The sequence below is a fragment of the Arthrobacter sp. CP30 genome (genome assembly GCF_053470025.1).
The window spans coordinates 1-227664 of the sequence record NZ_JBQEMM010000005.1 but is presented as its reverse complement, the minus strand read 5'-3'; the positions used below and the strand labels follow the sequence as shown (position 1 = coordinate 227664).

Sequence of the window (227664 nt, the reverse complement as noted above, 5' to 3'; positions counted from 1 at the left end):
GATGATGCCCGATCCGGATCCGCTGGCGCTCCCTCCGCTCACCGCGATCGTGACGACACTCGGAGACGCGGTGACGGCCGCGCCCGTGATGGTGTTCACGTCATCCGTGTTGTTGACGACGACCGACTCGGGCGCCGACTGGTTCGTTGCCGCCGTTGTGCCTCCGTCCAGCGCATTCACGCCCGCGGTGGCCACCCCACCGCCGATGAGCCCCGCGACGAGGACGCCCGCGGCGAACGTGGCGAGGCCGACGCGCTTGCGCTCCTTGACGGTGCCCCGCCCGTTCGAGGGCTGACCGGCCCGGCCGTACCCGCTCTGCTCGCCGTAGAAGGGCTGGTGGCCCGCGTAGGCCGGGTGGGGCGCGGCCTGAGCCTGCTGGAAGGCCTGCTGCCGCGGATCGGCTGCCTGCGGGGGAAGCGGTGCCGCCGGGTGCTGGGCCGTGCGCGGGTTCGATGCCTGATGCGTGGCCGTCTCAGGGTAGGCCTCGTCGGTGTGCCCTGCTCCGTGCGCCGGCGGGTTCTGCGGCTCGGGCCGAGCGTCCGGCGCGGCCCCGCCTCCGTCTGCGCCCTGATGGTTCGAACTCTCCCCCCGGTTCCAGCCCGTCCCCCACGACGGCGGGGTCTGCGGCTGAGGAGGGAGGGGGCGTTCCGGGTTGCCCTGGGAGCCTGGCTGCTCGTTCACTGGGAGTCCTTTCGTTGCTGTTGACCACATCATGGCAACGGCTGCTGAGCGTCACGCTGACGTTCACTGTGCGGTGTCTGGGAGGTGGCTGGAACCTCTCGCCTGCCCGGATACCTGAACCGGCACGTCCGCACCCAGTATCCTCCGCTTTCGGGGGCGCGATCTTCGGACGGTCCACGGTGGGGCCGTCGTGCGTACCGAGCGGACGTGGACGACGAGGGGATGCACAGCGGGGAGACGGTGTCGGCAGGAGGGCGATCCGGTTGCTCCCCGGCCGGCACCCGCCCGGTCTGTGCTTCGCGGCAGGCCGCCGCGCTTTCGCTAGGGGCGCAGGAGGCATGGTGGACGCTCCCCTACCCCAACCATAGAATCGGAAGGACAGGGAGCCTCCGGCATCCGCCGACCCCAGTCCTGGGATCGGGAGCGGCCCGGGGGACATGCTGAAGGGTCGAAAATGCGAATGTCGAGCAGGCGCATCTGCGTCTCTGCTGTCGTGGGAGCCGTCGTGGCCGTCCCACTGTTCACGAGCGCGGCGGCTTTCGCCGACGAGCCGCTCACCTTCTCCGCGGGCGACTACGTCGTCGACGCCGCGGGTGCCCTCTCGGACAGCGAAGAGGCCGACCTGGAAGCCGCGATCGAGGAGCTCCGCTCGCAGGAGGGCTTCACGGTGCGGGTCGCCTATGTCGACACCTTCGAGAATCCGTCGGATCCTCGTGACTGGGCGAGGGCAGTTGCCGAACGGAATGCTGATTCGGCGGATGAAGCTGTGCTGGCGGTAGCCGTGGGCGCGAGGGACGCCGGATTCGTCGCAGGGCAGCGGTCTGCCGTCTACACATCGACAACGGACATCTACGACAACGAGATTGTCCCCGAACTGAGCGAGAACGCCTGGAGCGAAGCCGGCCTCGCTGCAGTCCAGGGCACAGCGGAGGCCCTGTCGGGATCGGGCGGCACCGGGGGTGGCACCACCGATGGAGGCACCGGCGGTTCGTCATCGGGCACCGGCACCTCCTCCGGTGGCGGAGCCGTCGGCGGCCTCGTCCTCGTGGGCGGGCTCGTCGCCGTCGCCGGCGCGGGCGGCTACCTGCTGCTGAAGAACCGCAGCGGGAACAGCGCGCAGCGCAAGCGCGAGGAGTACGGCTACGGGCCGGTCCCGTCGGCGAGCGGTGAGGTCGTCGATCCCCTGGCCGGACTGAGCGTCGAGGACCTGCGGACCCGCGCGGGCAGCCTGCTCGTCGCGGCGGACGACGCCATTAAGTCGAGCGAGCAGGAGCTCGGTTTCGCGGAGGCCCAATACGGCGCCGAGGCGATCACCACCTTCTCGCAGGACATCGCGGCCGCGAAGCGCCACATGAGCGAATCCTTCAAGCTCCAGCAGCAGCTGGACGACCACATCCCCGACACCGAGCAGCAGCAGCGCGAGTGGCTCGGTGAGATCATCCGCCGCTGTGAGGACGTCAACTCCTCCCTGCAGGCGCACAAGGCCGATTTCGACGCCCTGCGCGAGCTCGAACGGAACGCGCCCGAGGCCCTGGCCGGCGCGGAATCCGCCGCAGAGCAGGCCCGCCGTCGCTTCAGCGCCGCGGAACAGAGTCTCAGGTCGCTGCAGGAGCGTTATCTTGACACCGCCACGAGCCAGGTGGCGGACAACATCGAGCAGGCCCGGGAGCGCCTCTCCTTCGTGGACAGCGCGGCGACCGAGGCGCAGTCGCGCATGGCGGCGGGTGACACCGGCCGCGCCGTCGTCGCCGTCCGTGCCGCCGAGGAGGCCGTCCACCAGAGCACCGTCCTGCTCGACGCGATCGACAAGCGGTCCGAAGAACTGGCCGCAGCCGAGCGCGAGCTCGAACGTGCCCTCCCCGAGACGGAGCAGGACCTCGCACAAGCCCAGGCCATGGACCGGACGGGGCAGTACCGGGACCTCGCCGGGCCGATCGCCGCCGTGCAGTCCGCCGTCACCACCGTGCGGCAGGAGCGCCAGAGCGCGCGGAGCAATCCCCTGGCCCTGCTGCAGCGGCTCGAGGCGGCGCACGCGCAGCTCGACGCCGCTCTCGGTGGCGTCCGTGACCAGGCGGAGAATGCCCGGCGTGCGCAGGACTCGCTCCAGCACGCGATCATCGCTGCGCAGTCCAGCATCTCCGGTACCGCCGATTACATCCGGGCCCGACGCGGCGGCGTCGGCAGCGAGGCACGAACGCGCCTGGCCGAGGCGGAGCGGAACCTCGACCACGCCCTCGATCTGGAGCGGTCCGATCCCGTGACGGCCCTGTCCCACGCCCAGCAGGCCGCCACCCTCGCCGACCACGCGGCCCAGCTCGCCGAGCAGGACGTGGAGGGCTTCGGGCGCGGCGGCATGGGCATGGGTGGTATGCACGGCGGCCGTAGCGGGGACGGCATGGGCGGCGCGCTGCTCGGCGGCATCCTCCTCGGTTCCCTCCTCAACGGAGGGGGCTTCGGTGGAGGAGGATTCGGGGGCGGCGGCTTCGGCGGAGGCGACGGCGGTGGCGGGTTCGACGGCGGCGGCGGCAGCTTCGGTGGAGGAGGTTTCGGCGGATTCGACGGCGGAGGCGGCGGTTTCGGCGACTTCGGCGGTGGAGGAGGGGACTTCTAACCGCTCCCCCGCCTGCAGGGCATAGACCATCATGAAGAATCGAAAGGGAAAATCAATGGTAAAGCAGTCAATTTTCGGCAGGATCGCCCAGCTCACGCGAGCCAACATCAACTCGTTGCTTGATCAGGCGGAGGATCCGCAGAAGATGCTCGACCAGATGGTCCGTGACTACACCAACAGCATCGCCGAGGCCGAGAGCGCCGTCGCGCAGACGATCGGCAATCTCCGCATGATGCAGGACGACTACAACGAGGACGTGGAGAACGCACGGAGCTGGGGCAACAAGGCCCTTGCCGCCTCACGTAAGGCGGACGAGTACCGCGGGACGGGCGACACCACCGACGCCCAGAAGTTCGACAATCTCGCCAAGGTCGCGATCCAGCGCCAGATGGCCGCCGAGAATGAGGCGAAGGGAGCCGAGCCGACCATCGCGTCCCAGACCGAGATCGTCGACAAGCTCAAGGACGGCCTCAACCAGATGAAGGGCAAGCTCGGTGAGCTGACCGTCAAGCGCGACCAGCTCATCGCGCGGGCCCGGACCGCCCAGGCGCAGCAGCAGGTGCACGACGCCGTGAAGAGCATCGACTTCATGGACCCCACCAGCGAGGTAGGCCGTTTCGAGGAGAAGATCCGGCGCGAGGAGGCCAAGGTCCGTGGACAGCAGGAGCTTACGTCGTCGAGCCTGGATGCGCAGTTCGAGAGCCTGGAGGACCTCGGCGAGCAGACGGAGATCGAGGCACGCCTGGCGGCACTGAAGTCAGGCTCGGGATCGCAGTCGGCGATCGGTCAGGGCACCGGCAGCGGTGCAGCCGACGGGACGCCGTCGACGACGGGCGAGACCACCTACTGATCGGTAGGAGCGCCGTGGCGACCGCATAGCACAGGGGGATCATGGCCACGTGGCCATGATCCCCCTGTCGTCCGCCCTGTCCGGCGCGTCGGTGGCACGGTCTAGATTGAGGCCATGGCTGTGACACTGGTGTGGTTCCGCGACGATCTCCGTATTTCCGACAATCCCGCGCTGGTCGCGGCCGCGGACAGCGGGGACGACGTCGTCGCCTGCTACGTGCTCGACGAGGAGTCGGAGGGCATTCGTCCCCTCGGCGGTGCCTCCAGATGGTGGCTCCACCACTCCCTCTCGGCGCTGGGCGACTCCCTCGAACAGCTCGGTATCCCGCTGGTCCTCCGTCGCGGCGCCGCAGGTGACGTGATCCGCCGACTCGTGGAGGACAGTGGCGCCCACGCGGTGGTGTGGAACCGGCGGTACGGCCTGGCGGAGCGCACGGTCGACTCAGCCCTCAAGACGTCCCTGACCGACGATGGCGTCGACGCCACGAGCTGCCAGGCGAACCTGATGTACGAACCGTGGGAGGTCACCTCGGGGTCGGGCCAGGCATACAAGGTCTTCACGCCCTTCTGGCGCGCCTGCCTCACCTTCAGGACCCCCCGCACACCGCTGGCATCGCCCGATTCACTCTCATCGCCCGACGGACCCGGCCTGGACTCCGACCAGCTCCCCGCGTGGGGCCTCCTTCCCACCGGACCCGACTGGGCCCAGGGGCTCCGGGACACATGGACCCCCGGTGAGGCCGGCGCGCACGAGCGGCTCGACGACTTCCTCGACGGCGCTGCCCGTGGCTACAAGAACAGCCGGAACCTCCCGGCCGTCCACGGCACGAGCATGCTCTCCCCGCATCTGCGCTTCGGCGAGATCAGCCCCTTCGAGGTCTGGCACGCCGCCCAGGACCACAAGGACAGCTCAACGGCCGAGGACATCCGCGTCTTCGGATCGGAGCTCGGGTGGCGGGAATTCAGCTGGCAGCTGCTGTACTTCAATCCCGAGCTCGCCACGGTGAACTACCGCCCCGAATTCGACGCCTTCACCTGGGAGAGCTCGACGCAGGCGGAGCTCGAGGCGTGGCAGCAGGGACGTACGGGGTACCCCCTGATCGATGCCGGAATGCGTCAGCTGTGGGAGATCGGCTGGATGCACAACCGTGTCCGCATGGCGACGGCATCCTTCCTCATCAAGAACCTGATGATCGACTGGCGGGTTGGCGAGAAGTTCTTCTGGGACTGCCTCGTCGACGCCGATGCTGCCAGCAACGCCGCGAGTTGGCAGTGGGTGGCCGGTTCCGGCGCCGATGCCAGCCCGTACTTCCGCATCTTCAACCCGGTCCTGCAGAGCAAGAAGTTCGACCCGAAGGGCGCCTACCTGGTGCGTTTCGTCCCGGAGCTTGCGGACGCCGAGAACGTGCACGAACCATGGAAGGGCTCCGCGCCGGGATATCCCGCGCCGGTCGTGGACCTCAAGGAGAGCCGGGAACGCGCTCTCAGCGCGTACAAGGCGCTGTCGGACTCCTGAGGGCGGCGCAGGGCCACACAGGGCGGGGTGAGGACGCGCAGGGCGGCGCAGGGCCACACAGGGCGGGGTGAGGACGCGCAGGGCGGCGCAGGGCCACACCGGGCGGGGTGAGGACGCGCAGGGCGGCGCAGGGCCACACAGGGCGGGGTGAGGACGCGCAGCGCGCTGCCGGCACCATTCCGGGTCCGTCGGCGATGCGATGATCGAGGCGACGATGCGACTGCGGCAGGCCGCCCAGGCGCCCCGACGCGAGCGCTGGTCGGCCGCTACCGCCTGACGTCTTCCCTGCACAGCAAGAAGTCCGGCCCACCCTCAGGTGGACCGGACTTCCTTTTCGTTGCGGGGACAGGATTTGAACCTGTGACCTCTGGGTTATGAGCCCAGCGAGCTACCGAACTGCTCCACCCCGCGGCGTGTAACTAACGTTACCGGCCGCGGGGCCAGGAGGCAAATCGAGCGGCTGCCCGGGCTCCTGAGGACTACTCGCCGGAGCCCGAAACCTGCGCTTCGGCATCGAGCGCGCGCTGCAGGGCATCCTGCAGACGGTCCTGGGCCTCACCGTAGGCGGCGAAGTCGCCGGATGCCAGTGCTGCGTTACCGTCCTGGATGGCCGTGTTCGCATCGTCGAGCGCCGTGCGGAGGTCCGCGGCCGGATCGCCGCTCGTCGCCGGCGGGGTGGCACCCGAGGTTGCTCCCGGCGTCGGCGTAGGAGCAGGGGTTGCACCCTCGTCCCCGCCTTCAGCGGGCGTCGCCGGATCCTCCGGCGTGGCTCCGACATTCTCCTCGTCACCGGTGGTCGCTCCCGAATTGCCGTCGAACACCTGGTCGAGGGCCTCGGCGAGTGTCGGTGCGAATCCGACGTCGTCGCCGAAGCTCACGAGGACGCGACGCAGGACCGGGAAGGAGGAACTGCCGGAGGACTGCACGTACACGGGCTGCACGTAGGCGATGCCGCCGCCGATCGGCAGCGTCAGCAGGTTCCCATTGATGACCTCGGAGGCGCCCTGCCGCAGCAGGTTCAGCTCCTGGGACACCGTGGTGTCCGAGTTGAACAGGTTCTGCGCCTGGCCCGGGCCCACCACGGAATCCTGGCCGGAGCTGTCGAGGAGCGTCAGGCGTCCGTAGTCCTCGCTCTTGACGCCGTCCTCGCCGGTTCCCGCATCACCGTTCGCGGCCAGGAACCCGTAGAGCACGTTCCTCGGGGTCTGCCCCGCCGGTACGAAGGGGATGAACGGCGTGGTGAGGGAGAACGCGGCCTGATTCTGGTTCGGCATCTGCAGCGTCAGGTAGAACGGCGGCTGGCGGTCGGTGAGCGCCGTCGACGTCTGACCGTCGGAGGTCTGGCCCGGATCACCCGGGACGTTCCACGCCTCGCTGTTGTTGTAGAAGGCGTCCGTGTCGGTCACGTGGTACCGGGCGAGCAGCTCGCGCTGCACCTTGAAGAGATCCTCCGGGTAGCGGACATGGGCCATCAGATCGGCCGACATCTCGCTGTACGGCTTCAACGACGAGGGGTACACGTTCTGCCACGACTTCAGCACGGGATCCTGGTCGTCCCAGGCGTACAGGTTGACGGAGCCGTCGTAGGCATCCACCGTCGCCTTGACGGCATTGCGGATGTAGTTGACGCGCTCGGCGGGCAGCGCGGTGGCGAGCCCTTCCGCGGTCTGCGAGTCCTGTGTCGCCGACTCCAGCTCCTGCTCGGTCGAGTAGGGGAAGCTCGCGCTCGTCGTGTAGCCGTCGATGATCCACTTCACGCGGCCGTCGACGATCGCCGGGTAGCTGTTGCCGTCCAGCGTCAGGTACGGAGCCACCTTGCGCACGCGGTCCACGGGATCACGATCGTAGAGGATCTGCGACGAGCCGTTGACCTGGTCCGAGAGCAGCAGGTCCGTGGACTGGAACTTCAGGGCGTAGACGAGACGGTTGAAGGCATTGCCCACATCGGGTCCACCCTCGCCGCTGAACGTCGTCCGGGACTCGTTGTCGGAGTTCTCGTTCTGGGGGCGGTCGATCTCCGCCGGTGCCTGGCCCTCCGGAGCGCCGACGACCGAGTACAGGGGCGAGTCCTCACCGAAGTAGATGCGGGGCTCGTACGTCGACTCGTCGCCGAGCACTCCCGTACTGGGGATACCCGACTGCAGGAAGGACGGACGGCCGTCGGGCTGGACGGTCGAACCGGCTGCCGCCACGACGCCGTAGCCGTGGGTGTAGAAGACGTGCTCGTTGACCCAGCCGTCAGGGACACCGTTGGTGTCCAGTTCACGGACGGCGATGACGGTGTCCTGCACCTCGCCGTCGATCTCGTACCGGTCCACATTGAGGGTCTCGGGGAACTGGTAGTACTGGCGGAACTGCTGCAGCTGGCTGAAGGCGTCCGAGACGAGGTTCGGATCCAGGAGGCGGATGTTCGCCGTGGTCTCCCCGTCGTCGCCGAGCGCGCCGGCCTGCGGGACCGCCTCCGGCGTGTAGGGCTCCACCTCCACCTGGTCCAGCCCGTAGGCCTCGCGGGTGAGGTCGATGTTGCGGTCGATGAATTGGCTCTCGAGGCTGAGTTCGGACGGGCGCACCTGGAAGCGCTGCACAACTGCCGGGTAGACGCCGCCGGCGAGCAGCGCCGTGATGATCAGCATCGCCGTGCCGATGAGCGGGAGGCGCCAGCGGCCGATGAAGGCCGATGCCACGAAGAGGACCGCGACGATGATCGCGGCGACCGCGAGGATCGCCTTGGTCGGGATGACCGCATTGACGTCGGTGTAGAGCGCACCGGCCCAGGTGCCCTGGTTCAGCAGGGTGTCGTAGCGGTCGAGCCAGTAGTTGACGCCCTGCAGGACGAGGAAGAGTGCAGCGACGACGGCGATCTGGACGCGGGCGGCCTTCGTGGTGAAGAGCCCCTTCTCCTCCAGGCGGATGCCGCCGTAGAGGTAGTGCGTGAGGATCGTCGCGATGGCACTGATGATGACCACACTGATCAGGAACCCGAGGACGAAACTCAGGAACGGCAGGGTGAACATGTAGAAGGCGTAGTCCATGCCGAACTCGGGATCCTGCTTGCCGAACGGCTCCTGGTTCACGAACAGCAGCACCTCCTGCCACTGCGAGGAGGCGGCCGTTCCGGCGAACGCTCCGAGGACCACCGGGATCCCGAGCATCAGCAGCCGGCGAATGGGCTCCAGCTGCGCCTGGTACCGGTTGAGATTGTCCTGGATGGCGCTGTCCGGAGCGTAGATCGGGCGGCTCCGGAACGCGATGCGGAGGCTGAAGAACACGGCTCCGGCCATGACGAGGAACGCGATGACGAAGAGGACGATCCGCGACAGGTTCTCCGTCACGAACACTTCGAGGAACCCGAGTTGCTGGTACCAGAGCACGTCCGCGTAGACCTGGGACAGGTAGACGAACGCGATCACGATCACCGCCACGACGATGATGGTCGGTATCAGCGGGCTGCGGCGCCGGCTCGTTGCTGCACTTGCTGGGCTCGGCCTACTGCCGAACGGACGGTCTGGTCCGGATGTCACATCTACCTCATCGTTAGCTGCTGCGGGTCACGACGACCGGTGTTCCACAACGCTCCCCCAGCCCGCGCACGGACAGAAGACAGCGCGCAGTCACGCCCTTCGTGTTTTCATTCTGCCCTGTCCACGATCAGGCGGACCAATTAGGTTCCCGCTGATCGCCCGAGGCGGAGGATCGTCATCGAACCGTGTCGTCGGAGGGCTTGAACCTGCAGCACCTGCCGTGGTGGCGACGGTCGCGACCTCAGCAGGATGGCAATCCGGACGCGTCGCCGCCGGAGCCCAACGTCTCGACGGCCCGCACGGCGTCGTCGAGTGTCTCCACACTGACGACGGTGAGCCCGTCGGGGATGTGGCCGACCACGTCCCCGCAGTTGTCCGCCGGAGCGAGGAAGAACTCCGCGCCGCTGGACCGAGCTCCGACCAGCTTCTGCGCGATCCCCCCGATCGGGCCGACCGCTCCCGCGGAGTCGATGGTGCCGGTCCCCGCGAAGTGCCTGCCGCCGGTCAGGTCCCCTTCGGTGAGCGTGTCGATGATGCCGAGGGCGAACATCGTGCCGGCCGAGGGCCCACCCACGTTGTCGAGCTGGATCGTCACCTGGAACGGGAAGTCGAACGTCGACGACAGGACGATCCCGAGCTGGTAGCCGCCCGCCTCCGACTCCTTCGGCGTGACGGTGACCGTCCGTTCGGCTCCGTCCCGCACGATCGCCAGCTCGGCCGGAGCACCCCCTGCGTCGGCGAGGGTGGACCGCAGGACGTGGATGTCCTCGATCCGGCGACCGTCGACGCTGCGGAGGACGTCACCCGCCTGCAGGATCCCCCCGGATGCGGAGTCCTCGGCGAAGCCGGCGACGGACAGCTCCTCGGTGAAGTCGATGTCCTCGTGCGACAGCGCGGCGGCGATCGCGGACTCCTGCGACGACGTCATGGCCACCGCGTTCTGCTCCTGCACGTCCGAGGACGTGGTGCCCTCCGGATACACGAGCTGCTCGGGGACGACGTTCTCAGCCGGGTCGGCCCACGCACGGAGGGTGTCGAGCACGTTGACCTGCCCGTTGGGACCCCCGCTGACGAAGACGGTCGTGAGATCGAGTTCACCCTCCGGCGGGAACGTCTCCCTGCCCTCCACCGTGATGAGCGGCTGGCCGTCGACCTCGCCGATGGTGTTGAACGTCGGGCCCGGCGCCTCGATGACGTAGGGCGCGGGGAGAAGGACGGCCGCCGCCGACAGGACCACGGCGAGCCCACCGGAAATGGCCATGGCGCGGAAGCGCGGATCCCTCGGGCGGGTCGGTTCCTCGGGGCTGTAGGACTCGAAGTGGACAGGCTGCGTCACTGCGCTTCTCTCTGTTGGCGTGCCGTGCTGCGGCGCTGCGCGCGCCCTTCCGGCTTCCTCAGAATAGACGCTCGGACCGATACGGCTCGCGATCCGTGCGCCGACATCACCCGGCCACCACGACGCCGGACCGGGTGCGGGCGCGTCTTTGCCCTCAGCGAACGACACACGGGGTGCGGGACACCGGCTGCCCGTGGCCGGTAGCGTGATCCTCACAGCCGGCGCGGATGGCACAGCCGTCCACGCCCGGACCCGCCAAGCTACTCCCAGGACCGGTGGTATCAGTGACCAACCCATCCAACCCCTCGAACGGCGACGACGACACGCCCCAGGACCCGTTGTCCGAGATGCTGTCGAAGATGTTCGGCGGTGGCGCCGGTGGGTTCGACCCGCAGGAGATCGCGAAGGCAGCCGGTCTGCCCTCCGACCCGGCGGCCATGGCGATGATGATGCAGCAGGTCCAGGCGATGTTCTCGACGCCCAGCGAAGGGCCCGTCAACTGGACCATGGCCCACGACCAGGCGCGACGGGTTGCCGCCTCCGACAACGATCCATCGGTCACGGCACTCCAGCGGCGCAGCGTCGACGAATCCCTGAAGCTGGCCGAGATGTGGCTCGATCCGGTCACCGACTTCCCGAGCACGGGTCAGCTCGGCCGCGCGTGGTCGCGCGCCGAATGGGTCGAGGCGACGATGACGACCTGGCGGCGGCTCACGGAGCCGGTCGCCACGAGCATTGCCAAGGCCCTGTCCGATGTGATCTCCGAGCAGCTGCCCGAGGAGATGAAGTCCATGATGGGGATGATGGGCGGGCCGGCGTCCATGCTGCAGAACGTCGGAGGTGCGATGTTCGGCATGCAACTGGGTCAGGCCGTCGGCGCACTGTCCAAGGACGTGGTCGGCTCCACCGACATCGGGGTCCCGCTGGCCGACGGCCGGATGGCGCTCCTCCCCGCGAACGTCGCGGCCTTCGGCGAGGGGCTCGACATCCCCGAACAGGAGGTGCAGCTCTTCCTGGCCGTGCGCGAGGCCGCACACGTCCGGCTGTTCACCCACATCCCCTGGCTGACCGGGCACCTGCTCGGCAGTATCGAGCGCTATGCCCGCGGCATCCATATCGACATGAATAAGATCGAGGAAGCCGCGCGGGACATCGACCCGACCAACCCGGAAAGTCTTCAGGGCGCTCTCTCGCAGGGAGTCTTCATGCCCGAGCGCACGCCGGAGCAGGACGCGGCGCTGGTGCGCCTCGAGACAACGCTCGCCCTGGTGGAGGGCTGGGTGGACGAGACGACGGCCGCCGCAGCGGCCAACCTGCCCTCGGCCGGGGCCCTGCGCGAGATGGTGCGCCGCCGCCGGGCGACAGGCGGACCAGCCGAGCACGCGTTCGCCTCCCTCGTCGGACTGGAACTGCGACCGCGGCGCCTGCGCGATGCGGCCGCCCTGTGGTCACTCCTCACGACCGAGCGCGGCATCGAGGGCCGTGACGCCCTATGGCAGCACCCGGACCTCCTGCCCACTGCGGAGGACCTCGACGATCCCGCCGGTTTCTCCGAGCGCCGGAGACTGCTGGAGTCCTCCGATGCGGACGTCGACGCGGCCCTCGAGCGACTTCTCTCGGGTGGCTTCGAGCCCGCGGCGGAACCGTCCGACGACGGCGCCGCTGACCCGAGGGACGGCAGCGCCGATGCCCCCGCCGACGATCCCGGCAAGGCCGACGAGACGGGTGGGGGAACGGCCTCCGATGTCGTGCAGGAGCAGGACGAGACCCCCGGGGCCGGGAAGGAACCGGACGGCAGCCAGGACCCCGACGCCCACGGCGGCGGGACGAACCGCTGATCCGGACGCCGATCACGGCGTGGCGGGTCGGCCGCGTTCCTCACTCCTGACAGTCACTGCTCAGGAGTCGGCCATCGGTCCGGTCCCGCCGCCCGCATCCATCAGGTTGCGGTGCGCGGCGAAGGCGGCTCCGTCGAGGAAGGCCTTGGCCGTCTCCGTCCGGGGATAGGACGTCAGCAGGCGCCAGAAGGTCGGGCTGTGCGAGGGCTCGATGAGGTGGGCCATCTCGTGCAGGATCACGTAGTCCACCACCCAGTCGGGCATCCCGTGAAGGCGATGCGAGAGGCGGATGGTTCGGTGCGCGGGAGTCGCCGAGGCCCACCGGGAGTTCTGGTTGGTGACCCAGCTGATCCGCGCCGGGACACCCCGTCCGTCGAGGAACCTGCGCGCCAGGTCCTCGGCACGCAGGAGGAGGTCGGGCACGGGGGCGTCGCTCTCGATCTGCGGCGCCGTCGGATACTTCTGCGCCATACGCTCGACCATCCGCTTCACCCAGTGCTTCTCCTGGGAGGCGGAGAAATGGCCCGGGATCGAGACCCGGAGAACCCCGTCCCTGATGTCCGCGCTGACGGTCCGTCGTCTTCGGGCCGAGCGCACGACGACGACCGGCAGCGGCGCTGCGAGGTCCGGCCCGGCAGGGTCAGGAAGCGTCACTGATGATCTCGAGGACGGCCTCGCCGTAGCGTTCCAGCTTCGACGATCCGATCCCCGCCAGCTCGCCCAGCTCGTCGAGTGTCTGTGGGCGCGCCTCGGCGATCGCGATGAGGGTCGCGTCGGTGAAGACGACGAAGGCCGGCACCTCCTTCTCCCGTGCCTCCTCCCGCCGCCAGGCCCTGAGCGCCTCGAACGTCTCCTCCTCGTAGCTCGCCGGGCACTCTGTACACCGCCCGATCTTCCGCTCGGCACCGGTGAGCAGCGGTCGCTTGCAGACCCTGCACACCGCTGGTGCGGAGGACTTGCGCGTCGACTTCGCTCGGGGCTGGCGGAAACTCGCCTGCCCGGCTGTCGCAGGGCGGAGCGCGTCGAGGAAGCGCGACGGCTTCCGGCTCGCCCGACCGCCCGGCGAACGGGAGGTGGACCAGGACAGCGCGAGGTGGACCCGGGCGCGCGTGATGCCGACGTAGAGGAGGCGGCGTTCCTCGTCGACGGCTTCCTGCGTGTCCGCGAAGGAGATCGGCATGAGCCCTTCGCTCAGCCCGACGAGGAAGACGGCGTCCCACTCGAGCCCCTTGGCGGAGTGCAGCGACGCGAGCGTCACACCCTGCACCGTCGGGGCGTGCTGGGCTGCGGCTCGCTCCTCGAGTTCGGCGACGAACGTCTGCAGGGTGAAGGACTCGGGCCCGCGCACCCGGTTGAGTTCGTCAGCCAGTCCGACCAGCGCGGCCAGCGACTCCCACTTCTCCCGGACGGCTCCGGAGTTCTGCGGCGCGACCGAGGTGTAGCCCAGAGACGCGAGCACGTCACGGACCTGCTGCGGGACGTCGTCGTCACCCTGGGTGCGGGCCGCCGCCCGCAGCTGCAGGAGGGCGTCACGGACCTCACGGCGCTGGAAGAACCGTTCTCCGCCGCGCAGCTGATAGCCGATGCCGGCACTCGCCAGGGCCTGCTCGTACGCCTCCGACTGGCCGTTGGTGCGGTAGAGGATCGCGATCTCGCTGGCCTTGACGCCCTGGTCGAGGAGGACGCCGATCCGCCTCGCGCACTCCGCGGCCTCCGCCTCGTCGTCACTGCACTCCGTGAACACCGGCTCGGGACCGGCAGGCCGTTGGGCGACGAGTTCGAGCGGAGCCGACCACGTGGTGTTGACGGCCCGGCGATCGGCCTCGCTGCTCCGTGCCGCCAGCAGCGTATTGGCGGCCCTGACCACCTGGGGGGTCGAGCGGTAGTCCCGGACGAGCCGGACCACCTGCGCACCCTCGTACCGCTTGGTGAAATCGAGCAGGTGCCGGGAGGTGGCGCCGGTGAAGGAGTAGATCGTCTGGCTCGCGTCACCCACGACGCACAGTTCGCGACGCTCGCCGAGCCACAGGTCGAGGAGTCGCTGCTGGAGCGGGGAGACGTCCTGGTACTCGTCCACCACGAAGTGCCGGTACTGGGCCCGTACCGTGGCGGCGACTTTCTCGTCCTCCTCCAGGATGGCGACGGTGGTGAGCAGGACGTCCTCGAAGTCGATGAGATTGCGGTCGATCTTCAGGTCCTCGTACGCAGAGAAGATGCGGGACACCGTGATCAGGTCCATCCCCGCGGGTTCCGCCCGGCCCGCCGCCGCGGCCGTGTAGGCGTCAGGCGTGAGCATGGACACCTTTGCCCACTCGATTTCCGCGGCGACGTCGCGGATCGCCGCGCGGTCCGTCGACAGGCGCAGTCGCCGGGCCGATTCGGCGATGAGCTGTGCCTTGTGGTCGACGAGGGCCGGCAGTGGCCCACCGACGGCCTGCGGCCAGAAGTACTGCAGCTGCCGGAGCGCCGCGGCGTGGAAGGTCCGTGCCTGGACTCCCCCGGCGCCGAGATCCCTCAGCCTGGTCCGCATCTCCGCCGCGGCCCGCGCGGTGAAGGTGACCGCGAGGACCTGCTGCGGCTTGTAGACCCCGGTGTGCACGCCGTAGGCGATGCGGTGGGTGATGGCCCGGGTCTTTCCCGTCCCCGCGCCGGCGAGGACGCACAGCGGACCGTTCAGCGTGCTGGCCACGGTCCGCTGTTCGTCGTCCAGTCCTTGGAGGATGCTGTCCTCGAGCAGCAGCTCGGACACTAGGGACGCGCCTCCGACGGCTCCTCGTCCAGCGGTCCGCCGTACCAGCGTTCGATCAGGGCACGCGCGATCGAGACACCACCCGCGACGGCGATGGTGCCGTCACGCACCTCCCTGAACAGCTGCTCCCTCGTGAACCAGCGGAGCGACCGCATCTCGTCGCGGTCCGGTACGGCGTCGGTCGTGACCGCGCGCGCCGTGAAGCCGAGCATGAGCGACGCGGGGAAGGGCCAGGGCTGGGAGCCCAGGTACTCCGGCGACTGGATCTCGATACCGGACTCCTCCCCCACCTCCCGGATCACCGCGGCCTCGAGCGACTCCCCGGGCTCGACGAACCCGGCCAGTGTCGAGTACCGGTCCTCGGGCCAGGCGACAGCGGAGCCGAGGAGGAGGCGGTCGTCGTCGTCCACGACCGAGACGATGATCGCGGCGTCCGTGCGCGGGTAGTGCTGGGATGAATCCTTCGGACACTGGCGCACCCATCCGCCGTCGCGGACGTCCGTGGGTTCGCCGCAGCGCGGGCAGTGGCTGTGCGTGGCATGCCAGTTGGCGATCGCCGCCGCCTCGACGAAGAGCCCCGCGTCACGGGCGTCCAGCGACGCGGCGATCTCCCGCAGCCCCAGCCACCCCTGCGTGGGGGAGATCACGGGGTCCTCCTCGGGCAGGACCGCGAGCACCACAGGCGCTCCGGCGTCCACCGCACCCTCGTTGATCCGGCCCAGATACACGACCAGCTCGGGTCGCTGCACGTCGGAGGGCGACAACAGCAGCAACGCGTCGGCGGTCACGGGGGCCTTGCCCCGGACGAGGGTCAGGACCATGGTCTCCGGTGTCTCCCAGAGGCGATCCAGGAGGCCGTCGGTGACCCTCGCGACTCCGTCGCGATCGGAATCGGCGCGGGAGAGCGGGAGCGATCCGAGGGGAGGCAACACCAGGGTCCGGAGGGGTTCGGTCATGGTTCTACGGTACGTTCTCGCTCTCCCAAAACACATTCCGCGGGGCCCGGGTGGAGGAGTGGTCCGAACGGGAAGACGAGTAGTACATCTGGCGACTCGCCGCGCCGGAACGGAGCGGGCGGAGGACGGACGACTTACGGTGGAACTTGTGAAACGGACACCCATGGAACTTGCTGCCATCGCCAGTGCCGCAGTGCCCGGCCTGGCCCCGACCGGCGTCGCAGGCGCACCGGATGATGCTGCGGACTTCGATTCCGCCCTCCTGGTCGACGACGCGGGCAAGCAGTGGCGGGTGAGGTCACCGAAACATGCCGAGGCAAGCATGCGCCTCGAGACGGAGTTGCAGGCTCTGCGGGCCTTCACCCCGGCCGTCAAGGCTGAACTTCCCTTCCTCATCCCGCACATGGCCGGGAGTGTCCGGCAGGGTGATCTCAGCACGTTCGTCTACTCGCACCTGGCCGGCAGCACACGCACGCTGGAGGCCCTGGCCGCCGGTGGCCGCCCGATGGCAGCGGAGCTCGGGCGGGTGATCGCCGCGATCCACGAACTGCCCAAGGACATGGTGCAGCGCGCCGACCTGCCGGGCTACGAGGCCGACGAGTACCGCCAGCGCAAGTTGAACGAACTGGATCAGGCCGCGACCACGGGCAAGATCCCTCCCGTCCTGCTGCGCCGCTGGGAACACGCGCTGGAGGACGTGGCGCTCTGGCGCTTCAGCCCGACCGTGATGCACGGCGATCTCCACGAGGACCACCTGCTCGTCTCGGCGGGCCGGGTATCCGCCGTGACGGGATGGACCGACCTCTGCATCGGCGACCCGGCCGAGGACTTCGCCTGGCTGGCGGCGGCCGAGGACAGTACCTTCGTCGATGCCGTGCATGCCGCATACGGCGCGGCCCGCACCTCCGCCGTCGACCTCCACCTCTCCCGCAGGGCCGCGCTCGCGGCGGAGTTCGCGCTGGCACAGTGGCTGGTCCGCGGAGTCGCCCTCGATGATGGCGCGATGATCCACGAAGCCGAAGGCATGCTCGCCACGCTCGCAGCCGATGTGGAGTCGATCGAGCGCGAGCAGCACGAAGCTGCGGAGAGGGCACAGCGCGCCGAGGAGGAACGCCGCGAGTGGGGCGACGAACACGGCGACGACGCCGAGGACGAACCTGCCGGGGACGATACTCCGGGTTCGACGGGCGGATCGTGGTCGTCCACCCCGCAGTCCGACCACCGGCCGGCTGCCGGCTCCACCGTGCGTCGGAACGTCGCTGACGGTTCGGACACAGCTGCAGAGGAGAGTTCGGGCACCGGTCCGACCGCTCCTCGGCCCGACCACGCGACAGAGGACCGTGACGACGCACCGTCCGGGCGTCGCGGCGGCGATGACTCGGAGCGCACCGGCAGTCACGCCTACGATCCCAGCGCGGCGTCCCGGCCCGCCAACCCGTCGACGGAGGGCGGCTCCCGCCCCGTGGACCATGGGTCGGATCACGGACGCGGGCACCGCGAGGCCGACACTCCGTCCGGGTCGTCGCTGGCGCACGCCCGTCTGGTCGCCGCCCGGCAACGCCCGGCAACCGGCGGTTCGTCCAAGGTGACCCTGCTCCGCGGCGGCGACACCTCTGCGGGCTCCCCCGACGACGTCGCCACGTCGACGCTGCCGATCGTCTCCTACGGACGCTGAGCCCGGGTCCGCTGGCCGTGGTGCGTGGCGCGCCCGGTAGTCGTCGTCCTCCCGGCTCGGGGGCCTATATCCCGTGCCGCCTCTCCGACCCGACGCGGAGGGCGACGCCGCCCCCGCACGTCACCTTCCGCCGAACCGGCGCTCATCCCGCTGCATCGGCGGCGAGCGTCGCCGTCGTGATGATGCGCTCGAGGTCGGCGGCGTCGGCCAGGTCATGGGGCCGCACCACCAGGTTGTCCGCCACATAGAAGAAGGCGGCGCGTACCGTGTCGAGGGGCACGTCCTTCAGCCGTGACCACGCGAGACGATAGACGGCCAGCTGGACGGCCTTGGCCGCGCGCCGGTCCGGAGCGGGCGGACGGCCGGTCTTCCAGTCGATCAGGTCCCAGCCGCCGTCGGCATCCCGGAACACGGCATCGATGCGTCCGCGCACCACGATGCCGCCGATCTTCGTCTCGATCGGAGCCTCGATGGCGGCAGGTTCACGCAACGCCCACTCCGACCGTTCGAACACCGCCGCCATGTCCTGGAGCCCGAGCGTCTCGTCCACGTGGGCATCGGCACCGCCAGGATACTCTCCGAGGTCGAGCATGCCGCCGGACCCGTAGAACTCCTCGATCCACGCGTGGAACGCGGTACCCTTCCGTGCCGCCGATCCGGGCCGTCGCGGGAGCGGCCGTCGAAGATGCTGCAGGACGGCTTCCGGATCCTCCCGGAGTTCGACGAGCGTGGACGCCGAGATGTGCGAAGGAAGTCCGAGGGGCGTCCGCTCCCGTTCACGGGCCTGCCGAGCGAGCGCGAGCCTCACTTCCCGCCCCCACCGCCCGCCGTCGTCATCGACGTCGAGGGTCGGCAGTGCCGTCTGCTCGAGGACGGCCCGTGCAGCTCCTTCCAGGTCCCGGCGCCTGGGTCCGAGCGGATCGACGGGCCAGGCCGCGCGTTCCGGACGAGCGTTGGCAGGGTTGGCGTCACCTTCCTCGCCCTCTGCGAGCCAGGACGGCGTCGAGAATCCGGGTGCACCGGAATCAGCCAGGGCGACAAGATCGGTCAGGTAGGGCGATGGACCGGAAGGCTTGGACCGCCCCCCGCCCCAGGCGGACGACGTGCAGACGAGAGCGTGCTTCGCGCGTGTGAAGGCCACGTAGGCGAGGCGCCGCTCTTCCCGCTCCGCGTGGGCCCGGGCCTCGTCGGTGAACCGCTGCTCGCTGACCAGCCACTCCTTCTGGTCCGGCTGCTCCCAGTCCCACTGCGGCAACTCGGGAGCGTCTCCGCGCAGGGTCCAGGGAATGGCGGAGTCACCGCTGCTCCATCGGGAGTCCTTGCCGCTCGGGAAAGACTTCCCGTTCAGTCCGGGCACGAAGACGACGTCCCACTCGAGGCCCTTCGAGGCGTGGACGGTCAGCAGCTGCACGGCGTCCCGGCTGGCTTCGAGCTGCGTGACGGGCAGCCCGTCCTCCTCCTGGTCGGCGGCCTCGAGCCAGGCGAGGAAGGCCGGAAGATCGACCCGCTCGGCGCTGGACACGAAACCGGCGACGGCCTCCGTGAAGGCGTCGAGGTTGCGGCGGGCTTCGTGGATGCTGACGCCCGGCTTCGCGGCGACCTCGATGTCGAGCAGGATGGTGCGTTCCACCTCCCCGATCAGGCTGCCCAGATCATCGCCGACGAAGCCACGGAGGGTCCGCAGTTCCTTCCTCAGCACATCAAGCCGACGACGAGCGGTGTCGCTGAGGGAGCGTCCCGACGAAGACACCCAGTCCGACGGCGGAAGGTAGTCGACCGCTTCGACGAGGCTCCCCGCCTCGGCGAGATCGGGAGCCACGACGGCGTCCAGGCTCTGGTCCTCGTCCAGCTCCGTCGCCGAGATGCCTCCCCGGCGGAACATCGCCTCCCGCGTCCGCGCGAGTTGCCGTGACCAGTCGCCCAGCGCCATCAGGTCCGCCGGACCGAGCCGCCACCGGGCTCCGGCGAGGAGCCGGAGCATCGAATCCGAGCGGTCGGGATCGCCGAGCACCCGCAGGGTGGCCAGCAGATCCACGATCTCCGGTGTGCGCAGCAGCCCGCCGAGACCCACGACCTGCACCGGGATGCCTTCCCGCTCCAGTTCCCGCCGGATCGGATCGAACTGCTTGCGGCCCCTGCAGAGCACCGCCATCGTGGGTCGGAGTGCCGTACCGTCGTCGCCCGTCTCGAAGGACCGTCGACGCTGCCGCAGCACTTCGCGGGCGATCGCTTCGGCCTCGCTGAGCGGCTGTCCGGCGGAACCGGACAGGGCCCCGGTGCCGGTGCGCGGCCCGGGAACCGCCTCGGGTGCGGAGTCCGCAGGGATCGGCGCGTCGGTGCGGAACCGCCCGAGGGTGACCTCGCCGAGGGGGGCGTCCGGCCTGGCGACCAGGCCCGGCACCTGCTGGACCGAGGAGCTGCGCAGCCACGGAGCAGGGACGTTGAGGGGTGCGGACACCGTGTTGGCGGCCTCGAGGATCGACGTCGAATTGCGCCAGGCCACCGACAGGTGGGCCACCGGTGACGGCGCCCGGCCCTCCGGTGCGACGACGGGGAAGGCCGTTCGGAACGTTGCGAGCTGGCCCGCCGACGCGCCCCTGAAGCCGTAGATCGACTGGTGCGGATCACCGACGGCGGTGACCGAACGGCCATCGGCGAACAACCGGGAGAACAGCACCATCTGGGCGTGCGAGGTGTCCTGGAACTCGTCGAGCAGGACGACCCGATACTTCTCACGCTCCATCCGTCCAGCCTCCGGGATGTCCTGCGCGATCCGCGCGGCGAGGGAGACGAGGTCGCCGAAGTCGAGCTGGCGGCGTGCGAGCTTCGCGGCAGCGTAGCGCTCCACCAGCTCGGTGACGGTGATCCGGGTACGCAGCTTGTTCAGGAGGTCGTGCACCTTCTGGGTCGCGGGCCGGGCCGCCCCCGCGACGTAGGACTGGGCGGCCACAAGGTCGATGTGCCGACGCAGCTCGGCACGGACGGTCGCGGGGCTGACCAGGTGTTCCGCGCACTCACCCGCCATGTCGAGGACCGCCTTCACGAGGGTGCTCTTCGCGGCGGTGAAATGCTCCCACTCGCCGTCGAAGGCCTCGACTACGGAGGAGGCCAGCTGCCAGGACTGCGCAGTCCCCAGCATCACGGAGTCCCGCTCGATGCCGATCCGCAGACCGTAGTCCTGCACGATGCCGTTCGCGAAGGAGTGGTAGGTCGAGATGGTGGGGTCGAGCCGGTCGAGGAGGTCGCTGCCGACGGAGGTGCCGTCGTCCGGGCGCGAGGCGTAGAGCTGCGCCAGGCGCTGGCGGACACGGGAGGCGAGTTCGCCGGCGGCTTTGCGCGTGAAGGTCACCCCGAGGATCTGCTCGGGGCGCACCAGGTCGTTGGCGACGAGCCAGACCACCCTGTCCGCCATGGTCTTGGTCTTCCCCGACCCGGCGCCGGCGATGACCAGCAGGGGTTCCAGTGGCGCTTCGATGACGCGTGCCTGGTCTTCCGTGGGGTACTGCACGGGAGCATCGGGATCGGAGTGGAGCAGTTCCGCGAGGCGGCGGGCCGAATAGCGCCGATGGGCCGGGCCCGGCTCGGCCGGACGGGACGAGCCGTCACCGGCGATGCCCGTCACTGCGTCACCTGCTTGCCCTCTTCGCACAGCGGACACACCTCGGGGAGCCGGCAACCGCTGCCGCCGAACCCCGACCGCCGCGGGTCGTGGACCGCCTCGAAGGAGGCGGCAGCCATCAGGGCCGCTGCATCCCCGATCATGGTCCGCGCCCAGGCGTCGTCCGGCCCGACCGCGGGCTGGTCCTGCACCGACACGTTCTTCGCGGTGGTTCCCAGCTGCACCAGCGACGCCCCTCCGGGAATGCTCGCCACCGGATCGGCGCGCCCCGCTCCGTCCTCGGCCGCTCCCGCGACCGCACCCTGTCCTTCGATCCGGGCGTCGGATCCTGCCGACTCCCCACCCGACAGATCATCCGACGGATCACCCGACAATGCGCCGGAAGCGACAGCCGTCTGGTAAGCCGCGAGCTGCGGATGGCGGGCGATGTCCCCTCCTGCGGGCGCGCTTTTGCCCGTCTTCAGGTCCACGACGACGAAACGCCCTTCCGCATCGAGCTCCAGCCGGTCGATCTGCCCACGGAGCCGTGCGACCCGCGCCGCGCCCGCGACCTCCACCTCCAGGTCCACCGAGAAGTCCACCTCGGTGGCGCGCAAGGACCTGCCGTCCGTCCGCATCGCCAGCACATAGGCGGCGAGCTTCCGCACCATGCCCTCGGCGCGGCGGAAATCCGCCTGTCCCTCCCACGTGTCCTTGATGCCGAGCTGGGGCCAGCGACGTTCGAGCTCCCGGACGTATTCGCTGCCGGTGGCGTCCGGCAGGTCCTGCGCGATCTGGTGCACGAGCGTTCCGAGCGAACGGGCGAAGTCGGTGGTGCGTTCGCCGCCGGCCGCCGAGACGAACCAGCTCAGCGGAGAGGCCAGCACGGACTCGACCTTCGACGGCGAGACGGGGATGGGCTGTTCCGGCGGCACCACGGGTTCGCTCGTGCTCAGGCCCAGCACCCCCCACCACTGGTCCGGATGCGCGCCGGGAACGCGCGGCTCGAGGGTCGCCATGCGTCCGAGGTGCCGGACCGCTTCCCGCGTGAGCACGCCGGCCACCTGCGGATCCTGCGCGAAGGTGCGCAGCTCCGCGACGAGGGCCCGGAGCGTCAGCGGCCTGAGGACCTGCGTGCGGGCCCTCTCGGTGACACCGGCCGGCAAGGGGTCCACGACGTCGAGGAACGGCGACGGTTGCTCGTCCTGCGACGCCACGGCGCAGCAGATCAGTTCTTCGGTGGCGCGCGAGACGGCCAGCGAGAAGGTCCGCAGCTCGTCGAAGCGGATGTCCTGCAGCAGTGACACCGGGTCGCGGGTACTGCGGAAGGTCTCGCCGTGGTCCAGGAGGGCGCGCAACTCCCCCGAACCCAGGAGCTCGCCGCGCAGGCGGAGATTGGGCCAGACGCCGTCCTGCACCCCACCGACGATCACCATGGGCCAGTGGCGGCCGGCAGCACTCGCCGGTGTCAGCACGGAGACGGACGCCTGCCGCTTGGTGCGCTGGGCCAGGGTGTCCATGGGGATGTCCTGGCTCAGGATGTAGTCGAGGAAGAGTTCGGGATCGGCGCCCGGCATCTGCTCGACGAAGCGTTCGGCCGTGTGGAAGAGGGCCATCATGGCGTCCAGGTCGCGGTCGGCCCGGGTGGACGACGGGCCCTCCGCCAGGGCTGCCCCCGACCACTGCTGGGCGAGACCCGACGCCGACCACAGTGCCCACAGGACGGTCTCCGGGTCTCGCCCGGCATCCGCGGCAGCGGACCTGCCGGCCTCCAGCATCCGGTGCAGGCGTCGCACCGGAGCACCCTCCGCCGGGAGCGCGGCGATCTCCTCCGGCGACGAGAAGAGGGCCGTGAGCAGTTCGTCGCTCGTCCGGCCCCCGCCCAGCTGCAGCTCGGTCCGCCGCAGGATCTGACGGAGCCGTCGGAGGTCGAGGCTGCCGGCGCCCCCGATCCTCGAGGTCAGCAGGGAGATGCAGAGCTCGGTGTCGAGCTCCGCGCGCCCCACCACGACGGCGTAGAGATCGAGCAGGGGCCGGACCGCGGGTTCCTCCCTGATGGCGGTCTCCGCGGCCGGGACGTTCACCGCGATCCCCTGCGCCGACAGGAAGCGCTGCACTGCGGAGACCTGCGCGCCGTTGCGGACGATCACCGCGATGTCATCGAGGCTGCGCTCCCCGAACAGGTGTGCCTCGAGGATCCGCTGCGTGATGAAGCGCTGTTCGTGGAACGCGCTGTCGAGGACATGCGCGGAGGCCACGCCCGCACCGGGGATCCCCGTGACGGGGTCTCCCGCGGGTGAGGGCTCGACATCCGCCGCGGGCAGGGACCGGTAGGCCGTGCTCACGCCGGTAGTCGCGATGCGGGATGCCACCTTCTCCCAGGCCCGGGCGAGACCGCCCGACAGCGTCAGCGACCCGGGCAGCAGCACCGTCGAGAACCGATCGCGCCGACCGAAGAGGCCGGACAGCCGGCCCGCGAGTTCGGGCCGGGCTCCACGAAAGCCCTGCGCCACGGTGTCCGGGCAGGAGGTGATGACGACGTCGTTTCCTGCCCCGATGAGCCCGAGGAGCGCGTGGACCGCGGGGTTGGCCTCCTGGTAGTCGTCCACGAGGACGAGCTGCAGGCGGGCCCGCTCCTGGTCGAGGAACGTGGGGTCGGTCTCGAGGATCTCCCGCGCTGCGGTGAGGATGCCCGCCGGATCGAAGGCCTCCGGCATACGGAGGTCGAGGACGTCCCGGTACTCACGGTAGAGGGAGGCGGCGGCCACCCAGTCGGGGCGGTCGAAGCGCTCTCCCCAGGCAGCCAGGTCCGCGGCAGGTACGCCGTACTCGCTGACGCGGTCGAACAGGTCGCGGATCTCCTGGCGGAACCCACGGGTCGGCAGGGCGAGGGAGAGGTCGGACGGCCAGACGAGCGGCGGCGCGCCCGCCCGGTCATGGCCGGAGAGGAGCTCCTTGATGATGAGATCCTGCTCGGCGCCCGAGAGGAGCCTCGGCGGCCGCGTGATGAGCGGCGTCCGGCCCTCCGCCCTCGCCCGACGGATGAGGTCGAAGGCATAGGAGGACCACGTGCGCGCGGGAGCCGTGCTGATGCTCCGGTCGAGTTTCGCGGTCAGGTCATCCCTCAACCTCGTGGCGGCAGCCCGTGTGGGACCGAGCAGCAGCAGACCGTCGGGATCGAGGACGCCGGCTTCGATCCGGCGCACCGCGAGATCGGTCAGAAGCGTCGACCGGCCGCTGCCCGGAGCACCGAGGACGAGGACCTGGCCGGCGTGGTCCTGCAGCGAGGCGAGCACACCCTCGTACCCGTCCCTGAGCCCGTCGTCACGGTGGGGGCGGCCGCCGGTCGCGGGTGCGGGCGGTCCTTCGTGGAGCGTGCTGGTCATGGTTCAAGACCATCACATCCCACGGACAATCAGGCGTACCGCAACGGGTGTCCTGCGCTACGGCGCGGGACGGCTCACGGACGCGCCGAGGCGGGCCAGGGCGTCCTGCTGGGCAGGGGACGGCCACCAGCGCGCCTCAGCGAGGACCACCCTGTAGTCGTCCTCGTCCACGGGGTCCGCAGGTACGGCCAGGGCAGTGCCCTCGTCGTCGTACCTGGACCGTGCCTCCCGCGCGAGGCCCCGGGCAGGACGACCGCCGGCCCGCAGCACGCGCCACCACGGCACGTCCCGGGCGGCGAGGGAGAGGGCCCGCCCCACCTGCCGCGGCCCTCCGCAGGCCAGCAGTTCGGCGATGTCCCCGTAGGTGAGCACCTTCCCCGGAGGGATCATCGCCGTCACGTCGAGGACCGCCCCGGCATAGCCTGCGGGATCGGCCCGCGCCATCGGCCGAGACCCCGCGGCGGCCTCCCGCGGGCCCGGCGGCTGCCGGCGGCCGTCTGCTCGTGGTCGCATGGGCTCAACCCTAGACCGGCGGGGCAGCGGAGCGGCGCACCGATTTGGTCGGACCCCGCGACTACGGTGATGCCATGACGAGCTGGCACACGGCGCCGAGGGCGGCCTTCGACCTGGAGACGACCGGACGGGATCCCCTGTCGGCACGCATCGTCACGGCGACCATCATCGTCGTCGACGGCGCGGGAACGGTACTGGAGCATCACGAGTGGCTGGCCGATCCGGGTATCGAGATCCCGGCGGGCGCGGCGGCGATCCACGGCATCACCACGGACCACGCCCGCTCGCTCGGCCTGGACGCCGGCGCGGTGGTCGGCGGCATCGCCGCGGTCCTCGCGCGCCTGTTCGCCGCGGACATCCCGGTCCTGGCCTACAACGCCCGCTACGACTTCACCGTGCTCGCCGAGGAGGGACGCCGGCACGGCATCGCCGTACCGGTGCCCTCGCCCGTGATCGATCCCTTCATCATGGACAAGCAGGCCGACCGGTACCGGCGGGGCAAGCGGACGCTGACGGCACTGTGCGAGCACTACGGCGTGCGCTTCGACAACGCCCACACATCCGCCGCGGATGTTTTGGCGACCCTGCGGGTCGGTGACATCCTCGCCGACCGGTTCCCGTTCCTCCAGCGTCCGGCGCGAGAACTGCACAGCGCGCTCGTCGTGTGGGCCGACCGCCAGGCGGACAGTTTCGAGGAGTATCTGCGCCGGACCGAGCCCGACGCCGTGATCGAACGGGCCTGGCCCGTCGTGCCCCGCGAGCAGGACACGCGACGGCCGGAACACTCCGTCGACCTCCGAGCGGAGCGGGTGGACGACGCGACACGGATCTCCGCTGCCGGCGCATCCGGCGGACCCGCACCCGCGGGAGCGGTCGAGGTCCTGCCCGCGGGAGCGGTCGAGGTCCTCCCCGCAGGCGCGGGACCGACGGCGACCGCCGGCGCGGCCGGTCCCGACATCGCCCGCTCCGGCATCGAGCCCGGCATCGAGTCCGGCATTGAGTCCGGCGTCGGATCCGGCGTCGGGAAAGTCCACGACGCGTCCGGCACGATGCCGGCGACAGAAGCCGTCCCCGTACCGCAGGCCGCCGCCGTCGCCTGATGTGCGCCGATCGGCGGGCGGCCCGGCGTCAGCCGGTCAGGCTCAATCGCTCGGGACGGCTTCCGCGGCGGCCTTCGCCGCCGCGGGCAGCGCCGCATGGATGCGCTCCATCGCGGCGTCGTCGTGGGCTGCGGAGAGGAACCAGGCCTCGTAGACCGACGGCGGGAGGTAGACGCCCGACTCGAGCATGGAATGGAAGAACGGGCCATAGCGGAAGCCCTCCTGGCCCTGCGCATCGGCGTAGTTGCGGACACCGTGCTCGGCGGTGCCGAAGGCCACGCTGAAGAGGTTGCCGGCACGCTGGATGGAGTGGTCCACCCCGGCCCTCGTCAGCTCGGCGGACAGGGCGTCGCTCACCTCGAGCGACCGTGCGTCGACGTGGCGGTAGACGTCGTCCGTCGCTGCGGTGAGGGTGGCGACACCGGCCGCCATGGCGATGGGGTTCCCCGAGAGCGTTCCGGCCTGGTAGACAGGCCCGATCGGTGCGAGGTAGTTCATCACGGCGGCGCGACCGCCCAGGGCCGCCGCCGGGATCCCGCCGCCGATGACCTTGCCGAAGGTGAGGAGATCCGGGGTCCACGGGTGCTCGGCGTCGTCGGCCCCGCCGGTCAGCTTCCAGTAGCCGCCCGGGTGCGTCCGGAACCCGGTCATCACCTCGTCGACGATGAACAGGGCGCCGTGCTCGGTGGTGATCCGGCTGAGAAAGGCGTTGAAGCCGGGAGCAGGAGTCACGACACCCATGTTCGCCGGTGCGGCTTCGGTGATGACGGCGGCGATGTGCTCGCCGTGCGTGCGGAAGGCCTCCTCGACGGCTTCGACGTCGTTGTAGGGCAGCACGAGCGTCTCCGCCGTCGTGGCCTCCGTGACGCCTGCGGAACCGGGCAGCGCCAGCGTGGCGACGCCGGAACCCGCGGCGGCGAGCAGGCTGTCCACGTGGCCGTGGTAGCAGCCCGCGAACTTGACGATCAGGGTACGGGACGTGAAGCCGCGCGCCAGCCGGACGGCCGTCATGGTCGCCTCGGTGCCGGTCGACACCATCCGCAGGAGCTCGACGGCGGGCACCCGTTCCTTGACGAGCTGCGCCAGGTCCGCCTCTGCGGGCGTCGATGCGCCGAACGTCAGACCGTGGTCGACGGCGCGGTGCACGGCGGCGATGACCTCCGGGTGGGAGTGCCCGAGGAGCGCCGGGCCCCAGGAACAGACGAGGTCGACGTACTGCGTGCCGTCGGCGTCGGTGACGTAGGCGCCGTGCGCATCGACGAGGAAGCGGGGGGTGCCGCCGACCGATCCGAAGGCCCGGACCGGCGAATTGACGCCGCCGGGCATGAGGTGGCGGGCACGCTCGTAGAGGGAGTCCGAGGTCGTGGACGTCGTCATGGTGGGTTCCTTAGCTGTGGGATTCGTCGAGCCAGAGCGCGAGCTCCGAGGCCCAGTAGGTGAGGATCATCTGCGCACCGGCACGCTTGATGCCGAGGACGGACTCCTCGATGGCGCGGCGGCGGTCGATCCAGCCGTTCGCCGCAGCGGCCTCGATCATCGCGTACTCACCGGAGATCTGGTACGCGGCGACGGGCACGGGTGACATGGCCGCGACATCGGCGAGGATGTCCAGATAGCTCATGGCCGGCTTGACCATCACCATGTCCGCACCCTCCTCGACGTCGAGTTCGACCTCGAGGAGGGCCTCGCGCCGGTTGGCGGCGTCCATCTGATAGGTCCGGCGATCGCCGGTGAGCTGCGAGTCGACCGCTTCGCGGAACGGACCGTAGAACGCCGAGGCATACTTCGCCGCGTAGGCGAGCACCACGGTGTCCTGGTGTCCCGCCTCGTCGAGCGCCTGCCGGATGACGGCGACCTGCCCGTCCATCATCCCGGACGGCCCGAGGACGTGCGCCCCCGCGTTCGCCTGCTCGACGGCCATCTGCGCGTACAGCGCCAGCGTGGCGTCGTTGTCGACCGATCCGTCGCCCGCGAGGACGCCGCAGTGGCCGTGGTCGGTGAATTCGTCGAGGCAGACGTCGCTCATCACGACGAGCGCATCGCCGACCTCGGCCCGGACGTCGGCGATCGCCCGGTTGAGGACGCCGTCGGGGTCGATGCCGGCGCTGCCGGTCGCATCCCGGTGTTCGGGGATGCCGAAGAGCATGATGCCGCCGACCCCGCGCTGCACCGCCTCGGACGCCGCGCGCTTGAGCGACTCCGTGGTGTGCTGGACGACGCCGGGCATCGACAGGATGGGAGAGGGCTCCGTGAGTCCTTCGCGGATGAAGGCGGGCAGGATCAGCTCGGATGGGTGGACGCGGTATTCGGCGACCATGCGGCGGAGCGCCGGCGTGGAGCGCAGCCGGCGCGGTCGGTGCTGGGGGAAGCTCATGGCTGGTCTCCGATCGGTGGTGCTGAGGTGGGTGCTGAGGTGGGTGCTGAGGTGGGTGCTGAGGTGGGTTCGGGTGGTGGTGCTGGAGCGGGTCCTGCGGGCGGTCCGGTCGACCCGGACACCGGCCGTCCCGATGGCAGGGTCACCGGTTCGGTCCCGAAGGCTTCCAGGACCGCCGCCCTGATCGCGGACGGGGTGGGTCCGGTCGCCGTCGCCCCCGGTTCCCAGCCCTGCCCGCGCAGTGCTGCCGCGGTCGTCGGACCGATCGCGACGGGGTGGAACGCCAACGGCCCGGCGGCCAGCCTTTCACGAAACTGCTGCACCGTGCTCGGCGCGGTGAAGACGACGGCGGGCTGGACACCGGCGGTCGCCAGCCCGACGACGTCGACCGGGACCAGCAGCGGCGGCGGAACTCCGTCCTCGACGACGCCGGGGACGCGCCGGGACGGGTGCGCCGGATACGGGACCGTGCGGTAGGCCTCGATCCGCTCGACCCGCCAGCCCAGGCCGGTGAGGCCCGCCCGGAGGTCGTCGGGTGCGAGGTCTGCCTGCGGCAGGAGGATCCGCTCGTGCCCTCGCCCGATGGCGCGGAGCAGGCCCGCGGAGGTCGCGTCGCCGGGTACCAGGTCGACGGCGACACCCGCGTCCTCGAGCAGGCGTGCGGTCGCCGAACCGACGGCCGCGACCCTCGTCCCACCCGCCGCTGCCGCGAGGCCCGCCGTATGGGCCCGGCCGATAGCATCGAGCGCCTGGACGGTGTTGCCGCTCGTCACCACGAGCCACCGGTACTCCCCCCGAGCCAGGGCCGTGAGCCCCTTCAGGACGGCGTCGACATCCCCCGGGAGCTCGGTCTCCGTGAGCGGCAACGCGAAGACGGACAGCGCCGCCGCCCGGAGCGCATCGGCGATGCGGACCGCCCGTGCAGGATGGCGGAGGACGATCACGCTCCTCGCCGCCGGGCCGCCGACCACGCGGGTCAGCTGCTCAGGGGTGCGATATCGGCGGCGCCGGCAGCGAGCAGTTCCTCGGCGAGCTCCACCCCGAGCCGCGCGGCGGCCACCGCGTCCGTTGCGGGAGCCGATCGCGTCACGCGGAGGATCGCCCGGCCGTCGAGGCTGCACACCACCGCCTCGAGCGCGAGTTCCTCGCCCTGCAGCCGGGCGAGGGCACCGATCGGAGCGGCGCAGCCGGCCTCGAGCTGCAGCAGGACGGCCCGCTCCGCCGTCACGGCCAGGCGCGTGGGCAGGTGGTCGTAGGCGGCCAGGGCCTCACGCATCCCGGGGGTGGCCTCGGCCTCGCGGCACTCGACGGCCAGCGCTCCCTGTCCGGGTGCTGGGAGCATCACGGCGGGATCGATCAGTTCGGTGATCGCGTCGTCACGGCCGAGCCGCTTGAGGCCGGCAGCGGCGAGGACGACGGCGTCGAGATCACCCGGCGCGCCGATCACGAGTCCCGCGACGCGTCCGAGGCGCGTGTCGACATTCCCGCGGATGTCGACGACGTCCAGGCCCGGCCGCGCGGCACGGAGCTGGGCCGCCCGGCGGGGCGACCCGGTCCCCACGCGCGCACCGTCCGGCAGGGTCGCGAGCGTCAGTCCGTCACGGGCGCAGAGGGCGTCACGGACGTCCTCCCGCTCCGGGACGGACGCCACGGTGAGGCCCGGAGCAGGCAGGGTGGGCAGGTCCTTGAGCGAGTGGACCGCGATGTCGCAGCGCTCCTCGAGCAGCGCGTCACGCAGCGCCGCGACGAACACACCCGTACCTCCGATCTGCGACAGCGACCCCCGGAGGACATCCCCTTCCGTGCGGATGCGCACCAGTTCATACGGCAGGGCTGCGAGGTCGGCCACGCGCTCGGCCACCGTCGTCGTCTGGGTCATCGCGAGTGCGCTGCCCCTGGTCCCCACCCGGATGGCGCCGGTCGCCCCGGCCTGCGTGTCCATGGTTCCCGCCGACATCACATACCGGGGTTGGGCAGCGGCGTCCCCACGGTGGAGTCGACGGAGGCGATGGTCGGCTTCTCCCCGCGCCGGTTCGCGCAGCAGTTCGGCCGGCAGACGTCGTACCAGGGGCCGAGCGCGGTGGCGGACGGACGGTCGGCGATGTTGTTGTCGATCGTCCGCTCGAGGATGAGGTCGACCAGGCCGGCGACGAACGTGGCGTGCGTGCCGGGGGTCGGGACGCGGTCCGCCACGATACCGAGCTCACCGCACGTCTCCAGCGCCTCGGTGTCGAGGTCCCAGGCCACCTCCATGTGGTCGGAGACGAAACCGAGCGGCACGATCACGACGCCGCGGGTGCCGCCCTCGTAGCGGTCACGCAGGGCATCGCTGATGTCGGGCTCGAGCCACGGGATGTGCGGGGCACCGGACCTGGACTGGTAGACGAGCGACCATTCGACACCGGCGGCCTCGGGGATGCGGTCGAGGACGGCCTGCGCTGTCGCGAGGTGCTGGGCCACGTAGGCGCCCTCCTCGTGGGCGGGCCCGCCGTCGCCGTTCCGCGGCCCCGCGGCCTCGGCGTCACCTATGGGGATCGAGTGGGTGGAGAACATGATGTGCACGGGGGCGTCAGGCGTGCCCTGCTCCGCGAGACCTGCACGGACCGTGGCGAGTCCCCCGGTGACACCTTCCACGAACGGCTCGACGAAGCCCGGGTGGTCGAAGTACTGGCGCACCTTGTCCACCTCGAGGCGTCCCTCGAGGCCGGTCTTCACGAGTGCCATCCCGAGGTCCTCGCGGTACTGGCGGCAGCTGGAGTAGCAGGAGTAGGCGCTCGTGGTGACGGCGAGCACCTTGCGGTGTCCGGCGTCGTACGCCTCCTGCAGGGTGTCGGCGATGAACGGCTCCCAGTTGCGGTTCCCCCAGAAGACCGGCAGGTCGATGCCGCGGTTGCGCAGCTCGGCCTCCATCGCCGCGCGGAGGGCGCGGTTCTGGCTGTTGATGGGGCTGACGCCACCGAAGGCCCGGTAGTGGTGCGAGACCTCCTCGAGCCGCTCGTCGGGGATGCCGCGGCCGCGGGTGACGTTGCGCAGGAACGGGATGACGTCGTCCTGGCCCTCGGGTCCGCCGAAGGAGGCGAGCACGACGGCGTCGTACGCCTTCGGCGCCATGCGGCCGTTCTCGTCGACTCCGTCGAGGGGGTTGAATGCCTGTGTCGTCACTGGAGCACCTCTGCAATCTCGTCGTGGTTGATCCGCCGGCCGGTGTAGAACGGCACTTCCTCGCGCACGTGGCGGCGTGCTTCGGTCTCCCGCAGGTATCGCATCAGGTCGACGAGGTCGACGAGGTCCGGAGCCTCGAGTGCCAGGATCCATTCGTAGTCGTTGAGGGCGAAGGATGACACGGTGTTGGAGATGACCTGGGGATACTTCCGGCCCTTCAGCCCGTGATCCATGAGCATCTCCCGGCGCTCGTCGGTGGGCAGGATGTACCACTCGTAGGAGCGGACGAAGGGGTACACGCAGACCCACTCCGCCGGAGCCACCCCGCGGGAGAACGCCGGGCTGTGGGACTTCGAGAACTCGGCGTCGCGGTGCACGCCCATGGCGGACCACACCATGGTGGTCTCGGCGAACATCTCGGTCCTCCTGAGCCTGCGGACCGCCATCTGGAGGTCCTCCGGGCGGGGCCCGTGCAGCCAGACCATGACGTCGGCGTCGGCCCGCATCGCGGAGACGTCGTAGAAGCCACGGAGCACCACGCCGTCCTGCTCGAAGGAGGCGACGACCTCGTCGAGCGTGTGGGCACCGGAATCGGTCGTCGCGGAACCCCGCTTGAAGACCGTCCAGAGCGTGTAGAACAACTCACCCGGGGCTTCGGCGCCCTCTCCGGTCTGCTGTGGAGCGTGGGCGGGGTTGCTACCGTTCGGCTCAGTCATGGTACTAGTCTGCCCCCGCCGGAAGACGATTCGAAATCCTTCTCTTCTACAAACGGTAGAAGAGACGAACGTCACATCGGGGCGCCGGTGTCGCCCCTCAGCAGGACGTCAGCAAGGGCTGTCGCCCGCACCCGCGCGTCGTCGATGACGGCCACGAGTCCCGTCCCTGCCAGCCATCCGCCGGTCACGGCGAGCGACTCCGCAGCCGCGGCCACTGCCCCCCGGATGCGGGCGACGCGCTCGCGGTGACCCACGGAGGCGTGCGGCAGCGCGCCTGCCCAGCGCACCACGTCCCAGTCGAGGATGTCCGCCTCGTCGATGCCGACACCGAGCAGGGTCGAGGCGTCCGCGAGCGCGTGCCGGTAGAGGAGCTCGTCCGGTGAGGCGAGCCCGACGTCGGCCGGGGTGTCCCCCACCCGCCCGAAGGACAGCCGCAGGACGTGCGAGCCCGGACCCGCCTGGTCGCGCAGCCACGCCCACTTCGCGGTCGAGTGCGTCAGTGCCTTCGCGGCGACCCCCTCGACACCCCGGGCCACGAGGACGCCCGTCCCGCGCGGCCGGGCATCGAGTTCGGGGACGTCCACGATCATCGTCACCAGGGCGACGCCGGGCACCGGATCGGGGCGCTCGTCGGCGAGGGCCGGGATGGCAGGAGCCAGCAGGTCGACGGCGGCGCGACCCTCGGTGGCCACGACGACGGCGTCCGCCCCGATGCGACGGGTCAGGGTCGAGTGCTCGGTGGTCACCGTCCAGCCCGCACCGTCGCGGGTCACGCCGGAGACCTGCTCTCCCGTCCGCAGGTCGGCGCCGTCGGCCCTGAGCTGCTCCACGAGCGCATCGCGGAGCTGGGCGATGCCACCGTCGAGGCCACCGACGGCGGCCCCCGCCGGTGCGGCCTTACGCAGCGCTCCGGCCGCCGCACCGAGGGATCCCAGCCGTCCCATGGTCGCCCGGAGCCCGGGGGCCACCGAGTCGACGTCGAGATCGTCCGGGTCGGCGGAGAACACACCACCGGCGACGGGCGCGACCAGGCGCGTCAGCACCTCCTCCCCCATCCGCGTGCGGACGAGTTCACCGAGGCTGACTCCGCTGCGGGTCGCCAGCGATCCCACGGGCAGCACCCTGTCCAGGGCCGCGCGCAGCGACCCTGCCCGGCCGATCACCGCGGTGATGGCGGGATCGCCCGGATCAGCGGGGATGCCGAGGACCCCGGAGTTCGGCAGGGGCTGCGCCGCCGCCCGGAGGTCCCTGCCGGGCAGCTGCACCCAGGCACCCGTGGCATCGGGCGTGACGATGCGGTCACCGAGTCCGAGCTCTCCGGCGAGCGCCGGGACGGTGGCCGAGCGCGTCGAGAAGGACTCGGCACCGCTGTCGAGCTGGAATCCTCCGAGCGATCTGCCGTCCACGGTCCCGCCGAAACGATCGGACCGTTCCAGGAGCGTGACGGCCAGTCCGCGGGCCAGCAGGGTCCGCGCGGCGACGAGGCCGGCCAGCCCTCCGCCGATGACCACGGTCCGGCGGCGGGCGGGTGCCGCGGCCGCGCCGTCGTCCGCTGCCGCCTCCCGTGCGGGTGCGGGCGGCGCTGCCGCTGCCGCTGCGGGCATGGTCGCCGGGGCTGCCTGAGCTACCGCCGGTGGGGAAGCCGCGAGCGAAAGCCCGTCCGCGGACGCGGCGGGACCGGACCCGACGACGGCGCCGGTCCGGCCACCTGCCCCGCGATCCACTGCTGCGGCGCCGGCGGGCGTCTCCCGCCGGCCACGCCCGACCGCCTTGTCCATGCCTACGGCTCCACGGAGTGGATGAGCTCCACGACGCGCGTGAGCACGTCGGGGTCGGTGTCCGGGGGGACGCCGTGCCCGAGGTTGACCACGTGACCGGGCGCCGAGGCGCCGGCTGCGAGGACCTCGCGCACATGGCGTTCGAGCACCGGCCACGGCGCGGGTAGCAGTGCCGGGTCGATGTTGCCCTGGAGCGGTACCGAGCCGCCGAGGCGCCGGTTAGCCTCGTCCAGCGGCAGCCGGTAGTCGACGCCGATCACGTCCACGCCGACCTCGTGCATCGCCGCCAGGAGCTCCGACGTACCGGTGCCGAAGTGGATGAGGGGTGCGCCGGAGCCCCGCACGTGGTCGAGGGCCCGGCGCGAGGCCGGCGCGACGTGCGTGCGGTAGTCGGCGAGACCCAGGGAACCCGCCCACGAGTCGAAGAGCTGGGCCGCACTGGCGCCCGCCTCGAGTTGAGCGCGGAGGAAGGCGCCGGAGGCGTCCGCCGCCCAGTCGGTGAGCGCGGACCACGTCCCGGGATCGGCGTGCATCATGGTGCGCGGACCCAGGTGGTCCCGGGAGGGCTTCCCCTCCACCATGTACGCGGCGAGCGTGAAGGGCGCGCCGGCGAACCCGATGAGCGGCGTGGTCCCGAGCTGCGCCACGGTCAGGGCCACCGCCTGCCTGATCGGCTCGAGCGCCTCATCGGTCAGTGTGGGCAGGGCGGCGACGTCGGCCGCGGAGCGGATGGGCGAGCCGAGGACCGGGCCCACACCCGGCACGATGTCCACGTCCACGCCTGCGAGCTTGAGCGGGATGACGATGTCGGAGAAGAAGATGCCCGCATCGACGTCGTGGCGGCGGACGGGCTGCAGGGTGATCTCCGAGGCCATCTCCGGATCGAGGCACGACTCGAGCATGTCGGTCCCCGCGCGGAGGGCCCGGTACTCCGGCAGGGAGCGGCCGGCCTGGCGCATGAACCACACGGGCCGCCGATGCGGCGTCTGCCCGCGATAGGCGGAGATGAGTGCCGAGCCGGACGTGCGTCCGTCGACCAGCGGGTGCGATGCTCCAAGGTCCATACCGCCGATTCTGCCGAAGTTCACAGCGTTTGGATAACCGGCGCCGCCACGGGCCGGCCGGGCGTGCCCAAGATCACGCCCGTCCGAGTGGGGCAGGATTCCGCAGGATTCCGCGGATTGCAAGCTCCGGTAAGGCTGGCCTATTCAGTGGGGAAGGGCCGTTCTCGGTATGATCGAGGGGTTGTGGTACTTCTTTCACTTGTAGCGACACACTCGAATGTGGACCTGGAGACGGTCGCCCGACTGAGCGTCGGGGCCCCCCAGGTCCCTGCCGCCGTGCTCGCCGATGACAGGGCTGTCTCCGGCGCCGTCGTGCTGGCCACCTGCAACCGCTTCGAGATCTACGCCGAGGCACCGTCCGAGGACGACGTCGAAGCGGCACGATCCGCCATCGTCTCGACGATCAGCGAGTACTCCGGCATTCCCGAGCAGTCCGTCTCGGCATCCTTCGAGACCCATACCGGCCAGGACGTCGCCGAACACCTCTTCGCCGTCGGCGCCGGACTGGATTCCGCCGTGATCGGCGAGCGCGAGATCGCCGGCCAGGTCCGGCGCGCCCTCATCGACGCGCAGGGTTCGGGGGCTGCGAGCGGCGGGCTCGTCCGTCTCTTCCAGGCCGCGTCGAGGACCGCGAAGGACGTCGGGGCGCAGACCGCGCTCGGCAGCCGCGGCCGCTCGATCGTCTCCGTGGCCCTCGAACTCGCCGGGGACATCTCCGCGGACGCCGACTGGTCACGGAAGACGGTCGTGCTCTTCGGGACCGGCGCCTACGCGGGCGCCACCATGGCAGCACTCAAGGACCGTGGCTGCACCGACATCTCGGTGTTCTCCTCGTCCGGTCGCGCCGAGGCCTTCGTCGCCACGCGCGGCGGCACTGCCGTCACCGCCGCCGACCTCCCCGGAGCGATGCGCCGCGCCGACGTCGTCATCGGCTGCAGCGGCAGCGACGCGCGGATCGATGCGGCCGACCTCCAGCGGATCCGCGAGGGCGGCAACCGGCCGCTCGTCGTGATCGATCTCGCCCTCAGCCACGACTTCGATCCCGCCGTCGGCATGCTCGACGACGTCGAGCTCATCACGCTCGAATCCGTCCGAGCAGCGGCCCCCGAGGAGCAGGCGGACGCGCTCGCCCAGGCCAGCGACCTCGTGCGCGACGCCGCCCGCACCTTCGAGGAGCAGCAGGCGACCCGCGCGATGAACGCTGCGATCGTCGCCCTCCGGCAGCACACGCAGGCCGTGCTCGATTCCGAGATGGAGCGCGTCCGGGCGCAGCACGGGTGCACGGCTGCCGCCGAGGAGGTCGAGTTCGCCCTCCGCCGCATGGTCCGCCAGCTTCTCCACGTCCCGACCGTACGGGCGCGTGAGCTCGCCGCCGAGGGTCGCCAGGACGAGTACACCGCAGCACTCGAGGCCCTCTACGGCATCGAGGTGGCTCCAGCGGCCGAGAAGGGGACCGGGACCTCGGACGCGGCCCTGCCGCCTGCCGTTCCGCCGCACACCGGCCATATCCACCGCGATGGCGCCGTGTGCCCCGTCGATCACGGGCGCCCCGCCCGGAGCGCCTGACTCCGCCAGTCCCCTGCGACCGTCGCGGCCGTCCCGTCCCCCCGGGGACGCCGCTCAGTACCTCGGCTTCCCGGGCTCGATCCGGCCGATCCATTCGATGATCCCGCCCTGCACGGACCGCGCGTCGGGGTGGCCCTGCGCACGGAGGAAGCGGACGACGGCGGCCGAGCGCACTCCTGACTTGCAGTGGACGATCACGGGACGGGCGGCATCGATCCGGTCCTCGCCGTCGAGGATGAGGTGCTGCGGGACCAGCCGGGCTCCCTCGATGGCGACGATCGCGTACTCCTCCGGGTTCCGGACGTCCAGCAGGTCGAAGTCCACGCTGCCGGCGGACCGTGCGGCCAGGAGTTCCGCCAGCTCGTCCACCGTGACCAGGGGAACCGGCCCGTCCTCGCTCGTCCCGGCCGTGCCGGCGTCGCCGGAACCGGAACCGGAACCGGAACCGGAAACGACCGAGGGCAGCCCGCAGAACTGCTCGTAGTCGATCAGCTCCGTGATCCGCTCCGCCGACGGGTCGGGGCGCACGCGCAGCTCGCGCCAGCTCATGTCCAGTGCATTGAACACCAGGACCCGCCCGAGGAGGGTGGTGCCCACGCCCGTGATCAGCTTGATGGCCTCGTTGACCATGACCGAACCGATCTGCGCGCAGAGCACGCCGAGCACCCCGCCCTCGGCGCAGGAGGGTACGGAGCCGGGCGGCGGCGCCTCCGGGTAGAGGTCGCGGTAGGTCGGTCCGTGGCCCTGCCAGAAGACACTCACCTGGCCGTCGAAGCGCAGGATCGACCCCCAGACGTAGGGCTTGCCGAGGATCGCCGCGGCGTCGTTCACCAGGTAGCGCGTGGCGAAGTTGTCGGTGCCGTCGACGATCAGGTCGTACTGCGAGAACAGGTCCAGCGCGTTCCCGCGGTCGAGTCGCTCCTCGTGCAGCACCACGCCGACGAGCGGGTTGAGCTCCAGGATGCTCGCCCGGGCGGACTCCGCCTTGGACCGCCCGAGGTCGGCCATGCCGTGGATGACCTGCCGCTGCAGGTTGGAGAGCTCGACGTCGTCGTCGTCCACGATCCCGAGGAGGCCGACGCCCGCTGCCGCGAGGTAGAGCAGCGCGGGCGAACCGAGGCCGCCGGCGCCGATCACCAGCACCCGGGCGTTCTTCAGCCGCAGCTGCGCCTCCATGCCGAAGCCCGGGATGATCAGGTGGCGCGAGTAGCGCAGGATCTCCTCGGGGGTGAGGCCGGCTGCCGGCTCCACGAGCGCGGGCAGACCGGACACGGTCGTGGGCGGCGTCCCGGAACGCGCCCCGACCGACGGCCCGGACGGCGCCCCCGTCGGCGTCCCGATCGGTGTCCCGACGTCGGCGGAAGTGTTCGGAGCGGTCGGTGAAGCGGTCATGCCCAAGGGTATTCCGCCGCGCACCGGTGGAGCCATCGCAGGAGGACTGATGGGTAGACTGATCTGGCCCCATCCGCCCCCAGGACCCGAGGATTCCCCGTGAGCGCCGACCCGAGCACCGCAGGAAAAGCCGTCCGGCTGCCGCGGGACGAGCGACGTCGGCAACTCCTGGCGGCAGCGCAGGAGGTGTTCGTCGGCAACGGCTACCACGGGGCCGCGATGGACGACATCGCGGTCGCGGCCAAGGTCAGCAAACCCGTGCTGTACCAGCACTTCCCCGGGAAGCGGGACCTGTACCTCGCCCTGCTGGACAGCCACCTGGCCGAGCTCACCCAGCTGCTCCACGACGCCCTGCGTTCCACCGACGACAACAAGCTGCGCGTGCACGCGACGATGCGCGCCTACTTCCAGTTCATCGCCCAGGACAGCCGGGCGCACCGGCTCGTCTTCGAGTCGGACATCAGCAACGAGCCCGACGTCAGCAGCAGGCTCGAGGAGTTCAACGCGCAGTTCGCGAGCGCGATCGCCGGCGTGATCGCCGGCGACACCCAGCTCTCGACGGTGGAGGCGACGCTCCTGGGCCGGGGCCTCGCCGGGATGGCACAGATCAGCGCCCGCTACTGGCTCGAGACGGATGGCAGCCTCGACATCGATGCCGCCGCGGAGCTGATCTACCGTTTAGCTTGGCGCGGAATCAGCCGCTTCCCCAAGGAGATCTAGAGTAGGTTCGAAGCAGTAACGCTCACTACACAGGAGGCATCCGCCGTGGAAGTCAAGATCGGTATCCAGAACGTCAACCGGGAGATCGTGCTCGAGTCCTCCGAGAGCGCCGACGCCATCGCCGACCTCGTCGCAGCAGCCATGGGCGGCGGTTCCGAGCTCCGCCTGAAGGACTCCAAGGGTCGCCAGGTCATCGTCCCGACCTCCGTCCTCGGGTACGTGGAGATCGGCGCCGAGGAATCCCGCCGCGTCGGGTTCGGCGCCCTCTAGCACTCCTGATCCTTCGTCCGACGAGAACCCGCGGCCCCGATCATCGGCCGCGGGTTCTCGTGTGTCCGGCCCCTGTCGGGAGCTGTGCCGGGGCGAGGCAGGGTGCGGACGGCGCGGCGGGCACCGGTGCCCGGTCCCTCGACCGGCGCCGGGCGTCAGGCCGTGAGGCCCAGCGCGCTCATGCGCCGCGAATGGTTCCTCGTGAGCTGCGAGAACAGGGCGGTGGTGTGCTGCGTGTGGTCGGCCTCGTTGGCGAAGAGCAGTCCCGCCAGGTACTCCCGCTCGATCCCGACGCGCTGAGCCTGCGTCAGGGCCTCTCCCACGAGCCTCCGCCCCCAGAGCGCGAGCCGGGAGGCGAGCCGCGGATCGTCCGCCAGGGCCTCCTTCAGGCGCCGCTGGAGGTGCGCGGCGCCGTCGCCCGAGTCGATCGCGCCGATCAGGTCACGGGTTCTCGGGTCCAGGCTGTCGGCGAGCGCCCGGTAGAAGTCGCCGGAGAAGGCGTCGATGACATAGGCCTTCATCAGGGACTCGTACCAGTCGCCCGGGCGGGTGCGCTCGTGGAAGGCATCGATCGAGGCCTGGAACGGCGCCATGGCGTCCTCGATCGTGACGCCGAGACCGGCCACGAACCGGCTGACCAGCTCGAAGTGCTCGAACTCGAGGACTGCGAGCCGCCCGAGGCTGGCCCGGTCCGCGAGGCTGGGCGAGAAACGGGCATCGGAGGAGAGTCGCTCGAAACCGGACAGCTCACCGTAGGCGATGACACCGAGGAGGTCGGTGACGAAGCTCGCGTAGCGGGGGTTGCCGAGTGCGTCGTCCGCGGCACTCGCCGGCAGCTGCCCGGCATCGGCCGGGACCGATGCATGCCGCGCACCGGGTCCAGCCGGTGACGTCGGCGCACCGGCGCCGACAGATGCTCCGGCAGACCGGTCCTGCGTCCGGCCCGTATCGGTCGCGGAAAGGGCCGTGCTGTCGGAGGAGCCGTTGTTCATTCTGCTAAGAGTACGCACTCCGGGGGGTCCGGCAAGCGCGTCCGAGGCCCGTGTGCGGATCCCTCTGTCCCCGGCGCGCCGAAGCGGTCTAGGATCATCACCTCCGGACCGTGGCGGGTGATCATCGCACGGACGGACGAGGCCCCGGCAGGATGCCGGGCGGAAGGCAGGACCGGATGGATTTCTCGGGTGTCCTCGAGCTCTCGGGCCGCACCGCGACCGGCATCGAGGTGCCCGAGGAGGTCCTTGCCGCGCTCGACGGCGGACGGCGCCCGCCGGTCCGGGTGACGCTCGGCTCCTACACGTTCCGCACCACCGTCGGTTCCCTGAACGGCCGCGCGATGATCCCCGTCAGCGGCGATCACCGCGCTGCCGCAGGGTTGACCGCGCGCCAGACCGTGCACGTCCGCCTCGAACTGGACCTCGCCGAGCGGACGGTCGACGTGCCGGAGGATCTCGCCGTCGCCCTGTCGTCGGATCCGCGGCTCGTCGCCGCGTTCGACGCCCTGTCCGTCAGCCGGCGGAAGGCCCTCGTGGTGCCGATCGAGCAGGCCAAGGGGGCGGATACACGGACGCGCCGCGTCGCGAAGGCCGTCGACTCCCTGCGCCCGCCGACCGACTGACGGCAGGATCCGGACGCCCGCGCGCCCCGGCCGACACCGGACAGGGTCCGCAGCGCCACCGGGCCGTGCTCGCACCGGATGCCTGTGACGTGCATTACCCTGAGCCCTGTGCCAGCACAGCATATGGATCTGAGGGACCGGGAGTCCCAGCAGCGCCTCACGGAGTCGCTGCGACTCCTGCGCGAGGAACTCGACATCAGGGAGGACTTCCCGGCCGACGTGCTGCGGGAGGCGGAGGAGGCGGTTGCCGCGCACCGCCCGCCGAGTGCAGACCTCCGTGACCTCCCGTTCCTGACCATCGACCCGCCGGGGTCCACCGACCTCGACCAGGCCGTCCATCTGGCCCGCCTCCCGGAGCCCGCGGGCGGGTTCGAGGTCTGGTACGCCATCGCGGACGTCCCGCTGTTCGTTGCTCCGGGCGGCGCGATCGACGCCGAGGCACGGCTGCGCGGACAGACGATGTACGCTCCGGACGGCCGCATCTCACTGCATCCCGAGGTCATCTCCGAGGACGCCGCAAGTCTCCTGCCCGAGGAGGACCGGCCCGCCTTCGTCTGGCACTTCCGGCTGGACGCTGCCGCCGTCGTCCGATCGGTGACGGTCGAGCGGGCCGTGGTGCGCAGCCGCCGCCAGCTCACCTATGCGGAGGTCCAGGCGGACGTGGACGCCGGCAGGGCGGACGCGCAGCTCGAGCTCCTGCAGGAGATCGGCCTGCTCCGCATCCAGCAGGAACTCGACCGCGGCGGAGCCAGCCTCAACCTCCCCCGCCAGGAGATCATCCACGACGGCGAGAGCTACAGCATCCTCACCGAGCCGGCGCTCCCCTGCGAGGACTGGAACGCCCAGATCTCGCTCATGACGGGCATGGCGGCCGCGCGCATGATGATCGACGGCGGCATCGGCGTCCTGCGCACCATGCCCGAGCCCGACGACGGCGCGCTCGGCAAGTTCCGGCGGCAGTCGGAGGCGCTCGACCACCCGTGGCCCGAGGACCTCCCCTACGGCGCGTTCCTCCGCACGCTAGACGTGACCGATCCCCGGCAGCTGGCCCTCATGCACGCCGCGGCCTCGCTCTTCCGCGGCGCCGGCTACACGGCCTTCGACGGCGAGGTGCCCGAGGCCGTCGTCCAGTCCGCCATCGCCGCCCCCTACGCGCACACCACCGCTCCCCTGCGCCGGCTCGTCGACCGCTTCGTCCTCGTGATCTGCGCATCGCTCTGCGCGGGCGAGGAGGTGCCCGCCTGGGTGCGGGACGTCCTTCCCGACCTCAACGCCCTCATGGCGTCGTCCAACCAGACGGCGTCACGCCTCGACTCCGGAGCCATGGACGCCGTGCAGGCCGCGCTGCTGAGCAACCGCATCGGCGAGGCGTTCTCCGCCGTCGTCCTGCAGGCCTCCCCACCCGCCGTGGCGGACGCACCCGGGAAGCAGGCACCGCGGCTCTCGGGCACGGTCCAGGTCACCGAGCCGCCGCTGGAGGCGAAGTGCTACGGGGAACTGGTGGCGGGAGAGCGCGTGACGGTGGTGCTGCTCGAGGCGGACATCGCCCGCCGGCGCCTCCGCTTCGAGGTCAAACCCACTGACGCGCGGTGACCCCGCACCCGGCGCGGCGTGCACGCGCCGGGCGATGACACGCTCCCGGGGGCGGGCAGGGTAGGCTTGGAGCGTAGTAATGGATGCCCGGTCGTTATCCCTCTTCGATAACCCGCAGTACCTACTCGATCCCGAGTTTTCCCGCGGGCGCAGGTCTCCCTCCGCAGCCCGCACGCAGTTGCAAGCCCGCGATCGGCTTCCACTGGACGCCCTGCGCCCGCCGATACGCTCCGCACCGGATGGACTCCATCCGGGCGTCGAGCCTCAGCGGCCGTACGGCCTGAATGAACGGTAGAACGTGCACAACACAGATCACGACACGAACAGTTCCCCCGCGGCCGACGCCCACCACCTCGTCGCCGACAACTCCGAGGACGCCATCGACGTCGAGGAGACGCTGGTCACCACCGAGGAGCCCCACGCTCCCGTCGCGGAGACCTTCGCCGACTTCAACGTCCGCCCGGACATCGTGGAATCCCTCGCGGATGCGGGCATCACCCACCCCTTCCCCATCCAGGCGATGACCCTGTCCATCGCGCTCGGCGGACACGACATCATCGGCCAGGCCAAGACCGGAACCGGCAAGACGCTCGGCTTCGGCATCCCGGCGATCCAGCGTGTCGTCGGGCCGGACGACGCCGGCTACGAGAAGCTGCCCGTCCCCGGTGCACCGCAGGCCCTCGTCGTCGTCCCCACGCGCGAACTCGCCGTGCAGGTGGCAGGTGACCTCACGACGGCGGCGAAGAAGCGCAACGCGCGCATCGTCACCATCTACGGCGGGCGTGCCTACGAGCCGCAGATCGAGGCCATCAAGAAGGGCGTCGAGATCGTGGTCGGGACCCCTGGCCGCCTGATCGACCTCTACCGGCAGAAGCTCCTGGTCCTGAAGAACGTCAAGATCGTGGTGCTGGACGAGGCCGACGAGATGCTGGACCTCGGGTTCCTGCCCGACGTCGAGACCCTCATCGCCGCGACGCCGCCGGTTCGCCAGACACTCCTCTTCTCCGCGACCATGCCCGGCCCCGTCATTGCGATGGCGCGCCGCTACATGACGCAGCCCACGCACATCCGGGCAGCGGACCCCGAGGACGAGGGCATCACCAAGAAGGACATCCGGCAGGTCATCTACCGGGCTCACAACCTCGACAAGGCCGAGGTCGTGGCCCGGATCCTCCAATCCCGCAACCGCGGCCGGACCATCATCTTCTGCAAGACCAAGCGCACCGCGGCGAAGCTCTCCGAGGAGCTCATCGACCGCGGCTTCGCGGCCGGCGCCATCCACGGCGACCTCGGCCAGGGAGCGCGCGAGCAGGCCCTGCGCGCCTTCCGCGGCGACAAGATCGACGTGCTGGTCGCCACCGAGGTCGCTGCCCGCGGCATTGACGTCGAGGACATCACGCACGTCATCAACTACCAGTGCCCCGAGGACGAGAAGGCCTACCTGCACCGCGTGGGCCGCACGGGCCGCGCCGGCAAGAAGGGCACCGCGGTCACGTTCGTCGACTGGGACGACGTGCCCCGCTGGGGCCTGATCAACAAGGCGCTCGGCCTCGACGCGCCCGAGCCGATCGAGACCTACTCGTCGTCGCCGCACCTGTACACCGATCTGGACATCCCCGAGGGCACCAAGGGCCGGCTGCCCCGCAAGGACCGCAAGCTCGCCGGGATCAACGCCGAGACCCTCGAGGACCTCGGCGAGACCGGCAAGCGTGGCGGCGGGCGCCCGGACGGCGCCGGTGGTGCCGCGGGCGCGGGCGGTCGCGGACAGAGCCGAGACGGCGGGCGGGGTGGCCAGAGCCGCGACGGCGCAGCAGGCGGACAGCAGCGCGACTCCGGCAGGGGTTCGCGAGGCCGCGGCCGCGGCGGCCGCGGAGCGGACAGCAACGGTCCCGCCGAGTCGACGTCGTCCGCTGCAGCACCCGCAGCGACCGGGGCAGCCGACCCCGAGGGCGGACGCCGCCGTCGTACCGCCGACGCCGTGTCCGGCGAGACGGCTGCGGGCGACCGCCCCCGCCGGAGCCGAACGCGTCGCCGCAACGGCGAGGTCGTCGGGAACCCTGCCGGCGGCTCGGAGGACTAGTCCTCGGTGACGGAACTTCCTGCGCCGTCCGTGTCTCCCGTGTGGAGCGCGGACGGCGCCAATCTCGTGGTCCACGCCGACAACGCGCAGTACCTGCCCATCCTGCCCGATGCGTCGTTCAGCATGATCTACGTCGATCCGCCGTTCAACACCGGCCGTGCGCAGCGGCGGCAGCAGACCTCGATGGTGCGGGCGGCCCCGGGGTCAGGTGACCGCGTGGGCTTCAAGGGACAGTCCTACTCGACCGTGAAGGGCATCCTCGCGAGCTACGACGACGTGTTCGAGGACTACTGGGACTTCCTCGCCCCACGGCTCGCCGAAGCCTGGCGACTCCTCGCCGCCGACGGCACGCTCTACGTGCACCTCGACTACCGCGAGGTGCACTACGCCAAGGTGATGCTGGACGCCCTCTTCGGGCGCGACTGCTTCCTGAACGAGATCATCTGGGCCTATGACTACGGCGCCCGGGCGAAGCGGAAGTGGCCCGCGAAGCACGACAACATCCTCGTGTACGTGAAGGACCCGGCCGGGTACCACTTCAGCAGCGACGAGGTGGACCGGGAACCCTACATGGCTCCCGGCCTCGTGACGGCGGAGAAGGCGGCGCTCGGCAAGCTGCCCACCGACGTGTGGTGGCACACCATCGTGTCCCCGACCGGCCGGGAGAAGACCGGCTATCCCACGCAGAAGCCCGAGGGGCTGCTGCGGCGTGCCGTCGCCGCGAGCAGCCGCGAGGGCGACTGGGTCCTGGACTTCTTCGCGGGGTCGGGGACCCTGGGCGCCGTCGCCGGCAAGCTCGGCCGCCGCTTCGTCTGCGTCGACAGCAATCCGCAGGCCATCGAGATCATGGAGCGGCGCCTCGCCCCCTGGACCGGAGCGCCCTAGCCGGTCCACCGGGCATCCGTCCTGCAGGCCGCTGGTGCCCGGAAGGCGGACCGGAACGCCCGTCAGCCCGCCCGGGTCCCGGTGGCCAGACCGATGATCGCCTCGAGGGTCTCCGCGCTCGTCACGTTCTCGCCGAGCAGGTTCGGCTTGCCGGTGCCGTGGTAGTCGCTGGAGCCGGTCACGAGCAGGCCGTTGTCGCGGGCGATGCGCCGCAGCTCGACGCGGGCGCCCTCCGGGTTGTCCCGGTGCTCCACCTCGAGGCCCAGGAGCCCGGCGTCGATCATCTCGTCGATGACGGCGCCGCCCACCACGGCCCCGCGGTTGAACGCGGACGGATGCGCGAAGACCGGGACGCCGCCCGCCTCGCGGATGAGCGCGACGGCGGCTGCCGGATGCGGTGCGTAGTGGCTGACCCAGTACGGCGACCGCGCGGTCAGGATGCGCTCGAAGGCCTCGGACCGGCTCGTCACGATCCCGAGCGCGATCAGGGCATCGGCGATGTGCGGACGTCCCACGGTCGCGCCCTCGGTCACGTGCTCCTGCACCAGTTCCCACGTGATCGGGTAGTCCTCGGACATGAGCTCGACCATCCGGCGGGCCCGCGTGAGGCGTGCGTGCCGCGACTTGGCGATCTCCTCGCCCAGCCCGGCGTGCAGCGGATCGTGCAGATACGACAGGACGTGCACGCTGATGCCGGTGTCCGTGCGGCAGGAGACCTCCATACCCGGGACGAAGGTGATCCCCAGTGCGCCGGCCGCGGTGAATGCCCTGCTCCACCCCGCGGTCGAGTCGTGGTCGGTCAGCGCGACGGCGTCGAGGCCTGCGGTCGCGGCGGAGGCGATCAGGACGTCGGGGTCCTCGGTGCCGTCCGAGACGTTGGAGTGCGTGTGCAGGTCGATTCTCACCGGATCCAATCTACGCGCCGGGAGGGGGCAGCTCCTGTCGACTCCCCGGCGGTGTTCGGCGATGAGCAGGACGAGCTTCCCCGCGACACGCCCCTCCTCGCTCCTGCGGTGATCGTCCGCAGGAGCGAGGAGGGGCGGCCCGCTGTCCTGCCCGGACGATGGCGATCGCGATCGTCGTCGTGGGGTGTCCTGTCGCTGTCGTCGCTGCTGCTGCTCCACACCTCGGCGCCCGGACTCCTCAACGGCCCGACTTTCCTGCCATGCCGCCCCGGTGAGACGATGACGGGGTGAGCACCGACGACACCGCACCCGCAGGCCTGAATCCCACCGACTCCCCCGAGGGCCAGCCCCTCTCCGATCGGAACGAGAACCGCTCGCAGCGGCCCGATTCCGACGCCTTCAAGGCCTTCATGGCCGGCGACTGGGCCCGGTCCTCGGAGGAGCTGCCGCCCGAGGCGCCCGTCGCCGCGCACGCCGCCCGACGCCGGCGTGCCGTCTCCGACCGCTTCCCCGGCGAGCGCCTGGTGATCCCGGCCGGTCCGTTCAAGGTCCGCTCGAACGACACCGACTACCGGTACCGCCCGCACTCCGGGTTGGCCCACCTGACGGGCCTCGGCCTCGACCACGAGCCGGACGCCGTCCTCGTCCTCGAGCCCGTCGATCCCGGGACGGGCGACGACGGCGGCCACCACGTCGCCACGCTGTACTTCCGCGAACTGGCGGGACGGGACAGCGCGGAGTTCTACGCCAACGCCCGGTACGGCGAGTTCTGGATCGGCCAGCGGCTGTCCATGGCGCAGATCAAGGCTCAGCTCGCCCTCGAGACCGCGGACCTCGGCGACCTCGAGGTCGCCATCACCAAGGACGCCGGTGTGGTCGAGATCGGCGGAACCGGGATCCGCCTGCTCCGGGAGGTGGACCTCAACGCCGACGCCCTCGTGGACACCTCACGCATCAACACGGGGGTGGACCTGGAGAAGGCCGACGCCCTGGACGCCGTGCTCGCCGAGGCCCTGTCCGAGCTGCGGCTCATCAAGGACGCCTGGGAGATCGAGCAGATGGAGGCCGCCGTCGCGGCGACCGTCAGCGGATTCCACGAGGTGGTCCGCTCCCTCCCCCGCGCCATCAGCCACCCCCGCGGCGAGCGCGTCGTGGAGGGCGCCTTCTTCACGCGGGCCCGCGAGGAGGGCAACGACCTCGGCTACGACACCATCGCGGCCTCCGGCAACAACGCGACCACCCTCCACTGGATCCGCAACACCGGGCAGGTGAAGGCCGGGGAGCTCCTGCTCCTCGACGCCGGCGTCGAAGCGGAGAGCCTGTACACCGCAGACATCACCCGGACCCTTCCCGTCAACGGCCGATACTCCGACGTCCAGCGGAAGGTCTACCAGGCGGTGCTCGACGCGGCGGACGCCGGCTTCGCCGCAGCGCAGCCCGGCCGGAAGTTCCGTGAGATCCACCTCGCCGCCGTCACCGTCCTCGCCGAGAACCTCGATGCCTGGGGACTGCTGCCGGTCACGCTCGAGGAAGCGCTCGCGGATGAGGGCCAGCACCACCGACGGTGGATGCCGCACGGCACCAGCCACCACCTCGGCATGGACGTGCACGACTGCGCCCAGGCGAAGCGGGAACTGTACCTGGACGGCGTGCTGACCGAGGGCATGGTGTTCACGATCGAGCCCGGCCTGTACTTCAAGGACGAGGACCTCGCCGTGCCCGAGGAGTACCGGGGCATCGGCGTGCGGATCGAGGACGACGTCCTGATGACCGCCGACGGGCCGGTCAACCTGAGTGCCGCCCTCCCGCGGAAGCCCGAGGACGTGGAGGACTGGATGGCCGGGATCTGGGGCCCATCCGGGGAGTAGTCGCGGGCCCCGGCGCCGGGGGGACAGAAAAGGCAGGGACCGCGGGGTCCCTGCCTTTTCGTTCTCTCGCTTCGATCGACGCCGACTCGTCAGCGTCGATCGCACCCTCGACTAGCGCGGTCCGCCGACCGCCGAGGAACCGGAGCCGGCCGGACCGTCGCCGTCCCCGGGCGCCTGCGCGCCCTGCTGGTGCGCTCCCGGCCCGTCGGTGCCGGCGGCGGAACCATCGGCGCCAACCTGCGTCCCGTCGGGGCCGGGCATCGCACGTCCGGCCGGATCCTCCACGCGGACCCCGTACTGGGGGCGGCCGTCGGGCAGGTCCGGGAACTGTCCGCGCCGTGGTCCGGTGGTGCCGGGTCCGGCCGTCGAGCCCGCCGCCTGACCCTCGACGTCCGCGGGCTGTGCCTGTCCGGGCTGCTGCTGGGGCTGCTGGGTGGGGAACGGATCGTTCCAGGACGCTGGTCTCTCCGGTGCCTGTCCCTGCTGGGGCGGTTGCTGCCCCTGGCCCCACGCCGCCGGGTTGCTGCCGGGATGCTGGGCCTGACCGTTCATGGGCAGCTGCTGCAGCAACCGGCGCGCCTCACCGGCGAGGCTCGGCTCGACCAGGAGGTCGTAGCTCGTCGCGACCACCTGGCTCGTCGAGGTGAAGTCCCGCTTGCCGCGCTGGAACGCGTAGGTGATGACGCCGAAGAGCAGCCAGAAGATGGCCCCGAGGAGGATCGAGGACGGTACCGTGCTGACCATGTCGCTGTTCGCGAACAGGCTCAGGATCAGGCCGACGAACAGTCCGAACCAGGCGCCGGACAGCGCACTGCTCAGGGCCACGCGGGGGTAGCTGAGGCGCCCCGTGACCCGCTCCACGGCCTTCAGGTCGTTGCCCACGATCGCGACGCGCTGCACGGCGAACTTGTTGTCGGCGAGGTAGTCCACGGCCTTCTGCGCATCGAGGTAGCTGGTGTACCGCCCGATCGTCTCGCCGGTGGGCAGCACGCGGCCCAGGTCGCGGGAGGCAGTTGTTCCGAGAGGTGGTGTCGACATGCTCCCCATTCTTGCGTACCACCGCCGTCCGTGGGGGCGGTATCGCCGGGAGTGAACTGGCAGTTCGCCGGTGTCCGCCGCACGCCTGCCGGGAACGCGCCGGACGACCGTCCGGGCGTCGCACGGCCGCAGGATGCCACCCGGTCGTGTGCCGCCCGATAGCCTAGGGCGGTGACTACCAACCCGACCCGCGTCTTCGTCGCCCGGCTCCTCGGCCTCGACGTCTTCGACCCCCTTGGTGACCGCCTCGGGCGTCTCCGTGACGCCGTGGTCCTCGACCGCGGTCCGGGCAAACCGCCGCAGGTGATCGGCCTCGTCGTCGAGGTGCCCGGGAAGAAACGCGTCTTCGTCCCCATGACCCGGATCACCTCGATGGATCCGTCGCAGATCATCTGCACCGGCCTGGTCAACCTGCGCCGGTTCGAACAGCGCGGGGCGGAGATGCTCGTGGTCGCGGAGCTGTTCGACCGCCGGCTGACGCTGCGCGACGGCAGCGGGAACGCGGTCGTCGAGGACGTCGCGATGGAGCGCAACCGCGCGGGTGACTGGCACGTGTCGCAGCTCTTCGTCCGACGCGGTGGTTCGACCTCCCCGCTGCGCGGGCTGCGGCGCGGCGGTGAGCGCATCATCATCGACTGGCTCGACGCCTTCCACGGCGCCACCGACGAGCCCCAGGGGGCCACGCAGTTCGTCGCCCAGCACGACGACCTGAAAGCGGCCGACTTCGCCGACGCCCTGCACGAGATGAACGACAAGCGCCGCATCGAGGTCGCCGGGGAGCTGCAGGACGACCGCCTCGCCGACGTCCTCCAGGAACTGCCCGACGACGACCAGGTGCAGATCCTGACCTCGCTCACCCGGGAGCGGGCGGCCGACGTCCTCGAGGAGATGGACCCGGACGACGCCGCCGACCTCCTCAACGAGCTGCCCGAGGCCCAGAAGGAGGAGCTCCTCCAGCTCATGGAGCCCGAGGACGCCGAGGACGTGCGCCGCCTGCTCGAGTACGAGGAGGACACCGCGGGATCCCTCATGACGACGGTCCCGGTCATCCTCCCGCCGGAGGCCACCGTGGCGGAGGCCCTGGCGCACGTGCGCCGGGAGGAACTCACACCTGCCCTCGCCTCCTCGATCTTCGTCTGCCGCCCACCGCTCGAGACGCCGACGGGCCGCTACCTGGGCGTCGTGCACATCCAGCAGCTCCTCCGTTTCCCCCCGCCCGAGCCGCTCGGCAACATCATCGACACCGGTCTCGAGGCGGTGGGCGATCAGGCGGACGTCAGCGAGGTGTCGCGCATCCTCGCGACCTACAACCTGAACTCGCTGCCGGTCGTCAACACCGAGGGGCGCCTCGTCGGCGCGGTGACGGTCGACGACGTCCTCGACCACCTGCTCCCGGACGACTGGCGGGCGCAGGACGATGCACCGGAACCGAAACGGGGTGGCCGCCGTGGCTGAGAAGATGAGGTCCAGCTCCCGGGGGCTGGACACGCCCAAGGAGACGCGGAAGCGGTTCCTCAACCGCCCACGGCCGAACCCCGACCGGTTCGGCAGCGCGACGGAGAATTTCGCGCGGTTCATGGGCACACCGCAGTTCCTGCTCTACATGACGGTGTTCTGCATCATCTGGCTGTGCTGGAACACCTTCGGTCCGGCGGGCCTCCGGTTCGACAGCGCGGCCCTGGGCTTCACGGCACTCACCCTCATGCTGTCCCTCCAGGCCTCCTACGCCGCCCCCCTGCTGCTGCTCGCCCAGAACCGGCAGGACGACCGCGACCGCGTCTCCCTGCGGCAGGATCGGCAACGGGCGGAACGCAACCTCTCGGACACCGAGTACCTCACCCGCGAGATCGCTGAGCTGCGCATCGCCCTGCGGGAGGTCGCCACGCGCGACTACGTCCGGTCGGAGCTGCGGTCGGTCCTCGAGGAACTGCTGGAGACGACGGACGGCCAGGAGCTGACCCTCCACAAGCGCAAGCCACGGAAGCCCCCGGAGAACACCGTGGCCATGCCCAAGGTCCAGTCGGCCGGGAGGAAGCCCGTCCGGTGAGCAGCGACCTTCCCGTCGGCGGGCCCTCGGAGGACGCCGTCCACGCCGCCCTCGCCACGGTGATCGATCCGGAACTGCGCCGCCCCATCACCGAACTCGGCATGCTCGACACGGTGTCCGTCGAGGGGGCGACGGTGCGCATCCGCGTCCTGCTCACCATCGCCGGGTGCCCGCTGCGCGACACCATCGTGCAGGACACCGAGGCGGCACTGTCCGCCGTCCCCGGCGTCGGGCGGGTCGAGGTCGACCTCGGCGTGATGGACCAGGAGCAGCGCGATGCCCTCAAGGAACGGCTGAAGGGCGCCGGCGGCCGCCGGGGCATCCCCTTCAACGATCCTGGCTCACTGACGCGGGTCTACGCCGTCGCGAGCGGAAAGGGCGGCGTGGGCAAATCCAGCGTCACCGTCAACCTGGCGGTCGCGATGGCCGCACAGGGGCTCCGTGTGGGCATCGTCGACGCCGACGTGTACGGGTTCTCCGTACCGGCACTCATGGGTATCACCCGGCAGCCCACCCGCGTGGACGAACTCATCCTGCCGCCGGTCGCCCATGACGTGAAGGTCATCTCGATCGGCATGTTCGTCGAGGGCAACCAGCCCATCTCCTGGCGAGGGCCCATGCTGCACCGTGCACTCGAGCAGTTCCTGACGGACGTCTACTTCGGCGACCTGGACGTCCTGTTCCTCGACCTGCCGCCGGGCACGGGCGACATCGCGATCTCGGTGGCCCAGCTCCTGCCGACCTCGGAACTGCTCGTGGTGACCACTCCGCAGGGCGCCGCGGCGGACGTGGCGGAGCGCGCAGGGGCGATGGCGGCGCAGACCGGCCAGGGGGTGGCGGGGGTGATCGAGAACATGTCGTGGCTCGAGCTGCCCGACGGCACCCGGCTCGACCTCTTCGGGAGCGGCGGGGGTGGGGCGGTGGCGGGCCGCCTGACGGCGACGCTGGGAATCGACATCTCCCTGCTCGGCAGCATCCCGTTGGACGTCGCCCTCCGGCAGGGCGGGGACGACGGCGTCCCCCTGGTCCTCGACCACCTGGCATCGAGGGCGGGTATCGAACTCGTGCGGATCGCCGGCGCCCTGGCCCGCCGTCCCCGCGGCCTCGACGGACTGAGGCTGAACGTCACGCCACGGTAGGCGTGCACGCAGGGCTCAGGTCGCCTCGAGATCGTAGGGGGCGGCCTGTCCTGCTTCGAGACGCGGCCCGAGGGGAACCGTCACGGCAGGTCGGGCAGAAGCGAGTGCGGCGGCAGCGGGCGCGGCGGCGGCGACAGGCTTCGGGGCACCCTCGCTGACCGGCTTGAAGACGTCCTCGATGTCGTCGAGGAGGGCTTCCTTGATGATGCGCCGCGGGTCGTACTGGCGGGGATCGAGCTTGCGCCAGTCGACCTCGTCGAGCTCCGGTCCCACTTCCTCCCGGAGCTGCTCGCGTGCTCCGCTGGCCATCCGGCGGAGGCCCTTCACGAGCCGAGCGAGCTGGGCGGCGTACTCCGGAAGGCGCTCCGGGCCGAGCACCACGACGGCGATGATCGCCAGGACCACGAGTTCGAGGCCGTTGATTCCCAACACCTGAAAAGACTACCTTCCCGCCCGGAGGCCCATCACCGTCACGGGTGTCCCCGCGGTGGGACCCCGCCATGCATCGCCGAAGATTCACCGGACCGTCATGCCCGAGTCATCCGACCGGCCGGTGGACCGCGGCTAGTGGGAGCTTCCCCCGGGGTGCGTGATCATCGACAGTCCCCGGACGATCCGCTCCATCATCGATTCCTCCTGGCGGGGTGGAGTCACGGCCAGCTGGGCGTGCTCCGTGGTCACGAGCTGGCTCAGTGTCTGCGGCATGGCGGCGGCAGGCATCGAAGACACCACGGTGTACGTGACCGTCGGGGAATCCAGCACCACCTGCCACGGCTCGCCCGAGCGCACCCACAGGTCGCGGTCGGCTCCGCCGACGTGCTCGAAGCCGTCGGCCGTGACGACGCGCCCTGTCACGGCGCTGAAGGGTGCGGCCGCACCCCCGCCCTCGTCGCCGACCTTCCTCTGTTCGTAGACCGTGACGGTGGAGCCGTCGTTCTCGAGGGTGAGCTCGAGCGTGGGCCTGCCGTCCACCGTGATCCCTTCGGCGCTGCTGAGCGTGAAGCCGAGCGATTCGAGCTCCGGGCAGTACCACCCTCCGGCTCGGAGGGTGTCCAGCTGCTCGGCGTCGAGGGTCGTCGGGGTGCGCGGCGCCACCGACTCCCAGCCTGCACGGAGTGCCGTGGAGCCGTCGGCCGCCTCGATCGTGGTGGAGGCGGCCTCGGACCCGACGATATAGGCGCTGCCGAGGATCGCCCCGGCCACGACGACGGTCCCGCCGGCTGCGGCAACGGCGGTACGACGGCGCCGGTGGGGCTCGGTCCGCTCGTGATGGTCCCGGACGAACGCCGCACTCGATCCTGCCCGGTCCTCACGCCGCTGGAACCGCGGAGGAGCCTCGACCGCGGCGGTGGGAGCCAGCAGTCGTCGCTGGAACTCCGGGTCGGGTACGGGCCTGTGCAGGCCGAGCAGGGCACTCTTGAGGGCGCGGAGCCTGGACACGGTCGCAGCGCACGCGGAGCAGCGGGCGACGTGGCGCTCGACGCCGATCCGGCGCCGGTCCGGCAGTTCGCCGTCCACGAGGTCCTGCAGGAGGCGACGGGGGTGAAGCACCGTCCCTAGCCCAGACCGGCGATCCGCGGGACACCCAGGGCAGTGCCGCTTCCTCCGGTGGGTCGCGGATCGCGGTGGGCGAGCTTCTCGCGGAGCATCGTGCGGCCACGGTGGATGCGCGAGCGTACGGTGCCGAGCTTGACCCCCAGAACCTGTGCCACCTCGTCGTACGCCAGGCCTTCGAGGTCGCACAGGACGACGGCGGCCCGGAAATCCGGGGGGAGCTCCTCGAGCGCCGACTGCACGTCGATGTCGAGGTTGTTGAACTCGAAGCTGCGCTCGGGGCCGGGGTGCTTGCTGGGGAGGCGGCTCTCGGCCTCCTCCGTCAGGCCGTCGAACCGGATGCGGGTCTTGCGCCGCGCCTGGTCGAGGAAGAGATTGGTGGTGATGCGGTGCAGCCAGCCGTCGAGGGTGCCCGGCTTGAAGTTCGCGAGGGACCGGAAGACCCGCACGAAGACCTCCTGCGTGAGGTCCTCGGCGTCGAAGCGGTTCCCGGTCAGGCGGTAGGCCAGGCGGTAGACCTTCGGCGAGTAGTTGGTGACCACTTCTTCCCAGGACGGGGCCACCCACGGGTTGCCGTGCTCATCGAGGATGGGATCGTCCGCCACTGCGGACCCACCAGCGGGCTGTGCCGCCTTCACGCTGGACATCATCTACCCCTTTTCGCCGCGTATCCCGATCGGGCCACCACGCCGATGCCCATGCAGCAGGCGGTGGTATCAGGGATTCGGGACCGTGCTCATGCCGGATGTCCCGAGTTCGAAGTCTTTCGCACCAAGCTGGGAGGTAGCTGGCAGGCCGGCGCGTGTTGATTCCGGGTATCGGCTTCGCCGTCGGTTACTCTCCGGCTCACCGGCGAACGGTCCGGAACGGCCGCCCGCATGGAAGTGCGAGCAGCCCAGACAGTAGTGTTGGGGCGGGGCTCCGGCCTCCGACAGTCCCCCTTATCCCAGAACAGAACGGATGCCCATGGCCGCCGACAAACACAGCAGCTGGTCCTACACGGAAGGGCTTCCCGACGAGGACGACATCCTGCTCCGTGCCCGCGACAGGTCCCATGAGCTGGGCGTCTCTCCGGTGACACCTGCAGTCGGCGCTGCCCTGACCGTGCTGGCGGCTGCCTCGAAGGCGACGACGGCGGTCGAGGTCGGCGCGGGTGCCGGCGTCTCGGGGGTCTGCCTCCTGAGGGGGCTCGGACGGAGCGCCGTGCTGACCACGATCGATTCCGACGTCGATCATCTCCGGGCGGCTCGGGAGGCCTTCGCGGAAGCGGGCATACCCTCCAACCGGACCCGCACCATCTCGGGGCGCGCCGCGGACGTCCTGCCCCGGCTGACGGATCGCGCCTACGACCTCGTCTTCATCGACGCCGACAAGGCGGGACTCCCGGCGTACGTGGAGCAGGCGATCCGCCTGCTGAAGGACGGCGGCATCCTCATCGTCAACGATGCCCTCGACCAGGACCGCGTGGCGGAACCCGCCGTCCGAGAGCAGTCGACCAACACGCTGCGGCAGGTGGGCCGGATGGTCCGAGACGACGATTCCCTCGTCTCGGCACTCCTCCCGACCGGCACGGGACTCCTCCTCGCCGTCAAGCAGAAGGCCTGATCGCGAAGAGGGCCTGACCGCGAAGCGGGGGCGGCGGGTGGACGGAGCGGTGTCAGCCGGTGACGGTGAGCAGGCAGTCCTTGAGGTTGCCTGCCTCTTCCGCGTTGAGTTCCACGACCAGGCGTCCGCCGCCGTCGATGGGTACCCGCATGATGAGGCTGCGCCCCTCCTTGGTGACTTCCATCGGTCCATCGCCGGTACGCGGTTTCATGGCAGCCATAGGGGTGTCCCTTTCAACAGGGCGCAACCGCGGTCAGCGGTAGCGCGACAGTAAACGGTGCTCCGTCCCGTCGACCCGGTGAGAGGCCCGGCGGTGCACGTCATCCCCTTCATTATTCAGCACAAGCCCTGCTCCTGCTAATTCGGGTGCGGCGTGGATCACACTCAGGGTGGATAATCCCCGTTCGATCCCGTGGGAGTCCAGCCCCACAGCGAGTCGACCCAGAGGAACTGCAGGACCACCGAGAGCGGCAGGAGCACCCAGAGGATCCTGCCTCGCTGCAGTGACGCAGCGGCGAGGGCGAGGGGGAAGAGCGGCACCAGGATGCGCCAGGTGCTGGACTGCGGGTCCCAGAAGGCCGCGAGGTACAGCAGGTAGGCGGCGCACCACGCATTCAGGACCAGCCCGAGCGACCGGACGGGGCGCGCGGAGAACAGTCCGATCCCGCCGAGAAGGAGCGCCAGGACCACGAGGGACGCCGCTGCCGGCCCGATGAGGGCCGCCGGGTTCTCGAACCACGGGAGGAAGGGGGTGAGCGCCTCGCCACGCCACGCGGTCTCGGTGGCGACGTAGGCGTCGCGCCGACCCGTCGCGATCCAGGCGATGAGGGGCCAGGCCACGGCGGAGAGCGACGCGACGCCACCGAGCAGCAGCAGGGGCAGGATCCGGCCGGCCGATTCCCTTCGGAGCACCGGATCCGCCCCCGCGCGGCGCCAGGTCCACACCTCGTGGACGAACAGGACGCCGAGGGCCAGCGCGAACGGCACTCCCGCCGGACGGGACAGGCACATGAGGACGACGACGGGCATCGCCGCGTAGCACCGGTGCGTCGACACGAGATGCAGCGCGGAGGCGAGGAGCAGGAGGTGCAGGGATTCGGCGTAGGGGACCTGCAGGATCGGCGAGACCGGGGCGAGCGACACGACCGCGACACCCGCGAGCGCGGTGCGGTGACCGGCCCGCAGCCGGAACAGCCGATAGATCACGAGGGCCGCGCCCGCAGCGGCGAGCCACGCGACCAGCGGAGCGAGGACGCCCCAACCGAGGCCCGTGACGACGTCGAGGCTGCGGACGATACCCGGATACAGGGGGTAGAAGGCCCACTGGTTGTGCGTGACGATGCCGAAGAGGTCCGTGGGCAGGTCCGTCGGATAGCCCTCACGGAAGATGCGCTCGTACCACCCGCTGTCCCAGTAGTTGATGAAGGTGCCGTAGGCGGGCGCGGGCCCGGACCAGGGACTCGCCCCCTGGCGGGATGCAGCGAGGAGGAGGATCGCCGTGCTGACGAGGCGTCCCACGAGGAAGAGCACGAGTACCTGGACGGACCAGTGCGCGAGGAGCCGGGACACGACGGTCCGGCGCCCGCTCCGTGCGACGGGAGCGGGGCCGGCCGCCGTCGCCGTGTCGGTCCGTCCGCGGCTGATCACGGGCGGCGCGCCCCCGTGGCCGCGCTGCTCCCCGGCACGATCGCGGGGGCGGCGTCGGACAGTGCATCGCGCACCCAGCAGTCCTGGAGGTGGTCGTCGACGTAGCCCGTGGCCTGCAGCATGGCATAGGCCGTCGTCGGGCCGACGAACCGGAAGCCGAGACCGCGGAGCGTGCGGGCGAGGGAGGTACTCTCCGGCGTGATGGCCGGGACGTCCGCGAGGGTGGCCGGAGCGGCGACCTCCGCAGGGCGGTGGGCGGCGAGGACCGAGCCGAGCGTCGTCCCGGCGGGCAGGTCGAGGAGCGCGCGGGCGTTCGAGACGGTCGCCTCGATCTTCTGGCGGTTCCGGACGATGCCCGGGTCGGCGAGGAGCCTCTCGATGTCCGCCTGGCCGAAGGCGGACACGGTGCGGGGCTCGAACCCGGCGAACGCGGAGCGGAAGGCCTCGCGCTTCCGCAGGATGGTGATCCAGCTGAGGCCGGACTGGAACGCCTCGAGGCTCAGCCGTTCGAAGAGTGCCGTCTCGCCCGTGACCGGCCGCCCCCACTCGAGGTCGTGGTACCGCTCGTACTCCGCACTGGACACGGCCCAGCCGCAGCGCAGGCGACCGTCCGACCCCGGGACAGCCCCGCTCACCGGCGTCCGTCCCGTCCCGCGAGCTCGGCCCGCAGGGCCCTGATCGTGGCGTCCCTGGCCTCGAGCGCGCTCGAGAGTCGATCGAGGACCTCGTCCACCTGGTCCATCCGGTACCCGCGCAGGCCCAGGCCGAACCGCACGGCATCGACGTCGGTCCCCGACGGATCATCGGGCAGCAGGACGGGCGGGAGGCTCGCCACCGGCTCGACCAGCCCGAGTCCGTCTCCCCGTGCCAGAGGGTCCTCGTCGCTGCCCGGTGTCAGGAGCCGGCTGTCGTCGTCACCCGTCGGGGTGCCCGCCGGGTCCCGCCCGGCCGCGTCGTCGGGCCCGTCCGCGGCACGGCGGAGGACGGACGGCTTCGCCCGCCGGGCGCCCCGGGGCCGCAGGACCGCCGGCACCTCCCGACCGGACGCGAGGAGCGCCGTGGCACCCACCAGCACGATGGCGAGGATCACCAGGAAGATAGTCACACGGCAATGGTGCCAGAGGCGCGCCCGCGTGAAGCTCAGGAAGTGCCGGAACGGCCGGCGGACGCCGCGACGATCCGGACGGCCTCCTCCGCCGTGTCCACGAGGTGGAGAAGGGACAGATCCTTCTCCGAGATGGTCCCCTCCGTGAGCAGGGTGCCCCTGATCCAGTCGAGCAGCGGCCGCCAGTAGTCGACGCCGATCAGGACGATCGGGAACGACGTCACCTTGCCCGTCTGGACCAGCGTCATGGCCTCGAACAGCTCGTCGAGCGTCCCGAAGCCGCCGGGCAGGACGACGAAGCCGCTGGCGTACTTGACGAACATCGTCTTGCGGGCGAAGAAGTACCGGAAGTTGATGCCGAGGTCCACCCACTCGTTCATGCCCTGCTCGAAGGGCAGCTCGATGCCGAGCCCCACGGAGACTCCCCCGGCCTCGCACGCACCCTTGTTCGCCGCTTCCATGGCACCCGGTCCGCCGCCGGTGATGACCGCGTAGCCGGCCTCGACCAGACGCCGGCCCACCTCCTCCCCGATACCGTAGAAGGGGGAGTCGCGGGCCGTCCGGGCGGAGCCGAAGACGCTGATGGCCGGGCCGAGGTCGGCCAGGGTGCCGAACCCCTCGACGAATTCGCTCTGGATCCGCAGGACCCGCCACGGATCCGTGCGTGTGAAGGCACCGGAATCCGGCGCGTCGAGCAGGGTGTTGTCGGACTGCGGCCCGGTCGCCTGTCCGCGCCGCAGTTCCACCGATCCCCGACGACGCGTGGCCTGTGACGGCCCGGGGGGACGTGCCTCACCGGACGCGCGCGACGGCGCCGCGACGGACGGATCCGCGACGTCGTCGTCCGCTGCCGGGAGCCACGCGTCACCGGATGCCGAAGGGTGCTGGGAAGGAGACATTTCCCTAGGCTAACCAACGAGCGGCACACGCTGCGGATTTGGTTGCTCTTGAATCACAATCGGCGCCGCCGGGCTGCTCCGTCTTGCTGAGGAGGAATAGTTCGCTACATTTCTCCCATGACAAGTGAAGCGCAACCGTCTACGCCTGCGTCCTCGACACGTCCCCTCGTCTCCCTCCGCAAGGTCAACAAGCATTTCGGCGACCTGCACGTGCTCCGCGACATCGACCTGGACGTCGCGCGCGGCGAGGTCGTCGTGGTGATCGGTCCCTCGGGCTCCGGCAAGTCGACGCTGTGCCGGGCCATCAACCGCCTCGAGACCATCGACGACGGGGAGATCACCATCGACGGCAAGGTGCTCCCGGCGGAGGGCAAGGAACTCGCGAAACTGCGCGCCGACGTCGGCATGGTGTTCCAGTCCTTCAACCTGTTCGCGCACAAGTCGATCCTCGAGAACGTCACCCTCGGCCCCGTCAAGGTCAAGGGCATGAAGCCCGGTCCCGCAAAGGATCTCGCCATGTCCCTGCTCAAGCGCGTCGGCGTCGACAACCAGGCCCAGAAACTTCCCGCGCAACTGTCCGGCGGCCAGCAGCAGCGCGTGGCCATCGCCCGCGCCCTCGCCATGCAGCCCAAGGTGATGCTGTTCGACGAGCCGACCTCCGCCCTCGACCCGGAGATGATCAACGAGGTCCTCGACGCGATGGTCGCCCTCGCCAAGGAGGGCATGACGATGATCGTCGTCACGCACGAGATGGGCTTCGCCCGACGTGCCGCCGACCGCGTGATCTTCATGGCCGACGGACAGATCATGGAGCAGGCGACCCCGGAGGAGTTCTTCACCAACCCCCGGAGCGACCGCGCCAAGGACTTCCTGGGCAAGATCCTCTCCCACTGATCCCCCTACATCACCACTCGCACCCAAGGCCTTCCGGGGCCGCAACACAAGGAGCACCCATGCAGAAGACCCGATACGCAGCAGCCGCGGTGGCCGCGGTGGCCGCACTGACACTGTCCGCCTGTGGTGGCGGAGACAGCGCCGAGAGCGAGGGCGGCGAGTCCGGCGGCGAGATGGTCCGCATCGGCATCAAGTTCGACCAGCCGGGCCTCGGCTACGACGAGGGCGGCACCTACTCCGGCTTCGACGTCGACGTCGCGACGTACGTGGCGAACGAACTCGGCTTCGGCGAGGACCAGATCGAGTTCGTCGAGGCGCCGTCGGCCAACCGCGAGAACCTGCTCTCGAACAACCAGGTCGACATGATCTTCGCGACCTACTCCATCACGGACACCCGCAAGGAGACCGTCGACTTCGGCGGACCGTACTTCGTGGCCGGCCAGGACCTGCTCGTCCCGACCGACAGCGACATCACCGGGCCCGAGGACCTCGAGGGCAAGAACCTCTGCTCGGTCACCGGCTCCACGTCGGCGCAGAAGATCAAGGACCAGTACCCCGGTGTCCAGCTCGTCGAGCAGCCCGGCTACGCCGAGTGCGTCACGGCGATGGGTGGCGGCCAGATCGATGCGGTCACCACCGACGACATCATCCTCGCCGGCCTCGCCGCGCAGGAGGCCAACGCCGGCAAGTTCAAGGTCGTCGGCAACACGTTCTCGGAGGAGAACTACGGCGTCGGCCTGCCGAAGGGCAGCACCGAGCGCTGCGAGGAGGTCAATGCGGCCATCACGAAGATGATCGAGGACGGCGCGTGGGAGGAAGCGATCACGAGCAACACCGAAGGTGCCGACTACGAGTTCAACGCGGATCTCAACCCGCCCACCCCGGCGCCCTGCGCCTAGCATCACTCCCATGGGTGGGGTGGTCCGCACGGACCGCCCCACCCGTGCCATGTTCCCACCAGGAAAGAGGTGAACCGTGGAGAACTACCTGTCGCTGTTCGAGACCTATGACGTACCCGCCGCGTTCTGGGTCAACATCCAGCTGTCGTTCTGGGCGGCCATCTTCGCGCTCGTCATCGGTACGGTGCTGGCCCTGTTCCGCATCTCCCCGATCCCGAGCCTCCAGTGGTTCGGGGCGGCGTACGTCAACATCTTCCGCAACACGCCGCTGACCATCATCCTCGCGTTCGGTTTCCTCGGCCTGTTCTCCGTCATGCAGATCAGCCTGGCGAGCGACCTGAACGCGAGCCTGTTCCGGATCGCCATCCTGGGCCTCGCGCTCTACCACGCGGCCTTCGTGTGCGAGGCGATCCGCAGCGGCGTCAACACCGTCCCGCTCGGCCAGGCGGAAGCCGCCCGGGCCATCGGCCTGAGCTTCCTGCCCGCCGCGCGCCTGATCATCCTGCCGCAGGCGTTCCGTGGGGCCATCGCCCCGCTCGGGAACGTGCTGATCGCGCTCATCAAGAATTCGACGGTCGCCGCCGCGGGGTCCGTCGCCACGGAGTCCTCCGGACTCATGAAGACCATGATCGAGTTCCGTTCGGACCTGGTCATCCCCATCTTCCTCACGTTCGCCCTCGGGTTCGTGATCCTGGTGATTCCCATCGGGCTCCTCACCACGTGGGCCTCACGCAGACTGGCGGTGGCACGATGAGCGCGCAGCAGGTCCTCTTCGACGCGCCGGGTCCGCGCGCGCGGCGTGTCATCCTCATCGGCAACATCGTGGGTGTCCTCGTCGCCGTCGCCGTCCTCGCCTGGATCCTGTCGGCACTGGCCGGCAAGGGCCAGCTCGCCGCGAGCATGTGGACACCGTTCCTGGAGTCCCGCACCTGGGAGTTCTTCATCCTCCCCGGTCTCGTGAACACCCTGAAGGCCGCAGGGATCTCGATCGTCACGGCCGTCCTGTTCGGCCTGATCTTCGGCGTGGGACGCCTGTCCCACTCCGCACCGATCCGCGCGGTCGCCGGTTCCGTCGTCGAGGTGCTGCGGGCCGTACCCGTCCTGCTGATGATGATCTTCTTCTGGCTCGCCCTCGGCAGCTCGGGCGCCGTGAAGCCGCAGGACGCGCCCCTGATCGCCGTCGTCGTCGCGCTCACGCTCTACAACGGCTCCGTGATCGCCGAACTCGTCCGCTCCGGCGTCCACGGCCTGCCCCGGGGCCAGCGCGAGGCGGGTATGGCGATCGGCCTGACCCGCAACCAGTCGCTGCGGAACATCGAGGTGCCGCAGGCACTCATCGCGATGCTGCCGGCGCTCGTCAGCCAGTTCGTGGTGATCCTGAAGGACTCGGCGCTCGGCTTCATCATCACCTACCCCGAGCTGCTGCAGTTCACCCGTCGGCTCGGCGTCGGAGAGGGCAATGTCATCCCCTCGCTGCTCGTCGCGGCAGCGATCTTCATCCTCATCAACTTCGCGCTGTCGACCCTCGCGACCCGGCTGTCGGTCCTCCTGAGCTTCAGGACGAAGGGCCGCAAGCCCGTGGCGCCCGGACCCCTCGTGCCGGAGGCGGCCGCCACCTGACACACACCACGCTGCGGCGACCGGCCTGTCCGGCCGGGCACGCGGCACGGACGAGGAAGGGCCCGGTTCAGGAGAACCGGGCCCTTCCTCGTCGGTGCTGTCGACGGTGCTGTCGACGGTGCTGTCAGGAGAGCCAGGTGGTGAGCGCTCGGAGGCACGCACGGACGGCGTCGGCGTGCACGTGCTCGTCGTCGGTGTGCGCGAGGAGCGCGTCACCCGGCCCGAAGTTCACCGCAGGCACGCCGAGGGCACTGAACCGTGCAACGTCCGTCCAGCCGTACTTGGGTTTCGGCTCCGCCCCCACGGCGGCGACGAAGGCTGCGGCGGCGGGATGCTGCAGTCCCGGACGCGCCCCGGCAGCGGCGTCGGTGCGCTCCACCTCGAACCCCTCGAGCAGCGCCCGCACGTACTCCTCGGCCTGCTCCGGGCTCTTGTCGGGGGCGAACCGGTAGTTCACCTCGATCACCGCGCTGTCCGGGATGACGTTGCCGGCGGTCCCGCCGACGATCTTCACGGCGTTGAGGCTCTCGCGGTAGTCCAGGCCGTCGACGTGCACGGTCGCCGGCTCGTGGTCGCGCAGGCGCACGAGGATCTCCGCCGCGCCGTGGATGGCGTTGACGCCCATCCAGGCACGGGCCGAGTGCGAGGCGCGGCCCGCGACGCGCACGTCGAAGCGGGCGGTGCCGTTGCAGCCGCCCTCGACCGTCCCGTCCGTAGGTTCCAGCAGCACGGCGAAATCCGCGACGAGCCAGTCCGGGAAGGAGGCCGCGACGCGGCCGAGCCCGCTCAGGGACGCCTCGACCTCCTCGTGGTCGTAGAAGACGAACGTGATGTCGCGCGTCGGATCCGTCAGGGCGGCCGCGAGTGCCAGCTGCACCGCGACCCCGCCCTTCATGTCCGTGGCGCCGCGCCCGTAGAGGACGTCCCCGTCCCAGGTCGAGGGGACCGTACCCCGGGATCCACCCGCCGTGGGCAGCGGGACGGTATCGATGTGCCCGGCCAGGATCACGCGTTCGGCGCGCCCGAGGGTGGTGCGGGCCATCACGCAGTCGCCGTCGCGCACCACCTCGAGGTGCGTGAGGGGCCGCAGGACCTGCTCGATGGCGTCGGCGATCCCGCGCTCGCCCCCCGAGACGCTCTCGAGATCGATCAGGCGTGCGGTCAGGTGCGCCACGTCGGCGGTCGGATCGAGCGCCGGGGAGGGTGTCTGAATCATGCTCAAACACTATCGCTCGGTAGACTGCTGCCCATGACGACTCCCCTGCCGAACCCACCCCTGCCCGGCGACTCCCGGCGGCCGGCCGGTGGTCTGGGCCTCGCCACGGTCACCACGGACGGCGTGGTCCTCGACACCTGGTTCCCCGCACCCTGGCTGGGAGAGGCGCCCTCGGACGGAACCATCGGCGGAGCGGCAGGCGCGACCGGGTCCGGTCTCCGCGACACCCTCGAGGCACTGGCAAGGGCAGGCGTCGACACAGCCCGGGGAGTCTCCCAGCGCGTCGTCGAGATCACCATCGAGCTGGACGACGCACCGGCCGGCACCGAGGACGCCTACCTGCGGCTGCATCTTCTCTCGCACCGGCTGGTCCAGCCCAACACCGTGAACCTCAACGGTGTCTTCGGTCTCCTCGCCAATGTCGTCTGGACGAACCACGGCCCCGCCGCCGCCGAGGGCTTCGAGACGGTGCGGGCCGCCCTGCGCGCCCGTGGACCCGTCGCCGTGTACGGGGTGGATAAGTTCCCCCGCATGGTGGACTACGTGGTGCCGGCCGGTGTGCGGATCGCCGACGCGGACCGCGTGCGCCTCGGCGCGCACCTCGCGGAGGGCACCACGGTCATGCACGAGGGGTTCGTGAACTTCAACGCCGGGACCCTCGGCCACTCCATGGTCGAGGGCCGGATCTCGGCCGGCGTCGTCGTCGGTGACGGTTCGGACATCGGCGGGGGTGCCTCGATCATGGGCACCCTCTCGGGCGGTGGCACGGAACGCATCACCATCGGCGAGCGCTGCCTGCTCGGCGCCGAGGCCGGAGTCGGCATCTCGCTCGGCGACGACTGCGTGGTCGAGGCCGGACTCTACCTGACGGCCGGCACCAAGGTCACGCTGCAGGACGGGAGCGTCGTGAAGGCGAAGAACCTCTCCGGCGAGCCCGGCATCCTGTTCCGTCGCAATTCCACGACCGGAGCCGTGGAGGCGCAGCCGCGGACGGGTGAGGGCATCGCGCTCAACCCGGCACTGCATGCCAACTGACCCGTGACCCCCCGATCTCCGTCCGCAGCCGTCAGGCGGCGTCGACGGCGCGTCCGGACGGCGGCGATGCTCACCGTGCTCGGTGTCGTCGTCGTGGGCGGCGCCGGGCTGGCGGTGACCCAGCTGGACCGGAGTGAGGTCCTGGTCCGTGAGCGGTGCAACGCCACGGTGGGCGCCGACACCTTCGAGCTCACTCCGACGCAGGCCGGGAATGCCGCCCTCATCTCGGGGATCGCGGTGCAGCGCGGGCTGCCCGCCCGCGCTGCGTCGATCGCGATCGCGACCGCCATCCAGGAGTCGCGCCTGGAGAACATCGACTACGGCGACGACGCCGGGCCGGATTCCCGGGGGCTGTTCCAGCAGCGTCCGTCCCAGGGGTGGGGTACCGAGGAGCAGATCATGAGGCCCGCCTACGCCACCGGCGCGTTCTACGACGCACTCGTGCAGGTCCCGGGATACGAGGACCTGCCCATCACCGAGGCGGCGCAGACCGTGCAGCGCTCGGCCTTCCCGGAAGCCTACGCCGACCACGAGCCCGAGGGCCGCGCGTTCGCCTCGGCCCTGACGGGCAACTCACCCGCCGCACTGGACTGCACGCTCCGCTACCCGACGACGACGGGCGATGTCCTCGCGGTCTCCGCCGCCGCTGACGAGGCCTTCGGGCCGCTGGGCGGCACCGCCGACGGCACCCTCCTGAGGCTGGACGTCTCGGGCGACCTCGGGTGGGCGGCCGCACAGTGGGCCGTCGCGAATGCCTCGACCCTCCACATCACCTCGGTCTCCCACTCGGGCCTGGAGTGGGACCGGGCCGAGGGCGGCTGGAGCACGGTCGGAACGGAGTCGGGGATCGTGACCATCACCGTCGCGGGCGCCACTCCCTGAGCCACGGGCAGGTCAGGCCAGCATCCTGATCACGGGCTCCACGTAACTGCGGAAGGACTGTTCGTCGTCGAACAGTTCCTGGCACATGAGGAGCTTGTCCGGTTCCACCCACCAGGCGCGGCGCACCCCCAGGGGCAGCTCGATCACCTGGAGCGTGAACCGCCGCGCCGCCCGTCCCAGTTCGAGTTCGCGCTCCTGGATCATGCGGGACAGCAGGTATTCGATGCTCTCGGCCCCGCGTGAGCCGGCGTGCAGGGCGTACTCCGCGCACCGCTCCTCGGCCCAGTCGGTCGCCGCCCCGACACGGGCCCGCAGGAGGGCCTTCAGCGCCTCCATGCCGTCGAGCGCCTCGAAGCGCGGCGGGACCGGGAGGACGGCGTCACTGATGCGGTGCGACAGGAGGCTGTGCCACCACGCCTCCCACTCGACGCGCAGTGTGGCCGACCCCCCGAAGGGTTCCACCAGGCGCCGGAGGTCCACCGGGCGGACCGCAGGAGTGACCGGCGGCAGCGCCGGCCTCCCGAGCCCCCGGAAGTCCGCGCAGTCCCTCAGGTAGAGCGCCACGAGCAGCACCTCCGAGGTGTCCACGGTGAAGTACGTGCTGTAGCCGGGGTCGGGGTACGACATGGGCCTCCTTCGGACCGGTCATGCTGGTCCTACAGTAGCCTCCGGATCCACGACGCTCCAGAGGTGCAGGGACCGCCGGGGACGCCGTCATCCCGCGGGCCCGAGTGAGCGCCCGCCTAGGATGGGAGCATGAAGATCCTCGTTACCGGTGGCAGTGGCTACATCGGCTCGCACACCGTCCTGACCCTGCTCGAGAACGGCCACGACGTCGTCGTCGTCGACAACCTGCTGAACTCCACCGAGACCTCCCTGCAGCGAGTCGCCACCCTCGCCGGCCGTTCCCCGGTGTTCCACCACGCCGACCTCCTCGACGAGGCCCGGCTCCGCGCGATCTTCGCGGAGGAGCAGGTCGACGCCGTGATCCACTTCGCGGGACTGAAGGCGGTCGGCGAGTCGGTGGAGAAGCCGCTGTACTACTACCACAACAACGTGGGCGGGACGCTGAACCTCCTGCGCGTCATGGACGACGCCGGAGTGCGCACGCTCGTGTTCAGCTCCTCCGCCACGGTCTACGGGGCGTCCGAGGAAGTACCGCTCACGGAGAAGCTCCCGCTCGACGCCGTCAACCCCTACGGACGCACCAAGGAGCAGATCGAGGACATCCTCAGCGACCTCGGGGCGGCGGATGCCCGCTGGAACATCGCCCTGCTGCGCTACTTCAACCCGGTGGGCGCGCACTCCTCCGGCACGATCGGCGAGGACCCCACCGGCATCCCGAACAATCTCCTCCCGTTCGTGGCGCAGGTGGCCGTGGGGCGCCGCGAGAAGGTCCTGGTGTTCGGCAACGACTACCCGACGCCGGACGGCACGGGGGTCCGCGACTACATCCACGTCGTCGACCTCGCCGCCGGCCACCTCGCCGCGCTGGACTACCTCGTGGCCCACGGCGGCGTGCACACCTGGAACCTCGGCACCGGCAACGGGTCCTCGGTCCTCGAGGTCCTCGCCGCCTTCTCGGCAGCCGTGGGCCGCGAGATCCCGTACGAGTTCGCCCCCCGCCGCCCCGGGGACGCCGCCGTCAGCTACGCGGACCCCTCCTCGGCCCTCGCCGACCTCGGCTGGTCCGCCGCCCGCACGCTCGCCGAGATGTGCGAGGACCACTGGCGCTGGCAGCGGAACAACCCGCAAGGCTACGCGACCACGCACCAGAACGCCTGACGCCCCGGTACCACGACGACGGCCGCCCACCTCGCGAGGTGGGCGGCCGTCGTCGTACGGTCCGTACTGCGGTGCTAGTTGGCCGGGTAGTGGCGCTCGCCCTCACCCGTGTAGAGCTGGCGCGGACGGCCGATCTTTGTCTGCGGATCCTGCATCATCTCGCGCCACTGGGCGATCCACCCGGGCAGGCGGCCGATGGCGAACAGGACGGTGAACATCTTCTCCGGGAATCCCATGGCCTTGTAGATGAGGCCCGTGTAGAAGTCCACGTTCGGGTACAGCTTGCGCTCGATGAAGTAGTCGTCCGCCAGCGCCTTCTCCTCGAGCCTCATCGCGATGTCCAGCAGCTCGTCGTTCCCGCCGAGCTTGCTGAGGATGTCGTGCGCCGTGGCCTTGACGATCTTCGCGCGCGGATCGTAGTTCTTGTAGACGCGGTGCCCGAAGCCCATGAGCTTCACGCCGTCTTCCTTGTTCTTGACCTTCTCCATGAAGTCCTCGGGCTGCATGCCCTTGGCCTGGATGTCGCGCAGCATGTTGAGCACGGCCTCGTTGGCCCCGCCGTGCAGCGGGCCGAACAGGGCGTTGATCCCCGCAGAGACGGACGCGAACATGTTCGCGTTGGAGCTTCCGACGAGGCGGACGGTCGACGTCGAGCAGTTCTGCTCGTGGTCGGCGTGCAGGATGAGCAGCAGGTCCAGTGCCTTGACCATCATCGGATCGAGATCGTACGGCTCGGCGGGCAGGCCGAAGGAGAGCCGCAGGAAGTTCTCGACGAGGTTCATCGAGTTGTCCGGGTACAGCATCGGCTGTCCGATGGACTTCTTGTGGGCGTAGGCGGCGATGACGGGCAGCTTCGCCATCAGGCGGAACGTCGAGAGCTCCACCTGTTCGTCGTCGAACGGATCGAGGGAGTCCTGGTAGAACGTGGACAGCGCCGAGACGGCGGAGGACAGCACGGGCATCGGGTGCGCGTCGCGGGGAAAGCCGCCGAAGAAGCCCTTGAGCTCCTCGTGCAGCAGCGTGTGGCGGCGGATCCGGCCGTCGAACGCGCCGAGTTCCTCGGGCGTGGGCAGGTTGCCGTAGATGAGGAGGTAGGACACCTCGAGGAAGCTGGAGTTCTTCGCGAGCTCCTCGATCGGGTAGCCGCGGTACCGCAGGATCCCTGCGTCGCCGTCGATGTACGTGATCGCGGAGCTGGTGGCCGCGGTGTTCATGAAACCGGGGTCGAAGGTGACCTGGCCGGTCTGCTTGAGCAGCTTCGACACGTCGTAGCCGTTGTTGCCCTCGACAGCGGGCACCAGCGGCAGGCTGAGCTCTCCTCCGTCGTAGTGCAGGGAGGCAGCTTTCTGCTCTGTCATTGATTCTCCTTCAGGAGCTGGAGCGGGGGTGTCGCCACGATCATCGCTGCGCAGGAGGACACGCGTCGTTCCGGCGATCGCATATTCAGCTGAAACGCTACCGTCCGGCAGCCCTCCACCACTAATCCTGCTGGCCTTCGTTGTGGAACAGCAACGGCACGCGTCCTCAGCGGAGAGTGTCCGCCAGCCGGGCGGCGGCCGCATCGACCCGCTCGTCTGTGCCCGTCAGGGCGACCCTGACGAAGCCGTTCCCCGCGTCCCCGTAGAACACGCCGGGACCCGCGAGGATCCCGAGCCCGGCCAGCATGCCGATGGTGTCCCAGGTCCCCTGCCCGTTGGTCACCCAGAGATACAGGCCCGCCACCGAACCCGAGACGGTGAAGCCCGCGCGCTCCAGGGCGGGGACGAGCACCCCCCGACGACGGCGGTAGAGGTCCTTCTGCGCGGCGACGTGGGCATCGTCCGCCAGGGCTGTGCGCATGGCCTCCTGCACCGGATACGGCACGATCATGCCGGCGTGCTTGCGCGAGTTGACGAGGTTGGCGACGATCGCCGGGTCGCCGGCCGTGAAGGCGGCCCGATACCCGGCGACATTCGACTGCTTGCTCAGCGAGTACACCGCGAGGAGGTTCGCGTGCGAGCCGCCGGAGACCCGCGGGTCGAGCACGCTCGGGACCGGTTCCCCGCCGTCGGCGGGATCCCACGCACCCCAGCCCAGTTCGCCGTAGCACTCGTCCGAGGCGACGACGGCACCGAGCGCGCGAGCGTCGTCGACGACCGTCTTCAGCGCTGGGACGTCCAGCACCTCTCCGGTCGGATTGCCGGGCGAGTTGATCCACACGAGCCGGACGCGTGCGCGGACGTCGTCGGGGAGCTCGTCGAGGGAGTCGGCCGCGACCGGGGTGGCGCCGGCGAGGTGGGCCCCGACGTCGTACGTGGGATAGGCGACCGTGGGACGCACCACGACGTCACCGGCCCGCAGGCCCAGCAGCAGGGGCAGCCACGCCACGAGCTCCTTGGAACCGACAGTTGGCAGGATGTCCTGCGGATCGAGGTCGGTCACTCCCCTGCGGCGCGCGAACCAGTCGCTGATGGCCTCACGGAGTGCCTGCGTCCCGTGGGTCGTCGGGTAGCCGTGAGCGTCCGCCGCCGAGGCCAGGGCGTCCTGGATGAGGCCGGGCGTGGGATCCACGGGGGTGCCGATCGACAGGTCGACGATGCCGTCGGGGTGCCGTGCGGCGATCTCCCGGTAGGGCGCCATGGCGTCCCACGGGTAGTCCGGCAGCTGTAGGCCGAACGGTCTCGGCTCCCCGGCCACCACCTAGGCGGGCTGGTTCTGGGGCGGGAGCGCCGCGATGATCGGGTGGTCGAACCCGGCGTTGCCGACCTTCGCCGCTCCGCCGGGCGACCCGAGCGCCGCACCGGCCGGAGCGGGCACGTCGAAGAACTCGACATTGGCCTTGTAGTACTCGGCCCACTGCTCGGGGGTGTCGTCCTCGTAGTAGATGGCCTCCACCGGGCACACGGGTTCACACGCACCGCAGTCCACGCACTCGTCGGGGTGGATGTAGAGCGACCGCTCGCCCTCATAAATGCAGTCGACAGGGCATTCCTCGATACAGGCCTTGTCCTTGACATCCACGCATGGCTGCGCGATTACGTAGGTCACTTCCCACGCCTTTCCTGGTGACTGGGGTCGGCTGACGCACCCTGGGGTACGGCTTCCAGCTTAACGCAAGGCCCCGCCCCGCCCGGACCGGATCCACGGAGATCGCTGGTCCACCCGCCGGCACGTCGGAGGTGCAGTGCGCCTACGCTTGACGCGTGCAGAACCCCGCCGACCTCCTCGCCTCGCTCCCCCTCAGCACGAGGGTGGTGGTGCGCCGCCGCGACGGGGACGGGTTCTCGGACTCCCTCGGGGACCTGGTGGCGCTCGATCCCGGCTCGTGCACGGTGCGGACGCGGCGGGGGGACGTCGTCGTCCCGCTCGCCGACATCACCGCCGCGCGGGCCGTGCCACCTCCGCCCCCTCGGCGGGCGCCGAGGCGCTGACCACGCGCCGACCGGATGCTGGTGGGGTGTTGGTGGGGTGCTGGTCGGGCGCTGGCCGGAGGCGGTGTGGCGGCACGTCATCACCCGTCACAGTGATTGGGACCTATCAATCAATGACCCGGGTGCCCGTACAATCGGGGGATGACTGTCGACGAGGATCTCCAGGCCCGAGGGCGGGCACTCAGCTCACCGGTCAGGATCCGCATCCTGCGCCTGTGCCTCCACAAGGCGAGGACCAACAAGGAGATCGCAGAGATCCTGGAGCTGAATCCGGCAACGGCCCTCCATCATGTCCGGACCCTGCTGTCCACGGGCTTCCTCGCCGCGGACGACGCCAGAACGGGCAACCGCGGTGCGAAGGAGATCCCCTACCGCGCCACCGGCCTCTCCTGGAACAGCCGCATCCCCAATGCCGCGCCCGTCCTCGTCGAGACGTTCCTGCAGGAGATCGAGGGCCTGCAGCCCGCCGACATCGACGTCTGGCGGATGGGCATCAAGCTCAACGACTCCCACCGCGCCGAGATGATGGGACGCATCCGCGAGGTCTTCGAGGACTATGCGCGGCGCGAACCGGACCCCGACGGCACAGCCACGTCGATCATGCTCGCGCACCATCTGGACCGCACCGCGGACTGAGGATCGGACACCGTCCCGTCAGGTCCTCCGGCGCGCGGACCCGACCGGCCTCAGCACGATGCTCCCCACCACGACGGCGCCGAGCGTCACGACCAGCACACCGAAGAGCCACAGGTTGCCGGCCAGTGCCGTCCCAGGGGCCGACTCCGAGGCGCCGGTGAGAATCAGGGTCTTCGGGGACGTCGAGATCAGGGCCACGACGCCGTAGGCCACGGCCCCCGCGACGGCCGTCTGGATCACGGTGCGTGCCCACAGTCCGCTGAGCAGGAAGAGGCTCGCGGCGAGGACCAGGGCCCCGAGCGCGCCGATCGGGATCGCGGCGGAGCCGACGTACAGGAGCTGCCCGTGCAGCAGGGTACCGAAGACCGCCGCCACGACTCCCGCAGCCACACTCCCGAGGATCGACGGGATACGGCCGGGAGGAGCGCCGCTCGCGGCGTCGGACGCCTCCCGGGACGGTCCCGCGGGCGCGACGCCCGCGGTCGACCGACCGGGACCATCCCCGAACGGGAACGACGAACGCCGGCCCTCCCCTGCTGGGGAGGTGCCGGCGTCGTCAGGGACCATGGTGCGCGGGGACAGCCGTGATCAGGCGCGGGCGCGTGAACGCGATGCGCGCATGCGCTCGTTGGCGTCCAGGATGACCTTGCGGATCCGGATGGACTCCGGCGTGACCTCCACGCACTCGTCCTCGCGGGCGAACTCGAGCGACTCCTCCAGCGTGAGGTTCCGCGGCGGCGTCAGGTTCTCGAAGGTGTCCGAGGAAGCCGCACGCATGTTGGTGAGCTTCTTCTCCTTCGTGATGTTGACCTCCATGTCGTCGGCGCGTGAGTTCTCGCCGACGATCATGCCCTCGTACACCTCGGAGGTGGGCTGGACGAAGAAGGAGCCGCGCTCCTGCAGGTTGATCATCGCGAACGGGGTCACGACACCGGCGCGGTCGGCGATCATCGACCCGTTGGTGCGGTACTCGATGTCACCGGCCCATGGCTCGTAGCCCTCGGAGATGGACGCGGCGATACCGGCGCCGCGCGTGTCCGTGAGGAAGCGGGTGCGGAAGCCGATCAGGCCTCGTGCGGGCACGATGAACTCCATACGGACCCAGCCGGTACCGTGGTTCGCCATGTTGGTCATGCGTCCCTTGCGGGCGGCCATGAGCTGCGTGACGCCGCCGAGGTACTCCTCGGGGACGTCGATGGTCATGTGCTCCATCGGCTCGTGGATCTTGCCGTCGATGGTCCTGGTGACCACCTGCGGCTTGCCGACCGTGAGCTCGAAGCCTTCGCGGCGCATCTGCTCCACGAGGATGGCCAGCGCGAGCTCGCCGCGGCCCTGGACCTCCCAGGCGTCGGGGCGGGCGGTGGGGAGCACGCGGAGCGAGACGTTGCCGATGAGCTCCTTGTCGAGGCGGTCCTTGACCTGGCGCGCGGTGACCTTTGCACCCTTGACCTTGCCGGCCAGCGGCGAGGTGTTGATCCCGATGGTGACGGAGATCGCGGGGTCGTCGACCGTGATGAGCGGCAGCGGCTGGGGATTGTCGACGTCCGTCAGGGTCTCGCCGATGGTGATGCCCTCGATACCGGCGACGGCGACGATCTCGCCGGGTCCCGCGGAGTCGGTGGGGACACGGTCGAGGGCCTTCGTGGCGAGCAGCTCGGTGATCTTGACGGTCTTGAGCTCACCGTTCTGACGGGCCCAGGCGACCTGCTGGCCCTTGCGGAGCGTGCCGTTGAAGATGCGGAGCAGAGCGAGGCGGCCGAGGAACGGCGAGGCGTCGAGGTTGGTGACGTGCGCCTGGAGGACACCGTCCGGGTTGTAGCGGGGCGCGGGGATGTGGTCGATGATCGTCTGGAACAGCGGTTCCAGGTTGTCGTTGGACGGCGCGCTGCCGTTCGCCGGCTGCTCGATCGACGCGGCACCCACGCGGGCCGCCGCGTAGACGACCGGCACGTTCAGGATGAGGTCGAGGTCCAGGTCGGGCACCTCGTCGGCGAGGTCGGAGGCGAGTCCGAGGAGCAGGTCCATCGACTCACTGACGACCTCCTCGATGCGGGAGTCCGGCCGATCCGTCTTGTTGACCAGGAGGATGACGGGAAGCTTGGCCGCGAGGGCCTTGCGGAGCACGAAGCGCGTCTGGGGCAGCGGGCCCTCGGACGCATCGACGAGCAGGACGACGCCGTCGACCATGGACAGCCCGCGCTCCACCTCGCCGCCGAAGTCGGCGTGGCCCGGGGTGTCGATGACGTTGATGGTGATGGTCTCGCCCTTGGCCGCGGGGCCGTCGTAGAACACCGTGGTGTTCTTCGCGAGGATGGTGATGCCCTTCTCGCGCTCGAGGTCGCCCGAGTCCATGACGCGGTCGGCCACGTCGCCGTGGGCCGCGAACGAATTGGTCTGCTTCAGCATGGCGTCGACCAGGGTGGTTTTTCCGTGGTCAACGTGGGCCACGATGGCTACGTTGCGGAGATCGCTGCGGACAGCGGTGTTGCCTGTGGTTTCAGACATGCGTGATTACTCAATTCGGTATCTACTGCGGGGAAATTGACGGCGGCTGCACTGCACGCCCTCTTACCAGTCTAGGCGCTGGGGAAAAACAGACCTAATGCGGCCTGTCAATGGCTGTTCGGATCGGTACCGGCACAGAACGACGGCGGCCCTCCGGGTGGAGGACCGCCGTCGTCGTGGTGCTGCGGCCGGCTCGGGCCGCGCCGCGCGATGCGCGGTGGGACTAGGCGACCTCGGGCGGCAGCTCGAGGGCAGCACCCGGGATCGCTGCGAGGAGCGCCTGGGTGTACGCGGTCGTCGGGTTGTCGAACACCTGGTCGGTGGTGCTCTGCTCCACGAGCTTCCCCTTCTCCATCACGGCCACGTGGTCGGCGATCTGCCGGACCACGGCGAGGTCGTGCGTGATGAAGAGGTAGCTGAGCCCGAGCTCGGACTGCAGGTCGGCGAGCAGGTTCAGGATCTGCGCCTGCACGAGCACGTCGAGTGCCGAGACGGCCTCGTCGCAGATGACGACCTCCGGGTCGAGGGCCAGCGCACGCGCGATCGCCACGCGCTGGCGCTGCCCGCCCGAGAGCTCGTTCGGGAAGCGCTGCATCATCGCGGACGGCAGGGCCACCTGGTCGAGGAGCTCCCGGACCTTCTTCTCGCGCGTCTTCGCCGTACCGACACCGTGGACCCGCAGGGGCTCCTCGATGGTCCGGTAGATGTTGTACATCGGATCGAGCGAGCCGTAGGGGTCCTGGAAGATCGGCTGCACGCGGCGGCGGAAGTCGAACATCTCCTTGCGCCCGAGCGTCGTGATGTCCACGCCGTCGAACCGGATGCTGCCCGACGTCGCCCCCTCCAGGCCGAGGACCATCTTCGCGACGGTCGACTTCCCGGATCCGGACTCGCCGACGACGGCCGTGGTGGTGCCGCGGGCGATCGAGAAGGACACTTTGTCCACCGCGGTGAAGTCGGTCGACTTGCCCCAGCTGCCGCGGATCTTGAAGACCTTCGTCAGGTCCTCGACCTCGATCACCCGGTCGAGCGCGGCGGTTGCCGTGACCGAGGGTGCCAGCAGGTCCTGCGTCCGGACACCGGCCTTCTTCGCCGACTCGATCCGGCGGGAGGCGATCGACGGCGCCGAGGCCACCAGCTTCTGCGTGTAGGGGTGGCGCGGGTTGGTGAGCAGCTCGAGCGCGGGCCCGGCCTCCACGACCTGACCCTTGTACATGACGATCACCTTGTGGGCGCGCTCGGCCGCGAGGCCGAGGTCATGGGTGATGAGCAGCACCGCGGTGCCGAGCTCCTCCGTCATGGTGTCGAGGTGGTCGAGGATCTGCCGCTGCACCGTCACGTCCAGGGCCGACGTCGGCTCGTCCGCGATGAGCAGGCGCGGCCTGCAGGAGAGCCCGATGGCGATCAGGGCGCGCTGGCGCATCCCGCCGGAGAACTCGTGCGGGTACTGGTTGGCGCGCGATGCGGCGTCGGGCAGGCCCGCCTCCGCGAGTACCTTCGCGACGTCCTGCGGCCCGCTCGGCAGGCCGTTGGCCTTCAGCGTCTCGCGCACCTGGAAGCCGATCTTCCAGACCGGATTGAGGTTGGACATCGGGTCCTGCGGCACCATGCCGATGGACGAACCCCGGAGCTCGACGATCCGCTTCTCCGAGGCGTGGGTGATGTCCTCGCCGTCGAAGATGATGCTGCCGTTGGACACGCGTCCGTTGGCGGGCAGGAGGCCGATCGCGGCCAGCGCCGTCGTCGACTTCCCGGACCCGGACTCCCCCACGATCGCGACGGTCTCGCCGGGCATGACGGTCAGGTGCGCGTTGCGCACCGCCGGTACGTCCCCGTTCGACGTCGAGAAGGTGATGGCCAGGTCCCGGAGCTCGAGGAGCGGCTGGGGCGTGGCGGTCTGGTGACCTGTGCTGTGGCTCATCGCTTGCGCGCCTTCGGGTCGAGAGCGTCACGCAGGGCGTCGCCCAGCATGATGAAGCTCAGAACGGTGATGGACAGGGCGAGGCCCGGCCAGAAGATGGCCATGGGGTTGCTCCGCAGCGAGGGCTTCGCCGAGAAGATGTCATTCCCCCAGGACATGACGTCCGGCGGGAGCCCGATCCCGAGGAAGGACAGCGTGGACTCCGCGACGATGAACGTCCCGAGCGAGATGGTCGCGATGACGATGACCGGTGCCAGGGCGTTCGGGATGACGTGCTTGACGAGGGCACCGAGCGGCGACACCCCGAGCGAGCGCGCCGCGGTCACGAAGTCGGCGTTGCGTACCTCGATCACGGCGGCCCTCGTGATGCGGGCGATCTGGGGCCAGCCGAACGTGACGAGGATGACGACGAGCGTCCAGACGTTGCGGTTCTGCTGGAAGACCGGCAGCTGCACGACGACGATCGCGCCGAGGATGAGCGGGAGCGCGAAGAAGATGTCGCCGATGCGGGCGAGGATCGCGTCGACCCAGCCACCGAAGAAGCCGGCGAGGGCGCCGATGAGGCCACCGATCAGGACCACGCCGAGGGTGGCGAACAGCCCGACCGTGAGGGACGACTGCGTGCCGTAGACGACGCGGGAGAGGATGTCGCAGCCCTGGACCGTGAAGCCGAGCGGGTGTCCCGCGACGGGCCCGCCGTCGGAGTTCTCGAGCAGGCAGTTCTCGTTGGGCGGTTCGTTGGTGAAGACACCGGGGAAGAGTGCCACGAAGATGACGGCGAGGATCAGGACGGCGCTGATGATGAACAGCGGCTGCTTGCGCAGGCTGCGCCAGGCCTCCCCCCAGAGACTGCGGGGGGCGGCGTCGGACACCGTGCTGTCCGTCGCGCGGACCGGCGTCTCGTCGACGTTCGCGACGAAGTGCTCGATCGGGTAGGCGGAGGTCTTGGTGCGGACCACGGGCGCCGGGCCCTGCGTGCCGGGTGAGGTGTGTGTTGGTTCAGGCATATCGAATCCTTGGGTCCAGCCACGCGTACAGGAGATCCACCAGCAGGTTCGCCAGGCAGAAGATGAGGATGAGGAACGTGACGATCGAGACGACCATCGGTCCGTCCCCGTTGAGCACGGCACGGTAGAGGGTGTTGCCGACGCCGTTGACGTTGAAGATGCCCTCGGTGACGATCGCGCCTCCCATGAGGGCGCCGAGGTCGGCGCCGAGGAAGGTCACCACCGGGATCAGCGAGTTGCGGAGGACATGGACGACGACGACGCGGCGGCGGCTGAGGCCCTTGGCCGTTGCCGTGCGCACGTAGTCCGCGTTGACGTTCTCGATGATGCTCGTGCGGGTGAGGCGGAGGACGTAGGCGAAGGACACGAGCCCGAGCACCACCGCCGGCAGGAGCAGCTCCGTGAAGGTGGCGTCGCCGCTCACGGTCGGATTGGTCCACTGCAGCTTCACGCCGATCAGGAACTGCATGAGGAAGCCGAGCACGAAGATGGGGACCGCGATCACGATCAGGGAGAGGACGAGGACGGAGGAGTCGAAGATCTTCCCCTTGCGGAGACCGGCGATGAGGCCGAAGACGATCCCGAACACGGCCTCGATGACGAGGGCCATGATGGCGAGCTTCGCAGTGGTCGGGAAGACCTCCGCGATGATGGTCGCGATCGGCCGGCCGGAGAAGTTCGTCCCGAGATCGAAGGTCAGGACGCCCTTGAGGTAGAGCAGGTACTGGATCCAGAACGGCTGGTCGAGGTTGTACTGCTCGCGCAGGCCGGCCACGACGGCGGGGGTGCAGCCGCGCTCGCCGCAGATCGCGGCGGTGGCGTCACCGGGGAGGCTGAAGACCAGGAAGTACACCAGCAGGGTGGCACCGAGGAAGACGGGGATCAGCTGGAGGAAACGTCGGACGATGTACCAGACCATCAGCGCCGACCTCCCGATGCCGACGGCGTCCGCACGGGACGCAGGTGGGGGTTGCTCATGAGGTGTTGGACCTTTTCGTTGGAGCACGGAAAAGGGGCCTGCCCGCAGGCGGGCAGGCCCCCTCGTCCGTTAGGGGTTACTTGCCGGTGATGGCGTAGTAGAGCGGAACACCGTTCCAGCCGAACTCGACGTTGTCCACGTTGCTGCTCCAGCCGCCCTGGGCGACCTGGTACCACAGCGGGATGGCCGGGAGATCCTCGAGGAGGTCCTCCTGCGCCGCGTTCATCGCCTCGTTGCCCTCTTCGACAGTGCTGGCTGCGAGACCGTCGGTCAGCTGCTGGTCGAACTCGGGGTTGCTGTAGCGGGCGTCGTTGGAGCCGGCGCCCGTGGCGTAGATGGGCCCGAGGAAGTTGTACAGCGACGGGTAGTCGGCCTGCCAGCCGGCGCGCAGTGCACCGGTGAGGGTCTCCTCCGTGGCTTCGGTGCGCGCTTCCTTGAACGTCGCGTACGGCTTGCCCGCGACCTCGATGCCGAGGTTGTTCTTGATGTTGTTCACCACGGCCTCGACCCAGGTCTTGTGGTCGCCCTTGTCGGCGTTGTAGCCGATGGTCAGGGGCTGCGACTCGTCGTAGGGCGCGATCTTCTCGGCGTCCTCCCAGAGCTTCTTGGCCTGCTCGGGGTTGTACTCGAGGTTCTCGCTCCCCGGCAGTTCGTCGCTGTAACCCTCGAGCACGGGGGCGGTGAAGTCCTTGGCGGGCTCGCGGCCACCGTTGAAGATGACCTCGGTGATCTCGTCGCGGTTGATCGACATAGACAGCGCCTGGCGGCGGAGCTTGCCGGCCTCACCCTCCCAGTTCGGGAGGTAGTACGGGATCGCAATCGTCTGGTTGCCCGCGTACGGCGACTCGATCGAGCGCTCGCCGAGGTCGTTCTTGAAGTTCTTGATGTCGCTCGTGGGGATCGTCTTCAGGACATCCAGGTTGTCCGAGATGAGGTCCTGGTACGCCGTCGTGTCGTTCTGGTAGATCTTGAACGTCACGCCACCGTTCTGCGCTTCCTGCGGGCCCTCGTACTCGTCATTGGGGACGAGTTCGATCTGCTGGTTGTGCTGCCAGGCACCCTCGGCGGCGAACTTGTACGGGCCGTTGCCGATCGGGTTCTCGCCGAACGCCGCGGGGTCCTCGAGGGCGGCGGCGGGCAGCGGGAAGAACGCGCTGTAGCCGAGGCGCAGCGGCCAGTCGGACTCGGGCTGCGAGAGCTTGACGGTGAAGGTGCGGTCGTCGACGACGGTGAGCCCGCTCATGGTCTCCACGGTGGAGCCCTCGGCGCTGGCTTCCTCGTACCCTTCGATGCTCTCGAAGAAGTAGCTGGAGAGCTGCGCGTTCTTGGCGGCGGCTCCGTAGTTCCAGGCATCCACGAAGGAGCTCGCGGTAACGGGATCGCCGTTGGTGAAGGTCTTCCCCTCCTTGAGCGTGATCGTGTAGTTCTGGGCGTCCTCGGTCTCGATGGACTCGGCCATCTCGTTCTCCGGCTTGCCGTCGGCGTCGTAGCTGACCAGCCCGGCGAAGATGAGGTCGAGGATGGCGCCGCCACCCACCTCGTTGGTGCTGGTGGGGATCAGCGGGTTCTGGGGCTCGGATCCGTCCACCACGATGACGGCATCGGTGGTGCCTTCGCTCGTGCCGGATTCATTGCTTCCGCCGCCGCATGCACTCAGCGACAGCGCGGCGATGGCCGCGACACTGAGCATCTTGGAAGTGCGCGTGAAACGCATTCCGCCTCCTAGGGATTGGGTTCTTCCGGCGCTGATGTGGCCGGTCTAGTGGCTCCGCAGAGAGCGAGAGCCAACTCACACCGAAAAATCATATGCCCGTTTCGTTGCTTCCCTGAACATCTGGGGAGGCTGGGCGCTGAACCGGGTCCCGACAGGAGGCGGCATCCGGGTCTTTCCGCAGGCCAGCGGTACCGGCGTGTGCTGGTCACGCTTGGATAACGACTGGCGGGATTCGGCCTCGAATACTGTACAGCGCCCTGTGGGTCCACGGCGGCGACCGCTGGCCGGCCACCCCGGGCCCGGCACGCGAAAGCCCGCCCTGAGTCATCAGGACGGGCTTCCGCGAGCAGCCGGCGATCCCCTGCGGGAGCGCGCGCTGTCAGTCGCTCGTCGCCATGAGTTTCGCCCGGAGTTCGCGGCGCTCCCGCTGCTTGGCCGGATCCGGCAGCGGTACGGCGGCCAGGAGGCGCTGCGTGTACGGATCCTGCGGGCTGCGCAGGATCTGGTCACGGCTGCCCTGCTCGACGATCCGCCCGCGCTTCATGACGCAGATGTAGTCGGCGAGGACGTCCACCACGGCGAGGTCGTGGGTGACGAACAGGCAGGCGAAACCGAGTTCGCGCTGCAGGTTCTGGAACAGTTCCAGCACCTTCGCCTGCACCGACACGTCCAGGGCCGACGTCGGCTCGTCCGCGACCATGAGCTTCGGCCGGAGCGAGAGCGCCCGGGCGATACCCACGCGCTGCTTCTGCCCTCCCGAGAGCTCGTGGGGGTACCGGTTCCGATAGGAGCGAGGGAGCTCCACCTGGTCCAGCAGCGTCTCGATGCGCTTCTGCAGGGCACCGCCCTTCGCCTCGCCGGCGAGGAACATGGGCTCGCCGATGCTCTCGCCGATGGGCAGCCGCGGGTTCAGGGACGACGACGGGTCCTGGAAGACCATGCCGACGTGCCGTCGCACGGCGCCCAGTTCCTTCGACGACGGACGGAAGCCCGAGATGTCGGTGCCCACGACCTTCAGGGAGCCCGCTGCGACGGGCAGCAGTCCCACAGCCGCCCGCCCGATGGTCGTCTTGCCCGAGCCGGACTCGCCCACCAGTCCGATGACCTGTCCGGGATACACCGTGAGGTTCGCCCCCTCGACCGCCCGGAAGGCAGGCACGCGGCCCTGTTTCGGGTACTCGATGGCGACGTCGACCAGTTCGAGCACGGGCTCGGCCGACGGCGCGGTGACCCGCACCTCGTCGTCGAGCTGCGCGAGGACCTCGTTCTCCCGCCGCTCGAGTTCGGCGTGGTCCACCGACTGGAGTTCGGTGTGCGTCGCCGCCGCCAGCGCCGCGGTGATGTCGACGTCGTCGTTCCCGTCACCCTGCCCGAGGTGCGGCACGGCGGCCAGCAGCGCCTTGGTGTACTCGTGCTGCGGATTGTTGAAGATCTGCTCCGCCGTGCCGGTCTCGACGATGCGCCCCTTGCGCATCACCGCGATCCGGTCCGCGAGGTCGGCCACCACACCCATGTCGTGCGTGATGAGCACGATGGCGCTGTTGAGCTGGTTCCGCAGGTTCCTCATGAGGTCGAGGATCTCGGCCTGCACGGTGACGTCGAGGGCCGTGGTGGGCTCGTCGGCGATCAGCAGCTTCGGGTCGCAGGAGAGGGACTGCGCGATCATGGCACGCTGCCGCTGCCCGCCGGAGAGCTGGTGGGGGTACGAGCGGAAGGCCTTGTCGGGATCGGGCAGTTCCACCATCTGCAGGAGGCGCAGGGCGCGCTGCCTGGCTTCGTCCGGCGAGATCTCGTTGTGCAGCCGCAGGGTCTCGACGATCTGGAAGCCGACGGTGTAGACGGGATTGAGCGCCGTCATCGGCTCCTGGAAGATGACCGCCACGTCGTTGCCGCGGATCTGCCGCAGCTTCGCAGGGGACATCGTGAGGACGGACTTGCCGTTGAGCAGCACCTCCCCCGTCACGCGGCTGTTGGAGGGCAGGAGGCCGAGGAGCGACATCGAGCTCGCGCTCTTGCCGGAGCCCGACTCGCCCACGATCGCCAGGACCTCACCCGCGTTGACCTCGTAGTTCAGGTCGATGGCGGCGGGTACCCACTGCTTGTCGACGCCGAAGTCCACGCTGAGGTTGCGGACCTCGAGCACGGGCCCCTGCGCTGCCGGGCCGCCCGCTCCGGCTTCTGGCGTACCGCCGATGACCTGTGTACTCATGAGGGGTTCTCCTTCGTGGCGGAGCCCGCGCCGGTGGGCCGGGGCTCCTCGATTGCCGCGGGCGGCGTCGGTGCTGGGACCATGGAGCCATGGACAGCTCGAGTGTGGCCGGAGCCACCGTCTTCAAGGCGCAGACCAGCAGGTGGTTCACGGGTCTCGCCGTACTGGTGACCGCAGGGGGCCTCGCCTCCGTCGTGGCGACGGACGGCCCGGCCGGCCTGCTGACCGCGTGGCCGCTCCTCGGCATCGCCTACGGGGGGTGGTGGCTGTTCTGGTATCCGGCGGTCCTCGTCGCCGAAGACGCCGTCACGCTCCGCAATCCCCTGGTCACGGTGCGCGTCCCGTGGAACGCCCTGGTCGACGTCGATACCAGGTACGCCCTGAAACTGGTCACGCCGTCGCGCGGGTACACCGCCTGGGCAGCTCCCGCTCCCGGCGTGTGGGGCACGCACTCCGGCAAGGTGGAGCACCTGACGAACCTCCCGTCGACGAGCTACGGACCCGGTGGGTCGGTTCGACCCGGCGACCTGAAGAACACCGACTCCGGCCACGCGGCGTATCTCGTCCGCTCGCACTGGCAGGACCTGGTCGAGACCGGCCGGCTCGACGTGGACCGGCAGGAGAAGGCGCGGCGCAGCTGGAACCTGGCGCCCCTCGCGGTGGGCGTCCTCCTGGTCGTCGCGACGGCCCTGACGCCCGGCGTCGTCTCCTAGGAGGGACCTCACGCCGCGGGCTTCCCTGCGTCCTTCGCCCGGCCGGCGTTGAACTTCTTCTGCCGCGGGTCGAAGGCGTCCCGCAGGCCGTCGCCGATGAAGTTGATGCACAGGCAGATCAGCACGATGAACAGTCCCGGGAACCAGAACAGCCACGGCCTGGTCTGGAAGGCCTCCTGGTTCTGGCTGATGATGAGTCCGAGGGACACGTCCGGCGCCTTGACGCCGAACCCGATGTAGCTCAGGGCGGTCTCGAGCAGGATGGCCGAGGACATGAGCAGGGTCGTGTTGACGATGATCACGCCGACGGCGTTCGGCAGGATGTGCTTGAAGATGATGCGCGTGTTGGACGCGCCGGCGATCTTGGCCGCGTCCACGAACTCGCGCTCACGCAGCGTCAGGAACTCGCCGCGCACCAGGCGGGCGAGCCCCGTCCAGAGCACCAGGCCGAGGAACAGGCCGAGGAGCCAGATCTGCGCCCCCGACCCCACGTATCGGTTCACGGCCTGGCCGAGCGTCGCTGCGGCGAGGACCACGGGGATGATGATGATGATGTCCGTGAAGCGCATCAGCACGGCCTCGGTCCAGCCGCGGAAGTACCCGGAGCAGGCGCCGACGATCACGCCGACGAGTCCCGCGAGTGCGCCGATGATGAACATGATGATGATGGAGTTCTGCGTCCCGCGCATCGTCATGGCGAAGTAGTCCCGGCCGATCGAGTCCTGCCCGAACGGATGGTCCCCCCAGCTGAACGGGCCGGTGACGGTGGGCGCCCCACCGTTGAGCAGGGGCAGGAACTCGGTGTGGTTGTACTTCCACCAGCCCGGGATGCCCGCGAAGCCCACGGAGGTGAACGCCATGAGGAAGATGACGGCGAAGGCGACGAGGCTGATGATCGCCGCGGTGTTGTCGAAGAACTTCCGGCGGACGATCTGGCCCTGCGACAGGCCCTTGGCCTCCGGTTCGGGTGCGGGATGCGTGGGGCCGGTGACGGTGGCCGCTTCGCCGCTCGGGAGGTCCGAGGGAGTCTGGATGCTCATGCTTTCACCCTTACGCGAGGATCGAGGAACGAGTAGACGATATCGGCGACCAGGTTGAAGACGAGTGCGAGGATGCCCGCCACGAGGAAGAAGCCCATGATGGGATCGGGATCGGTCCGCTGCAGCGCCTGGACGAACAGCTGGCCCATGCCGGCGAAGGCGAAGACCTGCTCGGTGATGATGGCGCCGCCGATCAGGGCGCCGATGTCGAAGGCGACGAGGGTGGCGAGGGGGATGAGCGCGTTGCGGAAGGCGTGCCGCATGACGACGGTCCGCTCGCTGAGGCCCTTCGCGCGCCCGGTCCGGATGTAGTCCATGTTCATGATCTCGAGCATCGAGGCCCTGGAGTACCTGCTGTAGCTGGCGAGGGACGCGAGCAGGAGCGCGAGCGTCGGCAGGAGGAGGTGGGTGAAGGTGTCGAGGCCGTTGATCCAGAAGGTCCCGTCGAGGCCCGGGGTCTCCGCGCCGACCGTGGCGATCGGGCGGCCCCGCACGCGTGAGTTGCTGACGTAGGAGGGCCACGTGACCATGAAGCGGTCCACCACGATCAGCAGGCCCATCAGGACGCCCGTGAGGGCGGCCGCGCGCATGCTCTGTCCCCGGTCGTAGCCGCCCATCGCGAATCCGACGCCCATGCCGACGAGCACGGTGATGACCGCGAGGATGATGATCATCCAGATGGTCGCGGCGTTGAGGATCGGGTTCACCACGTAGTAGGCCACGAGCCCCACCGCGACCATGATCAGCGAGGAGACGAGCGCCTTGCGGTTACGCAGCCCCGCCGTCAGCAGCACGATCCCGAACGCGATGCCGACTCCGGTCACCAGGATGACGATCGGGCCGAGGCCCGGCGTCGAGAACCAGTCGACGAGGTCCAGGACGAAGAGCAGGGCGGCAGCGACGACGGCGCCGAGGAGGAAGGCGATGCCCTTCCGCTTCCAGGACCGGCTGGCGAACAGGGCCCAGATGAGGCCGCTCGCAATCGCGACGACGACGATGGTGCTGACCGGTATGTCGGGGTCGGCGAGGAAGTTGTTGAAGCCGATGGCGCCGAACTCCTTCAGGAGCACCGCGAGCCAGAAGATCGGCAGGGAGAAGAACAGGAAGGACATGAAGGTGACGCCGTAGTCGAGGCCGCTGTACTGCCGCAGTGCGGTGATGATGCCCAGCGAGATGCCGATGATGATGGCGAGGACGGTGGCGGTGCTGACGAGGGTGATGGTGTTGCCCATCGCGCGGGCGAGCGAGGTCGTGACGGACTCCCCCTGGATGCTGGCTCCCAGGTCACAGGTCGCCGCGAAGGGGACCAGGCACTTCACGGCCCCGGACAGCCAGCCGAAGTAGCGCAGCGGCGCAGGGGTGTTGAGGTCGAGAAGCTCCGTGCGGGCCTGGATCAGCTGCTCCCTGTTGGGCGCGTTACTGGCCCTGAGGTCCTCCAGCGGGTCCCCCGAGAGGGCGGTGAGCTGGTAGACGACGAAGGACGCGCCTAACAGGATGAGGACGGCGGTCACGAGACGCCGGACGATGTAGGTCACCATAGGTTTTAAAGCCTCAATGTCGGATGCGGATGGGGTCTACCCGCGCTTTGGCGAAAGTGTAGTGCAGGGCCCCGGGGTACGGAATGTGGCGTTTCCCAATCAGTCCGCCCGCCCGGGACCAGCGGCGTCGGCCCTTCCGCAACGCCGGCGGACCGCGGCGCACGGCACGAAAAAAGACGCCGGGACGGGCGAGTTCCCCTGTCCCGGCGCCTCTCTACGAGCGTGCCTGATGCAGCGGTGAGGCTACTGGACGACCTGCCAGTCCCAGAAGTTCCACCAGACGCCTGTCTGGTTCGGCATGTACTCGATGCCGGTGACGTTGTCGCTGTACGCGTCCACGCCGGGAACCTGGAACAGGGGCAGTCCGTACTTCGAATCCCAGATGAACTTGTCGATCTGCACCTGCAGGGCGTCCTGCTCGTCGGGATCCGTGGTCACGATCAGCTCGTCCATCAGCTCATCGGCCTCCGGGCTGGAGAAGCCGTTGAAGTTCGAGCCGTTGCCGGACTTGAAGATCTGCGGGACGCCGGACACGCCGACACCCGAGTTGATCCAGCCGAAGATCGTGGCGTCGTACGTGCCGTTGCCGAGCGCGGCCCCCCAGTCGGAGGACCCCAGTCCACCGTCGACGATCTTGAACCCGGCCTGGGCGGCCGACTCCGCGATCAGCGTGTACGAGTTGAGGCGGTTCGGGTTGTCGCGGTTGTACATGATCCGGACCTCGGGGGTGGCGCCGTCGAGCAGCTCCTTGGCACCCTCGATGTCGACCTCGCCGTAGGCCTCGGAACCGTTGTTGGACGAGGACTCCTCATAGGGAGCCTGGTCGGTCAGGAACAGCTGCGAATCGAGCGGCTGCGCATCCGGGTTGATCTTCTTCACGATCGTGTCGACGATCTGCTGGCGCGGAACCGTCTTCATGAAGGCCTCACGCACGGCCTCGTCCTCGAAGACACCGCTGAAGTTCAGGTCGAGGTGGTCATAGGAGAGCTGGTTGCCCTGCTCCACCGTGACGCCTTCGAGCCCTTCGAGCTGCTCGACCGTGTCCGCGGATGCCTGAGGCGCGATGATGTCGACCTCGCCGTTCTGCAGGGCCTGGACCTGCGCCGGAGCCTCGCCGATGTAGCGGACCGTGATCTCGTCCACCTTGGCTTCCGGGCCCCAGCTGTAGTCCTCGTTGCGGGTCAGCGTCATCGACTGGTCCGGCGTGATGGCCGAGGCGATGAACGGGCCGTTCGAGAGGAACAGAGACTCGTCGGTCGGCAGTGACTTCGTGTCGAAGCCGGTGTTCCAGAAGTCGGCGAGGGCCTGCACCTCGGGACGCTCGACCGGGCTCTCGGGGTCGCCCTTGGGCTCGGTCTCGATGAGCTCGATCAGTGCGTCCTCGTCGGCCAGGCCGCCCTTCTCGGCCAGCACGTGCGCGGGAGTGGAGATGCCGCCCTCGGTCATGAGGCCGAACGCCACCTCGTAGTCCGCGAAGGGCTCCGAGTAGTTCAGGGTGATGGACCGTCCGTCGTCGCCGATCTCCGGCAGTTCGGTGAGGGCGAGTCCGCCGGTGTCGCCCGCGTAGTCGAAGTAGGTCGCCCCGGAGACGATCTCGCCGGCGTCGTCGGTGGTGGCGTCGTTGAAGTAGCCGGACCCGATGGCCCAGGAGAGCAGGAGGTCTCCGCCGTCGACCGGTTCGCCATCGGACCAGTTGACGCCCTCGTTGACCGTGTACTTCACGCTCAGGGGATCCTCGGAGAGGACCTCCATGGTGCCGAAGTCCTCGTTCTTCTCCACCTCGAGGTCATTGTTGATGTAGACGAAGCCGGAGTGGGTCGCGTAGGCGATCTTGCCGTTGATGTCCACGTTGCCCTCGGAGCTGTTCGAATTGAACGAGCTGAAGGCATTCACTTCTACGACGCGGATGTTTCCGCCCGTTGCTTCGCCCTCGGCGCTCTCCTCGGGAGTCTCTGTTCCCGTGTTCGCAGCGCAGGCACTCAATGCGAGCGCCGCGACAGCAGCAACCCCCAAAGCCTTGGAAGTACGTCCGAAACGCATTCCGCCTCCTATTTCTCAGTGTGGTTCCAGCTTCACGCGGTGTTGCATGACAGCCGACACGCGACCCCCAGGGGGTGATGTCACTCACATGAGCGACAGCCTAGGGGCACATTGTTACCAGCAGGTATCCATCGGACTGGGCACTCCCCTGTTGTTATCGAGCTGCAACCAAATGTTCACAGTCCTTCTCCAGCATCTTTTCAGCGCCGCGTGGGCCGGGCCGGGCTCCCCCGCCGGTGGCGACCGTACCCGCGGTCCGGCGCTCCGCCGCGGGTCTGTACAGTCCGACGTCGTCGCCCGCCCGCGGCTTGAACGCTCGCGCGGCGGGTGTTTTGCTTAGGACACCGCGGCGGCGCCGGCAGGCCGGCGGACAACGGATCGCCGCCCCGGCGGGGCGGGCGACCAGACGGATGAGGAGCACCATGGCCTGGCTGTTCGTCGACCAGCATGCAGCGGTGTGGGACGACGACGCCAACGTGCAGGCAGCCATCGGCGCCCTGAAGGCGCGGCTCGACCAGCACAGGGAGGTGCACCTCTCCATCCAGAGCAAGGGATTGAAGGGGCCCGTCTTCGTCATCACCAGGGAGACGGTGCTCAGCTCGCCCGAGCTCAACAACCGGTTCAATGCGGATCTCTTCGCGGAGCTCACCACCCCGACCGCGCGCAACAGCCCCACCATCCACTGGTTCTCCGACGGCCGGGGTTTCGTCTCGGAGACCAACAGCCGGATGTGGTGAGGGCCGGACCGGAGCGTCGCCGGCAGCAGGAGTGTCCGTCGAGAAGGAGCACACATGCCAGAGCAGTTCCTCGCCCCCAGGTACCCCAGCTTCGCCGGCGTCCTCGACGATGCCGCACGGCAGCAGCTGATCGAGACGGCGTCCATGCCCTTCGTGTACCCGCACCTGGCCAGCGTGCCCGACGCGCACCTCGGCAAGGGATGCGCCGTGGGTACCGGGTTGACGCTCGGCGGAACGATCAGGACGTCGCCTCAGCAGGACCCCCGGCGTGAGCGGACATCGGGTGTCACCGGCGACGTCTAGGATCAGGTGCCTGAGCCGGGGCCGCGCTCCAGGTGGGCCGGCAAGAAAAAGGAAGAGGTGCGCGGACGCGTGGATGAGTTCGGAGCCTCAGGGACGACGATCGGCCGGCCGGCTCCGGCTGCTGCCCGCACCGAGCTCATGCCGTCAGGATTCGCCTCGCCCGCACAGGACTGGTTCGAGGACAGGATCGACCTCAACAGGCATCTCATCCCGGACATCACCAGCACCTACATCGTGCGGGTGTCCGGGCACGCGATGGAGGGTGCCGGCATCTCCGACGGCGACGAACTGATCGTCGACCGGGCCCTGCAGCCCAGGGACCGGTCCGTGGTCATCGCCGTCCTCGACGGGGAGTTCGTCATCCGGAGGCTGCGAGTCGCGAGCCGTGATCCCGGCTCAGGTGCCGGGGCGGTCACCCTCGTCGCGGCCAGTGCCGTCTACCCGGACATCCCTGTTCCGGATCCTGAGGATCTCGTCATCTGGGGCGTCGCGACCAGGTGCCTGCACCGTGTCTGACCCGGAGTCACGGATCCGGGCTTCGACGCCCACGAGGTCGAGTGTGGCCCTGGTCGACGTCAACAACTTCTACGTCTCCTCCGAGCGGGCTTTCGACCCGTCGCTCGAGGGGAAACCGCTGGTCGTGCTGTCGAACAACGACGGCTGCGTGATCACCCGCAGCGCAGAGGCAAAAGCTCTGGGTATCCCGATGGGGGCTCCGTGGTTCCAGATCGCGGAGCAGGCGAAGGCCTGGGGGCTGCAGGCCCGGTCGAGCAACTACGAGCTGTACGGGGACATGAGCGCCCGCGTCATGGAAGTCCTCGGCCGGCACACGACCGACCTCGAGATCTACAGCATCGACGAAGCGTTCCTGACCCTCCGCGGTGCTCACCTCGAGCAACGCACCACCGGCAGGACCATCAAACAGACGGTGCAGAGGAACACCGGGCTCCCGGTCTGCGTGGGCATCGCGCCCACGAAAACACTCGCGAAGCTCGCCAACCGCTGGGCCAAGGGGAACACGCGGCTCGACGGTGTCTGCCACTGGGAGCTCATCCCGGCCGGGCAGCGTGAGGCGCTCCTGCTCAGGCTGAAGGTCACTGACATCTGGGGTGTCGGCGCCAGGAGCGCTGCACGCCTGAACGCGCTCGGCATCGACTCGGCGTGGGACCTGACGCAGGCCGATCCGGTGATGATCCGGAAGAAGTTCTCGGTGGTGCTGATGCGCACCGTGCTGGAACTGCAGGGCACGCCCTGCATCACGTCCAACGAGTCCACAGGCAACGAGCAGGTCATGTTCTCCCGGTCCTTCGCTCATCCGGTCAGCACTCCGGAGGCCATGCGGCAGGCGTTGAGCGTCTACGCCCAGGGAGCTGCGTCACGCCTGGCACGCAAAGACCTCCAGGGCAGAGTGCTCACCGCGTTCGCCGGTACCTCACCCTTCAGCACCGGCACCAGGAGCTCGCCCAGCATCTGCATTCCCTTGCCTGTGCACACCGCTGATCCGCTCGAACTCACACGGGCTGCGCACAGGCTGCTGCCCGTCATCGAAGAAGGCGTCTCCTACATCCGCGCCGGCGTCATCATCACCGACCTCCAGCCCGTCGGGACACAGGACTCGCTCCTGAGCCTCGAGCTGGGCTCGGGCGAAGACGCGGACCCGGAGGGCGGGAGAGCCGGTGCGAAAGACACCGGCCCGCTGCTCCACGAGATCAGCCAGAGATTCGGGCGCTCCTCCATCGGTCTCGGTCACGCCGGCCTCAGGGCAGGCTCGGAGTGGACGATGAAGCGCGACATGCTCTCGCCGCACTACACGACGAAGTGGGCGGACCTCCCGGTCGTCAAAGCCTGATCGGGCTTCCGTCGGGCGACAAACCACCCACGGGATGTCGGGACACGAGAGCTACACGTTGAACCGGAACTCCACCACGTCGCCGTCGGACATGACGTACTCCTTGCCCTCGATGCGCACCTTGCCCCGGGACTTGGCCTCGCTCATCGAACCGGCATCGATGAGGTCGTCGAAGGAGACGACCTCGGCCTTGATGAAGCCTCGCTGGAAGTCGGAGTGGATGACACCGGCGGCCTCGGGCGCCGTTGCGCCCTTCTTGATGGTCCAGGCGCGGCTCTCCTTGGGGCCCGCCGTCAGGTAGGTCTGGAGACCGAGGGTGTGGAACCCGACCCGCGCGAGCTGGTCGAGGCCGGATTCCTCCTGGCCGTTCATCTCGAGCATCTCGCGGGCCTCGGCCTCGTCGAGTTCCACGAGGTCCGCTTCGAGCTTGGCGTCGAGGAAGATGGCGTCGGCGGGAGCGACGAGCTGACTGAGCTCGGCCTGGCGGTGCGCGCTGCCGAGGACGGCGTCGTCGACGTTGAACACGTAGATGAAGGGCTTGGCCGTCAGCAGGCTGAGCTCGCGGAGGTGCTCCATCTCCAGCTTGTCGCCCGCGACGGAGGAGAAGATCGTGTCGCCGCGCTCGAGCACGGCCTGCGCCGCCTGCATCGCGGCCAGCTGGGCGGCCTCGCGCTTCTTGATCTTCACTTCCTTCTCGACGCGCGGGATCGCCTTCTCGAGCGTCTGCAGGTCGGCGAGGATGAGCTCGGTGTTGATGGTCTCCATGTCCGAGCGCGGATCCACCTTGCCGTCCACGTGGATGACATCGGGATCGTCGAACACGCGGATCACCTGGGCGATCGCCTCGGCCTCGCGGATGTTGGCGAGGAACTGGTTGCCGAGGCCCTCGCCCTCGGACGCGCCCTTCACGATGCCCGCGATGTCCACGAAGGACACCGTCGCGGGGAGGAGCTGCTTCGAGCTGAAGACCTCGGCGAGCTTGGCAAGACGCGGATCGGGAAGGCTGACCACCCCGACATTCGGCTCGATGGTAGCGAACGGGTAGTTCGCAGCCAGCACGTTGTTGCGCGTCAGCGCGTTGAAGAGGGTTGATTTGCCGACGTTGGGCAGTCCGACGATGCCGATAGTAAGAGCCACGGGAGACAAGTCTACCGGGCCTCGACGGACCCTCCTCCGGTGTGGTGGGCCTGAATGTCGGAGGTTCCTGCGACAGTGTGGGCATGAGCACCACCGCCCTCCTTCTCGTCCTCCTCGCCTTCGTCCTCGGCTGCGCCGTGGGCGCCTTCCTCGTCGCCCACACTCAGCGCCCCCGTGCCGAGGAGCTCCGGACCGAGCTCGACGACGCCGCTGCCCGCCTCGGCAGGACGACGACGGACCTGGCGGCCGCGTCGGCGCAGCGGGACCTCTTGCAGCAGCACAACCGTGAGCTGTCAGGGAAGACCTCGACGGACCAGGAGGTGCTGCGGGCCCTGGCCCCTGTCGCGGAGAAGCTCTCCCAGGTCCAGCGGCAGGTCGGCCTGCTGGAGCGCGACCGCGTGGAGCAGTACGGACAGCTCGCCCGGCAGCTCGAGGAAGCCCGGGCGGTCGACGCGCGGCTGCTCTCGACGACGCATTCGCTGGCGGGAGCACTGCGCAGCACCAGCGCCCGCGGGCAGTGGGGCGAGGTGCAGCTGCGCCGGGTCGTGGAGGCTGCCGGGATGCTCTCCCGCGTCGACTTCATGGAGCAGGTCTCCTTCGACGGGGGCGAGGGCGGGGACCGCGCGCGGCCGGACATGGTGGTGCAGCTGCCCGGTGACAAGCAACTGGTGATCGATGCGAAGGTGCCACTGAGCGCCTTCCTCACCGCCCAGGAACTTGACGGCAGGTCCGACGACTGGGCAGAGGCGGATGCCGCAGCCCTCGAGGCACGCCGCTCCGAGCTGCTGCGCCAGCACGGGAAGGCGCTGCGCGCGCACGTCGATGCGCTGGCGAAGAAGAAGTACTGGGAAGGCGCCGCGAACTCCCCCGAGCTGGTCATCTGCTTCATCCCCGTCGAGTCGGTCCTGTCCGAGGCGCTGCGTGCCGATCCCGAACTGCTCGACTATGCCTTCTCGCGGAACGTGGCCCTGGCCTCCCCTGTCTCCCTGCTCGGGATCCTCAAGGGCGCCGCGTTCAGCTGGCGACAGGCTGTTCTCACGGACAATGCCCGGGAACTCTTCGATCTGTCCAAGCAGCTCTACGAACGGCTCGGGACGATGGGCGGCCACGTGACGCGTCTCGGCGCATCGCTCAAGACCTCGGTGGAGCGCTACAACTCCTTCGTCGGCGCGCTCGAATCGAGGGTCCTGCCGACTGCACGGCGCATCGGCGCTTTCGACTCGGCCACCCTCGATGCGGTGGACGCTGCGGCCGACGGGGCGCACGACGGACCGGACGGCACACAGGGTGCCGGGGTGAGCCTGCTCGGTACCGCCCGCGCGCAGCGGGCCGGCAGCAGCGCTGCGGGATCGGCCCAGCCTGCTGCGACCATCGACGCGACGCCCCGGTCCCTGACGGCCCACGAGCTGCTCGAGGGTACCGCGGGTTGACGTGCCGGCCGGTACACGGAGAGTACTGACGGATCCGACGCCGATCGGGTCTGCCCTGGCGGCCGATGCGGTGCGACGGCGGTGGGACGCGTCGAAGCCTAGTTGAGCGAGCCGCGATCAGGCCGGGGACCGCGACCGCCGCGGCCCTGCGAGGGATCGCCCATCGCCTTGAGGGCGGCGCGGATCTCCTTGGGCAGCGAGAAGATGATGTCCTCCTCGGCCGTGACGACCTCCTCGACGTCCCCGTAGCCGTAGTCGGCGAGGAGCCGGAGGACGTCCTGGACGAGGTTCTCGGGAACGGAGGCACCCGAGGAGATGCCCACCGTCGCGACACCCTCGAACCAGGACTCGTCCACCTCGTTCGCGAAGTCGACCCGGTGCGACGCCTTGGCCCCGTACTCGAGCGCGACCTCCACCAGGCGGACCGAGTTCGAGGAGTTGGCCGAACCGACCACGATCACCAGGTCCGACTCCGGGGCGATCTTCTTGATGGCGGCCTGGCGATTCGACGTCGCGTAGCAGATGTCATCGCTGGGCGGATCCTGCAGCGTGGGGAACCGCTCCTTGAGGAGGTTGACGGTCAACATGGTCTCGTCGACGCTCAAGGTCGTCTGCGAGAGCCAGATGAGCCGTTCCGGGTCGCGGACCTGGACCTTGTCGACGTCCTCCGGTCCGTTGACGATCTGGATGTGCTCTGGTGCCTCACCGGCGGTGCCCTCCACCTCCTCGTGGCCTTCGTGGCCGATCAGGAGGATGTCGAAGTCGTCGCGGGCGAAGCGCTGCGCCTCCTTGTGCACCTTCGTGACGAGGGGGCAGGTGGCGTCGATCGTGCGCAGTCCGCGATCCTCCGCCGATTGCACGACGGCGGGCGAGACACCATGCGCCGAGAAGACCACCAGGGCGCCCTCGGGAACCTCGTCCGTCTCGTCGACGAACACCGCGCCCTTCGCCTCGAGAGTGGAGACGACGTGCAGGTTGTGGACGATCTGCTTGCGCACGTACACCGGAGGGCCGTAGTGCTCGAGGGCCTTCTCGACGGCGATCACGGCGCGGTCGACGCCGGCACAGTACCCGCGCGGCGCTGCGAGCAGCACCTTCTTCGGTCCCGCCACCGGCGCGCCCGCGGCGACGTCCTCCGGGGAGCGGCGTCGGCGCGGGATGGTGGGCATGGGGACCTGAACGGTGGTACTGGTCATGCCCTGATTCTACCGGGTCGGGGACAGACGCCCGGCTGATCCGCGTGCGGCTCCGCTGTGAGCTAAGCCCTACCCCGGCGCCCGACAGCGAGCTGGAGGGCGACTCCGAGCACGAGGGCCACGAGGCCCCCAAGGAGCACGGGAACGCTGGACACCGCGATGTCTGCACCGGCGCGTTCGGCGAGACCCCGGACGAAGACGTCGGCGATCGCGCTCGTCCCGGGGGCCCGGTCGAGGGCGGCCGGGACCCACTCACGGGCGAGCAGTCCCAGCCCTCCGATGCCCAGCACTCCGAGTCCGAGCAACGCCAGGGTGGTACCCCGCCGCCGGGCGGCCAGCAGCGCCAGCACGGCGAGGATGCCCGCACCGGCGAGATACATCGCCCAGGACTGCACGACGTCGGCGACCCCGCTCAGCAGCCCGCCGCGCTCGATCGATCCGATGTCGATCGTGGTGTCCTCCGGGAGCGGGACGTCCACGCCGAGGCCGCCTCCGATGCCATCGGCCACCAGGTGCACGACGGGTCCGAGATCGAGTGTCAGGACGGCCGGGCCGGGGTCGGGCGCCTGGGCGAAGGTGAAGGCATGGGACAGGCGGAGCGTCTCCGACCAGGCTGCCGGATAGCCGGATGCCTCCATGACGGCGCCGGCCGCGTTGCGGACGAGGGGCTCGACGAAGGAATCGAGCCGGTCCGGCAGACCCGTGCTACCCGTCACCTCCTCGACGAGCGAGTCCGACAGCGCAGCCTGGAAGTCGGCGTCCTCCGCGAGGGGGGCAGCGAGCGCGACGAACCCCGATTCCTGCACGAGGTTCTCGTCGATCCAGGCCGAGGCCAGTCCGATCGCTGCCGCGCAGAGCGCGAGGAGGGCCAGCAGGGCAGAGAGGAGGGTCCGCATGAAGTCCTTAGGCTCGAGGTCCGACCCATGATTATGCCTGTTCACCGCAGCGGTGGCCCAGCGGGACCGGCCGGTGGCGGTAGCCTCGAAACGCACATAGACGCCGGCCGAGCGACGTCCCGGGGGTCGCAGGTGATACAGATGATAGCTGCCGCTCTCCGACCGGGAACGGCGCGCCGGACCACCAGGAGGACAGGACACCGATGACGAGCGAGCACGTGCGGGCACCCGCACCCTCGGCCGGCGCAGCTTCCACGGTGCCCGCGACGGCGGCGGAGACCTCCCCTGATGCGCCATGGCCCCTGCATCTGCTGTCGGAGAAGCTGAAGGCCCATATCGAGCGTGCGCCGGCTGCGTGGGTCGAGGGCCAGGTCATCGAACTCAACCGCCGTGCGAGCATGTGCTACATCACCCTCCGCGACGTCGATTCCGAGGTCTCCCTCTCCCTCTCCGTCTACGGAACCGTCATGGACCGTGTGTCCTCCCCGCTCGAGCGCGGCTCGCGCGTCGTCGCACGGCTCCGGCCGGATTTCTGGGTGAAGACGGGCCGCCTCTCGATGCAGACGATCGATATCAGACCGGTGGGCATCGGTGACCTCCTCGCACGCATCGAACGCCTGCGCCAGGCGCTGGGGGCGGAAGGGCTCTTCTCCCCGGCGCGCAAGAAGCCGCTGCCGCTGCTCCCGCACCGGATCGGCCTCATCACGGGGCGCGATTCGGATGCCATGAAGGATGTGATGCGCAACGCCGCGCTCAGGTGGCCCGCGGTCGAGTTCGAGGTCAGGGAGGTGGCGGTCCAGGGCGTCAGCAGCGTCGCGCAGGTCTCCGCCGTGCTGGCCCAGCTCGACGCCGATCCGCGCGTCGACGTCATCATCATCGCCCGCGGTGGCGGAGCGCTCGAGGACCTGCTGCCCTTCAGCGACGAGTCTCTCGTCCGCGCGGTCGCGAAGGCTTCGACGCCCGTCGTCAGCGCCATCGGTCATGAGGCGGACCGCCCCCTGCTCGACGAGGTCGCCGACCTCCGGGCCTCCACACCCACCGACGCCGCGAAGCGTGTGGTGCCCGACGTGACCGAGGAACTCGGGCGCATCCGTCAGGCGCGCGGAGCACTCGAGCGGTCGATCAGGGTCCTCGTGCAGCGCGAAGGCGAAAGCCTGGCGAATCTCCGGTCGCGGCCTTCGCTCGCGAAGCCGGAGGGAATGATCGATGTCCGGGAGGCCGACGTCGGGCGCCTCCGCTCCCGGGCACTGCGCTGCACCACGGCGGCCGTGGAACGCGAGGCCGACGCAGTCCTCCACCTCCGCGAACGGGTCAGGTCCCTGTCTCCCCAGAAGACGCTCGACCGCGGCTACGCCGTCGTGCAGACTGCGGCCGGACACGTGGTGACCGACCCCTCGGAGGTCACCGCCGGCGATACCCTGCGGGTCAGGGTGGCGGGTGGGCGCTTCGGCGCGACGGCGACCGACGAGGCGGAGGGTGCAGCGGCTGGAGCGACGGACCGCAGAGCGTCCGGCGGTCCGCCCTGACCCTGCTCCGCCACGAAGGCCAGGAAGACCAGGAAGACCAGTACGACCTGCCACCCGGCGCACGGCGGGTGGGACCAGGACCCCGACCACTGCACGGCGACACGACGAGGAACCCCAGATGACAGAGAGCACGACGTCGGCCCCCGACCCCGCAGCGGTGGACACGCTGTCCTACGAGCAGGCACGGGAGGAACTCGTGGCAGTCGTGGCCAGGCTCGAGGCGGGCGGCGTGAGCCTCGAGGAGTCCCTGGCCCTGTGGGAGCGCGGGGAGGCACTCGCCGACCGCTGCGAATCCTGGCTCGAAGGCGCGAAGGTCCGCCTGGCAGCTGCCCGGGACAGGGCCGAGGGACAGTAGCGCCCGCATCAGCGATCCTGCCGATCCGATCGATCCGATCGAGCCGATCGATCAGATGACCACGAGGCCGGACGGCGACGTGGTCGCGGCGACCTACGACCTCGTCGCGCAACGCTGGAGTACAGCTCGGCCCGTGCCCGGTCCACGGCGCTGACGGGTGCGGTGACGGGTGCGTCCGTCCGGTCCATGCCCGGCCCAGAATCCGCCTCCTGAAACCCGCCTCCCGGATCCGTGTACCAGCGCGGGACGGCATGCGGTCCGATCCGGTCCATGGACGCGGTCGGGTGCGCGGTCGGGTGCGCCGGGATCCGGCGGGCCGGCTAGGTGCTGTGCGGCGCGTCCGGATCGGTCGGGGCGCGCTGACGGCGTTCCTCGATCAGCTCCTTGCTGCGGACCAGCCGCAGCAGTGTCACCAGCACGAGGCCGCCCAGCATGTTGAACAGCAGGGTGTACCCGAACCAGCCGAGCCACTGGCCGTAGGTGATGTCGGCGCCCGAATGGATGGCGCCGAAGATCAGCAGGGAATCCAGGATGGAGTGAAAGAGCTGGAGCCCGGCCAGCAGGAAGCCGCCGATCATCGTGGCGACGATCCGGGCGACGTCGTCGTCGGTGCCCTGCTGCATCCGGCTCATGAGGGTGATGGTGCTGCCACCGAGGACTGCGAGCGCCACGGTCTGCAGGGAGAAGGGCGCGTCGACGTAGTGGTGCGCGCTCTCCGAGACCGTCTCCGACCACTGCGGGAACGCCTGCATGATGATCCAGACGAACACCCAGCCGCCCGCGAGGTTCGCGACGAGGGTGCCGCCCCAGAGCTTGGCGAGCTGGACGACGCTGCCCTCCTTCGCGACGACGGCGGCCACCGGAAGGAGGAAGTTCTCCGTGAACAGCTCGCTGTGCGCGAGAAGGAGGGCCACGAGGCCGATACCGAACGCGAGTCCAGCGAGCAGCTCGTTGCCAGTCTCGTGGAGTACCGCGAGGTAGGCCATGATGCCGAGCCCGATCTCGAAGCCACCGAAGACCCCGGTCACGAGGATGTTCCTCATGGTGCGGTGGAGACGCTCCGCGCCCTCGATCACCGTGTTGTCGAAGGACTCCTTGAGTTCGTCCTCGACGGGCGCATCCGACTCACCGAGTTCTCGCCGGCGTTCCTCGCTCATGGTGCCCGTCCGTCCTTCGTCGCCCCGCTCCCGGAGGAAAGTCCCGCCCGGCAGTCAGCAGTCAGGTGGCGGCGAGGCGCTGCTTCTCGGCCTCGACGTCGAACGTGGCGCGCGGCCAGCTCAACTGCATGTCCTCGAGCGTAGCGGTCAGCAGCCGCTGCACCGCGAGCCGGGCGTACCACTTGCGTTCTGCGGGAACCACGAACCAGGGGGCCTCAGGGGTGCTCGTGCGCTCGACCGCGCGTTGGTAGGCCTCCTGGTACTGGTCCCAGTACCCGCGCTCGTCGACGTCGCCCGGGTTGTACTTCCAGTACTTGTCCTTGCGCTCGAGGCGCTCGGCGAGCCGGGCCTTCTGCTCGTCCCTGCCGATGTGCAGCATGACCTTCAGCACGCGCGTCCCGGACGCCGCCACCTCCGTCTCGAACCGGCGGATGGCCCCGTACCGCTTCTCGATCTCCTCCGCGGGGGACAACCCACGCACCCGATGGATGAGCACGTCCTCGTAGTGCGACCTGTCGAAGACGCCGATCATGCCGGGCCGCGGGAGCTGGTGCCGGATACGCCACAGGAAGGAGTGCTTGCGCTCCTCCTCGCTCGGCGCCTTGAACGCATGGTGCTGGACGCCCTGCGGATCGACGAGCCCGACGACATGGCGCACGATCCCGCCCTTGCCCGAGGTGTCCATCCCCTGCAGGACGAGCAGCACGGCGATCTCGCTGCCGGCCCGGCTCTCGGCGAACAGCTTCTCCTGCAGGGACGAGAGGACCTCCCCGCCGTCCGCGAGCGCCGCGGCACCCTTCTTCTTCCCGCCGTCGAACCCGGGGGTCGAGTGCGGGTCGACGGCGGCGAGGGAGAAGTCCGGCCCCGCGAGGAGGAGCCTGCGCATCTCGTCGGCGGTATCTGCTGGTGGCACCATGGGTCCTCCTGGGATGGGGCGGGACAGGCTGTCCGCTTGCCGGCTGTCAGGGCTTGTAGGTGGAGAGGAAGTCGGCGAGCCGGCCGATCGCGTCCTCGATGACCTCGACGCTCGGGAGCGTCACCATGCGGAAGTGGTCCGTGTTCACCCAGTTGAACGCGCTGCCGTGGGAGATGAGGATCTTCTGCTGCTTGAGGAGATCGAGGGCGAACTTCTCGTCGTCCTTGATCGGGTACACGTCGGGGTCGAGCTTCGGGAACAGGTAGAGAGCTCCCTGCGCCACCTCGCAGCTGACGCCGGGGATCGCGTTGAGCAGCTGCGCCGCCTTGTCGCGCTGCTGCTTCAGGCGTCCGCCCGGCAGGATCAGGTCGTTGATGCTCTGGTACCCGCCGAGGGCCGTCTGGATGGCATGCTGCGCGGGGACGTTCGCGCACAGGCGCATGTTGGCGAGCAGGTTGATGCCCTCGATGTAGTTCGCGGCGTCCCGCTTCGGGCCGGAGATCGCCATCCAGCCGCTGCGGAACCCGGCGATCCGGTAGGCCTTGGAGAGACCGCTGAAGGTCAGGCACAGGACGTCGTCGCCCGCCACGGACGCGGCGTTCACGTGCACCGCGTCGTCGTACAGGATCTTCTCGTAGATCTCGTCGGCGAACAGGATCAGCCCGTGCTCGCGGGCGAGGCGCACGATCCCCTCGAGGACGGGCCGGGGGTAGACGGCACCCGTCGGATTGTTCGGGTTGATGAGCACGATCCCCCGGGTGTCCGGGGTGATCTTCGAGGCCATGTCCTCGAGGTCGGGCCACCAGTGGTTGTCCTCGTCGCAGAGGTAGTGGACCGGTGTGCCTCCGGCCAGCGCCACCGATGCCGTCCACAGCGGGTAGTCGGGGGTGGGGATCAGCACCTCGTCGCCCGCGTTGAGCAGGGCCTGCATGGACAGCGTGATGAGTTCGCTGACGCCGTTGCCGAGGTAGACGTCGTCGACGTCGATGGAGTTGATGCCGCGGCCCTGGTAGTACTGCACGACGGCGGTGCGCGCCGAGAAGATCCCGCGGGAATCGCTGTAGCCCTGCGCTTTGGGCAGGTTGCGGATCATGTCCACGAGGATGGCGTCCGGTGCCTCGAACCCGAAGGGCGCCGGGTTGCCGATGTTGAGCTTGAGGATGCGGTGGCCCTGGGCCTCCATGGTCATGGCGTGCTCGAGCAGCGGCCCCCTGATGTCGTAGAGGACGTTCCGGAGCTTTTCCGACTGCTTGTAGGTGGCCATTGGATCAGGATGCCACAGCAGGGGCCCGGGACGCGGCATGGCGATGCGCGTCCCGGGCCCCTGCTGTCCACGGGCAGGAAGCTCCCGGGCTAGCCGGCGAGGCCCTTGTCGGCCAGCCAGTCGGCGGCGGCGTCAGCAGGGCTGCGCTTCTCCTCGCCGCTGACCTCGCGGTTCAGGGACAGCAGGTCCTCGGTGGTCAGCTGCGCCGACACCTCGTTGAGGACGTTCTGCGCCTCCTCGCTCACCGTCCCGGTGTTGATGAGCGGGAGGACCTGCTGGGCGATGAAGTTGTTCTCGGGGTCCTCGAGGACCACGAGGTCGTTGTCCTCGATGGACGGCGTCGTCGTGTAGATGTCCGCCACCTGGACGTCGTCGTTGAGGAGCGCCTGGAGCGTGAGCTCACCGCCGCCGTCGTTCAGGGCTTCGAAGCTGCCCGGCTCACAGCCGTACTTCTCCTTCAGGCCCGGCAGACCGTACGAGCGCTCCTGGAAGGTGCTCGGTGCACCGAGGGTGATCTCGCCGCAGACCTCGGCGAGATCGGCGATGGACTCCAGCCCGTACTCCTCGGCCGTGGCCGCCGTGACGACGAGCGCGTCCTTGTCCTCGGCCTCGCTGGGCTCGAGGACACCGAGGTTCGCATCCGGGGACTTGGCCGCGAGGGCGTCGGGAAGGGCTGCCATGATCTCCTCGGCCGAGGCGGCCGTCGCCTCGGTGTCGGCGAGCAGCAGGAGGTTCCCGCTGTACTCGGGGATGACATTGATGGAGCCGTCCTCCATGGCCTGGTAGTAGATCTCGCGCGAACCGATGTTCGGCTTGGTGGTCGCTTCGACGCCGGCGGCGTTCAGCGCGCCTGCATAGAGCTCCGCGATGATCTGGCTCTCCGGGAAATCAGCTGAGCCGACAACGATGGACCCTTCGGGCCCTGCGCTCTCTGTCTCCCCCTGGGGGTCGCTGTTGGCACCGCAGGCAGTCAACGCCAGCATGGCCGTCAGGCCGCCGGCCAGTCCCATCATGGCGCGCCGAGCGGCGCGCGGGTGTGACAGGTTCTTCATGTTGTTCCTCCTTGTGCACTGGCTACGGCCTCTTGCCGGCCAGATTCCTTCAGCGGTCCCGCGGGCGGCTGCGTGGCCCGCAGCCCCGGGGAGATCGCAAACTTTTGGATGAGGGCCATCAGGCCGTCGACGGCGATCGCGAGGACCGCGATGATCACGGCACCCCCGAAGAGCCGGCCGTTGTCGTTGATCTGCGTCCCTTCCACGAGGAACACTCCCAGGCCGTCCGCCTTCGCGTAGGCGACCACCGTAGCGGTCGCGACCACCTGCAGGATCCCGGCGCGGACGCCGCCGATCATCACCTGGAGACCGTTCGGCACCTCCACCCGGAAGAGGATCTGCCACTCGGTCAGCCCCATGCTGCGGGCGGCGTCGACCACGGTGCGGTTCACCGAGGAGATCCCGGCATACACGCCACTGAGCACCGGTGGAACGGCCAGCAGCACCAGGGCCCAGACCGAGGGCAGCACCCCCCGGTAGAAGAGCAGGGCGAAGAGGAACACCATGCCGAGGGTGGGGAGCGCCCGGAGGATGCCGATGCCCGAGACGATCAGCACCCGGCCACGGCCGGTGTGCCCGACGAACAGGCCGAGCGGGATGGCGATGGCGCAGGCGATCAGCATGGTCAGGCCGACGTAGCCCAGGTGCTCCAGGACGCGCATCGGGATCCCGCGGGAGCCGCTCCAGTTCACGGGATCCGACAGCCACTCGCCCATCTGGACGAACAGGTTGCTGCTCGAGTAATCCATCAGGCGGCCACCGTCCTCGCCTCGAGGGCCGCAGCCCGGGCGGTGCGGGCCGGGGTGGCGCGCGTCCACGGTGTGAGGACCCGCTCCAGCAGCACGAGCAGGAGATCGAGCACGAGGGCGAGCAACAGCGTCACGAGGATCCCGACGGCGATCTGCTCGGGATAGTTACGCGTGAGGCCGTCGGTGAAGAGGCGGCCGAGGCTCGGCACCCCGATCAGCGCGCCCACGCTCACCATCGAGATGTTGGTGACCGAGATGACCCTCACGCCTGCGATGAGGACCGGTACGGACAGGGGCAGGTCGACGGTCAGGAACCGGCGCAGGGGCGTGTAGCCCATCGCGACGGCGGCCTGCCGGACGCCGTCGTCGATCGAGTTCAGCGCGTCGACCGTGGAGCGCATGAGCAGCGCGACCGCGTAGATGGTCAGGGCGACGACGACGTTCACCATGCTGAGGATGCTCGTGCCGAGCACGAGGGGCAGGAAGACGAACATCGCCAGCGACGGGATGGTGTACAGGAGCGACGACGCCGTCAGCATGACGGCACCCGCCGGACGGTTGAGGCGGGCGATCTGCGCGAGGGGCACGGCGATGAGGACCCCGAACACGATCGGCAGGATCGACTGGACGAGGTGGTTCCCGGTGAGCTCACGCAGCAGGGCCGCGTTGGCGGGGATGTACTCGACGATTCCCTGGACCCAGTCCATCCCTACACCGCCGTGTTGTGGTCGGCGCGTCCGCGGTCGAGGCGGGCGCGCTCGATGAGCTCGAAGACCTCGGCGGCCCGGACCACACCGATCGCGCGCCCGTCGTCGTCGACCGCCACCCCGAGGCCCGACGGCGACGAGAGGGCGGCGTCCAGCGCTCGGCGGAGCGTGTCGCCGCGGGTGTAGAGCGATCCTCCCGGCACGGCGTCGGCCTGCGTGGCGATGCTGCCGCGGGTGGCCTGCGGGACCCAGCCGTGGGGGCGCCCGTCGGCGTCGACGAGGAGCGTCCACGCCGACCGCACCGACACCGTCGGGTCCGCGAGCTGATCCACCTCGATGGTCTCGATCGGATGCACCGTGACGTGGTCCCCCTGCTGGAAGGAGAGGTGCCGGAATCCGCGGTCCCGCCCCACGAAGCCGGCGACGAAGTCGTCGACGGGCGCCCGGAGGATCTCCTCGGGCGCAGCGAACTGCGCGAGGCGGCCCCCGACGGCGAAGACGGCGACCTTGTCGCCGAGGATCGTCGCCTCGTCGATGTCGTGGGTCACGAAGACGATGGTCTTGGCCAGGTCCCGCTGCAGGCGCAGCAGCTCCTCCTGCAGCTCCGCACGGACCACGGGATCCACGGCGCTGAACGGCTCGTCCATGAGCAGCACGGGAGGGTCAGCGGCGAGGGCGCGCGCCACGCCGACGCGCTGCTGCTGGCCGCCGGAGAGCTGCCCGGGGTAGCGGCGCCCGAGCTCCGACGCGAGGCCGACGACGTCGAGCAGTTCCGTCGCGCGCGCCCGCGCTTCCGCCCGGGGCACCCCGTTCAGGCGGGGGACGGTCGCGATGTTGTCGATGACCGAGCGGTGCGGCATCAGACCGGAGGACTGCATGACGTAGCCCATGGAGCGGCGGAGTTCGGCGGCCTTCTGCAGGGCGACGTCCTGCCCGTCGAGGAGGATGGTGCCCGACGTGGGCTCGACCATGCGGTTGATCATGCGCAGCGACGTGGTCTTGCCGCAGCCGGACGGTCCCACGAAGACCGTGATCCTGCCCCGGTCGATGTCCATGCTCAGGTCGTCGACGGCGGGTCGGCCGCCGTCGTAGGTCTTGGTGATGCCGTTGAACCGGATCATGGGGAGCGGGCCGGACGATTGCTCTAGGGATGTCATGGCAGCTGTGCCTTTCCGGGCAGGAGCTTCTCGGCCGGGCTGCGCCCGCGGGTCCGCACGAGGTACGGGTCCGGCTTGCCGTCTGGATGGTCACTGGGCGGGGCGCGCAGCGGTCAGTTCAAGCTGTCGGAAGTTCTGAGTCTAACCCTGACTTCGGAGCGGACAAGACCGCATATGGGTCACGGGTCCATCACGTCGGCACCCGCGCCACGGCGGGCCCGGCGGCCCGATGACGGGTTTCCGGGCGGTCCGTCGGCTGCCGCGGGTCAGCGCCCGGCCCGGCCGCCGTCCGCGACGAGGAACTGCACGCCCATCACGGGGTCCCGGTCGAGGAAGACGACGTCATCGATGCCGCGGTCGGAGAACCGGTGCCGGAGGCGCGCCTGGAGGTCGGGCTGGTGCATCGCGAGCCCGCCCCCGAGGACGACGGGACCCGGCAGCCCGATGACGTCGACGACGTCGAGCACGAGCTGCGTGAGGTCCTCCGCCGCGCGGTCGATGATGCCACCGGCCTCCGTGTGACCGGTCCGTGCGGCGTCGAACACGGCACGCGACTGCGCAGCCCAGTAGGTCCGCCCGGCACCCGAATGGAACAGCCCGATGAGTTCGGTGGGCGTGGCGACCCCGTTGAGTGCGAGGACCGCGGCATCGAGGTCGTCGGGCTGCTGACCGGCGTCGTGGCGGTGCAGGGTCCGCCGCACGGCCTCGCGGGCCACCCAGTAGCCGCTGCCCTCGTCCCCGAGGAGATATCCCCAGCCCCCCGAGCGGGCTTCCCGGCCGTCCCCGTCGACGCCCCAGGCGACGGAGCCCGTGCCGGCGATGACGGCGATGCCGGTCCTGGCACCGCCGGCCGCCAGGATGAGCCGCGTGTCGTGCACGACGTCGATGGCGGCGCCGGGGGCGTGCGGACGGATCAGCCCACGCAGCCGTTCGGCGTCCTCCGCGGTGTCCACTCCCCCGGAGCCTGCGACGACCTGCGCCACGTCCGCGCCTCCGGCCGGCGTGAGCTCCAGGAACAGCTCCGCCAGGTTCCGCGCGGCATCGTCGGGCGTCACGTTCTGCACGTTGGCGCTGCCCGCTCGTGCCTCGCCGACGAGCACGCCGTCGGCCCAGAGCGCTCCATGGGTCTTGGAGCCGCCGATGTCCAGTCCCACGACCAGGGACGTGGTCGGCTCCGCCGAAGGGCCGGCCTCCCCCGGGCCCGATGACTGGGGGGTGGAGGGGGCGTTGGGGATGTCAGGCATGGCTACAGCCTACAAAGCCGCGGTGGGGTGCCCCGTCGCCCCGGCAGGCTGCCGACCCGTCCCGGGCACCGGTCGCTCCCGGACCGTAAGGGTCAGCGGGGTCGCCGCAGGCGTACCGCGAGGGACACCACGGCGAGGACGGCGCAGACCGCGGCCACCAGCCCCGCGAACACCGTCACGGACGCTGTGAGCCCCCAGCTGCCCGCTGCGGCGCCGAGCCCGAGCACGGGGACAGCGCTGCCCAGGTAGGTGATGACGTACACAGCGCTGATGGTCTGCGCGTGGTGCGCCGGGTCAACGCGGACGGACACCTCGTTGAACACCACCCGGAAGGCCATGCCCTGTCCGAATCCGGCGACCACGCAGGCCCCGACCAGCAGCGGGAGGCTGCCGGTCGACTGGGCCGCAGGGAGCAGGCCGACACCGAGCGCCATCCCGGCGAGTCCCACCGGGACGACGAAGCGTCCGCGCGGCGACAGCAGCTGGCTGACGGCCGAGGACCCGAGCACGAGCGCCGCGAGGAGCCCGATCAGTGGGCGCGACTGCGTGCCGGCGATGTCCGCGAACCAGGTGGGAGCCAGGCTGAGGGTGAATCCGAAGACCGCGAAACTGAGGAAGCCGACGCTCGAGGCCGTCCAGAACGCCCGCCGGGCCTCTGCCGACACCGCCGGTCGGCGCGGCCGGAGTACCGCGAGCGGATTGTCCCCGGCGGCCGGTTTCACGGCCGGGCGCGCACGCAGCAGCACGAGGGGGATGAGCAGCGTGGCCAGGACCCCGAGGTAGATCACGAAGGGCGTCCGGGTCGGTGCGGGCAGGAGGGAGAGCAGGCCGCCGATCACCGGACCCGCGGCCACTCCCCCGGCGGAGGCCATCAGGGTGAAGCGCGACGCCCAGTCGGGCCGGGAGGGCAGCAGATCGCGCAGGGCCGCCGCACTGGCACCGGTGGCGAGGGCGACGGCCGCACCCTGGAGCACCCGACCGGCAGCGAGCATGGGCAGCGAGGTCGCGGCCGCGAACAGCGCGGCTCCCAGCAGCCCGAGGACGACGGCCACGACGAGCGCCGCCCGCCGGCCGATGTGGTCCGACCAGTGGCCCGCGAGGACGAGACCGGTGATCAGCGCGAGGACATAGGAGGCGAAGGCCACGGTGACGGCGAAGGGCGTCAGGCCGAGGTCCGCCTGGATGAGCGGATAGATCGGCGTGGCGAGGTTCGCGCCGATGAGGAGGGTGGAGATCACCGTCACGGCGAGCCCGAGGCGGACCGCCAGCGAGGCATCCCAGCTGCGGCGCTCGACCGTCGCCGGTCTCATCCGCAGCTCATTGATGACGCTCATCCCACCACTTCTCCTCGCGCACACGCGCCCAGCGTAGGCGCCTCCCGGGGCAGCGGTCTGCCCGGACTTCTATAGGATGAGGTCCACTGCACTCCCTGTGACGTCGCTGCATCCGTTTTTGAGCGGCGTGCGCAACGGGGACGCCGGCGACTGACGGGAAGTGAGCTACATGAGCAAGCTGGACACCCTCGATCTGCGCCTGCTGCTCGAGCTGGTCCGTGACCCCCGGGCGCAGGTCAGCGAGCTGAGCGACCTGCTCGGGGTGGCCCGGAACACGGCCCAGGCCCGCATGCGCCGGCTGCTGCGCGCGGGGGCGCTCCGCCCCGGGGGCCGGGAGCTCGACCTCGAGGCGCTCGGCTACGACGTCGTCGCCTTCATCACCATCGAGGTCGCGCACCGCGAGCTCGACGGTGTGATCGCCGGGTTGAGGACCCTCCACCAGGTACTCGAGGTGCACGAGATCTCCGGTCGCGGCGACGTCTGGTGCCGCGTCGCAGCCACCGACACCCACCAGCTGCAGGTGGCGCTGCGCTCCGTCCTGCGGATCAAGGGCGTCATCCGCACCGAGACGGTGCTCGCCCTGCACGAGCACATCCCCTACCGCACCGAACCCCTTCTCGAGCGGCTGGTACAGCAGCCGCCCAGCGCCTGACGCGCGCTTCCCCGACCGTCGCGACGCACCCGCGCCGCCGCCCACCCCTCCAGGAGCTCCGATGACCCTCCCCCGCCACGACACGCTCGTGACCTACCCCTCCGGCGCCGTCGACTCGACGGCGCGCGTGCTGCACGTCGAGATACGCGACGACGGCCGGCGGGTGGTCCTGCTCGACACCACGGCCTTCCATCCCGTCGACTCCGCCTGGCCTGACCAGGGACCGGACCGCGGCGTGCTGGCGGGCGCCGGGAGCGTGTGGGAGGTGAGCGACTGCGTGGTCGGAGCCACCGACGGCACCACCCTCCATCTCGGCGCCGAGTCGCCGGTCCGGAAGGGGACCGAGGGCTGGGCGTTCGTCGTCGTGCATGTCCTGGCCTCGGAGTCGACACCCGCGGAGGGTGACGACGTCGTGGTGCGCGTCGACGCCACGCACCGTGCCGCCGTGTCCGCGGGCCATACGGGCTGCCACCTGGCGTCCCTCGCCCTGAACCGGGCTCTCGCCGGCCGGTGGAAGAAGGACGTCACCGTGGATGCCCTCGGCGCCCCGAACTTCGACGCCCTCGCGATCGACACCACCGTGATCGGCGCGTTCGGTTCCCGGGACCGCTACCGGCTGGGCAAGTCGCTCCGGCGGAAGGGCTTCGGCGTCGAGGACCTCGACCCGGCGGCGATCGCGGCGACCGTCAACGAGACGCTCGCCGCGTGGACGGCGACACGCGCTCCCATCAGTATCCGCAGCGACGGCGGCGGCCTGACCGATCGCCGCTACTGGGTGTGCGACCTGCCGGGCGAGCGCGCCGAGATCCCCTGCGGCGGCACGCACCTCACGTCCCTGGCAGGCATCGGCGTCTCCGTCCGACTGGACATCGAGGAGGCGGACGGGACACCGGTCCTGCAGATGGACACCAGGGTCACCCGGGCGCAGGCCTGACCGGGCACCCCTCGTCCCGTCGGCCGACGGGCCCCTGCCGCCCACGGGCTGCAGGGACGGCTCCTGCGGGCGTCAGGTCGTCCCGCCGCGGCGCCGCGCTCCCAGGTCCTCGGCCTCGGAGAGGAAGCGTTCCGCCACCGCCAAGCGCGATCCGGCCTCGCCCAGCCCCTCGTCCGGCACGGGGTACCTCCCGGTGGGCGTGCCTGTCCAGATCCCCGCTCCGGTCCCTGCTTCCGTGCCCGCTGCCGTCCCCGCGCCCTCCCCGGCCACCGACGCGGCCCGTCGCCGTGCGCCGGCGACCAGCGTGAGGCTGACCGCCGCGGCTCGGCTGCGCAGGGCTGCCGGGTCGACGTGGCGCTCGAAGGCATCGGTGAAGCGCAGCAGTGCCTCCGGAACCTCCGTGTAGCCCTCGTGGAGTCCCGGCAGGACGGCCAGGTGTCCGAGGAAGCACGCGAGGTCGTCGACGAGCCGACCGGGCCCCAGCGCGTCGACGTCGAGCAGCCCCGACACGAGACCGTCGCGGATCAGCAGGTTCCCCTCGTAGAAGTCCCCGTGCGTGGGAACCAGCGGGCCCGCCGCGGTGGACCGGACGGCGCCATCGATGCCGGCGGCGACCCTCCGGATTCGGTCCGCCTCCGAGGGGAGGGCGGCCACGGCGCCTTCGGCGTAGTCGAGCACCCTCGCGGACCACGGTGCGCGGACAGGCAGGGACATCACCGCTGCCGGCAGCGACGTGAGGACCCGGACCAGCGCGTGCGGGTCCACCTCTGCGGCTCCGTCGGTCATCAGGAGATCGGCGAGCGGCCTGCCCGTCGCCGGACGCATCGCGATGACGTCCTGGACGGGCTCACCGTCGAGCACAGGAGCCGGTACCCCCGCCTCCTGCAGGAGCCGGTGGCGCTCCGCCAGGGGTGCTGCGGCGTTGCGCCGGAGTGCCTTGAGGTACCGGCGGTCCTCTCCGTTCTGCACGTGGACGACGGCACGGCGGAGGGGCCGGTAGCTGCGGAGGTCGAGCACGGTGTCGCGTGGGTCGTGGCTGCTGCCGAACGCCAGCGTGGTGGCCCGTCCGACGTCGAGTGCGAGCGGCAGTCCCGGCACACGGGGGTCGGCCGGATGGATCCACGCGAAGAGCGTGTCCGCGTCGCGCCGGTGGATCACCCGGACCTCCTCACCCGGCTCCCGGAGGGTGCAGGAGGTGATGCAGGCGTACCCCGGGGCCGGCGTCGCGCGGGGACCGCCGCGGTGGCCGGGGGCGACAGACGCGACGACCTCGATCGGGAACACACCCGTCACCCCGGCGCCCGGTCGGTGATGGAGGGATCCCGGCTGCCACGAACGAAGGTCCCAGCCACGGTCCGCCAGGAGGTCACGCAGGATGTCTCCCGGCACCTCGGAACCCAGGAGCACCAGCGTCTCCTGCTCGCGGGTGATCCGCACATCGCGGGCCCTCACGCGCCGGCCGCGATCCGGCTAACGCAGGCACGGGCCGCGGAGGCGACCACCCGCTGGTCCCGGCACCGGTCAGGCGCGCCGTCGCTGCAGCACGTCATCGAGGTTGATCCGTCCGGTGGCCGGTGCACGATCCGCGGAAGGGTCCGGGGCCTCGGCGGACCGGGCCGCCGCTTCGGCCGCCTTGATCGGCGTCCTCGACGACGGCTTCGGCGCCTCGGGAAGGTCGAGCGGCGCGGGCGCCTGGCGCTCGACCTTGGCCGCGTCCACGTAGGTGGGGCGGGGCAGTTCGACCGGAGCCCACGCGGCACCCGTGGTGCGCTCGTTCTCCGGGAGAACGGAGCCCTCGGCCTCCTCGGCCTCCGGCCGGATGTCGACGACAGTCGACCCGTGCGCGACGGCGAGGGCGGCGGTCCGCAGCTCCATCGCCGTCAGGACGCGGACCTGCGTCTCGTCGGCGTCGAACAGGGCGGTCGGACGTCGCGGAGCGGGAACGACGGACGCCGCAGGTGCCGTCACGGCAGCATCGGGGCGGACGGGAGCCATGGCCTCGGCGAAAGCACGGTCCACCCGCGCACGCCGACTGCGGAGGGCGAGTGTCCTCAGGGTCACGACGGCGGCCGCGGCCACTGCGACGCCGATCAGGGGCGTCGCCACGGGAACGAGACCGAGCACCGTCAGCACGAGCGTGACGGGGACGGACAGGAGTGCGAGTGCGCCGACCAGGGCCACGCAGAGGCGGCCCCAGTGGACGGAGCCGAGTCCCACGCGGGCCGACCGGGCGGCGCCGTCGGAGTCCGCGAAGGCGCCCGTGGTGGTGCCTGCGGTGGTTCCTGCGAAGTCGGCCTGGGGCGCTCCCTGGCCGCGGTGCCGGTCATCCTGAAACGCGCTCATCGTCATCACGGTCTTCCTGGAACGTGTCGTCCCGGCGTTCGTCACGGGGAGGGGGTGTGCAGCGAGGTCCGGCACAGCCCTCCGGAGGAGGAAGGGCGCCACCCAGACGAGCCAGAGACCGACGATCGCGACGAGCACCAACGAGCTATCCAGGGAGAAGACCACACTCAGAACGGTAGGAGCTTTCGGGTCCTCCGTGCAGCATTGGGACCGGTGTGTCGGGCCCTAATATGCTGCCCGGGGAATTCGACGGCGCCCTACTGGCCCCGGGACCGCAGGGTTTCCAGCCACGGCATCAGCAGTCCCCGCGGGACCTCCTCCTCCGTCAGCGCGAAACTCCGGTGATCGGCCCACTCCCCGGCGATGTGCAGGTAGCGCGGGCGGAGCCCCTCATCGCGAAATCCCAGCTTCTCGACGACCCTCAAACTGGCGCGGTTCTCCGGGCGGATGTTGATCTCCATACGGTGCAGGCCCAGGTCCCTGAAACAGAAGTCGGTGGCGAGAGCCACCGCCGTCGGCGCCAGCCCCCGGCCGGCGCGGGCGGAATCCACCCAGTACCCCAGCGTCGCCGACATGGCCGAACCCCACGTGATGCCTGAGACCGTCAGCTGTCCGACGAGCCGCGCATCGCGCGAGCCGGGCTCCTGCTCGGTGATGAGGAACGGCAGGGAGGAACCAGCCCGGGCCTGCGCGGTCAGGGACCGCACCATCTGGTGGTAGGTGGGGAGGAACCCCTCCGGGTCCGGATTCGACGCCTCCCACGGCGCCAGCCAGCGCGCGTTGCGATGGCGCAGCGCCGTCCAGGTTGCCTTGTCCCGATGGCGGATGGGCCTCAGGACCAGGGACCCGGTCCTGAGCGTCACAGGCCAGCCGAGCGCCGACCACATGGCGTGCTAGTCCGAGATGCTCGAGCTGAAGTCCTTGATCCAGGCGCGGAGATCGGGGCCGAGGTCCTCGCGCTCGGAGGCCAGCGTCACCACGGCCTTCAGGTAGCTGAGCTTGTCCCCGGTGTCGTAGCGGCGACCGCGGAAGACCACTCCGTACACGCCTGACCCTTCGCCCTCGGCAGCGGCGAGGGTCTGCAGGGCGTCGGTCAGCTGGATCTCGTCCCCGCGTCCCGGGGCCGTCGTCTCGAGGACGTCGAAGACGCGCGGGTGCAGCACGTAACGGCCGATCACGGCCAGGTTGGACGGCGCATCCTCCACCGCCGGCTTCTCGACGAGCTGGTTCACCCGGACGTGGTCCTCGCCGTCGATACCCGTGATGTCGGCGCAGCCGTACGCGCTGATCTGCTCGGGATCCACCTCGATCAGGGCGATGACCGATCCACCCGTCTTCGCCTGCACCTCGATCATGGTCTCGAGGAGGGCGTCACGCTCGTCGATCAGGTCGTCACCGAGGAGGACGGCGAAGGGCTCGTCCCCCACGTGCAGCTTGGCACGGAGCACCGCATGGCCGAGACCCTTCGGGTCACCCTGCCGGAGGTAGTGGATGTCACCGAGCTCGGACGGACGGCGGACGGCGGCCAGCTTCTCGTGGTCCCCCTTGGCCTCGAGTGTCTGCTCGATGAAGGGGACGCGGTCGAAGTGGTCCTCGAGCGCTCGCTTGTTCCGCCCCGTGATCATCAGGACGTCCGAGAGGCCGGCGTCGACGGCCTCCTGGACCACGTACTGGATGGCGGGCTTGTCCACGACGGGAAGCATTTCCTTCGGCATCGCCTTGGTTGCAGGAAGGAAGCGGGTCCCCAGGCCGGCCGCAGGGATAACGGCCTTCGTCACGCGTGATCGCAAAGTCATGGCACCACACTACATAACAGGCGGCCGATCGCCGGTTGGATGAGCACAATGGTGGAATGACGCTTCTCCCAGGTGATACGGCCAAGGCCAGGCTGCGCTCCGCGCTCCAGACCGCACGGGCCGACCTCGAGCCCGGCGACCGGCGCGCACAGTCCGTGGACCTCGCGCGTGTGGTGGCGGATCACGCCGACGGGCTGCTGCACGGTGCCGGGGCCCGTTCAGGACCTCGCCCCCTGGTCACGGCCTACCTCGCCGGCGACCCCGAACCCGACACCGCTCCCCTCCTCGCCGAACTCCGGGCCCGTGGGATCGACGTCGTCCTGCCCGTCTGCGATCCCGGCTACCGCCTGTCCTGGGTGCTGTGGTCCCCTGACATCGCAGTGGAGCGCTCGGTCCGCGCTCCGGTGCTGGAGCCCGTCGGGCCGCGACGCGCCTTCGGGGATCTCGCCGGCGTCGGACTGATCCTCGTTCCGGCCCTCGGCGTCGACCGCTCCGGGCACCGCGTCGGACAGGGCGGCGGCTACTACGATCGCTTCCTGGCCGAGGTGCCGTCAGCCGTCCCGCGGTGGGGTGTCGTCTACCGCTCGGAGGTGCTGGCCGACGGCGTCATCCCGGTCGAGCCCCATGACCAGCGGCTCGACGGGATCTTCACCGCGGACGGGCCGCTGTACGTCCGGCAGTCGGGTGCAGCGGTGTAGACTGGCACTCGCCCCCGGAGAGTGCCAGCGACAGTCGCACCGAGCCATCCGGGGACCACGACGCTCGCCAGGAGGAACTCCATGCCCATGTACGCCTACGCCTGCAAGGACTGCGGCCACGCCTTCGACATCCAGCAGTCGTTCACGGACGACTCACTTACGGTCTGCCCTGCCTGCGGCGGAGCGCTCCGCAAGAAGTTCAACAGCGTGGGCGTGGTCTTCAAGGGGTCGGGCTTCTACCGCAACGACTCCCGCTCGACCGCGACGAGCACGGACGCCGGGACGACGGCGGCACCGTCCTCCTCGACGTCCTCCACCCTGGACTCGTCCGCTTCAACCTCCTCGTCCTCGTCCTCGTCCTCGTCCTCGAAGGCGACGCAGACCGCGAAGCCGGCGGCCTCCTCGTCCGGCGGCGGGACCGCAGCGGCCTCCTGACCTGACGCACCGGCACCGCGGCATCGACCGGCCGCGTGTCCGTACCACCTGCTCTCCCCGGCTTCCCGTCACGCGCGCGCACCGCCCGGCATGGCGGGCCTGCCTGCACGATGTCCGCACGGTGCCTGCACAACTTCCGCATCGGCGCGCAGCCTCCGTTGCCCACATAGCCCGGCACGCACCACCGCCTCGGGACCATCCCGCCTACGGTCGGTACATGGACCGCTCCGGCCGCCCCCAGGGCCCACCCCTCCGCTATCGCCTCCGCTATCGTCTCCGCAGGAGCGTGCACCGACACAAGAGGCTCTTCGCGGCGCTGCTGTTCTGTGCGGCGGCAGGCGTGGCCGTGGAAGCGGCGGTGGGTCAGGACTACCCGACGACGGCGGTGGTCACGGCAACGCGGGATCTCGCCGTCGGCACGGTCCTCACGGATGCGGACATCGCCGTCGTCCGCCTGCCCGAGGAAGCACTCGCCGTCGGCGCTGCCACCACCACCACGCAGGTCCTAGGTCGACAGGTCGCCGCGCCGGTGTCACTGGGTGCGCCGGTGTCCCGGACGTCGCTGATCGGCGAGGGACTCCTCACCGGCACCCCGCCCGGGACGGTCGCGGTGCCCCTCCGACCGGCCGATCCCGCCGTGGTGCGACTCCTCGCGCCGGGGCAACTGGTCGACGTCATCCTGCGGACGGGTGACGGGTACGAGTCCGCCGCTGGATCGACGGTCCTCGCGCGATCCGTCGCCGTGCTCTGGACGGACGCGGGCGGCGACGTGGGCGGCTGGCCCGGAGCGGGCGACGAGGCCGGACTCGTCGTGGTGGCGGCATCTCCCCAGACCGCTCTCGACCTCGCCGGCTCGTCGAGCGCCGGCGACGTCCATCTGGTGCTGACGGCTCCATGACCGGGTGGACGCCGTCGCCCCTGGACCACGCCCGATGCCGCCTTGCCTCAGCCCCAGTGCGGCGGGCGCTGCTCCTTCAACCACTCGTCGTGGTCACCCTCGGCGTCACCCCAGGACCGCGCGTCATCCTCCGCCGCGAGCTTCGGCAGGACGTCGGCGGAGGTCTCCGTCTCGTCACCCGCGCGTCCCACCGCGGTACCGCGGGCCGGGTGCTGCTCGTCCCGTCGCATCCTCGCGGTGTCCTTCCGTGTTCCGGGCTGGTCGGACGCGTCCCGCGGCGGCAGTCCGATGACCGACGCTGCCCGCTCGGCGCATCCGTCCGGATCGGTGAAGACCTCGATGGTCCACAGCGGCAGGTAGCGCCAGCCCATGCGCTCGAGGACCTGCGGACGCAGCCTGCTGCGCTCGCGCACGGACATCGCGCCGTAGCGCTCCGTCCCGTCGGACTCGATGGCCAGCGGCGCGGGCCGCTCGTCCTGCATGCTCGCCGCACTGCCGTCGGCGGCGATGTCCGCGGGCCGCACGGCGACGATGTCGAGGACACCGGCGTAGTGGTCCCAGACGTGAGCCCCGCGGTGCCGGAGGCGGTCCACCAGATCGGCCACCAGCGGATCCTCGTTGCTCTGCGATGCAGCCGTCCCCTGATGCCCGCCGTCACCGAGCTCGCGCTGCAGGAGTTCGAAGAAGTCCAGGGCCCCCGCGGTGAGCCGCTCGGGATCCAGGTCCGCCGGCTGGAAGCAGGTCAGGACGTGCTGGAGTCGCCGGGCGCGGGTCATCGCCATGACGAAGTTGCGCCGCCCGTCGGGAGCGGACAGGGGACCGAAGGAATGCAGGGCGCGGCCGTGGGGGGTGCGCCCGAAGCCCAGCGAGAAGATGATGTCGTCCCGCACCAGTCCCCCTGCCCGCTCGACGGGAACCACGCGGAACGCTTCCCTGCCCGGCGTGAAGAACTCCGCCGCCCAGGGGAACTCCGCCATCTGCAGGCGGATGGCCTCCCCCACGCGTGCCGCATGCCGGGCACTCGCCGTGACGACGGCGAGCGAGAAGCTGGGGCGGTGGCGGATGTGCTCGAAGACCAGTTCCACCACGCGGTTCACCTCGACGGCCACGCTCTCCACGCCGTCGTGCTCCGAACTCGGCATGCCGGTGCCGTTGGGCAGGTACTCGACCATCAGTCCGCGCCCCTCGCCGGTGACCTCGGACGCCTGCGGGAGGCGGGAGAGTTTCCCGTCGTAGAAGGCCTCGCTGAGGTAGGTGTCGAGGCTGCGATCGATCCCGCGGTAGATCTCCGTCAGACCCCGGACGGGCAGGACGCCGCGGAGCGCATCGAAGGCACTGGGCAGGGGCTCGAGCGCGGACGCCCGATCGGCCGACTGCACCTCGATGCTGAACCGGCTGGGCCCTGCGAGGCGGTCGTCGCCGAACACCACGACCTGGCGGGACCGTGCGACGCAGGGCACCGCGCTCTGCAGCGACATCGACTCACCATCGAGGACGACGGCGAGATCGAACCCGTAGCCCTCGGGCACCGCGCCGCGGATGGTGAGTGGACTCACGGCCCACACCGGCAGCAGGGCCGCGACCAGATCCCGGTGCAGGCCCGCGAAGGCCTCGAGGGTCAGGGTGCTGTCCTTGAGATCCTGCCGGAGGCGGCCGGCGTCCTCCGGATGGTCCTCGACCGCGGCTCGCCACCGCTGGGCGAGCGTCCACCGGATGCGCGCCGGTCCCGAGGCGATGTGCGCGTTGTCCGCCAGGCGGAACTCGGCCTCCAGTGTGCGGAGGGACGCACCGTCGGACATGGCCAGGTAGTCGTCGCCACTGATCATGGCTTCCAGGGCGGACTGCCACCAGGCCAGCTCGAGCTCGGAGCCCACACGGTCCATGCCGATCTCCCGCTCCGCTAGGTCGTCGAGCAGATCGGCCAGGCCCTGCTCGCGCATCTCGTCGAGGAGCAGCGTCCGTTCCGGCAGCGTCTCGAGGGTCTGCCGGTCCGCAGCGAGGTCGCCGAGGATCACTTCCAGCCCGTCGAGGTCCAGTCCTGCCAGATCGGGTCGGCGCGCCGTGTGGCGGAGGATGCCGGTCAGTTCCGCGAGCCGCGTCTCGACAGCACGATAGGAAGCGTGGATCTCCGCCAGTCCCGTGGGGACGGATGGGTGACGCTCGGTGAGGGCGTACCGTGTCCACAGCGTGCGCTGCTGCTGGACCTCGAGCAGGGAGGTGTGGAGGTCCGAGATGTGCACGCCGGGCCGAATGTACTCCTTGGCCACGCGCCGGAGCCGGGACCGCGTCATGGAGCTCATCTCGATCTCCCGCTCCTTGCGCCAGGAGGAGGGCGCCGTCGCGGAGATGAGGTCCGTGACGGGTCGGTCGAAGATGTCCGGGGTGAACTTGTCCAGGCTCTCGCGGACGGCGACGAGCAGTTCGAGCTGCTCACCCCACTCCCGCACCGTTCCGCCCAGCGTGATGTGCGAGTGCTCTGCAACGCGCTGCACCTTCCCACGCAGCTCGGGGAGTTCGGTCGAGAGCTGCTCGGCGAGCCCGTGCGCGTGCTCGGTCTCCTTCCGGTTGAGCAGCTGCGCCCCGTACCAGGGACTCTCCGTCGAGGCCTTGCTGAAACTCCCGAGTTCCGCTGCCCGTCGAAGGCGTTCCGTGAGTTCCTGCCGGTTGGCGATCGAGTCGAGGACGCTGCGCTTGAGCCGGACGGTCGTCGACGGCGCCGGGTCGAGCGCCGTCAATCCCGCGAGGGACTGCATGGCCTGATAGGGCGAGCAACCCCAGCGGCTGCGCACGTTGTGCAGGCTCCGGACGTGCTCCGTCAGCTGGTGCCGGTGCCCGATCAGGGTGGCGTGCAGACTCTCGAGCTGCGGTTCGACCGCCTTCTCGTTGCGGACCAGGGCGCGGATCACCGCTTCGCGCAGCTGCGCGGGACCCGTCTGGCTGCCCACCTGCAGGACCAGGGAGCCGAGGTCCAGCCCGTCCAGGTCCTGCACGAACTCGTTGAGGGTCCCACGGCGCTCGGCCGCGACGACCACCCGCCGACCGGAGGCCGCGGCACGCACCGCGACGTTGAGGGCGGTCTGCGTCTGGCCTGTCCCGGGAGGGGTGGCGACCGCCAGGCTGACCTCGGCGTCCACGAGGTCCAGAACGTCCTGCTGGGCCCTGTCTGCATCGAGCACCAGCAGTTCCTGCCCGGGATCGCGCGCGTCGGGGCCGGGGAACACGAGGTCGTCGCCCGCACCCATCAGGGCGGACGCGGCGGCCTCGTCACCGCGGGCCGCTCCCACGAGGGCCGAGAGCACAGGGTGGTCCGGGTGGAGGGCGGGATCTCCCTTGACGCCGGCGAGGTCGGCGAAGGTGGACACCAGGACGCGGTGCTCCACGGACATGCCGCGCACGCCGTCGGCGAGGATGCGCATGCGCTCCAGGACCGGGTGCGGATCGAACCGTGCGGTCCCGTAGGCGAGGCGGGCGATGGCTCCCGGATCGACGTCGAGTCCCTGCTGGTTCCGGAGGTGCCGGACGAGCGCGGGATTCATCCGGGCCTGCTCGGTGATCTGCAGCTCGTAGTCGTCCTGCGAGGGGTGCACCGTCAACGACACGGCGGTGAGCAGGACGGGGGCGTTGAGCGTCTCCGAACGCCCGGACCCGTCGACGGAGCGCCACGACGCCGTGCCGGCGGCGAGGTAGCCGACGTCGATGCCGCGCTCGGTCCCGAGCTCGAAGATCTTCGCCCGCAGAGCCCGCGCCGCCGCCTTGGCCGCGCTGTACTGCACGGGATCACGCAGGAGGGTGGACAGGCGCGTGCGCCGCCCGGCGAGGAGCTGGGCGAGTCCGGAGGGATGCGCGTGCGTGAGGTCGATACTCGTTCCGGCGGACGGCCGGAAGTGGAGCAGCGTATCGCCGACGGCCTGCGGGCCCAGGCCCTCCAGCCATGGCACCAGGAAATCCTGCGCGGACGTGTCGGCGGACGGTTCCCCGGCGACACCCGCTGTGCTTTTGGCGGCGTGCGACGATGCTCCCGCCGCGTCCTGCTGGCGATCCGACGGCGTACGTGCCACGTCCCGCTGGTCCTGCTCCGGCACGGCGGCCTTCTTCCCTGCATTGTCACGAGCTGATCTCGACCAGATGGGCATGTCTTCCAAGCTATCCGAAAAGCGGACGGACCCCGCGGATAGCAACGCGGCCCGAACGGACGGGAGTGGGGCCGGCCCCATCCCCCGGTCCGCTTACTCCCATTCGATGGTTCCCGGCGGCTTGCTCGTCACGTCGAGCACCACGCGGTTGACGCCGTCCACCTCGTTGGTGATGCGGTTGGAGATGCGCGCGAGGAGGTCGTACGGCAGGCGCGACCAGTCCGCGGTCATCGCGTCCTCGCTCGACACGGGGCGCAGCACGATCGGGTGCCCGTACGTCCGTCCGTCGCCCTGGACGCCCACGCTGCGGACATCGGCCAGGAGGACCACCGGCATCTGCCAGACCTCGTTGTCGAGTCCGGCTGCCGTGAGCTCGGCGCGCGCGATGGCGTCGGCCTTGCGCAGGAGGGCGAGACGCTCCTCCGTGACGTCGCCGACGATCCTGATCCCGAGACCCGGGCCGGGGAACGGCTGTCGTCCGACGATCTCCGCCGGCAGTCCCAGCTGGGCACCGACGGCCCGCACCTCGTCCTTGAAGAGCGTGCGCAGGGGCTCCACGAGTTCGAACTGCAGGTCCTCTGGCAGCCCGCCCACGTTGTGGTGGCTCTTGATGTTCGCTGCACCCTCGCCGCCACCGGATTCGACGACGTCGGGATACAGGGTGCCCTGCACGAGGAACCGGATGGGCTCGCCCTCCGCCTCGGCCTCCCGCATGATCGCGCGCTCGGCTTCCTCGAAGGCACGGATGAATTCACGCCCGATGATCTTGCGCTTGGTCTCCGGGTCCGAGACGCCGGCGAGCGCTTCGAGGAAGCGCTTCTGCTCGTTGGCGACGTGGAGCTTGACCCCCGTGGCCGCGACGAAGTCGCGCTCGACCTGCTCCGCCTCGCCCTCACGCAGGAGCCCGTGGTCCACGAAGACGCAGGTGAGCTGATCGCCGACCGCGCGCTGCACGAGTGCCGCGGCCACGGCCGAATCCACCCCACCGGACAGGCCGCAGATCACCCGCGCATCCCCGATCTGCTCACGGATGCGCTCCACCTGCTCCTCCAGGATGTTGCGCGTGGTCCAGTTCGGATCCAGGCGCGCACCACGGAAGAGGAAGTTCTCGATGACTGCCTGGCCGTGCTGCGAGTGCTTGACCTCCGGGTGCCACTGCACGCCGTACAGCCCCTTGGCCTCGTTGGCGAAGGCGGCGACGGGGGCACCGGCCGTACTCGCGAGGACCTCGAAGCCCTCGGGAGCCTCCTGCACGCTGTCGCCATGGCTCATCCAGGCGTTCTGGTGCTCAGGTGTCCCCTCGAGGATGGAGCGGGACACTCCGTCGGAGGTGATGTCCGTCGCGCCGTATTCCCTCAGCCCGGTCTTCGCGACGGTGCCACCGAGGACGCTGGCCATGGCCTGGAACCCGTAGCAGATACCGAGCACGGGCACACCGGCCTCGAACAGGTCCGCCTCGACCCTGGGCGCCCCCTCGGCGTACACGCTGGAGGGACCGCCGGAGAGGATGATGGCCGAGGGGTTCTTCGCGAGGATCTCCTGCGTACTCAGGGTGTGCGGCACGATCTCGGAGTAGACGTCCGCCTCACGGACACGCCGGGCGATCAGCTGGGCGTACTGCGCTCCGTAGTCCACGACGAGGACAGGGCGGTGTTCGGAGCCGTTCTCGGGGGTAGTCACCCGTCAACAATAGTCTGCGCACTTCCCTGCCGCACATCAGTGGACGCGCCGGCCACGGGAGCTGCGGACCGTCCCTGCGGTCGTCACGGCGGGGACGACGCGAACCTACGGGCGCCCGTCGGAGGATCAGTAGCGCGGCGCAGCCTCGGGGTGCTCCGCGAGGTCCTTCTCCGCTTGGGCATGGATCCGCTTCTCCACGACGAAGGACAGCAGGGGGACCACACCGCCGAGCGCGATGAGGATGAAGCGGCTGAAGGGCCAGCGCATGAACTGCCACAGGCGGAAGTCCGCGATGAGGTAGACCACGTACAGCCAGCCGTGCACGATCAGGACGGCCGTCGAGAGATTGAACCCGCCCGCGGTCTCGGCGACGACCTCGGGCAGGAACTGCAGCGGAGCCCCGCCCCCGGCGACGATCTCCGTGCCGTACCCGTACTTCGCCACCATCTCGACGACCACGAGGAGCAGCATCACGCCGGTGGCGTAGGCCAGCACCTTGTAGAGCTTCAGGGCCGAGCGGATCTGCGCATGGGTGCCGCCGAACCGACGCTTCTGCCTCGCCGGCGCTGACCGCCCGGTGGTCCGTGCGGAGGAGTTGCGGGCTGGTTCAGTCACGGTGGGCACCGCTTTCGTGAGGAGTGGTGGTTCTGGTGGCGTCGAAGCTCTCGGAACTGCCGCCGGGGCTGCCCTCGGTGAGGGCGCCATGGGCCTCCTCGGCGGCGTCCGCCGCATCCTCGAGCATGCGGCGGTGGTCGTCGGCGACGAGCCGCCACCACAGGAAGAAGGCGAATCCGGCGAAGACGAACCATTCGATCGCGTAGAAGATGTTGAGCCAGTTGAGGGGGGTCTCCTGGGGCTGCGGGCCGACGACGACACGGGCCATGTCCGCGGCGAACGGGACCGCCGCGCCGCCCACCGACACGTCGGAGGCGACGACGAAGGCCGAGTAGGTCCGGACGTCCCAGAGATTCGCGAGCTCCGCCGTGGACAGCGTGGGAACCTCTCCCTCGACGGGTCGCTCCACCTCGGGCGCCTCGGGTGGGAGCAGCCGGCCGACGACGGAGGCAGGTCCCTCCTGCTCCGGCAGCGCCGAGGCGTCACCGTCCTCCTGCACCCAGCCGAGCACGACGGGTATGACCGCAGCCCCTGCTGCCGCGGCGTCGCCGGAGGCGGTATCACCGGAGGCGGACTCCGCGGGCGAGGCAGCTGCGTCGGATGCGCCCGCAGCCGGCGTCACGGCGAATCCCTGCACCACCCAGGAGCCTTCGTCGCCCTCGAGGAGCCTGTTCCGGACGAGGACCTGCGTACCGGGCAGGAACTCGCCGTCGAGCGAGACCATCTGGTCAGCGGCCGTGGCGTAGAGCGGGGTGAGCGGCTGGAGCACGTCCGTGAGAGGGCGGACCTGCTCGGTGGTGCTCGGTGCGGGCGGCGGCTCCTCGCGGGAGGAGGTGAACTGCCACTGGCTGAGGAGCACGAAGACCGAGGCGATCGCCATCGCGAGGATCAGCATGAGGATCCATCGAGGCTTGAGCGCGGTCTTCAACACCCCTCCACGGTACTTCGTACCTCTGTAGAACAGCGAATGACGATGAGGAGGATCACTGCCGGCACAGCGACCCGAAAACTGATTGGGAAATCCCTATCGCTTCGTGCGGACGCGGTCTAGGATGGATCCTCGTGCGTGCTTTTCCCTATCCCCTGACCTCCGAGCCGGACCTGCGCTCCCCCGCGCGCTACCTGATCTGGCTGGGCGGCTTCCAGAAGGCGACGCTCGCCGCGGGGATCCTCCTCGGCACCGTCTGGATGGCATCGCAGGCCGTGATGCCCTTCGTCCTCGGCAGGGCGATCGACGACGGCGTGATCGGCGGGGACGCAGGCGCGCTCCTCGGGTGGGCAGCAGCACTGCTCGGGCTCATGGTGGTGCAGGCGGTCTCGGACACCGCGACCCACCGGGCCGGCGTCAGCAACTGGATGCAGGCGGCCTTCCGGTCCGTCCGCCTGGTCGGCCACAAGATCGCCCGGACCGGGGACGCCCTGCCCACCGCACTCTCGACGGGCGAGGTGGTCTCGACGGCGGCCTCGGACGCCTTCCGGCTCGGTGAGGTCTACGAGGTCCTGACCCGCCTGGCCGGGGCGGCCGCCGCCTGGGTGGTGGTGACCGTCCTGATCTGGCAGACCTCCGCCGTCCTCGGCGTCGTGGTGCTGATCGGCGTCCCGGTGTGCTGCGCGCTGCTGCTGTTCGTGGTGAAACCCATGCAGGCGCGGCAACGTGAGCAGCGCGAGGCCTCGGGCAGGATGACGGCGGTCGGCGCGGACACCGTGGCCGGTCTCCGCGTGCTGCGCGGGATCGGCGGGGAGCACATCTTCGTCGACCGCTACCGCGTGAAATCGGCCGCGACCCGCGACTCCGGTATCCGGGTGGCACACTCCCTCGCCGACCTCGAGGCCTCGCAGGTCTTCATCGCCGGGGCCTTCAGCGTCGTCTTCACCTGGGTCGGCGCGTCCCTGGTGCTCTCCGGTGACATCACGCCGGGCGAACTCGTGGCCCTCTACGGCTTCTCGATCTTCCTCATGACCCCCGTCCGCGCAGCGGCGGACTCCGTGGCCCGCTTCATCCGCGCCCATGTCGGCGCGCGCAAGATCATCGCCGTGCTGTCCGTGGACGCCAACGTCTCGGAGAGCGCGACCACCGTCCCGGCGCCCCCGCCCGGGTCCGTCCTCGTCGACGAGCGCTCCGGCGTCGTCCTCGAGCCCGGCCTGCTCACCGCCGTCGTCTCCCGCGAGCCCGCCGAGTCCACCGACGCCGTCACGCGCCTCGGCCGCTTCGAGGACGCCGTCCTCGAGGAGGCCACCGTGCGCTGGGGCGCCGCCGACCTGCGGCGCGTCCCGCTCGCCGACATCCGTGCGCGTGTCGTCGTCAGCGAAGCGAGCCCCCACCTGTTCAGCGGTCCGCTCCGTGCCCAGCTCGACCCGCGCGGCACGCACGACGACGGTGCGGTCCTCGCCGCCCTCGAGGCGGCGAGCGCGCTGGACATCCTCGACGGGCTGGAGGGCGGGCTGGACCACGAGGTCACGGAGCGTGGCAGGGGCTTCTCGGGTGGTCAGCGCCAGCGCCTCGTCCTTGCACGCGCCTATCTCACCGAAGCGGAGAACCTGGTGCTGGTGGAGCCGACCAGCGCGGTGGATGCCCACACCGAGCAGCGCATCGCCGCGCGCCTCGCCGGCGCACGCCGGAGCGAGGGCCGGACCACCGTGGTGGTGACGGCGAGCCCCCTGGTGCTGCGGACGATGGACCGCGTCCTGTTCATGGAGGACGGGCGCGTCACGGACCGGGGGACGCACAAGGAGCTCATGACCCGCAACGACGAGTACAGGAACGTGGTGATCCGCAGTGAGTAGCACCGCGAAACTCCCGGCCGCCGTACCCCGGACGGTGCGGGACGAGGCGGCGCGCCTCATCCGGCACCACCGGAAGGGACTCGGGTCCGTGATCGCCCTGTACGTCGGGTCGGCCGTCGCGGGCCTCGCCGGGCCCCTGCTGCTCGGTATCCTCATCGACGCCCTCGCTGCGGGGACGACGTCGGGCTTCGTCGCGGCCGTCTCGCTCGGCATGCTCGGGTTCCTCGCCGTCCAGTCCGTCCTCCGCCGCTTCGCCGTCCGCTCGGGCATGGTCTTCGGGGAGCGTGTCTTCGCGGAGCTGCGCGAGGACTTCCTGCGGGACGTCACCGCCCTTCCGCTCTCCACCGTCGAGAAAGCGGGGACGGGCGATCTCGTGGCCCGCACCACCAACGACATCGACGCCGTGTCCCACACGGTGCGCTTCGGCGTACCGCAGGTCGTCGTGTCCGTCATGACGATCGTCCTGACCCTCGGCGCCGCCGTCGTCACCTCGCCCGTGCTGTCCCTCGCCCTCCTCGTCGGGCTGCCGCTGCTCTGGCCGGCGACACGCTGGTACCTCAGGCGCAGCGCGGCCGGCTACATGCGTGAGCGCGAGACGTACGCCGTGGTGAACGGCAGCATCACCGAGACCATCGAGGGCGCGCGCACCGTGGACGCGCTGAGCCTCGGGGGCCTGCGCCGCAAGGACCTCGACGACGCCCTCGGCTCGAGCTTCCGGGCCGAGCGCTACACGCTGTGGCTGCGCTCCGTGCTCTTCCCCGCCGCCGACATCGCCTTCTGGCTGCCCGCCGCGGCGGTGCTGCTGTGGGGCGGCTGGCTCGCCGGTCAGGGCCTCGTGACCCCGGGCGCGGTGGCAGCCGTCGCGCTCTTCGCGGTGCGGCTCATCGACCCCGTGGACCTGCTCATCATGTGGACCGACGAGATCCAGGTGGGTGCTGCCTCGCTGGCGCGGATCGTCGGCATCAAGGACGTCGAGCCGGACCGCCGGGCGACGACGGCGGAGCCTGCCGACGAGGACATCGTGGTCTCGGGTGCCAGCTACGCCTACCGCCCCGGCCACGATGTCCTGCACGCGGTGGACCTGACCCTGGTGCGCGGGGAGCGCCTGGCCGTCGTCGGACCGTCGGGGGCCGGGAAGTCGACGCTGGGACGCCTGATCGCGGGGATCCACCCGCCGACATCGGGCTCGGTCACCGTGGGCGGCGTGCCGCTCGTGGACCGGCCGCTCGACGACCTGCGGCGCGAGGTGGCACTCGTGACGCAGGAGCACCACGTCTTCGTGGGCTCCGTGTCCGACAACGTGCGGCTCGGGCGCGCGGACGCCGGCGACGGCGAGATCGAGGACGCGCTGCGCAGCGTCGGGGCGCTGGACTGGGTCAAGCAGCTCCCGGAGGGCGTGGAGACCGAGGTGGGTTCCGGTGCCTACGAGCTCGCTCCGGCCCAGGCGCAGGAACTCGCCCTGGCCCGGCTGATCCTCGCCGATCCGCACACGCTGGTCCTGGACGAGGCGACGTCGCTGATCGATCCGCAGGCCGCCCGTGATCTGGAGCGCTCGCTGAACGCGGTTCTGGAGGGCCGCACTGTCGTCGCGATCGCCCACCGGCTGCACACCGCGCACGACGCCGACCGCGTGGCCGTGGTGGAGGAGGGCCGCATCGCGGAGCTCGGCTCGCACGACGAACTGCTGGCGCTCGGTGGGGCGTACGCCTCGCTCTGGAACTCCTGGCGGAGCGAGTAGGCGGAGCATGTCGGTGGAGCATGTCGGTGGAGCACTGAGGCGGGACCCCCGCAGCCGCGGCCCCGTCCTCCCGCCGGGCCGGGCCGTCGTTCCCGGGTTCTGAGGCAGGTCCGGCGCGTCGGTACAGGACACGCCGCGTCGGAGGACCGGAGGAGCCGGATGGCGCGAACGAAGGGACGCCCGCCGGGGCCCTAGTGGTCGAAGAACACCAGCGAGGAGTTGATGAGCTCCGCGATGACCTCGGCGTCGTGCGCGCGACGCAGTGACTCGCGGAAGTTCTCCTTGAAGAGGCTGCGCGCGATCGTCGCGAGGACCTCCAGGTGCTCCGAGAAGGACTGCGCGGGGGTGGCCATGAGGAGCACGAGGGTGGCGGGCCCGTCCACCGCGCCGAAGTCCAGGCTGTGGCCGAAGCGCGTGACCCCGACGGCGATCGACGTCTGGTTCACGTATTCGCTGCGCGCGTGGGGCAGGCCGACGCCGCCGGGCAGGCCCGTCGCCATCTGGTGCTCGCGGGAGTTCACCTGGTCGAGGAAGGCCTGCAGGTCCGAGATGCGCCCGGCCGCATGCAGGCGGCTCGCGAGCTGAGCTGCCGCGTCCTCCTTGGAGGCCGCCTCCATCTCGAGGATCACGAGGTCCGGTGTGGTCAGCAGGGCGTCGTGCAGCCCGGAGGACAGGTCGCTCACTGTGTGCCTTTCGAAGGTCCCGCGGCCGCGGCCACCGGGTGCCCGGTCGCTGCGCGCCGGTGAGGAGCGCTCGTCGCGGCCCGCCCGGCTCTCCTAGCTTAGCGGGACGATATCGTGCACACCCATGCGTGCACTGTCCGCCGAGACGTCGTCGGGCTGCTCCTGGCTGAGCCGCTCCGCATCCACCCGCGCGCGGTAGTGCGTGACCTCGCGCTCGGCCTGCTGCTCGCTCCAGCCGAGGATCGGCGCCATGAGTTCGGCCACGACGGGAGCCGCGGACACGCCGCGGTCCCAGGACTCGATGGAGATCCTGGTGCGTCGGGTGAGGACGTCGTCGACATGCCGGGCACCCTCGTGGGTGACGGCGAAGACGACCTCCGCGCGGAGGTAGTCGTCCGCGCCGGGCAGCGGCCGGCCGAGCGAGGGGTCCTCGCGGATGAGGTCCAGCACCTCCGTGGCCTGCGTGCCGAAGCGCTGCAGGAGGTGTTCGACGCGCGCGACGTGCACTCCGGCGTCGTCGGCCAGCCTGGCCCGCATGTTCCAGGCCGCCCGGTAGCCCTCGGCGCCCAGCAGCGGGACGGTCTCGGTGCAGCTCTCGGGCACCTTCTCGTCGAGAGCACGGGTCGCCTCGTCCACGGCGTCCTTCGCCATGACCCGGTACGTGGTCCACTTGCCGCCGGCGACGACGACGAGCCCCGGCACGGGGTGTGCGACGACGTGTTCGCGGGACAGTTTCGCGGTGGAATCGTTTTCACCCGCGAGGAGCGGCCGCAGCCCGGCGTACACACCCTCGACGTCCTCGCGCGTCAGGGGCCGCTTGAGGACCTTGTTGACGTGCTCCAGCACGTAGTCGATGTCCTTCGAGGTGGCTGCCGGGTGTGCCTTGTCCAGGTCCCAGTCGGTGTCCGTGGTGCCGATGATCCAGTGGCGTCCCCAGGGGATGACGAAGAGCACGGACTTCTCGGTGCGGAGGATCAGGCCCACCGTGGACTGGAAGCGGTCGCGGGGTACCACGAGGTGGATGCCCTTGGACGCCCTGACCTTCATCTGGCCGCGATCGGTGACCATCGCCTGGGTCTCGTCCGTCCAGACCCCGGTCGCGTTCACGACCTGCTTGGCGCGGATCTCGAACACGTCCCCGCTCTCCTGGTCCTTGACCCGGGCCCCGACCACGCGCTCGCCCTCGCGGAGGAAGTCGACGACGCTGACGCGGTTCGCGGCCCGGGCACCGTAGTGCTGCGCCGTGCGCACCATGTTGACCACGTAGCGGGCGTCGTCGACCTGGGCGTCGTAGTACCTGATGGAGCCCACCATGGCGTCGTCCTTGAGGCTGGGAGCGGCGCGGAGCGTGCCCTTCCGGCTCAGGTGCTTGTGGAAGGGGACACCGCGCGAGTTGCCGCCGGTCATGCTCATGGCGTCGTACAGGGCGATCCCCGCGCCAACGTAGGGACGCTCGACGAAGCGCTTGGTCAATGGGTAGAGGAACGGGACGGGCTTGACGAGGTGCGGCGCGATGCGCTGGATCAGCAGTCCGCGTTCCTTCAGCGCCTCCTGGACGAGCGCGAAATCGAGCATCTCCAGATAGCGCAGCCCGCCGTGGATCAGCTTCGAGGAGCGCGACGACGTTCCCGACGCCCAGTCGCGGGCCTCGACGATTCCGGTGGAGAGTCCACGCGTGACGGCGTCGAGCGCGGCACCGACGCCCACCACTCCTCCGCCGACGATCAGGAGGTCGAGTTCCCTGCCCGGCTCCGTCGTGTCCCTGAGCGCCCTCAGCGCGTCGTCGCGGTCCTGCGGACTGAGTGCACCGGATGCCATGGCCATACCCTTCGTCGGGAGGTTGTGAGCCCCTGGGGAGCTACGGCAACTGTAATCCCATCAGTCGTTGGAGACATAGGGCGAGAGGACCACTTCCACCCGCTGGAACTCCTTCAGGTCCGAATAGCCGGTGGTGGCCATCGCCCGGCGCAGCGCACCGATCAGGTTCGAGGTCCCGTCCGTGTGGTGCGAGGGACCCCACAGCACCTCCTTGAGCGGTCCGACGGTGCCGATGGCGACCCTGTCGCCACGCGGCAGTTCGTGGTGGTGCGCCTCCTGGCCCCAGTGCCAGCCCTGCCCGGGCGCCTCCTCGGCCCGGGCGAGCGCGGACCCGAGCATGACGGCGTCGGCCCCCATGGCGATCGCCTTCACGATGTCGCCGCTGACGCCCATCCCGCCGTCGGCGATGACGTGCACGTACCGACCGCCGGACTCGTCCAGGTAGTCGCGGCGGGCGCCGGCGACGTCGGAGATGGCGGACGCGAGCGGCGAGTGGATCCCGAGCGCGCGGCGCGTGGTGGTGGTGGCACCGCCGCCGAAGCCGACGAGGACGCCCGCGGCGCCGGTTCGCATGAGGTGCAGCGCGGGCGTGTAGCCGGCTGCGCCGCCGACGATCACGGGGACATCGAGCTCGTAGATGAACTTCTTGAGGTCCAGCGGCTGCTCGTTCTTAGAGACGTGCTCGGCGGACACCGTGGTGCCGCGGATGACGAAGATGTCCACGCCCGCGGCGAGGACGGTCTTGTAGAACTGCTGGGTGCGCTGCGGGGTGAGCGATCCCGCGACCGTCACGCCGGCCTCGCGGATCTCGGCCAGGCGGCTGGTGATGAGCTCGGCGCGGATCGGTGCCTCGTAGAGCTCCTGCATGCGCAGCGTCGTGGCGGGGCTGAAGTCCCCGGCACTCAGCCCGGCGATCTCGTCCAGCACCGGCTGCGGATCCTCGTACCGGGTCCACAGTCCTTCGAGGTTCAGGACACCGAGGCCGCCGAGTCGACCCAGGGCGATGGCCGTGGCCGGGGACATCACCGAGTCCATCGGCGCCGCGATGACGGGCATCTCGAACTGGTAGGCGTCGATCTGCCAGCCGACCGAGACGTCGAGGGGGTCCCTGGTCCGGCGGGAGGGCACCACCGCCACGTCGTCCAGCGAATATGCCCTGCGTCCGCGCTTGCTTCGGCCGATCTCGATCTCGTAAGTCACTGCTCTAGGTTAGCCCAGCACGCGTACCGTCCCGGCGGCGTCGACGCTCCGTGACGCCGCCGGGACGGCCTGACGCCGGTGTCCCGGCGGCGTGACCAGGCGGGTCCGGCCGACCAGGTCGGAGGTCCCGCCCCAGGGCCGGGACCTCCGACCGGACTACTGCCGCCGCACGCGGTCCAGGAACTGCGCGGTTCGGTCCTGGAGTCCGGCGATCTGGCGGCGCACGACGACGGCGGGGTCCGGGTGGATCTCGCTCGCGGGAGGCTGCCGGCGGACGTTCGAGGAACAGACGAAGTCCGCGCAGATCAGGGTCCCGACGCTGTTGCCGTCGCGCCCGGACTGGCCGGCACGGCGGGCGACCCAGAGGAGGACATCCTCCTTCGAGTACACGTCGCGGCACAGCTCGCAGAGCACCGAGCGGTTCTTCCGCGCCCCGCCTTCGGGGGCGCGCAGGAGGATGCCCGCGAGCCCACGGTCGGTCGGCAGCACCAGGTAGCCGCGCAACGGCATCTTCTCGTCACGCCAGCCGAGGACGTCGAGCCCGTCCCAGTCGAGGGTGGCGAGGTTCCTGGGCGGCGTGAGCTTGGCGGCCTCGGACCGCGTGGCGTTGATGAAGGAGGAACGGATGGCGGAGCTGGAGACAGGAAGCATGGATGAACACCTTTGCAGAGGAGGATCGAGGGGATGCGCGCTCTGCCGGCTCCGGGCACGGGGGACCGCGTCGAGGGGTCCCGTGGGAGGAACCGCCGCGAGGCGGGCGGTCCTGCGGTGTCAGCCGTGTGGGATGTCCGCTGCATGCTGGTGGGCCGGCGACGGCAGGGGCGCACAGCAGCCCCTTCGGGCCACCCCGCTCACCGTGGCGCTCCGGGCCTTCGAGGTCCCCAGCATGCTCAACCGTCCTTGTTCCGCGACCATCGTTCGGTGATCGTCCTGCCCGGCTATCCTCTCCGGAGCCGCGGACGCAGCGCAAAGCCGCCCCGCCGTCGTGATCAGCCCCCCGTCGTCGTCGACCCTGGACCGCCCATGACCACCGGACCGGCGCAGCCGGCGCGTCGCCCGTCCCGCCCGTCCCCACCGGTCCGCCGGTCCGGGCCGCCCGGCGCGGCCCCGACGGTCGGCCGCGTGCCTCGATCCCGCCCCCCCCTGGCCAGGGACCTGCAGGGCCCGTTGCGCCGGGCGGCGTTTCGCCCTCCCCCACCGGACACGCCAGACTGGCCTCATGACATGGACACGCGCCCGGGACTGGCTGATCGGCGCGGCCGGGATGGTGGTGCTCGTCCTCATCGCGGGCAGCATCCTCTGGTGGATCGTCAGTGAGCCGGCCGACGCCGGATCGGCCGGGCCCGTCCCGTCCGAGCCGTCGTCGTCATCCCCGGACGGCGGTGCCGGCGCCCCTGCGCCGCCCGCGGACCTGTCCGACGACGAGGTGTGGTTCGGGGACCTCCGGCTCGACGCGGGTACCGTGCTCGCCTCGAGCTCGATGCTGACGGACGTGCGCGCCGTCGGCCGTGACGTGGTGACGGGCCCGGACGGCCTGGTCGTCGCGGCCGACCTGGGCGGCGGTGCGGAGGTGCGCCCGGCGGAGGACGGTCAGGCTACCGTGGTCCGCACCGTCGAGGCACTCGGCCGCGACCTGCGGGTCACCGCGACCGGCACCGTCGACGTCGAGGACGGCCGCCTCGTCCTCGAGCCACGTTCCATCGACGTCGGGGGGCCGGACTTCCTCTCCGGCGCGATCGCAACGATCGTCCGCAACTCCGTGTCCCTCGAGCACGAGATCGAGGGACTGCCGGAGGGTCTCGTCCTCGAGGACGTCGTGGTGCGCGACGACGGGTTCCGCGCTGCGCTCATCGGTGAGGACGTCCTCCTCCGGCCGTGACGCGGCGCTGCCTGCTAGTCCTCGGGGAGCTGGCTCTCGAACATCCGGAAGTACCGTCCGCGGAGCGCCACCAGTTCCCGGTGCGTGCCGGATTCGACGACCCGCCCGTCCTCGAGCATGTGCACGATATCTGCCTTCTCGATCGTCGCCAGGCGATGGCTGATGGCGATGATGGTGCGGCTCCGGTCGGCGAACAGGCGGGTGAAGATGCGGTGCTCGGCGAGGGCGTCGATGGCCGACGTCGGCTCGTCCATGACGACGAACGGCGCGTCGCGGTAGAAGTTGCGGGCCATCGCGAGACGCTGCCACTGGCCGCCCGAGAGACCGCTGCCCTTCCGGCCGCGCGGGTCCTCCATCCAGTTGCTCACGTAGTTCTCGAAGCCGTTGGGCATCTTCTCGATGAACTCCATCGCCTCGGCGTCCCGCGCGGCGCGGCGCACCCGCTCGTCGTCCCGCGGGCGGTGCACGTCGCCGAAGTAGATGTTGTTCTCGGCGGTGGCGAACTCGTACCGCAGGAAGTCCTGCGACATCACCGCCAGGTGCTGGTGCCAGTCTTCGATCCCGATGTCCCGGAGGTCGCGTCCGTCGAGCAGCACCTCGCCCTTGCTGGGCTGGTAGAGGCCCGCGAGGACACGGATCAGCGTGGACTTCCCCGCCCCGTTCTCCCCCACGATCGCGACGTGCGTCCCACGCTCGAAGGACATCGAGACGCCCCTGAGCACCTCGGCCTCGCCGCCCGCGTAGGTGAAGTGGATGTCCCTGAGCTCGACGGCGGACGGAGCCGCCTCCAGGCGCCCCGTCGCCGAGGTGGACAGCGGGAAGTCCATGAACTGCTCGTAGTCCTTGAGGTTCGCGAGGTCCTCGTCGATGGAGCTCAGCGAGGACACAAGGTTGTTCGCGGTGCTCAGGGCCCGGCTGACGATCTGCTGCACGTAGAGGAACTGGCCCACGGGCTGCGCGCGGGCGATGATCTGCCCCACGATCCACACCAGGGCGAGGAGTTCCGCGCCGTACTGCAGTGCATCGGCGAGGAGCTGCTTGGGGATGTAGCGCTTCTGGAAGTCGAGCCGCCGTTTCTCGTCGGCGTCCCGCAGCGTCGAGCGCAGCCCCATCAGGTAGCGGACGATCCCATACAGGCGCATCTCGGCGATGTGCTGCGGCTTCATGAGGTTGTTCTCGATCATGCGCCGCTGGCGGCGCGAATCCACCTGCGTGTTCCAGTGCGCCATCTGCTCGCGCGAGAGGCGGAACTGCAGGTACACGCTGGGGATGATGGCGACGAGGACGATCAGCGCGATCCACCAGCTCACGAGCAGGAGCGCCCCGATCGCGAGGACCACGGACGCCAGCTGGGTGAAGATTGCCGCGATGCGGTCGAGGACCCGCGCGTAGGAGTCGGAGAAACGTCGCGCCCGGTCGTAGAGGTCCACCGTCTCCTTGTCGTCGTACCGCCAGAATTCGAGGGCGAGGAACCGCTCGTACATGCGGTCACCGACGATCGCACCGACGCGGAAGCTGAGGACCTGCTGGATGTAGCGGTCCACGCTCGTGAAGGCGCCCCACAGGAGCCCGAGGACGGCGGTGACGATCACGTAGGTGATGGCCGCCCGGCCGGCGTCGGGCTCACCCGCATAGGCGGCCGCGAGGGCCGTCGTCGTGAGTGAGGCGAAGTAGGTGGTCACGAGCGGCAGCACCGCGGAGATCAGGGAGCCGGCGACCTTCATCGCCACGGCGCCCGGCGACGCCTTCGCGCTGACGGCGAGGACCTGCCCCACAGCGCGCGCGTAAGGCCCAAGGCGGAGCTTGCGGCGGGCGATGGCCTCGGGCTGCGGCAGTCCGCTCATACGGCATCAGCCCCCTCGGCGAGGGGGCTGATGCCGGGGGCTGCGCTACTTGGAACCGTAGTTGGGTGCCTCCACCGTCATCTGGATGTCATGCGGGTGGGACTCCTTGAGCCCGGCCGCCGTGATGCGGACGAACTTGCCCTTCGCCTTCAGCTCCGGGATGGTGCGCGCACCGGTGTAGAACATGGTCTGGCGGAGGCCGCCGACGAGCTGGTAGGCCACGGACGCCAGCGGACCGCGGTAGGCCACACGCCCCTCGATGCCCTCCGGGATGAGCTTGTCGTCACCCGTGACATCCGCCTGGAAGTAGCGGTCCTTCGAGTAGGACGTGTTCTTGCCGCGCGTCTGCATGGCCCCGAGCGAGCCCATCCCGCGGTAGGTCTTGAACTGCTTGCCGTTCACGAAGATCAGCTCACCCGGCGCCTCGGCGGATCCCGCCAGGAGCGAGCCGAGCATCACGGTGTCCGCGCCGGCCACGATGGCCTTGCCGATGTCTCCCGAGTACTGGAGCCCGCCGTCCGCGATGACCGGGACCCCGGCGGGGATGGCCGCCTTGGCCGACTCGTAGATGGCGGTGACCTGGGGCACACCGACTCCGGCGACCACGCGCGTGGTGCAGATGGAACCCGGGCCCACGCCGACCTTGATGCCGTCCGCCCCCGCGTCGATGAGCGCCTGGGCACCCTCGCGCGTCGCCGCCTGGCCGCCGATGATGTCGACGTGCGCCGCCGACGGCTCGGCCTTCAGGCGGGAGATCATCTCGAGCACACCCGCGCTGTGACCGTTGGCGGTATCGACGAACAAGGCGTCGACGCCCGCCTCGACGAGGGTCATGGCCCGCTCCCAGCCGTCGCCGAAGAACCCGATGGCGGCCCCCACCCGGAGGCGTCCGTCGTCGTCCTTCGTGGACAGGGGGTACTGCTCAGCCTTCGTGAAGTCCTTCACGGTGATGAGGCCCCGGAGGATGCCTTCGCCGTCGACCAGCGGGAGCTTCTCGATCTTGTTCTTCGCCAGGAGGTTGATCGCGTCGTCACCGCTGATGCCCACGTGCCCGGTGACGAGCGGCATCTTCGTCATGACGTCGTGCACGCGGGTGGTCGGGAAGTCCCGCTCGAGCACGAAGCGCGTGTCCCGGTTGGTGACGATCCCGAGCAGGTGCCCGGCGTCGTCGACGACGGGCAGGCCCGAGACACGGTAGTGGCCGCAGAGCTCGTCCAGTTCCTGCAGGGTGGCAGCGGGACCGATGGTCAGCGGGTTGGTGATCATGCCGGACTCGCTGCGCTTCACGCGGTCCACCTGGTCCGCCTGGTCCTGGATGGACAGGTTGCGGTGGATGACGCCGAGGCCGCCCTGCCGCGCCATGGCGACGGCCATGCGGGACTCGGTGACGGTGTCCATGGCGGAGGAGAGCAAGGGCGTCCGCACCGTGATGCGCTTCGAGATGCGCGAGGAGGTATCGGCCTCGGAAGGGATGACGTCGGTGTGGCCGGGGAGGAGGAGCACGTCGTCGTACGTCAGGCCGATGAATCCGAAGGGGTCGTGGGTCTGGTTCTGGCCGGACTGCTCGCTCACTGCTGCGCCTCTTTCGGTGTCGCCCGATGGGAGTGGGGTGGGGCCTTCGGCGCTGACGCCGGCGGGCTCTGCCAGTCTAGAACGGTTCATCGGGGTGCCCTATTCCGGTGACAGCGCTCACGTCACCGGCCGGGCGAGCCGCCCGGCCGGACCTGATCCGCCGATGCGGCACCGGACGTCGTACCCTAGAAGGAGTATCCGCCCGGCTCGACCGGGACCACTTCAGGGATCTGCCGGGTTGGCCGGCCTCGACGACACACGTCCGGCGGCCTCTCCCCTGCCCCCGCCACCACTGAGAGAAACCTAATCTGTGAATAAACGACCTGCCGCACTGACAGCACCACGGGACCTGGCCAAGGGAGCCATGCGCATTGTCGCCCTGGGTGGGATCGGTGAGATCGGTAGAAACATGACCGTGTTCGAGTTCGACGGCAAACTGCTGATCGTCGACTGCGGAGTCCTGTTCCCCGAGGAGCACCAGCCCGGCATCAATGTCATCCTCCCGGACTTCTCCTACATCCGGGACCGGCTCGACGACGTCGTGGCCGTCGTCCTGACGCACGGGCACGAGGACCACATCGGCGGTGTCCCGTATCTCCTCAAGGAGCGCGCGGACATCCCCCTGGTCGGCTCGCGCCTCACGCTGGCCTTCATCGAGGCGAAGCTCAAGGAGCACCGCATCACCCCGAAGACCGTCCAGGTCAAGGAGGGTGACCGCCGGACCATGGGCGGTTTCGACCTCGAGTTCGTCGCGGTCAACCACTCCATCCCCGACAGCCTCGCCGTCGCCATCCGCACCGCCGCCGGCATGGTGCTGCACACGGGTGACTTCAAGATGGACCAGTTCCCGCTCGACCGCCGCATCACGGACCTGGGCGCGTTCGCCCGCCTCGGCGCCGAGGGCGTGGACCTGTTCCTGACGGACTCCACCAACGCGGACGTCCCGGGCTTCACGACGTCGGAGAAGGACCTCGGCCCGGCCATCGACGCCGTGTTCCGCACCGCCCCGCGCCGCATCATCGTCTCGAGCTTCGCGAGCCACATCCACCGCATCCAGCAGATCATCGACACCGCGCACCGCCACCGCCGCAAGGTGGCGTTCGTGGGACGCTCGATGGTCCGCAACATGACCATCGCGGCGGACCTCGGCTACCTCAACATCCCGCAGGGCCTGCTCGTGGACTTCAAGAAGCTCGAGCGCAGCGACGACCACAAGGTGGTGCTGATCTGCACCGGTTCGCAGGGCGAGCCGATGGCCGCGCTGTCCCGCATGGCCAACAAGGACCACGCCATCCGGATCAGCGAGGGTGACACCGTCCTGCTCGCGAGCTCGCTCATCCCGGGCAACGAGAACGCGATCTACGGCATCATCAACGCCCTCACCGAGATCGGCGCCAACGTGGTCCACAAGGGCAACGCCAAGGTGCACGTCTCCGGCCACGCCAGCGCCGGCGAGCTCGCCTACTGCTACAACATCGTCAAGCCGCGCAACGTCATGCCGGTCCACGGCGAGTGGCGCCACCTCCGCGCGAACTCGGAGATCGCCGTCGCGACCGGCGTCGATCCCCGCAACGTGGTCATCGCCCAGGACGGCGTGACCGTCGACCTCGCGCGCGGCCGCGCCACGCTCTCCGGCAAGGTCGACGCCGGCCTCGTGTTCGTCGACGGCGACAGCGTCGGCGGCATCACCGAGGAGGACCTCGTGGAGCGCCGTCGCCTCGCCGAGGAGGGCGTGGTCACGGTCCTCGCCATCATCGACCCGGACAACGGGGAGATGGTCGAGTCGCCCGAGTTCTTCACGAAGGGCTTCTCCTGCTCCGACGAGGACCTCGACAAGGCCGGAGCCGCCGTCGAGAAGGCACTGCGCGACGCCGCGTCCAACCGCCAGGGCGGCCGCCGGCAGGACCCCGAGGACATCATCGAACGGGCCACGGCCAACTGGATGCGCCGGTTCTACAACCGCCAGCCGGTCGTCACGGCGATCGTGGTCGACGCCTGATCCCACGGCTCCGGGCCCGACGCCCGCAGCGCCCGAAGCCCCGGCACTCGAAGGAGTGGCCGGGGCTTCGTCGTCCGTCGTCGGGACGTCGTCGCCCGGATCCCCCTGCGGGCTGTGCGGAGTGGGAGTGTTCGACCCTGCCGCTTGTCGCGGGATCCTGCCTGGGCTCGATGCGCCGGGCAGGGCATCCGGGGTGACCGCGCGGAAGAGGCCACACGCAGCAGCACCCCGGCTCGATGAGCCGGGGTGCTGCTGGACGTGCCGGGAGCGTGTGCCGTTCAGGCAGGCGTCCTAGTGCGAGTGGCCGTGGCCCTCGTCGCCCTCGGACTCCTCGGGCTTCTCGACCACGAGCGTCTCGGTGGTCAGCACCAGCGCCGCGATGGAGGCCGCGTTGCGCAGTGCGGAGCGCGTCACCTTCACGGGATCGATGATGCCCGCGTCCACGAGGTTCTCGTACTCGCCGGTCGCGGCGTTGAAGCCGTGACCCACCTCGAGATCGGAGACCTTGGAGACGACGACGTAGCCCTCGTGTCCGGCGTTCTCCGCGATCCAGCGCAGCGGCTGCGCGAGGGCACGGCGCACGAGGCCGATCGCCGTAGCGGCGTCGCCCTCGAGTGCGAGGACGGCGGGGTCGGTGTCGAGCGCCTTGCCGGCGTGGACCAGTGCGGATCCACCACCGGCGACGATGCCCTCCTCGAGAGCGGCACGCGTGGAGGACACGGCGTCCTCGATGCGGTGCTTCTTCTCCTTGAGCTCCACCTCGGTGGCAGCGCCGACCTTGATCACGCCGATACCGCCGGCGAGCTTGGCGAGGCGCTCCTGGAGCTTCTCGCGGTCCCAGTCGGAATCGGTGCGCTCGACCTCGGCGCGGATCTGCGCCACGCGGTCGGCGACGTCGGACTCGCTGCCGGTGCCGTCCACGATCGTGGTGGCGTCCTTGGTGACGGTGATCCGGCGGGCGGAGCCGAGGACCTCGAGACCCACCTGGTCGAGCTTGAGGCCGAGATCGGGCGAGACGACCTGCGCACCCGTGAGGGTCGCGATGTCCTGCATCATGGCCTTGCGACGGTCACCGAAGCCGGGAGCCTTGACGGCGACGACGTTCAGGGTGCCGCGGATCTTGTTGACCACCAGGGTGGACAGGGCCTCGCCCTCGATGTCCTCGGCGATGATGAACAGCGGCTTGCCGGCCTGCAGGGCCTTCTCCAGCAGCGGCAGGAACTCCTGCAGCGAGGAGATCTTCCCGGAGTTGATGAGGATGAGCGCGTCCTCGAGGACGGCTTCCTGGCGCTCCGCGTCGGTCACGAAGTACGGGGAGAGGTATCCCTTGTCGAACTGCATGCCTTCGGTGAGGACCAGCTCCGTGACGGTCGAGGAGGACTCCTCGATGGTGATGACGCCGTCCTTGCCGACCTTCTCGAAGGCCTCGGCAAGGAGGTCTCCGACCTCGGTGCTCTGGGCGGAGATGGACGCGACATTGGCGGTCTGCTGACCGACGACCTCGCGTGCGTTCTCCAGCAGGCGCTTGGCGACGGCCTCGACCGACACCTCGATGCCGTGCTTGAGCTGTCCGGGAGCCGCGCCGGCGGCCACGTTGCGGAGGCCCTCCTTGACGAGTGCCTGTGCGAGGACGGTCGCGGTGGTGGTGCCGTCACCGGCGACGTCGTTGGTCTTGGTGGCCACCTCCTTGGCCAGCTGCGCGCCGAGGTTCTCGTAGGGGTCGTCGAGTTCGATTTCGCGGGCGATCGTGACGCCGTCGTTCGTGATGGTGGGGGCGCCCCACTTCTTGTCCAGCACGACGTTGCGTCCGCGGGGGCCCAGCGTCACCTTGACGGTGTTCGCGAGCTTGTCCACGCCGGCCTCGAGGGCACGGCGGGCGGCGTCGTTGAATTCCAACTGCTTTGCCATTGTTGATTCCTTTCAGGCTTGTGCAGCGAGAAAAACCCCGGCCACTGCGGGCCGGGGCTTCTCAAGGGGTTACTACTTGACGACGACTGCGAGGACGTCGCGGGCGGAGAGCACCAGGTACTCCTGGCCGCCGTGCTTGACCTCGGTTCCGCCGTACTTCGAGTAGATGACGATGTCGCCCTCGGCGACGTCGACGGGGACGCGGTTGCCGTTGTCGTCGACACGACCCGGTCCGACTGCCACGACCTCGCCCTCCTGGGGCTTCTCCTTGGCCGTGTCCGGGATGACGAGGCCGGAAGCAGTGGTCTGCTCGGCTTCGAGGGGGCGGACAACGATGCGATCCTCAAGGGGCTTAATAGAGACCGACACTCGGGCTCTCCTTTGCGTTCGATACCAATGGATTGGGGCCGTCGGGATGGGCGTGAACCGTCGTCGCGGTGCCGGCGAACGCTTCCCTCGGGATTAGCACCCACAGGGAGTGAGTGCCAACTCTGACTGTATGCAAGGGCTGGCACTCGGTCAAGGCGAGTGCCAAATGTCGACGGTCCGACGATGCGATGGCGCAGGCGGCCGGACCCGGTCCGACGGCTGCGTCGCCTAGGCTGGCACCATGGCTTCGGACAACATCGCGGACATCCTGACCCCCGAGGGCTGGGAGCTGCTGAACTCGCTCGGGCCCTACACCGAGGCCGACAGCCTCCGTCTCACCGAGCAGCTGCGGAAGGCCGGCCACGCTCCCGGCGTGGTCGCCGCCGCCCTGACGCAGTCGCGCCTGCGGGCCAGGGCCTCGGCGAAGTTCGGGCCGTTCGCCGACCACATGGTGTTCACCACCGCCGGGCTCGAGCAGGCCACACGCCTAAGCGTCGCCGCACAACATGCACGGCGCTTCGTCGACGCCGGACTCGTTAAGGTGGCGGACCTCGGCTGCGGGCTGGGGGCCGACAGCATGGCGCTGGCCACCCTCGACCGCGAGGTCACCGCCGTCGAGCTCGACGAGACCACGGCGGCCGCGGCCACCATGAACCTGATGCCGTTCCCCAACGCCCGCGTCGTGAACGCCGACGCCGCCTTCGTCGACACCGCCGGGTACGACGGCGTGTGGCTGGATCCGGCGCGGAGGACGACGACGACGTCGGGCACGTCCCGCCTCTTCGATCCCGAGGCGTTCTCCCCCCCGCTCTCCTTCGTCCAGCAGCTCGCCGACAGCGGCATGCCCGTCGGCGTGAAGATGGGCCCCGGCATGCCGCACGAATCGGTCCCCGGGACGTGCGAGGCGCAATGGGTCTCCGTGGACGGCGATGTCACGGAGGTGGCGCTCTGGTTCAACGCGCTCCGCCGGCCGGGCGTCCGGCGCGCAGCGCTCCTGCTCGGGGCCCGGGGAGCGGCGGAAATGGTGTCGGAGGCATCCTTCGGGGACGGCCCGACGGCGGCGGTCGGGGAACCCGCGGGCTACCTCTACGAGCCCGACGGCGCCGTCATCCGCGCCGAGCTGGTGGCGGACCTCGCACAGCAGCTGGGCGGGCACCTGCTGGACCCGATGATCGCCTACATCTGCGCGCCCATGCTCACGGACACGCCCTTCGCTCGGGCCTACCGCGTCCTCGAGGTCCGCCCCTACAACGTGAAGGCGCTGAAGGCGTGGGTCCGGTCCGAGGGCATCGGCGTGCTGGACATCAAGAAACGGGGGACCTCCGTCACCCCGGAGGAAGTCCGGAAACAGCTCCTGACCGGGTCCGGCAAGGGCCGCAGGAAGGCGACCCTCGTCCTGACGCGGATCGGCGAGGACCGGGTGGTCATCGTCGTCGAGCCGGTCCCCGCCCCTTGACCGAGCCACACATCCGGGACGACCGCAACCCGGCGGCGCCCTTCCCGCGGGCACGCCGGGCTTCCTAGACTCGTGGGCAACCAGGACGGGCGACGGAGGGACGGAGCACAGGCATGACGGACAGTGCCAGCAGCACGGACGACCGGCCGACACGGCACGGGGTCCTCTTCGACGTGGACGGAACGCTCGTCGACTCCAACTACCAGCACACGATGGCGTGGTGGCAGGCCTTCCGCCGCTTCGGCCACGACCTGCCGATGGCGGAGATCCACCGTGCGATCGGCATGGGCGGGGACAAGCTCGTGGCCCACCTGCTGGGCGACGATCGCGACACCGAGCAGGACGGCGAGCTCGATGCCACGCGCTCCGCGGTGTTCTCGACCTTCTGGCCCGGGCTCCGGAGCTTCGAGGGCGCGGGCGAGCTGCTGCGGCGCTGCGCCGACGAGGGCCTCACCGTGGTCCTCGCCTCCTCCGCCTCGCACCAGGAGCTGGCCGTCTCGCGCGGGATCATCGGCGCGGACGAGGCCATCAGCGCCGCGACGAGTTCGGGAGACGCCGAGAACAGCAAACCCGATCCGGACATCCTCCAGGCAGCGCTGACGGCGGGCGGACTGGACGCCGCGAACACGGTGTTCGTCGGGGATTCCGTCTGGGACGTGCTGGCGGCCTCGGAACCGGGCATCCCGACCGTCGGGCTCGCCTCCGGCGGCACGAGCGCGGCCGAGCTCCGCGAGGCAGGGGCCGTCGAGGTGCACAAGGACATCCGGGCGCTCCTGACCGCGTTCGACGACGGTGCGCTGCACCGGCTCGCAGCGGCCGGCGCGAAGCCGTGAGCGCGCCTAGTCCTCGCTGTCGAGCAGTCGCCGCCGAGCACTGAGCAGCTCGATCTCCGGACGGGACGCGACGTGCCGCTCCACGCGGTCCAGCACGTCCACCACATGCTGCCGGTCGCCGCTGACCAGTCCGACGCCCACGATCACCCGCCGGTGCAGGTCCTGGTGGCCCACCTCGGCGGCGGACACCTCGAAGGAGCGCCGGAGGTCCGCGACGATCGGCCGCACCACGGACCGCTTGCCCTTGAGGGAATGCACGTCACCCAGCAGGATGTCGAACTCGATGGACCCGATCCACATGCTGATGCTCCTGACCTGCGGCTACTAGGCGGAATCGCGCCAGACGACGGCGGTGTCCAGGACCTGCACCGCACTGGGCAGGCCCCGGATCTGCGCGAGGACGAGCTCGGCCGCGGTGCTGCCCAGCAGGTCAGCGGGCTGCCGGACCGTCGAGAGCTGCGGGCGGGTCCGCAGCGCCCAACTGCTGTCGTCGAACCCCACGATCCCGACGTCGTCGGGCACCTTCCGCCCCGACTCCTGCAGCGCCGTCATGGCCCCCGCGGCAACGGCATCGGACGCGGCGAACACGCCGTCGATCTCCGGGCACCGGCGCAGCAGTTCCTGCATCCCCTGAAGCCCCGCGGCGTAGGTGTAGAGCGGGTACTCCACCACGAGCGACGGATCGAAGCGCGAACCCATCGCCTCGCGGAAGCCGGCGAAGCGGTCCTGTCCGGAATCGCGGTCCATCGCACTGGCGATCATCCCGATGCGCCTGCGGCCCGTCGCCACGAGCCGCTCGGTGATGGACCGCGCGGCCGCGGAGTTGTCGATGGCGACGTAGGGGAGGTCCGGGGTCCCGGGTGGGTGGCCGACGAACGCAGCCGGTACCCCGATGTCGCGGACGGCGGACGCGATGGGATCCGAGGCGCGCGCGGACACGATGACGGCGCCGTCCACGAGCCCGCCCCGCAGGTAGTCGGCCACGCGGCGGCTGTCGCGGTCGGAGTCGATGATGAGTGAGACCAGCTGGTAGTCCGCCCTCGAGAGCACCTCGTTGGCCCCGAGCAGGATCGAGCCGATGTTGGGATCCTCGAACAAGAGCGAGTGGGGTTCGTGGATGATCAGCGCGATGGCGCGGGACTCCTGCGTGACGAGATTCCGGGCGGCCGAGTTGCGCACGTAGCCGACGCTCGCGATCGCCTCCTCGACGGCGATCCGCGCCTCGTCGGACACATAGCGCTCGCCGTTGACGACGCGGGAGACGGTCCCTCTGGAGAGCCCGGCCGCGGTCGCGACATCGTTGATGGTCGCCCGGCGGTTCCGGGTGCGGGGCGGGGGCATACGTGTACTTTAGCCGAGCCCCCGGGGCCGCCGGCGTGGAACAGGCGTAGGGTGGGGAGCAGTTGTCTAGAAGAAGGCGGCTGACCTCGGTTCTTCTCGTTGGTCGCCGATCCTCGGATCGCGTGCCGGTCAGTAGAGCACCATCCCCGATCGGGGGCGTGCACCATGAACGACCAGGAAGCCCTTCTTCCACAGCCACCCGCAGGCTGCCGTTCCAGCCGTCCTGCGGATCCGTCCGTTCGCCGTCCAGGCGTGAGCCGCACGGCCCTGCCGTGCCCGCCCGGCATCGTCGACCCAGTGCTCCGCACCCGGATCCGCACCCCCTCCTGACGCGGTGGACGCCCATCGTGGCACTCCTCCCGCACCTCCCGCTCCGGGCCCTGCACGTCACTCCCCCCTGCCTCGGCCCCTGCGAGCGATTCCACCCCCGCCGGCCCATCCCTTCCCGGCACCTGTACGCCATACTGCAAAGGACCACCCCATGACGCAGCACATCCCCACCTTCCTGCAGGACTGCACCGCCGTCACCGCCGACGGTTCCCTCGTCCCCGCCGATGAGCTCGAGGGACTGTACCTGTACTGGTGCTCGACCCGCACCGACACTCCCCTGACGACCGAGGACCTCATCACGGCCCTCGTCGCGCAGGAGGGCGTGGAACGCCTGCGGCACAACGGTGTGGACTGCGTCGAAGGACTCGTCCTCACGGGTGCTGTGATGGCAGAATTCATCCTCACCTGCCATTTCACGGGTGCGTGGGGCCAGCCCGATCTGTGGGACCTCACCGCGGCACGGGACGTCGCGACCGCCTCGTAGGACGTTCGAAGGAGACACCGTGGCCCGACGGACCGCCGGCCAGCGCAGCACCCCCGCGCTGGCCGCCCTCTCCGACGCCGGGATCGCCTTCACCGCTCATCCCTACCATCACGACGATGGCGTCTCGTCCTACGGCCTCGAAGCCGCCGAAGCGCTCGGCGTCGAGCCGTCCCGGGTCTTCAAGACCCTCATGGCCAGTGTGGACGGGGTGTTCGCCGTCGCCGTCGTCCCGGTCAGCGGCTCCCTGCACCTGAAGGCACTCGCAGCGGCCCTCGGTCGGCGCAGGGCCGTGATGGCGGACCCGGCCGACGCGCAGCGGCGCTCCGGCTACGTCCTCGGGGGGATCTCGCCGGTCGGGCAGCGGCTTCCCTCGCCCGTGGTGATCGATGTGACGGCGCTGCAGCACTCCACCGTCTTCGTCTCGGGAGGGCAGCGGGGGCTCGACGTCGAGCTCTCCCCCGCGGACCTCATCGCGGTGACCGGTGCGCTGACGGCCCCGATCGCCGATCCCTGAGGCAGGGCCTCCACACCCGAGCCGACTGATCCGGCGCCTGCCACGGCCGCCCGCGCCGAGCCCGCTGCCGGCCCGCCGTCGGCCGCTACGGTGGAGGCGTGACCACGATCAGCGAGAGCATCCCCCCGACCGCCGAAGCCCTCACGCTCTACGCCGCGGTCGGCTGGACAGCGTACACCCGTGATCCAGCCCGGCTCGAACGCAGCCTCGCAGGGTCGCACCTGGTGCTCACGGCCCGGGACGACGCCGGCACGCTGCTCGGTCTCGCCCGGACCGTCTCGGACGGCGAATCCATCTGCTATCTGCAGGACATCCTCGTCGCGCCCGCCGCGCGGCGGAGCGGGATCGGGAGGGCACTGCTGCAGGACGTCAGGGACCGCTACCGGCAGTGCATGTTCCTCGCGCTCACCACCGATGCCGAGGGTACCCCGGACGCCACCGGCTCACACCCCTTCTACGCCTCGATGGGTTTCCGCCGACACGCGGATCTCGGTCTCGCCGCCTTCGGTCTCCGGCCGTGAACCATCCGCCGTCGGAGCTACCGGCGTGGCCGGCCACAGCGCCGTCCGCCGGACAGGTGATGCTCCGACGTTTCGAGGACCGGGACGTACCGATGGTGCAGGAGCTCTCGACCGATCCCTCCGTACCCCTGATCGGGACCCTCCCGCCGTCGTGTGACCGCGCCGGTGCCCTGGCCTACATCGCACGCCAGCGGCAACGGCACGTCGAGGGTGCCGGGTTCTCCTTCGCCGTCGCAGAGGCAGGCAGCGGCCAGGCACTCGGCATGATCGGGCTGTGGCTGCGTGACCGCGCCCTCGGTCGCGCACAGGTGGGGTACGCCGTCATGCCCCGGGCCCGCGGCCGGGGCGTCGCCACCGACGCCCTGCGCGCCCTCGTCCCGTTCGCCTGGACCCTCCCGGAGCTGCACCGCCTGGAACTGCACGTCGAGCCGTGGAACATCGCCTCGGCGAGCGCCGCCACGTCGGCGGGATTCGCGGTCGAGGGGCTGCTGCGAGGCTACCTCGAGATCGGCGGCCGACGACGGGACCTCATGTCCTACGCCAGGATCCGCGACGTCCCGTCGGGCACGGAGGCGCCGCATCCCGCGTCCCTGGGCGGGGCGTGAACGCCGCTCCCCCGGAACGCGTATACCCCTCACGAGTCGCCGAACCCCGGGGACCGGCGCTTCCCGAGGAGAACACGATGAAGAAGAAGACCACACTGGGTGTCCTTGCACTCGCCACGATCGCTGCGGTGGGCCTGGTCCCGGCCGTCGCCAGCGCAACGGGCGGATCCTCCCAGGCCGGCAGTGCGTCCGCGCAGCACTCGAACGGCGGCGGGAACGGAGCCGGCAAGCTGCGTGTCGTGGGCCTGGCCGACGGCGGGACCGCACTGGTGCACTTCGAGACCGCGAAGCCCGGCAAGGTGCGCGGCGCGGTCGGCGTGACCGGTCTGACCGGAGGTGACACGCGCCTGATCGGCATCGACTACCGCGTGCAGGACGGCCACCTCTACGGCGTGGGCAACAACGCCGCCGGCGCCGGCGTGTACCGGATCGATGCGGGGACAGGCCTGGCGACCCTGGTCACCCGGCTCACCGTCGCCCTGAGCGGCTCGACGTTCGGCGTCGACTTCAACCCCGCCGCGAACGCGCTCAGGATCACCAGCGACAGCGGCCAGAACCTGCGCCAGCCCTTCGCCACCGCAGGTGCGCCGACCGTCGCGGACGGCGCGCTGAGCTATGCGGCGCCGGCGATCGCCACCGGGATCAACGGCGCCGCCTACACCAACAACGACCTCGATCCGAACACCGCGACCACGCTGTTCGACCTGGACACCGCCCTGAACCAGATCGCCGTGCAGTCTCCCGCCAATGCCGGATCGCTGGCCCCGACAGGGATGCTCGGTGTCGATGCCGGTGGCGATACCGGCTTCGACATCTACTCCACGCTCCGGAACGGCACCACCGTCGGAGTCACGGGCTTCGCCGCCGTGAACGGCTCCCTCTACGAGATCGCCCTGCTCAGCGGCACGGCGACCTCCCGCGGCACGATCGGAGCAGCGGTGACCGATATCGCCCTGCCCCTGGACCAGCGCTGACGCGCGGCCCCGTCCTGGACCGGCCGCGGCTGTCGCGTCCTCGTCCGGGGTGGGGCCGCCCGTCCTCCGAGCCCCGATTCCGGCAGCGGAGCGGGCCCCGGGCAGGACGGGCACCCCGGCCTGAGGCCCTCATCCTGCGCGCTTCCGCTCAGTGCGATGCTCTCCAGGCGAGGACCGATGCTCCTGCCGTCACTGCCGGTCCGGCCGGCACCATCCTCATCATCGTGTTGCGGATGGCGACACGGGTCCTGCCCTCAACGTCGGCTCCCACCCGCCCGGCACCCTGTGACCGGCGGACCATCTTCTGCGTACGCGGGCGGCGGGCTGCGTCGAACCTGCCTAGTGCGACCTCCAGGGACTCTCCCTCCCTGACGGGCCGGCCGACCAGGAGACCGATGCACGCGCCGTCCTCCAGGGAGGAATTCGCTCCCTGCCCCATCGTGCTGCCCCATCGCGCTGCCCCATCGCGCTGCCCCATCGTGGGGAGCATGGCATGCGCCGCGTCGCCGAAGAGCGCCCCTCGTCCATGGACGTAGGTCCCGAGGTGGGGTGCCAGGTCATGGACGTCATGGCGCATGACCTGATTGGCCGGCATCCGATCGATCAGAGGCCGGACAGGGTCGGCCCACCCCGTAAAATGCCGTGCGTCCTGTCTGCGTCCTGTCTGCGTCCTGTCTGCGTCCTGTCTGCGTCCTGTCTGCGTCCTGTCAGGGGATCGACGTCGCCACGAGGGGCACGGCGCCGCCCCGGACCGTCAGGCCCCCCGAGGGTGGAACGAGCACCGTGATCTGCGACGGGCGGCCCACGTCGGCGCCCTGATGGACCGTCAGCGTTGCCGGCGGCGCGACTTCGCCGAGGTGCCGCAGGTAGGCGCCCAGCGAGGCCGCCGCTGATCCCGTCGCGGGATCTTCGCGGACGCCTCCCGGGGGGAACGGATTGCGGGCGTCGAAGAGGAGCGTGTCCCGCCGATGCACGACGGCGACGGTCGCCTTCCAGCCCTGGGCTGCCATGAGCTTCCTCAGCCCGGTGAAGTCGTAGTCGAGCCCGCGCAGGACGCCCGCGCTCCGCACGGGGACGACCGGATGGAGGTTGCCCGCGTAGGCGAGCAGGACGGGCAGGCTCTGGTCGAGGTCCGTCCCACCAAGCCCCAGGCGGAGCAGCAACTCCGCGCGCACACCACCGTCGATTTCCTCGACGCGCGGCTCGACCGTCACGAGCGACGCCACGAGACGTCCGTCCGCCAGCTCCGTGACGAGGTCGATCGGCCCCACCGGCGTGTCCAGCAGGAGTCGCCCCATGCCCTCACGCTCCGCGAGGGCCACGCCCGTGGCGATCGTCGCATGGCCGCAGAAGGGTACTTCCGCCTCCGGGGCGAAATAGCGGAGCTGTGCTCGACCGGCGGATCGCCGCAGGACGAACGCGCTCTCCGCGTACCCGATGTCCGCGGCGATGGCCTGCATCTCCGCCGGATCGAGATGGTCGGCGTCGAGCACGATCCCGGCCGGGTTACCGCCGTCGGGCGTGTCCGTGAAGGCGGCGTAGCGGAGGATCTCCATGCGCACAGGCTAGCGGGCACACCGCGTGGTCCGCCGGGCCTGCGCGGGTCGCCCGCTGTCGTCGACGTCGATGACTCGATGAAGGGGCAGAGCGGAGGACTCCTCACCGGTGAGATGCAGAAGCACGTCATCCGATGTCAGCGGTGCGATGTCTTCCCCGACGGTGAAGGCCAGCGGTATGCAGTCCGAGCACCATCGATATCGTCGGTCACGAGCACCTAGCTCCCATCGGCGATGTCAGGTCAACCCCTTCGCCTGGCTATCCCTCCTCCGGAAGGACGCCACACCGTCGGATATCTTTCCCCGCAATGAGCAGGATCGATATCTGCGCTGTCGAGGAAGGTCTCCGCCGTGACCGCACCGATTCCGGCAGCCGAATGGAGAGACCACGTGCAGCCGATTACCACTTCTGTCAGACCTGGCATAAGAGCTCGAATTCCTCTGCGCCGGCGACGTCCACGGCCGGAGGGGGTGCACCTCCGCTGCAGCCCGCGCAGAACAGCGCCACTGCAAGGACGGACGACGTCGACAGAGCTGTGGCATGTGCCGCTCGGTTCTCCCGGAGCGCGCCGACGGAGGAAAAGCACAGCGGTGTCGTCTGCGGTGATGTGGATGATCAGAAGCAGGCTTAGTCATTTCCGGGATAGAGTCAGGAGAAGGGGAACACATTCACCGATAACGAGTAATTCAGGAGCAGAACAATGGCACAGCGCGTCCAAGTGGAATTGGTCGACGACCTCGATGGTGCGGAAGCACAGGAAACCGTGCGATTCGGCGTCGACGGCACCGACTACGAGATCGATCTCACGGCAGAGAATGCAGAAAAACTGCGCTCGGTCCTGTCCCTCTACGTCGACAAGGGGCGGAAGTCCACGGCGGGCCGGCGCGGGCAGAGTGGACAGGGTCGCCAGGCGACGACGACGTCGACCACCAAGTCCAAGCGCGAGGAGACGCAGCAGATCCGCCAGTGGGCCAAGGACAACGGGCACAACCCCAGTTCGAGGGGACGCATCACCCAGTCCATCATCGACGCGTACAACGAAGCTCAGTAGACGCCGGGTCGCAGCCGACCAGAGGTGAAGAGGACCGCGGCCGGACGGGATGATCTGACGGCGGAGTCCGACGGGCGAGGGCCGAACGGAGCGCACGAGGTCTCGCCGATCACCGAGACTGCCAGGCACTTCGGTCTCGTCCCCCCGCTACGTCCCGGTCGGCGCGTGTCCGTTCGCCGTCGTGCCCGCTCCTGTCGGGTCGCTGCTGCCGGGCGATGAGTCTGCTGGTCGGCGTCCGGACGCTCAGCCGTCCAGGCTGCTCAGGTCACCCGCGGTCGTGTTGGTGCGCCGATTGACGAGCCAGGTGACGAGCCACAGCACCACCCCGATCGCCATGAGGCCGCCCGCGATCTGGTACTGGACGACGTCGCGCCCCACCCAGGGACCGGCCAGGAAGGCGCAGAGGAGCGCGGCCACGATCGGCAGCGGTCCGGGCGAGGTGAAGAAGACCTTGCGATTGACATCGCGCTTCCGCCGCAGCACCACGCAGGCGATGTTCACGACGGTGAAGACGCACAGCAGGAGGAAGGCCGTGGTGCCGGAGAGGTTGGCGACGATGTTGCTGTCCGGGTCGCTGGTCACGTACAGGATCAGCCCGAGGGCCAGGACGGTCGAGAACGCGATCCCGGCCCAGGGTGTGCAGCGCACCGGGAGCACCTTGCCGAGCGGGCGGGGAAGCACGCCCTGACGAGCCATACCGTAGATCAGCCGGCTGGCCATGAGCATGTTGATGAGTGCGGTGTTCGCGACCGCGAAGACGGCGAGGAACGGGAAGATCCTGTCGATCGGGAAGTCCGGCGAACCGGCGCGGACCACCTCCAGCAACGCCGCGCCCTCGGCCTCACGGATCCCGGCGAGTTCGGTGGGGCTGAGCACCGTGACCACCGAGATGGCCACCAGCATGTAGAAGATGACGGCGATCCCCAGGCCGGTGAGCATGGTGCGCGGGAAGATGCGCTCCGGGTTCTGGGTCTCCTCCACCATGTTCACGGAGTCCTCGAACCCCACCATGGCGAAGAAGGCGATCGACGTCGCCGCGGTCACGGCGAGGAACAGTCCCTTGTCCTGCGCGTCGGTGAACACGAAGATCTCGCCGACGTTGCCCTTCCCCTGAGCCATCGCCAGGAAACCGACACCGATCACGATGCACAGCGCGGTCATTTCCACGAGCGTCAGCACCACGTTGAACTTGACGCTCTCGCCGACCCCGCGGAGGTTGATCACGGCCAGCAGCAGCATGAAGGCGAGGGCGACGATGGTGATGACGCCCTGCCCCGGCATCTCCAGCCACCCGTTCACCTCGAGGCCGCCGAAGAAGTTCTGGGCGAGTACATTGGCCGATGTCGCAGCGCTCGTGATCCCGGAGCAGACGACGGCGAACGCCACGAGGAACGTGACGAAGTGGATGCCAAACGCCTTGTGGGTGTAGAGCGCCGCCCCGGCCGCCTGGGGGTACTGCGTCACGAGTTCCAGGTAGGAGAAGGCGGTCATGGTCGCGACGATGAAGGCCAGCAGGAACGGGAGCCACACGATTCCGCCGACGGTGCCGGCCATGGTCCCGGTCACGGCGTAGACCCCCGCCCCGAGGATGTCGCCGACGATGAAGAGCAGGAGCAGCTTCGGTCCGAGGACCCGCTTCAGTTCCGGCTCGCCGGCCGTGGTCGGAGCGTCGGACACGTGCTCGGCAGAAGTACTCATGGTCGGCCTCCCCTAGGTTTTCCACCTCACTGTGGCCCTGTTCAGTCTGCTTAGCAAGCACTCGCCCGCAGAAATGCCGCTCGTGACGCGGGGCGGGGACCAGCAGCCGGCCTGGGCCGGTCCGGCGGTCCAGGCCCGCGGCATCGTTCACGGCTTTCCGGGGGCAGGGTGCGTGTCGCGCCGGGACACGCCGGTGATGAGGGACGATCGCGCGAAAAGACGTGCACGACGGCGCGGGAGCCCGGTGTGCAGGACGCGGCAGGAGCCGCCCCCACGAACGGGAACGGCTCCTGCCGCGTGGGCTCGGGCGGGGTCAGAGGGTCGCTTCGAGCCACTCCTGGACCACGGGAATCTCGACCCGCTGGTAGCCGCCGAGGTAGCGGCAGTTCGAGGTGTACCCGTAACTCGTGACCGCCGCGAGGTAGCCATCGAGGAAGACGGGGCCCCCGGAGTCACCGAAACAGGTCCCTCCTCCCCCGCGGTTGTCATTCGGGTTGCCCTGCAGCTGCAGGATCTGCGGCGTCAGCTTCTGTCCCGGAGAGGTGGTGCTGCGCCGGATCAGAGGGTAGGACATGGGCTGCGGCTTCTGCGGACCCGTCGCCGGCTTGCGCACCTCGGTCCCGTATCCCACGACCTCGAAGAGGGTCCTGTTGAGCACGGGCGACGCGAACCGGTCGAGGTACCGGAGCGGGGCGACGACGGCCGGCTCGATGCCGATAACGGGCTCATCGAGGACGATGACTCCGACGTCGTTCCAGTTGTCCGTATCCGTGAAGTCCGAGTACTCGGGGTGGGTCAGGGCCGTGCCGGAGAAGAACCCTGCCGCCGTGATCTCCTCGTCGGTGTATCCGGCGGAGGGGTCTGCGGCCACGGGCAACGGCAGTGGGGGCGTCTCGGCGACGACCGTGTCGAACGTGACCAGGGTGCTGCCGACGGCGGGTTCCGTGCAGTGCGCGGCCGTGAGGAGGACCGTCGGCTCGATCAGGGTGGCCGAGCAGCGGTACCGCGAACCGTCCTCGTCGTACGCGAGGATCAGTGCCACAGCGAGGTGCGCCTCGCCGTCGGGCTGACCCCCGGTGATGGCTGCGGCGGGCTGGATGCCGACTGCGGCGAGCGCCACCGCCGACGTGGCGAGGAGCGCGGACATTCGAAGGAGACGTCTCATCATTGCGACCTTTCCGAAGCGGGTGGTGCGAGAACCGTACAGCCGCTCCCGTAGCTGCGGCCACTGATTCCGAACGGCTTCTCGGATCGGTGCGACGAGCGTCCAACCGACGACGGATCGGCCTTGGTCCGGCCCGCCCTCGGTGGCGCTCCGGCGGCAGCGCAGGAAGGATGCGACGGCGGCAGCGCGAGAACGGTGCGACGGCGGCAGCGCAGGAACGGTGCGAAGAAACGGTGCGACGGCGGCAGCGCAGGAACGGTGCGAAGAAACGGTGCGACGGCGGCAGCGCAGGAACGGTGCGAAGGAACGGCGCGTCGGCGGCATCGCAGGTGCGCAGGATGGGTGCGCAGGATCGGTCCAGGGATGATCTAGCGGTCCTCCCCGCCGCGACGCCAGACCCGTACCTGGCCGATCGCCTGGAATCCCGCAGCCATGGCGCGGTCGAGATCGGTGCCGTGCTCGTCACCGACCACCGGCACGCCGGGATCCATCGCCTGCGCGACGGCAGGCAGGTCACCCCGGACGGCGTCGCGCCCCTCCGGGGTGGTGAAGACGTTCGACAGCCCGACGACGGACGCGCTCCTGAAGAGGATCGCCCCGCCCACCACGGTCGCCCCGTCGCGGGCGAAGAGGATCCGCACCGCGGTCTCGCTGAAGAGTCCCGGACGGAGCAGGCCGGGCAGTTCGGCGGCGTCCTCCCGGACCGCCGCGCCGGGACGGCCGTCGACCCGCGTCCATGCGAGCGCCGTGCCGGCGGCGTCGTCCGGTACCCGCCGGATCCACGACGCGGTGAAGAGCGGCACGAAGCCGGCAGCACGGAGGTCGAGCGAAGCCCAGCCGTCCTTCACGGCGCAGGCGGGGCGATCATCCAGACCTTCCACGAGTGCCGAGGACGTCAGCCCCGGACGGAGCGTCATGGCGTCGGGATAGAAGCGCGGGGGCGTCGTCCCGGTCCGCCAGATGCCGTTCCCCACAGTGACCGGGACGCCGTGGGCGCGACAGACGGCGGAGCACCAGTCCGCGTTGTTGCCCACGGCCGCTGCCACATCATTCGCAGGCCGACCCTGGCGTCGCGTCCGATGCTGTGCGAGAGCGGGCCGTCGCTGTGCTGATCTCGGGACCGCGGGGGGGCTGGTCCACGTCGATGCGGACCACCGCGCGAGCGACCAGCGCGCACCGCGCATTGACAGCGCATGTGACGAGCCTTACTCTGGGAACGTTCACAGATCCTCGAAGGAGAGTCCTGCCGCCCGCTTGTGGGAGCGTTCACAGAATGCACCGGCGCCTCCCCGACGACGGGATCGGCACCGCAGCATCGAGGAGCAGGCTTGGCACGCACAACCACCGTCGCAGGACTGTCCGGCACCGGGCAGCTCGTGTTCGGATGCGATTACAACCCCGAGCAGTGGGACCGGTCCGTCTGGGACGAGGACGTCCGCCTCATGAAGGAAGCCGGCGTCAACCTCGTCGCCGTCAACATCTTCGGGTGGGCAGAGATCGAACCCGAGCAGGGCACCTTCCGCTTCGACGACCTCGACGCCGTCATGGACCTCCTCGCCGCGAACGGGATCGGCGTGAATCTCGGCACCGGGACGTCATCGACCCCGGCCTGGCTGACCACGGCACACCCGGAGATCCTGCCGCGGACGGCCGACGGGACCGCCCGCTGGCCGGGCGGCCGGCAGGCCTTCTGCCCCAGCTCGCCCATCTACCGCGAGCGTGCCCTCGCCCTCGTCGAGCAGGTGTCCACCCGCTACGGCCACCACCCCGCCCTGCGCCTGTGGCACGTCTCCAACGAACTCGGCTGCCACAACTCGCTGTGCTACTGCGACGTCTCCGCGGACTCGTTCCGCGGGTGGCTCCGCACGCGCTACGGCACCCTGGACGCGCTCAACGCCGCCTGGGGCACCGCCTTCTGGAGCCAGCGCTACTCCGCGTGGGAGCAGATCCTCCCACCGAGGCTCACGCTGTCCGCGACCAACCCCACCCAGACGCTCGACTTCAACCGCTTCAGCTCGGACGAACTCCTCGCGCACTACCGCGCGGAGGAGGCCGTCCTCCGGCGCACCAGCGATGCGCCCGTCACCACCAACTTCATGGTCGCCGCGCACATCCGGAACCAGGACTACTGGTCCTGGGCGCCGCACATGGACGTCATCGCGAACGACCACTACGTGGACCACCGCCTCGAGGCCCCCCTCGCGGAGCTCGCCTTCACCGCGGACGCCACCCGGGGGCTCGCCCAGGGCCGTCCCTGGCTGCTGATGGAGCACTCCACCGGAGCCGTTAACTGGCAGCCCCGCAACATCGCCAAGGGACCCGGCGAGATGCTCCGCACCTCCCTCACACACCTCGCCCGCGGTGCCGATGGCCTGTGCTTCTTCCAGTGGCGCGCGTCGCTGCAGGGCAGCGAGAAGTTCCACTCGGCGATGGTCCCGCACGCCGGTACCGACTCGCAGACCTGGCGCGACGTCGTCGACCTGGGGTCCTCGCTCGGCAGGCTGGGTGAGCTCGCCGGCACCACGGTGCACGCCGACGTGGCCCTCGTCTTCAGCTGGGAGGCCTGGTGGGCGCACGACCAGGAATCGCACCCCTCCGGGGACGTCCGGTACATCGAGCAGGTCCACGCGGCCTACCGGGCGCTGTGGGACGCGGGACTGACCGTCGACGTCGTCGCTCCCGGAGCGGACCTCTCGGGCTACAAACTCGCGGTGGTCCCCCATCTCTACCTGATCCGCGACGAGGACGCCGACAGGATCAGCGCCTTCGTCCGCGCCGGCGGTTCGGCGTTCGTCACCTTCTTCAGCGGGGTCGTCGACGAGAACGAACGCGTGCGTCCGGGGGGCTACCCGGGCGCATTCCGGGACCTGCTCGGCATCCGGTCCGAGGAGTTCTTCCCGCTCCACCCGGCACACCCGCTGACGCTGGACAACGGGTCACCGGCGTCGCTCTGGTCCGAGTCGCTCCACCTCACGACGGCCGAGGCCGTCCTCCGCTACGCGACCGGCCACCACGCAGGCGCTCCGGCCGTGACCCGCAATCGCGCCGGGGCCGGCGAGGCCTGGTACGCCGCGACCGTGCTCGACGGCGGGGTCCTGAAGGACCTGCTGCTGCGGGCGGCCGTGGCCGCCGGCGTCCACCTCCCGGAGGCACAGTCCGGGCTGGAGTGCGTGACCCGGCGCGGCAACGGCCACGACTACGTCTTCCTCATCAACCATTCCACCGAGGACCGCAAGCACCGGGTCCGCGGGATGGAACTGCTGACCGCCGAGGCCGTGGCCGACGTCGTCGTGGTTCCCGCGGGCGCGGTCCGCGTCGTCCGCACCGACACCCCGGAATCAGCACTCCCCCACACCGACGGCTCGCCCCAGGGCCGAAAGGATGCAGGCCATGACCGTCATTAGCACCCCGGCCGACGCGCCCAAGGCGCCACCGGCCACGCGGAAGAACCGCTCGTCCGGAGCGCAGCGCCGTGCGGTGGCCTTGTTCATCGCCCCGTTCGCGCTGCTGTTCCTCGCCTTCTACGCCGTCCCGATCATCTACGCGATCGTGCAGTCACTGCTCACGGTCGAGCGCGACGGCACCTTCGGACCGCCGCGCCAGGTCTTCGGCGGCCTCGTGCAGTACGAGCAGGTCTTCCAGAACACGGCGTTCTGGGAATCCGTGGGCCGCGTCCTCCTGTTCGGCGTGGTGCAGGTGCCGATCATGCTGGGCCTCGCCCTGCTGTTCGCCCTGCTCCTCGATTCCCCGCTGCTGAAGGGCAAGAAGTTCTTCCGCCTCGCGTTCTTCGCCCCGTACGCGGTCCCGGGTGTCATCGCGGCGATCATGTGGGGCTTCCTCTACTCGCCGTCGCTCTCGCCCTTCGGCGCCGTGACCTCCAACGTCGACTTCCTGGGCGGGAACCTGGTGCTCTGGGCAATCGCGAACATCGTGACGTGGGTCTACGTCGGCTACAACATGCTGATCATCTACTCCTCGCTCCTCGCGATTCCCACCGAGATCTACGAGGCAGCACGGCTCGACGGCGCCAGCAACCTCCAGATCGCCTGGCGGATCAAGATCCCCCTCGTGATCCCCGCGATCATCCTCACCGCGGTGTTCTCGATCATCGGCACCCTGCAGCTGCTCGCGGAACCGCAGACCCTGCGCAGCTTCAGCTCGGCGATCAACAGCACGTTCACCCCGAACCTCGCGGTCTACACCACGGCGTCGGTGCCGAACTACAATCTCGCCGCGGCGTTCTCCGTGGTCCTCGCCCTCGCCACGTTCATCCTCTCCTTCGTCTTCCTGAAGTCCACCCAGCGGAAGGTCACCCAGTGACGGCAGCCCCAGCCACCACCCCCAGGAGCCGCCGCGGCGGGAGCACGACGGCGCCCGGTGCCGACACGCATGCCCGCGGGCCGCGCCAGAGCATCATGTCCCGCAGCGCCGCGATGCTCATCATGGGAGTCTTCACCCTCTATTTCCTGACGCCGATCTGGTGGCTCCTCACCACGTCCACGAAGACCGGCGGCGAGATCACCTCCACGGCTCCGCTGTGGTTCACGGCGAACTCCTTCGGGACGTTCTTCGGGAACCTCGGCCGCCTGTTCTCCTACGGGGACGGCCTCTTCGGCCGCTGGCTGCTGAACTCCGCCCTGTACGCCGGAGTCGGTGCCCTGATCGGCACGGTCATCGCGGCGATGTGCGGGTACGCCCTGGCGAAGTACGAGTTCAGGGGCCGCGAGGCGATCTTCAACATCGTCCTCAGCGGTGTCCTGGTCCCGGCGACGGCGCTCGCCCTGCCGCTGTTCCTGATCTTCAGCCAGGTCGAGCTCACCAACACCATGTGGGCCGTCTTCCTGCCGAGCCTCGTGAGCCCGTTCGGCGTGTACCTCGCACGCATCTACGCTGCGGCGAGCGTTCCCGGCGAACTGCTCGAGGCGGCCCGCCTCGACGGCTCGGGCGAGATCCGCACGTTCTTCACGGTCTCCACGCGCCTGATGGCACCGGCCCTCGTGACGATCTTCCTCTTCCAGTTCGTGGCCATCTGGAACAACTTCTTCCTGCCCCTGATCATGCTCCGCGACCAGGCGCTCTTCCCGGTGACCCTCGGCCTCTACGCCTGGAACAGCCAGATCAGCCAGATCCCCGAACTGCGTTCCCTCGTGATCGTCGGAGCGCTCGTGTCGATCGTCCCGCTGATCATCGCCTTCCTCGCGCTCCAGCGGTTCTGGAGCAGCGGCCTGGGCGCCGGCGGCGTCAAGTAGCACCACCGATCTTCCCGACCAGCACCACAGGTGCCGGGGCGTCCGCCCCCGCACCGCACTGCTCAATCAACCGATAGGAAAGACAATGCGCGCGCATTACGGAAAAGTCACCGCGGCCTTTGCCATGATTTCTGCGCTGGCTCTCTCCGGCTGTTCAGCCGGCGGAGACAGCTCCGGAGCCGAGGCAGGGGCCGAGGCAGCCCCCTGCGAGGCCTCCGACGGTCCCGTGACCCTGGAGTTCACCACCTGGGTGCCGGGTATGGACCAGGTCGTCGAGCTCTGGAACGAGGCGAACCCGGACATCCAGGTCACCGTCCAGACCGGGCCCAACGGCAACTCGGGTACGTACCAGAACTTCTTCAACCAGATCCAGGCCGGCAACGCCCCGGACCTCGGCCAGATCGAGTACGACGCACTGCCGAACTTCCGCGTCCAGGACGGCCTGGAGAACATCGCCGGCTGCGAGGGTGTCGCCGACGCCCAGGACCAGTTCGTGGACTGGACGTGGGGCCAGGTGACCTTCGGCGAGGAGGGCTCGGTCTACGCGGTCCCCCAGGACAGCGGTCCCATGGCCATGTACTACCGCGCCGACCTCTTCGAGGAGGCCGGCATCGAGGTGCCCACCACGTGGGAGGAGTACGCCGCGGCGGCCGAGGAGATCAAGGCCCAGGGTTCCTACATCACCAACTTCCCGAAGACCGACGTCAACTGGTTCGCCGGCATGGTGTGGCAGAACGGCGGCCAGTGGTTCGCGAACGACGGCGAGAACTGGGACGTCAACCTGACGAGCCCGGAGTCCGAGGAGGTCGCCACCTACTGGCAGGACCTGCTGTCCGAGGACCTCGTCTCCACCCTGCCCTCCTTCTCCGACGAGTGGAACGCGTCCTTCAACACCGGCCAGCAGTGGACCTGGGTCTCCGCGGTCTGGGGCGCGACCACCCTGTCCGACGGCGCACCCGACACCGCCGGCAAGTGGGCCGTGGCCCCGATGCCGCAGTGGGAGGACGGCGGCGAGACCGCAGGCAACTGGGGCGGTTCCTCCACCGCAGTGCTGAAGGGCTCGGAGCACCCGGCTGAAGCCGCGAAGTTCGCGCTCTGGCTGAACACCGATCCCGAAGCCCTCGCCCTCGCCAACGAACTCGGCGGCCTCTACCCGGCCGCGAAGTCGGCCACCGAGCTCGAAGCCTTCGCCGGCGGTGTCGACTACTACGGCGGACAGAAGATCTACGACGTCTTCGCCGAAGCCTCCTCGAACGTGAACCCGGACTTCACCTGGGGACCGACCATGACGCAGACCTACACCGACGTCTCCGACGGGTTCGGTGCCGCCATCGGTGGTTCGGGCACGCTGATGGACGCCCTCGAGACCGGCCAGCAGAAGACGATCGACTCGCTGAAGGCGCAGTCGATCCCCGTCTCGGAGTAACTCCGCGCCGAGCACCAGATCATGGAGCGCCGCGTCCCGTAAGGGACGCGGCGCTTCCTGCATCCGCCTGGAATAGGGTTGACGGATGACCACGCCACGGGCCGAGGACCGCATCCGAGCAGAGCTGCAGTCCGCCCGTTCGGCGGACACGCCGGATGCCGAGTGGAGGTCCTTCGAGGCCCGCTTCGACACGGAGTTCCCGCGCCTGCAGTCCCTGTTCCACCGGATCTACGGGCCGGACGCGGACGCGGAGCTGGTGCAGGTGGTGCTGGACGCCGCCCGCTCCTGGCAGGAGCGCCCGGCGGACCTCAAGGACATCGACGCGTCGCGGGCCATGGCACCCGAGTGGTTCAGGTCGAACAGGATGCTCGGGGGCGTCTGCTACGTGGACCTGTACGCCGGCGATCTCGCCGGTGTACGCGAGCGCATCCCCTACTTCCGCGAACTCGGGCTCACCTACCTGCACCTGATGCCGCTCTTCCTCGCGCCCGAGGCGAACTCCGACGGCGGCTACGCCGTGTCCAGCTACCGGGACGTCGATCCCCGGCTCGGGACCATGGACGACCTCGCGGACCTCGCCCGGGAGCTCCGCGAGGAGGGGATCGCCCTCGTGGTCGACTTCATCTTCAACCACACCTCCAACGAGCACGACTGGGCGCGCAGGGCCGTTGCCGGCGACCCCGACTATGCCGACTTCTACTGGATCTACCCGGACCGCGAGCTGCCCGACGCCTACGAGCGGACGGTGCGCGAGATCTTCCCCGACGACCACCCCGGCTCCTTCGTGCAGCTCGAGGACGGACGCTGGATCTGGGCCACCTTCTACTCCTTCCAGTGGGACCTGAACTACCGCAATCCGAAGGTCTTCCGGGCCATGGCCGGCGAGATGCTCCACCTCGCGAACCAGGGCGTCGACATCATCCGGATGGACGCCGTCGCCTTCATCTGGAAGCAACTCGGCACCGCCTGCGAGAGCCTGCCCGAGGCACACCTCCTCCTCCAGGCCTTCAACGCCGTGTGCCGCCTCGCGGCGCCGTCGCTCCTGTTCAAGTCGGAGGCGATCGTGCACCCCGACGAGGTGGTGCAGTACGTCGACCCGGGCGAGTGCCAGCTGAGCTACAACCCCCTGCAGATGGCCCTGATCTGGAACTCGCTCGCCACGCGGGACGCCTCCCTCCTCGCCCAGGCGCTGGAACGCCGGCACGACCTCCCCGACGGGACCGCATGGGTCAACTACGTCCGCAGCCATGACGACATCGGGTGGACCTTCTCCGACGAGGACGCCGCGGAACTCGGGATCGACGGCCACGACCACCGCCGGTTCCTCAACGCCTTCTACGTGGACCGCTTCCCGGCCAGCTTCGCGCGCGGTGTCCCGTTCCAGGACAATCCGCGCACCGGCGACTGCCGTATCTCGGGCACCACGGCCTCCCTCGCGGGACTGGAGGCCGGCGACGGCGCCGCCGTGGCCCGCATCCTCCTGGCCCACTCCATCATCCTCAGCACGGGCGGCATCCCGCTGCTCTACCTCGGGGACGAGGTGGGCCAGCTGAACGACTACTCCTACGTGGACGATCCCGCGAAGGCCGGGGACAGCCGCTGGGTGGGACGGCCCGCCTACCCCGCCGAGCGCTACGCCGCGAGGACGGACCCCGCCACCGGGGCAGGCGCCCTCTTCAGCGGCCTGTCGGGACTCATCGGCATACGGAAGCGCACGCCCGAGTTCGCCGGCGGGCGGCTCCTGCCCTTCCACACGCACAACCCGCACGTCCTGGGGTACCAGCGGCCCGGGCTGCTCGACGGCGAGCACTCCACCGTCGTCGTGTTCGCCAATGTCGCCGACACCCATCAGGTGATCGCGTCCACCACGCTGTCCGGGCTGCCCCGGACGGCCGTCGACCTCATCGGGGGCGGGGTGGTCCGCCTCGACACCGCGCTGACCCTCGAACCGTACGCCGTGCGGTGGCTGCGGGTCTGACGACGGCGACGGCCGCGTGCGTCAGGCCTCCCGGCGCGAGAACTCCCCCGCCGCACGGACCTGCTCCGGCGTGGGCCTGATCCCCGTGTACAGCACGAACTGCTCCTCCGCCTGCAGGGCCACCACCTCGGCCCCGGTGATGACGGGCTTCCCTGCCGCCCTCGCGGCGAGGACCAGGGGCGTCTCCGACGGGGAGGCGACGACGTCGAACACCACCCGCGCGGCGTCGACCGCGGCCTGCGGGAAGGCGAGGGCATCCGCGTCCGCGCCCGCCATGCCCAGGGGGGTCACGTTGAGCAGGAGATCGGCCACCGCATCGCCGACCTCGGCACGCCAGTCGAAGCCGTACAGGCCGGCGAGCGCCCGCCCGGTCCGCTCGTTGCGGGCGACGACGGTGACCCGCTCGAACCCGGAGTCCCGCAGGGCGGCGACGACAGCCTTCGCCATGCCGCCCGAACCCCGGACCAGCACGGAGGATGCCGACGGGACGGCGTGCTCGCGGAGCAGCCGTTCGACGGCCAGGTAGTCTGTGTTGTAGGCGGTCAGGACGCCGTCGTCGTTCACGATGGTGTTCACGGAGTCGATCGCGGTGGCCGACGGGTCCATCCGGTCGACGAGCGGGATCACGTCCTCCTTGAAGGGCATGGACACGGCACATCCCCGGATGCCCAGGCCGCGCAGCCCCGCGACGGCGGCCGGGAGGTCGGTGGTGGTGAACGCCTTGTAGATGTAGTTCAACCCCAGCTCCTCGTAGAGGTAGTTGTGGAAGCGCGTGCCGATGTTGCTCGGCCGGGCTGCCAGGGAGATGCAGAGGGTCATGTCTTTGTTCAGGATGGGCACCCGGCCATTCTCCCTGCCGTGCGGCGTCCGGCCTAGTAGGCGCCCAGGCGCACCATGCCGTCGTGCACGTGACGGGCCAGGACGCTCCACACGGCGGCGGACTGGAACGGTTCGAGCTCCACGCCTCCTGTCCCGTTCACGAAGACGAGGTGCTGACCCGCCGTGCCTGCCGAGAGCCACGTGCTCGCCGGCGCCTCCGAGCCGGCGTCCTGCAGCGACCAGGCGAGCCACGGCTCCCGCCACATGCGGACCAGGCCCGGATCGCGGCCCGGCGGACTGGGGACCGGGCCGTTCTCGAGCCGGCGGGCGAAGGCCTCCGCGGTCAGGGCGAGATGCTCGCCGGTGTAGCTCCAGGCGGGTCCCACGCCCAGCCAGGAGACGATCAGGGCGGGCAGGTTCGCGGCGTTCACGGCCTGCACCCGGCTCCGGCCGAGCGCCGGGGTCGCAGGGTCCCCTGCCGGGGCCGGTCCGGACACCAGGAAGGCACCGGCCGGGCCGACCCACGCCGTGAGGGAGGTCGCGAGATCGGCGCGGGAGGCGCCGACCGTGAAGGAGAAGGTCCGCTCCCTCAGCGGGGCGAGCAGCTGCCGTCCCGCCGTCGTCGGCACACCCGTCGCGTCGAGCAGACCGGCTGCGACGAGTTCGGCACGCAGCGGACCCTCCTCGGCCGGATGGACGGCGCCCACGCGGTCCTCGGCACGGCTCATCAGCAGGGCGAGGGCCTCGTCACCGACGAGGTGGCCGCCGGCGACGAACGGCTGCACGGCGGCGATGCGGGAGAGATCCTCGAGGGGACGCCCCAGGTGCTCGGAGGCGGTCCGGTCGAGGGCCGGCTCGGGACCTGTCGCCGCCGGAGCCCCGGCCGGCGGCGTGGTGGGCGGCGTGGTCGGCCCTGCCTCGACGGTCGCCAGGGAGACCATCCGGTGAAGGAGGGGTTCCATCCCGAGCAGCTGTTCGGGCGCGAAACTGCAGGTGATCTCGAGGGACAGCCCGCCGATCACGCAGAGCCACCGCACGGCGCAGACGGCCTGGCCGGCCTCCTCGTACGTGATCTTCTGGCGGCGGGCGGGATGTCCGCCGAGGGTCGCTTCCTCGTGCCCGACCACATGGGCTCCCGGCAGGGACCGGAGGGAGGAGATGACGGCCCTCGTCGCGAGCAGGGCGAGTGATGCACCGCCGCTCTCACCGAGGCGCACGACGAGATTCGGCCGGAACGTCCCCTCGGGGACCTCGGGATGCGCGAGCACCAGTGCGGCGCCGCGCTCGGACAGCCGCTGCCAGGCGCCGAGCCGCGGGACGGAGACGGGGCCGGCCGTCTCCCAGGTCCACCCCTGATCGAGCTGCGTGGTCATGGCGCCTTCCGGTCCTGCGTCGGGTCCTGCATCGGGTCCTGCATCGGGGTGTCCGTCCGGGTCGGTGTCCGGTCCCGGGGTGCGCCGTCCTGCTGCCCGCCCTCCTGTCCGTCCGTCGGCCCGTACTTCCGGGAGAAGGCGTCCGTCCCATTCCTGATGCGGTCGTCGGACTCCCTCATCCAGCGGGGCTGGAGGAAGCGTGGCATGAAGAAACAGCCGAGCAGGCCCAGAGCCAGGCAGGCGGTCAGGACGAGACCGACCAGCCCGGCTGCGGGCTGGGGCAGGTCGAGCAGGGCGTCATCGACGGCGATACCCACCAGGAAGACGCCGATCGGCAGCATCGCCAGGCTGGGCTTGCCCGGCAGGAACCCGTCCCCCACCACGAGGAAGGTCCAGGTCCGGCGGATCGTCGCGATACTCGCGACGATCAGGAAGAGACCCAGCGGGAGGGCGGTGAACAGGAGGATCGGGGACATCAGGGGCTCCGTGGGGCGAAGGGGCGGGCAGGATCACAGGGTCCTCGGCCGGGCGTCGGCGTCGAACGCTCGGCGGCGCGGCCAGCCTAGCCGAAGACCGAGTCCCATCCGTCCGAGATCGCTCCGCCGATGTCGGACACGACCTCCTTGCCGGCGTCGTACGCCGCCTCCGCACCGTCCGCGACGGCGTCCTTGACACTCTCCCCGCCCAGCCAGTCCGGCAGTTCCTGGTCCGCCAGGTAGGAGATGCCCATACCGACGCCGAAGCCGATCACCGTACCCACCGGACCGCCGATCATGGTCCCGACGGCCGCGCCCGTCATGCCCGCACCGACGTCGAACGCGGTCTTCGCCCCACCGCGCACCACGCCGAGCTCGGTGGCCCGGGCATTCCGGTCCGCCTCGCTCATCTCCGGGTGCTCGACGAGCAGACGGTCGTAGGCCTTGCCGCGCTCGTCCGCGATGGTCAGTCCCGCCATCCCCACCGCGAGCACGCCGCCGCCGATCCTGATTCCCTTCAGCCCGTTCGGCAGCTCGCCGAAGGTGGGCCTCGGCGCCGCCGGATCGGGGATGCGCCAGTTGGAGGGGTTCGCGTCCACGCGCGCCCGGTAGGCAGCTGAGCTGTCGTAGAGCCGTTGGTTCACCGACGGACGCCAATCCACCGCGGGCACGAACCCGTTGCGCGTGTAGGCCTCGGACACCGTGCGGCCGTAGTCGGGGTGGTCCGGGCTGCTGATGTGGACGTCGCGGCCGTCGATGGTCAGGTACCGGTTCCCCGCGATCTCAGCCGGCGTGAGCGGCAGGTTCGGATCGAGGGGTGTGAACCTGAAGTCCTGCCACGGCATGGGGACCTGGCGGTAGGCCGTGATGTCGACGCGCTTGAACGTGTAGGTGCCCGAGTAGTTGGTTCCGCCCGCGACGACCAGTCCCACCTCGGGCCCGCTCAGGGTGCTCACGGTGTCGTCGGTGGTGCCGTCGATGCCGTTGAGTGCCGCGACGCACGCGAGGACCGCGTCGTCGTAGTCCTGCGCCAGCGCAGTGATGTCGTGCTGCAGCAGGCCCTGCTGCAGCTGGTCGACGTCCGAATCCGGATCGGCGGGATCGACGCGTGGCGGGTCCGCCTCGAAGGCGGCCACCTCGCCGAGCAGGGCTGAACGCCGGGCCTCGAGCTGGCGGACGGTGTCCGCGAAGGCCGTCAGCGCCGTCTTCGCCTGCGCGGCGGCGAGTTCGAGGACGTCCCCGTGGGGTGTGATGCTGCTGAACACCGCGAGGACGTCGACCTGCTCGGGTGCGCTGTAGGAGGCGGACAGTCCCGACCAGCTGGTGGCCAGGCCGTCGACGGCGGTGCTGACCGCGGTCCCCGCTGTGGCGATCTCCGCGGCTGCGGCGTCGAGGTCGGCGGTCAGCGCCCAGTCGTCCAGGCCGCTCGTGTCGAAGCCCACCGTCACTCCTTCGCGTCGTCGATGTCGAGGGAGGGCATCTCCGTCACCCGGGCGCGGGCGGTGTCCGCCATGGCGGCGTCCCCCTCCACATAGGCGTTGATCGCAGCACCCACACCGTTCACGGCATTCTCCACCCTGGTCGTCGCGGCCTCGCACTGGAGGACCAGCACGTTGTTCCAGAGGGCGATGAGGGCTCCGCCGATCTGCTGGCTGCGGGAGGCCGTCATCGCCGCATCGATCGCCGAGCTGAGGTCGGCGCGCGCGGTGTCGATCTCCGCACTCTCGGCCGTCACGCCGGCCAGCACGCCCCGGCATGCGGCCACGTCGATGTCGTACCCCGGTATCGCCATATCCATTCCCCCATGCGTTCAGCTCCGGACGGCGGCCTGAGCGCCGCGTCCCTCCTGCACTCTAGGTGCTGATGCGGGTTCCGGGCGATGGGGAGAACTCCCCATCCTGTCCCACCGTCGACCCGGGGACGCATCGCCGCACCCGGCTCCGTCACTACACTGGGGACAGTCCTCCCTGCGACGGCGCATCGACGAGGCGTCCGCACCCCTTCCCGTACCGTTCCAGGAGCGTCTCCTTGAAGATCGATTTCGCCCAGTCAGCGCAGTCCACCCTCGGCGTCGAGTGGGAGCTCGCCCTCGTGGACCGGTACAACGGCGAACTCGTCTCGGTGGCCGACCAGGTGCTCCGCGGGGTCAGCGCGAACCACCCCGAGCTCCAGGAGGACGAGGAGCACCCGCACATCAAGCAGGAGCTGCTGCTCAACACCGTCGAGCTGGTCACGGGGATCTGCAGCACCGTGGCGGAGGCGAAGGAGGACCTCTCCCGTTCCCTGGCCGCCGTGCGGGAAGTGACCGACCCCATGGGCATCGAACTGTTCTGCGCCGGATCCCACCCCTTCAGCGCGCCCCGATCCCAGCCCGTCACGGACAAGGAGCGCTATGCCAAGCTGATCGACCGCACCCAGTGGTGGGGCCAGCAGATGGTCATCTACGGCGTGCACGTCCATGTGGGCCTCGACGCGCGGGACAAGGCCCTGCCGGTGGTCGACGGACTGACCAACTACTTCCCCCACTTCCAGGCGCTCTCGGCATCGTCCCCGTTCTGGGGCGGCGAGGACACGGGCTATGCGTCGCAGCGTGCCCTCATGTTCCAGCAGCTGCCCACCGCGGGACTCCCCTTCCACTTCGACGACTGGTCGGGCTACGAGTCCTACGTGCAGGACATGTCCACCACGGGCGTCATCGACTCGGTCAGCGAGATCCGGTGGGACATCCGCCCCGTGGGCAACCTCGGGACGGTGGAGATGCGCGTGTGCGACGGCCTCTCGACCCTGCAGGACGTCGGGGCCGTCGCTGCCCTCACCCAGTGCCTGGTCCACGAGTTCTCGCGGGCGCTCGACGCCGGCGGCACCATCCCCACCATGCAGCCATGGCACATCCAGGAGAACAAGTGGCGGGCTGCCCGCTACGGCCTGGACGCGATCATCATCCTCGACGCCGACGGCAACGAGCAGCTCGTCACGGAGCACCTCGTCGAGGTCCTGAACCGGCTCGAGCCTATCGCCGCCGAGCTCGGCTGCAGCAGCGAACTCGCCGACGTCGAGGACATCATGCGGCGCGGCGCCGGCTACCAGCGTCAACGGCGGATCGCCGAGGAGAACGACGGCGACCTCCGCGCCGTCGTGCTCGACATGGTGGAGCAGTTGCGCGCCTAGTGTCCGCGCGGCCGGTCCTGCAGGAGCTGTCGGCCGGTCGCCCGCCGGTCGCCCGCCCGCCGTGGCCTGCCGTGGCCTGCCGGTGGCCCTATCGTCCGCCGGTGAAGCGGTCGTCGGTCGTCGGGTTGTCCGCCGGAGCATCCTCGAGGCCGAGATTGCCGGCGGCCGTCTGTGGGGAGGGGTCGCCGTCGGGCACGGCCTGGTTCGCGATGAGGTCGACCTCGTCGGCCGCCGTGAGGGGCCCGTCCTGGATCTGGCCGACGTCCGTCGGATCGATCCCCTCGGTGCTGCCCAGGTCCTTCAGATGGTGGTTCCCGCTCGGCTGGTCCATCCACCGAGCCTAGGCCGGAGCACCGTCCGGCCGCAGGGCGGACGGCCGCCCACGAGGTCGTTGCGCCCACCGGCACTCTGTGGGACGTGCCGGCATCGACCGGTGGGGTGATGCGCCTAGGTGACGGGTGGAGTTGCCACGAGCAGGGCCACGACCCCGGCGAGGACTCCCTCCGCCCCCGGACCGGAGCACGTCACCAGGACGGTCTCTCCCGCTCCGAGGCCGAGCCCGAGGACATCCAGCAGCCGGGCAGCGTCGGCGGCGTTCTGCGGCTCGGCGGATCGGTGGAGGCGCACATCGCAGCCCGATCCCTCCACGAGGTCCGCCATCCGTCGGGCGAGGGCGGCATGAAGACCATGGGGATCGCCGATGACCACCTCGTCCACCATGTCCTGCCTCCTGCCCGATCCGCTCGCGTGGCCCGCGATGGGCTGCACGCGTCCGTCCTGCGGGCCCAACGAGAAATCTACCCGCCTCCGCTGCAGGGATCGACCGGAAATCCGGCGCGGACCCGGTTCTCCCGTCCGGTCAGTCGCCGCTGCGGACGACGGCGTACCCGAAGGGCTGCAGGCTCACGCCGTCCACCGCTCCGCCGCCCAGGACGTCCTCGCCGCGGAGGCCGACCTCCGCGGTCCGGTTCCCGTGGTTGATCACGGTCAGCAGCGAGCCGCGCCGGATGGCTTCGACCGTCGGTGGCAGGTCCGGCAGTACGGGTTCCACCCCGGCACCGGCGAACACCTGCTGCAGCACCTGGCGCGCGCCGCCGTCGTCGGGGACGGTCGCGAGATAGTAGGCGCGGCCGTCCCCCCGGGCCGCGACGGTGAAGGCAGGACGGCCCTCCTCACGCCCGCCGTCGAACCGTGCCAGGACGTCGGCATCCACCGCGTGTGCCTCCTCCGCCAGGAGGGAGCCCTCGAAGGCGATGGCCTCGCCCCGCACCCGCGCATGCTGCTGCCCGGGACCCGCGGATCCCGGGGGCACCAGCGCGCCGAAGTCGTCGACGACGATCCCCAGCAGGTCCCGCAGCTGGGTGCCGAAGCCGCCGGGGCGGAACCTGTCGTGCTCGTCGACGACATCGGACAACGCCGTGACCAGCAGATGCCCACCCGCGTGGACGAAGCCCTGCAGGTTGGCGGCGGCCTGCACGGTGAGGAGATAGAGGTGTGGCGCGAGGACGACGTCGTACGGCGCGAGGTCCGCCGTCGGCGGCAGGAGGTCGACCTGCACGTGGAGGCGGTGGGCGGCGTCGTACCAGCCGCGCAGCAGCGACAGGTAGTCCAGCGGTACGGGGTGGTCCGGGTTCTCGATCGCCCACCAGTTCTCCCAGTCGATCAGGAGCGCGACGCGCGCCGAGCCGTCGCCGGCCGGCAGATCGGGCAGGCTCGCGAGGGTGCGGCCGAGGGCCGTCACCTCGCCCCACGTGCGCGTCCCCGTCCCGGCGTGCGGCAGCATGCCGGAGTGGAACTTCTCGGATCCGGCCCTCGATTGCCGCCACTGGAAGAACAGGATGCCGTCCGCCCCGCGTGCGACCGCCTGCATGCTCTGCGCGGCGAGCTGGCCCGGTGCCTTCGGGGCATTGGTGGGCCGCCAGTTCACGGCGTTCGAGGCCTGTTCCATGAGCAGCCACGGCGTCCCCGGCTTGAGCGAGCGCATGAGGTCGCCGTGGAACGCCCCCTCGCGGAAACTCTCGGGGTCGTTCGGGTCCGGGTAGAGATCGTCACTGATGACGTCGAGTTCCGCCGCCCACTGCGTGTAGTTCACCGGCTTGAACGCGCCCATGAAGTTGGTGGTGACGGGCTGCGTGGCCCCGGCCGCCCGGATGATGTCCCGTTCCATCCGGTAGCACTCCAGGAGCATGTCCGAGGTGAAGCGGCGGTAGTCGAGCAGCTGGCCCGGGTTGTGGCTGTACGGCGCGTGCCGCGGCGGGAAGATCTCCGCGAAGGTGCCGTAGCGCTGTGACCAGAACATCGTGCCCCAGGCCTCGTTCACGGCGTCGATCGAGCCGTAGCGCTGCTGGAGCCACCCGCGGAACGCGTCACGCGCGGCGTCGGAGTAGTCCGTGTTCAGGTGGCAGCCGTACTCGTTGTTCACGTGCCAGAGGACCACGGCGGGGTGTCCCGCGTAGCGTTCGGCGATCCTCGTCACGAGAGCCGCAGCGAGCCTGCGGTAGGCAGGCGACGACGGCGCATAGTGCTGCCGGCTGCCGTGCCAGTAGGGTGTCCCGTTCTCGTCGGCCGCGAGCATCTCCGGGTAGGCGACGGTCGCCCAGGGCGGCGGTGAGGCCGTGGCCGTGGCGAGGTCCACGGCGATGCCGCCCTCGTGCAGCAGCCCGATGACGCGGTCCAGCCACGCGAAGTCGAACTCGTGCTCGGAGGGCTGGATGCGCGCCCAGGAGAAGATGCCGAGGCTCACCAGCGTGACGCCGGCCTCGCGCATCCGGGCGACGTCCTCGGGCCACACCTCCTCGGGCCATTGCTCGGGGTTGTAATCGGCGCCGTAGTGCACGTGGTCTCCTGTGATCTGCCGGTGCTGCGGATGATGCGGGTGGACGGGGTCGGATCCGGGTCGGATCGGAATGCGGTGCCGCCGGGCCCGTCAGGAGCGTCGCCGGCGCTCCCGCACGGACGTCGCCAGGGCCGCGAAGACCAGGCAGCCTACACCCGGGACGATCAGCGGCGGAAGTTGCCAGGCGACCACGGCGGTGAGCACGACGGCGGCGGCGAGCCACAGGATCCCCGCCGGGTCATGGCGTGCGTCGCTGAGCCACAGGAGCACCGCGGCGCGCCAGGAGCGCGTCGCGTACCAGCGCGCCGTGGTGCCCGCGACGCCGCAGAGCAGCCCGACGAGGAGCAGGATCCCGGCCCCCAGGACGAGGGGCCCGCCGGGCAGGAGGCCCGAGCCGGCGACGACGATGTCCAGCAGGAGCAGCCCCGCCGCGACCAGCACGCCGATCCCCGCCGGCCAGCCGGTGCGCAGCGCTGCGGTGAAGTCGGCCACGAACTGCCGCACCGTGGAGTCCTCTGCGCGGAGGAAGCGGTGGAGATGCGCGGACCCGGCCGCGAGGGACGCCGGGAGCGTGATGATCCCGAGGGCGGCGACACAGCACAGGACGCCGACCCAGAGCACCTCGCCGAACAGGGCGAACCTCGCCGTCGCCCCGGGCCAGCGCACGGCGCTGCCGTCGCGGACGGCCGAGAGGCGCCCGCGCTCGGCAGCAGCGTCCCGCCGGCCCCGGGTCATCCCTTCAGGCCCTGGGTGGCGACGCCGTCCACGAGGAACCGCTGGAAGATGATGAAGAACAGCATGACCGGGAGCAGCGCCAGCACCGAGATGGCGATCGTGGCGCCGTAGTCCGACGTGCTCGTCTGGTCGTTGAAGATGTTCAGTGCCAGCGGCAGGGGGTACTTGTCCGGGGAGTTCAGGTACAGGAGCGGACCCAGGAAGTCGTTCCAGCTCCAGATGAACGCGAAGATCGACGACGTGATCAGGGCCGGCTTGATGAGCGGCAGCGTGATGGACAGGAAGATCCGCCTGTGGCCGCAGCCGTCGATGCGCGCGGCCTCGTCGAGCTCACGGGGCAGGTTGCGGATGAACTGCACCATCAGGAAGACGAAGAACGCCTCGGTGGCAAGGAACTTGCCGGCGAGCAGCGGCCAGAAGGTGTCGATCAGGCCGAGGTTCCGGAAGATGATGTACTGCGGGATGATCAGCACGTGGAACGGCAGGAGCAGCGTCCCGATCATGGCGGCGAACAGGATCTTGCTGCCCTTGAAGGTGATGCGCGAGAACGCGTAGGCGGCCATCGACGAGGAGATCACGGTACCGATCACGGCGCCGACGGCGAGGATCAGCGAGTTCAGGAAGAACTTCCACGTGGGGATGCCGGCGATGCCCTGCATGACCTTCACGAAGTTGTCGAGGGTGGGGTTCTCCGGGAGGAGCCCCTGGTTGCTGCCGAACTCCGCATTGGGCTTGAACGACGCCGAGAACATCCACAGGAGCGGATAGAGGACGACAGCCGTCAGCGCCAGGATCCCTACGATCCAGAGGGCTGTCGGGAGGTGGCGGCGCATGGGCCGCCGGCGCGGGCCGGACTGCCTCCGGTGGTCCGGGTCCACCGGCACCGGGACGGCGGGGTTCGATTCGATCGTGGTCACTTGGAGTCTCCTGCGTAGTGGACCCAGCTCTTGGAGGTGCGGAAGAGGATGAAGGCCAGGACTCCGACGGCGAGCAGGAGGACCCAGGCCATGGCCGAGGCATAGCCCATCTGGTTGTTCGCGAAGGCCCGGGTGTAGAGGTACACGGTGTAGAAGTTCGTGGCTCCCCCGGGTCCGCCGGTCCCGGAGCCGATGATGTAGGCCGAGGCGAAGATCTGGAAGGCGTTGATCATCTCCAGCAGCAGGTTGAAGAAGATCACCGGCGAGAGCATCGGCACCGTGACGCTGATGAACTTGCGCCAGGACTTCGCGCCGTCGACCGACGCCGCCTCGTACAGTTCTGCGGGGACGCCCTTGAGCCCGGCGAGGAAGATGACCATGGGGGCGCCGAACTGCCACACGGCCAGCAGGATCATCATCGGCATGATCAGCGACGGGTTACCGATCCAGCCGCCCATGGTGATGCCGAACAGGTTCAGCGTGCTGTCCACCGGTCCCTCGGTGGAGAACATGGCTCGCCACACGAGGGCGATGCTCACGCTGGCACCGATGAGGCTCGGCGCGTAGAACGCGGAGCGGAAGAATCCCGTGCCCCGGGCCTTGTAGTTCAGCAGCATGGCCACGGCGAGCGCGGCTGCGAGCTTGATCGGCGTCCCGACGAGCACGTAGATCAGCGTGATCCTCACCGAAGCCCAGAACCGCTCGTCGCCGGCCATCCGGGTGAGGTTCTCGAGGCCCGTCCACTCCGGGGCGGTGAAGAGGTTGTAGTCCGTGAAGGCCAGGTACAGCGAGGCCAGCATGGGACCGAGGGTGAGCCCGACGAAGCCGAGCAGCCAGGGCGAGAGGAACACGTAGCCGGCGACCGTGTCCCGGTTCCTGCGGCGGGGCCGGGGCGAGCCCGTCCGGCGATGGTCCGCCGGACGGGCACCGGATGCGGCGGTGCGTGGTGTTGCCGGCGCATGCGCCGAATCCGTGGTCACGGGCTGACTCCTTGTCCTGCTAGTTACCGAGCGTGACGGCGGCCTCGTCGAAGAACTGCTTCGCGGCGTCCTCCGGCGTGACTGCGCCCAGGCCGATCGACTTGCCGAGGTCCCAGAAGGTCTGCTCGATGGCGCCGAAGCCGTTGACGGGTGCCGCCGGCGCGTCACCGATGCGGTCCTCGATCGAGTCGAGGTAGTCCTTCACGGCCTGGTCGGGTCCCTCGAGGTTCGCTCCCTCGAGCTGGGTCTCCGAGGCGGGGATACCGAGCGTCGCACCGAAGATCTCGCCGACCTCGGGGCTGTTGATGAGGAAGTCCACGAATGCTGCGGCAGCTTCGGGATGTTCCGTCTGGGCGGACGCAGCCTGCATGAGGCCGACCTTGCGGTACAGGTCCTTCTCGTCGGGGTTGCTCGTGGGAGGGGCCACGATGGTGATCTCCTCGGCCCCCGAGTCGCCGAGGTAACCGCCGAGGAAGTTGCTCCAGCTCATCTCGCTGGTCGTGATGGATCCGCCGAAGCCGGAGACCGGGTTGATCTCCTCCAGCTTGCTCTGCGGGACGGTGACGCTGTCGCGGTTCTCCTGGCCCTCGGTCCAGTGCTCGGCCAGCTCCTCCTGCGTGAAGTTGAGCTCACCTTCCTCGGTGAACAGTTCACGGCCCTGCTGCCGCAGCTTCAGCTCGAGGTCCTGGATGCGCTGGGTCGTGTCGGTGCCGCCGTAGACGGTCCCGCCACCCGCCTCGGTCACGGCGGCCATGTAGGCGTCGTAGTCCTCCCAGCTGGTGCCACCCTCGTAGGGTTCCACCCCGGTGTCCGCGAGCAGACCCGGGTTCTGGAACACGGACCAGGCGCTGTAGCCGGTAGGGATGGCGAAGGTCCCGTCCTCCAGCGTGCCGGTCGCCAGGAGGGTCTCGTCGATCGCGTCGGTCGTGACGCCGTTGCCGAAGTAGTCCTCGAGGTTCAGCAGCAGGCCGTTGTCGCCGTACTGGCGGAGGTAGGTGTAGTCGAACTGCATGACGTCGGGCAGGCCACCACCGGCAGCCTCGGTCTGACGCTTCTCCCAGTAGGAGGGGTAGTCGGTGAAGGTGTCGTTGATCGTGATGTTCGGGTATTCCTCCTCGAACGCGGCGATCGCCTTGTCGTACCGCGCAGCGCGGTCGTCGTTACCCCAGAAGGTGTAGTTGAGGGTGATCTGCTCCTCGGTGTCGAGGGCGGCCGGCTCATTCCCGCCACCGCCGCAACCGGTCAGGACCAACCCGGTGGCCGCGAGGGCCGCGACACCCGTCAGGGTGCGCCGTGTAAGAGTGCGGAACATCGTTGTCCTCCTGGAAAACTTCATCGTCAGCCATCGTGGGACGCTTCGGGAAAGCGTTATCCCACAGCGTAGATTGAATCGTATCAATGGTCAACAGTCGGATGAGGGCGGGACATCGTCGCCCACTATCCTCGCTCATCCGGCACGTGAAAGGATGCACCCCATGCCCCAATTCGACATGCCGCTCGCCGAACTGCAGCGATACCGCCCCGAGCGTGACGAGCCCGCCGACTTCGATTCCTTCTGGGACCGCACGCTCGGGGAGCAGCGCATCCATCTGGCACCCCCGGTGTTCGAGGAGGTCGATGCCGGGTACTCGCAGCTCGTCACCGAGGACGTGACCTTCGCCGGCTTCGACGGTCAGCCCGTGAAAGGCTGGCTGCTACGACCCCGGCACGTGGAGGGCCCGCTGGCGGCGGTCATCACGTACATCGGGTACGGTGGCGGCCGCGGCCTCCTCGGCGAATGGACGGGCCTGCCGAGCGCCGGCTACGCCCACTTCGTGATGGACCTGCGCGGCCAGGGTGCCGGGCACAGGACGGGGGACACGAAGGACGGCCCCCTCGCCGGGCCGCACTCCGGCGGCTTCATGACCCTGGGCATCGAGGACCCCGACACCTACTACTACCGGCGGCTCTTCGTGGATGCGGTGCACGCCGTGTCGGCGGCGCAAGACCACCCCGCCATCGATGCGTCGCGGATCGTCATCTCGGGCGGGAGCCAGGGCGGGGGTATCACCCTCGCCACGGCGGCACTCACCCAGCGTGTGAACGGCGTCCCTCCGGTGGCCGCGATCGTCGACGTCCCCTTCCTCGCGCACATGCGGCGCGCCACCGAGATCGTGGACACGGCGCCCTACGCGGAGATCTCGAGATACCTCGGGACCAGGCGCAACGACGTCGACGCCGTCTTCCGGACGCTGAGCTACTTCGACGGCGTGAACTTCGCCGCGCGCAGCACCATGCCCGCACTGTTCTCCGTGGGACTGCTCGACGACGTGTGCCCGCCGTCGTGCGTCTTCGCGGCGCACAACCACTATGCAGGCCCTACCCGGATGAAGGTCTACCCGTACAACGGCCACGAGCAGGGCGGCGCCTTCCAGGACGTCGAGCATCTGGCGTTCGTCCGTGAAATCGTGGCCGGCTGAACGTGCGGCGTGCTGCGAGCGGTCCTCAGGACTGCCGGGGTACGTGCAGGACCGTCGTCGCGTGGTCGTAGCCACCCGCGACCAGGAGACGCAGCACGCCCGGGTCGACGTCGGCCAGGGTGTTCACGTAGAGGCATCCCGCTCCACGCCGGTGCTTCCCGAGGCGCGCGAGCAACTCCCCCGCGCCGGGGCCGTAGGTCAGTCCGTACAGGACGAGGTGCGCCTTCCGCGGGGAGAATCCGACGGCTGCGGCGTCACCCTGGTGGCCGGAGGCGTATCTGTAGTGGTAGGAGCCGAAGCCCACGATGGACGGTCCCCACATCGTGGCGGGCGCACCGGTCACCGCGCCCATCAGGGCTGCGAGCGCCTCCCCGTCCCCGCGGCGAACGGGGTGCTGGACGGCTGCGAGGAAGGCCGCGGGGTCCTCAGCGGTGGGTCGCGCGACGGGATCGCCCATGGGTCAGGACTCCGGCGCCGTCGGGACCATCAGCGCAGCTGGACGGCACGGTCCTGGAACCAGCGGATCAGTTCCTTGAGCGCCTGCAGCGAGTGCGTGGGTTCCTGCTCGCGCTCGAGATCCGAGAACGTGCTCCGGTAGCCCGGCACGTCCTCCTCGAGGGTCTCCGACACGGGCTCGTAGCCCATCGTCCAGTCGGGGAACTGGCGTTCGTCGATGGTCTCCTGCAGCAGGACCCGCACGTCCGTGTGCTCGGGGTCCGCGGCGATGATGGACATCCGGCGCCGCAGCTGGTCCTCCGGCCCTTCGAGGACCTGCAGGAAACGCCCGTTGCGGTAGAGCAGCATGCCCGTGAGCTCGTGACGGGCGTTGTTCGCCCTGCACAGCGCGAGCAGGGCGCCGAGGCCCTCGTCGTCGTAGGGATGAGCAGCGCTGCTGGAGTAGACGATCGACAGCAGGTCACGGGAAGCGTTGGTCACACCTGCCAATCTAACCGACAATCACGGCGTGGAACGAGCCACTTCCTCCGGGCATGGATCCGGCAGGGCCGCGTACCCGTCCGCACGCGGCCCTGCCGGACACTTCCGTCCGCCCCCGTCAGTGCAGGGTCGGCAGGACCAGGGACGCCGAGCGCTCCAGCGTCGTGCGCGCCTGTCGTTCGACCGAGACCGGCTTGTCCCTGCCCAGCCGGTCGATGAACTTCTCCACGGCACGAGCGGCCTGCCCCGCCTGGTCCCGGTCCACCGCGCGCCGTGCCTGATCGAGCGGGGCGCGGAGCTGCTGCGCGGCCGGCCCGGTGACCCGGCCGGAGGCGATGAACTCCTCGAGCTGCCGCTGCAGGGCCGGCAGGGCGCCGGGCAGGAAGGCGTCCGGCACCGGCACCGACGCGAGGTCGGTGTCGGAGGCCAGGTAGAAGCTCGTGTATGCGGGCTGGTTGTAGGCCGTGTTCTGCCGGGCGATCTCCGCGCGGTACTGGGGGTCGTGCATCAGCGTGTACAGCTTGCGGTCCGTCACCTCGGTGCTCGTGAAGATCCTGATCGCCGAGCTGTCCGCCGTCCGGACGAGGAGTTCCTCGCGCCAGTCGCCGAACACGTCGGCGACGAGCGACGGATTGCCCTTGGTTCCGTTGTTGGTCCGTGTGTCGGTCGCCGTCAGCAGCCGGCCACGGCGTGCGTCGTCGATGGTGGGGGTCTGGTTCCCCGATCCGTTGACGAGCTGCGTGGTGCCGTCCCCGGCCCAGCGGATGCTCATGTTGGTGCCGTACCCGGCGGGCTGCAGGAGCGTGCCCGAGGCCGAGCGGAGTCCGACGGCCCAGTTCTCCAGGCCCCGGACGGCCGGATCGACGTCACCGATCATGCCGCGTCCGGTGTCCTTGCCCGTGTACCCCCCGAAGAGCACCTCGCCGTTCGAGGCGTCACGCATGGCCCATCCGTAGGGTGCACCCGTGGCGCCCTCGTGGACCGAGAAGATCTCCTGGCCCGGACGGTCGGGGTCGATGTCCGTGACATGCATCGCATCGCCGTGACCGAGCTTCGCCACCGTGCCCGGAGCGGCGCTCCCGGCGGGGAGGGTGTCGAAGGAGCTGTAGAGGAGCGAGCCGTCGTCGTCGATGGTCGCGCTGCCGTAGACGATCTCCTGCCGCCCGTCGCCGTCCACATCGGCTGCGCTCAGGGAGTGGAAGCCCTGCCCGGTGAGGGTCCCGAAGTCGGGGCTGGTGCCCGTGCCACCGTGCGGTCCGTCGTTGAAGGGGTTGGACATGGGGACGTGGCCCGAGTCCACGGACCAGTCGCGCGTCAGCTGCTCACCGTCCCAGCGGTAGGCGACGACGGTGGCCCGCGTGTAGTAGCCGCGTGCGAAGACGGCCGACGGCTTCTCACCGTCGAGGTAGGCCACGCCCGCGAGGAAGCGGTCCACGCGGTTGCCCGGCTCGATCCGCGCCATCGCGTAGTCGCCCCACATCAGGCCGTCGTCACCGCGGCCGGGCTCGTAGGGCACGGTCTCCAGTTCGGCTCCGGTGGCCCCCTCGAACACGCTCAGGTACTCGGGCCCGTCCACGATGAAGCCCTCGAACCCGCGGAGGTTGTTGCGGGCACTGCGGGACGGGGCGTAGACGTCCATGAAGTAGTCGGCCATGGCCCGCGCGTCGGCGTCGGAGAGCGGGTACTCGTACCGGGGTTCGATCCCGAAGGCCTCCTCGAGGGTGGCGGGCCAGTTCCCGGCGGCCACCTCGGGGTGGTCCTTCCAGCCGGAGAAGAGGTCGACGACGTGCTCGTAGTACCCCGCGGCACTGAGCCGGTAGTCGTCGGTGTCGCCGAAACCTGCAGCGACGTCTGCCTGGGGCAGGGTGACGTACTCCTCGGAGAGCACGCCACCGTCCGGGCCGTAGGTGGTGGTCTTCGTGCCGGGCGCCGTCTTCAGCATCAGCTCCGAGCGGCCGTCGCCGTCGAAGTCGGACACCATGAACTGCGTGTAGTGGGCGCCGGAGCGGATGTTCACCCCGAGGTCGATCCTGCTGAGCAGTCGACCGTCCGCGGCGTACGTGTCGACATAGGTGTTGCCCGTGTACCCGACCTGCGACACGTCCTTCGAGTTCGAGGGGTCCCACTTCACGAAGTACTCGTAGGAGCCGTCACCGTCCACGTCCCCGACGCTCATGTCGTTCGCCGCATAGGTGTAGGCCTCCCCTGCCGGCGTGACACCGTCGGCCGGTCGGCCCAGCGGGAGGTCGGTGTACGCCTGGGCCCAGGGGTCCACCTCGGCGCTGTGGTCCACCTCGAGTCCGTCGACGACGGCTGCGACGCTGTAGCGCGCAGCACCCGCTGCGGCGGGCCCGGTGACGGAGGGATCCAGGAAGTTCGTGCTGTCCGTGACCGTCGCGATCGGTCGTCCGTCCCGGTACACCGTGAAGTCGGGTCCGCCGGCGCCGGCCGCTCCCTCCGCCGCCTCGGTGGCACTCAGGCGCCAGCTGAGGAAGACGCCCTGCGGCGTGGCGGCGGCGACCAGGCCGCGGTCGAGGTATTCGAGCTGGACCCCGCCGATCGGCGCCGCGTTCGCCGTCTCCCCGCCCTGGGCGAGGGCGGGGACCGACAGGCCGGCGGTGAGGAGGACTCCGGCGGTCAGGGCGACGCAGACGGGCCGTGCTGTTTTCTGTACCGAACTCATCATTGAATCCTCTGTTTGGAAAACGCTTTCCTTAATACGCTAGGAGTCCCCCCGGGATCCGTCAAGGGCAGGCACGCGAAGAGGGGGCGGCCGAAGCCGCCCCCTCTCCCCCTTCCCTGCGCTGCAGGTCCGGGCCTTACGCCGGGTGGTGCCCCGGCACGTGCTGCGCGATCAGGTCCCGCACCGGGGCGTACAGCGGGTGATCCGCCCCGAGGCCGGTGATCGACGTCGTCGCCTCGTCCGGGGATTGGGATACGAGGATCTCGGCCAGCGCCGCGACCTCCGGATCGTCCTGCGCCGTGAAGGTCAACGCCGCCCGCATCGCCTCGAGCAGGGCTGCCGGGTGGACGCCCTGCTCAGCCAGTTCGGCAGCCGGTCCCACGAAGCGCTCATGACGGCTCAGCTTCCGCAGCGGCGCTCGTCCCACGCGCACCACCGTGTCCGGCAGGTGCTGGTTCGTGAAACGGCGCAGGATCTTCTGGACGTACGCTTCCTGCTCCGCCTCGTCGAAGCCGTGCTTCGACACCAGCAGCTGCTTGGTCTCGTCGAGGACCGCGCGCACCTTGCCCGCGATCCCCTCGTCCGCCATCGCGTCGGCGATCTTGTCCACACCGGCCGCGTAGCCGAAGTAGGCGGCCGAGGCATGTCCGGTGTTCACCGTGAACAGCTTGCGCTCGATGTACGGGGCGAGGTCGTCCACGTAGGTGGCCCCCGGGATCTCCGGAGCCCGGCCCGCGAACGGCGTGCGGTCGATGACCCACTCGAAGAAGGTCTCCACCGTCACGTCGAGACCCTGACCCTCGGCCTGGTTCGGCACGATCCGGTCGACGGCCGTGTTGGCGAAGACCGCCCGGGCCGTGAGGTCAGCACCTTCGTAGACCTGTTCCACCTCGCGCCGCAGGAGATCCGTCGCGTTGATGGCGTTCTCGCACGCCATGACCTGCAGGGGTGCCGACCCGGCGTCGCGCTGGGCGATGGCCCGGGCGATGACCGGAGCCAGGAACTTCAGGACATTGGGTCCCACGGCGGTGGTCACGATCTCGGCCGAGGCGATCTCCGCGACCACCTCCTCCTCCTGCGAGCGCGAGTTCAGGGCGCGGTAGTTGTCCACCGTCTTCACCGCGGGCTCCTCCCCGACCTCGTGGACCTCGTAGCCGGGCGTCGAGGCCAGCTGATCGATCAGGGCGTCCGCGACGTCGGCGAAGACCACCTCGTACCCGGCTTCGTGGAGCAGGAGCCCCACGAAGCCGCGTCCGATGTTGCCGGCACCGAAATGTACTGCCTTCACTACGCATTGACCTTTCCGAAGAGGGCGAGGACCTCGTCCACCGAGGTGGCGTCGTCGAGCTTGGCCACCTGGTCCTTGTCGGAGAAGACACGGGCGATCGCCGAGAGGATGGACAGGTGCTCGTTGTTGACGCCTGCGACGCCCACCACGAACTTCACCTGCTTGCCGTTCCAGTCGATGCCCTCCGGGTAGCGCACGATCGACACGGCCGAGCGCTTGATCAGGTCCTTCGCCGCATTGGTACCGTGCGGGATGGCGAGGAAGTTTCCCATGTAGGTCGGGACCGACTTCTCGCGCTCGTGCATGGCGGCGACGTAGGTGGCATCCACCGCGCCGCGATCCACCAGCAGGCGGCCCGCCTCGTTGATGGCGTCCTCCTGCGTCGTGGCCCTGCCGTGCAGGACGACGCTCTCCTCGGCCAGGACGTCGTTGCCGCCCCCGGCTGCATCGCCGTCGCTGACGTCGTCGACCTCGGATGCCGCTGCTGCGGGCATCGGGGCCTTCGGGTCCACGCCGCCCTCGGCCGCCGCACTGGCGCGGACCAGTTCGACGATCTCGTCGTACCGCGGGCTGTTCATGAAGTTGTCGACGGCCACGTGCGTGGCGCTCCGCGTCAGGGGCTCGGCACGTGCGGCGAGGTCCTGGTGCGTGACGACGACGTCGTAGTCGTCCTTCAGATTGGCGATGGCGGAGTTGGTGACCTTGACGTCAGGGAAACCGGCGGCCTTGATCTTGTTGCGCAGCACCGAGGCGCCCATGGCGGAGGAGCCCATTCCGGCGTCGCAGGCGAAGACGATCGAGCGGATGGGACCGTCGGTGGCCGACGAGGACGCGAAGTTCCCGGCGACCGAGCTCTTCTTGCCCTTCAGGCCCTCCATCTTGGCTGCGGCACCCGAGATGTCGTCGTCCGAGGCCTTCGAGGTCTTGAGGATGACGGAGCCGATGAGGAAGCTGACCGCTGCTGCCATGAGGACGGACAGTGTGATGCCCACGAAACTGTCGGACGCCGTCGCCGCGTAGACGGCGATGATGCTGCCCGGCGCCGCGGGCGAACGCAGGCCGGCTCCCGTGAGGACGAGCGTGAAGATCCCGGCCATGCCGCCGCCGATCACGGCGAGGACCATGAGGGGCTTCATGAGCACGTAGGGGAAGTAGATCTCGTGGATGCCGCCGAGGAACTGGATGATGATGGCGCCGGGAGCGGAGGCCTTGGCCATGCCGCGGCCGAAGATCGCGTAGGCGAGCAGGAGGCCGAGACCGGGGCCGGGGTTGGCCTCGAGCAGGAACAGCAGCGACTTCCCCGTCTCGGTGGCCTCCTGCGTGGCAAGGGGTGTGAGCACGCCGTAGTTGATGGCGTTGTTGAGGAAGAGGATCTTCGCCGGCTCGATCAGGATGCTGGTGAAGGGCAGCAGGCCGTTGCTGACCAGGAAGTCCACGCCCCTGCCCGCGGCGTCGCTGAACAGGGTCACCACGGGGCCGACGGCCAGCAGGCCGAAGACCGCCATGAGCGCCGCGAAGATTCCCGCGGAGAAGTTGTTGACGAGCATCTCGAAGCCGGGGCGGATCTTGCCGTCCCAGATGGAGTCGAGCTTCTTCATGAGGTACGCGGTGAGCGGGCCCATGATCATGGCACCGATGAACATCGGGATGCTCGTCCCGACGATCACGCCCATCGTGGCAGCGGCGCCGACGACTCCGCCGCGGGTCTCGTAGATCATCTTGCCGCCGGTGTAGCCGATGAGCAGCGGCAGCAGGTAGGTGATCATCGGGCCGACCAGCCCCACGTTCGGATCCCCCGCCGCGTTCTCCCCGAAACCGCCGAGGACGCCCACGGGGAAGTATCCGGCCTCGATGAACAGCGCAGTGATCAGGCCCCAGGCGATGAACGCACCGATGTTGGGCATGATCATCGCGGAGAGGAAGGCTCCGAACTTCTGCACGCGGACCCGGGCACTGGTGCCGGATCGTGCCTCTACTTGTATTGCCACATTCTTTCCTTACCGTTGTCCCCGCAACTCTGCCGGGAGGGATGGGTGGTGGGTGAAGCGCGTCAGCTCCCGGATCTGCTGGAGATCCGCTGGAGCCATTCGAGGAAGAGCTTGAGTTCCGAACTGGAGAGCTGGTCCGGATGTGAGGACTGGAGCGCCGCGTTGAGGGCGATCGCGGCCACGACGACCGACGGCGTCCCCTCGGTGTCGGTCACCGGGTCCGCTTCCGAATCGGTGGCGACCGCGGAGATCACGGCCTCCCGGGTCATGGCGGAGAGCTCGAGGTTGCGTTTGGCGGCCGGTTCCGCGATCAGCATCAGCGTGACGCCGATGTTGGCTGCGAGCATGCTCCGTGCAGCCTCGTGGGGCGAGACCACGAGGCGGGCCGCCTCGGCGGCGCGGGCGAGGACCTCCTCGAGGAACGCCTCGGCACTCGCCACCATCGACGGGCGGCGTTCCGGGCGGATGTTGCCGAACATGACGAGATAGAGATGCGGGTGGTCGAGCCCGAACTGCACATGGTTGTCCCAGTGCATCCGGAGGTCCTCGATGGGCTGGCCCGAGGTGGGGAGGGATCGTTCTCCGTCGAGATACTCGGAGAAGCCCTCCGCGACGACGGCGTCGAACAGGCCCTCCTTGTCACCGAAGTGGTGGTACAGGGTCGGCGCCGACACCCGGGCGGCCTCCGTGATCTGCCGGGTCGAGACGGGCTCGCCGTTGGACTCCGCGAGCAATGCCGCAGCGGCCCTGAGCAGCCTGGTCTTAGGCGCGGGTTCGCCTACCTTTTTCATGCCTGCTACCGTAACACCTATAGCACTGTTATATGAAGTGGCTCACACAAGCCCTTTGCGTCCGGCGGCACAATGGTGTTAGACCGAGACCACCACCGGCAAGGAAACGAGGACGTTCAATGGAGAATTTCGCAGGGGTCGGAGTTAGTCCCGGACGCGTGATCGGACCCGTCCGCCACATGCCGACACCCGTCAGCGAACCTCCCGCAGGTGAACGCCACGACTCCCCGGACGCTCCCGACGAGGCCGTCGCCGCACTGAAGACCGCGTCGAAGGCGGTGCAGGAGGAGTTGAAGCGCCGCGCCGGCACCGCCAAGGGCGACGCGAAGGCCGTGCTCCAGGCGACCTCACTCATGGCTGCGGACCCCATGCTGCTGAAGTCCGCGACGAAGCTGATCACCAAGGGGACGTCCCCGGCCCGCGCCGTGTGGGAGGCCGGCGCATCGGTCGCCGAGATGCTCCACAACCTCGGCGGCTACATGGCCGAGAGGACGGCCGACGTCCTGGATGTCCGGGCGCGGATCGTCGCCGAACTGCGCGGCCTGCCAGCACCCGGCATCCCCTCCTCCGACACGCCCTTCGTCCTCGTCGCCGAGGACCTCGCCCCCGCCGACACCGCCACACTCGATCCCGCCATGGTCCTCGCCCTCGTCACCTCGGGTGGCGGTCCGCAGTCCCACACCGCGATCATCGCGCGCTCACTGGGCCTGCCCGCCGTCGTCGCCGCGACGGGTGTCGACGGGATCGAGAAGGACGCCGTGGTCTACGTGGACGGCGCCGCGGGCACCATCGCCCTCGATCCCGGCGCGGAGGAGGAAGCCGCCGCCGAGGCCTACAGGACGGCGGCCGCCGCCCTCACCGTGTTCGACGGCGTGGGCGTCACCTCCGACGGTCACGAGGTCCCCCTGCTCGCCAACGTGGGCGGAGCGAAGGACGCCGTCAAGGCAGCCGAGGCGAACGCCCAGGGAGTCGGCCTGCTCCGCACGGAGTTCTGCTTCCTGGAACGCGACACGGAACCGACGGCCGAGGAGCAGATCGAGGCGTACAAGGGTGTCTTCGACGCGTTCCCCGGCAGGAAGGTGGTGGTGCGCACGCTCGATGCGGGCGCCGACAAGCCGCTGCCCTTCCTCACCGACGCCTCCGAACCGAACCCGGCCCTCGGCGTCCGCGGCTACCGGACCGACCTCACCTCCCCGGGTGTCCTCGAGCGCCAGCTCGCGGCGATCGCCGATGCCGCAGCACAGGCCACCGCCGACGTGTGGGTCATGGCACCGATGATCTCGACCGCCGAGGAAGCGGCCGACTTCGCCCGCATGTGCGCCGCCGCCGGTCTGCAGACCCCGGGCGTCATGGTGGAGGTCCCCTCCGCCGCGGTCATGGCGGAGGCGATCCTCGGTGAGGTGGCCTTCGCGAGCCTGGGCACCAACGACCTCACGCAGTACACCATGGCGGCCGACCGCCAGCTCGGCTCACTCGCGGCCCTCAACAACTCGTGGCAGCCCGCGGTGCTCCGCATGGTGCAGCTGACCGTGCAGGGCTCCGCCGCGGAGGGTCACGACAAGCCGGTGGGTGTGTGCGGCGAGGCTGCGGCGGATCCCGCTCTCGCCGTCGTGCTCGTGGGGCTCGGCGTCTCGACGCTGTCGATGACGCCGCGCGCCCTCGCCGGGGTGGGCGCCGTGCTCGCCAGCGTGACACTTGCCGACGCCCAGCGGATCGCCGGGATTGCGGTCGCCGCTCCCACGGCGGCCGAGGCGAAGACCCGCGCACGGGCGGAACTGCCGGTGCTCGAGAAGCTCGGCCTCTAGCCCCCGGGACGGCGGTCGGGGCGCATGCGGCGCTGCCGCGCTCCTTCGCTGTCGTCTAGCCTGCGGCTGCGAGCTGCACCGTCCAGTCCTCCCGTGAGGCGAGCAGAGCTGTCCGGCCGACGACCTCGGCGCGCGGGTCGAGGGTACGGAACAGCAGCACCAGTCCGCGGGCGGTCTCCAGGCGGGCGACGGCACGGTCCGCCGCGGACTCCGTGCGGCGGTCCCCGCCCTCCGACCACGCGAGCGTGAGGGTGGGCTCGATCGGTAACCGCCGGCCCTCGACCTCATGGAACTGCTCGGCCTGCGGGGCGCCGTCGTACACCGCCTCCGCGAGGGTGGCGAGGTACACGGGATCGGCGACGCCGTCGCACACCCAGCGCTGCCCCAGTGCGGGATGATCGAGCGTGCCCACGAGGTGCCCGGTCCACGCGTCCACCGGCGCGCCACGATAGGTCAGGGGAATCTGGAACAGATCCGGCCCCACGCCGATCAGCAGGGTCTCCACGCCCACCTCGCCCTCGGGATCGTCGAAGCGGAAGGATGCCACGCGGGCCGGTGCCCCCGACAGCCCGGACGCCCAGGGCTGCTGCGGCAGCCACCCGACGAGGAGCTCGAGCTTGGAGGGGCGCAGGGTGACGTCGTGGATGAGGGCCATGGGCCCAGCCTAGATGCCTGGTGGATCCACCCGGCCGACCGCCGGCAACGGCACGCGCGCCGCCGCCGCGAAGGCCGTGCCCGGGACGGCACCGTCGGCGACGAGGACGGACCAGGTCCAGTCCACCGTGGCCGCCGGGGCGAGCGGGACCTCCTCGTGGAAGAACGGCGCCGCACACAGCATCGGGGTACCGGTGGTCCGCACGAACCAGGGCGTAGGCCCGCCGTGAGCACCCCGCCCGGCGACCATGAGCACCGATGCCGTCGCTGCACGGACGCCGAGCCAGGACCCCCGGCGCCCCATGGCCTCCGCCTCGTCCAGCTCGACGGCGGTGGGCGCGGGCGGCCCTACTCCCCCGGCGCCCCGATCCGGGTCACGCGCGGGGCTCGGATCGGGGGCGCCGAGGACGGTCGCACCGTCGAAGGTCTGCGCCAGCCGCAGGAAGAATCCGCCGTAGCCGGCAGCTGGCCGTCCCGACGTGGTCGGGCTCCCGAACGCCAGGCCGCCCCCGCCGGTGTTGGTCCAGCGACTGCTGACCGTGGTGCGGAACCAGTCGACGCCGCCGGCCCGGATGGTGTCCACGCGCCAGCTCCTCTCCTCGGCGAGGACCTCGGTGCCGTCCGCCGCCCGCCAGACGAGCTGCTGCCGCACGCGGCCGTCGGTGCCGTCGGTGGAAGCGCCGTCGGTGGAAGCGCTGTCGGTGACAGCGCTGTCGGCGGAGCCGACCTGCTGGACACCGTTGTTCGGCAGCTGGACGTAGCCCTCGCCCCACAGGAAGGTGGGGCCTCCCCAGAAGTTGACGGGATGGGCCTGCCCGGTGACCGTCACCGTCGAGACGGCGATCCCCAGGCCGTGGTGCCAGGGGTGGTCGGACGGCCGATCACCGGAGACCGTCAGCCCGCCGGGCGTGAGGAGCGGGTGGACGAAGGGGCGCGGTGAGTGGACGGCGGGCTCGTCGGTGCCGTCGTGCAGGAGTCCCGCCCGGCGCCCACCGACCGAGAGGGGGACGGAGGCGCTCACGCCGTCGTCCCGCCGGTCCCGTCCGCGCGGCGCCTGCCGTCCGTGACGGGGGCGGCCAGCGGCCCCCGCAGCGCCGGGTCGGCGAGGTCCGCGCGGGCCAGCCAGCGGCCCTCGCGCGCCGACGCGTAGATCCCCGTGACGATCTCGAGCGCCCGGCTCGGGTGGGACACGATCGGGGGCATGCCCCCACCGGAGCGCAGTGATGCGTAGATCTCGGCGAGGAGCGCGTCGTGCCCGCTGGGGATCTCGAGCTCGGGCAGGACCCATGCCGAGGACGTCTCCTCGTCGACATGGGCCGCCGGGGTGATCGTCCAGTCGGCGTGCGCGTGCCCGTACAGGTGCTCCAGCTCGATGGTCGCGTGCTCGGTGTCGATCCTGATGAGACTCGACTGACGGGGCCCGAGGACGGTGGTGACCACCGACGCCACGGCCCCGGAGGCGAAGACGAGCGATGCGTGCGCCAGATCCTCGGTCTCGATGTCGTGCTGCTGACGCCAGAGCGTCGCGTGCACCGACTCCCACTCACCGAGGAGGTATGCGAGCAGGTCGATCTGGTGGCTGCCGTGGCTGAGGGTGGTGCCGCCGCCCTCGGTGGCCCAGGTACCGCGCCACGGCACGGCGAAGTACTCGGGTGTGCGGTACCAGTGCGTCTGGCAGAGCGCGGACAGCGGCCTGCCGAGGACACCGGAGTCGAGCAGTTCCTTGACCCTGGCCGCCGCCGACCCGGATCGCTGCTGGAACACGACGGCGAGTCCGCGTCGTGCGGCGTGGGCGGCGTCAAGCATGGTGTCGAGCTGGTCGAGGCTCAGGGCCGCGGGCTTCTCGACGACGACGTGCGCACCCGCGCGGACGGCGGCGGCGGTCTGCTCGGCATGACCGCCGGGCGGCGTGCAGATGTGCAGGACGTCGACGCCGCCTCCCTCGAGGAGGTCCTCGAGGGAGGCGAACCGGGAGGGCACGCCGTAGGCGCCGGCGAAGTCCGTCAGGTGCTGCCCGGAAGGGTCCGCGGCGGCCACGAGGTGCACCCCGTCGAGGCCCGCGAGCGCAGCTGCGTGGAGATGCGCCACGCCGCCCGTCCCCAGGATGGCGGCCCGGAGCAGCGGGGCCGGGCCATCGGCCCTGCCGGACCCAGTGGGGTCGGCGGACGGTGCAGGCGCTCCGATCGGGACGGGCTGGGGCATGGATCCTCCCGGGTCGGTCGGCAGTACGGTTCTCGGAACAGTAACAGAGAAAGCGCTTACCAGCCTCGGAGGGCCGGCCTGGCACCGTGCAAGAATGGCCCTTTGACGCGGAAGATCCACCAGGGTGCGGCCGGACGGCCGGAGCCCGGACCCCCAGGAGTACGAGCGATGTCGGCACCGGCCAGCAAGAGTCCCGCGACGCTGCACGACGTCGCCCGCGAGGCAGGCGTCTCCCTCGCCACGGCATCCCGGTCGCTGAACGGCAGCGCGCGCAAGGTGAACGAGTCCTACCGGCTCCGCGTGGTGGAGGCCGCGCAGCGGCTCGGCTACACCACCAACCTGTTCGCCCAGGCGGTCGCCAAGGGCAGCACCACCACCGTGGCGCTCCTCGTAGCGGACATCGCCGATCCCTACTTCTCGAGCATCGCGGCCGGGGTGATCGACGCCGCGAGCGAGGAGAACCTCGTGGTGACCATCGCCGTGACCGGCCGTGACTCGCAGCGCGAACTGGATACCGTCCGGGCCCTCCGCGGCCAGCGTCCCCGGGTGATGATCCTCGCGGGGTCCCGCACCACGGGATCGCCCTTCGAGGAGCACCTGCGCGCGGAGCTGTCCTCCTTCGAGGACACGGGCGGCAAGGTCGCCTTCATCAGCCAGGACGCGGCGCCGTTCGCGACGGTGCTGCTCGACAACCACGGAGGCGCGCGGGACCTCGCCGTCGCCCTGGCCGGCCTCGGCTACCGGGACGTCGCCGTGATCGCCGGGCCCGCCGAGATCAGGACCGCGCAGGAGCGGCTCGCAGGCTTCACGGCCGGGCTCGCGGAGCACGGCGTCCGGCTGCCGGCCGAGCGCATCATCCACGCCGACTTCACGCGCGACGGCGGATACCGCGGCACGCAGGAACTCCTGGCCGCCGGCGCCGGCGTGGACCTCATCTTCGCGGTCAACGACGTCATGGCCGTGGGCGTCGTCTCGGCACTGCGCGACGCGGGCCTGGTGCCCGGACAGGACATCGGCGTGGCAGGTTACGACGACATCCCGACCGTCCGTGACATCGCGCCCGCGCTCACCACGGTGCGGATCCCCCTGGAGGACGTGGGACGCCGCGCCCTCCGGCTCGCCACGGGTACCGCCCACGACGGCGATGGGACCGGCGCTTCGGCAGGGCCCGGCGCGATTCCGACGGAGACCGTCATCCGGGAGAGCACTCCGCCGCGGTAGGGCACGTCCGGCCCCGGCCGGATCCCGTCAGAAGGGCAGGACGGAGCCCGGGGCAGCCTCCTGTGCCGCGAGCTTTGCGACGTCCTCGACCGGGAGTTCTGCCAGCTCCGCGACGACGGCGATGTCCTCACCGTGGACGAGCGCCTCTGCCACCGCCTCCTGCAGGACCAGCTCGGCGCGGTCGAGCTCGAACTCGACGTCCTCCTTGTCCGCCGCGGCCACGCGGATCTTCTGCAAATCGTCGTTCGTCATGGCGCGGAGCACCTCACACTCGTTGGGGACGGCACGACGCCGACACGTCCATTCCATCGATCAGGGACCGTGGGCACGGCGACCGTGGCGTCGTCGCGACAATCCTAACCAGACGATCGCGGCTTTCGGGGAGCAATTTCCCAGCGGCGACGGGTCCCGGCACCTGCACGGTTACGATGGGGTCAGCTGATCGCCGGAAACGTGCGATCGTGGTCTAGCAGGAGGCCCGCAGCGCCAGGATCAAGCCTGGCATGACGTTCGAGGCTACTGATGGATTCCTTTCCCCTCTCCAGCGAGCTGGGTGCCACCCTGGGCCGCATCCGCGGCCTGACGCTGACGCAGGAGACCGCGCAGCATGCCGTGGACCTCCTCGCGCAGGTCGCGCAGGAGACCACGCCCAACGCGATCGGCGCCGGCGTCTCCCTCATCCACGACGCGGAGCGCACCAGCGTCGGTGCCACCGACGCCCTCGTGCGCACGGCGGACGACCTCCAGTACAGCCTGGGTGAGGGCCCGTGCCTGGCGGCCTGGGCCACCCGGTCGCCCGTCACCGTCGAGGACACCGCCTCGGACAGCCGCTTCCCGGCGTGGAGCGTCGCCGCGGACGCCGCGGGCATCAGGGCCTGCTTCAGCGTTCCGCTGATGCGGGGACGCGATGCGATCGGCGCCATGAAGGTCTACTCCACCACCCCGGCGGCCTTCGACGAGTCCGACCGCACCCGGCTCCGCAGCCTGTCCGTCGCAGCCTCGGCGCTGCTCGGTCACGTGCAGACCACCGATACGTCCACGCGCATCAGCAGGGAGCTCCGGGAGTCCCTGCGATCGCGGGACCTCGTGGGCATCGCGAAGGGGATCATCATGCAGCGTGAGGGCCTGACGGAGGCGGAGGCGCTCGCCTCCCTGACGGCCCGCGCCCGCAGCACCGGCATTCCGTTCCGCCGGCTCACCGCGGAGATCGTGAACGGCCACGGTACCTCCGAGGGCAGTGACGCCTAGTGGCCGGATTCCCCTACGCAGAGGAGCAGCGGGCATCGATCAACGCCGCCATCGTCGAGGCCGGCTTCTCGACCGGTGAGGTGTGGCTGCGCTACTTCTCGCTCGGCGGCGAGGTCGAGGAGTACGAGGTCGAGGCCTACCTGGCCGGTCTGATCCCCCTGCCGCCGCTCGAGTGCGATCTGCTCGCGCTCGCCGTGAACGAGATGGTCGACGACCTGCCGCCGAGGCGGAGGGCGCGCTTCTGCGACGACCTGGTCCGGGCCCACTCGGCTTCCGAGGACGACACAGAGCAGTAGCGCCGTCGCGAGCCGGGCCGGCCGCTCGGAACCAGCGGTCCCGGCGAGCGGCGTGCGGCGGGACACCGGAGGGCCCTGCCAGGGTGTCGGACCAGCGGCGTACCCTCGTGGCATGGCCGAACGACCGGGGTGGCACGGCATCCCACCGAGCGCTGACCGCTACGTCCCTCCCCTGCAGCTGGACACGCCGGGCGGGCACGTCACCGAGCCGCCCGCGTCGCCGGCGCTGTGGGTGGACCTCGACTATCCCGACGGGTCGAGGCGGACCATGAAGGGCTTCGCGATGGCATGGACCGGATCCGCCGTCCTGGCGCAGTGGATCGAGTACTCGCGGGCGCGGGAGGCGTGGGTCGAGGCGACGCGCTGCCGGCGACGGGACCTGGCCACGCGGACCACCCACCCGGCCTGACGGCCCCTCCCCCTGCCGGCTCCCGCCCCCTCGTACAGTGGTGCCATGGACCGGACGACGACGAGCACCGCACCGCCGTCGAGCCCGTCCGGCCGTCCGCCCGCCCCGCGGCGCACGGTCCGCTGCGGAGGACAGCCGACGGGACGACGCCGTGGCTAAGGCGGCGGGATGGCACGGGCTGCCGCCCACGACACACCAGTACCTCCCGCCGGTGCAGCTCGAGACGCCCACCGAAGGCATCACGGAGTCCGTCCCGCCCTCGCCCGCCCTCTGGGTGGACCTCGAGTACCCCGACGGGTCGCGGCAGACCGTCCGCGGGTTCGCGATGGCGTGGACGCGGACCGCGGTGCTGGCCCAGTGGATCGAGTTCTCGATAGCCCGCGAGGCCTGGGTGCGTCCGGACCAGTGCACCCGGCGTGAGATCCCGCGTCGGTCCGACCCCGGGATCTGACGCGCCCTCCGCCTCCGGCTACTGCTGCCCCGGCCGTTGCGCCACCCCGCCGGAACCGGGCTTATTGCCGCTCCCACGATCTTGACCTACACTCGCGGTAAGCGTTTTCCAAGGCCGCTGGGAACAGCAGCCGCGCCGCAAGCCAAGGAGCATCAATGTCAACGAGGACAATCGGGATCATCATGAACGGCGTCTCCGGGCGCATGGGGTACCGGCAGCACCTGGTGCGCTCCATCCTCGCCATCCGCGACCAGGGCGGGGTGCTGCTCTCGGACGGCACCCGCGTCCAGGTGGAGCCCATCCTGGTCGGCCGGAGCGAGGCCAAACTGGCAGAACTCGCCGCGAAGCACGGGATCGAGCACTGGTCCACCGATCTCGACAGCGTGCTCGCGGACCCGACATGGGAGGTCTACGCCGACTTCCTCGTGACCAAGGCGCGTTCGGCCGCGATCCGCAAGGCGATCGCCGCGGGCAAGGCCATCTACACCGAGAAGCCCACCGCGGAGACGGCGGCGGACGCCCTCGAGCTGGCCGACCTGGCCGAGGCGGCCGGCATCAAGAACGGCGTGGTGCACGACAAGCTCTACCTTCCGGGCATGCAGAAGCTGAAGCGCCTCATCGACTCCGGTTTCTTCGGGCAGATCCTCTCGGTACGCGGCGAGTTCGGGTACTGGGTCTTCGAGGGTGGGTGGCAGGACGCCCAGCGTCCCAGCTGGAACTACCGCGCCGAGGACGGCGGCGGGATCGTCGTCGACATGTTCCCGCACTGGAGCTATGTCCTGGAGAACCTCTTCGGCAGGGTGGAGTCCGTGTACGCCCGCGCCGTCACCCACATCGACGAGCGCGTCGACGAGCAGGGCCGGACCTACCGCGCCACGGCCGACGACGCCGCGTACGCCGTGTTCGAGCTGGAGGGCGGCATCGTGGCCCAGCTGAACTCGAGCTGGACGGTCCGCGTGAACCGCGACGAACTGGTGCAGTTCCAGGTGGACGGCACCCACGGTTCCGCCGTCGTCGGGCTGTTCGGCTGCAAGATCCAACCCCGTAACGCCACACCGAAGCCCGTGTGGAACCCCGATCTCGAAGACACCCACGACTACGACGCGGACTGGATCGACGTCCCCACCAACGAGGTGTTCGAGAACGGCTTCAAGACGCAGTGGGAGGACTTCCTCCGCCATGTCCTCGAGGACGGCCCCCACCCGTACGACTTCCTCGCCGGTGCCCGCGGCATGTACCTCGCGGAGCAGGGACTCGAGAGCTCCCGCTCCGGCCGGCGCCTCGAACTCGAGGACGTCCGCACCACCCCGCTCCCCCTCGAGGATGCGGTCGCCTCCGCATGATCACGCTCGTCGATGCGGCGGGGCGCACCTCCGCCGTCGAACTCAACGCCGCGCCGTCGTTCGACCGGCCCACGGCGCCCCTCGCGAGCCGCACCGTCTACGCTGCCGCCCACGTGGTGCCGCGGACGACGGCGGACAACGTCCCGGGCGCTCCCGCCGACCTCGACTGGGACGCCACCCTCGCCTTCCGCCACCACCTGTGGTCCTGGGGACTCGGTGTAGCCGACGCCATGGACACCGCGCAGCGGAACATGGGCCTCGATGCCGCCGCGACGCGCGAGCTGATCACCCGCAGTGCCGCCGAGGCGCAGTCCGTGGGCGGTGGCCTCGTGGTCGGGGTGAACACGGATCACGTGGACGACGCCGTCATCACCCTCGATGCCGTCGTCGACGCCTTCAAGCACCAGCTGCACCTGACCGAGGACGCCGGTGCGTCGGTGGTCCTGATGGCGAGCCGTCACCTGGCGAGGGCGGCGCGCTCCGCGGAGGACTACGAGCGCGTGTACGCCGAGGTCCTGGCCGCCGCCGGCGCCCCGGTGATCCTCCACTGGCTCGGCGCCGCGTTCGATCCTGAACTCGGCAGCTACTTCGGGTCCCCCGACACCGACGCCGCATCCTCGACCCTCCTGAAGATCATCGCCAACGCCCCCGACAAGGTGGCGGGCGTGAAGATGAGCCTGCTGGACGCCGGCTCGGAGCGTGCGGTCCGCGGCCGGCTGAACGCGCCGACGCGCATGTTCACCGGCGACGACTTCAACTACGTCTCGCTCATCGGCGGCGACTCCTCGGGGTACTCGGATGCCCTGCTCGGCGCCTTCGCGGCGCTCGGCCCGCACGCCTCCGCGGCGGTCCAGGCGCTCGACGCCGGCGATCACGACGCGTACCAGCGCATCCTCGGGCCGACCGAGGCGCTGTCCCGCCAGATCTTCAGCACGCCGACGTTCTACTACAAGACCGGCGTGGCGTTCCTCAGCTGGCTCAACGGGCACCAGCCCGGCGTGGGGATGGTGGGCGGACTGCACGCGGCCCGCAGCCTGCCGCACCTCTCGGAGATCGTCCGGCTGGCGAACGACTGCGGTGCACTCGAGCAGCCGGAGCTCGCCCGTGAGCGCTGGCACGGGCTCCTGTCGGTCAGCGGGGTCCCGGCATGACCCACGCGCCGGATCCACGGCTGTCCATCAACCAGGCCACCATCAAGTACGCACCCCTCGCCGAGGCCCTGCAGGTCACCGCCGCCGCGGGGATCGGCAGCATCGGACTGTGGCGGGACTCGGTGCAGGCCGCCTCCCTGCCCGAGTCCGGCCGGCTCCTCGCCGGCTCCGGGCTCCGCTTCTCGAGCCTCTGCCGTGGAGGGTTCTTCACCGTGCCGGAGGGACCTGCCCGGCGCACCGCCATGGACGACAACCGCCGGGCCATCGAGGAGACCGCGCAGCTCGCCGCCGCGGGCGCTCCGGGGTCGGTCGCCGTCCTGGTCATGGTCGCCGGCGGCCTGCCGCAGGGATCGCGGGACTTGGCCGGCGCCCGCTCCATGGTGGGGGATGCCCTCGCCGAGCTCGCGCCGGAAGCGCGCGCAGCAGGAGTGAGGCTGGCCCTCGAGCCGCTGCATCCCATGTACGCAGCGGACCGGGCCGTCATCTCCACCCTCGGGCAGGCGCTCGATCTCGCCGCCCCGTTCGACCCCGCCGTGGTGGGCGTCGTCGTCGACACCTTCCACGTGTGGTGGGACCCGGACCTCACGGCGCAGATCGTCCGCGCCGGGCGCGAGGACCGGATCGCGAGCTACCAGGTGTGCGACTGGCGCACTCCCCTGGCGGCGGACGTGCTGCTCTCCCGCCACTACCCCGGGGACGGCGTCATCGATTTCGCCGCGATCACGGCCGAGGTGGAGCGTGCGGGCTACGCGGGCGACGTCGAGGTGGAGATCTTCAACCAGGAGATCTGGGACACCGCCCCCGCCACCGCCGTCGCGCGGACGGTCGAGGGCTTCCAGCAGGCCGTCGCACCCCACCTCGCCGAGCAGCCTGCGGGTCTGCGCCAGTAGCATCGGCGTATGGAATCCATCGAGGTCGTGCGGCAGTACTGGCAGTCCGTCTGGAGCAGGGACTGGGAGGCCGTCGGACGGACCCTCGCCGAGGATGTCGAGGTCTTCTGGCCCGTCACGCGCGAGATCATCCGGGGACGCGCGAACATGGTGGCCGTGAACTCCGAGCACCCGAACGGCTGGAGCATCGACGTCCTCAACGTGTACGACGCCGGGGAGGCGGTGGTCTCTGAGGTCCAGGTCCCGCAGGAGGACGTGGGCATCTTCCGCGTGGTCTCCTTCTGGACCGTGGCGGACGGCGTCATCACCTCCGGCCGCGAGTACTGGACGATGTACGGCGGCGAGGAGGGCCGCGACTGGCGCCGGAAGTACGCGGATGTGGGCGATCTGCCCTGAGGCGCCGAGGAGCTCGTCGACGCGTGGGGACACCCCACCGCCCAGCTCCTGACCCAGATCGCTCCCCCCCTTGTTCCGGCGTGAAGTACTGGCGGGACGCGTGCCCAACCCATAAGCTAAGCATGCTGATGATGTTTGTCGGCGACCGCACGCACAACGCCAGGGAGGCACAATGAGCACCAAGGTCGAAGAAACCGTCGTAGTGAATCTTCCAGTGACCACGGTCTACAACCAGTGGACGCAGTTCGAGGAATTCCCGCACTTCATGGGTGGCGTCAAGCAGATCACCCAGCTCGGCGACGACCGCATGGAATGGGTCGCGGAGATCGGCGGGATCCGCCGCCAGTGGGAAGCCAGGGTGGTCGAGCAGGTCCCCGATCGCAAGGTCTCCTGGGCCGCGACCGAGGGTGCCACCAACGCGGGCACCGTGTCCTTCGAGGACCTCGGCGGGACCACGCGGATCAACCTCGTCCTGGAGTACGAGCCCGAGGGGCTCGTGGAGAAGGTCGGCGACAAGCTGAACGTCGTCGAGAACCAGGCCAAGAAGGACCTGCAGAACTTCAAGGAGTTCATCGAGTCCGAGAGCTACGCCACCGGCGCGTGGCGCGGCACCGTCCCGGGCATCGGCGGCACGCCGACGGTCGAGGACGCCGACTCGTCGCGTGGTGACAGCGGCAAGGCCGGCGTATCCGGCAAGGTTGCCGCCGGAGTGGGCGTCGCCGCGGCCGCCGCGGTCGCAGGAGTCGCAGCGGCAGCAGCCAACAAGAAGGACGACGAGGACACCACGGTGGAGGTCACGCCCGTGGTCGATGCCGCGCCGGTGGTCCCCGAGACCGCCCCGGTCGTGCCCGAGACCACGCCGATCGTCGCGGACGACGACGTCGTGGATGTCGATCCCGTCCCCGCCGTCGACGGCATCCCCGGGACCGGGGTCCCGTCCGAGACCGGCGGCCTGCAGGACGGCACCGTCCTCGAGGGGAACGGCACCGACCGCAGGGGCACGCTGTAGCCGCCTGCCGGTAGGGATGCGGCACGGACCGCAACGCCGGAAGAGGACCGGACCCCCTCGGGGGCCGGTCCTCTTCCATGAACTGGCCGTCGCGGAATTATGTTGCCCCGGGCCTGGGCGTCGCGGTGGCGGCCGGGGACCCCATGCGGCTGACGGCGGACGGCTTCGCCGACGCACTCGATCTCGCCGCACGGGGAGTTCTCACGACGTCGATCGCCGCCACCTTCGCCCTCGCCGCGCTCCCCGACGCCCACCGCCTCAGCGAGGGTGGGCACCTGCGCGGCAAGGTCGTGGTTCAGGGACCCTGAGGGTCCCGTCCGGCACTCGCCCGGTCGATCCCGGTCGATCCCGACCACAATCTTCCGGGCGAGCCGCTGGACGTCGACCTGTTCCGCGACTGTCAGCTCGGCGGCGACAGCCGCCTGCAGCTCTGCCCAGGCCGCGGTGACCGGTCCGCGCAGTGCGCGGCCGGCCTCGGTGAGATGGACGAGGGTGACCCGGCCGCCCCGGGGAGACCGCGACCGGGTGATGAGTCCCCCGGCCTCGAGCCGGCGGACGGACTTCGCGACGGTCGAGTGGTCCAGTCCCTGAGGCATCCCGAGCGCCTTCTGGGACAGCCCGTCCTCCTCCCACAACTGCATGAGAAGCAGTTCCTGTCCGGGGAAGAGACCCAGGCCGCCCAGGTACGACGCCGCGAGAGCCCGCTGGCCGTGGCCCATCGACAGGATCGCCGCGCTGACAGGGTAGTCGCGCGCAACGGCGGGATCATCGCGGGTGGACACGGCCTGCTCGCTTCCTGGGGTGCAGCACCCCAGGTTACGTGCCTTCACCCGACGAGACCGCCCGGTGCCCGGAACGCTGTCGGGATTACGGGGTCCGTCATGGCAGCGTCCCTGCCGTGCGCTTGCCCGTCTCGCGCCCTCGTGGTCGGCGGCCGCATCCTGGCCGGCAGATCCCTCGGGAACGCTGTGGTCAACCGGCGAGCAGCGCCCTGTACTGCGGGTTGCCCGCCAGGAAGGCCTGCACCTCGCCGCAGTAGGGCAGGGCGGACAGGCGCCGCCTATGGGCGTCGAGCAGGACGTTGCGGATGAGGATCTGCTCCAGCCCTGCCCCCTCGAAGGCTTCGGCGACGACCGTCCGGTGCAGCCGCAGGCACCCGGCCCGCATGGAGTAGGACACGTAGCCGGCCAGGATGCCGTCCTGGAACAGCTCGAAGCGGCGGTTGAGCGGATTGTCGCGGAAGGAATCCCGACGGCGGGTCCCGGCCGACCCCTCGCGCGCCTGCTCCTCGCGGCGTCCGAGCTCGTCGACGACCCGCTCGTAGTCGTCGGAGGCCCAGAAGGGCGGGGTATCGGAATCGAGGATCCTGTAGAGCTGGTTGCTCCATCGACGGAGCTGGCGCGTCGTCGCATCATCGAGCGACCACGGGAGGGTCGTCGGCTCGGCCTCGGCGGACACGGCCCCGAGGTCGCCCGTCGAGGCCATCCCCGGCCACCGATCGAAGCCGGCGTCGTCGCCGTGCGTGGTCTGCGAGGACATCTCCAGGAGGTCGGCCGGAGCACCGGCAGCGATGGTGGAGGGGTGTGAAGAGGCTGGAGCAATGGTCATGGCGTCACCAGAGGTCAAAGGGGGTCAGGCCGTCTTCTCGACCTGCACCCAACCTAGCCCTTAGTACAGTTTATGTAAAGCTAGTTTGCCTAGCGGTACGCCTACTGATGGTTCCCATCCGGCAGGGCGATGCGCGTGACCGGGAGCGAGGGATCGGTCCCGAAGGTGATGCCGCTCGGCGGTAGGCCTCCCAGGACGATCTGCGCTCCCAGCGCTGCGACCATCGCCCCGTTGTCGGTGCACAGCGACGGTGCAGGGACCGTCAGCGTGATCCCTGCAGCGTCGCAGCGCTCGGCGGCGAGCTCGCGCAGCCGACGGTTTGCGGCGACCCCGCCGCCGAGGAGGAGGTTCGTGATCCCGTGTTCGCGGCAGGCCAGGACGGCCTTGGACGTGATGATGTCCACCACGGCCTCCTGGAAGGACGCGGCGATGTCCGCAACCGGCAGGTCGCGTCCGGCGGCCTCGTACTGCTCCACACTCCGGGCGACGGCGGTCTTGAGTCCGCTGAAGGACCAGTCGTAGCGGTGCGGCCCTGGTTCGTCGGCCGTCCCCATGTACTTGGGCTGGGACAGCCCGCGAGGGTACCTGATGGCCCTGGGGTCACCGTCTCGAGCGACCCGGTCGATGGCAGGACCGCCCGGATAACCGAGCCCGAGGATCCGTGCGGTCTTGTCGTACGCCTCGCCCGCCGCGTCGTCGATCGTGGACCCGAGCAGTTCGACGTCGTGCGCCAGGTCACCGACGCGGAGGATCTCCGTGTGGCCGCCGGAGACGAGGAGGGCGCCGAGGTTCGGCGGCAGCCCCTCGGGGAACGTCCCGCCGAGGACCCCGACGCCGACGTGCGCCACGAGGTGGTTGATCGCGTAGAGCGGCTTGCCCGTCGCGACGGCGAGCGCCTTGGCCGCGGAGACACCGACCATCAGGGCTCCGGAGAGGCCCGGCCCCGCGGTGACGGCGATGGCATCGATCTCCCCGAGCGTCACCCCGGCGTCGTCGAGTGCGGCGCGCAGCGTCGGCACGAAGGCCTCGAGGTGGGCCCGCGACGCGATTTCGGGGATCACGCCGCCGAAGCGCACGTGCTCGTCCATGGACGAGGACACGGTGTTGGTCAGCAGCTCGGTCCCGCGGACGATGCCGACGCCGGTCTCGTCGCAGGAGGACTCGATCCCGAGGACGAGCGGCTGCGCGCTCATGACGCCGCCCCTTCCGCGGGGGCCAGGACGAGCCGCATGACCCACGCGTCCACCCCGTCCCGGTAGTACGTCTTCCGGGTGTGGATCTGCTCGAAGCCGAACCTGGCGTAGAGCTGCTGGGCGCGCGGGTTGTCGGCGCGGACCTCCAGCATCACCGTCTCCGCACCTCGCCGTCGGGACTCGTCGAGCAGTTCCGCCAGCATGGCCCGCCCGATGCCCTGCCCCTCGAAGCGGGGCAGCACGCCGATGGTCTGGATGTCCGCCGTCGTGTCGATGACCATCACCCCTGCGTAACCCACCGCCGCCCCGTCGACCTCGGCGACGATGTAGCGCCGCGTGTCCGGCTGGAAGAACTCGGTGTAGAACATCTCGAGCGGCCAGGCGTCGGTGGGGAACAGCTCGTTCTCCAGCCGCCCGATGGTCTCGATGTCCTCGAAGGCGAGGCCGCGCAGGGTGAAGCTCACGCCGTCGCCCGCTTCCGGGGTCCGGGGACGCGCGCATCGGATTCGCGCAGGTAGAGCGGCGTGGTGTCCAGCGACGGCACACCCAGGAGGATCCGCGACCGGGCGACGCGGCCGAGGGACACGGCGTCCGGATCAGCCGCGGCGAAGGCCGGGACACCGACGACGTCGGCCGGGTACAGGCTCGCCGCCCGTCCGACCAGCGGCACGCCCGGCGGGAGGGTACCGGCCGCGCCGACGTGCGGGCCGTCCAGCAGCTCCGGTGTCGCCGCGTCCCTGCCCTGCGGGGCGCCCGCGCGGTAGGACGCCCAGTACACCTCGCCCCGACGGGCGTCCGTGCCCACCAGGAACGTGCTTCCGGCGTCGACTGCGCCAGCCGCCACGGCATCGAGGGCGAGGGCGTCGAGGCTCATCACGCCGTGCAGCGGGACGTCCCAGACGAAGCTCAGGGTCCGCGCCGTGACGAGGCCGGCCCTCAGCCCGGTGAACGGACCCGGCCCCACGCCGGCGACGACCGCGTCGAGATCGGCTCCGGAGACGCCGGCAGCCGCCAGGATGTCCTGGATGGCGGGCGCGAGCACTTCGGCGTGCGAGCGGGTGTCGCCGCTGCTGAACCGACCGACGACGGCGTCGTCGGCCAGGAGCGCGACGGTGGCCGCGGCGGACGTGTCGAGGGCGAGGAGAAGCACCGGTCCAGCCTAGTCGAGCGCGAGTGCCGGGGGCCCGCCCCGCCAGCGCGGGCCGACGCCCGCCAGGGTGACGCCGCGCACCTCGTCCTCGCCGTCGTCGTCGAAGTGGGTGGTCAGGACGGCGGCCTCCCCCGCGCTGCCGGCCGCCGCGCCACCGGTGGGACGGATGATGTCCACGAGCAGGTGGCTGTCGCTGAGGTGCTCCACGCGGCCCGCTCCCCACTCGATCACGGTGACGTTCGCCGCGAGGGTCGCCTCGAGGTCGAGGTCGTCCACCGCGGCAGCACTCTCGAGGCGGTAGGCATCGACGTGGATGAGCCCCGGTCCGGACACGGTGGAGGGGTGCTGGCGCACGAGGACGAAGGTCGGCGAGATGATGCGCTCCTCGACGACGAGCCCGCGCCCCAGCCCCTGCGTGAACGTGGTCTTGCCCGCCCCCAGCTCCCCGGAGAGGACCAGCAGGTCGCCCGGAGCCAGCTGGTGCGCGAGCCGCTCCGCGAGTGCCTGCAGTTCCGCGGCCGACGCGACCTCGAACGCCACGGACCACTCAGGCGTCGTCATCGCTCTCCCGGGACGCTTCGAGGTACACGCGCTCCACGCGGTCGCTGATCCGCGTGACGATCTCGTAGTTGATGGTCTGGGCGGCCGCTGCCCAATCCTCGACGGCGGGCGCCCCCGCTCCGCCGAAGAGGACGGCCCGCCGGCCCAGCAGGCTGTTCGGCGTGTCGGCGAGGCCCGTTGCACCGAAGTCGACGACGAGCTGGTCCATCGCGATCCTGCCCACCACCGGATACATCCGTCCCTCGACGAGCACGGGTGCTCCGGTGGCGATGCGTGGCACGCCGTCGCCGTAGCCGACGGGGATGAGGCCCAGCGTGGTCGCCTTCTGCGTGCGGTACGCGTAGCCGTAGGAGACCCCCTGGCCGGCGGGCACCTCCTTGCAGTGCGAGACCACGGTGCTGAAGGTCATGACGGGCTTCAGCCCGAGATCGGCGGAGCCCTGGTCCGCGAACGGCGAGAGCCCGTAGATGCCGAGCCCCACCCGGACGAGGTCGAAGTGGCAGTCCGGCCGGGAGAACGTGGCCGGGGTGTTGGCCAGATGCCGCACCTCGACGTCGATCCCGGCGTTCTCGGCGGCAGCGACGGCCTCCCGGAACGCGTGGACCTGGAGGTCCGTCTCCGGGCGGGCGGGCTCGTCGGCGACCGCGAGGTGCGAGAAGATCCCGACCACGCGGATGAGTCCCTCCTCCTGGTACTCCACCGCACGGCTCAGCAGGGCGTCCCACTTGTCCGGCGGGCAGCCGTTCCGGCCCAGCCCGGTGTCGATCTTCAGGTGCACGATGGCGGGGCGCTCCAGCTCCCTCGCCGATGCCACGATGTGCTCGAGTTCCCAGCCCGAGATACCCAGATCGAGCCCGTGCTCGACACCGGCCGTGAAATCGGTCCCGGCGGTGTGCAGCCATGCGAGGATCGGCGCCTCGATCCCGGCCCTGCGCAGGGCCACCCCTTCGCTGACGTGGGCCACACCGAGCCAGGCGGCGCCGGCCTCGAGGGCCGCACGGGCCACCGGGACAGCACCGTGTCCGTAGGCATCGGCCTTCACGACAGCCATCACGCGGGCTGGATACGCCACATCGCGCAGCTGGCGGACATTGTGTCGCAGTGCATCGAGATCGATCTCTGCAACACGCTCGGGGAAACTCACGCGGTCCATTCTGCCAGCTTGTGCCCGCGCTGCCCGGTGACGACCGCCGGGACGGCCGCGGGCTCTGTGGGGTGGTGTGCCGCCGCAGATCCGGGTGGACCGCGCGGCCTGCCTCACGCGCGGTCGTGGAGGGTGATCCGGTATCCGTCGGGATCGGCGAGGGTGAAGGTCAGGCCGAAGGGCCCGCTCTCGGGACCCGTGACGATGGTGTGGCCGTCGGCCACCAGGGCGTCGTGGATGGCCTGGACATCGGTGGAGTGGAGCCAGACGGCCGTTCCGACCCCGGGGTGCGACGCGGAGGCGAGATCGGTTCCGGGCATCACGCTGCGCAGCGCGAAGGCAATGGGCGTCGTCTCGAAGACGACGGCGTGCGGTGGTCCCGTCGGGGACCTGACGAGACCGAGGTACTGCTCGTAGAACGCCCGTGAGGCGTCGAGGTGCTGGACCTGGAGGGAGATGAAGTCGGGGCCGGTACGGGCATGGGAACTGCTTTCTCTCATGTCAGTAATCTGACATAAGAGACTGTATGTCAGAATTCTGACATGGGTCAAGACCGGATCGAGCTCGAATCCTCCGTGGGGTACCTGCTGAAGGAGGCATCGAGCAGCCTCCGGGCGGCCATGGACGCCGTCCTCCGACCCCTCGACATGACCGTCACGCACTACTCCTGCCTCGAACTCCTCGCCCAGCGCCCCGGCCTGTCCAACTCCGACCTCGCCCGCGGGGCCTTCGTGACCCGACAATCGATGAACGTCCTGCTGCATGCGCTGGAACGGGACGGATTCGTGACGCGGCCGGCCGAGGCTCCAGCCGGCAGGACCCTCCCCGTCACGCTCACCCCGCTGGGCAGGCGCCGCCTCGAGCAGGCGAGCACGGCCGTCCGGTCGGTGGAGGCACGGATGCTCCGGGGCATGACGCGGGAGGAGCAGTCGCACGCCTTCCATGCGCTGCAGCGCATGGTCCGGTCGCTTCGCGAGGACGACGTGCCGGGCGGCCAGGGATGACGCCGGCCCTCCCCGGCCCGCCGCCCGATACCCGCACGGCACCCTTGCCCTTCCTGCCATTTGTCAACTAATGTTGACGAATGGAGGTGGAGCACATGAAGACACTCATCGGCTCGATGGACGGGGAAGGACCTGCCGCATCACTGCAGGCGGTCGCGGAACTGCAGAGGGCGATCGGGCGGGCGGAGGCGGGGCTGGTCCGCAGGGCCCGTCAGGCCGGTCTCTCCTGGGAAGCCATCGCCCAGTCCCTCGGCGTCAGCAAGCAGGCGGTGCACCGGAAGTACGGCAAGCAGTAATGCCGCCACCTCGGCTCGGGCCGCTGCTCGACGCGACCCTGCATTCCCTGCCACCGGCCGGGAAGATCGACGACGTGGTCGAATCCCCACCCGGCTGCGTCCTGTCGGACGGCGGCGGCGGGCCCTGCGGGCGTCCGGTGGAGGATGCACCGTTCGCCCTCTGTGCTGTGCACGTGGCCCTCGTCGCCGAATGGTCGGACACGACGTCGGGAATCACCGACCTCCTGCCCTCCGCCTGCCGTGCCTGCGGGTCTCGGCTCGGCGTCCGGTATCCGTCGGGCTGGGTGTGCGCTGCCTGCGAATGGCCCGTCGGCGCGGTCCTCGACGACGGCCTCCCACCCCCGAGGGTGGACGTCGTCTACTACCTCCGCTTCCGGGACCGCATCAAGATCGGCACCACGGCGAGCCCGCGCCGACGCCTGGCGCGGATCTGGCACGACGAACTCCTCGCCTTCGAACGGGGCGACCGGCTCGTGGAACACCGCCGTCACGCACAATTCGCGGCGTCACGACGCGACAGGTCGGAATGGTTCACCACCACCCCGGACCTCGAGGCCCATGTGGGGCGCCTGTCCGCCGGCGTCGTCGATCCCTGGGCGCTGTATGCGCGCTGGCTCGGCGAAGCGGCGGCCCTGCGAGGCTGAGCTGTTCCCCGCGGTGCCGACCTGGAGGAGGACCTCGGGCCCTGATCGACCGGTCCGGTCGGACGCTTGCTGGTGCCGGCTCCTCCCGGCCTGCTCTGTCGACCGGACGCGGGCCAGGATCGGAGGTGCGGGACGGCCCAGGAATGGCGGATCGGCATGCCTGCCGACCGTGAGCGGCAGCGGCTCGAGCCGGTGGTCCGCGACGCGGAACCACTGGACCTGGCGACGGATGACGGCCCGTGGACGCACGGGCGCATCCTCCCACACATCACGACCCAGCCCGGTGGCCCGGCTGCGTCGACCCGCAGCCCGAAGGACGGGCCCTGCTGCTGCTAGTCTGGCGCCACGCCGAGCAAGGAGCACAGTGGTACCCGAGATCGACCCGCAGAACCTGCCGCCCCGGCAGATCGACCTGATCAACGAGGGCCGGAGGCTCGAGGGGATCGACATCACCCTCTTCGGCTACTTCGGTGGACCGGAACTGCAGGGCGCGTGCATCGGCCGCATGCAGCTCGACGAGGACGGGCAGCTGCCCGCGTCGAACTACGACTCGCCGGAGGAGCGGCTCCACGCCCTCGTCCAGGCGCAACTGCTGCGCGGCGCCCTCCGCCGATCCATCCCGATCGTCCTCGACGGCATCTTCGAGGACATCTTCGCCCTGCGCACCCTCGAGACCGCCGACGATGACGTGGGCGCCTACGTCACCTCGGCCGCGGCCCGCGTGGTGGACACCCTGCCCCGCGCGTACCGGTCCCACTACACCTCCGGCTTCCTGCAGCGCTTCGCCGTCGTGCTCTCCGAGGTCGCCGCGGAGTTCGAGCTGGGCTGGGACCGGGCGCGGACGTTCGCGCACGGCCTTGCCGTCTACTGTCTCGCCCGCAGCGGGGTCCGGCACGCCGACGCCGAGTACGGCACGAAGCTCGGGGCGATCGGGATCGACCGCATCGTGAGCGGGCTCCTGGAGGACACGGACGCGCTGCAGGGGACCTACCAGCGCATGTCCGGCGACGACGACGCGGCGTCATCGTGGTTCACGCCCTACGACGCCGCGGCCCGCGTGAATCCGTACCTCCATCCGGAGGGACAGCCCAGCACGGAGCAGATCGACCTCCTCGAGCACCAGGTGACCAGCGAGGTGCCCGAGAAGTACCCCGGGACCTCGCGGCAGGTGGCGCTCAGGAACGGTGAGCTCGTCGACATCAGCCCCTACGCCTCGCGGCACTACTTCCTGTGCCCCGTCGCCGTCGAGCAGGCCGTCCTGGAGGCCCTGGATTTCACCGGACTCCCGCCCGACTCCGAGTGGGAGGACCTCCTCCTGTACATCGCATGGCACGGGGCGGCCGAGCACCCGGCCTGGAAGAGCTATCACTACATCGCGCCCGGCTTCGAGGGCGAGAAGGCCTATGTCGCCCTGGTGGCCGGCATTGACGAACTGAAATCGCCGGTGCTGACCATCCAGTACGTGGGAGAGGTCCTCGACGAGTCCTAGGACCCGGGAGACGCGACGGTCCGTGCCGACGCCTTCCGTCGGCCGACCGGTGGGCGGTACTCCCTCGGCCGTCGATCCACGCCCGGCACGGCTCGGCCCCCGGGGCGCCACCGCTCAGCCCAGGTCGGCGATCCCCTCACGCCTCGCCTCCGCCGGGCCCGACGACGGCGCGGCGTCGGAATGCCGGGCGATGGTCGCCGAAGCCCGGCGCACGGCCTCCGTGGGGACGTCGGACACCAGGTCCTCGAGGAAGGCATAGCGCCGCAGCCACTGCTTCCGGACGCCGTCGCGCCCGGTGTTGACCCGGTGCCACCAGTCGGCGATGTCGCCCCACCCGGGCGCCGCCAGGGAACCGCCCACGTGCTGCACCGACAGGGAGGCACACAGATTGGCGAAGCTCAACCGGTCCGCCAGGGGGAACCCGGCGAGGTCGCCCATGACGAATGCCGCCCCGAAGCAGTCCCCCGCTCCGGTCGGATCGTAGGCAGAGACCGGGAGCGCCGGCACCCACTCCTCCTCACCCGTCAGCGAGTCGATCGCGATGGCGCCCTGCTGACCCACCGTCACCACGGCGACCGGCACGCGATCGGCGAGGGAGTAGAGCGCGGCCCACGGGTCCTCGGTCCGCGTGTACGCCATGGCCTCCACGGCGTTCGGCATGAACGCGTAGAAGTGTTCGAGCGAAGCCAGCGTCTCGGGCGCCCACTCCCCCTCCGGGTCCCAGCCCACGTCGCCGAACAGCTTCGTCCCCGCAGCTGCGGCGGCACGCGCCCAGGGCTCCACCTCCTGCTCCACACCGACGACGGCGGCGCGGCACGACGGCGGCGTCCCGATCAGTTCCGAGGCGCGCAGCGGCGACGGGTGCCCGTGCGTGATCATCGACCGGTCCTGGTGCACCGAGAGCGACACCGTGACGGGCGAGTGCCACTGCCCGAACACCCGCGACCGCGACAGGTCCACGTGCTCCTGGTCCTGCAGGACGTCCCAGTTGAACTGTCCGTACCCGTCATCGCCGAAGGCAGCCGCGAGTGTGGTGCGCAGGCCCAGCCTGCTCGCCGCGATGGCCTGGTTCGCGATCCCCCCGGGCCCGGACCCCATCCCGTCGGTCCACACCTCGGTCCCCGGCGACGGCAGTTGCTCGAGGCCCGTGAAGATGATGTCGAAGAACACCTGCCCGGCGAGGAGGAGGTCGAACTCGGGGCCGTCCGGGCCACGCGTGGCCGCCAGCGGATCGAACCGGTGCTGTGGGGACATGTACGGCACAATACTTGCAAGACGCGGGCAGCGGGCCATGAACGCCCGCACCACCACGGGCGGCGGAGCACCGGCCGCCCCCCACGATGACGGAAGCGGGTCCAGCAGTGCGCTCATCGACCGGACCGGGAGCCACCCTCGTGATCGTCGGCGGCGGCGGCTTCCGCGTGCCACTGGTGTACCGGGCGCTGGCGGACGGGCCGTTCGCCGGCCTCGTGTCCGACGTCGTCCTGCTCGACGCCTCTGCGGAACGGGCGCGCGCGATCGCCCGGGTGCTGCACGCGATGCCCCCGCCGACGGGGAGCCCCGCCCCGGCGGTCCGCGTGGAGACCGATCTCGCGCACGCCCTCCCCGGCGCGGACATCGTCTTCGCGGCCGTGCGCAGCGGCGGGGCGGACGGGCGCGTGCTGGACGAACGCGTGGCCCTCGAGGCGGGCCTGCTCGGCCAGGAGACCGTCGGAGCAGGCGGGATCTCCTACGCCCTGCGCTCCATCCCCGACATGCTGCGGCTGGCCACCGCGATGCGGCAGCTCGCCCCGGAGGCCTGGCTAATCAACTTCACGAACCCCGCCGGGATGGTCACCGAGGCGGTCTCCGCCGTCCTGGGCCACCGGGTCATCGGCATCTGCGACTCCGCCTCGGGGCTCGTCACCCGCGCCGCCCGCGCCGTCGGCCTGGACCTCGGGGACTCGCTCGAAGGCGTCGACTACGTGGGCCTGAACCATCTCGGGTGGCTGCGCGGGCTCGACGGCGGCGCGTCCGCCGGGCAGGAACGCGGGCACGACGGCGGATCGCCGTCGCCCGCCGCACGGGACGGCGACAGGCTGCCGGCCCTGCTCGCGGATCCCCTGCGGCTCGGCTCCTTCGAGGAGGGCCGGCTGTTCGGACCGGACCTGCTGAGCAGTCTCGGCGCCCTGCCGAACGAGTACCTGTTCTACTACTACTTCCACCGCGAGGCCCTGCGCGCCATCCGGGGTGCGGACAGGACGCGCGGCGAGATCCTCCGTGATCAGCAGCAGGGCCTCTACCCCCGCCTCGCCGAGGCCGTCGACCCGTTCGGTGCCTGGGAGGATGCGCGCCGCGAGCGCGAATCCGGCTACCTCGCCGAGGCGCGTCCCGCCGACGAGCAGCGGGACGAGGCCGATCTCGCCGGTGGCGGCTACGAACGCGTGGCGCTGCGGGTCATGCGGGCACTACTGACCGGCAGGCCGGCCGAACTCGTGCTCAACGTGCGGAACGGGACCACGTTCCCCGAACTGCCGGAGACCGCCGTCGTGGAGGTGCCGGCGGTCGTCGACGCCTCCGGGGCCGCGCCGCGTCCCGCGGCTCCGCTGACCGCGCACCAGCTCGGGCTGATGGCCGCCGTCAAGGCCGTGGAGCAGGACACCGTCCGGGCTGCGGTGCACCGCGATCGAACGGCGGCCCTCCGTGCCTTCGCGGGCCATCCACTGATCGACTCCTTCCACGCCGCGACGGCCGTCCTCGCGGGCTACGAGAGGGCGTTCCCCGCACTGGCGGAGTTCTGGACCGACTGATCGGAGGCGGCCCGGCGCAGGTTCTCGCGGAGACCCGACACGCCGAGCGCGAGCAGGGCCGCGTCCGTGGTGGAGGCGATCCAGTGGAAACCCGACGCCGCGAGGAGCGCTGCCCGTTCTGGCGAGCCGGCGTACGCGCCGGCGGTGATCCCGGCGTCGCGGCAGGCCCGCACGATCCTCGGCAGCGGCGCGTCGTCGTCGGTCGCCGCCAGGAGTTCGTCCACCTGCAGCCCCAGGGCCAGGGACAGGTCGAACGGCCCCACGAACAGCATGTCCACGCCGTCGAGCGCAGCGATCTCCCCGGCCGCGTCGAGTCCCGCGGCGGTCTCGATCAGCACGGCGCAGAGCGGTACCGCGTGAGGCCCGGCGTCGCCACCCGGCGCATGGACGGGCAGGCTGCCGTGGAGCGGACCCCAGCTCCGGGTACCGAGCGGCGGATAGTGGCTGGCGGACGACGCTGCCAGGGCGTCGGCGACACTGTCCACGAGGGGGACGACGACGCCGTCGGCGCCCGCGTCCAGGGCACGCCCGATCAGGGCGGGATCGTTCGCCCCGACCCGGACGAGCATCGGGGCGGAGCCCGCAGGGCGGTGGAGAAGCGCTTCGCGGAGGGAGCGGTCGTCGAAGTGCCCGTGCTGCGCGTCGAGCCCTACCCAGCCGGCGCCCGCGCCGGCGAGTTCGCGGGTCAGGCGGGCTTCGCCGAGTGTCGCCCAGACACCCAGCAGCGGATCATGGACGGTCGCATCGGCAGTCATGCTCCCATTGTGGCCCCCACCGCCACGGACTCCGAGCGTGACGGTCAGCCCGCCCCGCCGGCCGGTACAGGCGACTCGAGGAAGCGATGCATGATGTGCAGGCCCGTGGGGCCGAGGACGGGGTGATCGAACGCACGGGGCACGGTACCGATGATGCCGAACCCGAGCGACGTCCACAGGGCCACCGCCCGCTCGTTGGTCTGCACCACGGCGTTGAACTGCATGGCCGTGTACCCCTTGGTCCGGGCCTCTGCCAGCACGTGACCGGCGAGGGCCCGTCCGACGCCTCGGCCTGCCGCCTCCGCTGCGACCAGGAAGGAGGCGTTGGCGACGTGCGCCCCCGGTCCGCCGCGATTGGCATGCACCTGGGCGGTGGCGAGGACACGGTCCGTGGCCGGGTCGAGGGCGACGAACACCGTGAGGGTCGGATCGGGTCCCGCAGGTCCGGGGAGCCATTCCCGCCGGGCGGCTTCCTCGTCCATGTCCCGGTCCCAGCAGTAGGTCTCCCCTGCCCGGACCACGGGTTCCATCAGGGCCCAGACGGCCGGCCAGTCCCCGGCCGTTGCCTCCCGGAAGCGAAGCATCAGCCCTGGCGGCCCTTCGTCCAGGTGTTGATGTCCGAGTCCACCGCGAACTCGTCGATCGCGTGCAGCTCCTCCGCAGTGAAGTCGAGGTTCTGCACGGCCGTCAGACTGTCCTCGAGCTGGCGGACGCTGGACGCGCCGATCAGCGCCGAGGTGACGGCGGTGCCCTTGGGCTGCGGACGGATGATCCAGGCAATGGCCATCTGCGCGAGGGTCTGCCCGCGGCCCTCGGCGATCGCGTTCAACCCCCGGATGCGCCGCAGGTTGTCCTCGGACAGCGAGTCCTCGGACAGTGACTTGTGCGCGGCCGCGCGGGAGTCGGCGGGGACACCGTGCAGGTAGCGGTTCGTGAGGAGCCCCTGGGCCAGCGGCGAGAAGGCGATGGACCCGGCGCCCACCTGCTCGAGGGCCTCGGGGAGGTTCGGGGTGCCGTTCTCCACCCAGCGGTTGAGCATGGAGTAGGAGGGCTGGTGGATGAGCAGCGGCGTCCCGAGGTCCCGCAGGATGGCCGCCGCCTGCAGGGTCTGCTCGGGCGAGTAGGAGGAGATCCCCGCGTAGAGCGCGCGCCCGGAGCGGACCGCGGTGTCGAGGGCACCCATCGTCTCCTCCAGGGGCGTCGCCGGATCCGGGCGGTGGCTGTAGAAGATGTCGACGTACTCGAGGCCCAGGCGCCCGAGTGACTGGTCGAGGCTCGCCAGCAGGTACTTGCGGGACCCGAAATCGCCATAGGGTCCGGGCCACATGTCATAGCCGGCCTTGCTGGAGATCACGAGCTCGTCCCTGAACGGGCGGAAGTCGTCCTTCAGGTGCCGGCCGAAATTCGTCTCGGCACTGCCATAGGGCGGTCCGTAGTTGTTGGCGAGGTCGAAGTGGGTGACGCCGAGGTCGAAGGCCCGGCGGAGGATGTCACGCTGAACATCGAAGGGCTTGTCGTCCCCGAAGTTGTGCCACAGGCCGAGGGAGACGGCGGGGAGCTGCAGGCCGCTCTTCCCCACGCGGCGGTAGGGCATGGAGTCGTAGCGGTCTTCGGCGGGGTGGAAGGTCATGTCCTCATCCTAGGTGAGCGGTACGTCGCCCACCGTCTTCGGAGGTCACCCCTCAGGGGGTGCGGACTGGACCGTTCGGTGGTTCGGCGGAGGACCCTCCGGTGGTGTCCGCGGGGCGGATGGCGCGGACCGCTTTGTCCCTGCCACCCGCCTTCGCCGCGTACAGGGCCTGATCGGCCGCCGCGATGGCGGCGTCGAGATCGTAGTTCAGGGCGTCGAGGGCGGCGATGCCATAGCTGACCGTCGGCATCTCGAATCCGTCCGGCGCACTGCGGCCCTGGAGGGCCATACTGACGTCCCGCGCGATGTCCTCGCTGCGCGCGGCCGACGCGCCGGGCAGCAGGAAGATGAACTCCTCGCCGCCGTAGCGGCCCACGAGATCGGTGGAACGCACCGTCTCGGTCGAGGCCTCGGCGAAGGCCCTGAGCACGGAATCGCCCGCAGCATGCCCGTACGTGTCGTTGACGGCCTTGAAGAAATCGAGGTCCGCGAGGATGAGGGCGCCCGGACGGGCGGTCCGCGCGAGGCGATCGGTGTGCAGCGCTGCGAGATCGAGGAACCCCGAACGGTTGAGCAGCCCCGTGAGGGCATCGCGGTCAGCCCGCGTCCGCAGGTCGGTGGCGATCTGCTCGGCGCTGAGGGCGGCGGCACTGAAGGAGACGACCACGAGCAGCACCAGGGTGATCAGCGTGGTGACACCCGAGCCGACGTAGGTGGTGAAGACGTCGCCGTTCTGCCCTTCGGCGATGAACACGACGCACCGGACGAGGTACAGCACGGACACCAGCGCGGAGACGACCGCGAGGGGTGCCTCGACACGGCTGTAGCTGCTCGGCAGGCGCCAGAGCTCCCAGGAGGCGAGCCCGATGGTCAGGGACATCATCCCGAGGAAGACCGGCCCGCCCGACCACGTGTTCGTTGCCGGAGTGTCCACCACCGACGCCAGCAGTGTCAGCAGCGGTGCCACGGAGAGCTGGAGCCAGGCCGGCTTGCTGGTCCTGAGGGTCCGCGCGCCGGCCCAGACGCTGACCGTCCCCATGACGAGCAGCGTGTTGGACAGGGGGTTCGCCCACACCTGGTGGACCGTGCCGTCCAGCAGGTAGCCGGTGGACCCCGTGAAGAAGAACGCGATCGCGGCACACCACCAGGCGCTGTACGCGGAGCGGGTCTGGCGGAACGACACCGTGTAGAACAGCACGAAGAGGGTGACGGAAACGGCTCCGAAAGCCACCCGCAGGGTCGTGATGTCCAGGGTCATGATGTGATCCGCCTCGCCTCTCCCGAACCCGGCCGACACTCGGCCACGCGGTCCGCCCCCCAGCCGGGAGGAATCTCCAGCCCAGTATGCAGGAGCGCACCGACCCTCACGGCCCGCGGCGGACGGTCCTGCCCCAACCTTGCCGTTCTCCTGAGCCCGCGGGCTAGGCCTCCGCCCGCGCCAGCACGAGGGAGGCGTACGGCGGGAGCTGGACCATGTCATCGAGCAGTCCGACCCCGTCGACGGTGGACAGGAGGACCTCGGCGCCGGCTGCGCGCACGGGGACCGACGCCTGGTGCTCACCGAGGTTCAGCAGCACCGAGGTGTGCCCCCGGTGCAGCACGATCCAGCGGCTGTCCTCGTCGAACTCGACGGAGACGGTGGTGAAATCGGCATCCCGGAGTTCCGCGCGGTCACGGCGGAGGCTGATGAGGTGCCGGTAGGTGGCGAGCAGCTCGGCGTGGTGTCCCTGCTCCGCCTCGGCCCAGTCGAGCTTCGCCGAGGCGAACGTCGCAGGGTCCTGCGGGTTGGGGACGTCCTCGGGGCGCCAGCCCATGCGTTCGAACTCCTTGAGCCGTCCCTCCGCCGTCGCCTTGCCGAGCTCCGGCTCCGGGTGGGAGGTGAAGAACGGCCAGGGCGTCGACGCGCCGTACTCCTCACCCATGAACAGCATCGGGGTGAACGGCCCGAGGATGTTGAGGACCGCGGCCTGGGCCAGCTGTGCCGGATTCAGCGTGGCACTGATGCGGTCCCCTGCGGCCCGGTTGCCGATCTGGTCGTGGTTCTGCGTGCAGACGACGAGCTGGAGGGGTGTGACGCGCGCCGGATCGATCTCGCGGCCGTGGTGGCGTTCGCGGAACGAGGAGTAGGTCCCGTTGTGGAAGAAGCCCTTCTCGAGGACCTTGGCGAGCGCGCCGACAGAATCGAAATCGAGGTAGTACCCCTCGGTCTCCCGCGTCAGGTTGACGTGCACCGCGTGGTGGAAGTCGTCGCTCCACTGGCCGGCGAGGCCGTACCCGCCGACGTCACGGGTCTGGATCAGTCGAGGGTTGTTCAGGTCGGATTCGGCGATGAGGAACAGGGGCTTCCCGAGCTCCTCGGCGCAGGCGTCCGTCCGGGCACCGAATTCCTCGAGGATGTGCACCGCGCGCTCGTCGTGCAGGGCATGCACGGCGTCGAGCCGCAGCCCGTCCACATGGTAGTCGGTGAACCACATGAGCAGGTTCTGCAGGACGTACTCCCGTACCTCGTCGGACTGCGGGCCGTCGAGGTTCAGGGAATCGCCCCAGGTGTTGGACATACCCTCGGTCAGGTAGGGACCGAAGAGCCCGAGGTAGTTGCCGCTGGGACCGAGGTGGTTGTACACGACGTCCTGGATGACTCCGAGGCCGCGCTGGTGGGCGGCGTCGACGAACCGCTGGTAGGCCGCCGGACCGCCGTACGTCTCCTGCACGGCGTACCAGAGCACGCCGTCGTAGCCCCAGTTGTGCGTGCCGTTGAAGGCGTTGACGGGCAGCAGCTCCACATACTGCACCCCGAGGTCCACCAGATGGTCGAGCTTCCCGATGGCGGCGTCGAGCGTGCCCTCGGGCGTGAAGGTGCCGAGGTGCATCTCGTAGATGACGCCGCCGTTCATCCCGGGCGACTGCCAGGCGCCGTCCTGCCACGCGTGCGCGGAGGGGTCGAAGGTCCGTGACAGCTGATGGACGCCCTCTGGCTGCCGGCGTGAACGCGGATCCGGGACCGGGGTGTCGGACCCGTCCACGAGGTACCCGTAGGCGACGTCGTCGCTCGACGCGGGGGGCTCGGCCGGCTTCCACCAGCCGCCGTCGCCCTGCGTCATGGGGTACTGCGTCCCCTCGACGACGAGGGTGAGGGATCGGGCGCGCGGCGCCCAGACATCGAAGGGGCTCATGCTGCGTCCTCCTGGACCAGTAGGGCTGCGGGGAAGGTGGAGAAGAGGTCTGCCGCGCGGACGGTCCCCCCGGAGACCGAGGCCCCGGTGAGCGCGCACGTGTAGCTGCCGGCGGGCAGGTCGACGGTGGTGTCGCCCCACCCACCACGCCGGTCGAGCCCGTAGGGCAGGCGCGTGATGAGCGTGATCGCCCCGCCACGGTCGAAGCCGAACACGTGGTCGGCGGCCTCGCCGGACGGGACGACGGCGGCGTACCCGGTGAACAGTTCGGGACGGTCCCTGCGCAGGGTGAGCGCCCGCGTGACGACGAGCAGCTTGGCGTGGGCGTCCTCACCGAGCTGCGGCAGCGCGCCGAAGGCGAGGTCGGTCAGGACCTTCCGGCGGGCGTCGTAGTCCACCTCGCGGCGGTTGTCCGGGTCCACGAGCGAGGTGTCCCAGAACTCGGTGCCCTGGTACACGTCCGGTACGCCGGGCATGGTAAGCTGCAGCAGTTTCAGCCCGATCGAATTGGACCAGCCGGCCTGCCGGATGCGCTCGACGAAGGCGGACACGAGGGCCGAGACGGCGCCGTCGTCGAACGCGGCGTCGACGGCCGCGTGCATCCCGCGCTCGAAGTCCTCGTCCGGTGCTGTCCAGTGCGTGCTGAGGTCTGCCTCGCGGGAGGCCTTCTCCGCGTAGGCATGGGCCCGCTCGCGCGTGAGCGGCCAGGCGCCGATGAGCGACTGCCACAGCAGCGGCGCGAAGGTGGGGTCGCCGATGGGCGCCAGCTCCTCGAGCTGCGCGAGGACACCGGTCCATTCGTCGGCGAGCTCGGAGATGACCGAGATCCGGGTCCGCGTGTCCTCGCTGCGCTTGGTGTCGTGCGTGCTCAGCGTCGTCATGGCGAGGGGAGCCTCGGTCTGGCGTTCGAGCAGCCGGCGGTGCAGCTCGAGCGGGTCGATCGCGAAGATCGCGGGATCCGCCCCCACCTCGTTCAGCGAGACGAGCCGCGAGTACCGGTAGAACGCGGTGTCCTCGACGCCCTTCGCCATGACCATGCCGGAGGTCTGCTGGAAGCGCTGGGCGAGTTCGGTCCACACACCGTCGCCCTCGAGGAAGGGGTTCAGCAGCGGGTGCAGCGCGGCGATGGTGTCGGCGAGGTCCGGACGGCGGACCTGCGCATCGCGCACGGCCTCGGCGAGGTACTCGGCGCCGCCCGGGAGGTAGCTGCGGTAGACCGGGAAGCAGGTGAGCAGTTCGGCGATCGCATCCGCCGTCGCCGCGGCGTCGAGCCCTGCCTCGGCGGGCACGAGGCGTGCGAGGCGCAGCACCTCGGAGCGCAGGATGCCGTCGGCGATGCCGCGCTTGGTCCCGTGGATCATCTCGTGGAACGGGTCGACGGGGACGGTGGCCGTGAGCGCGTGCTCGCCGGCCGGGTCCGTGAAGAGCCGGTCGACGTCCGCGAGGGCGTCGTATCCGGTGGTCCCCTCGGTGGCCCAGTCGGTGGGGAGCTTCTCCCCCGGCTCGAGGATCTTCTCGACCAGCACGTAGGCGCCGCCGGTGAGGGCCCGCAGGTCGTCGAGGTAGCCCTTCGGATCGGCGAGGCCGTCCGGGTGGTCGATGCGCAGGCCGTCCACGAGTCCCTCGTCGAACCACCGCTTCACCTCGCTGTGGCTCTCCTGGAAGACCCAGGGCACCTCGACCCGGAGCCCGGCCAGGCTGTTGACGCCGAAGAAGCGCCGGTAGTTCAGTTCGCTGTCCGCCCGGCGCCAGTTGACGAGTTCGTAGTGCTGGCGGTCGTGCACCGCGGCGCCGGTGTCACCGGGGTGTGCTGTGCCGTCCGCGATCGGATAGCGGTTGTCGTAGTAGTGCAGTTCGCCGTCGACGACGGTGAGCTGATCGAGCTCGCCGTCACCGTCACCGAGGACCGGCACGCGGAGGCGGCCGCCGTCGGCGTCCCAGTCGACGTCGAAAGCCTCCGCCATGCGCGAGGTGCGGCCCTCCTTCAGGAGCTGCCACCACCAGGCGTTGTCCGCGGGGGTCTCGATGCCCATGTGGTTCGGGACGATGTCCACGAGGACACCCATCCCGGCGGCCCGGGCGGCCCCGCTGAGCGCGGCAAGGGCCGAGGGTCCACCGCGGTCGGGGTCGACGGCGGTGGGGTCGGTGACGTCGTAGCCGTGGCCGGAGCCCTTCTCCGCCGTCAGGATCGGGGAGAGGTAGACCCAGTCCACCCCGAGGTCGTGCAGGTACGGCACCAGGGCCGCGGCCCGGTGCAGGTCGAACTCGCTCCGGATCTGCAGCCGGTAGGTCGATGTCGGTGTCAGCACGGTGGGGGTCCTCCTGGACGGGCGGTGGTGAAGGCGGTGGTGCGCTCGGGTCGAGCGCGAGGGGTGCACCCGGCTGGACTGCGCGGGTGCACCCCGTGGTGCTGCGTGGTGCCGGGTGGTGCTAGGGGGTGCCGGTCTTCGCCGTGACCTCGTTGGCGAGGATGGCCAGGGACGCCGCGACCGAGTGGTCGAGGTCCTCGACCTCCGAGTGCGCCCGCAGGACGACCATCGACTTCCCCTCGACCGCGATGGTCTTGCCGGCCGGGATCGCCTCACTGTCCGCGTACTTGCCGGCCGTGTCGATCACCTCGTCCCACGACGTCCCGTACTCGTCCGAGGGGATCGTGAAGTCCACGGCCTCGTCGTGCGCGTTGAAGTACAGCAGGAAGTTGGCGTCGACGATCCGCTGGCCGCGGGCGTCACGCCCCTGGATGCCCTGGCCGTTGAGGAAGACACCGATCGAACGGCCGAAGCCGCTGTCCCAGTCCTCGGGGGCCATGAGCTCGCCGGCGGTGTCCAGCCACACGATGTCCGGCAGCGCCTCGCCCTCGCCGCGGCGCACGGGGCGTCCGTCGAAGAAGCGGCGGCGGCGGAACGTGGGGTGCTCGGACCGCAGCCGGTTGACGGCCGCGGTGAATTCGAGCAGCGGCTGGTCCATCTTGTCCCAGTGCACCCAGCTGAGCTCGGAGTCCTGGCAGTAGGTGTTGTTGTTGCCCTCCTGCGTACGGCCGAGCTCGTCGCCGTGCAGCAGCATCGGCACGCCCTGCGAGAGCAGGAGGGTGGCGATGAAGTTGCGCTGCTGGCGCACCCGGATCGCGAGGACCTCGGGATCATCGGTGGGCCCTTCGGCCCCGCCGTTCCAGGAGCGGTTGTGCGATTCGCCGTCGTTGTTGTCCTCGCCGTTGGCCTCGTTGTGCTTCTCGTTGTAGGAGACGAGGTCGCGCAGGGTGAAGCCGTCGTGGGCCGTGACGAAGTTGATGGACGCGACGGGGCGGCGCATCGAGTGCTCGTACAGGTCCGCCGAGCCGGTGAGCCGCGAGGCGAACTCACCGATGCTCGAGTGCTCGCCGCGCCAGAAGTCGCGCACGGTGTCGCGGTACTTGCCGTTCCACTCGGTCCACTGCGGCGGGAAGTTGCCCACCTGGTAGCCGCCGGGGCCGACGTCCCACGGCTCGGCGATGAGCTTCACCTGCGAGACGATCGGGTCCTGCTGGACGAGTTCGAAGAAGGCCGAGAGCCGGTCCACCTCGTAGAACTCGCGGGCCAGGGCCGAGGCGAGGTCGAAGCGGAAACCGTCCACGTGCATCTCGGTGACCCAGTAGCGCAGCGAGTCCATGAGCAGCTGCAGGGAGTGCGGGTTGCCGACGTTCAGCGAGTTGCCGGTGCCGGTGGTGTCCATGTAGTACTGCTTGTCGTCCTCCACCAGGCGGTAGTACGCCGCATTGTCGATGCCGCGCATCGAGATGGTGGGGCCCATGTGGTTGCCCTCGGCGGTGTGGTTGTAGACCACATCGAGGATGACCTCGATGCCGGCGAGGTGCAGCTCGCGCACCATCGCCTTGAACTCCTGGACCTGCTCACCCTGGTCGCCGGAGGAGTTGTACTTGTTGTGCGGCGCGAAGAAGCCGATGGTGTTGTAGCCCCAGTAGTTCGAGAGGCCCTTCTCCTGCAGCGTGCTGTCGTTCACGAACTGGTGCACGGGCATGAGCTCGATCGCCGTGACGCCGAGCTTCTGCAGGTGCGCGATGACGGACGGGTGCGCCACGCCGGCGTAGGTACCGCGCTGCTCCTCGGGGATGTCCGGGTGCAGCTGCGTGAGGCCCTTGACGTGGGCCTCGTAGATGACGGACTGGTGGTAGGGCGTCCGCGGCATGCGGTCGCCGTCCCAGTTGAAGAACGGGTTCACGACGACGCCGAGCATCATGTGGGCGGCGGAGTCCTCGTTGTTGACCGAGTGCTCGTCACCGAAGTTGTAGCCGAACAGGGCCTGGTCCCAGTCCAGGTCACCGGAGATCGCCTTCGCATAGGGATCCAGCAGGAGCTTGTTCGGGTTGCAGCGGTGTCCCTCGGCCGGATTGTTGGGGCCGTGCACGCGGTAGCCGTACTTCTGGCCCGGGGTCACGTGCGGCAGGTAGCCGTGCCACACGTAGCCGTCGACCTCCTTCAGCTCGACGCACGTCTCGGTGCCGTCGTCGTCGAAGAGGCAGAGGACCACGGAGTCCGCGATCTCGCTGAACAGCGCGAAATTCGTGCCGGTGCCGTCATAGGTGGCTCCCAGGGGGTAAGCATCGCCGGGCCATAGTTCCATTGGTTCTCCTTGGTGTCATACGCCACGATCCCCTCGGGGCCGTGGCGGTGGTGCTCGCAGTCTCCGGGGTCCTGGTGCCCCGGAGCGCCTGCTCCATACATAGCGCATTCGTCTGTCGACGCGGTCAACGGCGTCGACCCTCTCCTACGGGACGGCGGCTAGGCGACGCCCTTCGAGGAGGTCGGCGACGACGGCTCCGATGTCCGACGGGAGGGTCGAGACGACGACGGGTCCGCGCAGCGCGGCCCGCTGTCCGGCACGGCCGTGCAGCAGTGCCCCGGCGGCCGCGGCCGCCGCCCAGAGGTCCTCCTGCGCGACGCCGACGCGACCGGCGGCGTCGTCGTCCTCGGCCAGGGTCGCGGCGAGCGCCCCGATGATGCCCGCGAGGGTGTCACCCGAGCCCGCGGTGGACAACCAGGGGCTCGCGTCGGTCTGCGCGAACAGGGTGCCCGACGGCGCCGCGACGACGGTGGTGAAGCCCTTGAGCAGCACCGTGGCGCCGGTCATCTCGGCTGCGCGGAGAGCATAGTGCGCGGGCTCGGCCTCGATGGCCGCCCGGTCGGCGTCGACACCGCGCCCGGCAAGCAGTTGGCTGAGTTCACCGGCATGGGGAGTCAGGATCACCTGGGGTCCCACGCGCTCGGGCACTTCGGAGAGCGCACCGGCATCCACCACCACGGGCAGTCCGGCGGCGATCGCCTCGACGGCGCGCACGCGCTGGTCCTCGTCGTCCACGGCGCCCGGACCCACGAGCCAGGCCTGCGACCGGGCCTCGCCGACGGAACCGCCGGAGGCCACCACCTCGGGGTTGCGCTGGTGGACGAGGGCCGCGACGGCGTCGGGACCGAGATAGCGGACCATGCCGAGACCCGTGGCGATCGCCGCGCCGACGGCCAGGGCCGCAGCGCCGGGGTAGCGGGCCGAACCGGCGGCGACGCCGAGGACCCCGCGGGAGTACTTGTGGTCCTGGGCCGTGGGACGGCGCAGGAGGGCGGCGACATCGGCGTCGAGCAGGCTCCGGACCGCGGGGGTGAGGGCGGAGAGATCCAGCCCGAGGTCGACGACGTTCAGCTCCCCCGCCGCCAGGGCACCGTCCCCGAGCAGGAGTCCGGGCTTGGCGGCACCGAACGTGACGGTGGCGTCCGCGCCGATGACCGGTCCGTCGACGCGCCCCGTGTCGACGCCGATCCCGCTCGGCAGGTCGCAGGCGATCACGAGCGCAGTCCGCCGTCCTCGGGGTCCGGCGACGGTGGTGAAGGCTTCGACGAAGCTCCGGGCGGTGCCGCGCAGGTTCCCGCCCGAGCCCGTGCCGATGATGCCGTCGAGGACGAGGTCGGCACTGGCGGCGTGGAGGGCGAGCGCTTCCGCGTCGGCGCCGTCGTCGAGTCTGACGCTCGTGCCCCCGGCACGGAGGAAGGCATCGAGCGAGGCGGTTTGCACGCGGTGCGACAGGAGGACGGCCGTGGCGCCGACGCCGCGGCGGAGGAGCCGCTCACCCGCGTACAGGGCGTCCGCACCGTTGTTGCCGCTGCCTGCGAGGACGACGGCGGTGGCGCCGTAGGTGCTGCGGCCGGCCTCACGCAGCAGCCCGAGCGCGACGCCGAACAGCCCGTGCGCCGCCCGTTGCATCAGGGCGTCACCCTGCCCGGCGTCGATGAGGGGAGCTTCCGCGGCGCGGACGTCTCCCCCGGAGAAAGCTTCAAGCATATGGTCGAGCTTAGCGGTTCGCGGGCCGGTCATCAGTACGGTTACTATCTGGTGCCCGACGGTGTATGGCCTTCTGCGACGACCATCGCCGTGGCGAGGCCGCCGTCGTGGCTGATGGACAGGTGCCACGTCTCCACCCCGCGGGCGCGGGCGGCGTCGGCCACCGTCCCGTCGACGACGACCGAGGGCGCACCCGCTGCGTCGACGTCGATGGTGCAGTGCTGCCAGTTCATCCCCACGGGAGCGCCGATCGCCTTCGCGATGGCCTCCTTGGCAGCGAAGCGCGCGGCGAGGGACCGCGTGTTCAGCAGTCGCTCGGACGGTACGAAGAGCCGCTCCAGGAGGGCGGGGGTACGTTCGAGCTGCTTCCGGAAGCGCTCGATGTCGACCACGTCGACGCCGATCCCGACGATCACCAGGACGCCCCGCACGGTGCCGCCGCGGCACGGAGCCGCGGCGGCATCCCGACGGATCTACTCAACCGTGACCGACTTCGCCAGGTTGCGCGGCTGGTCCACGTCGTAGCCCTTCGCGCTGGCCAGGGCCAGGGCGAAGATCTGGAGCGGGACGGTGGTCAGCAGCGGTGCCAGCAGCGTCGGCGAGGCCGGCACGTAGAAGACGTGCTCGGAATAGGCCTCCACCGAGGTGTCGCCCTCTTCGGCGATCACGATCGTCACGGCGCCGCGGGCGCGGATCTCCTGGACGTTGGAGACGACCTTGGCGTGCAGGGAGTCGCGGGCGCTCGAGGACGGCATGACCACGACGACGGGCTGGCCCTCCTCGATCAGGGCGATCGGTCCGTGCTTGAGCTCGCCGGCGGCGAAGCCCTCTGCGTGGATGTACGCGAGCTCCTTGAGCTTGAGCGCACCCTCCATGGCCACGGGGAAGCCGACATGGCGGCCGAGGAACAGCACCGACTTCGCGTTCACCATGTCTGCGCCGAGCTGCTTGATCTTATCGGCGTCGTCGAGGATCGCCTGGATCTTCGCCGGGATGGCGGACAGGTCGGTCAGCACGTCGGCGATCTCGTCGCGGTACTTGTTGCCGCGCAGCTGCGCCAGGTATAGGCCCAGCAGGTAGGCGGCGGTGATCTGGGCGAGGAACGCCTTCGTCGAGGCGACGGCGATCTCCGGTCCGGCATGCGTGTAGAGGACGGCGTCGGATTCGCGCGGGATGGTGGACCCGTTGGTGTTGCAGATGGCGACCACCTTGGCACCCTGCTCGCGGGCGTAGCGGACGGCCATGAGCGTGTCCATGGTCTCGCCCGACTGCGAGATGGCCACCACGAGGGTCTTCTCGTTCACGATCGGGTCGCGGTACCGGAACTCGTGGGAGAGCTCCACCTCGGTGGGGATACGGCACCAGTGCTCGATCGCGTACTTGGCGACCTGGCCGGCATACGCGGAGGTACCGCAGGCGAGCACCACGATCTTGTCGACCGAGCGGAGGATCGACTCGTCGATGCGCAGTTCGTCGAGGACGAGGTTCCCGGAGACGTCGGAGCGGCCGAGAAGCGTCTGGCCGACGGCGTCGGGCTGGTCGTGGATCTCCTTCTCCATGAAGGAGTCGAAGCCGCCCTTCTCGGCGGCCGCGGCGTCCCAGCTGACGTGGAACTCCGTGCCCTCGGCGGGCGCGCCGAAGAAGTCGGTGATCGCGACGGCGTCGGGCGTGATCGTCACGATCTGGTCCTGGCCGAGCTCGACGGCGCGGCGCGTGAAGTCGATGAAGCCCGAGACGTCGGACCCGAGGAAGTTCTCGCCGTCGCCCAGCCCCACCACGAGGGGCGAGTTGCGGCGGCCGGCGACGACGACGCCCGGCTGGTCCTGGTGGATGGCGAGGAGGGTGAAGGCGCCCTCGAGGCGCTGGCAGGCCTGCTGCAGGGCGAGGGTCAGGACGTCGCCCTGGACACCGCTGTCGACGAGTCCGCGGTAGATGTAGCCGACGAGGCCGGCAGCCACCTCCGTGTCGGTGTCGGACAGGAAGGTCAGCCCCTCACCGGTCAGCTCGGCCTTCAGCTCGGCGTAGTTCTCGATGATGCCGTTGTGGATCAGCGCGAGCCGGTCGCCGTCCGCGAGGTGCGGGTGCGCGTTCTGGTCCGTCGGTCCGCCGTGGGTCGCCCAGCGCGTATGGCCGATCCCTGTGAGCGAGCGCGGCAGCGGGTCCGCTGCCAGTTCCGCGACGAGGTTGGTGAGCTTCCCCGCCTTCTTCCGCGACTCGATGCCGGCCGGCGTGATCACGGCGACGCCTGCCGAGTCGTACCCGCGGTACTCCAGGCGCCGGAGCCCCTCCATGACGACGTCGAGCGCCCCGTGCCGCGCGTCCGCCGCTTCCTGATCGAACGCCGGAGCGACCGATTCGAGAGCCGATGATCCCTGGCCGTGGTCCCGGCCTACATACCCCACAATTCCACACATGGGTCCAAGCGTACCGGGGGCCGTGTTTGTTCTTGCGCAGGCCACCGGGCAGAATCGTCGGGTGAGTGACAGAAGCACGGGGACGCAGCAGGCCACCAGTGCCGAATCCTTCACACCGTTCGTCGAACTGGACCGCCAGATGTGGTCCCGGCTCTCCCATGAGATCGAGAGCCCGCTCAACATGGAGGACGTGCAGCGCCTGCGCGGTCTCGGGGACGCGCTGAACCTCGACGAGGTCCGGGAGGTCTACCTCCCGCTCTCCCGCCTCCTCAACCTCTACATCGCGGCGGCCGGCCGGCTCCACGCGGCCACCAACACCTTCCTCGGCGAGACCACGACGCGCACGCCGTTCGTGATCGGCGTCGCCGGGTCCGTGGCGGTCGGCAAATCGACGACGGCGAGGGTGCTGCGGGAGCTCCTGAGGCGGTGGCCGGACACCCCCGAGGTGGAACTGATCACCACGGACGGCTTCCTCTACCCGAACGCGGAACTCGAACGGCGCGGCCTGATGCAGCGCAAGGGCTTCCCGGAGTCCTACGACCGGCGCCGCCTGCTGCGGTTCGTCAGCGAGGTCAAGAGCGGCGCCGCCGAGGTCACCGCGCCCTGGTACTCGCACCTCACCTATGACATCGTCCCCGGTCGGGAGGTCGTGGTGCGGCGGCCGGACGTCCTGATCGTCGAGGGGCTCAACGTGCTCGCACCCGCCCGGCCGAGGCCGGACGGCATCACCGGGCTCGCCCTCAGCGACTTCTTCGACTTCTCGATCTACGTCGATGCGAAGACCAGCAACATCCGGCAGTGGTACGTCAACCGCTTCCAGTCGCTGCGCTCCAGCGCGTTCGCCGACCCGGAGTCCTACTTCCACCGGTACGCCACACTGACCGACGAGGAAGCACGGCTGAAGGCCACCGACATCTGGGAGCGCATCAACGAGCCCAACCTGGTGGCGAACGTGCTGCCCACGCGCGGGCGCGCCCAGCTCGTCCTCACCAAGGATGCGGACCACTCCGTCCGCCGCATGCTCCTGCGGAAGACCTGACGGTGCGGGCGGCACCGCTGGCGGCGGCACTCGTGCTCGCCGTCGGCCTCTCGGCCTGCTCCTCCCCCGCCGCTGATGTCCTGGCGGCCGATACTTCGACGGCGGCCGCGTCCGCCCCGGCCGGCATCCCCCAGGGCGCGGCAGACCTGCCGGCGCCACCCGGCGTGCTCCCCGCGCCCGCGCAGCGCACCCCGGGTCCCGCCGTGACGGAGGACACGGCGGCCGCAGGACGCGCGACGCCGTCGCCGGCGGCTCCCGCCCGCAGTTCCGACACGCACCTGGATCCGGCAGCCACCGACGTCGTCGTCAACAAGCGCCGGCCCTTGGTTCCCGTCGACTTCGCGCCGTCAGGCCTGCGGCAGCCGGACGTCGCGACGGCCACCGACAACGGCCTGCTCCGGCCGGACACCGCCACTGCCGTGGAGGAGATGTTCGCGGCCGCGTCGGCCGACGGCGTCGGCCTCGTCCTGGTCAGCGGGTACCGGTCCTACGCGAACCAGGAGTCCACCTACGCGTACTGGGTGGGTCAGTACGGTGACCAGGCCGGCGCGGACACCGTCTCCGCGCGGCCGGGGCACTCGGAGCACCAGACCGGGCTCGCGTTCGACATCGGCCAGGCGGACGGCGCGTGCACGCTGGTCTCCTGCTTCGCGGGCACCGCGGCGGCCCGGTGGGCGGCCGAGAACGCCGCCGAGTACGGGATCATCCTCCGCTACCCGCTCGGCTCCGACGGGACCACCGGGTTCTCGGCGGAGCCGTGGCACTTCCGCTTCGTGGGACGGGACGTCTCGCTCGCCATGCAGGACGCCGGGACCCGGACCCTCGAGGAGCACTTCGGGCTGCCGGCGGCGCCGTCGTACTGATCCAGATCATCCATCCGGGTACTTTCTGCAGAGGCTCGCAACTCGACGCTGCAATGGCTGGCAGCCCAGAGAGATGTCCCCAGCGCCTTGACCAGCGGTAGTCGATCGAAACAAGTTTTATCGTGGTTCCGTCCCGTCAAGCTAGCTTTACAGAAGGTCAGTTATCGAGCAGCCAGCTCTACTATCCGATCTGTACATCGGTGTGCCGCCGGGGTATCGCGCCCTCGACGGCACACCGGGTCGAGGATCTCCCGGAGCGCGCCTCGTTCGCCGATCAGGTGAGTTTGACCTTCCGGGAGAAGAGTTTCTGCAGCAATATGAAGGCGAGTAGCAGAGCGCCGATGACGATCCGCGTCCACCACGAGCTCAAGGTGCCTTCGTAGGAGATGAAGGTTTGCACGATGCCGAGGATGAGGACGCCCGCGAGGGATCCGAGGACGTAACCGTAGCCGCCGGTGAGAAGCGTGCCGCCGACGACGACGGCGGCGATGGCGTCGAGTTCCAATCCAGTTGCTGCGAGGCTGTACCCGGAGAGACTGTAGAAGGAGAAAAGGATGCCGGCGATGGCCGAGCACAGTCCGCTGATGCCGTAGACGAGAACTTTGGTGCGGGGCACGGCCAGTCCCATCAGGAGGGCTGACGATTCTCCGCCACCGATGGCGTAGACGGTGCGACCGAAGCGGGTCTGGTGTAGCAGGTAGACCGCCAGAGCCACCACGAGGAGTGCGATGACGACTCCGGGGGAGATGAACATCCGGCCGCCGAGGGGGATGCGGGCCTGAGCCATGGCGGTGAAGAAGGGATCCGTGACGGTGATGGAGTCGACACTGATCACGTAGCAGAGGCCGCGGGCGAGGAAGAGCCCGGCCAGTGTCACGATGAACGGCTGGATCTCGAAGACCTGTATGACGAGGCCCATGAGGAGTCCGAAGGTGGCTCCGGTCAGGAGGACTAGGGCGATGACTGCGACGGGGTTCCAGCCGGCTTGTAGGAGAGAAGCCGCGATCATCATGGAAAGCGCTACAACGGATCCAACGGACAGATCGATACCGCCGGTGAGGATCACGAATGTCATTCCGACGGCGAGCACGATCAGGAAGGTGTTGTCGACCAGGAGGTTGAGGAAGACCTGACCGGAGAGGAATCCCGGATACATGACCGCGCCGGCGGCGAACATCGCCAGGAACAGGCCTACGGTCGCCAGGGTGGGGGCGTAGCGGGCTTTACCTTCCAGTTTGCTGATGCGGGTTCGTGTCAGAGGTGCCGGGGTGCGGGTCAGGGTCGACATCAGATGGCTACTTTCACGTCGGACGTCGCCGTGATGGGGCGTTTGCGTTGCTTGAGCAGCGTTCGTGCCTTGGTGGACTGCAGCAGACACACGATGATGACGACCAGTGCTTTGAACACGAGCGTGACCTCCGGGGGTATGCCGAGTGTGTAGACGGTGGTGGTGAGGGTCTGGATGATCAGCGCCCCGACAAGTGTCCCGATGAGGCTGTACCGGCCACCCGCAAGCGACGTCCCTCCGATGACGACGGCGAGGATGGCGTCCATCTCGATGTAAAGACCGGCGTTGTTCGCGTCGGCTGCGGTGACGTTGGAACTGATCATGAGGCCGGCGACCGCCGCGCACAATCCGCTGAAGACGTAGACGGTCAACGTGATGTTCCTGGCGTTGAGGCCGGCGAGTCGACTCGCGACGGGATTGATGCCGACGGCTTCGATCAGGGTGCCGAGGGCGGTGCGACGGGTCAGGAGCCCGGCGATGATGAAGGCAGCGGCGGCGATGAGGATGGCAATGGGTAGGCCCAGGAAGAAGCCCGCACCGATCGCCTGGTAGGGGTCGTTGGACACGGAGATGATTTGCCCGTCCGTGACCAGTTGCGCCAGGCCGCGCCCGGCCGTCATGAGGACAAGGGTGGCGATGATGGGCTGAATGCCGATGATGGAGACGAGAACTCCGTTCCAGAGTCCGAGGATCAATCCCGCTCCGACCGCGAGGGCGACTGCTACTGCGGCGGTCTGCAGCGAGGTTGGGTCGGCGGAGGTGGAGATGTAGGTGCAGGAGACGGCTCCCGCGATGGCGGCCACGGCTCCCACGGACAGGTCGATGCCGCGGGACGCGATGACGAGGGTCATACCGAGCGCAATGAGGATGGTGGGGGCGCCATTGCGGAGGATGTCGATCAGGCTGCCGTAGAGGTGGCCGTCCTGAATGCGGACGGACAGGAAGTCTGCGCGGAAGACTTGGTTTAGCAGAAGCAGGAGCACGAGGGCAAGGACCGGCCAGGTGAGGCGGTGTTTCAAGATCGCGTTCATGCGGCGGATCCCGCGATGATCGTCATGACGTCTTCCATGGTGACTCCGTCGTTGGGTAGGTCGGCGACCATGCGGCGGTCCTTGAGGACGGCGATGTGATCACTGAGGCGCAGGACTTCCTCGAGTTCGGCAGAGATGAAGATGATCGACATGCCGTCGGCGGCGAGGTTACTGATGAGTTTCTGGATCTGGGTCTTCGCGCCGATATCGATGCCACGCGTCGGCTCGTCGAGGATGAGAAGTTTGGGGTTCGTGATCAGCCAGCGTGCCAGGAGGACCTTTTGCTGGTTCCCGCCGCTGAGGTTGCGGATCAGTGCGTCCTTGTTCGCAGGCCGGATGTCCAGGGTCTTGATGAACTCCTCGGTGAGCTGGTCCTGCTGATGGCTGGGTACCCTTCTCAGCCACCCTTTGGTTGCCTGCATCGCCAGGACGAGGTTGTCCTTGACGGACAGGTCTCCGATCAGGCCCTCCTCCTTCCTGTTCTCGGAGGAGAAGGCGATGCCGTGGTCGATGGCGGTGCGGGGAGTGCGCAGGCTTTGTTCGGTGCCGCTGATACTCAGGTGCCCCTGGTCTGCGCGGTCCGCTCCGAAGAGCAGGCGTGCGGTCTCTGTCCGACCAGCACCTAGGAGGCCCGCAAATCCGAGGATTTCTCCGGGGTGGAGGCTGAAGGTGATGCCCTCGACAGATCCCTTCTTGCCGAGGTTCTCCGCCTGCAGGAGCGGTGTGGAGCCGGCCCTGTCGTGGCTGAGGCGGGGTTCGGCCTGGTCGAGTTCGGTCAGGGCGTCGAGTTCCTTACCCATCATCTTGGAGATGAGCGACATGCGGGGCAGCTCACGGGTCATGTACTCGCCCACGAGCCGGCCATTGCGCAGCACGGTCATGCGGTCGGAGATCTCGTAGACCTGTTCGAGGAAGTGGGACACGAAGAGGATGGCGACGCCACGGTTACGCAGGGAGCGAATAACTTCGAAGAGTTGTTGGACCTCGCCGGCGTCGAGGCTGGACGTCGGCTCATCCAGGATCAGCACCTTTGCGTCGACCTGGACCGAGCGGGCGATCGCGACCAGTTGCTGGATGGCGATGGAGTGGGAGGACAGCACGGAGCCTGGGTTGATGTGCCCCAGTTGAAGTTGTTCGAGTACGTCTTGCGCTTGTCGGCGGACTTCGCGCCAATGGATCCGTCCCTGACGACGCGGCTCCCGACCGAGGAGGATGTTCTCCTCGACCGAGAGATTCGGGCAGAGGTTCACCTCCTGGTAGACGGTGCTGATCCGAGCTTCCTGAGCTTCGGCGGGGGTCGTGAAGCTGTGCTCCCTGCCGAGGACGGTGATGGTGCCGCTGTCGATCGCGTACACGCCGGTCAGGGCTTTGATGAGCGTCGATTTACCGGCGCCGTTCTCGCCCATGAGCGCATGGACCTCACCCTGGAACAGACGAAGGTTCACGCCGTCGAGCGCTTTGACCCCCGGGAACTCGATGGAGATACCGCTCATGTCCACGACGGGGACGATCTCATTCATGTTTGCATCTTCCTGTGGTGGTATGCGGTGGGCTGCCGCCCACCGCATACCTTTCGTCGGCAGTCCGTCCGCCGGCTTCTTGACGGACGAAACCAGTCAAGGGGCTTAGTACTCGCGGCTGGCGAGGACTTCCTTGGCCTGCTCGGGAGTGAACGCTGACTCCTCGGTCACGACGCGGGCCGGCACTTCCTCGCCGGCGACGACCTTCGCTGCGAGGTCCATCAGCTGTTCGCCGAGGAGGGGGTTGCACTCGACGATGTAGTTGATTTTCCCCTCGGCCAGCGCCGTCATCCCATCCTTCACCGCGTCGACGGTGATGATCTTGATGTCTTTGCCCGGTACCTTGCCGGCAGCCTCGATGGCTTCGATGGCACCGAGCCCCATGTCGTCGTTGTGCGCGTAGACGACATCGATGTCTGGGGTGTTCTTCAGGAACGCTTCCATGACCTGCTTGCCACCGCTACGGGTGAAGTCACCGGTCTGGGATTCCACGATGGTGAGGTCCGGGTCAGCTGCGATCGCAGCTTCGAAACCTTCCTTGCGGTCGATCGCCGGTGCTGCTCCCGTGGTCCCCTGCAGCTCCACAATGTTCACGGGACCCTCGGTGGACGCCGAGTCCTCGACCAGCCAATCGCCGGCCTTCTTGCCCTCCTCCACGAAGTCGGACCCCAGGAACGTCTTGTAGAGCGAGGTGTCGGCGGAGTCGACCGCGCGGTCGGTGAGGATGACGGGGATACCAGCGTCCTTGGCTTCCTTGAGCACCGTGTCCCAGCCCGATTCCACGACGGGGGAGAAAGCAATGACGTCCACCTGCTGCTGGATGTAGGAGCGGATCGCCTTGATCTGGTTCTCCTGCTTCTGCTGGGCGTCGGAGAACTTGAGGTCCACGCCTGCTTCCTCCGCCGAGTCCTGGATCGACTTGGTGTTCGCCGAACGCCAGCCGCTCTCGGCTCCCACCTGTGCGAAGCCCATGGTGATGCCGTCACCCGACCCGCCGCCGCTGCCGGCATCGGTGCCTCCACCGCAGCCGGTGAGAACCAGGGCGGTCACGGCGAGAACCGGGACGAAAGATTTCTTGAACACTGCTGCCTCCTGAAATGTGGATCACAGCAAGAAGCATTTGCACCATCTTTGCTGCGTGGGCGTCATGCCCTGCGACCGAGTGTGAACGCTAACAATTCCTGCGTCAAGTGTTCTGAGTCACACTTTCGTAACGCCGCCGTTACCGTCCGGTCTGCAACGTTGTAGGAGGGAGCTGTCGCCATTCATGCATACTGGACCCGAGCAGGAGGGTGGCGTTGATGACTGATGTAAGTGCTCTGCGGGGGCCGAGCCTCACGGACGTGGCGACTCTGGCTGGGGTGAGCCATCAGACGGTGTCCCGTGTGGTCAATCGCCATCCGAACGTTAGTGAAGCCACCAGGGCCAGGGTTCGCGCCGCAATTACTGAACTCGACTACAGACCGAATGCTGCGGCTCGCTGGCTTGCCACGGGTAGAACCCATTCCTTCGGTGTCCTCGCCGGTGAGCTGGGACAGTACGGCCCCTCCAACGTACTGATGGGCATCCAGGAAGCAGCACGCGCGGCGGGCTACTTCCTCACTGTCATGACACTCGATGGCTACTCAGAGCCGTCCGTCGACGAAGCGCTGAGGGGGCTTC

The 227664-nt window shown here is 69.9% G+C and carries 202 protein-coding genes, 1 tRNA gene and 2 pseudogenes (1 of these 205 only partly in view); 80 read left to right on the top strand and 125 right to left on the bottom strand.

Annotation, left to right across the window (positions count from 1 at the left end; all coding sequences use genetic code 11):
* Window positions 1–681: the 5' end (the start) of a S1C family serine protease gene (locus ACTIMO_RS09315; protein ID WP_422390257.1), read on the bottom strand. The gene continues 936 nt to the left of window position 1, outside the view; only the first 681 of its 1617 coding nucleotides appear in the window; the start codon lies at window positions 679–681; its stop codon lies off the left edge, out of view.
* A gap of 454 nt (window positions 682–1135) precedes the next feature.
* Here ACTIMO_RS09315 and ACTIMO_RS09310 point away from each other — a divergent pair, with 454 nt between their 5' ends.
* From ACTIMO_RS09310 to ACTIMO_RS09300, 3 genes are all read left to right on the top strand, one after another.
* Window positions 1136–3292: a TPM domain-containing protein gene (locus ACTIMO_RS09310; protein WP_448182221.1), complete on the top strand. Its 2157-nt coding sequence runs from the start codon at window positions 1136–1138 to the stop codon at window positions 3290–3292.
* A 55-nt stretch (window positions 3293–3347) separates the two neighbouring features.
* Window positions 3348–4142 carry a PspA/IM30 family protein gene (locus ACTIMO_RS09305; RefSeq protein ID WP_055768655.1) on the top strand — a complete coding sequence of 265 codons (795 nt, stop codon included), beginning with the start codon at window positions 3348–3350 and terminating at the stop codon, window positions 4140–4142.
* Between the two features lie 114 nt (window positions 4143–4256).
* Window positions 4257–5657 (top strand): cryptochrome/photolyase family protein, encoded by a 1401-nt coding sequence (locus ACTIMO_RS09300; protein WP_448182220.1) that lies wholly within the window; start codon window positions 4257–4259, stop codon window positions 5655–5657.
* Window positions 5658–5994: 337 nt separating this feature from the next.
* Here the strand turns inward: ACTIMO_RS09300 and ACTIMO_RS09295 are convergent.
* The 3 genes from ACTIMO_RS09295 to ACTIMO_RS09285 all read right to left on the bottom strand — a co-directional run bounded on the left by ACTIMO_RS09295 (window position 5995) and on the right by ACTIMO_RS09285 (window position 10514).
* Window positions 5995–6068: transfer RNA gene (locus ACTIMO_RS09295), tRNA-Met, on the bottom strand.
* Window positions 6069–6136: 68 nt separating this feature from the next.
* Window positions 6137–9178, bottom strand: coding sequence for a UPF0182 family membrane protein (locus ACTIMO_RS09290; protein WP_448182219.1), 3042 nt, complete (start codon window positions 9176–9178; stop codon window positions 6137–6139).
* Window positions 9179–9419: 241 nt separating this feature from the next.
* Window positions 9420–10514, bottom strand: a complete 1095-nt coding sequence (locus tag ACTIMO_RS09285; RefSeq protein ID WP_448182218.1) for a YlbL family protein — start codon at window positions 10512–10514, stop codon at window positions 9420–9422.
* A 227-nt stretch (window positions 10515–10741) separates the two neighbouring features.
* Between ACTIMO_RS09285 and ACTIMO_RS09280 the strand changes: the two genes are divergently transcribed.
* A complete protein-coding gene (locus tag ACTIMO_RS09280; RefSeq protein WP_448182217.1) occupies window positions 10742–12352 on the top strand; it encodes a zinc-dependent metalloprotease in 1611 nt (536 codons plus the stop codon).
* 60 nt (window positions 12353–12412) lie between these two features.
* Here ACTIMO_RS09280 and ACTIMO_RS09275 read toward each other — a convergent pair whose 3' ends face one another.
* The 3 genes from ACTIMO_RS09275 to nudC are packed head-to-tail and all read right to left on the bottom strand — an operon-like array spanning window position 12413 to window position 16057.
* Window positions 12413–13006: a M48 metallopeptidase family protein gene (locus tag ACTIMO_RS09275; RefSeq protein WP_448182216.1), complete on the bottom strand. Its 594-nt coding sequence runs from the start codon at window positions 13004–13006 to the stop codon at window positions 12413–12415.
* Entirely contained in the window at window positions 12993–15101 is a 2109-nt protein-coding gene (locus ACTIMO_RS09270) for an ATP-dependent DNA helicase UvrD2 (RefSeq protein ID WP_448182215.1), read from the bottom strand. Before ACTIMO_RS09270 ends, ACTIMO_RS09275 begins: the two co-directional genes overlap by 14 nt.
* On the bottom strand, window positions 15101–16057 hold the full coding sequence (gene nudC / locus ACTIMO_RS09265) for an NAD(+) diphosphatase (protein WP_448182214.1): 957 nt from the start codon (window positions 16055–16057) through the stop codon (window positions 15101–15103). Before nudC ends, ACTIMO_RS09270 begins: the two co-directional genes overlap by 1 nt.
* Before the next feature lie 163 nt (window positions 16058–16220).
* Between nudC and ACTIMO_RS09260 the strand changes: the two genes are divergently transcribed.
* On the top strand, window positions 16221–17732 hold the full coding sequence (locus tag ACTIMO_RS09260; protein WP_448182213.1) for a phosphotransferase: 1512 nt from the start codon (window positions 16221–16223) through the stop codon (window positions 17730–17732).
* A 142-nt stretch (window positions 17733–17874) separates the two neighbouring features.
* On the opposite strand, the gene ACTIMO_RS09255 is transcribed toward ACTIMO_RS09260, so the two are convergent.
* The 3 genes from ACTIMO_RS09255 to ACTIMO_RS09245 are packed head-to-tail and all read right to left on the bottom strand — an operon-like array spanning window position 17875 to window position 25229.
* Window positions 17875–21354, bottom strand: coding sequence for an ATP-dependent helicase (locus tag ACTIMO_RS09255; RefSeq protein WP_448182212.1), 3480 nt, complete (start codon window positions 21352–21354; stop codon window positions 17875–17877).
* A complete protein-coding gene (locus tag ACTIMO_RS09250) occupies window positions 21351–24716 on the bottom strand; it encodes an ATP-dependent helicase (protein WP_448182211.1) in 3366 nt (1121 codons plus the stop codon). Before ACTIMO_RS09250 ends, ACTIMO_RS09255 begins: the two co-directional genes overlap by 4 nt.
* 57 nt (window positions 24717–24773) lie before the next feature.
* Window positions 24774–25229, bottom strand: coding sequence for an MGMT family protein (locus ACTIMO_RS09245; protein WP_448182210.1), 456 nt, complete (start codon window positions 25227–25229; stop codon window positions 24774–24776).
* A gap of 74 nt (window positions 25230–25303) precedes the next feature.
* Between ACTIMO_RS09245 and ACTIMO_RS09240 the strand changes: the two are divergent.
* A pseudogene (locus tag ACTIMO_RS09240) lies at window positions 25304–25999 on the top strand (exonuclease domain-containing protein); the annotation flags it as partial.
* Window positions 26000–26371: 372 nt separating this feature from the next.
* Here ACTIMO_RS09240 and hemL read toward each other — a convergent pair.
* The 8 genes from hemL to hemE all read right to left on the bottom strand — a co-directional run bounded on the left by hemL (window position 26372) and on the right by hemE (window position 35423).
* Window positions 26372–27706 (bottom strand): glutamate-1-semialdehyde 2,1-aminomutase, encoded by a 1335-nt coding sequence (gene hemL, locus ACTIMO_RS09235; RefSeq protein WP_448182209.1) that lies wholly within the window; start codon window positions 27704–27706, stop codon window positions 26372–26374.
* A gap of 10 nt (window positions 27707–27716) precedes the next feature.
* A complete protein-coding gene (gene hemB, locus ACTIMO_RS09230; RefSeq protein WP_448182208.1) occupies window positions 27717–28703 on the bottom strand; it encodes a porphobilinogen synthase in 987 nt (328 codons plus the stop codon).
* The gene (locus ACTIMO_RS09225) at window positions 28700–29647 is read right to left on the bottom strand and encodes a uroporphyrinogen-III synthase (protein WP_448182207.1); all 948 of its coding nucleotides are present in this window, start codon (window positions 29645–29647) and stop codon (window positions 28700–28702) included. The genes hemB and ACTIMO_RS09225 overlap by 4 nt, the downstream gene beginning before the upstream one ends.
* A 32-nt stretch (window positions 29648–29679) precedes the next feature.
* Complete coding sequence (gene hemC / locus ACTIMO_RS09220; RefSeq protein WP_055769334.1) at window positions 29680–30645, bottom strand: hydroxymethylbilane synthase; 966 nt, start codon at window positions 30643–30645, stop codon at window positions 29680–29682.
* Window positions 30646–30659: 14 nt separating this feature from the next.
* Window positions 30660–31814: a ferrochelatase gene (locus ACTIMO_RS09215; RefSeq protein WP_448182265.1), complete on the bottom strand. Its 1155-nt coding sequence runs from the start codon at window positions 31812–31814 to the stop codon at window positions 30660–30662.
* Window positions 31815–31861: 47 nt separating this feature from the next.
* Window positions 31862–32581, bottom strand: coding sequence for a hydrogen peroxide-dependent heme synthase (gene hemQ / locus ACTIMO_RS09210; RefSeq protein WP_082471300.1), 720 nt, complete (start codon window positions 32579–32581; stop codon window positions 31862–31864).
* Between the two features lie 71 nt (window positions 32582–32652).
* Window positions 32653–34359: a protoporphyrinogen oxidase gene (gene hemG / locus ACTIMO_RS09205; RefSeq protein ID WP_448182206.1), complete on the bottom strand. Its 1707-nt coding sequence runs from the start codon at window positions 34357–34359 to the stop codon at window positions 32653–32655.
* Between the two features lie 2 nt (window positions 34360–34361).
* Complete coding sequence (hemE, locus tag ACTIMO_RS09200; RefSeq protein WP_422390271.1) at window positions 34362–35423, bottom strand: uroporphyrinogen decarboxylase; 1062 nt, start codon at window positions 35421–35423, stop codon at window positions 34362–34364.
* A 183-nt stretch (window positions 35424–35606) separates the two neighbouring features.
* On the opposite strand from hemE, the gene ACTIMO_RS09195 reads away from it, so the two are divergent.
* Entirely contained in the window at window positions 35607–36989 is a 1383-nt protein-coding gene (locus ACTIMO_RS09195; protein ID WP_448182205.1) for a glutamyl-tRNA reductase, read from the top strand.
* 54 nt (window positions 36990–37043) lie between these two features.
* Here the strand turns inward: ACTIMO_RS09195 and moeB are convergent, their stop codons facing one another.
* On the bottom strand, window positions 37044–38381 hold the full coding sequence (gene moeB / locus ACTIMO_RS09190; protein ID WP_448182204.1) for a molybdopterin-synthase adenylyltransferase MoeB: 1338 nt from the start codon (window positions 38379–38381) through the stop codon (window positions 37044–37046).
* Between the two features lie 99 nt (window positions 38382–38480).
* On the opposite strand from moeB, the gene ACTIMO_RS09185 reads away from it, so the two are divergent.
* Together ACTIMO_RS09185 and ACTIMO_RS09180 are read left to right on the top strand one after the other, a co-directional pair.
* Window positions 38481–39101 (top strand): TetR/AcrR family transcriptional regulator, encoded by a 621-nt coding sequence (locus ACTIMO_RS09185; RefSeq protein ID WP_422390274.1) that lies wholly within the window; start codon window positions 38481–38483, stop codon window positions 39099–39101.
* Between the two features lie 45 nt (window positions 39102–39146).
* Entirely contained in the window at window positions 39147–39371 is a 225-nt protein-coding gene (locus ACTIMO_RS09180; protein ID WP_191931541.1) for a DUF3107 family protein, read from the top strand.
* 155 nt (window positions 39372–39526) lie between these two features.
* Here ACTIMO_RS09180 and ACTIMO_RS09175 read toward each other — a convergent pair whose 3' ends face one another.
* Complete coding sequence (locus tag ACTIMO_RS09175) at window positions 39527–40363, bottom strand: ferritin-like fold-containing protein (RefSeq protein ID WP_082471296.1); 837 nt, start codon at window positions 40361–40363, stop codon at window positions 39527–39529.
* Between the two features lie 176 nt (window positions 40364–40539).
* On the opposite strand from ACTIMO_RS09175, the gene ACTIMO_RS09170 reads away from it, so the two are divergent.
* The 4 genes from ACTIMO_RS09170 to ACTIMO_RS09155 all read left to right on the top strand — a co-directional run bounded on the left by ACTIMO_RS09170 (window position 40540) and on the right by ACTIMO_RS09155 (window position 45544).
* Window positions 40540–40986 carry a YdeI/OmpD-associated family protein gene (locus ACTIMO_RS09170; RefSeq protein WP_422390276.1) on the top strand — a complete coding sequence of 149 codons (447 nt, stop codon included), beginning with the start codon at window positions 40540–40542 and terminating at the stop codon, window positions 40984–40986.
* A 108-nt stretch (window positions 40987–41094) separates the two neighbouring features.
* A complete protein-coding gene (locus ACTIMO_RS09165) occupies window positions 41095–42579 on the top strand; it encodes an RNB domain-containing ribonuclease (RefSeq protein ID WP_448182203.1) in 1485 nt (494 codons plus the stop codon).
* Window positions 42580–42877: 298 nt separating this feature from the next.
* A complete protein-coding gene (locus ACTIMO_RS09160) occupies window positions 42878–44659 on the top strand; it encodes a DEAD/DEAH box helicase (protein WP_448182202.1) in 1782 nt (593 codons plus the stop codon).
* Between the two features lie 6 nt (window positions 44660–44665).
* The gene (locus tag ACTIMO_RS09155; protein WP_448182201.1) at window positions 44666–45544 is read left to right on the top strand and encodes a DNA-methyltransferase; all 879 of its coding nucleotides are present in this window, start codon (window positions 44666–44668) and stop codon (window positions 45542–45544) included.
* A gap of 62 nt (window positions 45545–45606) precedes the next feature.
* On the opposite strand, the gene ACTIMO_RS09150 is transcribed toward ACTIMO_RS09155, so the two are convergent.
* Entirely contained in the window at window positions 45607–46449 is an 843-nt protein-coding gene (locus ACTIMO_RS09150) for a PHP domain-containing protein (protein ID WP_448182200.1), read from the bottom strand.
* 51 nt (window positions 46450–46500) lie between these two features.
* On the opposite strand from ACTIMO_RS09150, the gene ACTIMO_RS09145 reads away from it, so the two are divergent.
* A complete protein-coding gene (locus tag ACTIMO_RS09145) occupies window positions 46501–46740 on the top strand; it encodes a hypothetical protein (RefSeq protein ID WP_448182199.1) in 240 nt (79 codons plus the stop codon).
* Window positions 46737–48317, top strand: a complete 1581-nt coding sequence (locus tag ACTIMO_RS09140) for an aminopeptidase P family protein (protein WP_448182198.1) — start codon at window positions 46737–46739, stop codon at window positions 48315–48317. The genes ACTIMO_RS09145 and ACTIMO_RS09140 overlap by 4 nt, the downstream gene beginning before the upstream one ends.
* 111 nt (window positions 48318–48428) lie before the next feature.
* Here ACTIMO_RS09140 and ACTIMO_RS09135 read toward each other — a convergent pair whose 3' ends face one another.
* Window positions 48429–49355 carry a general stress protein gene (locus ACTIMO_RS09135; protein WP_448182197.1) on the bottom strand — a complete coding sequence of 309 codons (927 nt, stop codon included), beginning with the start codon at window positions 49353–49355 and terminating at the stop codon, window positions 48429–48431.
* 171 nt (window positions 49356–49526) lie between these two features.
* Between ACTIMO_RS09135 and ACTIMO_RS09130 the strand changes: the two genes are divergently transcribed.
* From ACTIMO_RS09130 to ACTIMO_RS09120, 3 genes are read left to right on the top strand one after another with little or no spacing between them, the layout of a single operon-like run.
* A complete protein-coding gene (locus ACTIMO_RS09130) occupies window positions 49527–50810 on the top strand; it encodes a magnesium transporter MgtE N-terminal domain-containing protein (RefSeq protein ID WP_422390282.1) in 1284 nt (427 codons plus the stop codon).
* Window positions 50803–51402, top strand: coding sequence for a DUF1003 domain-containing protein (locus tag ACTIMO_RS09125; RefSeq protein ID WP_055769318.1), 600 nt, complete (start codon window positions 50803–50805; stop codon window positions 51400–51402). Before ACTIMO_RS09130 ends, ACTIMO_RS09125 begins: the two co-directional genes overlap by 8 nt.
* Window positions 51399–52541, top strand: coding sequence for an Mrp/NBP35 family ATP-binding protein (locus tag ACTIMO_RS09120; protein WP_448182196.1), 1143 nt, complete (start codon window positions 51399–51401; stop codon window positions 52539–52541). Before ACTIMO_RS09125 ends, ACTIMO_RS09120 begins: the two co-directional genes overlap by 4 nt.
* 15 nt (window positions 52542–52556) lie before the next feature.
* On the opposite strand, the gene ACTIMO_RS09115 is transcribed toward ACTIMO_RS09120, so the two are convergent.
* The 3 genes from ACTIMO_RS09115 to sigE form a co-directional block, all read right to left on the bottom strand.
* The gene (locus tag ACTIMO_RS09115; protein WP_422390284.1) at window positions 52557–52973 is read right to left on the bottom strand and encodes a Sec-independent protein translocase TatB; all 417 of its coding nucleotides are present in this window, start codon (window positions 52971–52973) and stop codon (window positions 52557–52559) included.
* A 132-nt stretch (window positions 52974–53105) separates the two neighbouring features.
* The gene (locus ACTIMO_RS09110; protein WP_448182195.1) at window positions 53106–54092 is read right to left on the bottom strand and encodes an anti-sigma factor family protein; all 987 of its coding nucleotides are present in this window, start codon (window positions 54090–54092) and stop codon (window positions 53106–53108) included.
* A gap of 5 nt (window positions 54093–54097) precedes the next feature.
* Window positions 54098–54745 carry an RNA polymerase sigma factor SigE gene (gene sigE, locus ACTIMO_RS09105; RefSeq protein ID WP_055768584.1) on the bottom strand — a complete coding sequence of 216 codons (648 nt, stop codon included), beginning with the start codon at window positions 54743–54745 and terminating at the stop codon, window positions 54098–54100.
* Window positions 54746–55061: 316 nt separating this feature from the next.
* Here sigE and ACTIMO_RS09100 point away from each other — a divergent pair, with 316 nt between their 5' ends.
* Entirely contained in the window at window positions 55062–55700 is a 639-nt protein-coding gene (locus ACTIMO_RS09100; protein WP_055768582.1) for an O-methyltransferase, read from the top strand.
* Window positions 55701–55752: 52 nt separating this feature from the next.
* Here the strand turns inward: ACTIMO_RS09100 and ACTIMO_RS09095 are convergent, their stop codons facing one another.
* The 5 genes from ACTIMO_RS09095 to ACTIMO_RS09075 all read right to left on the bottom strand — a co-directional run bounded on the left by ACTIMO_RS09095 (window position 55753) and on the right by ACTIMO_RS09075 (window position 59351).
* Window positions 55753–55920 (bottom strand): DUF3117 domain-containing protein, encoded by a 168-nt coding sequence (locus tag ACTIMO_RS09095; RefSeq protein ID WP_082471292.1) that lies wholly within the window; start codon window positions 55918–55920, stop codon window positions 55753–55755.
* A 164-nt stretch (window positions 55921–56084) separates the two neighbouring features.
* Window positions 56085–57347, bottom strand: a complete 1263-nt coding sequence (locus ACTIMO_RS09090) for a hypothetical protein (protein ID WP_448182194.1) — start codon at window positions 57345–57347, stop codon at window positions 56085–56087.
* Window positions 57344–57982, bottom strand: a complete 639-nt coding sequence (locus tag ACTIMO_RS09085; protein WP_448182193.1) for a DNA-3-methyladenine glycosylase I — start codon at window positions 57980–57982, stop codon at window positions 57344–57346. The genes ACTIMO_RS09090 and ACTIMO_RS09085 overlap by 4 nt, the downstream gene beginning before the upstream one ends.
* Window positions 57979–58452, bottom strand: a complete 474-nt coding sequence (locus ACTIMO_RS09080) for a DivIVA domain-containing protein (RefSeq protein WP_448182192.1) — start codon at window positions 58450–58452, stop codon at window positions 57979–57981. The genes ACTIMO_RS09085 and ACTIMO_RS09080 overlap by 4 nt, the downstream gene beginning before the upstream one ends.
* A gap of 35 nt (window positions 58453–58487) precedes the next feature.
* Window positions 58488–59351: an LOG family protein gene (locus tag ACTIMO_RS09075; RefSeq protein WP_422390290.1), complete on the bottom strand. Its 864-nt coding sequence runs from the start codon at window positions 59349–59351 to the stop codon at window positions 58488–58490.
* A 117-nt stretch (window positions 59352–59468) separates the two neighbouring features.
* Between ACTIMO_RS09075 and ACTIMO_RS09070 the strand changes: the two genes are divergently transcribed.
* The 4 genes from ACTIMO_RS09070 to ACTIMO_RS09055 all read left to right on the top strand — a co-directional run bounded on the left by ACTIMO_RS09070 (window position 59469) and on the right by ACTIMO_RS09055 (window position 62764).
* Window positions 59469–60245, top strand: a complete 777-nt coding sequence (locus tag ACTIMO_RS09070) for an amino acid ABC transporter ATP-binding protein (RefSeq protein ID WP_055768573.1) — start codon at window positions 59469–59471, stop codon at window positions 60243–60245.
* 59 nt (window positions 60246–60304) lie between these two features.
* Window positions 60305–61144, top strand: coding sequence for a glutamate ABC transporter substrate-binding protein (locus ACTIMO_RS09065; protein ID WP_448182191.1), 840 nt, complete (start codon window positions 60305–60307; stop codon window positions 61142–61144).
* A gap of 76 nt (window positions 61145–61220) precedes the next feature.
* Window positions 61221–61898 carry an amino acid ABC transporter permease gene (locus ACTIMO_RS09060; RefSeq protein WP_055768566.1) on the top strand — a complete coding sequence of 226 codons (678 nt, stop codon included), beginning with the start codon at window positions 61221–61223 and terminating at the stop codon, window positions 61896–61898.
* Window positions 61895–62764 (top strand): amino acid ABC transporter permease, encoded by an 870-nt coding sequence (locus ACTIMO_RS09055; RefSeq protein ID WP_055768564.1) that lies wholly within the window; start codon window positions 61895–61897, stop codon window positions 62762–62764. The genes ACTIMO_RS09060 and ACTIMO_RS09055 overlap by 4 nt, the downstream gene beginning before the upstream one ends.
* Before the next feature lie 124 nt (window positions 62765–62888).
* Here the strand turns inward: ACTIMO_RS09055 and dapE are convergent, their stop codons facing one another.
* Window positions 62889–63980 carry a succinyl-diaminopimelate desuccinylase gene (dapE, locus tag ACTIMO_RS09050; RefSeq protein ID WP_055768561.1) on the bottom strand — a complete coding sequence of 364 codons (1092 nt, stop codon included), beginning with the start codon at window positions 63978–63980 and terminating at the stop codon, window positions 62889–62891.
* Window positions 63981–64013: 33 nt separating this feature from the next.
* On the opposite strand from dapE, the gene dapD reads away from it, so the two are divergent.
* On the top strand, window positions 64014–65015 hold the full coding sequence (gene dapD / locus ACTIMO_RS09045) for a 2,3,4,5-tetrahydropyridine-2,6-dicarboxylate N-succinyltransferase (protein ID WP_448182190.1): 1002 nt from the start codon (window positions 64014–64016) through the stop codon (window positions 65013–65015).
* Window positions 65016–65081: 66 nt separating this feature from the next.
* Complete coding sequence (locus ACTIMO_RS09040) at window positions 65082–65897, top strand: hypothetical protein (RefSeq protein WP_448182264.1); 816 nt, start codon at window positions 65082–65084, stop codon at window positions 65895–65897.
* A gap of 12 nt (window positions 65898–65909) precedes the next feature.
* Here the strand turns inward: ACTIMO_RS09040 and ACTIMO_RS09035 are convergent, their stop codons facing one another.
* Window positions 65910–66524, bottom strand: coding sequence for a hypothetical protein (locus ACTIMO_RS09035; protein WP_422390293.1), 615 nt, complete (start codon window positions 66522–66524; stop codon window positions 65910–65912).
* A gap of 129 nt (window positions 66525–66653) precedes the next feature.
* Here ACTIMO_RS09035 and galE point away from each other — a divergent pair, with 129 nt between their 5' ends.
* Entirely contained in the window at window positions 66654–67682 is a 1029-nt protein-coding gene (gene galE, locus ACTIMO_RS09030; protein WP_422390294.1) for a UDP-glucose 4-epimerase GalE, read from the top strand.
* A 74-nt stretch (window positions 67683–67756) separates the two neighbouring features.
* On the opposite strand, the gene ACTIMO_RS09025 is transcribed toward galE, so the two are convergent.
* The 3 genes from ACTIMO_RS09025 to fdxA all read right to left on the bottom strand — a co-directional run bounded on the left by ACTIMO_RS09025 (window position 67757) and on the right by fdxA (window position 70709).
* Window positions 67757–69040 (bottom strand): citrate synthase, encoded by a 1284-nt coding sequence (locus ACTIMO_RS09025; protein ID WP_422390295.1) that lies wholly within the window; start codon window positions 69038–69040, stop codon window positions 67757–67759.
* A gap of 166 nt (window positions 69041–69206) precedes the next feature.
* Window positions 69207–70358 carry a succinyldiaminopimelate transaminase gene (dapC, locus tag ACTIMO_RS09020; protein ID WP_414826616.1) on the bottom strand — a complete coding sequence of 384 codons (1152 nt, stop codon included), beginning with the start codon at window positions 70356–70358 and terminating at the stop codon, window positions 69207–69209.
* A 3-nt stretch (window positions 70359–70361) separates the two neighbouring features.
* Window positions 70362–70709 (bottom strand): ferredoxin, encoded by a 348-nt coding sequence (gene fdxA / locus ACTIMO_RS09015; protein ID WP_055768541.1) that lies wholly within the window; start codon window positions 70707–70709, stop codon window positions 70362–70364.
* 155 nt (window positions 70710–70864) lie between these two features.
* Between fdxA and ACTIMO_RS09010 the strand changes: the two genes are divergently transcribed.
* Together ACTIMO_RS09010 and ACTIMO_RS09005 are read left to right on the top strand one after the other, a co-directional pair.
* Window positions 70865–71092 carry a putative acetyltransferase gene (locus ACTIMO_RS09010; protein ID WP_055768538.1) on the top strand — a complete coding sequence of 76 codons (228 nt, stop codon included), beginning with the start codon at window positions 70865–70867 and terminating at the stop codon, window positions 71090–71092.
* 141 nt (window positions 71093–71233) lie between these two features.
* A complete protein-coding gene (locus ACTIMO_RS09005; protein WP_055768535.1) occupies window positions 71234–71728 on the top strand; it encodes an ArsR/SmtB family transcription factor in 495 nt (164 codons plus the stop codon).
* 18 nt (window positions 71729–71746) lie between these two features.
* Here the strand turns inward: ACTIMO_RS09005 and ACTIMO_RS09000 are convergent, their stop codons facing one another.
* From ACTIMO_RS09000 to ACTIMO_RS08970, 7 genes are all read right to left on the bottom strand, one after another.
* Complete coding sequence (locus ACTIMO_RS09000; RefSeq protein WP_422390296.1) at window positions 71747–72295, bottom strand: hypothetical protein; 549 nt, start codon at window positions 72293–72295, stop codon at window positions 71747–71749.
* A 21-nt stretch (window positions 72296–72316) separates the two neighbouring features.
* A complete protein-coding gene (typA, locus tag ACTIMO_RS08995; RefSeq protein WP_055768529.1) occupies window positions 72317–74233 on the bottom strand; it encodes a translational GTPase TypA in 1917 nt (638 codons plus the stop codon).
* A 223-nt stretch (window positions 74234–74456) separates the two neighbouring features.
* The gene (locus ACTIMO_RS08990; RefSeq protein ID WP_448182189.1) at window positions 74457–76154 is read right to left on the bottom strand and encodes a dipeptide ABC transporter ATP-binding protein; all 1698 of its coding nucleotides are present in this window, start codon (window positions 76152–76154) and stop codon (window positions 74457–74459) included.
* Complete coding sequence (locus ACTIMO_RS08985; RefSeq protein ID WP_082471290.1) at window positions 76151–77161, bottom strand: ABC transporter permease; 1011 nt, start codon at window positions 77159–77161, stop codon at window positions 76151–76153. Before ACTIMO_RS08985 ends, ACTIMO_RS08990 begins: the two co-directional genes overlap by 4 nt.
* Window positions 77154–78080: an ABC transporter permease gene (locus ACTIMO_RS08980; RefSeq protein WP_055768523.1), complete on the bottom strand. Its 927-nt coding sequence runs from the start codon at window positions 78078–78080 to the stop codon at window positions 77154–77156. Before ACTIMO_RS08980 ends, ACTIMO_RS08985 begins: the two co-directional genes overlap by 8 nt.
* A 136-nt stretch (window positions 78081–78216) precedes the next feature.
* Window positions 78217–79854, bottom strand: coding sequence for a peptide ABC transporter substrate-binding protein (locus ACTIMO_RS08975; RefSeq protein WP_055768521.1), 1638 nt, complete (start codon window positions 79852–79854; stop codon window positions 78217–78219).
* Window positions 79855–80233: 379 nt separating this feature from the next.
* Entirely contained in the window at window positions 80234–82063 is a 1830-nt protein-coding gene (locus tag ACTIMO_RS08970) for an ABC transporter ATP-binding protein (RefSeq protein ID WP_055768519.1), read from the bottom strand.
* Between the two features lie 89 nt (window positions 82064–82152).
* Between ACTIMO_RS08970 and ACTIMO_RS08965 the strand changes: the two genes are divergently transcribed.
* Complete coding sequence (locus tag ACTIMO_RS08965; RefSeq protein WP_055768517.1) at window positions 82153–82776, top strand: PH domain-containing protein; 624 nt, start codon at window positions 82153–82155, stop codon at window positions 82774–82776.
* Window positions 82777–82784: 8 nt separating this feature from the next.
* On the opposite strand, the gene ACTIMO_RS08960 is transcribed toward ACTIMO_RS08965, so the two are convergent.
* The 3 genes from ACTIMO_RS08960 to ACTIMO_RS08950 form a co-directional block, all read right to left on the bottom strand.
* On the bottom strand, window positions 82785–83816 hold the full coding sequence (locus tag ACTIMO_RS08960; protein WP_082471289.1) for an ABC transporter permease: 1032 nt from the start codon (window positions 83814–83816) through the stop codon (window positions 82785–82787).
* The gene (locus ACTIMO_RS08955; protein ID WP_055768515.1) at window positions 83813–85354 is read right to left on the bottom strand and encodes an ABC transporter permease; all 1542 of its coding nucleotides are present in this window, start codon (window positions 85352–85354) and stop codon (window positions 83813–83815) included. Before ACTIMO_RS08955 ends, ACTIMO_RS08960 begins: the two co-directional genes overlap by 4 nt.
* A gap of 243 nt (window positions 85355–85597) precedes the next feature.
* Window positions 85598–87394, bottom strand: coding sequence for an ABC transporter family substrate-binding protein (locus ACTIMO_RS08950; protein WP_055768514.1), 1797 nt, complete (start codon window positions 87392–87394; stop codon window positions 85598–85600).
* Window positions 87395–87816: 422 nt separating this feature from the next.
* Between ACTIMO_RS08950 and ACTIMO_RS08945 the strand changes: the two genes are divergently transcribed.
* From ACTIMO_RS08945 to ACTIMO_RS08930, 4 genes are all read left to right on the top strand, one after another.
* Window positions 87817–88131 carry a hypothetical protein gene (locus ACTIMO_RS08945; RefSeq protein WP_055768512.1) on the top strand — a complete coding sequence of 105 codons (315 nt, stop codon included), beginning with the start codon at window positions 87817–87819 and terminating at the stop codon, window positions 88129–88131.
* A gap of 54 nt (window positions 88132–88185) precedes the next feature.
* Window positions 88186–88434 (top strand): hypothetical protein, encoded by a 249-nt coding sequence (locus tag ACTIMO_RS08940; protein ID WP_448182188.1) that lies wholly within the window; start codon window positions 88186–88188, stop codon window positions 88432–88434.
* Between the two features lie 138 nt (window positions 88435–88572).
* The gene (locus ACTIMO_RS08935) at window positions 88573–88950 is read left to right on the top strand and encodes a LexA family protein (protein ID WP_055769309.1); all 378 of its coding nucleotides are present in this window, start codon (window positions 88573–88575) and stop codon (window positions 88948–88950) included.
* Between the two features lie 43 nt (window positions 88951–88993).
* Window positions 88994–90283 (top strand): Y-family DNA polymerase, encoded by a 1290-nt coding sequence (locus tag ACTIMO_RS08930; RefSeq protein WP_448182187.1) that lies wholly within the window; start codon window positions 88994–88996, stop codon window positions 90281–90283.
* 51 nt (window positions 90284–90334) lie between these two features.
* Here ACTIMO_RS08930 and ychF read toward each other — a convergent pair whose 3' ends face one another.
* On the bottom strand, window positions 90335–91420 hold the full coding sequence (ychF, locus tag ACTIMO_RS08925; RefSeq protein ID WP_055768505.1) for a redox-regulated ATPase YchF: 1086 nt from the start codon (window positions 91418–91420) through the stop codon (window positions 90335–90337).
* Between the two features lie 83 nt (window positions 91421–91503).
* Here ychF and rmuC point away from each other — a divergent pair, with 83 nt between their 5' ends.
* The gene (rmuC, locus tag ACTIMO_RS08920; protein ID WP_448182186.1) at window positions 91504–92850 is read left to right on the top strand and encodes a DNA recombination protein RmuC; all 1347 of its coding nucleotides are present in this window, start codon (window positions 91504–91506) and stop codon (window positions 92848–92850) included.
* A gap of 98 nt (window positions 92851–92948) precedes the next feature.
* Here rmuC and ACTIMO_RS08915 read toward each other — a convergent pair whose 3' ends face one another.
* Together ACTIMO_RS08915 and ACTIMO_RS08910 are read right to left on the bottom strand one after the other, a co-directional pair.
* The gene (locus tag ACTIMO_RS08915; RefSeq protein WP_422390303.1) at window positions 92949–94046 is read right to left on the bottom strand and encodes a 4-hydroxy-3-methylbut-2-enyl diphosphate reductase; all 1098 of its coding nucleotides are present in this window, start codon (window positions 94044–94046) and stop codon (window positions 92949–92951) included.
* Between the two features lie 62 nt (window positions 94047–94108).
* The gene (locus ACTIMO_RS08910) at window positions 94109–94942 is read right to left on the bottom strand and encodes a hypothetical protein (protein ID WP_422390304.1); all 834 of its coding nucleotides are present in this window, start codon (window positions 94940–94942) and stop codon (window positions 94109–94111) included.
* Window positions 94943–95145: 203 nt separating this feature from the next.
* Between ACTIMO_RS08910 and xseA the strand changes: the two genes are divergently transcribed.
* Together xseA and ACTIMO_RS08900 are read left to right on the top strand one after the other, a co-directional pair.
* Window positions 95146–96468 (top strand): exodeoxyribonuclease VII large subunit, encoded by a 1323-nt coding sequence (gene xseA, locus ACTIMO_RS08905; protein ID WP_448182185.1) that lies wholly within the window; start codon window positions 95146–95148, stop codon window positions 96466–96468.
* A 118-nt stretch (window positions 96469–96586) separates the two neighbouring features.
* Window positions 96587–96823, top strand: a complete 237-nt coding sequence (locus tag ACTIMO_RS08900; RefSeq protein ID WP_055768492.1) for an exodeoxyribonuclease VII small subunit — start codon at window positions 96587–96589, stop codon at window positions 96821–96823.
* A 320-nt stretch (window positions 96824–97143) separates the two neighbouring features.
* On the opposite strand, the gene ACTIMO_RS08895 is transcribed toward ACTIMO_RS08900, so the two are convergent.
* From ACTIMO_RS08895 to ACTIMO_RS08855, 9 genes are all read right to left on the bottom strand, one after another.
* Window positions 97144–97980, bottom strand: a complete 837-nt coding sequence (locus ACTIMO_RS08895) for a formate/nitrite transporter family protein (protein ID WP_422390306.1) — start codon at window positions 97978–97980, stop codon at window positions 97144–97146.
* A gap of 61 nt (window positions 97981–98041) precedes the next feature.
* On the bottom strand, window positions 98042–98896 hold the full coding sequence (locus tag ACTIMO_RS08890) for a PPK2 family polyphosphate kinase (protein WP_448182184.1): 855 nt from the start codon (window positions 98894–98896) through the stop codon (window positions 98042–98044).
* 46 nt (window positions 98897–98942) lie between these two features.
* Entirely contained in the window at window positions 98943–100160 is a 1218-nt protein-coding gene (locus ACTIMO_RS08885) for a pyridoxal phosphate-dependent aminotransferase (protein WP_152812134.1), read from the bottom strand.
* An 89-nt stretch (window positions 100161–100249) separates the two neighbouring features.
* Window positions 100250–101212 carry a glycine betaine ABC transporter substrate-binding protein gene (locus tag ACTIMO_RS08880; RefSeq protein WP_448182183.1) on the bottom strand — a complete coding sequence of 321 codons (963 nt, stop codon included), beginning with the start codon at window positions 101210–101212 and terminating at the stop codon, window positions 100250–100252.
* Window positions 101209–101961, bottom strand: coding sequence for an ABC transporter permease (locus tag ACTIMO_RS08875; protein ID WP_191931554.1), 753 nt, complete (start codon window positions 101959–101961; stop codon window positions 101209–101211). The genes ACTIMO_RS08880 and ACTIMO_RS08875 overlap by 4 nt, the downstream gene beginning before the upstream one ends.
* The gene (locus tag ACTIMO_RS08870) at window positions 101961–102668 is read right to left on the bottom strand and encodes an ABC transporter permease (RefSeq protein WP_422390309.1); all 708 of its coding nucleotides are present in this window, start codon (window positions 102666–102668) and stop codon (window positions 101961–101963) included. The genes ACTIMO_RS08875 and ACTIMO_RS08870 overlap by 1 nt, the downstream gene beginning before the upstream one ends.
* Window positions 102669–102670: 2 nt before the next feature.
* Window positions 102671–103789 (bottom strand): ABC transporter ATP-binding protein, encoded by a 1119-nt coding sequence (locus ACTIMO_RS08865; protein WP_055768481.1) that lies wholly within the window; start codon window positions 103787–103789, stop codon window positions 102671–102673.
* A gap of 302 nt (window positions 103790–104091) precedes the next feature.
* Window positions 104092–105069 carry an N-acetylglucosamine kinase gene (locus ACTIMO_RS08860; RefSeq protein ID WP_448182182.1) on the bottom strand — a complete coding sequence of 326 codons (978 nt, stop codon included), beginning with the start codon at window positions 105067–105069 and terminating at the stop codon, window positions 104092–104094.
* Between the two features lie 92 nt (window positions 105070–105161).
* A complete protein-coding gene (locus ACTIMO_RS08855) occupies window positions 105162–106403 on the bottom strand; it encodes an MFS transporter (protein WP_448182181.1) in 1242 nt (413 codons plus the stop codon).
* A 169-nt stretch (window positions 106404–106572) separates the two neighbouring features.
* Here ACTIMO_RS08855 and ACTIMO_RS08850 point away from each other — a divergent pair, with 169 nt between their 5' ends.
* Both ACTIMO_RS08850 and ACTIMO_RS08845 read left to right on the top strand, forming a co-directional pair.
* Window positions 106573–107055, top strand: coding sequence for an Lrp/AsnC family transcriptional regulator (locus ACTIMO_RS08850; protein WP_200914776.1), 483 nt, complete (start codon window positions 106573–106575; stop codon window positions 107053–107055).
* A gap of 61 nt (window positions 107056–107116) precedes the next feature.
* Window positions 107117–107989: a metal-dependent hydrolase gene (locus tag ACTIMO_RS08845; protein WP_448182180.1), complete on the top strand. Its 873-nt coding sequence runs from the start codon at window positions 107117–107119 to the stop codon at window positions 107987–107989.
* Window positions 107990–108061: 72 nt separating this feature from the next.
* On the opposite strand, the gene ACTIMO_RS08840 is transcribed toward ACTIMO_RS08845, so the two are convergent.
* The 4 genes from ACTIMO_RS08840 to galU all read right to left on the bottom strand — a co-directional run bounded on the left by ACTIMO_RS08840 (window position 108062) and on the right by galU (window position 112128).
* Window positions 108062–109426 (bottom strand): phosphotransferase, encoded by a 1365-nt coding sequence (locus ACTIMO_RS08840; protein ID WP_448182179.1) that lies wholly within the window; start codon window positions 109424–109426, stop codon window positions 108062–108064.
* An 84-nt stretch (window positions 109427–109510) separates the two neighbouring features.
* On the bottom strand, window positions 109511–110497 hold the full coding sequence (locus ACTIMO_RS08835; protein ID WP_422390313.1) for a hypothetical protein: 987 nt from the start codon (window positions 110495–110497) through the stop codon (window positions 109511–109513).
* 92 nt (window positions 110498–110589) lie between these two features.
* A complete protein-coding gene (locus ACTIMO_RS08830; RefSeq protein ID WP_055768463.1) occupies window positions 110590–111219 on the bottom strand; it encodes a GNAT family N-acetyltransferase in 630 nt (209 codons plus the stop codon).
* 6 nt (window positions 111220–111225) lie between these two features.
* On the bottom strand, window positions 111226–112128 hold the full coding sequence (gene galU / locus ACTIMO_RS08825; protein WP_448182178.1) for a UTP--glucose-1-phosphate uridylyltransferase GalU: 903 nt from the start codon (window positions 112126–112128) through the stop codon (window positions 111226–111228).
* A 56-nt stretch (window positions 112129–112184) separates the two neighbouring features.
* Here galU and ACTIMO_RS08820 point away from each other — a divergent pair, with 56 nt between their 5' ends.
* The 3 genes from ACTIMO_RS08820 (at window position 112185) to ACTIMO_RS08810 (ending at window position 114159) form a co-directional block, all read left to right on the top strand.
* Window positions 112185–112826: a 5-formyltetrahydrofolate cyclo-ligase gene (locus ACTIMO_RS08820; RefSeq protein WP_448182177.1), complete on the top strand. Its 642-nt coding sequence runs from the start codon at window positions 112185–112187 to the stop codon at window positions 112824–112826.
* Window positions 112827–112907: 81 nt separating this feature from the next.
* The gene (locus ACTIMO_RS08815; RefSeq protein WP_448182176.1) at window positions 112908–113261 is read left to right on the top strand and encodes an FmdB family zinc ribbon protein; all 354 of its coding nucleotides are present in this window, start codon (window positions 112908–112910) and stop codon (window positions 113259–113261) included.
* A gap of 286 nt (window positions 113262–113547) precedes the next feature.
* Entirely contained in the window at window positions 113548–114159 is a 612-nt protein-coding gene (locus ACTIMO_RS08810; RefSeq protein ID WP_235498676.1) for an RcpC/CpaB family pilus assembly protein, read from the top strand.
* 47 nt (window positions 114160–114206) lie between these two features.
* On the opposite strand, the gene ACTIMO_RS08805 is transcribed toward ACTIMO_RS08810, so the two are convergent.
* The 4 genes from ACTIMO_RS08805 to ACTIMO_RS08790 form a co-directional block, all read right to left on the bottom strand.
* Complete coding sequence (locus ACTIMO_RS08805) at window positions 114207–118292, bottom strand: DUF4011 domain-containing protein (RefSeq protein ID WP_448182175.1); 4086 nt, start codon at window positions 118290–118292, stop codon at window positions 114207–114209.
* A 93-nt stretch (window positions 118293–118385) separates the two neighbouring features.
* Complete coding sequence (guaA, locus tag ACTIMO_RS08800) at window positions 118386–119972, bottom strand: glutamine-hydrolyzing GMP synthase (protein ID WP_448182174.1); 1587 nt, start codon at window positions 119970–119972, stop codon at window positions 118386–118388.
* 126 nt (window positions 119973–120098) lie between these two features.
* Window positions 120099–120587: a DUF3817 domain-containing protein gene (locus ACTIMO_RS08795; RefSeq protein WP_448182173.1), complete on the bottom strand. Its 489-nt coding sequence runs from the start codon at window positions 120585–120587 to the stop codon at window positions 120099–120101.
* A complete protein-coding gene (locus ACTIMO_RS08790; protein WP_448182172.1) occupies window positions 120580–121518 on the bottom strand; it encodes an SURF1 family protein in 939 nt (312 codons plus the stop codon). Before ACTIMO_RS08790 ends, ACTIMO_RS08795 begins: the two co-directional genes overlap by 8 nt.
* Window positions 121519–121649: 131 nt before the next feature.
* Between ACTIMO_RS08790 and ACTIMO_RS08785 the strand changes: the two genes are divergently transcribed.
* Window positions 121650–123371: an ABC transporter transmembrane domain-containing protein gene (locus ACTIMO_RS08785; RefSeq protein WP_448182171.1), complete on the top strand. Its 1722-nt coding sequence runs from the start codon at window positions 121650–121652 to the stop codon at window positions 123369–123371.
* Entirely contained in the window at window positions 123364–125109 is a 1746-nt protein-coding gene (locus tag ACTIMO_RS08780; RefSeq protein ID WP_448182170.1) for an ABC transporter ATP-binding protein, read from the top strand. The genes ACTIMO_RS08785 and ACTIMO_RS08780 overlap by 8 nt, the downstream gene beginning before the upstream one ends.
* A gap of 191 nt (window positions 125110–125300) precedes the next feature.
* Here the strand turns inward: ACTIMO_RS08780 and ACTIMO_RS08775 are convergent, their stop codons facing one another.
* From ACTIMO_RS08775 to ACTIMO_RS08760, 4 genes are all read right to left on the bottom strand, one after another.
* Entirely contained in the window at window positions 125301–125783 is a 483-nt protein-coding gene (locus ACTIMO_RS08775) for a PTS sugar transporter subunit IIA (protein ID WP_448182263.1), read from the bottom strand.
* A gap of 102 nt (window positions 125784–125885) precedes the next feature.
* Window positions 125886–127610 carry a glycerol-3-phosphate dehydrogenase/oxidase gene (locus ACTIMO_RS08770; protein WP_422390322.1) on the bottom strand — a complete coding sequence of 575 codons (1725 nt, stop codon included), beginning with the start codon at window positions 127608–127610 and terminating at the stop codon, window positions 125886–125888.
* Window positions 127611–127670: 60 nt separating this feature from the next.
* Window positions 127671–128810 (bottom strand): GuaB3 family IMP dehydrogenase-related protein, encoded by a 1140-nt coding sequence (locus tag ACTIMO_RS08765; RefSeq protein WP_448182169.1) that lies wholly within the window; start codon window positions 128808–128810, stop codon window positions 127671–127673.
* A 156-nt stretch (window positions 128811–128966) separates the two neighbouring features.
* A complete protein-coding gene (locus ACTIMO_RS08760; protein ID WP_448182168.1) occupies window positions 128967–129461 on the bottom strand; it encodes an FBP domain-containing protein in 495 nt (164 codons plus the stop codon).
* Between the two features lie 568 nt (window positions 129462–130029).
* Between ACTIMO_RS08760 and ACTIMO_RS08755 the strand changes: the two genes are divergently transcribed.
* Entirely contained in the window at window positions 130030–130689 is a 660-nt protein-coding gene (locus tag ACTIMO_RS08755) for an LmeA family phospholipid-binding protein (RefSeq protein WP_448182167.1), read from the top strand.
* Between the two features lie 14 nt (window positions 130690–130703).
* Here ACTIMO_RS08755 and ACTIMO_RS08750 read toward each other — a convergent pair whose 3' ends face one another.
* Both ACTIMO_RS08750 and guaB read right to left on the bottom strand, forming a co-directional pair.
* A complete protein-coding gene (locus ACTIMO_RS08750; RefSeq protein ID WP_448182166.1) occupies window positions 130704–132533 on the bottom strand; it encodes an ABC transporter ATP-binding protein in 1830 nt (609 codons plus the stop codon).
* 45 nt (window positions 132534–132578) lie between these two features.
* Window positions 132579–134195, bottom strand: a complete 1617-nt coding sequence (gene guaB, locus ACTIMO_RS08745; protein ID WP_448182165.1) for an IMP dehydrogenase — start codon at window positions 134193–134195, stop codon at window positions 132579–132581.
* A gap of 274 nt (window positions 134196–134469) precedes the next feature.
* Here guaB and ACTIMO_RS08740 point away from each other — a divergent pair, with 274 nt between their 5' ends.
* Entirely contained in the window at window positions 134470–136104 is a 1635-nt protein-coding gene (locus tag ACTIMO_RS08740) for a ribonuclease J (RefSeq protein ID WP_055768417.1), read from the top strand.
* A gap of 291 nt (window positions 136105–136395) precedes the next feature.
* Here ACTIMO_RS08740 and groL read toward each other — a convergent pair whose 3' ends face one another.
* Window positions 136396–138012 carry a chaperonin GroEL gene (groL, locus tag ACTIMO_RS08735; RefSeq protein WP_055768414.1) on the bottom strand — a complete coding sequence of 539 codons (1617 nt, stop codon included), beginning with the start codon at window positions 138010–138012 and terminating at the stop codon, window positions 136396–136398.
* 72 nt (window positions 138013–138084) lie between these two features.
* Window positions 138085–138381, bottom strand: a complete 297-nt coding sequence (groES, locus tag ACTIMO_RS08730) for a co-chaperone GroES (protein WP_055768411.1) — start codon at window positions 138379–138381, stop codon at window positions 138085–138087.
* Between the two features lie 241 nt (window positions 138382–138622).
* Here groES and ACTIMO_RS08725 point away from each other — a divergent pair, with 241 nt between their 5' ends.
* Together ACTIMO_RS08725 and ACTIMO_RS08720 are read left to right on the top strand one after the other, a co-directional pair.
* Entirely contained in the window at window positions 138623–139837 is a 1215-nt protein-coding gene (locus ACTIMO_RS08725; RefSeq protein ID WP_422390324.1) for a THUMP-like domain-containing protein, read from the top strand.
* A 113-nt stretch (window positions 139838–139950) separates the two neighbouring features.
* Window positions 139951–140670, top strand: coding sequence for an HAD family hydrolase (locus ACTIMO_RS08720; RefSeq protein ID WP_448182164.1), 720 nt, complete (start codon window positions 139951–139953; stop codon window positions 140668–140670).
* 6 nt (window positions 140671–140676) lie between these two features.
* On the opposite strand, the gene ACTIMO_RS08715 is transcribed toward ACTIMO_RS08720, so the two are convergent.
* Complete coding sequence (locus ACTIMO_RS08715) at window positions 140677–140970, bottom strand: DUF503 domain-containing protein (RefSeq protein WP_422390326.1); 294 nt, start codon at window positions 140968–140970, stop codon at window positions 140677–140679.
* A gap of 24 nt (window positions 140971–140994) precedes the next feature.
* Window positions 140995–142011 (bottom strand): LacI family DNA-binding transcriptional regulator, encoded by a 1017-nt coding sequence (locus ACTIMO_RS08710; protein WP_422390327.1) that lies wholly within the window; start codon window positions 142009–142011, stop codon window positions 140995–140997.
* A gap of 481 nt (window positions 142012–142492) precedes the next feature.
* On the opposite strand from ACTIMO_RS08710, the gene ACTIMO_RS08705 reads away from it, so the two are divergent.
* The 5 genes from ACTIMO_RS08705 to ACTIMO_RS08685 all read left to right on the top strand — a co-directional run bounded on the left by ACTIMO_RS08705 (window position 142493) and on the right by ACTIMO_RS08685 (window position 145439).
* Window positions 142493–142825, top strand: a complete 333-nt coding sequence (locus tag ACTIMO_RS08705; protein WP_448182163.1) for a hypothetical protein — start codon at window positions 142493–142495, stop codon at window positions 142823–142825.
* Between the two features lie 19 nt (window positions 142826–142844).
* Window positions 142845–143339, top strand: coding sequence for a Cys-tRNA(Pro) deacylase (ybaK, locus tag ACTIMO_RS08700; protein WP_448182162.1), 495 nt, complete (start codon window positions 142845–142847; stop codon window positions 143337–143339).
* Between the two features lie 98 nt (window positions 143340–143437).
* Window positions 143438–143860 (top strand): GNAT family N-acetyltransferase, encoded by a 423-nt coding sequence (locus tag ACTIMO_RS08695; RefSeq protein ID WP_448182161.1) that lies wholly within the window; start codon window positions 143438–143440, stop codon window positions 143858–143860.
* Between the two features lie 59 nt (window positions 143861–143919).
* Window positions 143920–144465 carry a GNAT family N-acetyltransferase gene (locus tag ACTIMO_RS08690; RefSeq protein WP_448182160.1) on the top strand — a complete coding sequence of 182 codons (546 nt, stop codon included), beginning with the start codon at window positions 143920–143922 and terminating at the stop codon, window positions 144463–144465.
* Window positions 144466–144542: 77 nt separating this feature from the next.
* On the top strand, window positions 144543–145439 hold the full coding sequence (locus tag ACTIMO_RS08685) for a DUF4394 domain-containing protein (RefSeq protein ID WP_448182159.1): 897 nt from the start codon (window positions 144543–144545) through the stop codon (window positions 145437–145439).
* Window positions 145440–145587: 148 nt separating this feature from the next.
* Here the strand turns inward: ACTIMO_RS08685 and ACTIMO_RS08680 are convergent, their stop codons facing one another.
* Together ACTIMO_RS08680 and ACTIMO_RS08675 are read right to left on the bottom strand one after the other, a co-directional pair.
* Window positions 145588–146034, bottom strand: coding sequence for a hypothetical protein (locus ACTIMO_RS08680; RefSeq protein ID WP_448182158.1), 447 nt, complete (start codon window positions 146032–146034; stop codon window positions 145588–145590).
* Window positions 146035–146146: 112 nt separating this feature from the next.
* Window positions 146147–146995: a PhzF family phenazine biosynthesis protein gene (locus ACTIMO_RS08675; protein ID WP_448182157.1), complete on the bottom strand. Its 849-nt coding sequence runs from the start codon at window positions 146993–146995 to the stop codon at window positions 146147–146149.
* Between the two features lie 701 nt (window positions 146996–147696).
* Between ACTIMO_RS08675 and ACTIMO_RS08670 the strand changes: the two genes are divergently transcribed.
* The gene (locus ACTIMO_RS08670) at window positions 147697–148047 is read left to right on the top strand and encodes a histone-like nucleoid-structuring protein Lsr2 (RefSeq protein WP_055768377.1); all 351 of its coding nucleotides are present in this window, start codon (window positions 147697–147699) and stop codon (window positions 148045–148047) included.
* 243 nt (window positions 148048–148290) lie between these two features.
* Here the strand turns inward: ACTIMO_RS08670 and ACTIMO_RS08665 are convergent, their stop codons facing one another.
* From ACTIMO_RS08665 to ACTIMO_RS08655, 3 genes are all read right to left on the bottom strand, one after another.
* The gene (locus tag ACTIMO_RS08665; RefSeq protein WP_448182156.1) at window positions 148291–149745 is read right to left on the bottom strand and encodes an APC family permease; all 1455 of its coding nucleotides are present in this window, start codon (window positions 149743–149745) and stop codon (window positions 148291–148293) included.
* Window positions 149746–150058: 313 nt separating this feature from the next.
* Window positions 150059–150892, bottom strand: a complete 834-nt coding sequence (locus tag ACTIMO_RS08660; protein WP_448182155.1) for a S1 family peptidase — start codon at window positions 150890–150892, stop codon at window positions 150059–150061.
* Window positions 150893–151278: 386 nt separating this feature from the next.
* Window positions 151279–151944, bottom strand: a complete 666-nt coding sequence (locus ACTIMO_RS08655; RefSeq protein ID WP_448182154.1) for a hypothetical protein — start codon at window positions 151942–151944, stop codon at window positions 151279–151281.
* A 294-nt stretch (window positions 151945–152238) separates the two neighbouring features.
* Between ACTIMO_RS08655 and ACTIMO_RS08650 the strand changes: the two genes are divergently transcribed.
* From ACTIMO_RS08650 to ACTIMO_RS08630, 5 genes are all read left to right on the top strand, one after another.
* On the top strand, window positions 152239–154314 hold the full coding sequence (locus ACTIMO_RS08650; protein WP_448182153.1) for a beta-galactosidase: 2076 nt from the start codon (window positions 152239–152241) through the stop codon (window positions 154312–154314).
* Window positions 154292–155230 (top strand): carbohydrate ABC transporter permease, encoded by a 939-nt coding sequence (locus tag ACTIMO_RS08645; protein WP_055768363.1) that lies wholly within the window; start codon window positions 154292–154294, stop codon window positions 155228–155230. The genes ACTIMO_RS08650 and ACTIMO_RS08645 overlap by 23 nt, the downstream gene beginning before the upstream one ends.
* A gap of 95 nt (window positions 155231–155325) precedes the next feature.
* Window positions 155326–156159 (top strand): carbohydrate ABC transporter permease, encoded by an 834-nt coding sequence (locus tag ACTIMO_RS08640; RefSeq protein WP_055769295.1) that lies wholly within the window; start codon window positions 155326–155328, stop codon window positions 156157–156159.
* An 85-nt stretch (window positions 156160–156244) separates the two neighbouring features.
* On the top strand, window positions 156245–157585 hold the full coding sequence (locus ACTIMO_RS08635; protein WP_055768359.1) for an ABC transporter substrate-binding protein: 1341 nt from the start codon (window positions 156245–156247) through the stop codon (window positions 157583–157585).
* Window positions 157586–157670: 85 nt separating this feature from the next.
* Window positions 157671–159563, top strand: a complete 1893-nt coding sequence (locus tag ACTIMO_RS08630) for an amylosucrase (protein ID WP_448182152.1) — start codon at window positions 157671–157673, stop codon at window positions 159561–159563.
* A 21-nt stretch (window positions 159564–159584) separates the two neighbouring features.
* Here ACTIMO_RS08630 and ACTIMO_RS08625 read toward each other — a convergent pair whose 3' ends face one another.
* From ACTIMO_RS08625 to ACTIMO_RS08605, 5 genes are all read right to left on the bottom strand, one after another.
* Entirely contained in the window at window positions 159585–160403 is an 819-nt protein-coding gene (locus ACTIMO_RS08625; protein WP_448182151.1) for a shikimate 5-dehydrogenase, read from the bottom strand.
* Window positions 160404–160435: 32 nt separating this feature from the next.
* Complete coding sequence (locus ACTIMO_RS08620; RefSeq protein WP_448182150.1) at window positions 160436–161755, bottom strand: hypothetical protein; 1320 nt, start codon at window positions 161753–161755, stop codon at window positions 160436–160438.
* On the bottom strand, window positions 161752–162231 hold the full coding sequence (locus ACTIMO_RS08615) for a hypothetical protein (protein WP_422390338.1): 480 nt from the start codon (window positions 162229–162231) through the stop codon (window positions 161752–161754). The genes ACTIMO_RS08620 and ACTIMO_RS08615 overlap by 4 nt, the downstream gene beginning before the upstream one ends.
* A gap of 86 nt (window positions 162232–162317) precedes the next feature.
* A complete protein-coding gene (locus ACTIMO_RS08610; protein ID WP_055768347.1) occupies window positions 162318–163673 on the bottom strand; it encodes a hypothetical protein in 1356 nt (451 codons plus the stop codon).
* A gap of 2 nt (window positions 163674–163675) precedes the next feature.
* Window positions 163676–164023, bottom strand: coding sequence for a DUF6507 family protein (locus ACTIMO_RS08605; protein WP_448182149.1), 348 nt, complete (start codon window positions 164021–164023; stop codon window positions 163676–163678).
* Window positions 164024–164259: 236 nt separating this feature from the next.
* On the opposite strand from ACTIMO_RS08605, the gene ACTIMO_RS08600 reads away from it, so the two are divergent.
* Window positions 164260–165399 carry a glutamate--cysteine ligase gene (locus ACTIMO_RS08600; RefSeq protein WP_055768341.1) on the top strand — a complete coding sequence of 380 codons (1140 nt, stop codon included), beginning with the start codon at window positions 164260–164262 and terminating at the stop codon, window positions 165397–165399.
* A gap of 88 nt (window positions 165400–165487) precedes the next feature.
* Here ACTIMO_RS08600 and ACTIMO_RS08595 read toward each other — a convergent pair whose 3' ends face one another.
* The 7 genes from ACTIMO_RS08595 to ACTIMO_RS08565 all read right to left on the bottom strand — a co-directional run bounded on the left by ACTIMO_RS08595 (window position 165488) and on the right by ACTIMO_RS08565 (window position 172179).
* Complete coding sequence (locus ACTIMO_RS08595) at window positions 165488–165730, bottom strand: hypothetical protein (protein ID WP_448182148.1); 243 nt, start codon at window positions 165728–165730, stop codon at window positions 165488–165490.
* Between the two features lie 116 nt (window positions 165731–165846).
* Window positions 165847–166167, bottom strand: a complete 321-nt coding sequence (locus tag ACTIMO_RS08590) for an HPr family phosphocarrier protein (RefSeq protein WP_422390342.1) — start codon at window positions 166165–166167, stop codon at window positions 165847–165849.
* A gap of 91 nt (window positions 166168–166258) precedes the next feature.
* A complete protein-coding gene (locus ACTIMO_RS08585) occupies window positions 166259–168235 on the bottom strand; it encodes a beta-galactosidase (RefSeq protein ID WP_448182147.1) in 1977 nt (658 codons plus the stop codon).
* 90 nt (window positions 168236–168325) lie between these two features.
* Complete coding sequence (locus tag ACTIMO_RS08580; RefSeq protein ID WP_055768329.1) at window positions 168326–168970, bottom strand: hypothetical protein; 645 nt, start codon at window positions 168968–168970, stop codon at window positions 168326–168328.
* A complete protein-coding gene (locus ACTIMO_RS08575; protein WP_448182146.1) occupies window positions 168967–169887 on the bottom strand; it encodes a carbohydrate ABC transporter permease in 921 nt (306 codons plus the stop codon). Before ACTIMO_RS08575 ends, ACTIMO_RS08580 begins: the two co-directional genes overlap by 4 nt.
* Window positions 169884–170867: a carbohydrate ABC transporter permease gene (locus tag ACTIMO_RS08570; RefSeq protein WP_055768326.1), complete on the bottom strand. Its 984-nt coding sequence runs from the start codon at window positions 170865–170867 to the stop codon at window positions 169884–169886. The genes ACTIMO_RS08575 and ACTIMO_RS08570 overlap by 4 nt, the downstream gene beginning before the upstream one ends.
* Before the next feature lie 19 nt (window positions 170868–170886).
* On the bottom strand, window positions 170887–172179 hold the full coding sequence (locus ACTIMO_RS08565) for an ABC transporter substrate-binding protein (protein WP_055768323.1): 1293 nt from the start codon (window positions 172177–172179) through the stop codon (window positions 170887–170889).
* A 163-nt stretch (window positions 172180–172342) separates the two neighbouring features.
* Between ACTIMO_RS08565 and ACTIMO_RS08560 the strand changes: the two genes are divergently transcribed.
* Window positions 172343–173326: an acetylxylan esterase gene (locus tag ACTIMO_RS08560; RefSeq protein WP_448182145.1), complete on the top strand. Its 984-nt coding sequence runs from the start codon at window positions 172343–172345 to the stop codon at window positions 173324–173326.
* Between the two features lie 25 nt (window positions 173327–173351).
* On the opposite strand, the gene ACTIMO_RS08555 is transcribed toward ACTIMO_RS08560, so the two are convergent.
* From ACTIMO_RS08555 to ACTIMO_RS08530, 6 genes are all read right to left on the bottom strand, one after another.
* Window positions 173352–173783: a DUF1801 domain-containing protein gene (locus ACTIMO_RS08555; RefSeq protein WP_055768316.1), complete on the bottom strand. Its 432-nt coding sequence runs from the start codon at window positions 173781–173783 to the stop codon at window positions 173352–173354.
* Window positions 173784–173812: 29 nt separating this feature from the next.
* A complete protein-coding gene (locus ACTIMO_RS08550) occupies window positions 173813–174262 on the bottom strand; it encodes a BLUF domain-containing protein (protein WP_235498671.1) in 450 nt (149 codons plus the stop codon).
* 118 nt (window positions 174263–174380) lie between these two features.
* On the bottom strand, window positions 174381–176945 hold the full coding sequence (locus ACTIMO_RS08545; RefSeq protein ID WP_448182262.1) for a rhamnogalacturonan lyase: 2565 nt from the start codon (window positions 176943–176945) through the stop codon (window positions 174381–174383).
* 136 nt (window positions 176946–177081) lie between these two features.
* Window positions 177082–178233: a mannitol-1-phosphate 5-dehydrogenase gene (locus tag ACTIMO_RS08540; protein ID WP_422390348.1), complete on the bottom strand. Its 1152-nt coding sequence runs from the start codon at window positions 178231–178233 to the stop codon at window positions 177082–177084.
* On the bottom strand, window positions 178233–180221 hold the full coding sequence (locus ACTIMO_RS08535) for a PTS mannitol transporter subunit IICBA (RefSeq protein WP_448182144.1): 1989 nt from the start codon (window positions 180219–180221) through the stop codon (window positions 178233–178235). Before ACTIMO_RS08535 ends, ACTIMO_RS08540 begins: the two co-directional genes overlap by 1 nt.
* A gap of 62 nt (window positions 180222–180283) precedes the next feature.
* The gene (locus tag ACTIMO_RS08530; RefSeq protein WP_055768309.1) at window positions 180284–181012 is read right to left on the bottom strand and encodes a TetR/AcrR family transcriptional regulator; all 729 of its coding nucleotides are present in this window, start codon (window positions 181010–181012) and stop codon (window positions 180284–180286) included.
* A gap of 119 nt (window positions 181013–181131) precedes the next feature.
* Between ACTIMO_RS08530 and ptsP the strand changes: the two genes are divergently transcribed.
* On the top strand, window positions 181132–182817 hold the full coding sequence (gene ptsP / locus ACTIMO_RS08525; RefSeq protein ID WP_448182143.1) for a phosphoenolpyruvate--protein phosphotransferase: 1686 nt from the start codon (window positions 181132–181134) through the stop codon (window positions 182815–182817).
* A gap of 55 nt (window positions 182818–182872) precedes the next feature.
* Here the strand turns inward: ptsP and ACTIMO_RS08520 are convergent, their stop codons facing one another.
* Genes ACTIMO_RS08520 through ACTIMO_RS08510 form a run of 3 tightly spaced genes read right to left on the bottom strand, consistent with a single transcriptional unit; the run spans window position 182873 to window position 185673 of the window.
* Window positions 182873–183472 (bottom strand): maltokinase N-terminal cap-like domain-containing protein, encoded by a 600-nt coding sequence (locus ACTIMO_RS08520; protein ID WP_448182142.1) that lies wholly within the window; start codon window positions 183470–183472, stop codon window positions 182873–182875.
* A 9-nt stretch (window positions 183473–183481) separates the two neighbouring features.
* Complete coding sequence (locus ACTIMO_RS08515) at window positions 183482–184492, bottom strand: DUF6807 family protein (RefSeq protein WP_448182141.1); 1011 nt, start codon at window positions 184490–184492, stop codon at window positions 183482–183484.
* On the bottom strand, window positions 184489–185673 hold the full coding sequence (locus ACTIMO_RS08510) for a Gfo/Idh/MocA family protein (protein WP_448182140.1): 1185 nt from the start codon (window positions 185671–185673) through the stop codon (window positions 184489–184491). The genes ACTIMO_RS08515 and ACTIMO_RS08510 overlap by 4 nt, the downstream gene beginning before the upstream one ends.
* Before the next feature lie 168 nt (window positions 185674–185841).
* Between ACTIMO_RS08510 and ACTIMO_RS08505 the strand changes: the two genes are divergently transcribed.
* Window positions 185842–186894: a LacI family DNA-binding transcriptional regulator gene (locus ACTIMO_RS08505; RefSeq protein ID WP_448182139.1), complete on the top strand. Its 1053-nt coding sequence runs from the start codon at window positions 185842–185844 to the stop codon at window positions 186892–186894.
* A gap of 27 nt (window positions 186895–186921) precedes the next feature.
* On the opposite strand, the gene ACTIMO_RS08500 is transcribed toward ACTIMO_RS08505, so the two are convergent.
* A complete protein-coding gene (locus ACTIMO_RS08500) occupies window positions 186922–187146 on the bottom strand; it encodes a hypothetical protein (RefSeq protein ID WP_157365757.1) in 225 nt (74 codons plus the stop codon).
* Between the two features lie 270 nt (window positions 187147–187416).
* Here ACTIMO_RS08500 and ACTIMO_RS08495 point away from each other — a divergent pair, with 270 nt between their 5' ends.
* The 10 genes from ACTIMO_RS08495 to ACTIMO_RS08450 all read left to right on the top strand — a co-directional run bounded on the left by ACTIMO_RS08495 (window position 187417) and on the right by ACTIMO_RS08450 (window position 194395).
* Window positions 187417–188142, top strand: a complete 726-nt coding sequence (locus ACTIMO_RS08495; protein ID WP_448182138.1) for a GAF and ANTAR domain-containing protein — start codon at window positions 187417–187419, stop codon at window positions 188140–188142.
* Window positions 188142–188438 carry a hypothetical protein gene (locus ACTIMO_RS08490; RefSeq protein ID WP_448182137.1) on the top strand — a complete coding sequence of 99 codons (297 nt, stop codon included), beginning with the start codon at window positions 188142–188144 and terminating at the stop codon, window positions 188436–188438. Before ACTIMO_RS08495 ends, ACTIMO_RS08490 begins: the two co-directional genes overlap by 1 nt.
* A gap of 112 nt (window positions 188439–188550) precedes the next feature.
* The gene (locus ACTIMO_RS08485; protein WP_055768284.1) at window positions 188551–188847 is read left to right on the top strand and encodes a hypothetical protein; all 297 of its coding nucleotides are present in this window, start codon (window positions 188551–188553) and stop codon (window positions 188845–188847) included.
* A 151-nt stretch (window positions 188848–188998) separates the two neighbouring features.
* Window positions 188999–189298, top strand: coding sequence for a hypothetical protein (locus tag ACTIMO_RS08480; protein WP_448182136.1), 300 nt, complete (start codon window positions 188999–189001; stop codon window positions 189296–189298).
* 155 nt (window positions 189299–189453) lie between these two features.
* A complete protein-coding gene (locus ACTIMO_RS08475) occupies window positions 189454–190641 on the top strand; it encodes a Gfo/Idh/MocA family protein (protein WP_055768278.1) in 1188 nt (395 codons plus the stop codon).
* Window positions 190638–191792: a dihydrodipicolinate synthase family protein gene (locus ACTIMO_RS08470; protein ID WP_448182135.1), complete on the top strand. Its 1155-nt coding sequence runs from the start codon at window positions 190638–190640 to the stop codon at window positions 191790–191792. Before ACTIMO_RS08475 ends, ACTIMO_RS08470 begins: the two co-directional genes overlap by 4 nt.
* A complete protein-coding gene (locus ACTIMO_RS08465; protein ID WP_448182134.1) occupies window positions 191789–192682 on the top strand; it encodes a sugar phosphate isomerase/epimerase family protein in 894 nt (297 codons plus the stop codon). The genes ACTIMO_RS08470 and ACTIMO_RS08465 overlap by 4 nt, the downstream gene beginning before the upstream one ends.
* 9 nt (window positions 192683–192691) lie before the next feature.
* A complete protein-coding gene (locus ACTIMO_RS08460; protein ID WP_448182133.1) occupies window positions 192692–193078 on the top strand; it encodes a nuclear transport factor 2 family protein in 387 nt (128 codons plus the stop codon).
* Window positions 193079–193280: 202 nt separating this feature from the next.
* Window positions 193281–194087, top strand: coding sequence for an SRPBCC family protein (locus ACTIMO_RS08455; protein WP_448182132.1), 807 nt, complete (start codon window positions 193281–193283; stop codon window positions 194085–194087).
* 77 nt (window positions 194088–194164) lie between these two features.
* Entirely contained in the window at window positions 194165–194395 is a 231-nt protein-coding gene (locus ACTIMO_RS08450; protein ID WP_055768266.1) for a zinc-binding dehydrogenase, read from the top strand.
* 165 nt (window positions 194396–194560) lie between these two features.
* On the opposite strand, the pseudogene ACTIMO_RS08445 reads toward ACTIMO_RS08450, so the two are convergent.
* From ACTIMO_RS08445 to ACTIMO_RS08410, 8 genes and pseudogenes are all read right to left on the bottom strand, one after another.
* Window positions 194561–194806, bottom strand: a pseudogene (locus ACTIMO_RS08445) (MarR family transcriptional regulator); the annotation flags it as partial.
* A gap of 253 nt (window positions 194807–195059) precedes the next feature.
* Window positions 195060–195695 (bottom strand): GNAT family N-acetyltransferase, encoded by a 636-nt coding sequence (locus ACTIMO_RS08440; RefSeq protein ID WP_055768263.1) that lies wholly within the window; start codon window positions 195693–195695, stop codon window positions 195060–195062.
* Window positions 195696–195796: 101 nt separating this feature from the next.
* Window positions 195797–196888 (bottom strand): tRNA (adenosine(37)-N6)-threonylcarbamoyltransferase complex transferase subunit TsaD, encoded by a 1092-nt coding sequence (gene tsaD / locus ACTIMO_RS08435; RefSeq protein WP_448182131.1) that lies wholly within the window; start codon window positions 196886–196888, stop codon window positions 195797–195799.
* On the bottom strand, window positions 196885–197352 hold the full coding sequence (gene rimI, locus ACTIMO_RS08430) for a ribosomal protein S18-alanine N-acetyltransferase (protein WP_448182130.1): 468 nt from the start codon (window positions 197350–197352) through the stop codon (window positions 196885–196887). Before rimI ends, tsaD begins: the two co-directional genes overlap by 4 nt.
* Entirely contained in the window at window positions 197349–198038 is a 690-nt protein-coding gene (tsaB, locus tag ACTIMO_RS08425) for a tRNA (adenosine(37)-N6)-threonylcarbamoyltransferase complex dimerization subunit type 1 TsaB (RefSeq protein WP_422390363.1), read from the bottom strand. The genes rimI and tsaB overlap by 4 nt, the downstream gene beginning before the upstream one ends.
* A 9-nt stretch (window positions 198039–198047) precedes the next feature.
* Window positions 198048–198599, bottom strand: a complete 552-nt coding sequence (gene tsaE / locus ACTIMO_RS08420; protein ID WP_448182129.1) for a tRNA (adenosine(37)-N6)-threonylcarbamoyltransferase complex ATPase subunit type 1 TsaE — start codon at window positions 198597–198599, stop codon at window positions 198048–198050.
* Window positions 198586–199752 (bottom strand): alanine racemase, encoded by a 1167-nt coding sequence (gene alr / locus ACTIMO_RS08415; protein ID WP_448182128.1) that lies wholly within the window; start codon window positions 199750–199752, stop codon window positions 198586–198588. Before alr ends, tsaE begins: the two co-directional genes overlap by 14 nt.
* 104 nt (window positions 199753–199856) lie before the next feature.
* Window positions 199857–200243: a VOC family protein gene (locus tag ACTIMO_RS08410; RefSeq protein ID WP_448182127.1), complete on the bottom strand. Its 387-nt coding sequence runs from the start codon at window positions 200241–200243 to the stop codon at window positions 199857–199859.
* A gap of 42 nt (window positions 200244–200285) precedes the next feature.
* Between ACTIMO_RS08410 and ACTIMO_RS08405 the strand changes: the two genes are divergently transcribed.
* From ACTIMO_RS08405 to ACTIMO_RS08390, 4 genes are all read left to right on the top strand, one after another.
* Window positions 200286–200747: a MarR family winged helix-turn-helix transcriptional regulator gene (locus ACTIMO_RS08405; RefSeq protein ID WP_448182126.1), complete on the top strand. Its 462-nt coding sequence runs from the start codon at window positions 200286–200288 to the stop codon at window positions 200745–200747.
* 95 nt (window positions 200748–200842) lie between these two features.
* Window positions 200843–201043 carry an AsnC family protein gene (locus tag ACTIMO_RS08400; RefSeq protein WP_448182125.1) on the top strand — a complete coding sequence of 67 codons (201 nt, stop codon included), beginning with the start codon at window positions 200843–200845 and terminating at the stop codon, window positions 201041–201043.
* Window positions 201043–201687: a GIY-YIG nuclease family protein gene (locus tag ACTIMO_RS08395; protein ID WP_448182124.1), complete on the top strand. Its 645-nt coding sequence runs from the start codon at window positions 201043–201045 to the stop codon at window positions 201685–201687. The genes ACTIMO_RS08400 and ACTIMO_RS08395 overlap by 1 nt, the downstream gene beginning before the upstream one ends.
* A gap of 364 nt (window positions 201688–202051) precedes the next feature.
* Window positions 202052–203176: a hypothetical protein gene (locus ACTIMO_RS08390; RefSeq protein WP_448182123.1), complete on the top strand. Its 1125-nt coding sequence runs from the start codon at window positions 202052–202054 to the stop codon at window positions 203174–203176.
* A gap of 114 nt (window positions 203177–203290) precedes the next feature.
* On the opposite strand, the gene ACTIMO_RS08385 is transcribed toward ACTIMO_RS08390, so the two are convergent.
* Window positions 203291–204430 (bottom strand): PfkB family carbohydrate kinase, encoded by a 1140-nt coding sequence (locus tag ACTIMO_RS08385; RefSeq protein ID WP_422390371.1) that lies wholly within the window; start codon window positions 204428–204430, stop codon window positions 203291–203293.
* Between the two features lie 107 nt (window positions 204431–204537).
* Between ACTIMO_RS08385 and ACTIMO_RS08380 the strand changes: the two genes are divergently transcribed.
* On the top strand, window positions 204538–205965 hold the full coding sequence (locus ACTIMO_RS08380) for a family 4 glycosyl hydrolase (protein ID WP_448182122.1): 1428 nt from the start codon (window positions 204538–204540) through the stop codon (window positions 205963–205965).
* On the opposite strand, the gene ACTIMO_RS08375 is transcribed toward ACTIMO_RS08380, so the two are convergent.
* The 10 genes from ACTIMO_RS08375 to glmS form a co-directional block, all read right to left on the bottom strand.
* Window positions 205920–206720 carry an HpcH/HpaI aldolase family protein gene (locus ACTIMO_RS08375; RefSeq protein WP_422390372.1) on the bottom strand — a complete coding sequence of 267 codons (801 nt, stop codon included), beginning with the start codon at window positions 206718–206720 and terminating at the stop codon, window positions 205920–205922. The two genes, ACTIMO_RS08380 and ACTIMO_RS08375, sit on opposite strands and share 46 nt — an antisense overlap.
* 44 nt (window positions 206721–206764) lie before the next feature.
* Window positions 206765–207304, bottom strand: coding sequence for an N-acetyltransferase family protein (locus ACTIMO_RS08370; RefSeq protein ID WP_448182121.1), 540 nt, complete (start codon window positions 207302–207304; stop codon window positions 206765–206767).
* Window positions 207304–208350 carry an L-glyceraldehyde 3-phosphate reductase gene (gene mgrA, locus ACTIMO_RS08365; protein WP_448182120.1) on the bottom strand — a complete coding sequence of 349 codons (1047 nt, stop codon included), beginning with the start codon at window positions 208348–208350 and terminating at the stop codon, window positions 207304–207306. Before mgrA ends, ACTIMO_RS08370 begins: the two co-directional genes overlap by 1 nt.
* 52 nt (window positions 208351–208402) lie before the next feature.
* Window positions 208403–209608 (bottom strand): GGDEF domain-containing protein, encoded by a 1206-nt coding sequence (locus ACTIMO_RS08360; RefSeq protein WP_055769278.1) that lies wholly within the window; start codon window positions 209606–209608, stop codon window positions 208403–208405.
* A gap of 163 nt (window positions 209609–209771) precedes the next feature.
* Window positions 209772–211523, bottom strand: a complete 1752-nt coding sequence (gene treZ / locus ACTIMO_RS08355) for a malto-oligosyltrehalose trehalohydrolase (RefSeq protein WP_448182119.1) — start codon at window positions 211521–211523, stop codon at window positions 209772–209774.
* Window positions 211520–213832: a malto-oligosyltrehalose synthase gene (gene treY, locus ACTIMO_RS08350; RefSeq protein WP_055768219.1), complete on the bottom strand. Its 2313-nt coding sequence runs from the start codon at window positions 213830–213832 to the stop codon at window positions 211520–211522. Before treY ends, treZ begins: the two co-directional genes overlap by 4 nt.
* A gap of 121 nt (window positions 213833–213953) precedes the next feature.
* The gene (gene glgX, locus ACTIMO_RS08345; protein WP_055768216.1) at window positions 213954–216140 is read right to left on the bottom strand and encodes a glycogen debranching protein GlgX; all 2187 of its coding nucleotides are present in this window, start codon (window positions 216138–216140) and stop codon (window positions 213954–213956) included.
* 144 nt (window positions 216141–216284) lie between these two features.
* Window positions 216285–217847, bottom strand: coding sequence for a bifunctional ADP-dependent NAD(P)H-hydrate dehydratase/NAD(P)H-hydrate epimerase (locus tag ACTIMO_RS08340; RefSeq protein ID WP_448182118.1), 1563 nt, complete (start codon window positions 217845–217847; stop codon window positions 216285–216287).
* Window positions 217848–217891: 44 nt separating this feature from the next.
* Window positions 217892–218263: a holo-ACP synthase gene (locus ACTIMO_RS08335; protein WP_055769276.1), complete on the bottom strand. Its 372-nt coding sequence runs from the start codon at window positions 218261–218263 to the stop codon at window positions 217892–217894.
* A gap of 57 nt (window positions 218264–218320) precedes the next feature.
* Window positions 218321–220261, bottom strand: coding sequence for a glutamine--fructose-6-phosphate transaminase (isomerizing) (gene glmS, locus ACTIMO_RS08330; protein ID WP_422390380.1), 1941 nt, complete (start codon window positions 220259–220261; stop codon window positions 218321–218323).
* 61 nt (window positions 220262–220322) lie between these two features.
* On the opposite strand from glmS, the gene coaA reads away from it, so the two are divergent.
* Window positions 220323–221300, top strand: coding sequence for a type I pantothenate kinase (coaA, locus tag ACTIMO_RS08325; protein ID WP_448182117.1), 978 nt, complete (start codon window positions 220323–220325; stop codon window positions 221298–221300).
* Window positions 221301–221302: 2 nt separating this feature from the next.
* Window positions 221303–222163, top strand: a complete 861-nt coding sequence (locus ACTIMO_RS08320) for a D-alanyl-D-alanine carboxypeptidase family protein (RefSeq protein ID WP_448182116.1) — start codon at window positions 221303–221305, stop codon at window positions 222161–222163.
* A gap of 274 nt (window positions 222164–222437) precedes the next feature.
* Here ACTIMO_RS08320 and yjfF read toward each other — a convergent pair whose 3' ends face one another.
* The 4 genes from yjfF to ACTIMO_RS08300 form a co-directional block, all read right to left on the bottom strand.
* Window positions 222438–223451 carry a galactofuranose ABC transporter, permease protein YjfF gene (gene yjfF, locus ACTIMO_RS08315; RefSeq protein ID WP_448182115.1) on the bottom strand — a complete coding sequence of 338 codons (1014 nt, stop codon included), beginning with the start codon at window positions 223449–223451 and terminating at the stop codon, window positions 222438–222440.
* Entirely contained in the window at window positions 223451–224482 is a 1032-nt protein-coding gene (locus ACTIMO_RS08310; RefSeq protein ID WP_448182114.1) for an ABC transporter permease, read from the bottom strand. Before ACTIMO_RS08310 ends, yjfF begins: the two co-directional genes overlap by 1 nt.
* Window positions 224479–226002, bottom strand: coding sequence for a sugar ABC transporter ATP-binding protein (locus tag ACTIMO_RS08305; RefSeq protein ID WP_448182113.1), 1524 nt, complete (start codon window positions 226000–226002; stop codon window positions 224479–224481). Before ACTIMO_RS08305 ends, ACTIMO_RS08310 begins: the two co-directional genes overlap by 4 nt.
* 105 nt (window positions 226003–226107) lie before the next feature.
* Complete coding sequence (locus ACTIMO_RS08300; protein ID WP_448182112.1) at window positions 226108–227085, bottom strand: ABC transporter substrate-binding protein; 978 nt, start codon at window positions 227083–227085, stop codon at window positions 226108–226110.
* A gap of 278 nt (window positions 227086–227363) precedes the next feature.
* Here ACTIMO_RS08300 and ACTIMO_RS08295 point away from each other — a divergent pair.
* On the top strand, window positions 227364–227664 hold a 301-nt coding region (locus ACTIMO_RS08295), incomplete at its 3' end, for a LacI family DNA-binding transcriptional regulator (RefSeq protein WP_448182111.1).

Bases quoted from the DNA above. Each gene is read 5' to 3' on its own strand.
- ACTIMO_RS08500 (WP_157365757.1), bottom strand. From the start codon at position 187,146: ATGACGAACGACGATTTGCAGAAGATCCGCGTGGCCGCGGCGGACAAG.
- ACTIMO_RS08740 (WP_055768417.1), top strand. From the start codon at position 134,470: ATGCGCATTGTCGCCCTGGGTGGGATCGGTGAGATCGGTAGAAACATG.
- ACTIMO_RS08750 (WP_448182166.1), bottom strand. From the start codon at position 132,533: ATGAGCGGACTGCCGCAGCCCGAGGCCATCGCCCGCCGCAAGCTCCGC.
- ACTIMO_RS08645 (WP_055768363.1), top strand. From the start codon at position 154,292: ATGCAGGCCATGACCGTCATTAGCACCCCGGCCGACGCGCCCAAGGCG.
- guaB (WP_448182165.1), bottom strand. From the start codon at position 134,195: ATGAACCGTTCTAGACTGGCAGAGCCCGCCGGCGTCAGCGCCGAAGGC.
- ACTIMO_RS08470 (WP_448182135.1), top strand. From the start codon at position 190,638: ATGATCACGCTCGTCGATGCGGCGGGGCGCACCTCCGCCGTCGAACTC.
- xseA (WP_448182185.1), top strand. From the start codon at position 95,146: ATGACGAGCGAGCACGTGCGGGCACCCGCACCCTCGGCCGGCGCAGCT.
- hemG (WP_448182206.1), bottom strand. From the start codon at position 34,359: ATGGACAAGGCGGTCGGGCGTGGCCGGCGGGAGACGCCCGCCGGCGCC.
- ACTIMO_RS08915 (WP_422390303.1), bottom strand. From the start codon at position 94,046: ATGACCAGTACCACCGTTCAGGTCCCCATGCCCACCATCCCGCGCCGA.
- ACTIMO_RS08375 (WP_422390372.1), bottom strand. From the start codon at position 206,720: ATGACTGCCGATGCGACCGTCCATGATCCGCTGCTGGGTGTCTGGGCG.
- tsaD (WP_448182131.1), bottom strand. From the start codon at position 196,888: ATGAGCGCGCAGCCGCTCGTCCTCGGGATCGAGTCCTCCTGCGACGAG.
- ACTIMO_RS08855 (WP_448182181.1), bottom strand. From the start codon at position 106,403: ATGAGCGTCATCAATGAGCTGCGGATGAGACCGGCGACGGTCGAGCGC.
- ACTIMO_RS09035 (WP_422390293.1), bottom strand. From the start codon at position 66,524: ATGTCGTACCCCGACCCCGGCTACAGCACGTACTTCACCGTGGACACC.
- ACTIMO_RS08960 (WP_082471289.1), bottom strand. From the start codon at position 83,816: ATGAGCATCCAGACTCCCTCGGACCTCCCGAGCGGCGAAGCGGCCACC.
- ACTIMO_RS08605 (WP_448182149.1), bottom strand. From the start codon at position 164,023: ATGGCGATACCGGGGTACGACATCGACGTGGCCGCATGCCGGGGCGTG.
- ACTIMO_RS08860 (WP_448182182.1), bottom strand. From the start codon at position 105,069: ATGCCTGACATCCCCAACGCCCCCTCCACCCCCCAGTCATCGGGCCCG.
- ACTIMO_RS09005 (WP_055768535.1), top strand. From the start codon at position 71,234: ATGACTGTCGACGAGGATCTCCAGGCCCGAGGGCGGGCACTCAGCTCA.
- ACTIMO_RS08865 (WP_055768481.1), bottom strand. From the start codon at position 103,789: ATGATCCGGTTCAACGGCATCACCAAGACCTACGACGGCGGCCGACCC.
- glmS (WP_422390380.1), bottom strand. From the start codon at position 220,261: ATGTGTGGAATTGTGGGGTATGTAGGCCGGGACCACGGCCAGGGATCA.
- galE (WP_422390294.1), top strand. From the start codon at position 66,654: ATGAAGATCCTCGTTACCGGTGGCAGTGGCTACATCGGCTCGCACACC.
- ACTIMO_RS08725 (WP_422390324.1), top strand. From the start codon at position 138,623: ATGGCTTCGGACAACATCGCGGACATCCTGACCCCCGAGGGCTGGGAG.
- hemQ (WP_082471300.1), bottom strand. From the start codon at position 32,581: ATGACTGAGCCGAACGGTAGCAACCCCGCCCACGCTCCACAGCAGACC.
- ACTIMO_RS08545 (WP_448182262.1), bottom strand. From the start codon at position 176,945: ATGAGTTCGGTACAGAAAACAGCACGGCCCGTCTGCGTCGCCCTGACC.
- alr (WP_448182128.1), bottom strand. From the start codon at position 199,752: ATGGACCGCGTGAGTTTCCCCGAGCGTGTTGCAGAGATCGATCTCGAT.
- treZ (WP_448182119.1), bottom strand. From the start codon at position 211,523: ATGAGCCCCTTCGATGTCTGGGCGCCGCGCGCCCGATCCCTCACCCTC.
- ACTIMO_RS08685 (WP_448182159.1), top strand. From the start codon at position 144,543: ATGAAGAAGAAGACCACACTGGGTGTCCTTGCACTCGCCACGATCGCT.
- ACTIMO_RS08940 (WP_448182188.1), top strand. From the start codon at position 88,186: ATGCCAGAGCAGTTCCTCGCCCCCAGGTACCCCAGCTTCGCCGGCGTC.
- ACTIMO_RS08805 (WP_448182175.1), bottom strand. From the start codon at position 118,292: ATGCCCATCTGGTCGAGATCAGCTCGTGACAATGCAGGGAAGAAGGCC.
- ACTIMO_RS08305 (WP_448182113.1), bottom strand. From the start codon at position 226,002: ATGAATGAGATCGTCCCCGTCGTGGACATGAGCGGTATCTCCATCGAG.
- ACTIMO_RS08675 (WP_448182157.1), bottom strand. From the start codon at position 146,995: ATGGAGATCCTCCGCTACGCCGCCTTCACGGACACGCCCGACGGCGGT.
- ACTIMO_RS08530 (WP_055768309.1), bottom strand. From the start codon at position 181,012: ATGAAAAAGGTAGGCGAACCCGCGCCTAAGACCAGGCTGCTCAGGGCC.
- ACTIMO_RS09175 (WP_082471296.1), bottom strand. From the start codon at position 40,363: ATGAACAACGGCTCCTCCGACAGCACGGCCCTTTCCGCGACCGATACG.
- ACTIMO_RS08510 (WP_448182140.1), bottom strand. From the start codon at position 185,673: ATGCCCCAGCCCGTCCCGATCGGAGCGCCTGCACCGTCCGCCGACCCC.
- ACTIMO_RS08560 (WP_448182145.1), top strand. From the start codon at position 172,343: ATGCCCCAATTCGACATGCCGCTCGCCGAACTGCAGCGATACCGCCCC.
- ACTIMO_RS08555 (WP_055768316.1), bottom strand. From the start codon at position 173,783: ATGGGCGATCCCGTCGCGCGACCCACCGCTGAGGACCCCGCGGCCTTC.
- ACTIMO_RS08465 (WP_448182134.1), top strand. From the start codon at position 191,789: ATGACCCACGCGCCGGATCCACGGCTGTCCATCAACCAGGCCACCATC.
- rmuC (WP_448182186.1), top strand. From the start codon at position 91,504: ATGAGCACCACCGCCCTCCTTCTCGTCCTCCTCGCCTTCGTCCTCGGC.
- ACTIMO_RS08715 (WP_422390326.1), bottom strand. From the start codon at position 140,970: ATGTGGATCGGGTCCATCGAGTTCGACATCCTGCTGGGTGACGTGCAT.
- ACTIMO_RS08975 (WP_055768521.1), bottom strand. From the start codon at position 79,854: ATGCGTTTCACGCGCACTTCCAAGATGCTCAGTGTCGCGGCCATCGCC.
- ACTIMO_RS09025 (WP_422390295.1), bottom strand. From the start codon at position 69,040: ATGACAGAGCAGAAAGCTGCCTCCCTGCACTACGACGGAGGAGAGCTC.
- ACTIMO_RS08580 (WP_055768329.1), bottom strand. From the start codon at position 168,970: ATGACCCGGGGCCGGCGGGACGCTGCTGCCGAGCGCGGGCGCCTCTCG.
- ACTIMO_RS08405 (WP_448182126.1), top strand. From the start codon at position 200,286: ATGGGTCAAGACCGGATCGAGCTCGAATCCTCCGTGGGGTACCTGCTG.
- ACTIMO_RS08980 (WP_055768523.1), bottom strand. From the start codon at position 78,080: ATGGTCTGGTACATCGTCCGACGTTTCCTCCAGCTGATCCCCGTCTTC.
- ACTIMO_RS09305 (WP_055768655.1), top strand. From the start codon at position 3,348: ATGGTAAAGCAGTCAATTTTCGGCAGGATCGCCCAGCTCACGCGAGCC.
- ACTIMO_RS09170 (WP_422390276.1), top strand. From the start codon at position 40,540: ATGGATTTCTCGGGTGTCCTCGAGCTCTCGGGCCGCACCGCGACCGGC.
- ACTIMO_RS08395 (WP_448182124.1), top strand. From the start codon at position 201,043: ATGCCGCCACCTCGGCTCGGGCCGCTGCTCGACGCGACCCTGCATTCC.
- ACTIMO_RS08640 (WP_055769295.1), top strand. From the start codon at position 155,326: ATGTCCCGCAGCGCCGCGATGCTCATCATGGGAGTCTTCACCCTCTAT.
- ACTIMO_RS08370 (WP_448182121.1), bottom strand. From the start codon at position 207,304: ATGCTTCGCTTCCGGGAGGCAACGGCCGGGGACTGGCCGGCCGTCTGG.
- ACTIMO_RS08880 (WP_448182183.1), bottom strand. From the start codon at position 101,212: ATGAAGAACCTGTCACACCCGCGCGCCGCTCGGCGCGCCATGATGGGA.
- ACTIMO_RS08950 (WP_055768514.1), bottom strand. From the start codon at position 87,394: ATGCGTTTCGGACGTACTTCCAAGGCTTTGGGGGTTGCTGCTGTCGCG.
- ACTIMO_RS08895 (WP_422390306.1), bottom strand. From the start codon at position 97,980: ATGAGCGAGGAACGCCGGCGAGAACTCGGTGAGTCGGATGCGCCCGTC.
- ACTIMO_RS09245 (WP_448182210.1), bottom strand. From the start codon at position 25,229: ATGCGACCACGAGCAGACGGCCGCCGGCAGCCGCCGGGCCCGCGGGAG.
- groL (WP_055768414.1), bottom strand. From the start codon at position 138,012: ATGGCAAAGCAGTTGGAATTCAACGACGCCGCCCGCCGTGCCCTCGAG.
- nudC (WP_448182214.1), bottom strand. From the start codon at position 16,057: ATGACCGAACCCCTCCGGACCCTGGTGTTGCCTCCCCTCGGATCGCTC.
- ACTIMO_RS08665 (WP_448182156.1), bottom strand. From the start codon at position 149,745: ATGAGTACTTCTGCCGAGCACGTGTCCGACGCTCCGACCACGGCCGGC.
- ACTIMO_RS08720 (WP_448182164.1), top strand. From the start codon at position 139,951: ATGACGGACAGTGCCAGCAGCACGGACGACCGGCCGACACGGCACGGG.
- ACTIMO_RS08845 (WP_448182180.1), top strand. From the start codon at position 107,117: ATGACCCTCCCCCGCCACGACACGCTCGTGACCTACCCCTCCGGCGCC.
- ptsP (WP_448182143.1), top strand. From the start codon at position 181,132: ATGGAGAATTTCGCAGGGGTCGGAGTTAGTCCCGGACGCGTGATCGGA.
- ACTIMO_RS09250 (WP_448182211.1), bottom strand. From the start codon at position 24,716: ATGACCAGCACGCTCCACGAAGGACCGCCCGCACCCGCGACCGGCGGC.
- ACTIMO_RS09040 (WP_448182264.1), top strand. From the start codon at position 65,082: ATGCTCACCGTGCTCGGTGTCGTCGTCGTGGGCGGCGCCGGGCTGGCG.
- ACTIMO_RS08595 (WP_448182148.1), bottom strand. From the start codon at position 165,730: ATGGACCAGCCGAGCGGGAACCACCATCTGAAGGACCTGGGCAGCACC.
- ACTIMO_RS08450 (WP_055768266.1), top strand. From the start codon at position 194,165: ATGAACTGGCCGTCGCGGAATTATGTTGCCCCGGGCCTGGGCGTCGCG.
- typA (WP_055768529.1), bottom strand. From the start codon at position 74,233: ATGTCTGAAACCACAGGCAACACCGCTGTCCGCAGCGATCTCCGCAAC.
- ACTIMO_RS08875 (WP_191931554.1), bottom strand. From the start codon at position 101,961: ATGGATTACTCGAGCAGCAACCTGTTCGTCCAGATGGGCGAGTGGCTG.
- ACTIMO_RS08565 (WP_055768323.1), bottom strand. From the start codon at position 172,179: ATGTTCCGCACTCTTACACGGCGCACCCTGACGGGTGTCGCGGCCCTC.
- ACTIMO_RS08850 (WP_200914776.1), top strand. From the start codon at position 106,573: ATGAGCAAGCTGGACACCCTCGATCTGCGCCTGCTGCTCGAGCTGGTC.
- yjfF (WP_448182115.1), bottom strand. From the start codon at position 223,451: ATGTCGACCCTGACCCGCACCCCGGCACCTCTGACACGAACCCGCATC.
- ACTIMO_RS08360 (WP_055769278.1), bottom strand. From the start codon at position 209,608: ATGACCCTGGACATCACGACCCTGCGGGTGGCTTTCGGAGCCGTTTCC.
- ACTIMO_RS08635 (WP_055768359.1), top strand. From the start codon at position 156,245: ATGCGCGCGCATTACGGAAAAGTCACCGCGGCCTTTGCCATGATTTCT.
- ACTIMO_RS08690 (WP_448182160.1), top strand. From the start codon at position 143,920: ATGCTCCGACGTTTCGAGGACCGGGACGTACCGATGGTGCAGGAGCTC.
- ACTIMO_RS08910 (WP_422390304.1), bottom strand. From the start codon at position 94,942: ATGCGGACCCTCCTCTCTGCCCTGCTGGCCCTCCTCGCGCTCTGCGCG.
- ACTIMO_RS08955 (WP_055768515.1), bottom strand. From the start codon at position 85,354: ATGGTGACCTACATCGTCCGGCGTCTCGTGACCGCCGTCCTCATCCTG.
- ACTIMO_RS08680 (WP_448182158.1), bottom strand. From the start codon at position 146,034: ATGCCGGCCAATCAGGTCATGCGCCATGACGTCCATGACCTGGCACCC.
- ACTIMO_RS09075 (WP_422390290.1), bottom strand. From the start codon at position 59,351: ATGTCTCCTTCCCAGCACCCTTCGGCATCCGGTGACGCGTGGCTCCCG.
- ACTIMO_RS08520 (WP_448182142.1), bottom strand. From the start codon at position 183,472: ATGGCCCTCATCCACGACGTCACCCTGCGCCCCTCCAAGCTCGAGCTC.
- ACTIMO_RS08970 (WP_055768519.1), bottom strand. From the start codon at position 82,063: ATGAGTACACAGGTCATCGGCGGTACGCCAGAAGCCGGAGCGGGCGGC.
- ACTIMO_RS08770 (WP_422390322.1), bottom strand. From the start codon at position 127,610: ATGGCATCCGGTGCACTCAGTCCGCAGGACCGCGACGACGCGCTGAGG.
- ACTIMO_RS08760 (WP_448182168.1), bottom strand. From the start codon at position 129,461: ATGCTTCCTGTCTCCAGCTCCGCCATCCGTTCCTCCTTCATCAACGCC.
- ACTIMO_RS08460 (WP_448182133.1), top strand. From the start codon at position 192,692: ATGGAATCCATCGAGGTCGTGCGGCAGTACTGGCAGTCCGTCTGGAGC.
- hemE (WP_422390271.1), bottom strand. From the start codon at position 35,423: ATGGACCTTGGAGCATCGCACCCGCTGGTCGACGGACGCACGTCCGGC.
- hemB (WP_448182208.1), bottom strand. From the start codon at position 28,703: ATGAGCTTCCCCCAGCACCGACCGCGCCGGCTGCGCTCCACGCCGGCG.
- ACTIMO_RS08630 (WP_448182152.1), top strand. From the start codon at position 157,671: ATGACCACGCCACGGGCCGAGGACCGCATCCGAGCAGAGCTGCAGTCC.
- ACTIMO_RS08885 (WP_152812134.1), bottom strand. From the start codon at position 100,160: ATGGCCACCTACAAGCAGTCGGAAAAGCTCCGGAACGTCCTCTACGAC.
- ACTIMO_RS08660 (WP_448182155.1), bottom strand. From the start codon at position 150,892: ATGTCCGCGCTCCTCGCCACGTCGGCGGTGGCGCTCGCCGCAGTCGGC.
- ACTIMO_RS08900 (WP_055768492.1), top strand. From the start codon at position 96,587: ATGACAGAGAGCACGACGTCGGCCCCCGACCCCGCAGCGGTGGACACG.
- ACTIMO_RS09310 (WP_448182221.1), top strand. From the start codon at position 1,136: ATGCGAATGTCGAGCAGGCGCATCTGCGTCTCTGCTGTCGTGGGAGCC.
- ACTIMO_RS09260 (WP_448182213.1), top strand. From the start codon at position 16,221: ATGGAACTTGCTGCCATCGCCAGTGCCGCAGTGCCCGGCCTGGCCCCG.
- dapE (WP_055768561.1), bottom strand. From the start codon at position 63,980: ATGATTCAGACACCCTCCCCGGCGCTCGATCCGACCGCCGACGTGGCG.
- ACTIMO_RS09215 (WP_448182265.1), bottom strand. From the start codon at position 31,814: ATGGCGCCGAAGGCGTACGACGCCGTCGTGCTCGCCTCCTTCGGCGGA.
- moeB (WP_448182204.1), bottom strand. From the start codon at position 38,381: ATGACCGCTTCACCGACCGCTCCGAACACTTCCGCCGACGTCGGGACA.
- ACTIMO_RS08505 (WP_448182139.1), top strand. From the start codon at position 185,842: ATGTCGGCACCGGCCAGCAAGAGTCCCGCGACGCTGCACGACGTCGCC.
- galU (WP_448182178.1), bottom strand. From the start codon at position 112,128: ATGACTTTGCGATCACGCGTGACGAAGGCCGTTATCCCTGCGGCCGGC.
- ACTIMO_RS08400 (WP_448182125.1), top strand. From the start codon at position 200,843: ATGAAGACACTCATCGGCTCGATGGACGGGGAAGGACCTGCCGCATCA.
- ACTIMO_RS08830 (WP_055768463.1), bottom strand. From the start codon at position 111,219: ATGTGGTCGGCGCTCGGCTGGCCTGTGACGCTCAGGACCGGGTCCCTG.
- ACTIMO_RS08310 (WP_448182114.1), bottom strand. From the start codon at position 224,482: ATGAACGCGATCTTGAAACACCGCCTCACCTGGCCGGTCCTTGCCCTC.
- ACTIMO_RS09070 (WP_055768573.1), top strand. From the start codon at position 59,469: ATGACAAGTGAAGCGCAACCGTCTACGCCTGCGTCCTCGACACGTCCC.
- ACTIMO_RS09065 (WP_448182191.1), top strand. From the start codon at position 60,305: ATGCAGAAGACCCGATACGCAGCAGCCGCGGTGGCCGCGGTGGCCGCA.
- ACTIMO_RS08620 (WP_448182150.1), bottom strand. From the start codon at position 161,755: ATGACCACGCAGCTCGATCAGGGGTGGACCTGGGAGACGGCCGGCCCC.
- ACTIMO_RS09055 (WP_055768564.1), top strand. From the start codon at position 61,895: ATGAGCGCGCAGCAGGTCCTCTTCGACGCGCCGGGTCCGCGCGCGCGG.
- ACTIMO_RS09000 (WP_422390296.1), bottom strand. From the start codon at position 72,295: ATGGTCCCTGACGACGCCGGCACCTCCCCAGCAGGGGAGGGCCGGCGT.
- ACTIMO_RS09100 (WP_055768582.1), top strand. From the start codon at position 55,062: ATGGCCGCCGACAAACACAGCAGCTGGTCCTACACGGAAGGGCTTCCC.
- ACTIMO_RS08755 (WP_448182167.1), top strand. From the start codon at position 130,030: ATGACATGGACACGCGCCCGGGACTGGCTGATCGGCGCGGCCGGGATG.
- ACTIMO_RS08495 (WP_448182138.1), top strand. From the start codon at position 187,417: ATGGATTCCTTTCCCCTCTCCAGCGAGCTGGGTGCCACCCTGGGCCGC.
- ACTIMO_RS08410 (WP_448182127.1), bottom strand. From the start codon at position 200,243: ATGAGAGAAAGCAGTTCCCATGCCCGTACCGGCCCCGACTTCATCTCC.
- sigE (WP_055768584.1), bottom strand. From the start codon at position 54,745: ATGATGTCCAGCGTGAAGGCGGCACAGCCCGCTGGTGGGTCCGCAGTG.
- ACTIMO_RS08820 (WP_448182177.1), top strand. From the start codon at position 112,185: ATGACGCTTCTCCCAGGTGATACGGCCAAGGCCAGGCTGCGCTCCGCG.
- ACTIMO_RS08705 (WP_448182163.1), top strand. From the start codon at position 142,493: ATGACGCAGCACATCCCCACCTTCCTGCAGGACTGCACCGCCGTCACC.
- ACTIMO_RS08985 (WP_082471290.1), bottom strand. From the start codon at position 77,161: ATGCCTGAACCAACACACACCTCACCCGGCACGCAGGGCCCGGCGCCC.
- ACTIMO_RS08815 (WP_448182176.1), top strand. From the start codon at position 112,908: ATGCCCATGTACGCCTACGCCTGCAAGGACTGCGGCCACGCCTTCGAC.
- glgX (WP_055768216.1), bottom strand. From the start codon at position 216,140: ATGGAACTATGGCCCGGCGATGCTTACCCCCTGGGAGCCACCTATGAC.
- ACTIMO_RS08670 (WP_055768377.1), top strand. From the start codon at position 147,697: ATGGCACAGCGCGTCCAAGTGGAATTGGTCGACGACCTCGATGGTGCG.
- ACTIMO_RS08710 (WP_422390327.1), bottom strand. From the start codon at position 142,011: ATGCCCCCGCCCCGCACCCGGAACCGCCGGGCGACCATCAACGATGTC.
- ACTIMO_RS08485 (WP_055768284.1), top strand. From the start codon at position 188,551: ATGGCCGAACGACCGGGGTGGCACGGCATCCCACCGAGCGCTGACCGC.
- dapD (WP_448182190.1), top strand. From the start codon at position 64,014: ATGACGACTCCCCTGCCGAACCCACCCCTGCCCGGCGACTCCCGGCGG.
- ACTIMO_RS09135 (WP_448182197.1), bottom strand. From the start codon at position 49,355: ATGTCGACACCACCTCTCGGAACAACTGCCTCCCGCGACCTGGGCCGC.
- tsaE (WP_448182129.1), bottom strand. From the start codon at position 198,599: ATGACGACGCCTGAGTGGTCCGTGGCGTTCGAGGTCGCGTCGGCCGCG.
- hemL (WP_448182209.1), bottom strand. From the start codon at position 27,706: ATGACGACGTCCACGACCTCGGACTCCCTCTACGAGCGTGCCCGCCAC.
- ACTIMO_RS08475 (WP_055768278.1), top strand. From the start codon at position 189,454: ATGTCAACGAGGACAATCGGGATCATCATGAACGGCGTCTCCGGGCGC.
- mgrA (WP_448182120.1), bottom strand. From the start codon at position 208,350: ATGACCTTCCACCCCGCCGAAGACCGCTACGACTCCATGCCCTACCGC.
- ACTIMO_RS08440 (WP_055768263.1), bottom strand. From the start codon at position 195,695: ATGACCATTGCTCCAGCCTCTTCACACCCCTCCACCATCGCTGCCGGT.
- ACTIMO_RS08890 (WP_448182184.1), bottom strand. From the start codon at position 98,896: ATGGTGCCACCAGCAGATACCGCCGACGAGATGCGCAGGCTCCTCCTC.
- ACTIMO_RS09095 (WP_082471292.1), bottom strand. From the start codon at position 55,920: ATGGCTGCCATGAAACCGCGTACCGGCGATGGACCGATGGAAGTCACC.
- ACTIMO_RS08990 (WP_448182189.1), bottom strand. From the start codon at position 76,154: ATGAGCCACAGCACAGGTCACCAGACCGCCACGCCCCAGCCGCTCCTC.
- ACTIMO_RS09300 (WP_448182220.1), top strand. From the start codon at position 4,257: ATGGCTGTGACACTGGTGTGGTTCCGCGACGATCTCCGTATTTCCGAC.
- ACTIMO_RS08945 (WP_055768512.1), top strand. From the start codon at position 87,817: ATGGCCTGGCTGTTCGTCGACCAGCATGCAGCGGTGTGGGACGACGAC.
- ACTIMO_RS08615 (WP_422390338.1), bottom strand. From the start codon at position 162,231: ATGTCCCCGATCCTCCTGTTCACCGCCCTCCCGCTGGGTCTCTTCCTG.
- ACTIMO_RS08965 (WP_055768517.1), top strand. From the start codon at position 82,153: ATGGACAGCTCGAGTGTGGCCGGAGCCACCGTCTTCAAGGCGCAGACC.
- ACTIMO_RS08935 (WP_055769309.1), top strand. From the start codon at position 88,573: ATGCCGTCAGGATTCGCCTCGCCCGCACAGGACTGGTTCGAGGACAGG.
- ACTIMO_RS08870 (WP_422390309.1), bottom strand. From the start codon at position 102,668: ATGGACTGGGTCCAGGGAATCGTCGAGTACATCCCCGCCAACGCGGCC.
- hemC (WP_055769334.1), bottom strand. From the start codon at position 30,645: ATGGACACGCAGGCCGGGGCGACCGGCGCCATCCGGGTGGGGACCAGG.
- ACTIMO_RS08385 (WP_422390371.1), bottom strand. From the start codon at position 204,430: ATGTCCCCACAGCACCGGTTCGATCCGCTGGCGGCCACGCGTGGCCCG.
- ACTIMO_RS08340 (WP_448182118.1), bottom strand. From the start codon at position 217,847: ATGCTTGAAGCTTTCTCCGGGGGAGACGTCCGCGCCGCGGAAGCTCCC.
- ACTIMO_RS09280 (WP_448182217.1), top strand. From the start codon at position 10,742: ATGGCACAGCCGTCCACGCCCGGACCCGCCAAGCTACTCCCAGGACCG.